This is a genomic window from Staphylococcus sp. McC-251-APC-3A2 (genome assembly GCF_009695665.1).
Taxonomy (GTDB): domain Bacteria; phylum Bacillota; class Bacilli; order Staphylococcales; family Staphylococcaceae; genus Staphylococcus; species Staphylococcus cohnii.
In genome coordinates this window covers 1-230,686 of the sequence record NZ_VUNO01000001.1, presented here as the reverse complement: position 1 = coordinate 230,686, position 230,686 = coordinate 1, and the positions used below count along the sequence as shown (strand labels likewise).

The 230,686-nt window shown below is 32.3% G+C and carries 202 protein-coding genes, 34 tRNA genes, 1 rRNA gene, 1 other RNA gene, 3 pseudogenes, 3 riboswitches and 3 other annotated features (1 of these 247 cut by a window edge); of the genes and pseudogenes, 47 read left to right on the top strand and 194 right to left on the bottom strand.

All coding sequences use genetic code 11. The annotated features are described in order from the left end of the window. The 5 genes from recD2 to sal form a co-directional block, all read right to left on the bottom strand. Positions 1 to 1,943: the 5' portion of an SF1B family DNA helicase RecD2 gene (gene recD2 / locus FYJ81_RS01190; protein ID WP_107384959.1), read on the bottom strand. Its footprint begins 445 nt before the window's first position; the window shows 1,943 of its 2,388 coding nt (coding positions 1–1,943); its start codon is at positions 1,941 to 1,943; its stop codon lies off the left edge, out of view. A 4-nt stretch (positions 1,944 to 1,947) separates the two neighbouring features. After that, positions 1,948 to 2,613, bottom strand: coding sequence for a tetratricopeptide repeat protein (locus FYJ81_RS01185; protein WP_040030022.1), 666 nt, complete (start codon positions 2,611 to 2,613; stop codon positions 1,948 to 1,950). A gap of 197 nt (positions 2,614 to 2,810) precedes the next feature. After that, the gene (gene mnmA / locus FYJ81_RS01180) at positions 2,811 to 3,923 is read right to left on the bottom strand and encodes a tRNA 2-thiouridine(34) synthase MnmA (protein WP_107384960.1); all 1,113 of its coding nucleotides are present in this window, start codon (positions 3,921 to 3,923) and stop codon (positions 2,811 to 2,813) included. Next, entirely contained in the window at positions 3,924 to 5,066 is a 1,143-nt protein-coding gene (locus FYJ81_RS01175) for a cysteine desulfurase family protein (protein ID WP_107384961.1), read from the bottom strand. It abuts the gene before it with no gap. 60 nt (positions 5,067 to 5,126) lie between these two features. Next, the gene (sal, locus tag FYJ81_RS01170; protein ID WP_107384962.1) at positions 5,127 to 6,758 is read right to left on the bottom strand and encodes a Sal family ABC-F type ribosomal protection protein; all 1,632 of its coding nucleotides are present in this window, start codon (positions 6,756 to 6,758) and stop codon (positions 5,127 to 5,129) included. A gap of 288 nt (positions 6,759 to 7,046) precedes the next feature. Between sal and FYJ81_RS01165 the strand changes: the two genes are divergently transcribed. After that, positions 7,047 to 8,048, top strand: coding sequence for an LLM class flavin-dependent oxidoreductase (locus tag FYJ81_RS01165; protein WP_107384963.1), 1,002 nt, complete (start codon positions 7,047 to 7,049; stop codon positions 8,046 to 8,048). A gap of 81 nt (positions 8,049 to 8,129) precedes the next feature. Here FYJ81_RS01165 and FYJ81_RS12980 read toward each other — a convergent pair whose 3' ends face one another. The 3 genes from FYJ81_RS12980 to cymR form a co-directional block, all read right to left on the bottom strand. After that, positions 8,130 to 8,291 (bottom strand): hypothetical protein, encoded by a 162-nt coding sequence (locus FYJ81_RS12980; protein ID WP_019469421.1) that lies wholly within the window; start codon positions 8,289 to 8,291, stop codon positions 8,130 to 8,132. Between the two features lie 35 nt (positions 8,292 to 8,326). Continuing rightward, positions 8,327 to 8,509, bottom strand: a complete 183-nt coding sequence (locus FYJ81_RS01160; protein ID WP_040030019.1) for a CsbD family protein — start codon at positions 8,507 to 8,509, stop codon at positions 8,327 to 8,329. A gap of 130 nt (positions 8,510 to 8,639) precedes the next feature. Beyond that, entirely contained in the window at positions 8,640 to 9,059 is a 420-nt protein-coding gene (gene cymR / locus FYJ81_RS01155; RefSeq protein ID WP_019469423.1) for a cysteine metabolism transcriptional regulator CymR, read from the bottom strand. Positions 9,060 to 9,145: 86 nt separating this feature from the next. On the opposite strand from cymR, the gene FYJ81_RS01150 reads away from it, so the two are divergent. Next, complete coding sequence (locus FYJ81_RS01150) at positions 9,146 to 10,426, top strand: replication-associated recombination protein A (protein ID WP_181187615.1); 1,281 nt, start codon at positions 9,146 to 9,148, stop codon at positions 10,424 to 10,426. A 75-nt stretch (positions 10,427 to 10,501) separates the two neighbouring features. On the opposite strand, the gene FYJ81_RS01145 is transcribed toward FYJ81_RS01150, so the two are convergent. From FYJ81_RS01145 to FYJ81_RS01035, 24 genes are all read right to left on the bottom strand, one after another. Then, positions 10,502 to 11,269 (bottom strand): tRNA threonylcarbamoyladenosine dehydratase, encoded by a 768-nt coding sequence (locus tag FYJ81_RS01145; protein ID WP_154409227.1) that lies wholly within the window; start codon positions 11,267 to 11,269, stop codon positions 10,502 to 10,504. A gap of 127 nt (positions 11,270 to 11,396) precedes the next feature. Beyond that, positions 11,397 to 11,587: non-coding RNA, 6S RNA (ssrS, locus tag FYJ81_RS01140), on the bottom strand. A gap of 61 nt (positions 11,588 to 11,648) precedes the next feature. Next, positions 11,649 to 13,415: an aspartate--tRNA ligase gene (gene aspS / locus FYJ81_RS01135; protein ID WP_107385036.1), complete on the bottom strand. Its 1,767-nt coding sequence runs from the start codon at positions 13,413 to 13,415 to the stop codon at positions 11,649 to 11,651. A 12-nt stretch (positions 13,416 to 13,427) separates the two neighbouring features. After that, positions 13,428 to 14,690 carry a histidine--tRNA ligase gene (gene hisS, locus FYJ81_RS01130; RefSeq protein WP_107385037.1) on the bottom strand — a complete coding sequence of 421 codons (1,263 nt, stop codon included), beginning with the start codon at positions 14,688 to 14,690 and terminating at the stop codon, positions 13,428 to 13,430. Between the two features lie 341 nt (positions 14,691 to 15,031). Beyond that, positions 15,032 to 15,907, bottom strand: coding sequence for an N-acetylmuramoyl-L-alanine amidase (locus FYJ81_RS01125; RefSeq protein WP_107385038.1), 876 nt, complete (start codon positions 15,905 to 15,907; stop codon positions 15,032 to 15,034). Continuing rightward, positions 15,904 to 16,356: a D-aminoacyl-tRNA deacylase gene (dtd, locus tag FYJ81_RS01120; RefSeq protein ID WP_107385039.1), complete on the bottom strand. Its 453-nt coding sequence runs from the start codon at positions 16,354 to 16,356 to the stop codon at positions 15,904 to 15,906. Before dtd ends, FYJ81_RS01125 begins: the two co-directional genes overlap by 4 nt. 13 nt (positions 16,357 to 16,369) lie before the next feature. After that, complete coding sequence (locus FYJ81_RS01115; RefSeq protein WP_181187618.1) at positions 16,370 to 18,559, bottom strand: RelA/SpoT family protein; 2,190 nt, start codon at positions 18,557 to 18,559, stop codon at positions 16,370 to 16,372. 308 nt (positions 18,560 to 18,867) lie between these two features. Further along, entirely contained in the window at positions 18,868 to 19,386 is a 519-nt protein-coding gene (locus tag FYJ81_RS01110; RefSeq protein WP_107384787.1) for an adenine phosphoribosyltransferase, read from the bottom strand. 15 nt (positions 19,387 to 19,401) lie between these two features. Continuing rightward, entirely contained in the window at positions 19,402 to 21,678 is a 2,277-nt protein-coding gene (gene recJ, locus FYJ81_RS01105) for a single-stranded-DNA-specific exonuclease RecJ (protein ID WP_107384786.1), read from the bottom strand. A gap of 824 nt (positions 21,679 to 22,502) precedes the next feature. Next, a complete protein-coding gene (secDF, locus tag FYJ81_RS01100; RefSeq protein WP_192942882.1) occupies positions 22,503 to 24,779 on the bottom strand; it encodes a protein translocase subunit SecDF in 2,277 nt (758 codons plus the stop codon). 320 nt (positions 24,780 to 25,099) lie between these two features. Continuing rightward, the gene (gene yajC, locus FYJ81_RS01095) at positions 25,100 to 25,360 is read right to left on the bottom strand and encodes a preprotein translocase subunit YajC (RefSeq protein WP_019468514.1); all 261 of its coding nucleotides are present in this window, start codon (positions 25,358 to 25,360) and stop codon (positions 25,100 to 25,102) included. Between the two features lie 17 nt (positions 25,361 to 25,377). After that, positions 25,378 to 26,517: a tRNA guanosine(34) transglycosylase Tgt gene (gene tgt, locus FYJ81_RS01090; RefSeq protein ID WP_107384784.1), complete on the bottom strand. Its 1,140-nt coding sequence runs from the start codon at positions 26,515 to 26,517 to the stop codon at positions 25,378 to 25,380. A gap of 24 nt (positions 26,518 to 26,541) precedes the next feature. After that, entirely contained in the window at positions 26,542 to 27,567 is a 1,026-nt protein-coding gene (gene queA / locus FYJ81_RS01085) for a tRNA preQ1(34) S-adenosylmethionine ribosyltransferase-isomerase QueA (protein WP_107384783.1), read from the bottom strand. 2 nt (positions 27,568 to 27,569) lie between these two features. Beyond that, the gene (ruvB, locus tag FYJ81_RS01080) at positions 27,570 to 28,571 is read right to left on the bottom strand and encodes a Holliday junction branch migration DNA helicase RuvB (RefSeq protein ID WP_107384782.1); all 1,002 of its coding nucleotides are present in this window, start codon (positions 28,569 to 28,571) and stop codon (positions 27,570 to 27,572) included. 33 nt (positions 28,572 to 28,604) lie between these two features. Continuing rightward, the gene (gene ruvA / locus FYJ81_RS01075; protein ID WP_107384781.1) at positions 28,605 to 29,207 is read right to left on the bottom strand and encodes a Holliday junction branch migration protein RuvA; all 603 of its coding nucleotides are present in this window, start codon (positions 29,205 to 29,207) and stop codon (positions 28,605 to 28,607) included. 12 nt (positions 29,208 to 29,219) lie between these two features. Then, complete coding sequence (locus tag FYJ81_RS01070; protein WP_107384780.1) at positions 29,220 to 29,675, bottom strand: ACT domain-containing protein; 456 nt, start codon at positions 29,673 to 29,675, stop codon at positions 29,220 to 29,222. A gap of 11 nt (positions 29,676 to 29,686) precedes the next feature. Then, the gene (gene obgE, locus FYJ81_RS01065) at positions 29,687 to 30,979 is read right to left on the bottom strand and encodes a GTPase ObgE (protein ID WP_154409226.1); all 1,293 of its coding nucleotides are present in this window, start codon (positions 30,977 to 30,979) and stop codon (positions 29,687 to 29,689) included. Positions 30,980 to 31,109: 130 nt separating this feature from the next. Continuing rightward, complete coding sequence (gene rpmA, locus FYJ81_RS01060; RefSeq protein WP_154409225.1) at positions 31,110 to 31,394, bottom strand: 50S ribosomal protein L27; 285 nt, start codon at positions 31,392 to 31,394, stop codon at positions 31,110 to 31,112. Positions 31,395 to 31,405: 11 nt separating this feature from the next. Then, positions 31,406 to 31,726 (bottom strand): ribosomal-processing cysteine protease Prp, encoded by a 321-nt coding sequence (locus tag FYJ81_RS01055; RefSeq protein WP_107384778.1) that lies wholly within the window; start codon positions 31,724 to 31,726, stop codon positions 31,406 to 31,408. Positions 31,727 to 31,728: 2 nt separating this feature from the next. After that, positions 31,729 to 32,037, bottom strand: coding sequence for a 50S ribosomal protein L21 (gene rplU, locus FYJ81_RS01050; RefSeq protein WP_019468505.1), 309 nt, complete (start codon positions 32,035 to 32,037; stop codon positions 31,729 to 31,731). Between the two features lie 12 nt (positions 32,038 to 32,049). After that, positions 32,050 to 32,123, bottom strand: a sequence feature (ribosomal protein L21 leader region). 29 nt (positions 32,124 to 32,152) lie between these two features. Beyond that, positions 32,153 to 32,677: a rod shape-determining protein MreD gene (gene mreD / locus FYJ81_RS01045; RefSeq protein ID WP_107384777.1), complete on the bottom strand. Its 525-nt coding sequence runs from the start codon at positions 32,675 to 32,677 to the stop codon at positions 32,153 to 32,155. Further along, positions 32,677 to 33,519: a rod shape-determining protein MreC gene (gene mreC, locus FYJ81_RS01040; protein WP_107384776.1), complete on the bottom strand. Its 843-nt coding sequence runs from the start codon at positions 33,517 to 33,519 to the stop codon at positions 32,677 to 32,679. Before mreC ends, mreD begins: the two co-directional genes overlap by 1 nt. Positions 33,520 to 33,983: 464 nt before the next feature. After that, positions 33,984 to 34,142, bottom strand: a complete 159-nt coding sequence (locus tag FYJ81_RS12975) for a hypothetical protein (protein ID WP_019468502.1) — start codon at positions 34,140 to 34,142, stop codon at positions 33,984 to 33,986. Between the two features lie 67 nt (positions 34,143 to 34,209). Beyond that, complete coding sequence (locus FYJ81_RS01035; RefSeq protein ID WP_107384775.1) at positions 34,210 to 34,668, bottom strand: DUF4930 family protein; 459 nt, start codon at positions 34,666 to 34,668, stop codon at positions 34,210 to 34,212. A gap of 145 nt (positions 34,669 to 34,813) precedes the next feature. Here FYJ81_RS01035 and FYJ81_RS01030 point away from each other — a divergent pair, with 145 nt between their 5' ends. Then, the gene (locus FYJ81_RS01030) at positions 34,814 to 34,993 is read left to right on the top strand and encodes a hypothetical protein (RefSeq protein WP_107384774.1); all 180 of its coding nucleotides are present in this window, start codon (positions 34,814 to 34,816) and stop codon (positions 34,991 to 34,993) included. A 57-nt stretch (positions 34,994 to 35,050) separates the two neighbouring features. Here the strand turns inward: FYJ81_RS01030 and FYJ81_RS01025 are convergent, their stop codons facing one another. The 8 genes from FYJ81_RS01025 to FYJ81_RS00990 all read right to left on the bottom strand — a co-directional run bounded on the left by FYJ81_RS01025 (position 35,051) and on the right by FYJ81_RS00990 (position 43,723). Continuing rightward, positions 35,051 to 35,323, bottom strand: coding sequence for a hypothetical protein (locus FYJ81_RS01025; RefSeq protein ID WP_107384773.1), 273 nt, complete (start codon positions 35,321 to 35,323; stop codon positions 35,051 to 35,053). 105 nt (positions 35,324 to 35,428) lie between these two features. Then, positions 35,429 to 36,106, bottom strand: coding sequence for a RadC family protein (gene radC / locus FYJ81_RS01020; RefSeq protein ID WP_107384772.1), 678 nt, complete (start codon positions 36,104 to 36,106; stop codon positions 35,429 to 35,431). A gap of 320 nt (positions 36,107 to 36,426) precedes the next feature. After that, complete coding sequence (locus tag FYJ81_RS13065) at positions 36,427 to 36,585, bottom strand: hypothetical protein (RefSeq protein ID WP_226956194.1); 159 nt, start codon at positions 36,583 to 36,585, stop codon at positions 36,427 to 36,429. A 310-nt stretch (positions 36,586 to 36,895) separates the two neighbouring features. After that, the gene (locus tag FYJ81_RS01010; RefSeq protein WP_107385340.1) at positions 36,896 to 37,717 is read right to left on the bottom strand and encodes a squalene/phytoene synthase family protein; all 822 of its coding nucleotides are present in this window, start codon (positions 37,715 to 37,717) and stop codon (positions 36,896 to 36,898) included. Between the two features lie 234 nt (positions 37,718 to 37,951). Further along, positions 37,952 to 38,800 (bottom strand): aldo/keto reductase, encoded by an 849-nt coding sequence (locus FYJ81_RS01005; RefSeq protein ID WP_154409224.1) that lies wholly within the window; start codon positions 38,798 to 38,800, stop codon positions 37,952 to 37,954. Positions 38,801 to 38,934: 134 nt separating this feature from the next. Beyond that, positions 38,935 to 39,609, bottom strand: a complete 675-nt coding sequence (locus FYJ81_RS13300; protein WP_369076543.1) for a prepilin peptidase — start codon at positions 39,607 to 39,609, stop codon at positions 38,935 to 38,937. A gap of 209 nt (positions 39,610 to 39,818) precedes the next feature. Continuing rightward, the gene (locus tag FYJ81_RS00995) at positions 39,819 to 41,081 is read right to left on the bottom strand and encodes a bifunctional folylpolyglutamate synthase/dihydrofolate synthase (protein ID WP_107384324.1); all 1,263 of its coding nucleotides are present in this window, start codon (positions 41,079 to 41,081) and stop codon (positions 39,819 to 39,821) included. 11 nt (positions 41,082 to 41,092) lie between these two features. Next, entirely contained in the window at positions 41,093 to 43,723 is a 2,631-nt protein-coding gene (locus FYJ81_RS00990) for a valine--tRNA ligase (protein ID WP_107384323.1), read from the bottom strand. A 40-nt stretch (positions 43,724 to 43,763) separates the two neighbouring features. Next, positions 43,764 to 44,005 (bottom strand) — a binding site (T-box leader). A gap of 58 nt (positions 44,006 to 44,063) precedes the next feature. Between FYJ81_RS00990 and FYJ81_RS00985 the strand changes: the two genes are divergently transcribed. Further along, positions 44,064 to 44,642, top strand: a complete 579-nt coding sequence (locus FYJ81_RS00985; protein ID WP_107384322.1) for a DNA-3-methyladenine glycosylase I — start codon at positions 44,064 to 44,066, stop codon at positions 44,640 to 44,642. 441 nt (positions 44,643 to 45,083) lie between these two features. Here the strand turns inward: FYJ81_RS00985 and FYJ81_RS00980 are convergent, their stop codons facing one another. The 28 genes from FYJ81_RS00980 to FYJ81_RS00845 all read right to left on the bottom strand — a co-directional run bounded on the left by FYJ81_RS00980 (position 45,084) and on the right by FYJ81_RS00845 (position 78,104). Then, positions 45,084 to 46,166, bottom strand: a complete 1,083-nt coding sequence (locus tag FYJ81_RS00980) for an AbrB family transcriptional regulator (protein WP_107384321.1) — start codon at positions 46,164 to 46,166, stop codon at positions 45,084 to 45,086. Positions 46,167 to 46,391: 225 nt separating this feature from the next. After that, on the bottom strand, positions 46,392 to 47,675 hold the full coding sequence (hemL, locus tag FYJ81_RS00975; protein WP_107384320.1) for a glutamate-1-semialdehyde 2,1-aminomutase: 1,284 nt from the start codon (positions 47,673 to 47,675) through the stop codon (positions 46,392 to 46,394). Between the two features lie 14 nt (positions 47,676 to 47,689). Then, a complete protein-coding gene (hemB, locus tag FYJ81_RS00970; protein WP_107384319.1) occupies positions 47,690 to 48,667 on the bottom strand; it encodes a porphobilinogen synthase in 978 nt (325 codons plus the stop codon). Continuing rightward, complete coding sequence (locus tag FYJ81_RS00965; RefSeq protein ID WP_107384318.1) at positions 48,657 to 49,343, bottom strand: uroporphyrinogen-III synthase; 687 nt, start codon at positions 49,341 to 49,343, stop codon at positions 48,657 to 48,659. The genes hemB and FYJ81_RS00965 overlap by 11 nt, the downstream gene beginning before the upstream one ends. A gap of 18 nt (positions 49,344 to 49,361) precedes the next feature. Beyond that, the gene (hemC, locus tag FYJ81_RS00960; RefSeq protein ID WP_107384317.1) at positions 49,362 to 50,288 is read right to left on the bottom strand and encodes a hydroxymethylbilane synthase; all 927 of its coding nucleotides are present in this window, start codon (positions 50,286 to 50,288) and stop codon (positions 49,362 to 49,364) included. 49 nt (positions 50,289 to 50,337) lie between these two features. After that, complete coding sequence (gene ccsA, locus FYJ81_RS00955; protein WP_107384316.1) at positions 50,338 to 51,177, bottom strand: cytochrome c biogenesis protein; 840 nt, start codon at positions 51,175 to 51,177, stop codon at positions 50,338 to 50,340. Positions 51,178 to 51,198: 21 nt separating this feature from the next. After that, complete coding sequence (hemA, locus tag FYJ81_RS00950) at positions 51,199 to 52,533, bottom strand: glutamyl-tRNA reductase (protein ID WP_107384315.1); 1,335 nt, start codon at positions 52,531 to 52,533, stop codon at positions 51,199 to 51,201. A gap of 149 nt (positions 52,534 to 52,682) precedes the next feature. Next, positions 52,683 to 53,270 carry a ribosome biogenesis GTP-binding protein YihA/YsxC gene (gene yihA, locus FYJ81_RS00945; protein WP_107384314.1) on the bottom strand — a complete coding sequence of 196 codons (588 nt, stop codon included), beginning with the start codon at positions 53,268 to 53,270 and terminating at the stop codon, positions 52,683 to 52,685. A gap of 271 nt (positions 53,271 to 53,541) precedes the next feature. Continuing rightward, positions 53,542 to 54,804: an ATP-dependent Clp protease ATP-binding subunit ClpX gene (gene clpX, locus FYJ81_RS00940; protein WP_019468482.1), complete on the bottom strand. Its 1,263-nt coding sequence runs from the start codon at positions 54,802 to 54,804 to the stop codon at positions 53,542 to 53,544. A 186-nt stretch (positions 54,805 to 54,990) separates the two neighbouring features. Beyond that, positions 54,991 to 56,301 carry a trigger factor gene (gene tig, locus FYJ81_RS00935; protein ID WP_107384313.1) on the bottom strand — a complete coding sequence of 437 codons (1,311 nt, stop codon included), beginning with the start codon at positions 56,299 to 56,301 and terminating at the stop codon, positions 54,991 to 54,993. Positions 56,302 to 56,485: 184 nt separating this feature from the next. After that, positions 56,486 to 57,409 (bottom strand): hypothetical protein, encoded by a 924-nt coding sequence (locus FYJ81_RS00930; RefSeq protein WP_107384312.1) that lies wholly within the window; start codon positions 57,407 to 57,409, stop codon positions 56,486 to 56,488. Between the two features lie 12 nt (positions 57,410 to 57,421). After that, the gene (locus FYJ81_RS00925) at positions 57,422 to 58,033 is read right to left on the bottom strand and encodes an NUDIX domain-containing protein (protein WP_154409223.1); all 612 of its coding nucleotides are present in this window, start codon (positions 58,031 to 58,033) and stop codon (positions 57,422 to 57,424) included. Between the two features lie 244 nt (positions 58,034 to 58,277). Then, positions 58,278 to 58,634, bottom strand: a complete 357-nt coding sequence (gene rplT, locus FYJ81_RS00920) for a 50S ribosomal protein L20 (protein ID WP_019468478.1) — start codon at positions 58,632 to 58,634, stop codon at positions 58,278 to 58,280. Between the two features lie 66 nt (positions 58,635 to 58,700). Further along, positions 58,701 to 58,901 (bottom strand): 50S ribosomal protein L35, encoded by a 201-nt coding sequence (gene rpmI, locus FYJ81_RS00915; protein ID WP_019468477.1) that lies wholly within the window; start codon positions 58,899 to 58,901, stop codon positions 58,701 to 58,703. 28 nt (positions 58,902 to 58,929) lie between these two features. Next, positions 58,930 to 59,457: a translation initiation factor IF-3 gene (gene infC, locus FYJ81_RS00910; RefSeq protein ID WP_107384326.1), complete on the bottom strand. Its 528-nt coding sequence runs from the start codon at positions 59,455 to 59,457 to the stop codon at positions 58,930 to 58,932. Between the two features lie 23 nt (positions 59,458 to 59,480). Continuing rightward, positions 59,481 to 59,608, bottom strand: a sequence feature (ribosomal protein L20 leader region). A gap of 65 nt (positions 59,609 to 59,673) precedes the next feature. Then, positions 59,674 to 61,161 (bottom strand): amino acid permease, encoded by a 1,488-nt coding sequence (locus FYJ81_RS00905; protein ID WP_019468475.1) that lies wholly within the window; start codon positions 61,159 to 61,161, stop codon positions 59,674 to 59,676. Between the two features lie 209 nt (positions 61,162 to 61,370). Next, positions 61,371 to 61,543, bottom strand: a riboswitch (Lysine riboswitch). A 59-nt stretch (positions 61,544 to 61,602) separates the two neighbouring features. Next, positions 61,603 to 63,540: a threonine--tRNA ligase gene (gene thrS, locus FYJ81_RS00900; RefSeq protein WP_107384310.1), complete on the bottom strand. Its 1,938-nt coding sequence runs from the start codon at positions 63,538 to 63,540 to the stop codon at positions 61,603 to 61,605. 341 nt (positions 63,541 to 63,881) lie between these two features. After that, on the bottom strand, positions 63,882 to 64,805 hold the full coding sequence (gene dnaI, locus FYJ81_RS00895; protein WP_154409221.1) for a primosomal protein DnaI: 924 nt from the start codon (positions 64,803 to 64,805) through the stop codon (positions 63,882 to 63,884). Positions 64,806 to 64,808: 3 nt separating this feature from the next. Then, positions 64,809 to 66,200, bottom strand: a complete 1,392-nt coding sequence (locus FYJ81_RS00890; protein WP_107384308.1) for a replication initiation and membrane attachment family protein — start codon at positions 66,198 to 66,200, stop codon at positions 64,809 to 64,811. Further along, positions 66,201 to 66,671: a transcriptional regulator NrdR gene (gene nrdR / locus FYJ81_RS00885; protein ID WP_040030011.1), complete on the bottom strand. Its 471-nt coding sequence runs from the start codon at positions 66,669 to 66,671 to the stop codon at positions 66,201 to 66,203. 260 nt (positions 66,672 to 66,931) lie between these two features. Then, positions 66,932 to 67,957, bottom strand: coding sequence for a type I glyceraldehyde-3-phosphate dehydrogenase (gene gap / locus FYJ81_RS00880; protein ID WP_107383770.1), 1,026 nt, complete (start codon positions 67,955 to 67,957; stop codon positions 66,932 to 66,934). A gap of 368 nt (positions 67,958 to 68,325) precedes the next feature. Next, complete coding sequence (coaE, locus tag FYJ81_RS00875) at positions 68,326 to 68,952, bottom strand: dephospho-CoA kinase (RefSeq protein WP_154409220.1); 627 nt, start codon at positions 68,950 to 68,952, stop codon at positions 68,326 to 68,328. Positions 68,953 to 68,967: 15 nt separating this feature from the next. Further along, positions 68,968 to 69,840, bottom strand: coding sequence for a bifunctional DNA-formamidopyrimidine glycosylase/DNA-(apurinic or apyrimidinic site) lyase (mutM, locus tag FYJ81_RS00870; RefSeq protein ID WP_107383771.1), 873 nt, complete (start codon positions 69,838 to 69,840; stop codon positions 68,968 to 68,970). A 15-nt stretch (positions 69,841 to 69,855) separates the two neighbouring features. Further along, the gene (gene polA, locus FYJ81_RS00865) at positions 69,856 to 72,486 is read right to left on the bottom strand and encodes a DNA polymerase I (protein ID WP_107383772.1); all 2,631 of its coding nucleotides are present in this window, start codon (positions 72,484 to 72,486) and stop codon (positions 69,856 to 69,858) included. A 361-nt stretch (positions 72,487 to 72,847) separates the two neighbouring features. Then, positions 72,848 to 74,536 (bottom strand): two-component system histidine kinase PnpS, encoded by a 1,689-nt coding sequence (gene pnpS, locus FYJ81_RS00860; protein WP_107383773.1) that lies wholly within the window; start codon positions 74,534 to 74,536, stop codon positions 72,848 to 72,850. Next, positions 74,536 to 75,246: a response regulator transcription factor gene (locus FYJ81_RS00855; protein WP_154409219.1), complete on the bottom strand. Its 711-nt coding sequence runs from the start codon at positions 75,244 to 75,246 to the stop codon at positions 74,536 to 74,538. The genes pnpS and FYJ81_RS00855 overlap by 1 nt, the downstream gene beginning before the upstream one ends. A gap of 420 nt (positions 75,247 to 75,666) precedes the next feature. Further along, positions 75,667 to 76,935, bottom strand: coding sequence for an NADP-dependent isocitrate dehydrogenase (icd, locus tag FYJ81_RS00850; RefSeq protein WP_107383774.1), 1,269 nt, complete (start codon positions 76,933 to 76,935; stop codon positions 75,667 to 75,669). Between the two features lie 50 nt (positions 76,936 to 76,985). Beyond that, positions 76,986 to 78,104 (bottom strand): citrate synthase, encoded by a 1,119-nt coding sequence (locus tag FYJ81_RS00845; RefSeq protein ID WP_019468626.1) that lies wholly within the window; start codon positions 78,102 to 78,104, stop codon positions 76,986 to 76,988. A 352-nt stretch (positions 78,105 to 78,456) separates the two neighbouring features. Here FYJ81_RS00845 and FYJ81_RS00840 point away from each other — a divergent pair, with 352 nt between their 5' ends. Further along, positions 78,457 to 79,821 carry an amino acid permease gene (locus tag FYJ81_RS00840; RefSeq protein WP_107383775.1) on the top strand — a complete coding sequence of 455 codons (1,365 nt, stop codon included), beginning with the start codon at positions 78,457 to 78,459 and terminating at the stop codon, positions 79,819 to 79,821. Between the two features lie 880 nt (positions 79,822 to 80,701). On the opposite strand, the gene pyk is transcribed toward FYJ81_RS00840, so the two are convergent. From pyk to FYJ81_RS00800, 8 genes are all read right to left on the bottom strand, one after another. Further along, on the bottom strand, positions 80,702 to 82,462 hold the full coding sequence (pyk, locus tag FYJ81_RS00835) for a pyruvate kinase (protein ID WP_107383776.1): 1,761 nt from the start codon (positions 82,460 to 82,462) through the stop codon (positions 80,702 to 80,704). Between the two features lie 20 nt (positions 82,463 to 82,482). After that, positions 82,483 to 83,451 (bottom strand): 6-phosphofructokinase, encoded by a 969-nt coding sequence (pfkA, locus tag FYJ81_RS00830; protein ID WP_019468622.1) that lies wholly within the window; start codon positions 83,449 to 83,451, stop codon positions 82,483 to 82,485. A gap of 393 nt (positions 83,452 to 83,844) precedes the next feature. Continuing rightward, a complete protein-coding gene (locus tag FYJ81_RS00825; RefSeq protein WP_107383778.1) occupies positions 83,845 to 84,789 on the bottom strand; it encodes an acetyl-CoA carboxylase carboxyltransferase subunit alpha in 945 nt (314 codons plus the stop codon). Further along, a complete protein-coding gene (accD, locus tag FYJ81_RS00820) occupies positions 84,782 to 85,648 on the bottom strand; it encodes an acetyl-CoA carboxylase, carboxyltransferase subunit beta (RefSeq protein WP_107383779.1) in 867 nt (288 codons plus the stop codon). Before accD ends, FYJ81_RS00825 begins: the two co-directional genes overlap by 8 nt. A 75-nt stretch (positions 85,649 to 85,723) precedes the next feature. Then, positions 85,724 to 86,956, bottom strand: coding sequence for an NAD(P)-dependent malic enzyme (locus FYJ81_RS00815; RefSeq protein ID WP_107504887.1), 1,233 nt, complete (start codon positions 86,954 to 86,956; stop codon positions 85,724 to 85,726). Positions 86,957 to 87,194: 238 nt separating this feature from the next. Beyond that, positions 87,195 to 90,398, bottom strand: coding sequence for a DNA polymerase III subunit alpha (locus FYJ81_RS00810; RefSeq protein ID WP_107383781.1), 3,204 nt, complete (start codon positions 90,396 to 90,398; stop codon positions 87,195 to 87,197). 20 nt (positions 90,399 to 90,418) lie between these two features. After that, entirely contained in the window at positions 90,419 to 91,354 is a 936-nt protein-coding gene (locus FYJ81_RS00805; protein ID WP_107383782.1) for a DHH family phosphoesterase, read from the bottom strand. Between the two features lie 36 nt (positions 91,355 to 91,390). Next, on the bottom strand, positions 91,391 to 92,683 hold the full coding sequence (locus FYJ81_RS00800) for a DRTGG domain-containing protein (RefSeq protein ID WP_154409218.1): 1,293 nt from the start codon (positions 92,681 to 92,683) through the stop codon (positions 91,391 to 91,393). A 224-nt stretch (positions 92,684 to 92,907) separates the two neighbouring features. Here FYJ81_RS00800 and FYJ81_RS00795 point away from each other — a divergent pair, with 224 nt between their 5' ends. Continuing rightward, a complete protein-coding gene (locus FYJ81_RS00795; protein ID WP_019468615.1) occupies positions 92,908 to 93,321 on the top strand; it encodes a universal stress protein in 414 nt (137 codons plus the stop codon). A gap of 144 nt (positions 93,322 to 93,465) precedes the next feature. On the opposite strand, the gene FYJ81_RS00790 is transcribed toward FYJ81_RS00795, so the two are convergent. After that, a complete protein-coding gene (locus FYJ81_RS00790) occupies positions 93,466 to 94,155 on the bottom strand; it encodes a metal-dependent hydrolase (protein ID WP_107383784.1) in 690 nt (229 codons plus the stop codon). Positions 94,156 to 94,359: 204 nt separating this feature from the next. Here FYJ81_RS00790 and FYJ81_RS00785 point away from each other — a divergent pair, with 204 nt between their 5' ends. After that, positions 94,360 to 95,412, top strand: a complete 1,053-nt coding sequence (locus FYJ81_RS00785) for a M24 family metallopeptidase (protein ID WP_107383785.1) — start codon at positions 94,360 to 94,362, stop codon at positions 95,410 to 95,412. Next, positions 95,409 to 96,038: a copper homeostasis protein CutC gene (locus FYJ81_RS00780; RefSeq protein ID WP_107383786.1), complete on the top strand. Its 630-nt coding sequence runs from the start codon at positions 95,409 to 95,411 to the stop codon at positions 96,036 to 96,038. Before FYJ81_RS00785 ends, FYJ81_RS00780 begins: the two co-directional genes overlap by 4 nt. Before the next feature lie 113 nt (positions 96,039 to 96,151). Here FYJ81_RS00780 and ald read toward each other — a convergent pair whose 3' ends face one another. Then, the gene (ald, locus tag FYJ81_RS00775) at positions 96,152 to 97,267 is read right to left on the bottom strand and encodes an alanine dehydrogenase (RefSeq protein ID WP_107383787.1); all 1,116 of its coding nucleotides are present in this window, start codon (positions 97,265 to 97,267) and stop codon (positions 96,152 to 96,154) included. Between the two features lie 150 nt (positions 97,268 to 97,417). On the opposite strand from ald, the gene FYJ81_RS00770 reads away from it, so the two are divergent. Further along, positions 97,418 to 97,921: a universal stress protein gene (locus FYJ81_RS00770; protein WP_019468610.1), complete on the top strand. Its 504-nt coding sequence runs from the start codon at positions 97,418 to 97,420 to the stop codon at positions 97,919 to 97,921. Between the two features lie 203 nt (positions 97,922 to 98,124). After that, complete coding sequence (locus FYJ81_RS00765) at positions 98,125 to 99,291, top strand: esterase-like activity of phytase family protein (RefSeq protein ID WP_107383788.1); 1,167 nt, start codon at positions 98,125 to 98,127, stop codon at positions 99,289 to 99,291. Between the two features lie 344 nt (positions 99,292 to 99,635). Here FYJ81_RS00765 and FYJ81_RS00760 read toward each other — a convergent pair whose 3' ends face one another. The 9 genes from FYJ81_RS00760 to ezrA form a co-directional block, all read right to left on the bottom strand. Continuing rightward, positions 99,636 to 100,835, bottom strand: coding sequence for an acetate kinase (locus tag FYJ81_RS00760; RefSeq protein ID WP_154409217.1), 1,200 nt, complete (start codon positions 100,833 to 100,835; stop codon positions 99,636 to 99,638). A gap of 87 nt (positions 100,836 to 100,922) precedes the next feature. Further along, entirely contained in the window at positions 100,923 to 101,870 is a 948-nt protein-coding gene (locus FYJ81_RS00755) for a class I SAM-dependent methyltransferase (protein ID WP_154409216.1), read from the bottom strand. Between the two features lie 158 nt (positions 101,871 to 102,028). Further along, the gene (tpx, locus tag FYJ81_RS00750; protein WP_154409215.1) at positions 102,029 to 102,523 is read right to left on the bottom strand and encodes a thiol peroxidase; all 495 of its coding nucleotides are present in this window, start codon (positions 102,521 to 102,523) and stop codon (positions 102,029 to 102,031) included. Positions 102,524 to 102,613: 90 nt separating this feature from the next. Next, positions 102,614 to 103,153: an RDD family protein gene (locus FYJ81_RS00745; RefSeq protein ID WP_107383792.1), complete on the bottom strand. Its 540-nt coding sequence runs from the start codon at positions 103,151 to 103,153 to the stop codon at positions 102,614 to 102,616. A 9-nt stretch (positions 103,154 to 103,162) separates the two neighbouring features. Continuing rightward, the gene (sppA, locus tag FYJ81_RS00740) at positions 103,163 to 104,155 is read right to left on the bottom strand and encodes a signal peptide peptidase SppA (protein ID WP_107383793.1); all 993 of its coding nucleotides are present in this window, start codon (positions 104,153 to 104,155) and stop codon (positions 103,163 to 103,165) included. A 224-nt stretch (positions 104,156 to 104,379) separates the two neighbouring features. Beyond that, complete coding sequence (locus FYJ81_RS00735; protein ID WP_107383794.1) at positions 104,380 to 105,156, bottom strand: sulfite exporter TauE/SafE family protein; 777 nt, start codon at positions 105,154 to 105,156, stop codon at positions 104,380 to 104,382. A gap of 80 nt (positions 105,157 to 105,236) precedes the next feature. Beyond that, positions 105,237 to 106,460, bottom strand: coding sequence for a tRNA uracil 4-sulfurtransferase ThiI (thiI, locus tag FYJ81_RS00730; RefSeq protein WP_107383795.1), 1,224 nt, complete (start codon positions 106,458 to 106,460; stop codon positions 105,237 to 105,239). Further along, positions 106,457 to 107,593, bottom strand: a complete 1,137-nt coding sequence (locus tag FYJ81_RS00725; RefSeq protein WP_107383796.1) for a cysteine desulfurase family protein — start codon at positions 107,591 to 107,593, stop codon at positions 106,457 to 106,459. The genes thiI and FYJ81_RS00725 overlap by 4 nt, the downstream gene beginning before the upstream one ends. Before the next feature lie 299 nt (positions 107,594 to 107,892). Beyond that, positions 107,893 to 109,584: a septation ring formation regulator EzrA gene (gene ezrA, locus FYJ81_RS00720; protein ID WP_107383797.1), complete on the bottom strand. Its 1,692-nt coding sequence runs from the start codon at positions 109,582 to 109,584 to the stop codon at positions 107,893 to 107,895. A 222-nt stretch (positions 109,585 to 109,806) separates the two neighbouring features. Between ezrA and FYJ81_RS00715 the strand changes: the two genes are divergently transcribed. The 3 genes from FYJ81_RS00715 to FYJ81_RS00705 all read left to right on the top strand — a co-directional run bounded on the left by FYJ81_RS00715 (position 109,807) and on the right by FYJ81_RS00705 (position 111,862). After that, positions 109,807 to 110,271, top strand: a complete 465-nt coding sequence (locus tag FYJ81_RS00715; protein WP_107386425.1) for a GAF domain-containing protein — start codon at positions 109,807 to 109,809, stop codon at positions 110,269 to 110,271. Between the two features lie 260 nt (positions 110,272 to 110,531). Then, positions 110,532 to 111,134, top strand: a complete 603-nt coding sequence (rpsD, locus tag FYJ81_RS00710; RefSeq protein ID WP_154409214.1) for a 30S ribosomal protein S4 — start codon at positions 110,532 to 110,534, stop codon at positions 111,132 to 111,134. Between the two features lie 221 nt (positions 111,135 to 111,355). Further along, positions 111,356 to 111,862: a GNAT family N-acetyltransferase gene (locus FYJ81_RS00705; protein ID WP_154409213.1), complete on the top strand. Its 507-nt coding sequence runs from the start codon at positions 111,356 to 111,358 to the stop codon at positions 111,860 to 111,862. A 318-nt stretch (positions 111,863 to 112,180) separates the two neighbouring features. On the opposite strand, the gene FYJ81_RS00700 is transcribed toward FYJ81_RS00705, so the two are convergent. Continuing rightward, positions 112,181 to 112,924 (bottom strand): glycerophosphodiester phosphodiesterase, encoded by a 744-nt coding sequence (locus FYJ81_RS00700; protein WP_107383800.1) that lies wholly within the window; start codon positions 112,922 to 112,924, stop codon positions 112,181 to 112,183. A 78-nt stretch (positions 112,925 to 113,002) separates the two neighbouring features. On the opposite strand from FYJ81_RS00700, the gene FYJ81_RS00695 reads away from it, so the two are divergent. The 4 genes and pseudogenes from FYJ81_RS00695 to FYJ81_RS00680 form a co-directional block, all read left to right on the top strand. Then, positions 113,003 to 113,443, top strand: a complete 441-nt coding sequence (locus FYJ81_RS00695; protein ID WP_107383801.1) for an SACOL1771 family peroxiredoxin — start codon at positions 113,003 to 113,005, stop codon at positions 113,441 to 113,443. 164 nt (positions 113,444 to 113,607) lie between these two features. After that, positions 113,608 to 114,768 carry a pyridoxal-phosphate-dependent aminotransferase family protein gene (locus FYJ81_RS00690; RefSeq protein WP_107383802.1) on the top strand — a complete coding sequence of 387 codons (1,161 nt, stop codon included), beginning with the start codon at positions 113,608 to 113,610 and terminating at the stop codon, positions 114,766 to 114,768. Then, positions 114,761 to 116,377, top strand: a complete 1,617-nt coding sequence (gene serA, locus FYJ81_RS00685) for a phosphoglycerate dehydrogenase (RefSeq protein WP_107383803.1) — start codon at positions 114,761 to 114,763, stop codon at positions 116,375 to 116,377. The genes FYJ81_RS00690 and serA overlap by 8 nt, the downstream gene beginning before the upstream one ends. Positions 116,378 to 116,994: 617 nt before the next feature. Continuing rightward, positions 116,995 to 117,167, top strand: a pseudogene (locus tag FYJ81_RS00680) (IS5/IS1182 family transposase); the annotation flags it as partial. Between the two features lie 113 nt (positions 117,168 to 117,280). Here FYJ81_RS00680 and FYJ81_RS00675 read toward each other — a convergent pair. The 3 genes from FYJ81_RS00675 to FYJ81_RS00665 form a co-directional block, all read right to left on the bottom strand. Then, positions 117,281 to 118,402, bottom strand: coding sequence for an HAD family hydrolase (locus tag FYJ81_RS00675; RefSeq protein WP_107384391.1), 1,122 nt, complete (start codon positions 118,400 to 118,402; stop codon positions 117,281 to 117,283). Positions 118,403 to 118,640: 238 nt separating this feature from the next. Beyond that, positions 118,641 to 120,137 carry an N-acetylglucosamine-specific PTS transporter subunit IIBC gene (nagE, locus tag FYJ81_RS00670; protein ID WP_107384392.1) on the bottom strand — a complete coding sequence of 499 codons (1,497 nt, stop codon included), beginning with the start codon at positions 120,135 to 120,137 and terminating at the stop codon, positions 118,641 to 118,643. Positions 120,138 to 120,301: 164 nt separating this feature from the next. Next, on the bottom strand, positions 120,302 to 120,922 hold the full coding sequence (locus tag FYJ81_RS00665; protein ID WP_107384393.1) for a lysophospholipid acyltransferase family protein: 621 nt from the start codon (positions 120,920 to 120,922) through the stop codon (positions 120,302 to 120,304). 166 nt (positions 120,923 to 121,088) lie between these two features. Between FYJ81_RS00665 and FYJ81_RS00660 the strand changes: the two genes are divergently transcribed. Beyond that, on the top strand, positions 121,089 to 122,375 hold the full coding sequence (locus FYJ81_RS00660) for a S1C family serine protease (RefSeq protein WP_107386440.1): 1,287 nt from the start codon (positions 121,089 to 121,091) through the stop codon (positions 122,373 to 122,375). Positions 122,376 to 122,655: 280 nt separating this feature from the next. Here FYJ81_RS00660 and tyrS read toward each other — a convergent pair whose 3' ends face one another. Beyond that, positions 122,656 to 123,918 carry a tyrosine--tRNA ligase gene (gene tyrS / locus FYJ81_RS00655; RefSeq protein ID WP_154409212.1) on the bottom strand — a complete coding sequence of 421 codons (1,263 nt, stop codon included), beginning with the start codon at positions 123,916 to 123,918 and terminating at the stop codon, positions 122,656 to 122,658. A 398-nt stretch (positions 123,919 to 124,316) separates the two neighbouring features. Here tyrS and FYJ81_RS00650 point away from each other — a divergent pair, with 398 nt between their 5' ends. Continuing rightward, positions 124,317 to 125,228, top strand: a complete 912-nt coding sequence (locus FYJ81_RS00650; RefSeq protein ID WP_107384396.1) for a biosynthetic peptidoglycan transglycosylase — start codon at positions 124,317 to 124,319, stop codon at positions 125,226 to 125,228. Between the two features lie 196 nt (positions 125,229 to 125,424). Here FYJ81_RS00650 and FYJ81_RS00645 read toward each other — a convergent pair whose 3' ends face one another. Together FYJ81_RS00645 and acsA are read right to left on the bottom strand one after the other, a co-directional pair. Further along, complete coding sequence (locus tag FYJ81_RS00645) at positions 125,425 to 127,092, bottom strand: formate--tetrahydrofolate ligase (RefSeq protein WP_154409211.1); 1,668 nt, start codon at positions 127,090 to 127,092, stop codon at positions 125,425 to 125,427. 303 nt (positions 127,093 to 127,395) lie between these two features. Next, a complete protein-coding gene (gene acsA / locus FYJ81_RS00640; RefSeq protein WP_107384398.1) occupies positions 127,396 to 129,105 on the bottom strand; it encodes an acetate--CoA ligase in 1,710 nt (569 codons plus the stop codon). Between the two features lie 181 nt (positions 129,106 to 129,286). Between acsA and FYJ81_RS00635 the strand changes: the two genes are divergently transcribed. Together FYJ81_RS00635 and FYJ81_RS00630 are read left to right on the top strand one after the other, a co-directional pair. Continuing rightward, positions 129,287 to 129,919: an N-acetyltransferase gene (locus FYJ81_RS00635; RefSeq protein ID WP_107384399.1), complete on the top strand. Its 633-nt coding sequence runs from the start codon at positions 129,287 to 129,289 to the stop codon at positions 129,917 to 129,919. 17 nt (positions 129,920 to 129,936) lie between these two features. Next, a complete protein-coding gene (locus tag FYJ81_RS00630; protein WP_107384400.1) occupies positions 129,937 to 131,091 on the top strand; it encodes an acetoin utilization protein AcuC in 1,155 nt (384 codons plus the stop codon). 197 nt (positions 131,092 to 131,288) lie between these two features. Here FYJ81_RS00630 and ccpA read toward each other — a convergent pair whose 3' ends face one another. The 10 genes from ccpA to FYJ81_RS00580 form a co-directional block, all read right to left on the bottom strand. Further along, a complete protein-coding gene (gene ccpA / locus FYJ81_RS00625) occupies positions 131,289 to 132,278 on the bottom strand; it encodes a catabolite control protein A (protein WP_019467758.1) in 990 nt (329 codons plus the stop codon). A gap of 300 nt (positions 132,279 to 132,578) precedes the next feature. Beyond that, the gene (locus tag FYJ81_RS00620; protein WP_107384401.1) at positions 132,579 to 133,670 is read right to left on the bottom strand and encodes a bifunctional 3-deoxy-7-phosphoheptulonate synthase/chorismate mutase; all 1,092 of its coding nucleotides are present in this window, start codon (positions 133,668 to 133,670) and stop codon (positions 132,579 to 132,581) included. A gap of 773 nt (positions 133,671 to 134,443) precedes the next feature. Beyond that, positions 134,444 to 135,667 carry a hypothetical protein gene (locus FYJ81_RS00615; RefSeq protein ID WP_107384402.1) on the bottom strand — a complete coding sequence of 408 codons (1,224 nt, stop codon included), beginning with the start codon at positions 135,665 to 135,667 and terminating at the stop codon, positions 134,444 to 134,446. An 82-nt stretch (positions 135,668 to 135,749) separates the two neighbouring features. Then, the gene (locus FYJ81_RS00610) at positions 135,750 to 136,241 is read right to left on the bottom strand and encodes a DUF948 domain-containing protein (protein ID WP_107384403.1); all 492 of its coding nucleotides are present in this window, start codon (positions 136,239 to 136,241) and stop codon (positions 135,750 to 135,752) included. Positions 136,242 to 136,312: 71 nt separating this feature from the next. Further along, positions 136,313 to 137,626 carry a UDP-N-acetylmuramate--L-alanine ligase gene (murC, locus tag FYJ81_RS00605; protein ID WP_107384404.1) on the bottom strand — a complete coding sequence of 438 codons (1,314 nt, stop codon included), beginning with the start codon at positions 137,624 to 137,626 and terminating at the stop codon, positions 136,313 to 136,315. A gap of 23 nt (positions 137,627 to 137,649) precedes the next feature. Continuing rightward, positions 137,650 to 141,318 carry a DNA translocase FtsK gene (locus FYJ81_RS00600; protein WP_154409210.1) on the bottom strand — a complete coding sequence of 1,223 codons (3,669 nt, stop codon included), beginning with the start codon at positions 141,316 to 141,318 and terminating at the stop codon, positions 137,650 to 137,652. 17 nt (positions 141,319 to 141,335) lie between these two features. After that, the gene (gene ytpR, locus FYJ81_RS00595) at positions 141,336 to 141,935 is read right to left on the bottom strand and encodes a YtpR family tRNA-binding protein (protein ID WP_107384406.1); all 600 of its coding nucleotides are present in this window, start codon (positions 141,933 to 141,935) and stop codon (positions 141,336 to 141,338) included. Positions 141,936 to 141,947: 12 nt separating this feature from the next. Beyond that, positions 141,948 to 142,811, bottom strand: a complete 864-nt coding sequence (locus FYJ81_RS00590; protein WP_107384407.1) for a DUF1444 domain-containing protein — start codon at positions 142,809 to 142,811, stop codon at positions 141,948 to 141,950. Between the two features lie 126 nt (positions 142,812 to 142,937). Next, positions 142,938 to 143,246 carry a thioredoxin family protein gene (locus tag FYJ81_RS00585; RefSeq protein ID WP_019467703.1) on the bottom strand — a complete coding sequence of 103 codons (309 nt, stop codon included), beginning with the start codon at positions 143,244 to 143,246 and terminating at the stop codon, positions 142,938 to 142,940. A gap of 17 nt (positions 143,247 to 143,263) precedes the next feature. Further along, positions 143,264 to 144,307 carry a M42 family metallopeptidase gene (locus tag FYJ81_RS00580; RefSeq protein WP_432576103.1) on the bottom strand — a complete coding sequence of 348 codons (1,044 nt, stop codon included), beginning with the start codon at positions 144,305 to 144,307 and terminating at the stop codon, positions 143,264 to 143,266. A 115-nt stretch (positions 144,308 to 144,422) separates the two neighbouring features. Here FYJ81_RS00580 and FYJ81_RS00575 point away from each other — a divergent pair, with 115 nt between their 5' ends. Next, on the top strand, positions 144,423 to 144,740 hold the full coding sequence (locus FYJ81_RS00575; protein WP_107385162.1) for a hypothetical protein: 318 nt from the start codon (positions 144,423 to 144,425) through the stop codon (positions 144,738 to 144,740). A 163-nt stretch (positions 144,741 to 144,903) separates the two neighbouring features. Here the strand turns inward: FYJ81_RS00575 and FYJ81_RS00570 are convergent, their stop codons facing one another. The 8 genes from FYJ81_RS00570 to FYJ81_RS00535 form a co-directional block, all read right to left on the bottom strand. Further along, positions 144,904 to 145,731, bottom strand: a complete 828-nt coding sequence (locus FYJ81_RS00570) for a YtnP family quorum-quenching lactonase (protein WP_154409209.1) — start codon at positions 145,729 to 145,731, stop codon at positions 144,904 to 144,906. Between the two features lie 546 nt (positions 145,732 to 146,277). Beyond that, positions 146,278 to 146,919, bottom strand: coding sequence for a tRNA (guanosine(46)-N7)-methyltransferase TrmB (gene trmB, locus FYJ81_RS00565; protein WP_107385164.1), 642 nt, complete (start codon positions 146,917 to 146,919; stop codon positions 146,278 to 146,280). Between the two features lie 15 nt (positions 146,920 to 146,934). Continuing rightward, positions 146,935 to 147,726 carry a phosphotransferase family protein gene (locus FYJ81_RS00560; RefSeq protein WP_064208823.1) on the bottom strand — a complete coding sequence of 264 codons (792 nt, stop codon included), beginning with the start codon at positions 147,724 to 147,726 and terminating at the stop codon, positions 146,935 to 146,937. Positions 147,727 to 148,177: 451 nt separating this feature from the next. After that, a complete protein-coding gene (gene dat, locus FYJ81_RS00555) occupies positions 148,178 to 149,023 on the bottom strand; it encodes a D-amino-acid transaminase (protein ID WP_107385165.1) in 846 nt (281 codons plus the stop codon). A gap of 2 nt (positions 149,024 to 149,025) precedes the next feature. Next, entirely contained in the window at positions 149,026 to 150,435 is a 1,410-nt protein-coding gene (gene pepV / locus FYJ81_RS00550) for a dipeptidase PepV (RefSeq protein ID WP_107385166.1), read from the bottom strand. Between the two features lie 221 nt (positions 150,436 to 150,656). Next, positions 150,657 to 151,022, bottom strand: a complete 366-nt coding sequence (locus FYJ81_RS00545) for a YtxH domain-containing protein (protein ID WP_154409208.1) — start codon at positions 151,020 to 151,022, stop codon at positions 150,657 to 150,659. Between the two features lie 15 nt (positions 151,023 to 151,037). Then, positions 151,038 to 151,736 (bottom strand): pseudouridine synthase, encoded by a 699-nt coding sequence (locus FYJ81_RS00540; protein ID WP_107385126.1) that lies wholly within the window; start codon positions 151,734 to 151,736, stop codon positions 151,038 to 151,040. Then, positions 151,733 to 153,370 carry a putative polysaccharide biosynthesis protein gene (locus FYJ81_RS00535; protein WP_107385127.1) on the bottom strand — a complete coding sequence of 546 codons (1,638 nt, stop codon included), beginning with the start codon at positions 153,368 to 153,370 and terminating at the stop codon, positions 151,733 to 151,735. The genes FYJ81_RS00540 and FYJ81_RS00535 overlap by 4 nt, the downstream gene beginning before the upstream one ends. 129 nt (positions 153,371 to 153,499) lie before the next feature. Between FYJ81_RS00535 and FYJ81_RS00530 the strand changes: the two genes are divergently transcribed. Together FYJ81_RS00530 and FYJ81_RS00525 are read left to right on the top strand one after the other, a co-directional pair. Beyond that, on the top strand, positions 153,500 to 154,759 hold the full coding sequence (locus tag FYJ81_RS00530) for an NAD(P)/FAD-dependent oxidoreductase (RefSeq protein WP_107385128.1): 1,260 nt from the start codon (positions 153,500 to 153,502) through the stop codon (positions 154,757 to 154,759). 175 nt (positions 154,760 to 154,934) lie between these two features. Then, the gene (locus FYJ81_RS00525) at positions 154,935 to 155,030 is read left to right on the top strand and encodes a type I toxin-antitoxin system Fst family toxin (RefSeq protein WP_107385129.1); all 96 of its coding nucleotides are present in this window, start codon (positions 154,935 to 154,937) and stop codon (positions 155,028 to 155,030) included. 156 nt (positions 155,031 to 155,186) lie between these two features. Here the strand turns inward: FYJ81_RS00525 and FYJ81_RS00520 are convergent, their stop codons facing one another. From FYJ81_RS00520 to FYJ81_RS00510, 3 genes and pseudogenes are all read right to left on the bottom strand, one after another. Further along, positions 155,187 to 155,498 (bottom strand): rhodanese-like domain-containing protein, encoded by a 312-nt coding sequence (locus tag FYJ81_RS00520; protein WP_019467829.1) that lies wholly within the window; start codon positions 155,496 to 155,498, stop codon positions 155,187 to 155,189. A gap of 21 nt (positions 155,499 to 155,519) precedes the next feature. Then, positions 155,520 to 157,934: a leucine--tRNA ligase gene (leuS, locus tag FYJ81_RS00515; protein ID WP_107385131.1), complete on the bottom strand. Its 2,415-nt coding sequence runs from the start codon at positions 157,932 to 157,934 to the stop codon at positions 155,520 to 155,522. 462 nt (positions 157,935 to 158,396) lie between these two features. Continuing rightward, positions 158,397 to 159,565 (bottom strand): annotated as a pseudogene (locus tag FYJ81_RS00510) (MDR family MFS transporter). A 109-nt stretch (positions 159,566 to 159,674) separates the two neighbouring features. On the opposite strand from FYJ81_RS00510, the gene FYJ81_RS00505 reads away from it, so the two are divergent. After that, positions 159,675 to 160,628 carry a TIGR01212 family radical SAM protein gene (locus FYJ81_RS00505; protein ID WP_107384741.1) on the top strand — a complete coding sequence of 318 codons (954 nt, stop codon included), beginning with the start codon at positions 159,675 to 159,677 and terminating at the stop codon, positions 160,626 to 160,628. Then, a complete protein-coding gene (locus FYJ81_RS00500; RefSeq protein WP_107384742.1) occupies positions 160,625 to 161,185 on the top strand; it encodes a class I SAM-dependent methyltransferase in 561 nt (186 codons plus the stop codon). Before FYJ81_RS00505 ends, FYJ81_RS00500 begins: the two co-directional genes overlap by 4 nt. A 118-nt stretch (positions 161,186 to 161,303) precedes the next feature. Here FYJ81_RS00500 and FYJ81_RS00495 read toward each other — a convergent pair whose 3' ends face one another. The 3 genes from FYJ81_RS00495 to FYJ81_RS00485 all read right to left on the bottom strand — a co-directional run bounded on the left by FYJ81_RS00495 (position 161,304) and on the right by FYJ81_RS00485 (position 163,850). Beyond that, positions 161,304 to 161,705: a transcriptional regulator, SarA/Rot family gene (locus tag FYJ81_RS00495; RefSeq protein ID WP_019467834.1), complete on the bottom strand. Its 402-nt coding sequence runs from the start codon at positions 161,703 to 161,705 to the stop codon at positions 161,304 to 161,306. Positions 161,706 to 161,853: 148 nt separating this feature from the next. Continuing rightward, on the bottom strand, positions 161,854 to 162,810 hold the full coding sequence (locus FYJ81_RS00490) for an L-lactate dehydrogenase (RefSeq protein WP_107384743.1): 957 nt from the start codon (positions 162,808 to 162,810) through the stop codon (positions 161,854 to 161,856). 215 nt (positions 162,811 to 163,025) lie between these two features. Beyond that, positions 163,026 to 163,850 carry an alpha/beta fold hydrolase gene (locus FYJ81_RS00485; RefSeq protein WP_107384744.1) on the bottom strand — a complete coding sequence of 275 codons (825 nt, stop codon included), beginning with the start codon at positions 163,848 to 163,850 and terminating at the stop codon, positions 163,026 to 163,028. A gap of 267 nt (positions 163,851 to 164,117) precedes the next feature. On the opposite strand from FYJ81_RS00485, the gene FYJ81_RS00480 reads away from it, so the two are divergent. Continuing rightward, a complete protein-coding gene (locus tag FYJ81_RS00480) occupies positions 164,118 to 165,119 on the top strand; it encodes a proline dehydrogenase family protein (protein WP_154409207.1) in 1,002 nt (333 codons plus the stop codon). A gap of 276 nt (positions 165,120 to 165,395) precedes the next feature. Here the strand turns inward: FYJ81_RS00480 and ribH are convergent, their stop codons facing one another. The 5 genes from ribH to FYJ81_RS00455 form a co-directional block, all read right to left on the bottom strand. Further along, positions 165,396 to 165,854 (bottom strand): 6,7-dimethyl-8-ribityllumazine synthase, encoded by a 459-nt coding sequence (gene ribH / locus FYJ81_RS00475; protein WP_107384746.1) that lies wholly within the window; start codon positions 165,852 to 165,854, stop codon positions 165,396 to 165,398. Between the two features lie 11 nt (positions 165,855 to 165,865). Beyond that, positions 165,866 to 167,044 (bottom strand): 3,4-dihydroxy-2-butanone-4-phosphate synthase, encoded by a 1,179-nt coding sequence (ribB, locus tag FYJ81_RS00470; RefSeq protein ID WP_107384747.1) that lies wholly within the window; start codon positions 167,042 to 167,044, stop codon positions 165,866 to 165,868. Positions 167,045 to 167,054: 10 nt separating this feature from the next. Then, the gene (gene ribE, locus FYJ81_RS00465; RefSeq protein WP_154409206.1) at positions 167,055 to 167,687 is read right to left on the bottom strand and encodes a riboflavin synthase; all 633 of its coding nucleotides are present in this window, start codon (positions 167,685 to 167,687) and stop codon (positions 167,055 to 167,057) included. Between the two features lie 6 nt (positions 167,688 to 167,693). Beyond that, complete coding sequence (gene ribD, locus FYJ81_RS00460; RefSeq protein WP_107384749.1) at positions 167,694 to 168,737, bottom strand: bifunctional diaminohydroxyphosphoribosylaminopyrimidine deaminase/5-amino-6-(5-phosphoribosylamino)uracil reductase RibD; 1,044 nt, start codon at positions 168,735 to 168,737, stop codon at positions 167,694 to 167,696. 158 nt (positions 168,738 to 168,895) lie between these two features. Beyond that, positions 168,896 to 169,030, bottom strand: a riboswitch (FMN riboswitch). 399 nt (positions 169,031 to 169,429) lie between these two features. Beyond that, on the bottom strand, positions 169,430 to 170,905 hold the full coding sequence (locus FYJ81_RS00455) for an FAD/NAD(P)-binding protein (RefSeq protein ID WP_154409205.1): 1,476 nt from the start codon (positions 170,903 to 170,905) through the stop codon (positions 169,430 to 169,432). A 161-nt stretch (positions 170,906 to 171,066) separates the two neighbouring features. Here FYJ81_RS00455 and FYJ81_RS00450 point away from each other — a divergent pair, with 161 nt between their 5' ends. Next, entirely contained in the window at positions 171,067 to 171,996 is a 930-nt protein-coding gene (locus tag FYJ81_RS00450) for an osmoprotectant ABC transporter substrate-binding protein (RefSeq protein WP_107384751.1), read from the top strand. A 347-nt stretch (positions 171,997 to 172,343) separates the two neighbouring features. Here FYJ81_RS00450 and FYJ81_RS00445 read toward each other — a convergent pair whose 3' ends face one another. Next, complete coding sequence (locus FYJ81_RS00445) at positions 172,344 to 173,198, bottom strand: N-acetylglucosaminidase (protein ID WP_154409204.1); 855 nt, start codon at positions 173,196 to 173,198, stop codon at positions 172,344 to 172,346. A gap of 164 nt (positions 173,199 to 173,362) precedes the next feature. Beyond that, positions 173,363 to 173,587, bottom strand: a complete 225-nt coding sequence (locus tag FYJ81_RS00440; RefSeq protein ID WP_019468074.1) for a hypothetical protein — start codon at positions 173,585 to 173,587, stop codon at positions 173,363 to 173,365. 221 nt (positions 173,588 to 173,808) lie between these two features. Here FYJ81_RS00440 and FYJ81_RS00435 point away from each other — a divergent pair, with 221 nt between their 5' ends. Together FYJ81_RS00435 and FYJ81_RS00430 are read left to right on the top strand one after the other, a co-directional pair. Beyond that, positions 173,809 to 174,288, top strand: coding sequence for a LuxR C-terminal-related transcriptional regulator (locus FYJ81_RS00435; RefSeq protein WP_107384752.1), 480 nt, complete (start codon positions 173,809 to 173,811; stop codon positions 174,286 to 174,288). Positions 174,289 to 174,298: 10 nt separating this feature from the next. Continuing rightward, positions 174,299 to 174,721, top strand: coding sequence for a competence protein ComK (locus FYJ81_RS00430; RefSeq protein ID WP_107384753.1), 423 nt, complete (start codon positions 174,299 to 174,301; stop codon positions 174,719 to 174,721). Between the two features lie 4 nt (positions 174,722 to 174,725). On the opposite strand, the gene FYJ81_RS00425 is transcribed toward FYJ81_RS00430, so the two are convergent. Next, positions 174,726 to 175,175 carry a hypothetical protein gene (locus FYJ81_RS00425; RefSeq protein WP_107384754.1) on the bottom strand — a complete coding sequence of 150 codons (450 nt, stop codon included), beginning with the start codon at positions 175,173 to 175,175 and terminating at the stop codon, positions 174,726 to 174,728. 382 nt (positions 175,176 to 175,557) lie between these two features. Continuing rightward, positions 175,558 to 176,271 carry a transaldolase gene (locus FYJ81_RS00420; RefSeq protein WP_107384755.1) on the bottom strand — a complete coding sequence of 238 codons (714 nt, stop codon included), beginning with the start codon at positions 176,269 to 176,271 and terminating at the stop codon, positions 175,558 to 175,560. A gap of 285 nt (positions 176,272 to 176,556) precedes the next feature. Here FYJ81_RS00420 and FYJ81_RS00415 point away from each other — a divergent pair, with 285 nt between their 5' ends. The 3 genes from FYJ81_RS00415 to FYJ81_RS00405 are packed head-to-tail and all read left to right on the top strand — an operon-like array spanning position 176,557 to position 177,641. Continuing rightward, entirely contained in the window at positions 176,557 to 176,862 is a 306-nt protein-coding gene (locus FYJ81_RS00415; RefSeq protein WP_107521381.1) for a hypothetical protein, read from the top strand. A 60-nt stretch (positions 176,863 to 176,922) separates the two neighbouring features. Further along, a complete protein-coding gene (gene crcB, locus FYJ81_RS00410) occupies positions 176,923 to 177,288 on the top strand; it encodes a fluoride efflux transporter CrcB (RefSeq protein ID WP_107385359.1) in 366 nt (121 codons plus the stop codon). Beyond that, positions 177,285 to 177,641: a fluoride efflux transporter FluC gene (locus FYJ81_RS00405; RefSeq protein ID WP_107385360.1), complete on the top strand. Its 357-nt coding sequence runs from the start codon at positions 177,285 to 177,287 to the stop codon at positions 177,639 to 177,641. The genes crcB and FYJ81_RS00405 overlap by 4 nt, the downstream gene beginning before the upstream one ends. Positions 177,642 to 177,725: 84 nt before the next feature. Here FYJ81_RS00405 and FYJ81_RS00400 read toward each other — a convergent pair whose 3' ends face one another. The 3 genes from FYJ81_RS00400 to metK form a co-directional block, all read right to left on the bottom strand. Beyond that, complete coding sequence (locus tag FYJ81_RS00400; protein ID WP_107385361.1) at positions 177,726 to 178,562, bottom strand: aldo/keto reductase; 837 nt, start codon at positions 178,560 to 178,562, stop codon at positions 177,726 to 177,728. Between the two features lie 457 nt (positions 178,563 to 179,019). Continuing rightward, entirely contained in the window at positions 179,020 to 179,928 is a 909-nt protein-coding gene (locus FYJ81_RS00395) for a nuclease-related domain-containing protein (RefSeq protein ID WP_019468065.1), read from the bottom strand. A 93-nt stretch (positions 179,929 to 180,021) separates the two neighbouring features. Then, positions 180,022 to 181,218 (bottom strand): methionine adenosyltransferase, encoded by a 1,197-nt coding sequence (gene metK, locus FYJ81_RS00390; protein ID WP_107384998.1) that lies wholly within the window; start codon positions 181,216 to 181,218, stop codon positions 180,022 to 180,024. 111 nt (positions 181,219 to 181,329) lie between these two features. Then, a riboswitch (SAM riboswitch) is annotated at positions 181,330 to 181,442 on the bottom strand. 156 nt (positions 181,443 to 181,598) lie between these two features. Between metK and pckA the strand changes: the two genes are divergently transcribed. Then, positions 181,599 to 183,185 (top strand): phosphoenolpyruvate carboxykinase (ATP), encoded by a 1,587-nt coding sequence (pckA, locus tag FYJ81_RS00385; RefSeq protein WP_107384997.1) that lies wholly within the window; start codon positions 181,599 to 181,601, stop codon positions 183,183 to 183,185. 31 nt (positions 183,186 to 183,216) lie between these two features. Here pckA and FYJ81_RS00380 read toward each other — a convergent pair whose 3' ends face one another. Both FYJ81_RS00380 and ytkD read right to left on the bottom strand, forming a co-directional pair. Further along, positions 183,217 to 184,020 (bottom strand): alpha/beta hydrolase family protein, encoded by an 804-nt coding sequence (locus FYJ81_RS00380; RefSeq protein WP_182475043.1) that lies wholly within the window; start codon positions 184,018 to 184,020, stop codon positions 183,217 to 183,219. Next, positions 184,004 to 184,486, bottom strand: a complete 483-nt coding sequence (gene ytkD, locus FYJ81_RS00375; protein WP_107384996.1) for an RNA deprotection pyrophosphohydrolase — start codon at positions 184,484 to 184,486, stop codon at positions 184,004 to 184,006. Before ytkD ends, FYJ81_RS00380 begins: the two co-directional genes overlap by 17 nt. Positions 184,487 to 184,547: 61 nt before the next feature. On the opposite strand from ytkD, the gene yidD reads away from it, so the two are divergent. Then, on the top strand, positions 184,548 to 184,784 hold the full coding sequence (yidD, locus tag FYJ81_RS00370) for a membrane protein insertion efficiency factor YidD (protein ID WP_206748476.1): 237 nt from the start codon (positions 184,548 to 184,550) through the stop codon (positions 184,782 to 184,784). Here the strand turns inward: yidD and menC are convergent. Both menC and menE read right to left on the bottom strand, forming a co-directional pair. After that, positions 184,781 to 185,785 carry an o-succinylbenzoate synthase gene (gene menC / locus FYJ81_RS00365; protein ID WP_107384994.1) on the bottom strand — a complete coding sequence of 335 codons (1,005 nt, stop codon included), beginning with the start codon at positions 185,783 to 185,785 and terminating at the stop codon, positions 184,781 to 184,783. The two genes, yidD and menC, sit on opposite strands and share 4 nt — an antisense overlap. Before the next feature lie 12 nt (positions 185,786 to 185,797). Further along, the gene (gene menE, locus FYJ81_RS00360) at positions 185,798 to 187,186 is read right to left on the bottom strand and encodes an o-succinylbenzoate--CoA ligase (protein ID WP_107384993.1); all 1,389 of its coding nucleotides are present in this window, start codon (positions 187,184 to 187,186) and stop codon (positions 185,798 to 185,800) included. A gap of 602 nt (positions 187,187 to 187,788) precedes the next feature. Here menE and FYJ81_RS12970 point away from each other — a divergent pair. After that, positions 187,789 to 187,959, top strand: a complete 171-nt coding sequence (locus FYJ81_RS12970; RefSeq protein WP_181187705.1) for a hypothetical protein — start codon at positions 187,789 to 187,791, stop codon at positions 187,957 to 187,959. 299 nt (positions 187,960 to 188,258) lie between these two features. Here FYJ81_RS12970 and FYJ81_RS00355 read toward each other — a convergent pair. The 12 genes from FYJ81_RS00355 to hemE all read right to left on the bottom strand — a co-directional run bounded on the left by FYJ81_RS00355 (position 188,259) and on the right by hemE (position 193,523). Beyond that, positions 188,259 to 188,347, bottom strand: a tRNA-Ser gene (locus tag FYJ81_RS00355). 46 nt (positions 188,348 to 188,393) lie between these two features. Then, positions 188,394 to 188,465 (bottom strand) — tRNA-Glu (locus tag FYJ81_RS00350). Position 188,466: 1 nt separating this feature from the next. Further along, positions 188,467 to 188,541, bottom strand: a tRNA-Asn gene (locus FYJ81_RS00345). Positions 188,542 to 188,551: 10 nt separating this feature from the next. Beyond that, positions 188,552 to 188,625, bottom strand: a tRNA-Gly gene (locus FYJ81_RS00340). 13 nt (positions 188,626 to 188,638) lie between these two features. Continuing rightward, positions 188,639 to 188,714 (bottom strand) — tRNA-His (locus tag FYJ81_RS00335). 11 nt (positions 188,715 to 188,725) lie between these two features. Beyond that, a tRNA-Phe gene (locus tag FYJ81_RS00330) sits at positions 188,726 to 188,798 on the bottom strand. An 18-nt stretch (positions 188,799 to 188,816) separates the two neighbouring features. Further along, positions 188,817 to 188,892 (bottom strand) — tRNA-Asp (locus FYJ81_RS00325). 11 nt (positions 188,893 to 188,903) lie between these two features. Beyond that, positions 188,904 to 188,977 (bottom strand) — tRNA-Met (locus FYJ81_RS00320). A gap of 393 nt (positions 188,978 to 189,370) precedes the next feature. Beyond that, entirely contained in the window at positions 189,371 to 189,928 is a 558-nt protein-coding gene (locus FYJ81_RS00315; protein ID WP_107385218.1) for an alpha/beta hydrolase, read from the bottom strand. Between the two features lie 141 nt (positions 189,929 to 190,069). Then, entirely contained in the window at positions 190,070 to 191,464 is a 1,395-nt protein-coding gene (gene hemY / locus FYJ81_RS00310) for a protoporphyrinogen oxidase (RefSeq protein WP_107385219.1), read from the bottom strand. Positions 191,465 to 191,481: 17 nt separating this feature from the next. Further along, complete coding sequence (gene hemH / locus FYJ81_RS00305) at positions 191,482 to 192,405, bottom strand: ferrochelatase (protein ID WP_107385220.1); 924 nt, start codon at positions 192,403 to 192,405, stop codon at positions 191,482 to 191,484. Between the two features lie 83 nt (positions 192,406 to 192,488). Beyond that, entirely contained in the window at positions 192,489 to 193,523 is a 1,035-nt protein-coding gene (hemE, locus tag FYJ81_RS00300; RefSeq protein WP_107385221.1) for a uroporphyrinogen decarboxylase, read from the bottom strand. Positions 193,524 to 193,782: 259 nt separating this feature from the next. Here hemE and FYJ81_RS00295 point away from each other — a divergent pair, with 259 nt between their 5' ends. After that, complete coding sequence (locus FYJ81_RS00295; protein WP_107385222.1) at positions 193,783 to 194,286, top strand: signal transduction protein TRAP; 504 nt, start codon at positions 193,783 to 193,785, stop codon at positions 194,284 to 194,286. 53 nt (positions 194,287 to 194,339) lie between these two features. Here the strand turns inward: FYJ81_RS00295 and ecsB are convergent, their stop codons facing one another. After that, entirely contained in the window at positions 194,340 to 195,563 is a 1,224-nt protein-coding gene (ecsB, locus tag FYJ81_RS00290; RefSeq protein WP_107386060.1) for an ABC transporter permease EcsB, read from the bottom strand. Continuing rightward, positions 195,560 to 196,297, bottom strand: a complete 738-nt coding sequence (gene ecsA / locus FYJ81_RS00285) for an ABC transporter ATP-binding protein EcsA (protein WP_107385379.1) — start codon at positions 196,295 to 196,297, stop codon at positions 195,560 to 195,562. The genes ecsB and ecsA overlap by 4 nt, the downstream gene beginning before the upstream one ends. Before the next feature lie 127 nt (positions 196,298 to 196,424). Here ecsA and FYJ81_RS00280 point away from each other — a divergent pair, with 127 nt between their 5' ends. From FYJ81_RS00280 to prsA, 4 genes are all read left to right on the top strand, one after another. Beyond that, positions 196,425 to 196,850, top strand: coding sequence for an HIT family protein (locus FYJ81_RS00280; protein ID WP_107385242.1), 426 nt, complete (start codon positions 196,425 to 196,427; stop codon positions 196,848 to 196,850). A 77-nt stretch (positions 196,851 to 196,927) separates the two neighbouring features. Then, entirely contained in the window at positions 196,928 to 197,299 is a 372-nt protein-coding gene (locus FYJ81_RS00275) for a YtxH domain-containing protein (RefSeq protein WP_107385243.1), read from the top strand. A gap of 280 nt (positions 197,300 to 197,579) precedes the next feature. Then, entirely contained in the window at positions 197,580 to 198,146 is a 567-nt protein-coding gene (locus tag FYJ81_RS00270) for a DUF3267 domain-containing protein (RefSeq protein WP_107385244.1), read from the top strand. A gap of 184 nt (positions 198,147 to 198,330) precedes the next feature. Next, the gene (gene prsA, locus FYJ81_RS00265; RefSeq protein WP_019468046.1) at positions 198,331 to 199,323 is read left to right on the top strand and encodes a peptidylprolyl isomerase PrsA; all 993 of its coding nucleotides are present in this window, start codon (positions 198,331 to 198,333) and stop codon (positions 199,321 to 199,323) included. A gap of 346 nt (positions 199,324 to 199,669) precedes the next feature. On the opposite strand, the gene yhaM is transcribed toward prsA, so the two are convergent. The 6 genes from yhaM to xdrA form a co-directional block, all read right to left on the bottom strand. Continuing rightward, entirely contained in the window at positions 199,670 to 200,611 is a 942-nt protein-coding gene (gene yhaM / locus FYJ81_RS00260) for a 3'-5' exoribonuclease YhaM (RefSeq protein WP_107385246.1), read from the bottom strand. Beyond that, complete coding sequence (locus FYJ81_RS00255; protein ID WP_107386061.1) at positions 200,611 to 203,544, bottom strand: ATP-binding protein; 2,934 nt, start codon at positions 203,542 to 203,544, stop codon at positions 200,611 to 200,613. Before FYJ81_RS00255 ends, yhaM begins: the two co-directional genes overlap by 1 nt. 1 nt (position 203,545) lies before the next feature. Then, on the bottom strand, positions 203,546 to 204,730 hold the full coding sequence (locus FYJ81_RS00250) for a metallophosphoesterase family protein (protein WP_107385247.1): 1,185 nt from the start codon (positions 204,728 to 204,730) through the stop codon (positions 203,546 to 203,548). Between the two features lie 465 nt (positions 204,731 to 205,195). Further along, on the bottom strand, positions 205,196 to 205,540 hold the full coding sequence (locus FYJ81_RS00245) for a YlbF/YmcA family competence regulator (protein WP_019468127.1): 345 nt from the start codon (positions 205,538 to 205,540) through the stop codon (positions 205,196 to 205,198). A gap of 69 nt (positions 205,541 to 205,609) precedes the next feature. After that, positions 205,610 to 206,740, bottom strand: a complete 1,131-nt coding sequence (locus tag FYJ81_RS00240) for a DUF445 domain-containing protein (RefSeq protein WP_107385248.1) — start codon at positions 206,738 to 206,740, stop codon at positions 205,610 to 205,612. Between the two features lie 413 nt (positions 206,741 to 207,153). After that, on the bottom strand, positions 207,154 to 207,618 hold the full coding sequence (gene xdrA, locus FYJ81_RS00235) for an XRE family transcriptional regulator XdrA (protein WP_019468125.1): 465 nt from the start codon (positions 207,616 to 207,618) through the stop codon (positions 207,154 to 207,156). Between the two features lie 414 nt (positions 207,619 to 208,032). Between xdrA and purU the strand changes: the two genes are divergently transcribed. Continuing rightward, positions 208,033 to 208,884 carry a formyltetrahydrofolate deformylase gene (gene purU / locus FYJ81_RS00230; protein ID WP_107384717.1) on the top strand — a complete coding sequence of 284 codons (852 nt, stop codon included), beginning with the start codon at positions 208,033 to 208,035 and terminating at the stop codon, positions 208,882 to 208,884. Positions 208,885 to 209,482: 598 nt separating this feature from the next. On the opposite strand, the gene FYJ81_RS00225 is transcribed toward purU, so the two are convergent. After that, positions 209,483 to 209,680, bottom strand: a complete 198-nt coding sequence (locus FYJ81_RS00225) for a hypothetical protein (protein WP_107384716.1) — start codon at positions 209,678 to 209,680, stop codon at positions 209,483 to 209,485. A 707-nt stretch (positions 209,681 to 210,387) separates the two neighbouring features. On the opposite strand from FYJ81_RS00225, the pseudogene FYJ81_RS13295 reads away from it, so the two are divergent. From FYJ81_RS13295 to FYJ81_RS00210, 4 genes and pseudogenes are all read left to right on the top strand, one after another. Continuing rightward, positions 210,388 to 210,585, top strand: a pseudogene (locus FYJ81_RS13295) (IS3-like element ISLmo1 family transposase); the annotation flags it as partial. A gap of 285 nt (positions 210,586 to 210,870) precedes the next feature. After that, positions 210,871 to 213,120: a formate C-acetyltransferase gene (gene pflB, locus FYJ81_RS00220; RefSeq protein ID WP_107386062.1), complete on the top strand. Its 2,250-nt coding sequence runs from the start codon at positions 210,871 to 210,873 to the stop codon at positions 213,118 to 213,120. 23 nt (positions 213,121 to 213,143) lie between these two features. Then, complete coding sequence (pflA, locus tag FYJ81_RS00215) at positions 213,144 to 213,893, top strand: pyruvate formate-lyase-activating protein (protein WP_107384714.1); 750 nt, start codon at positions 213,144 to 213,146, stop codon at positions 213,891 to 213,893. Between the two features lie 184 nt (positions 213,894 to 214,077). After that, positions 214,078 to 214,392 (top strand): hypothetical protein, encoded by a 315-nt coding sequence (locus tag FYJ81_RS00210; protein ID WP_226956193.1) that lies wholly within the window; start codon positions 214,078 to 214,080, stop codon positions 214,390 to 214,392. A gap of 199 nt (positions 214,393 to 214,591) precedes the next feature. Here the strand turns inward: FYJ81_RS00210 and FYJ81_RS00205 are convergent, their stop codons facing one another. From FYJ81_RS00205 to FYJ81_RS00195, 3 genes are all read right to left on the bottom strand, one after another. Further along, on the bottom strand, positions 214,592 to 215,875 hold the full coding sequence (locus FYJ81_RS00205; RefSeq protein WP_107384713.1) for a dicarboxylate/amino acid:cation symporter: 1,284 nt from the start codon (positions 215,873 to 215,875) through the stop codon (positions 214,592 to 214,594). A gap of 121 nt (positions 215,876 to 215,996) precedes the next feature. Next, positions 215,997 to 216,620 (bottom strand): response regulator, encoded by a 624-nt coding sequence (locus tag FYJ81_RS00200; RefSeq protein WP_107384712.1) that lies wholly within the window; start codon positions 216,618 to 216,620, stop codon positions 215,997 to 215,999. 21 nt (positions 216,621 to 216,641) lie between these two features. Further along, positions 216,642 to 217,751: a GAF domain-containing sensor histidine kinase gene (locus tag FYJ81_RS00195; protein ID WP_107386063.1), complete on the bottom strand. Its 1,110-nt coding sequence runs from the start codon at positions 217,749 to 217,751 to the stop codon at positions 216,642 to 216,644. Positions 217,752 to 217,942: 191 nt separating this feature from the next. Between FYJ81_RS00195 and FYJ81_RS00190 the strand changes: the two genes are divergently transcribed. Next, a complete protein-coding gene (locus FYJ81_RS00190) occupies positions 217,943 to 218,770 on the top strand; it encodes an RluA family pseudouridine synthase (protein ID WP_107386556.1) in 828 nt (275 codons plus the stop codon). A gap of 168 nt (positions 218,771 to 218,938) precedes the next feature. Here FYJ81_RS00190 and fumC read toward each other — a convergent pair whose 3' ends face one another. From fumC to rrf, 36 genes are all read right to left on the bottom strand, one after another. Next, on the bottom strand, positions 218,939 to 220,324 hold the full coding sequence (gene fumC / locus FYJ81_RS00185; protein ID WP_107386555.1) for a class II fumarate hydratase: 1,386 nt from the start codon (positions 220,322 to 220,324) through the stop codon (positions 218,939 to 218,941). A gap of 198 nt (positions 220,325 to 220,522) precedes the next feature. Then, the gene (locus tag FYJ81_RS00180; RefSeq protein ID WP_107386554.1) at positions 220,523 to 220,936 is read right to left on the bottom strand and encodes a hypothetical protein; all 414 of its coding nucleotides are present in this window, start codon (positions 220,934 to 220,936) and stop codon (positions 220,523 to 220,525) included. Positions 220,937 to 221,228: 292 nt separating this feature from the next. Then, positions 221,229 to 221,414 (bottom strand): SAS053 family DNA gyrase inhibitor, encoded by a 186-nt coding sequence (locus FYJ81_RS00175; RefSeq protein WP_107384707.1) that lies wholly within the window; start codon positions 221,412 to 221,414, stop codon positions 221,229 to 221,231. 24 nt (positions 221,415 to 221,438) lie between these two features. Continuing rightward, entirely contained in the window at positions 221,439 to 222,038 is a 600-nt protein-coding gene (locus FYJ81_RS00170; protein WP_107523534.1) for a glucosamine-6-phosphate isomerase, read from the bottom strand. Between the two features lie 179 nt (positions 222,039 to 222,217). After that, entirely contained in the window at positions 222,218 to 222,688 is a 471-nt protein-coding gene (gene trmL, locus FYJ81_RS00165) for a tRNA (uridine(34)/cytosine(34)/5-carboxymethylaminomethyluridine(34)-2'-O)-methyltransferase TrmL (RefSeq protein ID WP_107386552.1), read from the bottom strand. 5 nt (positions 222,689 to 222,693) lie between these two features. Continuing rightward, a complete protein-coding gene (gene queG, locus FYJ81_RS00160) occupies positions 222,694 to 223,821 on the bottom strand; it encodes a tRNA epoxyqueuosine(34) reductase QueG (RefSeq protein WP_107384704.1) in 1,128 nt (375 codons plus the stop codon). A 159-nt stretch (positions 223,822 to 223,980) separates the two neighbouring features. Next, positions 223,981 to 224,703 carry an amino acid ABC transporter ATP-binding protein gene (locus FYJ81_RS00155; protein WP_064263717.1) on the bottom strand — a complete coding sequence of 241 codons (723 nt, stop codon included), beginning with the start codon at positions 224,701 to 224,703 and terminating at the stop codon, positions 223,981 to 223,983. Beyond that, on the bottom strand, positions 224,696 to 226,159 hold the full coding sequence (locus FYJ81_RS00150) for an ABC transporter substrate-binding protein/permease (RefSeq protein ID WP_064263714.1): 1,464 nt from the start codon (positions 226,157 to 226,159) through the stop codon (positions 224,696 to 224,698). Before FYJ81_RS00150 ends, FYJ81_RS00155 begins: the two co-directional genes overlap by 8 nt. 328 nt (positions 226,160 to 226,487) lie before the next feature. After that, a complete protein-coding gene (locus FYJ81_RS00145; protein WP_107386693.1) occupies positions 226,488 to 227,555 on the bottom strand; it encodes a PTS transporter subunit IIC in 1,068 nt (355 codons plus the stop codon). A 473-nt stretch (positions 227,556 to 228,028) separates the two neighbouring features. Further along, positions 228,029 to 228,111, bottom strand: a tRNA-Leu gene (locus FYJ81_RS00140). Between the two features lie 41 nt (positions 228,112 to 228,152). After that, a tRNA-Gly gene (locus tag FYJ81_RS00135) sits at positions 228,153 to 228,227 on the bottom strand. A gap of 17 nt (positions 228,228 to 228,244) precedes the next feature. Then, positions 228,245 to 228,319, bottom strand: a tRNA-Gly gene (locus FYJ81_RS00130). A 16-nt stretch (positions 228,320 to 228,335) separates the two neighbouring features. Next, positions 228,336 to 228,410: transfer RNA gene (locus FYJ81_RS00125), tRNA-Gly, on the bottom strand. Between the two features lie 8 nt (positions 228,411 to 228,418). Continuing rightward, positions 228,419 to 228,492, bottom strand: a tRNA-Cys gene (locus FYJ81_RS00120). Between the two features lie 7 nt (positions 228,493 to 228,499). Beyond that, positions 228,500 to 228,571, bottom strand: a tRNA-Gln gene (locus FYJ81_RS00115). A gap of 12 nt (positions 228,572 to 228,583) precedes the next feature. Next, positions 228,584 to 228,656: transfer RNA gene (locus FYJ81_RS00110), tRNA-His, on the bottom strand. A gap of 2 nt (positions 228,657 to 228,658) precedes the next feature. Beyond that, positions 228,659 to 228,732 (bottom strand) — tRNA-Trp (locus FYJ81_RS00105). An 11-nt stretch (positions 228,733 to 228,743) separates the two neighbouring features. Continuing rightward, a tRNA-Tyr gene (locus FYJ81_RS00100) sits at positions 228,744 to 228,827 on the bottom strand. 7 nt (positions 228,828 to 228,834) lie between these two features. Further along, positions 228,835 to 228,910, bottom strand: a tRNA-Thr gene (locus FYJ81_RS00095). A gap of 10 nt (positions 228,911 to 228,920) precedes the next feature. Further along, positions 228,921 to 228,993, bottom strand: a tRNA-Phe gene (locus FYJ81_RS00090). Positions 228,994 to 229,008: 15 nt separating this feature from the next. Further along, positions 229,009 to 229,084 (bottom strand) — tRNA-Asp (locus FYJ81_RS00085). A gap of 11 nt (positions 229,085 to 229,095) precedes the next feature. Continuing rightward, a tRNA-Met gene (locus FYJ81_RS00080) sits at positions 229,096 to 229,169 on the bottom strand. Positions 229,170 to 229,182: 13 nt separating this feature from the next. Further along, positions 229,183 to 229,275, bottom strand: a tRNA-Ser gene (locus tag FYJ81_RS00075). A 40-nt stretch (positions 229,276 to 229,315) separates the two neighbouring features. Continuing rightward, positions 229,316 to 229,408 (bottom strand) — tRNA-Ser (locus FYJ81_RS00070). 9 nt (positions 229,409 to 229,417) lie between these two features. Further along, positions 229,418 to 229,491: transfer RNA gene (locus FYJ81_RS00065), tRNA-Ile, on the bottom strand. Positions 229,492 to 229,517: 26 nt separating this feature from the next. Next, positions 229,518 to 229,591, bottom strand: a tRNA-Met gene (locus tag FYJ81_RS00060). A 29-nt stretch (positions 229,592 to 229,620) separates the two neighbouring features. Next, positions 229,621 to 229,696 (bottom strand) — tRNA-Ala (locus tag FYJ81_RS00055). Positions 229,697 to 229,721: 25 nt separating this feature from the next. Next, positions 229,722 to 229,795, bottom strand: a tRNA-Pro gene (locus FYJ81_RS00050). Between the two features lie 26 nt (positions 229,796 to 229,821). After that, positions 229,822 to 229,895 (bottom strand) — tRNA-Arg (locus tag FYJ81_RS00045). Positions 229,896 to 229,907: 12 nt separating this feature from the next. Continuing rightward, positions 229,908 to 229,996 (bottom strand) — tRNA-Leu (locus tag FYJ81_RS00040). Positions 229,997 to 230,003: 7 nt separating this feature from the next. Next, positions 230,004 to 230,078, bottom strand: a tRNA-Gly gene (locus FYJ81_RS00035). Positions 230,079 to 230,081: 3 nt separating this feature from the next. Then, positions 230,082 to 230,163 (bottom strand) — tRNA-Leu (locus FYJ81_RS00030). A gap of 13 nt (positions 230,164 to 230,176) precedes the next feature. Continuing rightward, positions 230,177 to 230,252 (bottom strand) — tRNA-Lys (locus FYJ81_RS00025). Between the two features lie 6 nt (positions 230,253 to 230,258). Beyond that, positions 230,259 to 230,334: transfer RNA gene (locus FYJ81_RS00020), tRNA-Thr, on the bottom strand. Between the two features lie 8 nt (positions 230,335 to 230,342). After that, positions 230,343 to 230,418: transfer RNA gene (locus FYJ81_RS00015), tRNA-Val, on the bottom strand. Between the two features lie 10 nt (positions 230,419 to 230,428). Next, a 5S ribosomal RNA gene (gene rrf, locus FYJ81_RS00010) occupies positions 230,429 to 230,543 on the bottom strand. Positions 230,544 to 230,686: the final 143 nt, after the last annotated feature.

The window sequence follows — 230,686 nt, the reverse complement described above, 5'->3', positions numbered from 1 at the left end:
TTATTTAAGGCATTTTCTTTTGCCCAAAATATACCAACAACCACTCCAATATCACCATTAAATATATTATCACTTGGTCTATTTACTAGTTGTAGTACTTTATCTCCTTTTCTAAAGACAACATCCCCGAATTCAACTTCACGTGTTTCTTTCTCTTTAGGATTTAAAATTGTTTGCAATACAGTATTTAATTTTTTTATACCAGCTGAACCTTTATACATCGGAGCTAATACTTGTATATCACTCATATCATAACCTTTATTTACAGCGCTTGAAACCACCTTTTCAACTACTGAAGGTATTTGATCTGTTGAACAGTTGATAAAGTTACGATCGTGAAATCTTTGTGTAATATCAATAGGTTCACCCAATTTCATTCTATGTGCTAATTCTATGATACTAGATCCATCTTGTTGTCGGTAAACTTCAGTTAGATTCACTCTGGGAATTACTTTAGAATCAATGAGATCTTTAAAAACCTGACCTGGGCCTACAGAAGGTAATTGGTCTTCATCACCTACTAATATGACTTGAGCATCTATAGGGACGGCACTAAGGAATTGATGAAATAACCAAGTGTCGACCATTGACATTTCATCTATAATAATTAATTTCGCTGAAATCTCATTATCTAAAATATCCTCTGGTTGTGTGTCTTGATTCCAACCTATTAACCGATGTATAGTCATAGCTTCCAATCCCGTAGATTCAGCCAACCGTTTTGAAGCTCTTCCTGTCGGGGCTGCTAGTACAACGGGATAGTCATCGTTTTGATAATCATCATAATCTAAAGATAAACCATGTATTTCTGCATATAATTCAACAATACCTTTAATCACAGTCGTCTTTCCTGTTCCTGGACCGCCAGTTAACAGCATAATTTTAGTATTGATTGCAGTTTGTAACGCTTCTCTTTGAGAATTAGCATATGTAACCTGATTACGTTGTTCTATTTCACCAATTTCTAATTGTAATTCAGATTGTTCTATTTCTTTTAATTTATTCGTATATGTGTAATTACGATATAAGTTTTGAACACTTTTAAGTTCTGAATAATATAAACTAGGAATTGCTATTTCACTTTCTTGTTTTACTAATTTTGTATCTTCAACAAGGACTTGAATCATATTTTCTAACTGTTGATGCTCAATCACTTCATTAGGTGGTTGAGACAACATTTCTTGTGTCATTTCTAATACAGTTTGTGTCGGCAAGTATGTGTGTCCTTGCTTAATGCATTCTTCTTCTAATACATATAATAAACCAGCTTTTAAACGCTCATCATCGTTATATTGAATACCTACATTTCGTGCTAAAGTATCTGCTTTGTTAAATCCGATACCCTTCACGTCGTAAACCAATTGATAGGGTTTGTTTTCTACAATATTGAGTGTATCGCCTAAATAAACTTGATAGATTGCCATCGCGAGTTTAGGCCCAAACCCTAAATCATGTAATCGAATAATGATTTGCTCTGTTTCTTGATTACTCGCAATTTGTTCAGCAATTTGTTTTTGCTTTTTCTTTGGCAAACTAGGTACCTTTTCTAAAATAGATGAATCATTTAAAATATCTGAAATTGCATTTTCTCCAAGTGTGTTTACAATATTTTGGCCCGTTTTTTTACCTATGCCTTTAAATAAATCACTAGATAAATAGCTAATTATAGCTTCTTTTGTTTGAGGCAACTCTTTTTCAAACGTTTCAGCTTTTAACTGTTTACCATATTTAGGATGTGAAACGACTTGTCCTTTAAAAGTATAAACATCGCCTTCAGCAATTTCTGGAAAAAACCCTACAACTGTAGGCATAGAATCAAATTCTTCATTAGATTCTATCGTATCTACTTTTAAAACAGTATAAAAATTGTCTTTGTTTTGAAACAAGATAGCATCTACAGTACCTTTAATCATTGAATTATTAAATAATGTAGGGTTATCCATTTAATTACTCCTCCTCTGCGATTGATTTAAACGTTTTGATGGCATGTTGACTCATCAAATGTTCTGGGTTGATAGAAACTGCACGTTCAAAATATTCGATGGCACTTTCAGTATCTTCAGTTAACATATAGGTTGCTAAACCTAAGTTATATAAAGCATCCGTATGGGCTTCATCTAATGTGAGTACATACTTTAATTGTGAAACGGCTTGTTCATACATTTCTAAGTGACACAATACTAACCCATACTGAAATTGTACTTCTACATCGTTGCGATTATCTTTTTCAGCGGCAGTCATTAAAAAGGGAAGTGCTTCTGTAAAAGCTTCTAACTGGTTAAAAGACATACCAATCATGTAATTTGTATCTATTTCGTCTACTTTATATTGCAAAGCTTGTTGATATAATTTAACCGCTTCTTTATAACGTCCCTCATTGTAATAGACATTAGCTAAATTGTAATAAACAGCACCATTTTCCGGATCAATGGTTAGTGCTTTTTGGAAAAATTTTTCCGCTTTATCTATTTCACCCGCTTCAGCTATTAATATACCTGCATTGATATAGTTTTCGACTTCATTCGGGTTTGCTTCTATATTTTCAAATAGTGCTGCTAAAGCTTGCTCAAAATTACCTTGTTTTATCAGCGTATAAATTTGTTCTTGATTCATGCTATCCCTCTCTCTCAACATCTTATTATAACATTTAAGAATGAAAAAACAGTAAAAAGGAGTAAGTGACAAATCAAAAATTTAAATTTGATATTGTACGCTTACTCCTCAAAACATGTTCATCTATAAAACTTTATATTTAATTAACAATAAATCATTGTTATTTTACTATTTACTAAGCCAATTAATTTATTTGTTTAAACAACATAACTTAATTGACCTGATGTTTTGTATACATCATCTATAGTAGCGCCACCTAGACATACATCACCATCATATAAAACAACTGATTGACCTGGAGTAATTGCGCGAACAGGTTCATCAAATGTTACGCGAATCGCATTATCATTTTCTCTTTGAACAAAAACTTTTGTATCTTTTTGACGATATCTAAATTTTGCTGTACATTCAAAGCCATTTTCTAAATCGACAGGGTTAACAAATGAAATATCTGAAGCAATCAAATAATCACTATAAAGGGCTTCATGATGAAAACCTTGTTCTACATATAAGACATTTTCATTTAAATTTTTGCCAACAACAAACCAAGGATCACCATCTCCACCAATACCTAGACCGTGACGTTGTCCTATAGTATAGTACATTAATCCTGTGTGTGTGCCTATTTTTTTACCATCTAATGTTTGCATTTCACCAGACTGTGCTGGCAAATATTGAGATAAAAATGTTTTGAAATTACGTTCACCAATAAAACAAATACCAGTAGAATCTTTTTTCTTAGCCGTAGCTAAATCTTGTGCTTCAGCAATTCTACGAACTTCTTTTTTATCAATATCACCTATCGGGAACATTACTTTTGATAATTGAGATTGTGATAATTGATTTAAGAAATAAGTTTGATCTTTATTATTGTCAACACCGCGCAACATTTCAACATGTCCATCTTCATGGCGACGTATACGTGCATAATGACCTGTAGCTACATAATCTGCACCTAACTTAAGTGCATGTTCTAAAAATGCTTTGAATTTAATTTCCTTATTACACATCACATCGGGGTTTGGTGTGCGTCCTTTTTTATATTCATCTAAGAAATAAGTAAACACTTTATCCCAATATTCTTTTTCAAAATTAACTGCATAATATGGTATACCAATTTGATTACATACAGCTATGACATCGTTATAATCTTCCGTAGCTGTACACACACCGTTTTCATCCGTGTCATCCCAGTTTTTCATAAAAATACCAATGACATCATAACCTTGTTCTTTTAATAAGTGTGCTGTAACTGAACTATCTACGCCACCTGACATGCCAACAACAACACGTGTATCTTTATTTGACAACTAAACTTCCTCCTTGAATTTATGATAAATTTTGTGAATTTCAGTAACTAAATATTTTATTTCTTGTTCGGTCGTTTGTTCATTAAAGCTAAATCGTACAGAATGATTTGCTCTTGTATCATCACCATACATTGCCAATAAAACATGCGAAGGCGATGTGGAACCTGCAGTACATGCTGAACCAGAAGCTACATATATATTGGCTAAATCTAGCAATGTTAACATGGTTTCTACATCAATAAATGGAAAATACAAATTAACGATGTGACCTGTAGTATCTGTCATTGAGCCGTTTAATTCAAAAGGAACTGATCGTTCTTGTAATGAAACAAGAAATTGATTTTTCAAATTCATCAAATGGACATTGTTTTCATCTCTATACTGATTTGCTAGTTTTAAAGCTTCAGACAATCCCACAATTTGGGGAACATTTTCTGTACCTGCTCTTCTTTTCACTTCTTGTTCTCCACCTAATTGTGGAAACTTGATGGTTGTACCTGTTTTTATTAGTAAAACTCCGATACCCTTTGGCCCGCCAAATTTATGTGCTGTAATACTCATTGCATCGATATCAAATTCATGAAAATCTATGTCTAAGTGACCGATTGCTTGTACCGCATCTACATGAAATATGGCATTTGAATGACTTACAATTTCATCAATATCATACATTGGTTGTACTGTACCAATTTCATTATTAACAAACATGATTGAAACGAGTATCGTCTCATCAGTTAACGCACTTTTTAATTGTTCTAACGATATCAAGCCTTCCACATCTACATCAAGGTATGTTACATCAAAACCTTCTTTTTCTAATTGTTCAAAAACATGGAGTACTGAATGATGTTCTATTTTAGTTGTAATAATATGCTTGCCTTTATCCTGATTTGCATACGCAATACCTTTAATCGCTGTGTTATTAGATTCGGTTGCTCCACTTGTAAAGATTACTTCACTCGGCTTAGCATTGAGTTGCTTTGCTACGAAACGACGTGACTCATCTAAATATTTACGTGCATCTCTACCTATACTATGTATAGAGGACGGATTACCGTAATGCGTTGTATAGACTTCCATCATTTTATCTATTACTTGCTGTTTAACTGGCGTTGTAGCAGCGTAATCTGCATATACTTCCATGTTTGACACTCCTTACAAATTTATCAATGTTCCAATGATAGCACCATCTATTTAATTTTTCTAGTTGTCTGTTTCAAAATGTCCATTTTCATCTATCATTTCATATTCATCTAATAATGCTAATGTTTCGTCTACATTTGATTTTGTCGTATTATTTAACGTTAAGTTGTATAATTTTTTATCTTTGATTTCCCAGTGTGTCGCTTTAAATCTAGATTGAAAATACTCATCATGTGTCACAACTAATACTTGACCGTTAAAACTTTTTATCATATTTAAAATTAAATCCTGTGTTGAAATATCAAAATAATTAGTTGGCTCATCTAAAATTAATAAATTGGCACCAGAGAAATATAGTAGTACAAATTGAAATCTACTTTTCTCGCCCATAGATAATTGACCAATTGGCGCATTAATTTTTTCTTCATTAAAACCAAATGAAGCTAAAATAGTTTGTGCCTCACTTCGTAATATTTTATTTGTAGTTAATAGCATCGAAAGTGGAGATTCTGCTTCATTTAAGTTTTTGTTTGTCTGATCAAAATATCCAATTTTTAGTGAAGGAGTGATTTTTATATTTCCTTGATTTGGAAGTATCTTTTGTCTAATCATTGCAATTAAAAGTGATTTACCACTCCCATTTGGCCCAGTAATTAAAATATTTTCTTTTTGTTTCATTTCAAAGGAAGCATGTTCAAATATATGATGTTCATTTATAGCAACATTGATGTCTTCAAAATGAATTAAAAACCGTTTACGTAAACGATCTTGATGATTAAAATGATAATGTTTTTGTTCATTATCTGGCTGATTTATCGTCTTCTCATTTAATTTTTGAGTCATTTGCTTTTCTTTCGTCTTTGCTCTATGAGCTAACTTACTGAGTTTCTTCTGCTCAAGAGGGCTACGGACACTTGCTTTTTGTTGTGCTGAATGATGCCATGTTTGTATTCGTTGTATCGTGCGATTAAGTTCTGCTATTTCTTTTTGTTGCTTTTCGTACATATTTTGTTGTGTTTGTAACGTTAAATCTTTAATTTCACGGTATTTGGAATAATTACCATTATATTTATTTGTTTTTTCAGACGTTACTTCAATGACATGAGTCGCTGTTTGATCGATAAAATCACGTTGGTGTAATACAAAGATAATTGTATATTTTGATTTTTGTATTTTTTTAATCAGTTGTTCTAACATTTCTAAATCTAAATGATTTGTAGGTTCATCAAGTAAAATCAATGGTTTGTTTGACATAAATGCTTTTAATAATGCTAGTCTCGTTTGTTGGCCGCCACTTAAATATTGAATTTGTTTTTCTAAATCTCTTTCAGTTAAATTCAATTGATTTGCTTGAGTGATAATATTCTGTTCAAATTCATAGCCATTTAAAGCACTATAATCAGCAATATACTTATAATTACTCTTAAGCTTCTGTTTTATCTGCAGCAACTCAGGATTTATAGCCATTATATAGTCTAATCCTGTTAAGTGTTCATAAACAGACATATTTTGATGCATTAAATAAGCTTCATCTTGATATTTCATCTTTATTGCTTCTAACAATGTTGTTTTCCCTACGCCATTGTTACCAATCATTGCAACATGTTCGCCCTTATCAATTTGAATTTCTACAGAGTTAATTAAATTTTTACCAAATTTTTCAAATGGTTTTTGAACATAATAAAAAGACATACCAATTCCCTCTTTCTCAAGAGATACGATACGCCTTAACAATCCGAACATTATTTATGTTAGGTATTTTACTGATCATTTTTTATTAAGACATAATCGTATCCCATATATTACTTTTTTGATTAAATAAATTGTTTTGATTGTTCTTATGAGATTTATCCATTGTCTTAATAAGACCACCTAACTTTTTTAATTTCATACAGTATAACAGTGAGCAATTTCTTACGCAAGTTTTATTTAGACTGTTATACTGCAATATATTAATATATTTAAGGAGGATATCGTGTAATGAACGATTTAAAATTATCTGCGCTTAATCTCGTTCCTATTAGAGAAGGTCAAACCGATCAAGATGCAATTAGCGATATGGTTAAATTAGCACAAAATTTAGAAGAACTGGATTATGAGAGATATTGGATTGCAGAACATCATAACGCACCTAACCTTGTCAGTTCAGCCACTGCGTTATTAATACAACATACATTAGAACATACTTCTAAAATAAGAGTAGGTTCTGGTGGTATCATGTTACCTAATCATGCTCCACTTGTTGTTGCAGAACAATTTGGGACAATGGAAACTGTATTTCCAAATCGCGTTGATTTAGGTTTAGGCCGTGCACCAGGTACTGATATGATGACAGCGAGTGCCTTACGTAGAGATCAACACAATGGCGTTTATGAATTTCCTGAAGAAGTAGAACAGCTTGCGACTTATTTCGGACCGGGTAATCAACAAACTTATGTCCGTGCATATCCAGCAGTTGGTAAAAACGTTCCTCTTTATATATTGGGTTCTTCAACTGATTCAGCACACTTAGCTGCACGCAAAGGATTACCTTATGTCTTTGCAGGGCATTTTGCACCACAACAAATGAAAGAAGCTATTGAAATTTATAAAGAACTATTTGAACCCTCAGACGTGTTGAGCAAACCATATGTGATTGTTTGTTTAAATGCAATCGTTGCCGATACAGATGCTCAAGCAGAATATCTGGCAACAACTCAGGCTCAGGTTATGGTAAGTATTACTCGAGGAAGAATGCAACCTGTACAACCACCTACTGACGATTTAAAAGGACTACTCACGCCTACTGAGTATGAAATAGCAAAACAACGTATGCAAAGTTCCCTTATTGGCTCTGAAGAAACCGTCAAACAAAAATTACAATCATTTATAGATGAATACGGTGAAATAGATGAATTGATGGCTATTAGTTACATTTATGATCAAGAAGCACAACTTGAATCATATCGTAAACTTAAAAATATGATTACAACACTAAATTAAATATTAAAAAAGCCTAGTTCCTATATTAGAAACTGGGCTTTTTAATATTTAAGCGAAAAAGCTTAAACTTTTAAGACAACTTTATTTTTTATCGTCTTTTTTATCATCTTTTTTATCGTCACTGCCACCAGTGAAATTATCGATTTGTTCAGATGCTTGTTTTGCTTTTTCGTTATCAGTATCTTTTAATTTGTCAGAAACGTTTTTTGCAGTTTCTTTTGCTTTATTTAAGAAATCAGCCATAATAAAACCACCTTTTTAGTATTAGTTAACGATTATTATTTTTTAAATTTATCGATAACTTCATTTGCTTTATCTTTTGCATTTTCTACTACTTCTTTGGCTTTACCAGAATTTTTATCTTCTTTGCCTTCTTTTTCTAACTCTTTATTGTCGGCTACGTTACCAACTGTTTCTTTAACGTTTCCTTTTGCTTGTTCGAATTTATTTTCATCTGCCATAAATAATACCTCCTTAGCAATGTATTAATTAAATACCACAATAATTAAGTCATAAACATTTAAAACAAATTTCTTTAATATTTTCAGTTAAAGTCAAAGAAATGTTTTAATTTACAACGTTATTCACATCTTAAATATAGAACATATATCCATCTAAATTATTAGTTTCATTATAATCTGCTAAGTATTTCAATGTTGTATTATCTAATACTTCTCTTACTGCGTCTCTCATTCTGATCCAAAGTTGTTTCTGTGCAGGAGGTTCAGAATCAATACTTTCTACGAATGTAATTGGTCCTTCTAACAAACGAATAATGTCACCAGCCGTAATTTCTTCTGCTGAGACTCTCAATTGATAACCACCTTTTGCACCACGAACACTTCGAATTAAACCAGCATTTCTTAATGGACCTACTAGTTGTTCTAGATAAAGATCACTTAAATTATTTTCTTCAGCTATAGATTTTAACGAAACACATCCTTGCCCTTGCTTTTTGGCTAAGGATATCATTAGTGTTAAGCCATATCTACCTTTTGTTGATATTTTCATTATATAACCTCACTTAATTCGAATACTATATATTAACATTCTATCATTTTTTACGTTAAGATAATATTAGAAAGGTGTGAAAGATTGTGACGAACGAACCACTCGCTTCAAGAATGCGACCAAATAATATTGATGAAATCATTTCACAGGATCATTTAGTTGGTGACAAAGGTATTATACGCAGAATGGTCAATACCAAACGATTATCGTCCATGATTTTTTATGGTCCTCCTGGAATTGGCAAAACGAGTATCGCTAAAGCTATTTCAGGCAGTACTCAGTTTAAATTCCGCCAACTAAATGCTGTAACTAATACTAAAAAAGATATGCAACTCATTGTCGAAGAAGCAAAAATGTCTGGACAAGTCATTCTATTATTAGATGAGATTCATCGTTTAGATAAAGCGAAGCAAGATTTTTTATTGCCTCATCTTGAAAATGGAAAAATTGTATTAATTGGTGCTACAACTTCAAACCCATATCATGCGATTAATCCTGCAATTCGATCAAGAGCACAAATCTTTGAGTTATACCCATTAGATGAAAACGACATAAAAGTTTCTTTAGAAAGAGCGCTAACCGATGAAACACGTGGTCTAGCTTCATACAATCCAGTCATTGATGAAGAAGCGATGAATTATTTCACAACGCAAAGCCAAGGAGATGTTAGAAGTGCGCTGAACGCTTTAGAATTAGCCGTACTCAGTTCTGAGGTGGTTGATAATCAAAGACATATTACATTGGAAGATGCTAAAGATTGCTTACAAAAAGGTGCTTTTGTCAGTGATAAGGATGGCGATATGCACTATGATGTGATGAGTGCATTTCAGAAATCAATTCGAGGAAGTGATGTTAATGCAGCATTGCATTATTTAGCACGTTTGATAGAAGCTGGAGACTTACCTACTATTGTCAGAAGATTATTAGTTATTAGTTATGAAGATATAGGTTTAGCTTCACCAGGTGCTGGACAACGTACTTTAGCAGCGATTGAATCAGCTGAAAGACTCGGCTTTCCAGAAGCAAGAATACCTTTGAGTCAAGCGGTAATTGAATTATGTCTGTCACCTAAATCTAATTCTGGAATCACTGCTATCGATGCAGCACTGTCAGATATTCGAAAAGGTCATGTAGGACAAATTCCCGATCATTTAAAAGATGGGCATTACTCAGGTGCCAAAGAATTGGGTAGAGCAATAGGCTATAAATATCCTCATAATTATGACAATGGTTTTATACCACAACAATATTTGCCAGATAAATTAAAAAACAAAATTTACTATACGCCTAAAACAACATCAAAAACTGAGCAACAGCTTAAATCTATTTTTGACAACATCAATAAGGCGCAACAAAATAAAAGTTAATTTACAACCATATGAAACAACCGCGTTAACACATTACAAAAGACTGCTTGTGTTAAACGCGGTTGTTTAATTCCTTTATTTATCTTTGATTCTTGTTACGGGTATATCTTTTAATATATCATTCACTACATAGCTTGCACATATGAGTCCTACAACACTAGGTACAAATGCATTTGAGGATGGTGGCATTTGCCCTTTTCTGGTTGTGGCATTTGCATCGCCAACTGTTTCTTTGACATCTTCTCTTATGACGATTGGACTTTCATCTGAGAATACTACAGGAATCCCTTTGTATATACCTAACTTTTTCAATTTACGACGTATCAATTTAGCCATTGGATCCATATAAGTTTTAGAAATATCTGCAATTTGGAAACGTGTTGGATCTGTTTTATTTGCGGCACCCATACTTGAAATAACAGAAATACCTCTTTCAAGACATTCTTTCATAAGATGAACTTTGTAAATAAGTGTATCACTCGCATCTAAAAAATAATCTATATCATAGTTATTAAACAAGGCTTCATATGTTTCTTCTGTATAAAACATATGAAGTGATGTGACTTTACACTCTGGATTGATTAATTTAATACGCTCTTCCATTAATGTTACTTTACTTTGACCAATTGTAGATGTTAATGCATGTAGCTGACGGTTAACGTTCGTTATATCAACATCGTCTTTGTCTATTAATATAATATGGCCTATATTAGTACGAGCTAATGCTTCAGCTGCAAATGAGCCAACGCCTCCTACTCCTAAAACAACAACGGTTTTTTGTTTTAATAAATCTAAACCTTCTTGGCCGTATGCCAATTCATTTCTCGAAAATTGATGTTTCATTTTTTAACTCCTTATTTAGCGAATACTATTATCATAACATTTTTGCTTGCTGATTATTTGTAAAACAACATTTTCTGTTAATTTATAACGATATAAAAAATACGCAAGACCGAAGTCTTGCGTACCGATAGAGTCCGTGCGTGCCGTAGTTATAAATTGCTTGATCATTCGGCCTGCTATTAACAGGTGGGTGCCCTGTTTCTTGTTTTGCAAGTCCTCCTTAAGAGGCGTGTGCGCTGCAAGAAAACCTATTGGGCTCCCGGATCAAAGAGTGTTAGGCCCAAATATGAAGCAAACTTACGAACACGACAGATGACTACCTTATGCAAGTATAATAACACATTATTGGAATTTAGCAAGAATAAAGACTTGGTAAAAATTAATGTCTAATTCTTAATGAAAGTTCTTCTAATTGATTTTCTGATACTTCGCTAGGCGCATTTGTTAATAAACAAGTTGCAGATGCAGTTTTAGGGAATGCAATTGTGTCGCGTAAATTTGTACGACCAGTTAACAACATCACTAAGCGGTCTAGACCTAAAGCAATTCCACCATGTGGTGGTGCGCCATATTTAAATGCATCTAATAAGAAACCAAACTGTTCCCTAGCTTGCTCTTCAGTAAATCCTAATACTTCAAACATTTTTGATTGTAAACCTTCATTATGAATTCTGATTGAACCACCACCGAGTTCATAACCATTTAACACAATATCGTATGCATTAGCTTGAGCATTTTCAGGTTCAGTATCTAATTTATTAATATCTTCTTGTTTTGGTGCTGTGAATGGATGATGCGCAGCAGTATAACGTTTTAACTCTTCATCATATTCAAGCAATGGCCAGTCTGTTACCCATAAGAAGTTTAATTTACTTTCATCAATTAAATCTAATTCTTTAGCCAATTTTAATCTTAGCGCACCTAAACTTTGAGCAACAACATTAGGTTTGTCAGCTACAAATAATACTAAGTCTCCAGCTGTTGCACCAGTCAACGATTTTAATTTTTCAACATGGTCTGCTTCAAAGAATTTAGCTATAGGGCCATTTAAACCTTCTTCAACTACTTTTACCCACGCCAAACCTTTCGCACCGTATATATTAACAAATTCAGTTAAAGCATCAATATCTTTTCTAGTGTAATTATCAGATGCACCTTCAGCTACAATTGCCTTCACTTGTCCATCGTTATTTACTGCATCTTTGAAGACTTTAAAGTCCATGATTTCACCAAGTTCTGAAACGTTAATTAATTCCATACCAAAACGTGTGTCTGGTTTATCAGAACCAAAACGTGCCATTGCTTCATTATAAGTCATTCTTGGGAATGGACGCGACACTTCCACTTCTTTTACATCTTTCACAACTTTTTGTAACATTTCTTCGCCCATATCCATGACGTCTTCTTGATCAACAAAGCTCATTTCAATATCAACTTGCGTAAATTCTGGTTGACGGTCTGCACGTAAATCTTCGTCACGGAAACATTTAACAATCTGATAATATTTATCAAAGCCGCTAATCATTAACAATTGTTTAAATATTTGTGGTGATTGAGGCAATGCATAAAATTCACCTTCATGAACACGGGATGGTACTAAATAATCACGCGCACCTTCAGGTGTTGATTTAGTTAGCACTGGTGTTTCTATATCATAGAAACCTTCACCATCTAAATATTGTCTAATTGAACGTGTAGTTTGATGTCTCATCTTAAAAGTTTGTGCTAATTCTTGACGTCTTAAATCTAAATATCTATATTTTAGTCTTATGTTTTCATCCACATTTTGATTATCTTCATTTAATGCAAATGGTGGTGTTTCGGCTTTATTAATAATTTCAATCTCTGAAACTTGTACTTCAACTTGGCCTGTAGCAATTTTTGGATTTACTGTTTGAGGGTCACGTTTTTTTACGATACCTTTTACTTCTACAACGTACTCAGATCTAATTGTTTCAGCTATACGCAAGGCTTCTTCTGAAAAATCTGGGTTAAATACAATTTGCACATAACCTTCACGGTCACGTAAATCTACAAAGATAAGTCCACCTAAATCTCTACGATTATGCACCCAACCTTTTAATATAACTTCTTGTTCTAATAATGATTCAGTCACTAAACCACAATATGTTGTACGTTTACTCATGATATCTTCTCCTTAATTTCTAAAATAGTTAACAAGTTCATTTAAATCAATACGTTCTGATGTTCCGGTTTCCATATTTTTTACATTAATATTTTTTTCTTCTAATTCTTGATCACCAATAACAACAGTATGTTTGGCATTCAGTCTATCAGCTTGTTTCATTTGTCCTTTAACTTTACGTTCCATATAATCTTTGTCCGCTTTAACACCATTTTTACGTAAATCATTCAATAATTTTACTGCATAACGGTCTGCTTCTTCACCCATAGTAACGATAAATAAATCAAAATCATGGTCAACATCTAAATCAATGCCTTCTTCTTCTAATGCCATTAACAATCTTTCAATGCTAAGTGCAAAACCAATACCTGTTTGACTTGGACCATCTAGCAATTCAAGTAGACCATTATAACGGCCACCACCACATAAAGTCGTAATCGCACCTTCATAATTTGGATTATCAATCATCAGTTCAAATGCTGTGTGTGTATAATAATCTAAGCCTCTTACTAAGTTAGGATCTTCTTCATATTTGATGTCTAAATCGTTTAAATGCTGTTTTACTTCCTCAAAATATGCTTTTGAATCATCATTTAAATATTCTGTAATGCGCGGTGCTGTTTTCACTGCTTCTTTATCTTTATCAACTTTACAATCCAAAATTCTCATTGGATTAGTATGCAAACGTGCTTGGCAATCCTTACAAAAATCGCCAATTACTGGTTCAAAATGTTTAACCAGGGCTTCATTGTATTCTTTGCGCGAATCAATATCGCCAATGCTATTAATAACTAATTTTAAATGTTTAAGACCAAATGACTGATAAATATGCATGACCATTGCTAAAATTTCAGCATCAATACTAGGATTTTCTGCACCTATGGCTTCTACACCAAATTGTGTAAACTGACGATAACGTCCTTTCTGTTTTCGTTCATAACGGAACATTGGACCATTGTAGTACAATTTAATCGGTTGGTTAGGTAATCCCTGCATTTTATTTTCTATATATGAACGTACTACTGCAGCAGTACCCTCAGGTCTCAAAGTGATACTGCGGTCGCCTTTATCTTTGAATGTATACATTTCTTTTTGAACGACATCCGTAGAATCACCAACGCCACGTGCAAATAATTCAGTGCTTTCAAAAATAGGCGTACGAATTTCTTCATAATTATATAATTCCATCAATTCATCTAATTTTGTTTCTATATATCGCCATTTTTTTGTTTCGCTTGGTAAAATGTCTTGTGTTCCTCTAGGAATATTTATCATAAAACCTCTCCTTTTATACAATAAAAAGTCCCTTGCATAACTGTACAGTTATACAAGGGACGAATATCCGTGTTGCCACCCTAATTGGTTAGATATAGTTTATCAACAAGCTATATCAACCCACTTCATACGGATAACGTTCGTCACACGGCTTTAATTTCATAAAGCACCTCTTCTTGCGTTTTAATAACTAAACTACTAAGCATAATTTTCCAGCCTCGAATTATGTCTCTACACATTTAAAATGTTGACGTTTCATTTAGCATAGTCAAGAATAATAACGGTTTTAATATAGAATTCATATCTAATAATAACGAGTTATTGATTAATATGCAACCTTTTTATTCTGAAAAATATGCACGTAAACCATCGACAACTGCTTGTTCAACAATGTGGCGATGTAATTGATTCGTTATCATATCTTCATCAGTTGGATTACTAATATAACCTAACTCTAATAAAACAGCGGGGACATTCGTCTGTCTCAATACTTGGAAGTTTTCTTGTCGAGCGCCTTTATTTGTCAGTAACGCTTTTTTTTGTATGTAAAGATTTAATGTTTCTGCAAGTGCTTTTTGATTATCTTGAAGCCAATAAACTGTAGTTCCATTAGCTTTAGAAGATTTTAGCGAATCATTATGTATGCTGATAAAAGCATCACCTTTAATATTACGATCGTCCAAACTAACATAACTATCTGAACTTCTCGTCATATTTACAGTCGCGCCTTCTTTTTCAAGAAGACTTTTCAATTCTTTCGCTGTTTTCAGTGTATAAACTTTTTCAGTGCTCTTCTTCTTTGTATTACTTGAAGCTCCCTGGTCACTTCCCCCGTGACCAGGATCAAGTACAATTGTTTTATCTTTAAGTGGTTTATCGTTAGCATTAGCATCTGCTTGAATATCTAGATTTGTATGCCAACCAGCCACCCAACCTTTATCTTTATGATTACTTGATTCAACTTCAATCCATTTGCCGGATTTACCAATTTTATTATAACTTTGACCTTGATTAGCCGGTTTAATAGTAGGATATACAGCATTAGGACCTGTTCTCAAATCAGTATCTTCCGTTATATATATCGTACTCGCATCTTCATCATTGTGATTTAGAAAAGCGATGAGCATAAAAATAAATATGACAAATGCTAACGTAACAATAAGCGTAGGGAAATTTTTTAAATTATGTTTATCTAGCCAAGTATTGATTGTTTTCATACGATTTTGCCATCCTGACTTTCATAAATAATTGTCACTGGGCCATCGTTAGCAATATTAACAAGCATATCTGTGCCAAATTCTCCTGTTAATACATTTATGTTATAAGTGCGTAATGCCTCATTAAATTTTTCATAAAGTTCATTTGCTTTTTCAGGCGGCATTGAATTGGTAAAACCAGGTCTATTACCTTTTCTTACATCTGCATATAGTGTGAATTGTGAGATAGAAAGAATCTCTCCTCGTACTTGCTGTAAATTCAAATTAAGTTTGCCATTCTCATCTTCAAACAATCGGGCATTCACAATTTTTCTTACTAATGTATCAATGTCCGCTTCTGTAGATGATTTACCTACGCCAACAAGCAAACAAAAGCCTTTATTTATTTTATTATCTATTGAACCATTAGAAACGGATGCTTCTTTCACTCTTTGAACAATAATCCTCATGTGTATTTCACCTCTAATTCCAAACTCTTGTTACTGTGTAAACATCTCCGAGTTGTTTAATCTTATCAACAACTTGATAGACTTCATTTACATTTTTCACCATAACACCAATATTAATGATTGCATTTTTATCAATATCTGAACGACCAGAAACTTTAACTAAGTTACTTTTAGTGGAATTAACGGCTTGTAAAACTTCATTTAATAATCCATTTCGGTCATAAGCGGTAACTTCTAAGTCAACTTGATAACGTTGTGTCGCATCTTTAGAGCGTACCCATTCAACACTAATTAATCTGTCTTTTTCATTTTTGATATTAGGACAATCCGTGCGATGCACCTTAATACCATGCCCTTTAGTGATATATCCAACAATATCATCACCAGGGATTGGATTACAACATTTTGATAATTTAATGAGTACATTTTCAATTCCCTCAACGTATACGCCACTATCTGTTGTGATGTCATCCTTAATTGGCACAGATTTTTGTACTTCTTGCACTGAATTCAATGCTTTTTGTTTGTCTTGAATGCGTTGCTTTTCTGTTAACTTATTAACAATTTGTAAAGCTGTTACACCACCAAACCCTACTGCGGCAAATAAATCTTCTTCATTCGAAAAATTATATTTATCTTTTACGACTTCAATATTATCATCCGTTAAAACTGCATCTACACGGTACCCTTGGTCTTTTATTTCTGCCTCGACCATAAACTTACCTTTTTCAATATTGGAAGACCGATCTTGTTTTTTAAAGAAACTACGTATCTTACTTTTAGCACTAGAAGATTTAACAATTTTTAACCAATCACGACTTGGACCATAAGAGTGCTTACTTGTTCTGATTTCAACGATATCACCAGTTTTGAGCACGTAATCTATCGGCTCAATTTTTCCATTAACCTTAGCACCAATCATCTTATTTCCTACTTCGCTATGTACAGCATATGCAAAATCGATTGGTACAGCACCATAAGGTAATTCTATTACATCACTTTCTGGCGTAAAAGCATAGACTTTATCACTTTGTAAATCAAATTTTAATGTTTCCATAAATTCTTCTGCATCGGTGGTAGTGCTATCCGTTTCAGCGAGTTCTTTAATCCAATTTAATTTTTTATTGAAATTTTGTGTTTTTTCAGTAACCTTTTTGCCTTCTTTATATGCCCAATGCGCTGCAACCCCGTGTTCTGCAATTTCATGCATTTCATAAGTTCTTATCTGAATCTCTAAAGGATCACCATTCGGTCCAACGACCGTTGTATGTAAAGATTGATACATGTTTTGCTTTGGCATAGCAATATAATCTTTAAATCTACCTGGCATGGGTTTCCATAGTGTATGCACAAGACCTAGTACTGCATAGCAATCATTTATTGAATTAACGATAATTCTTATAGCTAATAAATCAAATATTTGGTCGAATTGTTTCTTTTGTTTAACCATTTTTCTATAAATGCTATATATATGTTTAGGCCTACCATTAATATCACCAATTATATTCATTTTTTCCATTTCTGAATCAATGCGGTTAATAGCATTTTGTATATATTCTTCTCGCTCACTTCGCTTTTTCTTCATAAGATTAACAATTCTGAAATATTGCACACTATCAATATATCTAAGTGCTGTATCTTCTAATTCCCATTTAATCGTATTAATCCCTAATCTATGTGCCAATGGTGCATAGATTTCTAAAGTTTCTTTTGATATTCTTATTTGTTTTTCTCTTGGCATTGCTTTCAGTGTTCTCATATTATGTAATCGATCCGCTAATTTAACTAGAATAACACGCACATCTTTTGCGATAGCAATAAATAACTTGCGGTGGTTTTCTGCTTGTTGTTCTTCTTTAGAACGATATTTTACTTTTTTAAGCTTAGTCACACCTTCTACGATTATGGCAATTTCTTCATTAAACATGCCTTTTACATCATCAAACGTATAAGGTGTGTCCTCAATCACGTCATGTAAAAAACCTGCAACAATGGTGGGGCCATCTAAATGCATTTCAGTTAAAATCCCAGCGACTTGTATGGGATGCATAATATATGGCAAGCCATTTTTACGAAATTGACCTTCGTGTGCCTCATAAGCTAGATGGTAACTCTTCAATACATATTCATAATCTTCTTTTGACAAATATGATTTTGCTTTGGATAATACTTCGTCCACACTGTATGGATATTCATTGTTCACTTAAGACACCCCTATACTAAATATTAATCACGATTAGATACCCAGTATTATTTTATATCGATTGTAACGTATTTTTACGCTATTAGGTCAAATTATGTATAATAGTTATATAATACTACATGTTATTAAATAAATAAATGCGTACATAAGACAATTGGCAAAATGTAGCTGAATTTTAATTTTTTAATACAAATAAAAGATAATTTAAGTTAACGAATCATTAAAACTATTTATAAATATAAAAAGCCAAATGAAATCATTTTAAATGTTTTCATTTGGCTATAAAATTTCTTTTATTATAAATGTGATTATTCATCGTATGAAATTAAACTCATTACGTCATAATCTTTAATTTTTTCAATACCTTTTAAATATTTTAATTCTATAATAAATGCAATACCTACAACAATACCACCTAATTGTTCAACTAACTTAATAGCCGCTTCAATCGTACCGCCAGTAGCTAATAAATCATCTGTAATTAACACACGTTGCCCTGGTTTAATTGCATCTTTGTGCATGGTTAATACGTTTGTACCATACTCCAAATTATACTCATAACGAATGACTTCTCTAGGAAGTTTGCCTTCTTTTCTCACTGGTGCAAAGCCAATACCCATTGAATATGCAACAGGACAACCAATGATGAATCCTCTAGCTTCCGGTCCTACAACTACATCAACGTCTCGTAGTTTTGCATATTTAACTATTTGATCCGTGGCATAACCATAAGCTTCGCCATTGTCCATTATCGTTGTAATATCTTTGAAGTTAACACCCGGTTGTGGCCAGTCTGATACTTCAGATACATATTGTTTTAAATCCATACAAACTTCCTCCTATTATTCTACCAATTCATCCTTTATCCATTGCTTCAAACGATTAAAATCCTCATAAAGCAATAACTTTTCAACTTCAATTCTGTCGATACGACTTTGATAATATTTACTTGAAGCAATATCACGTTTTGTTGAAACATTATTTAATTTAATTATACCATTTTCAACTTGAATAAACTCTAAATCCAAGAAAACTTTCAAGATAAATTTAAGTATATGTGGTTGAATGTTTAAAAATTTACTTAGTTGTACACCTTCTTTAGCTAAATTTGTTTCTTTTTTAGCTGCAAGTGCTTTAAAACATTGTTTAAATGTTTCTATTTTTGGCATACCTTCAAAGTATATCGATCTATCATGATTTAACACGAGATAAATTTGGGATATATCAACTGTTTTTAATGTTGTTTTTAAATCATTAATGGATGTCGGCAAATCTCTAAAGACGTATTTATCATACTTATTAATAATTTCATCACCATAATAGTGATAATTTTCACCTAACTTTTCACTTCTTTGATGAATCAAGTAAGCAACATTCTCAGCATCTGCATTTAATTCATTTACTTTGTTTTTGCTTCTATAATCTAAAATCTGTAAATTATGACTTGCTAAATCTTCAATCATAAATTGAGGAGATTGAAATCCATTCCATTCATTAATTTGTAATGTTCCAATTACATTGATAGGTTGTTGCACACCCAATTCTTTTACTAAGTGACCGCTTTGCCAAAAGATTGCTTGTAATTGACTTTCGCCAATAACGAGTTTTAAGTGTTTTTTTTCTTGACCAATACCTTTTACCTGTTGAACAAGGACGTCTTGTAATTCGAAGCATGGACTAGTGAAATCTGTACCAAATGGTCGCAATCTTTGAATATCTTTAATATTTTGTATAGTAATATCACTTTCTGAAATAGTTACATCAACTTTTTTACGTGGTTCAAGTGAAGTTGTTTCTGCTAATTGTGCCATCCATGCATTTAAACTACTCTGTAATTGTTGAACATTTTCTATAGGCATTGTGACCCCAGCTGCCATATGGTGTCCACCAAATTTCGTTATTAACTGTGAATAATCGCTTAAAATTTCAAACATCGATACTTGATCAATGCTTCGAGCTGAACCTTTTGCGTGGTTTTGGGCTTTATCAATATTTAAAATTAATGTTGGAAGACTGTAAGTTTCAACAATTCTTGACGCTACAATACCAAGTACGCCTTCATGCCAATCTGTTTGAGCTAACAGTAAGAATTTTGAACCTTGCTGTACTTGTTCTTCTGCCATTACAAGCGCTTCTTCAGTAATTTGAGACACGATATCTTTTCGCTCTTGATTAAAAAATTCAACTTGTTCAGCTAAAAACATAGCTTCATCTTCTGTTTCAGTCATTAATAACTCTGCAGCAAGTGCAGCATCCTCTAAACGCCCTACAGCATTTAACCTTGGTCCTATAATAAATCCGACAGTTTCTTCATTTATTTCGTCATTATAACCAGCTTGGTTTAAAATAGCTTTTATTGATGGCGGACAATATTTATTTAATGACGCTAAACCATTTTGAACCAGCGTTCTATTCTCATCCGTTAAGGATACTAAATCAGCAATTGTTCCAATAGCAACCAAACCTAGAAAATGAACTGGTGGTTCATCCAATAAACATTGAGCTAACTTATAAGCAACACCTGCACCACACAGATATTTAAACGGATATTCAAACTCAGGATGCATTGGATGGACAATCGCATATGCATTAGGCATTGTTTCACCAATTTCATGGTGGTCTGTGACAATAACATCAACACCTAGGTCTTGAACCATTTGTATTTCATCATGCCCTTGAATACCATTATCCACTGTTATAATTAATGATATCCCTTCATCATAAGCATTTTTAAAAGCCAATTCATTTGGCCCGTAACCTTCAGAAAAGCGGTTCGGTATATACCAGCCTACATGAGCACCAAGTTCTTTCAATGTAGAAACCAGTATAGTCGTTGAAGTGACACCATCCGCATCATAGTCTCCATATACTAAAATCTTTTGGTTTTGATCTATCGCTACATTGATACGCTCAATAGCCTTATCCATATCACTCATCTTCCAAGGGTCATGTGTAATTTGAACCCCTTCTAAAAGATTTCGAATATCAGTTTCATCAGTTATACCTTTACTTTCCAAAACTTTTTTTACAATAGGAGTTAGCTTTAAATCTGTTGCAATATTTTCTGCTATTTCAACTTCAGGTAATTTAACGTCCCAATTATATTTTGATTTAATCATACTATTCTCCCTCATTTCCACAAGCAATTATACAAAAGAATTTGAAAAATAAAAAGTGGTAACCTTTATTTCAACCATACTTAAAACTTCAAACGATTTTGTAACGTGCGGACGCCCAGGGAAATGATATGAGTGAGCATCTACAGACTCGAACCATATACCAGGCAAGTACGCACGATCAAAATCGCAAGTTATCCATATAAAAAAGACCAATTCTTTATCACTTATTATTTCAAGCTAATTCATGTTATTAAGGTTATAAAATAAGAACTTCATCAATTTATTAGGGTTAATGAGTTGTTTTAAATGAACCTTTTATTTTGTATCTTGTGAAATATTTCAAACGATTTTGTAACGTGCGGACGCCCAGGGAAATGATATGAGTGAGAGACTACAGGCTCGAGCCATATCCCCCAGGCAAGCATGCACGATCAAAATCGCAAGATTTAAAAAAATGACTAATCCATCATTTATACTCATGTTCATTTGGATTATTTGGTGAATTTAAAAATTCAACTTTCTATTAATTGTATATAATAAATTATGTTTTTATTGTTATAAAATAGTTACTTCTTTAAATAATACAGAGATGTTTCTATGATGACATATCACTTATAGCGATTTGGAAACGTGCGGACGCCCAGGGAAATGATATGAGTGAGAGACTACAGGCTCGAGCCATATCCCCAGGCAAGCATGCACGGTCAAAATCGCAAATATTAACAATAAAAAAGGCTAATCCATGATCCCATGGATTAGCCTTTCATTTAGAGTGTGCGCTTTTGCTCCACCCTATTTTATATTAGTACATGTTTTGATATTAATTATACTAATATTTTTTCATCATTTGATTTTTTCTCTTTATATACAATAAGTTTATTGTCGTCTGATTTTTTAAGCTGACGTTTTTTCATAATTCCCCATAAAGGAACAGCTATAAATACTGATGAGAACACACCAGATATTAAACCAATTAACAACGCTAATGAGAAATTGAAAATACTTGGTGCACCGAATGCTAATAGTGCAACTACGACAATAATCACTGTCAGCACTGTATTGATAGAACGCGTCATTGTCTGACGAATTGATCTATTAACAATATCATCGATTTGTTCAGGTTTCGTAATCACTTTAACTTTATGCAAGTTCTCACGTACCCTGTCAAACGTTACAATCGTATCATTAATTGAGTAACCAATAATAGTTAGCACAGCTGCAATAAATGTAATGTCAACTTCCAATCTAAACAGACTGAATACAGCCACAATCATAAAGGCATCATGTAACAGTGCTAACACTGAGGACAGTCCCATACGCCATTCGAATCTGAATGTGATATAAATAATGATACCGATAGCTGCATACAATAGCGCCATCATTGCATTTTTAGCTAATTCTTGACCTATAACTGGTGAAACCGTATTAACAGTTGGATCATTACCGAATGATTTATCAATCGTGTTCTTAATTTTTGACACTTCATCTTTAGATAAGTCATTTTTGAATTGTACTGTTGCATTTTTGCCATTTTCACCTAAAGAAACTTGGGTAGGTTTAAAATCTTGATCCTCAAGTGTTTTTGTCACTTTCGCTTCAGATATTTTATCTTTCGATTCAAAATCAACTCTTGTACCACTTGTAAAATCAATACCTAAGTTAAGTTTGAAAATAAACATTATAACCGCACCAACGATTAAAATTAGTACGCTTAGTGACAATAATGGTTTGGCTAGCTTCATGAAATCCCAACGCTCATACGGTGTTTTTAAATCATGAACTTCTTTACCTTCATTTATATCTGCAATATGATGCTTGTTGACACCAAATAACCAAGATGATTTTTTGAAGAAATTTGAAGAAACAAGTAGTGAAAGTAACCATCTTGATAAAAATACTGCTGTTACAAAAATCATTAAAATGCCAAGTAGCAACATTGTAGCGAAACCTTTTACAGAACTTTCACCAAAGAAGAACAATACAGCAGCAGCAATCACTGTTGTAAGCTGCGCATCGACTATGGTTAAGAATGAACTTTTATTCGCTTTTTTATAGGCTTGTTTGAGCGTTCGTCCAATTTTCAGTTCATCTTTAATCCGTTCATACATGATAATATTCGCATCGACTGCCATACCGACACCCAGTACTAAAGCTGCAAGGCCTGGCAATGTTAATACACCAGAAATGAAATTAAATGCAACTAATGTCAAATAAATATAAACAGTAAGTGCAATAACAGCTACTAGCCCTGGTAAACGATAGAAACCTAACATAAATAAATAAATTACCGCTATACCAATTGCTGCAGCAAATATTGTTTTATCTAAAGCATCTTGTCCAAATTGCGCACCTACAGAATTAGAGTAAATTTCATTAAGGTCTACAGGTAATGAACCAGAATTTAATAAGTCTGCAATTTGTTTTGCTTCTTCAATACCTTTTTCACCTTTAAATCCACCAGAAATTTCTACACTATCTGAATTGATAGGTTTGTCAACTGAAGCAGCAGACACATATTTTGGATCTTTTTTGTTCATTTCTTTATGGTAAGTATCACCTTTTTCGTGATCTAACCATACAACCATGACATTTTCATCTTTTTTAGAAATTTCTTCAGTTACTTTTTTAAATTTATCACTATCTTTTAATTTAAAAGTAACTGCGGGTTGATTCGTATTCTGTTTAAATTCTTGTTTCGCTGAACCTTGTTGAATATCTTTACCCGTTAATTTGATATTGTCATCAGCATCACGAATCGTTAAATTAGCTTGTGAAGATAAAATTTCTCTAGCTTGAGATTGATTTTTGATACCCGCTAATTGTACACGGATTCTATTTTTATCTTCCACTTGAATCTTAGGTTCAGAAACCCCTAAAACGTTTACACGGTTTTCAAGTGTTTTTGCTGTGGCTTTTACAGCTTTATCATCAATCTTATCACCTTTTTGTAAAGGGTCAACTTGGTATAAGACTTCAAAGCCACCTTGTAAGTCTAATCCGAGGCTGACATTTTTTACTACATTTTTATATGTAAGTCCTATCCCGCCTAACAATAGAACTACAAGCAATATAAATGCAACAATTCTACTACTTTTCTTCACTTGAACACCTCATTGTAAGCTTATGTTATAAATTCATAATTCAATCGCCTTCGTTCTCATATACTAAACGATTAAATTTTCTAAATAACCTTACATATTTTAACACATTACATGTAGTGTAAAAACAAACTTAACTTATTTGTAACTTCTTTTTAAATGTAAGTGTTACCAAATGTAATGATTACTTAAGCTATTTAAAAATTTGATTTTGTCTATCTTTCATTATAACACCAACTATGTCTTTAAAGTCCAATATCTTTAGGTTTTGTTAAACAAAAAACGAACTGATAGTATATATCAGTTCGTAATCATAAGATCATTTATGAAGGATCAACTTGTTTAATAGCTGGTTTTTCTAAAGTGATTTCTGTACCATTGCCATTTAAAGTTAATACAACTGTAGTTTCGTCAACGCTACGTACAGTACCTTTAATTCCACCTATAGTAGTAACATGTTGACCTGATGAAATTTGGCTAATCATTTCACGATGCTCTTTAGCCTTTTTTTGTTGTGGTCTAATTAAGAAGAACCACATTAATACTAATAATAATATCGGTAATATCAATGAAGTAAATTGCATATAGTTATTTCTCCCTTTTAAAAGTTTTTTGGGTTTTCTACATTTAGTCCATACTGTTCAAAGAATTCTTCTTTAAAATCAAGTAAACGATCATCGCGAATAGCTTGTCTGATGTTTTCCATTAATTTCAGCAAGAAATGTAAATTATGATAAGTAGTAAGACGGATACCAAAAGTTTCTTCTGCTTTTATTAAATGTCTTATGTATGCTCTACTATAATTTTTACAAGTATAGCAGTCACAATTATCATCAAGTGGACCTAAATCTTCAGCATATTTAGCATTTTTTATAGTAACACGGCCATGTGAAGTCATACATGTACCATTACGTGCAATACGTGTAGGTAATACACAATCAAACATATCCATACCTCTAATGCTACATTCTATTAATGCGTCTGGTGAACCCACACCCATTAAATAACGTGGTTTATCTTTAGGCATAAATTGTTGTGTATGCGAAACCATATCATACATTACTGGCTTGGGTTCCCCAACAGATAAACCTCCGATAGCATAACCGGGAAAATCCAACGCTACTAATTCTTCAGCGCTTTGTTGACGTAAATCTTTATATTCTCCGCCTTGGATGATACCAAATAAAGCTTGATCCTCAGGTCTTTGATGCGCTTGTAAACATCTAGCTGCCCATCTACTTGTTCTTTCGATTGATTCTTTTACATATTGATATTCAGCTGGCATAGGTGGACATTCATCAAATGCCATCATAATATCTGAGCCAAGATCATTTTGAATCTGCATTGATTTTTCAGGACTCAAGAATAATTTAGAACCATTAGTATGATGACGGAATTCAACACCTTCTTCAGTAATTTTTCTTAAATTACTTAAACTAAATACTTGAAAACCACCTGAATCTGTCAGTATTGGACCATTCCAGTTCATGAACTGATGTAATCCCCCACTCTTTTTGATAATATCATTTCCTGGTTGCAACCACAAATGATATGTATTTCCTAATATTATTTTTGCTTCCATCTGATGCAATTCTTCAGGACTCATCGTTTTAACTGTGGCTTTAGTACCAACAGGCATAAACATTGGTGTTTCAAACGATCCATGTGGTGTATGCACGATTCCTAATCTTGCTCCAGATTGTTTACATGTTTTTATATGTTCATATGTTACAGCTGGCATACAAAAACTCCTTTCGTTTCATTCCTAAAAAATTAACATTGCATCGCCGAAACTAAAAAATCTATATTCAGATTTGACAGCCTGTTGATAAGCGTTCAAAATATAATCTCTTGAACTAAATGCCGAAACTAACATAACTAGTGTTGACTTCGGCAAGTGAAAGTTTGTTATTAAACCATCTATTGCTTTAAAATCAAAACCAGGATAGATAAAAATATCGGTCCATCCACTCTCTGCTACAAAATTGTTACGTGTTTGCATAATGGTTTCTAATGTTCTAGTAGAAGTTGTCCCTACTGAAAAGATACGGTGCCCATTTGTTTTTGTAGCATTTAGCAAATCTGCTGTTTCTTGATTCATTTGATAATATTCACTGTGCATTTCATGGTCATCTATATTTTCAACACTCACAGGTCTAAATGTACCTAACCCGACATGTAAAGTAATAAATGCAATATTAACACCTTTAGCTTTTAATTGTTCAAGTAGTTCATCAGTAAAATGAAGTCCTGCTGTAGGAGCTGCAGCTGATCCTGATGCTTTTGCATAAACAGTTTGATAACGATCTGGATCATCTAAGCGTTCTTTAATATACGGAGGCAGTGGCATTTCACCCAATTCATCCAAACGTTCTTGTAGTATACCTTCATAATTTAAACGCATGATTCTTCCGCCCTGATCTAAAGTTTCAAGACATTCAGCAACTATTTTGCCTTCACCAAAAGATAATTTGTCGCCTACTTTAATTCTTTTTGCTGGCTTCAATAAGACTTCCCAATCATTATCTTCAAGTTGTGTTAGCATCAACATTTCTACTTTTGCACCTGTCTCTTCTTTTAAACCAAATAAACGTGCAGGCATCACTCTGGTGTCGTTAAGTACTAATGTATCTCCTGATTCAATATAATCAATAATATTTTTAAAGTGTTTATGTGCGATATTTCCAGTTTTTCTACCAAGCACAAGCAATCTACTCTCATCTCTATTTTTCAGAGGCGTTTGAGCGATTAATGATTCTGGCAAATGATAATCAAATGCTTCAATATCCAAAACTATTCCTTCTTTCCATTCTTACTAAAATGTTCAAAAGCATACGCTGTCGCTTTACGCCCTCTTGGTGTACGTTCAATAAAACCTTTTTGTATTAAAAATGGCTCATAAACATCTTCAATTGTGACACGTTCTTCACCAATTGAAACAGCGATTGTATCTAAACCTACAGGGCCACCCTTATATTGTTCTAAGATACAGTTCATCATCTTATGATCGATATAATCTAACCCTTCATCATCCACTTGTAATAATGCTAGAGATTGCTTTGTAGTTTCAATACTTATCGATTCATCTTCTTTAACTTGTTGAAAATCTCTAACTCGTTTTAACAGCCTATTTGCCACTCTCGGCGTACCTCTGCTTCTTTTCGCAAGTTCAATGGCACTTTCATCATCTATAGTTGTACCTAAAACTTCTGCGGTACGGATTATAATTTCTTTCAATTCATGTTCTTTATAATATTCTAATCTCAGATGAACACCAAATCTATCACGTAAAGGCGCGGTTAAACTCCCGGCTCTGGTTGTAGCACCTATTAATGTAAAAGGAGGCAAGTCAATACGTATACTTCGCGCTTCTTCTCCCTTACCTATCACAATATCAAGAAAGAAATCTTCCATTGCTGGATATAAAACTTCTTCTACAACACTACTCAATCTGTGAATTTCATCGATAAATAATACATCACCAGGTTGTAAACTAGACAAAATAGCAGCCAAGTCACCCGGTCGTTCAATAGACGGTCCAGAAATGGTTCTAATATTGACTTCCATTTCATTAGCAATGATGTTGGATAAAGTCGTTTTACCTAATCCAGGGGGGCCAAATAAAAGTACATGATCTAACGGTTCTTTCCTAATTTTAGCTGCTTTTATAAAAACTTCTAAATTTGATTTAATCGTTGATTGTCCTATATATTGGCGTAATCTTTCAGGTCTTAAAGATAATTCAAATGATGATTCATCTTCATGCATAGACTGATCTACCATTCTATCATCCATTTATATTTCCCCCTTCATAAAATTTCAGCAAACTTAAGATATAAGCAACTGTAAACCACGCTTCACTGCATCATCTATTGATTCAAAAGATTCCTTATCTAAAGTTTTTTCAACTTTATTCAACTCTCTCTTAGAATAACCCAGTGCTTCTAAAGCTAGTAACGCTTCTTTTACAATTGCAGTATTTTGCGGATTATTTTGGTCCACATTAAACAATTGACTGCTATCTTCCTCTGTTACTTGTACTTTACCTTTGAGGTCTAAAACAATTTGACGCGCTGTTTTTTTACCTATGCCAGGAAATTTTGTTAAATAAGCATCATTTTCATTTTCAATTGCAATTTTTACTTCGTTTGGTGAACTACTAGCTAAAATTGCTAAAGCTGATTTTGGACCGATGCCTGTCACTTTAATTAAGCTTAAAAACATATCTTTTTCCTCTTGATTTATAAAACCATAAAGCAGCTGTGCATCTTCTCTTACAATCAACGAAGTATGAATCAAAATCTCTTGGTCTTTATATTTTTGAAATCGATATGAGTTTGGAGTTTGAATCTCATAACCTACGCCTGAAGCCTCCAAAACTACATGCGTGGGATTTAAAACGGTTAAAGTTCCTTTAATATATGCGTACACAGTCACACTTCCTTATATCGTCATACTAATGAGTTCCACATTAGAAATATGTTCAATCTTTTTTAATGCATTTATGACTTCATCTATTTCTAAATCTGTGCCTTTGCCATCTAATGATAATGTAATGGTAGCTCTACCGTCCATCGGTATACTTTGATGAATCGTCAACACTGACAAATCTAATTTAGAAAGTGTATTTAAAACCTCAGCTAACATACCTATGATGTCATTCACATACAAAATCAATGTAAACTCTCTTGTTTCTTCTAATTTTTCGTCAACTGGAAATATCGTATCACGATATTTGTAAAATGCACTTCGGGATAAATCGAATTGTTTCACTGCTTCAAATATGGACAATGATGGGTCGTTTTTCAAAACTTCTTTGATTTGTAAAGTTTTAACCACTGATTCAGGTAACACATCTTCACGAATTAAATAAAACTTTTTATTTTCATTTTTGCCCATATCAAGCACTCCTATTCAACAAATTCAAATTCTCCACCAAGTATTCTTACAATATCTCCATTTTTACAACCACGTTCACGTAATGCATCATCAATACCCATTGAACGCATTTGACGCGCAAAACGTCTAACTGCTGGATCACTATTAAAGTCAGTCATTTTGAACATTCTTTCTATAGCTTTACCACTCACTACGTAAGCAGCATCATCGTCTCTAGTAATCGTAAATGCATCCTGACTAGGCGTATGTTTATAGACTACTCTATTAACACCTAAATCTTCTTCTTCCTTATTAAAATCTACATCTTTGACCTCTTCTAATGTATCAGCAATAGCATATAATAATTCATCAATATTATCATGCATTACTGTAGACAAGGGAATAATGCGTACACTTTTATCATTTAATTGTTCTTTAAAAATGGTTAAATTATCTTCTGCATCAGGGATATCCATTTTATTAGCAACCACAATTTGTGGTCGGTCTTCTAATCTATGTTCATAAGCTTTTAATTCTTCATTAATAACTTGATAATCTTCGTAAGGATCACGACCTTCTGAACCACTCATATCAATCATATGCACGATTACTTTGGTTCTCTCAACGTGTCTTAAAAATTGGTGACCCAGTCCGACACCTTCAGAAGCACCTTGTATAAGTCCAGGTAAATCTGCCATCACAAAACTACGATGATCTTTGGTAGAAACAACGCCTAGATTAGGTTTAATTGTTGTGAAGTGATAAGCTCCAATCTTTGGTTTTGCTTTAGAAACTGTTGATAATAATGTAGATTTTCCAACACTAGGGAAACCGACTAAACCAACATCTGCAAGTAGTTTCAGTTCCAAAGTAACCTCAATTTCTTCACCTGGTTCACCGTTTTCACTAAAATCTGGTGCAGGGTTTCGTGGAGAAGCAAAGCGGGAATTCCCACGTCCTCCACGACCACCTCTTGCAACTGTAGCACGCTGTCCATTCTCTACTAAATCAGCTAGAACTTCTTCAGTTTCTACACTTTTAATAATTGTACCTGGTGGTACTTTTAATACTAAATGCTCAGCATTTTTACCGTGCATATTACTGCTTTGACCACCTTCACCTCTTTTAGCCTTAAAATGTGTTTGGTATCTGAAATCTAATAACGTTCTTAGACCTTCATCTACTTCGAACACAATTGAAGCTCCGTTACCACCATCACCACCTGCTGGACCGCCAAATGGTACATATTTCTCTCTTCTATATGCAGTTATGCCATTACCGCCATCACCAGCTTTGAGTGATATTTTAACTTGATCAACAAACATAATTTCACCTCTTTTTTATAAAACTTAATTTACATATCTTGTATATTATAGCATTTTCTATATAACTAGAAAATAAAGACAAAAAATAAACACCAGAAGTCATCACTTCTGGTGTTAACATGAACAAAAATTACTCAGCAGCTGCGTATACAGATACTTGTTTTTTGTCTCGACCTTTACGTTCAAATTTTACAACGCCGTCGATTTTAGCGAATAATGTATCGTCGCCACCACGACCAACATTTTCACCAGGATAAATTTTAGTACCACGTTGACGGAATAAAATAGAACCGCTAGTAACGAATTGACCATCCGCACGTTTAGCACCTAAACGTTTTGATTCAGAGTCACGTCCGTTTTTTGTAGAACTTACCCCTTTTTTAGATGCGAAGAACTGTAAGTTTAATTTTAACATTTGGTTGCACCTCACTTATAATTTAATCTAATATTTTCTTTGTATTCTTCTTCAATGGTCTGCAAAGAGACTAACATTGCTTGAAGAATTAATTGCGCTTTTTCGTTATTCGTATCGACACTTCTAACATGGAAGTATCCACCGTCATCACTATAGTCAATGTCGGGTTTCTCAGATGTTAATCCCATTATAGCATTAACACTTCCGAAAATAACTGCAGATGCTCCTGCACATACAATATCGTAACCGTAGTCACCATGATCGGCATGACCATCCATGATAACGTCTGTTACTTGACCCGAATCATTTAATGTAACATCTACATTAATCATAATTACGCGTTGATTTTGTCGATTGTTAATTTAGTGTATGGTTGACGGTGACCTTTTTTACGTTTAGAGTCTTTACGACGTCTATAAGTGAAAACAGTAATTTTTTTACCGCGACCTTGTTTGTTTACAGTAGCAGTAACTGTTGCACCTTCAACTGTTGGTGCACCAACTTTAACTGAATCTCCACCTACAAATAGTACTTTATCAAAAGTGAAAGAATCACCTTCATTTACGTCTAATTTTTCAACGAAAATTTCTTGTCCTTCTTCAACTTTTACTTGTTTTCCACCTGTTTCAATAATAGCAAACATACTTTGCACCTCCTATAATTTAAGTCACGCCAAACTCAGGTGACATCTTTGTACTTAAACCTGAATCCGAGCGGTTGTATGTAGCTAGAAACTACTCAACTACTGCATTTTAGCATTATGATCTTTCACTGTCAATCTTCAATTGGATTTTTTTGAGAAATTTAGTTATTAGCGGATACAAAACAATTAATAAAATTAAATTTAGAATTAATGTCGGTATCATTCTAAAAATCACAAACTCAAACAGATTAAATTGAACTAATCCTAAAACACTATATATAACTGCTACATAAATTTCTAACACGAGTGTACCTAACAATACGATAGTAAATAACATCGAATGATCTCGATAAAATACTTTGAAGAAAAAATCCATGATAACGACTAATAAAATATAGCCAAATAAATATAATCCGTAAAAGCTACCATAATATAAATCGGTAATTAATCCTAATACTGTAGATAAAATCAGAGCTACACCAAAACCTCTATAGACACTAATGATTAAGATGTACATAATTGTTAAATGAGGTACAAAAATGATCTCTTTACCAGAAATTTGCATAGGTATGACAAGTGCAATTGCGGTATCAATATAAAAAAGGATGATACCTATTAGAAAGTAGTATAAAGCTCGCATTAATTATCACCACTTTCAGTATCAGGTACTGTATTAGGGTCTCTTTTAGCAACATAAACATGACTTAAATCAGCTAAATCAGTACCAGTTTTCACTCTTACTTCTTTAGCTAAACCATACTCATCATTTTCAACCTTTGCTACTTCACCTATGTATAACCCAGTTGGAAGCTGATCAGCTAATCCACTTGTAACTACCTTATCTCCTTTTTTAACACTGTCTTTATTGTTAATATCAGATATTACTAGCTCTTCCTTTTTTGCATCATAATGGTCTATGAGGCCAAACACGTTTTTATCATCATGTTGGATATTGACAGATAAGCGATTTGCCCTTGTGTTTGTTGATATTAAATCTACTTGTGAAGAAAACTGATTCACTTTAGAGATTCGACCAACTAAACCATCAGAAGTCATTACTGCCATATTATTTTTGATTCCATCTTTTGACCCTTGATTAATGACTAATGTATTCATCCACTGATCAGGGTTTCTAGAAAGAACTGTGCTTGAAATTGGATCGAATTTAGATATATCTTCAATATCTAATTCTTTTTTGTACTTTTTATTCTCTGACTTTAACCTTTGATTTTCCGCCTCTAACTGTTTCAATTCACTTGATTGTTTTTTTGAATCACCACTGGTAAAAATACTATTGATAGATCCAGTAATAAAATGGACTGGATAACTCACAGCCTTTTGGCCAAAAGCTACTGTATCCCCAACATACTGTTCAACATGTGATTGGGATTGGGATCGCAATGACACACCAATCAAGGCGATAAAAACAATGATTGCACATAATATAACAATCAATTTGTTGTTTCTAAAAAACTTTGACAACCTAAACACCTCTATTAACCAACTATTTTATCTTCTTCCTATCATTTTATATTACTACTTAAACGAAATAAAGCACGAACATAAAGAATATGAAACAAAATTCATTTGAGAATTTTAATATGAAGATAAGTTTACTATATTTTATATTAAAACATTGTGATAACTTGTATTATAGCAATAAATTTAGAGAATAGTGTATTATTTAGTATTAATTTAAACGCTCCATTTAATTTTTGAAATAGTCATTGAAAATTCCTTTTTAGGACAACAGTTTACTCATTTTGATAAATATCCAATCTCATAAAAAAAGGACGAGTTAAAATCAATCATATCCATATTGATTTAAAACTCGTCCCGGTTATTTATCATATTAATTTTTTAAACTAAAAAATTACCTAGAAGCTACATAAACTACAGCTTACATACACATTTAATTAACTTACTGTACTCGTATTAAACGAATACTATTTCTGCTCTTCATCTGATGATGTTTTAGAGTCATTAGACTTACTAGATTCTTTTTCATCTTCTTTATAAAGCGTTTCTTCTTTACGCCAACGCGCAAATAAATTTTGTGCTTTTGCTTGTTCGTCTGCTTTTTTTTCATTAGATTTTTCACTCATTATAAACACCAACCTTTTCATATTACTTATATAAGGCTAACTTATTTATTAAAAGAATTCAAACCCATTACTCATAATTTGAAGCTGGCTTCAATTCTATATGTTCGCCCAATTGATTAAGGTCTTGATTCATCTCTATTTCAGTTTTATAAACTCTCATAGATTCAGAACCAAATTTATAAATAATAAATTCATCTCCACGTTGACCAGCTAAATAAGTGTCATTATATCCCATTCTTTCGATACCAGTTACTGACATAAACTCCCGTTTATCAATCCAATTAAACATATTTTTTGTTTGACTAAGTGGAACATTATTCAAAATATCGTTATCTTCTACTGAATATCTTTGTCCACCTGTAAGATGACCTTTATTTGCGCTATTATTTAAGGATGATTCATCATTATGAATTGGGTTCCAATCTTGGTCTTTCAAAAAGGGCGCATATTTGAGTGCGAAAAATACAATTACTATAATTGCAATAATAGCTATAATATTCTTTATAATACTAAAAATGAAACGCATGAACCATCCTCCTATTTTATTCATCAAAATTATAGTATGTTTAATAAAGTTTATCATCAGACTATAGGTGTATTTATATCTTAACTATAGACCGATGTATGTTTCATGCATTAATATTAAACTATATTAAAAGGAGTGAATGACGATGAGTATTTTATCTATAATCCTGCTTGCACTCTTAGTTATCTTATTATTTAGAGTAGGTTTATCTATTTTGAGATTTTTAATCTATGTTGGCATAATTGTATTATGTATTTATCTAGGATACCAAGGTATTCTTTGGTTAATGGAAAATTATAATCAATTTTTTAATTTTATAAATTAAAATTTTAGCGCTTATAGACATTGACGTCCATTAAGCGCTTTTTAATAATTCAAATGATTATTTTTTCGCAAGTACTTGATAACAATAATAACAACCACACAATAACAGCGCCCAAATAACCCCAAGGACAATCGCGCCAAAAACCACATTAAAAAGCGAATGATTATAATCCTTTAAAAAACTTAGTACTGTTGAGGAAATAGTAACACCTATCGTTGAAATCAATAAAGTATTGTAAATATGTTTCATTCTCATATTAGTTTTCATTTTAATCATTTGCATTAAATAAATCACAGGTAATAACAGCGCTACTAAAAGCATACTTTCCATCCTTTAACCTCCTAATTTGATGCCTCAAATATAATATGCTCGTTAAGTATACGATGACAATTTAACCAAACATCGTTAGTAATATTATATTTAAATCACTGTTATTTAATCAAAGTAACCCGCTTCTACCATGCTTAAATATTCATGGTCGCCTATAATGACATGATCTAATAAATCAATACCTAATAGTTGACCGCAATCTCTAAGTCTTGCAGTGGTTTTAATATCTTCATTTGAAGGTGTTGTATCACCGGAAGGGTGATTATGTAAAACGATAATCGCATTACTCGCACATTTAATCGCTTCACTAAATATTTCTCTTGGATGAACAATTGAAGAATTTAGCGTACCTACAAATATTGTTTTCTTTTTTATAATGATATTTTTAGAATTTAAGAACAGCACAATAAATTTTTCTTGCGTCAAATGTTCCATCTTACCCATCATAAAATCTGCCACATCTTTAGGGCTAGTAATTTGAATTTTATCATCAACACTTCCGGAATGTATACGTTCACCCAATTCAAAAGCTGCTTTCAATATAAGTGCTTTATACAGTCCCACACCTTTTACTTTGTTTAAATCATTAATAGATAACGTTTTTAATTCTTTTAAACTATCTACTGATTTTAATAATTCATTAGCTATATCTAAACTTGAACTGCCTTTTCTTCCTGTATTAATGAGAATAGCTAATAATTCAGCATGTGATAAATACCTGGCACCATGACACAACATACGTTCTCTTGGTTTTTGATGATCTGCAAGTTCATTTATTCTCAATAAACAACAACTCCTATGAATAATCTAGATGTATTTCTATATTAAAATTAATAATTTTGTAATGTCATTGGAATAACAAATTTTAAAGAAGCATTCAAAAGCGAGGTGTATTTATTCTACTACGAATGATGTGTCATGTTGACTATTTTCTCATTAATTTAATAATTGCTTATTTTTAGCCAAAAAGTTTTAACTCAGAATAAAAATTTGCTTGTTTTATAAATTATATCAAGATGTTTCTTTACTTTTTTGTGCACTGTCCCACTGTGCAAATAAAAATAAAAGACCTATAATCCCTAAAATTACAGTTCCCCATATATTCAATGGTAATACATCTTTAACATATAAATAAGTGTAACCACAAATAAAGTTGGTAAAATGGCGCCCAATAGCTTATTCCCTGTTTTAGATATAAAATATTGCACCGCTAACAATACAGGATAAATAATTGCTGGTGATAATGTCATAAAAAATTTCAAATAAAATCCCTTCCTTTTTTATTATATTTTATGAATATAACAAACCATAACAAATTATAAATAGTTTTATCATTAAAAATTATGGTTATCAATATTGTGATTATCATGCTTATATTTTTTAATAGCGTCTATAAAAATACAGATACCCAAGCCGAAAATAATTAAAGGAAGTATGATGTACTCGAGTTATATTAGAGTTCGTCAAAATTCAAAAATGAAATAAACTATATTTTATTACAAGGCTAAAAAAGCATAGTAAATTTCAAAATGTAAATTTTTACAAATTAAAATAGCTATGCTTTTAATTGAACTATTCTTCTTTTTTTACTTCTTCTACTGTTTTTTCAACTTCTTCTCGTGTCATTTTTTCACGCCCATTTTTCATTGCTTTTAACGTTTTATGTGCGAAAGCTAATGGTAAACGACAGAACAATAAAATCGTCCTTTTATTGATTGCTTTCATATATTCATCCGCTTTTGCTAAATTTTCTTCAGCATATGCAAATAAATCCTCACGCGTCCAGTCGTCAGGAACGAAACTCACATCACGTTCCTCAAGATCTTCTTCTTCATTTCGCAGAATGTTTACAGCCTGAAGTCCTCTTCCATAACCTATTGCTAAATCTCTATCTGTTTTAACATTTGCACAGACATCCCATAGTTTAGATAGCATTACACCTACAAGTCCTGCTACATAATATGTATAATCATCTAAATCTTCACGAGATTTAATTCTCCAGTTAGCTTTTGCCCATTTTGCCATACCATATGCCATTTCACTAGAAGATTCTCTAACGATTGCCCGAGTATGTTCAGGGCAAGCTGCCAACCAATCTCCTAATCTCATTGAAACTTCAGGTAATTTATCTTTTACTGGATCTATTATTTTTAAATATTTTTCAGAATCAAAAGGCGTATTTAATAATTCGCTAATTTGCATTAACAAACTATGCTTTAAATCATTGTTAATTTCCTCATGATCTTCAATTTCATCAATTGCACGCATAACTAAATATGCACAAGCTACAGAATGTTTTAGTTCTTTTTCTAAAAAAGTAATTGGAATATAAAACGTACGGCTTGTCTCTTTTAAAACGCGCATTGCATCTTTTGGGAATTTCTTTTCTGCCATTTTATGAGTTCCCCTCCCTTTCTTGATATTATCATATTTTTACATTTTAAAATAGCAAATGCTATACTGATAGCATTTTTACACTTTAATTACTAAAATAAATTAAAAAGCGAGAATAAAATCGACAGTTGTTAATCGATCCCATTGCCCGCTTTTAGAAATTAGCAAAACACGAAATTTAAAAATATACTTTAAAGTGTTTTAAACTAAAATGTGAATTTATCCCTTGTTATATTATACAAATTCTTCATACTCATAAGGATTCTGTCCTTCAACACGACCATTTTCTCCTTTATCTAATGCATCTATTTTAGCTATATCTTCATCTGATAGTTTAAAATCAAGATAATTAAAGTTATCTCGTTGATGAGTATATTGTGAAGCTTTAACTACAGGGAAAACATGTTTCTGATTCACCCAATTAATAATGACTTGTGCTGTAGAACGATTATATTTTTCTGCTATTTCTTTAATTGTATTATTAGTTAACACATCATTAATCTCACGACCAAGCGGACTCCATGCCTCCGATAAAACACCACGTTTATCGTTTTCTTTGATTAATTCACTATTATTAAAGTATGGATGAATTTCTATTTGATTTGTTGCAGGCGTAAAACCTGTTGCCTCTATGATGTCATCTAAATGATCAGGCATGAAATTGGATACACCAATCGATTTTATTAATCCATATTTTTGAGCGTCTACTAATGCTTGCCAAGCTTCTACATATTTACCTTGTTTAGGATTAGGCCAATGAACTAAATATTTATCAAAATAATCTAAGCCCGTTCTATATAGTGATTCTTGTATAAGGTTAATTGCTTTATCATATTCATGAGCTGCACCAGGTAGTTTAGCACTTACATAAATTTCTTCTCTTGGAATACTAGAACGACGAATGGCTTCGCCTACCATTCCTTCATTATTATAGTTTGTGGAAGTATCAATAACTCTATAACCAAGATTCAATGCATTTTCTAATGCTTTAACACCCTTGCCACCTTGAATATTAACTGTGCCTAATGCTATATGAGGTAATATTGTACCATCATTTAATAGAAATTTTTCATTTAAACTCAATTTATAACTTCCTTTCAATATTTAACAAATTATGTTACAAATCAACCTTAAATTGATTTTAAATCATTACATATGTATTTTACCCACATATGGACTTTTTTAATCTAAATGGATGAGTGAATGAAGCATTGATATCATAAACTTCCTCCGAAAATCCTAAAATGTGATAATACTGTCTCTATACAAAAAGCTATATATATAAATGGTATAAATGGTATTTTAATTTTTCGATTTTTTGTTTTCAACACTAATATCGTAGAAAATATACTGCCTATTAAGCATGTTAGAAAGAGTACATTGATAAAAATGGAATATGGTATTAAATATGATAAAAGCGAACAAATTAATATATCACCATATCCAATAGCATTTTTGAATAAAAAATAAAATATATGTAGTAGGAGTGTGGTAATAACAAAATAATAGAGGTTACCATCAATAATAACTGCACTACTGAAAGCAAATACAAAAAATATGTGTAACGGGATAGATAAAGTTTGTATATCATAGAGAGCAAAAACAAGGAGAAATAAATATATGCATATGAAAGTGGATAACGATTTTGCGTTTGGATTAAATATCAAATATAAGGCTGATACCAATGACAATACCTCACCTAAAATATAAAGTCTACTAAGCGGTTGATTACAACATGAGGTTTTTCCTAAGAGTCTAATATAACTGAATATTGGTATGATATCTCTGTAGCTCAATTGCTTATTACAGAAATCACACTTGGATCTTGTTGCCAAATACTTTAAGTTAAATGTTTCAACAAAACATAATTGATAAAGAAAGCTAAATAACACAGGACAAACAACAAACAATATAAGCAATGAATCGCCTCCTCTTGCTTATTATAACAATACGAGTCTAGCACTTTAACAAAAACATCACTTTTCAAATAATAATAGAAAAATACAAAAAATAAAGCTAGTCTACCATTTAACAAAACCATTATATAACTTTGGTTAAGGTGCTAAATAATAACTAGCTTTATTATATTCAAATTAAATGTTTAGAAATTTACTTTAGCTTTAACTTCGCTGATGAAATACAAACTACCTGTAATAACTAAGCCCTGTCCTTCATAATTTTCAATAAATCGAACGAAATCATCCACAGTTTCTTTTTGATCAAATCGTATTTCATCGTAAATTTCTTCTTTTGTGCATGCTTTTGGAAAATCAAAATCCGTAATATACATTGTAGAAGCAATTGTTTTTAATTGATCAACCATTGCGTGAATAGGCTTTCCATTAATAGCCGCATACAATACGTCGACATTATCTAATTTATAATAGTCTTTTAACGTCTTTATAAGTGCTTCTACACTTTCCAAATTATGGGCACCATCTATAATCATCAATGGTTCATCTTTAACTTTCTCAATTCTTCCTGTCCAATTCACAGCTTCAATCCCATTAATCATTTTATTAAAATCTAATTCAACTAACCCAGATTCATTTAATTCGATTAATGCTGTAATTGCCAATGCTGCATTCTCTTTTTGATGTTCACCAAGCATATTCAAAATAAGCGTTTCTAGTTCATAATTCTTATAGCGATATGTAAATTCCTCACCTTGAGAAATCACACTAATATCTCTATCTAACTCAATACCTTCTGCATTTTGTTGTTCTACAAAATCGCGAATGATTTTAAGTGCATCTTCATTTTTCACAGCATATATGACAGGCGTTTCAGGTTTAATAATTGCACCTTTATCTTTGGCGATATCTACATATGTGTCGCCTAAAATATCAACATGATCTAAACCAATACTCGTTAAAATGCTAAGTATTGGTTTAAATACATTTGTAGAATCATTCTTTATACCTAAGCCTGCTTCAACTATTACAAAGTCAACTGGATGAATTTCTCCAAAATATAGAAACATCATCGTTGTAATAATTTCAAATTCTGTGGCTGTTCCAAGTTCTGTTTCTATTTCTAATGCTTCACTTACTGGTTTTACCTTTTGAACTAATTCTACAATGGCATCGTCGCTTATTGGTACACCATTTAAACTTATACGTTCATTAAATGTTTCTATAAAAGGAGACGTAAAGGTCCCAACTTCATATCCATTGTCAACAAGCGCTGACCTTAAATAGGCAACTGTTGACCCTTTACCATTTGTACCACCGACATGAATACCATTGATATTAAATTGTGGATTGTTTAATTTATCTAGCATCCACTCCATGCGTTTAACACCTGGTTTAATGCCAAATTTAGTTCGTTCATGTATCCAATATAAGCTGTCTAGGTAATTCATGTTAAGGACTCCTATGCTTTTAATTGATTAATTCGTTCTTGTACACCATCATATTTTTCTTGATATGTTTGTTTTTTCTCACGCTCTTCATTAATAATTTTTTCAGGCGCTTTATTAACAAAGTTTTCATTAGCTAGTTTTTTATTGACACGATCTAACTCTTTTTCCCATTTTTCGAGTTCGTTTTCTAAACGTGCAATTTCTTTATCCATGTCGATTAAACCTTCTAATGGTAATATGACTTCACCAGCAGAAGTAATTGATGTCATTGCTTTTTCAGGGATCGCTATTGTAGTTTGGATAATTAGTTCGCTTGGATGACAGAATCTATCAATATAATTTGAATTATTTAATAAAGTTTCTCGTATATTTTCATCTTTTGCTTGAATGAAAATTGGAATAGCTTTTGATAATGGCGTATCTACTTCTAGTCGAGATTGTCTTACAGATTTTATTATTTCAACAAGTTGTTGCATCGTTTCTTTACTTTCATCAAATACTAACTCATTATTTGATTTAGGCCAAGCTGCATTGACAATCGTTTCACCTTCATGTGGTAAATTTTGCCAAATTTGTTCTGTTACAAACGGCATAAATGGGTGTAACATTCTCATTGTATTATCTAGCACATAAGTTAATACAGAACGTGTAACTTGTTTTTGAGCTTCATCTTCACCGTTCATAGGTATTTTACTCATTTCTATATACCAATCACAGAATTCATCCCAAATAAAGTTATATAGAGCTCTGCCAACCTCACCAAATTCATAACGTTCACTTAAATCAGTAACTGTATCTATTGTTTCATTTAAGCGTGTTAAAATCCATTTATCTGCTAAAGATAAATTAGTTGATAAATCTACATCTTCAACTTTGAAATCGTCACCAATATTCATCAGACTAAATCTAGCAGCATTCCATATTTTATTTATAAAATTCCAGATTGATTCAACTTTTTCTGTAGAATAACGTAAATCGTGACCAGGAGATGAACCAGTAGCTAAGAAATATCTTAAACTATCTGCACCATACTCATCAATAACGTCCATTGGATCAACACCATTGCCTAATGATTTGCTCATTTTACGTCCATCTTCAGCACGCACTAACCCATGTAATAACACATCGTTAAATGGGCGTTGTCCTGTAAACTCAAGTCCTTGGAATATCATTCTAGCTACCCAGAAGAATATAATATCATAACCTGTTACAAGTACATTAGTTGGGTAATAACGTTGGAAATCTTCATTTTCAGTATCCGGCCAGCCTAATGTTGAAAATGGCCAAAGTGCACTTGAGAACCAAGTGTCTAATACATCTTCATCTTGTGTCCATTCTTCTTGATTTTGTGGTGGCTCTTCACCGACATAAATTTCTCCAGTTTCATTATGGTACCAAGCAGGTATTTGATGCCCCCACCATAACTGTCGTGAAATCGTCCAATCTCTAATTTCTTCCATCCAACGGTTGAATGTTTTTTCAAATCTATTTGGCACAAAATCGATTCTGTTATCCGTTTTTTGGTTGTTTAATGCTTGTTCAGCTAATGGTTTCATTTTAACAAACCATTGTGTAGATAGATAAGGTTCAACGACTGCACCAGAACGTTCTGAATGTCCAACAGAATGTTCATGTTCTTCAATTTTAATCACTAAATCCTGTTCGTATAAGTCTTTTACTAATGCTTCACGACATTCAAATCTATCCATACCTTGATATTTACCAGCATGTGCATTCATGTGACCAGACTCATCCATAACTGTAATACGTTCTAAATCATGGCGATTACCTATTTCAAAGTCATTTGGATCATGTGATGGTGTAACTTTCATCGCACCACTACCAAAATCGATATCCACATATTCATCTGCTAGTATTGGTAATTCTCTCCCAATTATAGGCAAAATTACAGTTTTACCTATAACATCTTTATAACGATCATCATTCGGATTCACTACGATTGCAGTATCACCTAACATCGTCTCAGGACGTGTAGTGGCTATCTCAATGAAGCCATTACCATCTGCATAAGGATATTTAAAATGATAAAACTTACCTTGTACATCCTCATGAATTACTTCTATATCAGATAAAGCAGTTCGTGCAACTGGATCCCAGTTGATGATGTATTCACCACGATAAATTAGACCTTTATTATACATATCTACAAATACTTTTTTAACTGCTTTACTAAGTCCTTCATCTAATGTAAAGCGCTCTCTACTATAATCTAAGCCTAAACCTAATTTTGCCCACTGTTGTCTAATAAAATCTGCATACTCTTCTTTCCAATCCCAAGCTTTTTCTAAGAACTTCTCTCTACCTAAATCATGGCGAGATAAACCTTCTTCTTTGAGTTTAGCTTCTACTTTAGCTTGTGTCGCTATACCAGCATGGTCCATACCTGGTAAATAAAGTGTGTCATACCCTTGCATACGCTTCATTCTTGTTATAATATCTTGTAACGTTGTATCCCAAGCATGACCTAAATGTAATTTTCCAGTTACATTTGGGGGTGGAATAACGATTGTATATGTTTCTTTTGAATGATCTTCTGCTGCTTTAAAATAGCCGTTATTGACCCACTGGTCATAACGTCCAGCTTCGACTTCGTTTGGATTATATTTGGGTTTCATTTCCATGTGTAAAATCCTCCTTAAATAAATAAAAACCCATCCTATAAAATAGGACGGGTTTTACCGTGGTACCACCTAAATTCAAGAAATTAGTATAATAATTTCAAGCACTTAAAATTATGATTAACGCTCAAACACGCTTTAACCTACTTTATTATCTCAGATTTGACAAGTTTCAGCTAAAGTTCAATGTGGGCTACCTTCAATAAGTTAAATTGTACATTTTCAGCTACCATGTACTCTCTGTTAAATTTCAGCTTATTTACTCTTCCCAGTAGACAATATTTCTTTACTTGATTATAGTATAATGGATATGAAAATAAGTCAATAAAATGGAGTGAAATTTATGAATGAATGTGCATTTGGCACTACAGATCCTGTTTACATTAATTATCACAATGAAAGTTGGGGACATCCTATATATGATAGTTTGAAACTATTTAAATTGATGGCATTAGAATCCCAACATGCTGGGCTATCTTGGTTAACTATTTTAAAGAAAAAAGAATCATATGAACAAGCATTTTATAATTTCGATCCAACGAAAATTGTAAATATGACGTCAGAAGATATTGATAGGTTAATGGAGTTTCCCAATATTGTTCATAATAGAAAAAAATTAGAGGCTATTGTCAATCAAGCAGAAGGATATTTCAAAATCGAAAAAGATTATGGCAGTTTTAGTACGTTTTTATGGTCTTATGTCGATAATAAACCACTCGATTTAGGCTATCGTCAGTCAACTGAACGAATGACAGTAGATGAGCGTGCCACGGAACTTTCTAAAAAATTAAAGCAGTATGGATTTAAGTTTTTAGGTCCAGTCACTGTCTTCTCATTTTTGGAGGCAGCAGGTCTATATAATGCTCACTTACAAGCATGCCCTTATAACCCTAACATTTACAATGGCGAAGGTTTTCATTAAAAATAAACCACTTTAATATAGTTAACGAGCAGTTGTCTCATTTATTAGATTTTATTGAATAATAGAATTGTTTTTTCCAAAAAGTGTGTGCTAAAAAATATTTTTTAAACTTGCATCAATAATTAATATAGACAGAAAACATGCACAAAAAACTGCTATCAAAGTCGCCCAGTTTATCGACAGTCTGACATGAGCTTTTGCTCATGTTTTTTAGTTTAAGCATATTCAAGTCTTTTAAAAATTAAACCGTGTCATAAGCGTATATTTAGTTTACTTTCAATCATGACGTTAAATGTATAAAAAAACCACTCCGCAGAGTGGTCAAAAGGATGAAGTACTGGAGGTACTTCGCTTATATAATATCAAAGAAAAATAAGTTGTTCAACATAATAAATATTAAATTATTGTAAAAAATCAATAGATTTTACAACGCTATATTTGCTAATCATTTTTATTACTTTCGCTTTGTCTCTCCCTAAATTTAAGAAAATAATTTAACATCGGTGCAATTAAAAATAATATAAAGAAAATTCTAAAGATATGGTAACTAGATATCATCGCGACATCTGCGCCAGTTTCAATAGCAACTAAAACAATTTGACTCATGCCTCCAGGGGCGGCACCTAGGAACAATTCGTTCACTTGATGATGTGATACGGTTGCGATAAACAAAACCATGACAAATGCTAATAATATTAATAAAATATTTTGGAATGCAATTGCTATTGCAATTCTCCCTTTCATTTGGTCTAATAACTTTGCTATTTGTATACCTATGCGAATCATATATATAATTTGTGCTGCAGCAATGATGTAATTATCTAGTGTGAAAGTCACACCAGTAAATAAGTTCCATCCTATCAGTACGAGAATAGGAGCAAGTAATTGTTTGGTTGGAAAATTTATTTTTGTCATAACAAAATAAATAACAGCTATTGCAATAATAAGTAAAGCTATATTCGGAATTGTTAAAGCCTGTGTCAAAACTTGTGTAGTTCGTCCAGTTGTTGAATGATTTCCAGAATCTTGAAAAAAATACGATATAAATGGAACTAATATAACAACAAATATGATTCTTGATGTTTGAGTTAAACTAACAACCATTATATTCGCTTTTTTATTTTCCTCTGCCATTATTAACATTTGACTCAAAGCACCGGGGATCACACTTAATATTGCCGTTTCGGTATTAACATTAGCAATTTTTTTGAAAAAATAAGCAATGATTAAAGCTAATATAAGTAACATAATTGTTATCAAAACAATCGTGAGCCAATCATCTTTGATATCAAATATGACATTTTTTGTAAAAGTAGAGCCTATTTGAACTCCTAATAGCACTAAACCAATTTGACTTAACCAAAACGGCCATCTTACATCTAAGTGTAAATAGCGTATACAAACGATACTAGCAATAATTGGTCCAAACATAAACGGCAGCAAAACATGGGCTGCATTTAGTACTAAACTAAAAATAAGCGCTAATATTAATACGATAAAATTACTTTTTAAATGCTTATTCATTTGCTCACAACTTTCTTTAGTATCGTTATATTTATATACATGACTAATTAAATTAAAAGGAGCGAGTTAGAAATCAAAATGCTTAATTTGATTTCGAATCCTCGCCCCATTTAGGTAAAAGAACTCTAAAAAGTAAATACAATTAAATGTTATTAATGAGCCCTTTAAAACACTATTTATTTTAACTAAATTGGAAATAACAATATAAATTTTAAGTGCTTAACATTAAACAATACGGCTCAATGCAGTATCAAATGCTGCTAATGTTTTTTCTATATCCGCTTCTGTATGTGCAGTAGAAAGGAATGTCCCTTCAAATTGGGAAGGTGGTAAAAATACGCCTTCTTTTGCCATTTCTCTATACATTTGACTAAACATTTCTAAATCACTTTGATTTGCTTCTTCAAAATTAGTTACCGGTCCTTCATTTAAGAAATACCCTATCATAGATCCTGCACGATTCACAGTAATGGGTACATTATGCTTTTTAAAAATATCTTTTAAGCCATTTTCTAATATATCTCCAAGTTTATTGAAGTATTCATATGACTCTGGTGTTAATTGTTTTAAAGTTTCATAACCACTTGTCATAGCTAGCGGATTTCCAGATAATGTTCCCGCTTGGTAAATATTACCTGAAGGTGCAATATGATCCATGATTTCTTTTTTACCACCAAATGCTGCTGCAGGTAATCCTCCACCTATGACTTTACCAAGACAAGTTAAATCAGGCATCACATTAAAGTAACCTTGTGCACAATGATATCCCACTCTAAAACCAGTCATAACTTCATCAAATATTAATAACGAACCATATTCATTTGTGATATCTCTCAAGCCTTGTAAGAATCCTTCTACTGGTGGAACAACACCCATATTACCCGCTACAGGTTCAACGATAACACCAGCAATGTCATCACCAAATTCTTCAAAAGCTACTTTTATTGACGCTAAGTCATTATATGGTACTGAAATTGTATTTTTTGCAATACCTTCTGGAACACCTGGAGAATCAGGTAATCCTAAAGTAGCAACGCCAGACCCTGCTTTGATTAAAAGTGAATCACTATGACCATGATAACATCCTGTAAATTTCACTATTTTATTTCTACCAGTATAGCCTCTTGCTAAACGTAATGTATCCAGTGTCGCTTCTGTACCTGAAGATACCATGCGTAGTTTTTCAATGGAAGGTACACGATCGATAACTAGTTCTGCTAACTTATTTTCAATTAAAGTTGAAGCGCCAAAACTTGTACCATTATCAACAGCTTCATGTAAGCTTTCATTTACTTGTTTGTTTTTATGACCTAAAATTAATGGTCCCCAACTTAAAACATAATCAATATATTCATTGCCATCGATATCGTATATTTTTGAACCTTCACCATGATCCATAAAAATCGCCGGCGTATCTACAGATTTAAATGCTCTAACTGGACTATTTACACCACCTGGCATTAGATTTTCAGCTGTCTTCATTGCTTCTATAGAATTATTATATCCCATTTAAAATTGCCTCCTTATTGTTCATCAATATATCTACAAATATCTTTAGAGAAATACGTGATAATCATGTCCGCTCCTGCACGTTTCATTGAAATCATCTGTTCCATCACAACTTGTTTTTCATCAATCCATCCATTAAGTGCAGCTGCTTTCGTCATGCTATATTCACCACTTACATTATATGCAATTACCGGAACATTTGTCGTATTACGAACATCTCTAATAATGTCTAAAAAACTCAAAGCAGGTTTAACAATCATCATGTCTGCACCTTCATGTAAATCACTTTCAAGCTCTCTTAGTGCTTCTCTTCTATTTGCTGGATCCATTTGGTACGTTTTTCTATCTCCAAATTGTGGTGCAGATTCAGCAGCATCACGGAATGGACCGAAAAAGCTAGAAGCATATTTAATACCATAACTCATGATTGGTATATTGTAATAACCAGCATCATCTAAACCTGCTCTAATTTCTGCTACGAAACCGTCCATCATATTACTAGGCGCAATGATATCGGCACCAGCTTCCACTTGTGAGATAGCAGTTTTCACTAGCAATGGTAAAGATTTATCGTTGTCTACATCATTTGTTTTTTCATTAATAACACCACAATGACCATGATCTGTATATTCACATAAACAAGTGTCTGCGACAACGAGCAAGTCACTGTACATTGCTTTGGCTTTTCTAGTAGCTTCTTGAACAATGCCATTATGATCATAAGCACCTGTACCAACAGCATCTTTTTCATTGGGTACACCGAAGAACATTATTCCTCTAATTCCTAAATCATATGCTTCTTTAATTTCTTCATCAAGCAAGTTTAAACTGAGTTGATACACACCTGGCATTGATTTTATTTCTTCTTTAACATTATCTCGTTCTACAACGAAAATAGGATAAATTAAATCTTCTTTGTGTACATGTGTTTCACGAACCATGTCTCTCATAGATTTACTACTACGTAATCTTCTGTGTCTATCAAATTGCATCATTTTCCCAACTTTCTTCAACTTTATTTATTAACGAATCTAATGTTTGAATATTTGATATTGCCGCATCATAACCATATTGCTTTATAGTGTCTAAGGTTTGTTGTCCTATGACGTAATACTGATTAAATTGCGGTGTTTCACTTTGTTCAAAAAAATATCTTACTGCAGATGAACTAGCAAATGTAATAACATCTAACTCATTATTTCTTATCATATGCTTAACATCTTCAATATTTTTAGTATGTGGTACTGGGCGATATAAATCAATTTTACAAACTTGATAACCTCGTTGACTTAAACTTTTTTGCAATAAAGGCCGTGCATAAGCACTTGAGGGTATTAAAATTTTGCTGTTTTTTGAAGTTTGAAAGCATTTAAGAAACCCTTCTTGTGAGTAATCTGAAGGATAAAATAACACATCTAAACCCAATGATTTACAATAGTCTGCAGTTTTGGCACCTATCGCAGCGAAATTTTTAACTTTCACTTGTGATAAAAATGGTTGGAAATATTTCACTGCATTTTTAGACGAAAAAATAAGCCAGTCATAGTCGACATCTAATAAATTTAAATCAAATGATAAAGGCTCTACATCTATAAATGGTTTGTGTAGAATAAGCTTATCATTTTGTTTAAATTTAGAAGTTTGTGTCATAACTATAACTGGTCTCATTATTTTCACCTCGAACGATTATTGTTCTTCGTTTAGCGCTTTAATTATTTCATATGCACCCTGTGCATTTAAGACTTCTGTTACTTTTTCACCAAGTTCTACAGGATCAGTCCCACGTTCGGTTTGTTCGTAACGTTCTTTACCGTCAGGTGACATAATTAGTCCTGTGAATTCTATTGTACCATCACTATTTTTACTAGCATAGCCCCCTATAGGTACTTGGCAACTACCATTCATACGTTCTAAAAACGTGCGCTCTGCAGTTACACAATCTGCAACATCATGATTGTGGACTTTAGCAAGAAGTTCTAGCAACTCCTTGTCATCTGACCGACATTCTATACCTAAGGCCCCTTGACCTATCGCAGGTATCAAAGTACGCTCGTCTAAATATGAAGTGACGATATCATCAGACCAACCCATACGTTTTAGCCCAGCTGCAGCTAATAATATGGCATCGTAATCTTCATTATTTAATTTACTCAATCGTGTATCAATATTACCGCGAATCCATTTTATTTGTAAATGTGGATATTTTGCAAGTATTTGCGCACCACGTCTTAACGAACTAGTACCAACAATACTTTGCTTTGGTAGTTCTTCTAGTGGAATATGATTTTTAGCAATGTACGCATCATATGGATTTTCTCTGTCAGGTATGCAACCTAAAGTCAATCCATCTGGAATCACACTTGGGACATCTTTTAAGGAATGAATTGCCATATCAATTTCTTCATTAAATAAAGCATTTTGAATTTCTTTAACAAACAGACCTTTTCCGCCCACTTTAGATAATTGTTTATCTATAATTCGATCGCCTTTTGTTACGATTTCCTTTATTTCCACTTCTAAACTTGGATCTACTGATTTTAATTTATCAATAAATTGTTTACTTTGCGTTAAAGCTAACTTACTTCTTCGTGAACCTACTACTAATTTACGCATCATGCGCATCCTCCTAGAAACAAGTCTATTCATTCAACTAAATTACACTTCAATAAATACCTGTCCATTGATGAAAATCAGATATATGTGAAGCAAAAAATAAATTAATCATACTAAGACAAAACAATAAGATATTAAAGTAAATTAATTTATGCTTAGTTAGTATTTTTTTAACTCTAAAAATCAAATAAATTCCATATAGCAATGTTATGACTGATGACATAATAACTTTAGGGTCTATAATGATGTTTACACCTAAAGTATTAAATCCCCATTGCGCGCCTAGTACAATGCTTAATATTATGAAAATAAAACCGATTAAACTACTGTAGAATACCACTTGTTCAAGTGTGGCCACACTACCAATTCTAAAATATTTCTGGTCAAATCGTTTTTGTTTCAAATTATTATATTGTATTAAATACAAGATACAATTTACAAAAGCAAAAGCAAATAATGCGTAACTAATTACTGCCAAACTAATATGCACTATAAGCAATTCATTGATAATATTGAGTTTTTCACCGGTACTTTGATAATGCATAGGTTGGAATGTGTTGATTGCAATGAATAAAAAACCAATCATATTAAATAAAAATATGGATAAGTTTATTTGTTTAATCACATTGATAACTATGGAAATAGAAATAATAAGCCATGCTAACGCAAAAAACACATCAAATATATTCCCTAACGGAATTTGCTTCGTTACATTTACATATAAAGATAAAGAGACTGTTTGTAACATCCAAACAATCCCTAATGAAACAAAACCAATCATTTTAATTCTATGATGTTTTTTCAAAAAATCATAAAAATAACAAGCAATGCTAAATAAATAAATTAATAATATAAGTTCATTTAATCTAATGAACGAAAATTCTTGCATATCATCACCATTTGCATTTGCTTATTCAAAACTAAAAATTTGACTTGTCGTAGCTACATTACTTTTTTTCTTTTTTGGTTTATAGGCTTGTTCAGCTTCAATGTCAAAAATGTTTTGAAATAGCTCTAATTTTTCGTTACTTTTTTTGTCACTACTCAACTCTTTCGCTTGCTTAATAGGATCTTTTAACATTTGGTTAATGATACTTTTTGTATGTTTTGATATTATTTTACGTTCTCTTTCTGTTAAACCAGGAAGTTTTCGATCAATACTACTCATTGTATCTTCTTGAATATCCATCGCTTTTTCTCTAAGTGCACGAATAACAGGAACAACACCTAACATATTAACCCATTCATTATGTGCTTCAATTTCTGCTGGAATTCTTTGTAAAATTTCGTCAGCCGCATTTTGACGTTGTTTTAAGTTAGCATCCACTAAGCCTTTCAAATCGTCAACATCATAATTAAAGACATCTTGATGTGTATCAATGCCTGGTTCAATATCTCTTGGGACCGCAATATCAATCAATACGAGTGAATCATTTTTCCGTTGTGATTGAATAGAAGCCATCATGCTATTTGTAATGATATATTCATCTGAACTCGTTGAACTGATCACAATATCCGCATGTGCCAAAAGTTGTGGTAGTGCCTCCATAGATTCATACTTAACATTATGTGAGATTGCTAATTTCTGTGCTTTACTGACAGTCCTATTAACGATTGTCACATCAGTTACATCTGAACCAATCAAATTTAAGAGTGACAGCTCACTCATATCCCCTGCACCAATTATCAATGCGCTTTTATTATTAATTTTGCCAAATACTTTCTTACTAAGTTCAACTGCTGCATATGAAACACTCACTGCATTATCTGCAATATCTGTTTCATTATGTGCTTTTTTCGCGAAAGTAATCGCTTGTTTAAATAGATGATTAAATATAGTACCAGTTGTATCTTCTTCTTGAGCGATAAAGAATGCATCTCTAATTTGTCCAAGAATTTGAGTTTCTCCTAATACTACAGAATCTAATCCAGAAGTAACTTGCAATAAATGTTTTACTGCTGCGTCCCCCACTGTTACTTCAGTTATTTGTTTAATCTCTTCTACATCAAATCCAAAATTTCTCGCTAAAAAACGTTGAATATAATAGCGACCCGTATGAATTTGATCAACAACCGCATATACTTCTGTACGATTACATGTTGATAATATTACATTTTCTAAAATAGATTTAGTTTCAAATAAATCAACATTAGCTGAACGTATGGCATCATCTTTAAAAGCAACTTGTTCTCTCAGTGCTACATCTGCTGTACGATGATTAATGCTTATCGCAATTAAATGCATTTATAACGCCCTCCATACATATTACAATAAGTAAATTATAACACAATTATCATTTGAGTTAAGCATCTTGCGCACGTAAATTAGAAATATTCTAATTTACATTCAAATAGTTGTCATAATTTATACAATTTAAAGACCTTTTAAGCTTTTTATAAATATTTTTCAATTATATTCCAGACTTGTTGTTGTTTATTCGCTTGGATAGAAGAATAACTTATAATTTCATCCTCAGGTTCCATTTCAAGCTTTCGTTGAACATTAGCCAAATGTTTCTGTACTTTGCCTTTAGCAATTTTATCCTCTTTTGTAGCGATCACTAATGTCGGAATATCAAAATACTTCAAATAATTATACATTAAAATATCGTCTTCAGTCGGATTATGTCTCAAATCGACAAGCTGAATGACAAGCTTTAAAGATGTTCTTTGAGAAATATATTTTTCAATCATTTTTCCAAATGCTTCACGCTGCTTTTTACTTACTTTTGCATAACCGTAGCCTGGCACATCTACAAATACCAGTTGGTTATCAATGTTATAAAAATTGAGTGTTTGCGTTTTACCTGGTTGTTGTGAAGTTCTTGCCATATTTTTTCGTCCAATCATACTATTGATAAAGGATGATTTACCAACGTTAGAGCGACCACTAAGACCAACTTCACTTAATCCAGTTTCTGGATATTGTTCGGGCTTTACCGCACTTATTAATAATTCAATTTCATTAGGATTTATTTTCATTCCCGACCCTCTTTTCTATTAAAGTCACTTCATTATTATATTACACAATTTCACATATTTATATGTATTTTTATATGATTTATACTGCTTTTAAAAAGAAAGAGGCTAAGACATATTAAAAATGTCTCAGCCTCGTAGTTTGAATTTTTAACGTTGACGCATTTGAAATTTTGATAATTATAGTTTATATCAACGTTAATCTAACCTTGCAGGACAACCAATACTCATAAAATGATGCGTTGGCTTTGGCCCTTATTTCAAAACTGTTTTGTTAAGCAGAAGTTTGTTCCTTATTTACAAGGTTGCCTTCTTTATCGTATAGTTCAGGATCTTTTTCTTCATTAATTGTTTCTTCTGTAATTACTACTTTCACAACACCATCAGAAGATGGAACATCGTACATAATATCAATCAATGCTTCTTCAATAATTGAACGTAATCCACGTGCACCTGTTTTACGCTCGATCGCTTTATTACTAATTGCAGACAACGCTTCGTCTGTAAATTCTAATTCTACATCATCAAGTTCTAACATTTTTGTATATTGTTTTACTAAAGCATTTTTTGGTTGCGTTAAAATATTTTTTAATGCATCTACATCTAATGTCTCTAAATTAGCAACAATAGGTACACGACCAATAAATTCTGGAATCAGACCATATGATTGTAAATCTTCAGGTCTAATTTGTTCTAAGATAGCATCTTCATCATATTTAGATGCTTCACTACTAGAAAAACCAATTACTTTTTCACCAAGTCTACGTTTGATTACTTCATCAATACCATCAAATGCACCACCTAGTACAAATAAGATGTTTGTAGTATCAATTTGAATTAATTCTTGGTTTGGATGTTTACGTCCGCCTTGTGGTGGCACACTAGCAGTCGTACCTTCAAGAATTTTCAATAGCGCTTGTTGTACACCTTCACCAGAAACATCTCTTGTAATAGATGTGTTTTCAGATTTTCTAGCGATTTTATCAATTTCATCGACATAAATAATACCTTTTTCTGCTTTATCTATATCAAAATCAGCTGCTTGAATTAAGCGAAGCAATATATTTTCAACGTCATCGCCAACATATCCGGCTTCAGTTAAACTCGTAGCGTCTGCGATTGCAAAAGGTACGTTTAATGTTTTAGCTAAAGTTTGGGCTAAAAGGGTTTTACCGCTACCTGTTGGACCAATTAAGGCAACATTACTTTTTTGTAATTCTACGTCATCTTCATTTGGACCTAAATTTTGAACACGTTTATAATGATTATATACTGCGACAGCTAAAGATTTTTTAGCTTTTTCTTGTCCAATAACATAATCATTTAATTGGTCCATAATTTCTTTAGGAGTTGGTAATTCTGTTAGTCCTTCTGATTCTGATTGAGCTAATTCTTCTTCAACAATTTCTGAGCATAGCTCAATACATTCATTACAAATGTATACGCCACTTCCTGCGACTAATTTTTTAACTTGGTCTTGATCTTTACCACAGAAAGAGCATTTTAAATTTTCTTCATCTTCATTGAATTTGAACATTCTATTTACACCCCTATTCCCTAAAGACTATACTAGATAGCATTTTAATATGCAACTTGAATAAATCTCAAGTTTTTTGCACAAAACATTGTAGCAGACACATTAATTGAATGCATCTGCTACTAGTTTACAATATTAAACAACTATTCTTTGTTTCTACAAACAATATGCTTGAGATATTTTTAATTATGCTTCTGAGTCATCTTTAGATGGTTCTACTAATTTCGCTTCTTCTACTAACATATCGATAACTTTTTGGATACGCACATCATTTTTAACGATGTCAGTACTGCCAAGCGTTTGTTTAATATCTTCTACAGATATATTAAACTGTTCACTCATTTTTTCTAATTCTTTATCGATGTCAGCATCAGATACTTCAACTTCTTCAGCATCAGCAATCGCAGTTAATGTTAAGTTTGTTTTAACGCGTTCTTCAGCATCATCTTTCATTTGTTCTCTTAATTGTGACTCATCTTGTCCAGAAATTTGGAAATAAGTTTCTAAATTAAGACCTTGTTGTTGCATACGTTGTCCAAATTCTTGAACCATGCGGTCTAACTCAGTTTTAATCATCGCTTCTGGAACGTCAATTGTTGTATTATTCGTAGCTTTGTTGATAGCTTCTTCTTTTTGAGTATTTTCAGCGTCTGTTGCTTTTTGTTCAGCTAAACGTTTACGTACGTTTTCTTTATACTCATCAACTGAGTTAGCTTCAGCATCTAATTCGTTTGCAATTTCATCATTTAATTCTGGAACGTCTTTATATTTAATTTCATTAACTTTTGTTTTGAATGTTGCTTCTTTACCAGCTAATTCTTCAGCATGGTATTCTTCTGGGAATGTTACATTAACATCTTTTTCTTCACCAGCTTTAACACCAACCAATTGTTCTTCAAAACCTGGAATGAATGATCCTGAACCAATTTCAAGGTCATAGCCTTCAGCTTGTCCACCTTCAAATTGTTCATCATCTACATAACCATCAAAATCAATGTTTACAGTATCACCGTTTTCAACTGCACCATCTTCTTTAACAACCATTTCTGCTAAATGTCCAAGTTGATGATCGATTGATTCTTGTACTTCTTCTTCAGTTAATTCAGTATCTTGTTTTTCAATTTCTAAACCTTTGTAATCACCAAGCTCAACTTCAGGTTCAACTACAACATTTGCTTCAAAAGTCATGTCTTCACCTTTTTCAATTGATGTTACATTGATTTCTGGTTGATCAACTGGTTTAATGCCAGTTTCGTCAATAGCTTCACCATATGCTTCTGGTAATAAGATATCAACTGCATCTTGATACAATGCTTCTACACCAAAGCGTTGTTCAAAAATTTGGCGAGGTACTTTCCCTTTACGGAATCCTGGCACATTAATTTGTTTAACCACTTTTTTGAAAGCTTGATCAATTGCTTTGTCTACTTTTTCTGCTGGAACAGTAACAGATAAAACGCCTTCGTTACCTTCCTTTTTTTCCCAAGTTGCTGTCATGTATAAAAACCTCCATGATTATCCTATTTTATTTTTTCAACTTCATTATTATAGCAAACGTCAAAGCTCGACACAAATTATGAATTTTATATGAATAATAAATAAAAAGTTGAAATTTATTTTAATTTTTTATTGCCTCTTAACATCATTACCCACTTTTCATATGAGTTAATGATAAAACAACCTATTTTCCTTTATCTAGTGACACGATGAATGCAAGCACATGATTCGTTTCATCAAGACTTTCTAAACCGACCATAGATTTGAAATAATTTGTGTAACCTTCTATCCAAGCTTGCTTAGTTGCAATGTTTTCAACATTTAATGGATAGAGTAAAATGGCATGATTATTCAGCAAATGAAGTGCTTCCTCTACAAGTTGTGCTGCACCATCTTCAAGTTGTTTTAGTACGTTAGGTATGATTTCAGTTTTGAATAAAGTTTGTTCTAATCCTTCAAGATTACGTGGAATCACATTGATTTCATATCCGTATTTATGAATAGAAATCGTTTGATCATTTTTTGCAAAGCGCAAGTATTCCAACATAATACTTACGACATTTGGTGCTAGTGCTAACGCATTCAACAAATGAATGACTGTTTCTTGATAACGATATTGACTATGGTCTATGAGCGTCAACATAATATTAACTTGTTCTTTAAGTGTTAATGTATCAAAATTTTGTAGCATTTGAGCTGCATGTTCATTATGTTTATCAATTTGGCTTAATGCAAATTCCTTGATTGGAAACAGTTCCATTCTAGTTTTATGATCATTAACCTCATCTATGATTTGGTTAATGATTTCGACGACTTCAAAATATTGCCCCAAGCCATTTAAACTTTTTACATAGTAAATCATTAAATCATCATAGTTGGACATACCTTGTTTTAATAAAATGATTGCTTCTTCACGTAATTCTAAATAATGTTCCATTTTAAAAAGCATCGCACATTTTAAAAGCGCCATTTGTTCATCAAGTTCGAATTGAGCTTCTAATGACTCAAACAAATCATAGGCTTGCGCTAAATTATTTTCATTAAAAGCTTGCTTAATTTCTCTAATCAACTTTTCTTTTGATCGTGGAAATGGAATGATATCAGACATTGATCAACACCTCTATTGTATTGCCTGTAAAATGAGTGCACTCCATGTTTCAAAGTCATCATAATTATCTATCTTATTATGATTGACCCATTTAATTTTTAAAGTATCTGTCTCTTTTGATTCTACATCATTACTATTAACATTTATCTTAAATACAACACCTAAATGAACTTCACCGACTTCATTTGTATCATCGTTGATAAAGCCTATGTATGCTAAATTTTGTGATTTACTTTCAGAAAGTCCTACTTCTTCATTTAATTCTCTCTGAGCATTCACTCTGAGCACTTCATTAATAGATTCGGCCCCTTTAACGTCATTCATATGACCACCGACACCGATTGAAGATTGCCCGTGTAAACGTGTTTCTCCACCACCAGATAGACGTTCATAAACCAAAATTTCATCGTGTTCATTTTCTAATATGCAATATGAAATAAGTTGTTTATAACTTGGATTTTCCTCCATATCACCACGACGTTTAATTTCATAATTCGATAGTGTTTCAAAAATGTCTTGTCCTTTATTTGAATTTTTATCTAAAAATCCATTAAACTGATTATTTTCATTATCAAATAAAATTTTTCTTGGTACGACTGTAATCATTTCATCAAATTTAGACATTAGTTTCTCCTTCATGTGTGACTTCTTTGTTATTTTATCAAAACATTTAAGTATCTCAAAATAATACTAATGTCAAAGCTCTAACCAGCAGTGAAATTTTTAATCATCTCATATTCCAATCTCTGAGTTAAAAATAATTATTATATTGGTATTCGCTCAAGCCTCTCTATTTTAAAGTACTTACGCTTTGCTAATACCACATAAAAGCCTGAGACAATATGGTGTCCCAGGCTTTATTTTAAAATTATTTTAAAGCTTCTTTAGCTTTAGCTACTAATTCACCGAAAGCTTTGTCATCTGAAATTGCGATTTCAGAAAGCATTTTACGGTTAACGTCGATATCAGCTTTTTTCAAGCCGTTCATTAATCTTGAATAACTCATATCATGTTGACGTGCTGCAGCATTAATACGTGTAATCCATAATTTACGGAAGTCACGTTTTCTTTGACGACGGTCACGGAAAGCGTATTGTCCTGATTTCATTACTTGTTGTTTTGCAACTTTGTATAATGTGCGTTTCGCACCGAAGTAACCTTTAGCTAATTTAATCGTCTTTTTACGACGAGCTCTTGTTACTGTTCCACCTTTTACTCGTGGCATAATAAATTCCTCCTTAAAATGTGTACATGCTTAATATTTTCGTTATTTCTCACGCTAACTCGTTAATTATTTTTTATAAGATAATAATTGTTTTACACGTTTCATGTCTGATTTGTGTACTAATGAAGCTTTACGTAATTTACGTTTTTGTTTAGTCGTTTTATTTGCAAACATATGTGAAGTAAAAGCTCTTGAACGTTTTAATTGACCTGAAGCAGTTCTTTTAACACGTTTAGCAGCTCCACGGTGTGTTTTCATTTTAGGCATGATTCATTTCCTCCTGTATTATCTAGTATTATTTTTCATTTATCGGGTTAAGCATAATGAACATTTGACGGCCGTCCATTTTAGGTCTTTGCCCAATAGTTGCGATATCTTTACATTCTTCAGCGAATTTTTCTAAAACTCGTTGACCAATTTCTTTATGCGTAATCGCACGTCCTCTGAAGCGAATAGAAACTTTACATTTATCGCCTTTTTCTAAGAACTTACGTCCATTTTTCAATTTAGTTTGGAAATCATGTTCCTCAATTGTTGGACTTAAGCGAATTTCTTTAAGGTTAATTGTTTTTTGTTTCTTCTTCATTTCTTTTTCTTTTTTCTGTTGTTCGAATCTGTATTTACCGTAATCCATAATTCTTGCAACAGGTGGTTTAGCATTTGGAGCCATTAAGACTACATCTAAACCTACTCTTTCAGCCATTTCTAGGGCTTCGGATTTTGATTTAACACCAATTTGTTCTCCATCTTGCCCTATCAAACGTAATTCTTTTGCGCGAATCTTTTCGTTAACTTGAGTCTGATCTTTTGCTATGGTTGACACCTCCAAGATTTTTACGAAATTATCCCAAGCAAAAAGAGCGAGTATATAATATACCCGCTCTTCTCTACACATGATATTTCCATGTATATATAGACCTGCCAACTGCATTTGCGTCGCCACAGGTGAGAAGCGGGAGCTTCTACTTGGTTCGTTTCGTATTCAACATTACCTATATTAGCAACAATATTAATATAAGTCAACAGTTTGTTTTAATTATTATTTAATTTCGTCCATATCTACATCTTGATGTAAGTTCACTTTCTCTAATGGAACCATTCTAGTTTTATAACGCAATTTATGATAAATAAAGAAAGCAAGAAATACCGGAATACCCATATACGTGATTACAAAACGATTCAAGTTAAATTCACCTGTTTTGATAAAATCAACATCTTGTCCAATAATGACTAGCACACAAAGTATACCAGCAAAGATTGGACCAAATGGGAATAATTTAGCTTTGTATTTTAATTTAGATTTATCATAATTTTGCTTATCAAATGCTTTTCTAAATCTATAATGACTAACCGCAATACCTACCCATGCGATAAAGCCAGTCATACCACTTGCAGCAACGATATATTCATAAGCGTCACCACTCAAATGTTGTAATATAAAGATACCTACGACAATGATTGCTGTCGTGATTAGCGATACATATGGAACACCGTTTCTATTTGTTTTACCAAAAATTGGATAGGCTAATTTATCTTTACTCATAGAGTATAGCATTCTAGTCGATGCATACATTCCAGAATTACCTGCTGATAATACTGATGTTAAGATAACCGCATTCATAAATGAAGCAGCGAAAGCCAATCCTGCATTTTGGAATACTAATGTAAATGGCGAAGTTGAAATATCATCTCCACCGCCCATTAACGCCGAGCTATCATATGGTATTAACATACCGATTACAAAAATTGCTAATATATAAAAAATCAATATTCTCCAAAACACTTGTTTAATTGCTTTAGGCACTGCTCGTTCTGGGTTTTCTGATTCACCAGCTGTAATACCGATTAATTCAGTACCTTGGAATGAGAATCCTGCAACTAAGAATACCCCAAGGATTGTTAGTAGGCTACCATCTAATCCGTCACCAAGAATTGGCCCTCCACCTTTAGTGAATGTGTCAAAACCTACGAATTCTCCACCCATAATACCTAGAATAGTAAGTAGACCAATTCCGATAAAGATAATAACTGTAACAACTTTAATTAATGCAAACCAGTATTCACTTTCGCCATATACCCTAACGGACAATGCGTTTAGTCCAAATATAATCATTAAGAACAAACAGCTCCAACTCCATGCTGGTATACCTGAAAGTGGTGTCCAATATTGAATCACTTGTGCAGCAATTGTAACGTCTGCAGCAACTGTAATAACCCAGTTGAACCAATAATTCCATCCCAATGCAAAACCAAGTGATGGGTCAACGAAACGCGTAGCATATGTACTAAATGACCCAGAAACAGGTAAATAAGTAGCCATTTCTCCTAAAGATGTCATAAGGAAAAATACCATTGCACCAATAATTGCATATGCAAGTAATGCACCCAAGGCGCCTGCATCATGAATTGCACCACCAGAAGTCATAAACAAACCAGTACCAATACAACCACCAATTGCTATCATGGATATATGACGATCTTTTAGTCCTCTTTTAACTCCATTATTTTGATTTCCTTCTTTTGCCATAGATGCTCCCTTTCCTTTAAACTTAGAGGCCAACTTACTATGCGATTATAATTATACTTTTATAGTTATTAATAACGTAAATATTGGAATATACATGTTATTTAATCAATTTGCTTTAAATTTCCCGTTTTAGTATGAATAATAATCTTTAACCTAAAATAAAATGGTTACATACCTATTAGATATGCAACCATTTTAGTAATAGCATTTATATAGGTAGCACATCACATATGTGACAGTCCAGTCCCTTTCGAGAACTGACCCAACCAATAGCGCAAATGGTCACTTTTGGTTTCGGCATTTTCACCTTTCACAAATCCTACATACGCTCCAAATAGCTTCCGGATTGTTACTGATTAAAAACGCAACCTCTAACTCAATTTTTTTATTTTTTTATTTCACTAAGATTTAATATACATGATTTCAAGATTACTTTCAAGGTTATCTTTGTTTTTTAAGTCTGATTTCATCTACCAAGTCCCAAATAAATGACTCTTTTTCAACCGTTTCTTGATCTTGAGAACCATATTTTCTAACATTCACTTCATTATTTTCCATTTCTTTATCTCCAACTACAAGTTGATAAGGGATTTTTTGCATTTGAGCTTCTCTAATTTTGTATCCCATTTTCTCATTTCTATCGTCTATCTCGACTCTTACGCCTTGTGATTTAAGTTCATCTTGCAAATGTCTAGCGTAATCATAATGCAAGTCCACATTTACAGGGATAATTTCAACTTGTTTTGGCGCTAACCATGTAGGGAAAGCGCCTTTAGTTTCTTCTGTTAAAAATGCAACAAAGCGTTCCATTGTCGAAACAACGCCACGATGGATGACTACAGGTCTATGTTGCTCACCGTCTTTTCCTATATATGATAATTCAAATTTTTCAGGTAGTAAAAAGTCTAATTGTGCTGTTGATAATGTTTCTTCTTTACCCATAGCTGTTTGAACTTGGACATCTAACTTAGGACCATAAAATGCCGCTTCACCAATAGCTTCTTCGTATTCTAAACCAAGTTCATCAGCCGCTTCTTTCAACATACTTTCTGCTTTATTCCACATTTCTTCATCATCAAAGTACTTTTCTTTATCCTCTGGATCTCTGTAACTTAAGCGGAATTTATAATTTTCAAACCCAAAGTCCTCATAAACATCGACGATTAAATTAACAACCCGTTTGAACTCTTCTTTTATTTGGTCTGGTCTTACAAAAATATGTGCATCATTTAAAGTCATTCCTCTAACACGTTGTAACCCAGAAACAGCACCACTTGCTTCATAACGATGCATTGTACCTAATTCAGCAATTCGAATTGGTAATTCGCGATATGAATGTGGTTTATTAGCATAGATCATCATATGATGAGGACAGTTCATAGGTCTTAACACCATTTCTTCATTTTCATCTAATTTCATAGTTGGGAACATGTCTTCTTGATAATGATCCCAATGCCCTGATGTTTTATATAAATCTACATTAGCCATCACTGGTGTATAAACATGATCATAACCCATGCTCACTTCTTTATCTACAATATATCGTTCAATTTCACGGCGAATTGTTGCACCGTTTGGCAACCATAATGGTAACCCAGCACCTACTAATTGATTATTTGAGAATAATTCTAGCTCTTTACCAATTTTACGGTGATCGCGTTCTTTACGTTCTTCTAACATTTGTAAATGTGCTTTTAAATCTTTTTTATCGAAGAAAGCAGTACCGTATATACGTTGAAGCATTTTATTATCGCTGTCTCCACGCCAATATGCACCTGCAGTTGATAAAAGCTTAAATTCTTTAATTTTGGAAGTAGACGGTACATGAACACCACGACATAAATCAGTAAATTCACCTTGCGAATATAAAGTAACATTTTCATCTTCTGGAATGGCATCTATTAATTCTAGCTTATATGGATCATCTGCAAAAAATGTTTTAGCTTCATCTCTCGAAACTACTTTTCGCTCTATAGGATAGTTTTCATTAACAATTTGTTTCATTGTTTTTTCAATTTTTTCAAAATCATCGGATGACACACTTTCAGTCATATCAAAGTCATAATAAAAACCACCATCAATTACTGGACCTACACCAAATTTCACATCTCCGTATAAACGTTTTAATGCTTGTGCCATTAAATGTGCAGTAGAATGGCGTAAAACTTCTAAAGCTTCATCACTACCAGGTGTTACAATTTCAATTTCACCATCTGTTTCAATGGGTCTTGTTAAATCAATGAGTTGTCCGTTTAATTTACCTGCAACTGCCTTTTTTCTTAAACCTGGACTGATTGAATGCGCAATTTCTTCAGTAGTAATTCCTTTTTCAAATGCTTTCGCATTACCATCTGGAAAAGTTATATTTATTTGAGCCATTTAAATTCCTCCTATTTATACTTGCCTTAAATCATAGCGAAAAGGACATAATTACAAATGTAAAACAAAAAGACCCCATCCCTAAAAGGGACGAGGTCTTCGTGGTACCACCCTAATTAAAGTTATTTCTGTAAGAATGAAACAACTTTACTCTACATAAGTTAACGGTCTTGAGCCGGATGTTGATTAAAACATCTATAATGAAGTAGTAACAGATAATGATACTTACCAAATTCTCATCACACATTGGTTCTCTGTGAAGTAATCATTTACCTATCATGTCTTCATTTTATTTCGCTTGATTTAGATTTAATTATATTATACAACATTTTTTTTATAATTCAATCGTTACGATAATTTTTGCCTTCCAAAAAATATGGTGTTGCTAAAGATTTAATTCTTTCCATAATTCTAGCTGCTTTTGTTTTTTCTGTACCATTACGCGTAACAGAAAGATGATATTCTAATTCTTCAAAACTTAGGTTAGAGCTAAAGAACGTTGGTAACTCTTGAACCATTCTATAATGTAATAATGGACCAATCACTTCATCTCTCGCCCAAGGTGTTATTTCTTCAGCACCAATATCATCCAACATTAATACATGTGATTCACGTACTTTCGCAAGTCTTGATTCGAAACTACCATCTTTAAACCCGCCTTTTAAAGAGCGAATAAATTCTGGTAAATATACAATCGTAGAAGGTACTTTTTCAACTTTTAATTCATTGGCAATTGCACCTAAGATAAATGACTTGCCTGTACCAAAAGGACCGTGTATATATAAACCTTTAACTTGGGGTGCTTTTTCTACTATTTTTTCACAAATATCCGTTGCTGCCATTGCGACATCTATACGGTCTCTCTTATCCATATAAATATCGCTTAATTTGGCATTTAATGTATCTCGTTGCATATGATGTGAGGCAATTAAATGTGCATCGAATTTTTCTTCATTATGTTTAATTTTACATGGGCAAGGCAAGTAACGAATCTTAATGTGTTGATTTTCTACATATAATTCAGGTACGTGACCTTTAACAAAATTAGGGCAATCTTTAAAAGCATGTCCATCATAATGTTTTTCTTGATCCTTATATTCTTGTAAAATATTCAAATCTTCATCAATCATCGCATTCGTCACTTCAGATTGATGCGATTCTAGAAACGTCTTAACGTCAGAATCATTGATAACATCTTTTTTTATCTTTTCAATTCGCTTACTTAAATCTTTAGAATCACCCATAATATGATTGAAAGACTTCATATATTACTCCTCCTCTCGCTTGCTATTTAATCGTTTTAACAATGCTTCACGGTCTCGTTTTAATGCTTCATCCTCATCTGGATTAGTATGATTTTCTAAACTTTGGCTTTTCGTGTCTTTACTATCCCTTTCTTCTAGCCACTTAGGCGTCATTTCTCTAGAAACGAGTTGCTTAGGTTTATAACTACCACTTTTAGTTTGATTTGATTGATTGAATGTAGGTTGATTTACCTTTTTAGCATAATGATATGCTTCCTCTGCAGTTTTGATGCCTTTTTTTTTCCAATTTGATGCAATCTCAAAGATATAGGTTTTAGGGAGTTTCATATCTTCTTTTAGCATTACAAATTGTAAAAGTATGTTAATCACACCAAACGGTAATTGTTCTCTCTCCATTAATTCTTCGACCATATATTTTTGTTGAGTCGTCGGTTCAGATTCTGACCACGAAGCAAGCATATCAATAGGACTGGTTTCATCCAATTGCTTTAACCAATTTTTTGAATCATCTTTAATATGATTTTTATTTTCCGTGTTATCATCATTGATATAATTTGATTTTTTAGCATTTAATTTGGGAAGCTGTTGCTCATGCTCTATAAGATAATACGTTCTAGCATGTTTACGCATCTCTTCATAAGAAAGTTCTTGTGCACTAGTGATTGATTTTAAAATAATGCGTTTCATTGCTTCTGGTGTCAAACCATATAAAGTCGCAATTTGTGTGATCAGCGCTTTAGCTTCACCATCAATCATTTTAGTGCTAATAAAATGATTTTGTAATAAATCATAAAGTACTTCAAAATCAAAATTCACATTAGACAAATCCATGCCACCATAAGTTTCTTCACCTTCAATCATCTGTTCATCCTCAGTGAGTGCTTGGTTAGGAACTTTAAACACATCAGTAAATGTGCGTGTAACATCTTGGTACTGATTTAAATCAATAGACATTTGATCCTCAAAATGTGATTTCAATTGTAAGTAACGTTGCTTGCTTACTTGGCTATATAGATATACAGATAGCATAGGATCATTAAAAAATTGTTGTGCTGATGGTGGTTGTATGAGTTTGTAAACGAAAGAAGAGTGTTGATTAGAATGATGAGCAAAAGATTTTAATAAACCTATGCCTTCTAACAAATCCATTTCTTTCCTGAATTCAAGTAGATTTATTTTCAATTCATTCATAATAATATAATGAGTCAAGACAACATCTTGTTTAAATTCTACAAATTGATTCAAATAATGATACAAACCGATTGCATTTGATCCAATCATCGGCGTAAATAATCTATTTAGAATTTCTAAATGCTTATGGTTTAAATAAAAATGACGTAACACATGAAAGTCATCTTGTGGTCTTAAACCATAATCATAGGATTGTAATCCCATTTAAGAATCACTCCGTTTGTTTTCTGCTAAAATCCCTTGCATTGATTGTAATAATTGATCAACATCTTTAAATTCTTTGTAAACAGATGCAAAACGCACATAAGAAACTTGATCTACATGCATTAATAAATTCATGACGTGTTCCCCAATTTCTCTTGAAGATATTTCAGCACGTCCTTCATCTCTTAGTTTCCACTCCACATTATTAGTAATATCTTCTAATTGTTGATAACGCACAGGTCTTTTTTCACAAGAGCGCACCAAGCCATTGAGTATTTTTTCACGCAAAAATTGCTCACGTGTACCATCTTTTTTCACAACGATTAACGGTCTTTTTTCAATATGTTCAAACGTAGTAAACCTTGTGCCGCATTGTTCACATTCTCTTCTACGTCTAATCGCATTTACTTCATCAGCATGTCGTGAATCTACAACGCGAGAGTGCGTTGAACTACATTTCGGGCATTTCATCGAATTACCACCCTCTCAATTTGATTACCATTCATTATACTATAAATCCTTAAGCCACAAAAGAATGGTATTACACAATAATTTCATTTATTTATTTAGATTCACTTGTTCTTCATATTTAAAGTTAAAACCTCTCGTTAAAGTGAAAATATTATTTCACTTTAACGAGAGGTTTAGATATAAGTTAACAATAAATTATTTTTCTTGATTAAGCAATTACAAAGTAATAATCATGTAAAACTCTAACAGTAATTACACTATTAATTAACAACAGTTGATACATTACTTTTTAGTAATTGACCAATTTCTTCAGCGACATCAACAACTCTATTTGAATAACCCCATTCGTTATCATACCAAGCTATCACTTTCACTTTATTATCACCCATAATCATTGTACTTTGCGTATCGATAATGGCTGAATGTGGATTTGTGTTAAAATCCATAGATACAAGTGGCGCATCTTCAGTAGCAATCACATCTTCTAATGTGTTATTTCTGAAAGCATCATTAACTTGTTCTACTGTCACATTAGTATCTAAATCAACTACTAAATCAACTAATGATACATTTTTAGTTGGCACTCTTAAAGCCATACCGTGAAGTTTTCCTTCTAGTTCAGGTAAAACTTCTTTTAGTGCTTTAGCAGCGCCTGTCGAAGTAGGAATAATACTTTCATTGCATGAACGTGCACGTCGTAAATCTTTATGTGGGTTATCGATATTATTTTGATCATTGGTAATAGCATGTACTGTTGTCATTAAACCATTTTGAATACCAAATTGGTCATTAAGCACTTTAGCTACAGGTCCAATACAATTCGTTGTACAAGAAGCATTACTAAAGATATCATATTTTTCAATGTCCAATTGATCGTTATTCACACCTTTAACAATCATTTGAACATCTCCACCTTTTGATGGTCCTGTTAACAATACTTTTTTAGCTCCAGCAGTAATATGAGCCACTGCTTTATCTCCATGATTAAACTTACCAGTAGCTTCAATTACAATATCTACATCAAGTTCAGCCCACGGTAAATTTTCTGGATTTCTGTCAGCTACAAGTTTAATTTCTTGTTCATCGACTTTTATACCATTCTCAATAGGTTCTACTTTTAAATCGTAGTTACCATGTGTCGTATCATAATTGATTAGGTGAGCAATTGTTTCCGGTGGATAGCTGGCATTAATCGCGACTACATTCATATTTTCGTTTTTAAGCGCTATTCTTAATACCATTCTACCTATCCTACCCATTCCATTAATTGCAATATTTGTCGTCATTCGAAGCACCCCTCGTTTTAGTGTTATACTTTATGGAATTAGTATAACATAAATCGATAAATGCGAAAGCGTTTTCTTGAATAAAAATTTAAAAATCTTAAAACAGTTAAAATTATAGTTTTCTAAACGATTAATTTTTTATAAAATCATCATTTATTTCTTTGATATTTCAAACCTGTGATTTTTCATGCATGCTTGCCTGATGGTATGGTTCAATCCTGTAGCCTCTGATTCTTATTATTCCTCCATAATCTGCACGTTACAAAATCTCTATAAATGTATAAAAAAATCCCTCCAAAGTTTTCATTTATTAAATGTCCACTTTGAAGGAATTAAGTGCGTATGTTTTTAATACACACATTTGATATTTATATTTCTTGCGAATGACCTGTTTCACTTTCAATATAGCCTTCATCGGTCAATAATTGTTCTAAATTTTGTTTTAAATCTAATTTAGAATCTCGATTATCGATGACATGGTCTGCCATTCTGCGTTTTTTGTCTATGGATATTTGACTATAAACCCGTGCCTTTGCATCCTCCATAGAAATATCATTGCGTTGCATTAATCTATCTATTTGTATACTTTCTGAAGTATAAACAAGCCATACTTCATCTACTGTATCTTGTAATTCATTTTCATAAAGTAACGGAATGTCCATAATTACATTATAGCCATCTTTTAAAAACGCTTCTTTTTCTTGTTCCATAATGTTTCTAACAATCGGATGGACGATTTCATTTAATTCTAATCTTTTTTCGGGGTAGTTGAAGACGATATCTCCTACATATCCACGGTCCATATTACCATCTTCATCAATTGCATCTTCTCCGAATGTTGCACGAACTTGCTCAAGTCCTTCAGAACCTTTTTCAACAGCTTTACGTGATGCAATATCTGCATCTACAATTTTAAAACCATGTGCTGTTAACAATTCTGAAACAGTTGATTTTCCTGATGCGATACCACCAGTTAATCCAATAACTTTAGGCATAATTTCACTCTTCCTTCATTTTTGACATACAGGACAGAAATGACTATTGCGTGTTGCAATAATTTGTGTCTCAATATCATTTCCGCACACTTTACATGTCTTTTGTTTATATACATTTAAATATTGTTGCATTGTACCAGTACTTCCATCCGCATGTCGATAATCTGAAATACTGGTACCACCATATTTTATACCCGCTTCTAGTACTTCTCGAACATAATAAAATAACATTTCTTTTTCTTGATGATTTAAATCCTTAGATATACGTGCTGGGTGAATGCCAGCTCGGAACAATGCTTCACAAGCATAGATGTTACCACAACCTGAAATCACTCTATGGTCTAGTATCATTTGTTTGATTGGTTTGTTTAGATATAATTTTTTATCAAACCAAGACATATAATGTGGTAGTGCTTCTTGCTCAAAAGGTTCTGGTGCGATTTCTAAAAATGATGGATATCCTTCAAATGAAGCAACATTTCTAATCTCTCCAAATCTGCGAATATCTGAATAAACTAATAGTTTGTCATTATCTAATTTAAAAATAACATGCCAATGTTTACGATAATTAGGAGTACTGATGTCTTCTATATGATCTACAACAAAAAAACCACCAGCCATACCTAAATGACTAATAAGAATTCTTTGTGTTGAATTATTTTGAATATAAAAGACAATATACTTACTACGTCTTTCAATATTATTAATCGTGTAGCCCTCAGTAAACTTTTTGAATGTATCTAATGATAGACCTTTAATAATCGTTTCTTTTTGACTATTTTTTCCTTCTATCACTTTATCAGAGAAAATAACATCCTCAATTTTTTGCCCTTGTACAAAAGGTCTTATTCCTCTTGTAACATGTTCAACTTCAGGTAGTTCAGGCACTATATTCCCCTCTTTCTATTTCGCGTCATACCATGTTTGTCCATAACTAGATTCAACTTTCAATGGAACATCTAACTTCAATGCATTATCCATTATTTTTTCAATGAATTTTTCAAAGTCATCTACTTCTTCTTCTGGTAATTCAAAAATCAATTCATCGTGAACTTGTAATAATAGCTGAGCATGAAAATCTGTATGTTTAACCTCATTAGCAAAATGTACCATCGCAAGTTTGATAATATCTGCTGCGCTACCCTGTATAGGTGTGTTCATCGCTGTTCTTTCAGCAAAACCTCTTAAATTAAAGTTTCTACTAGTGATATCTGGAATATAGCGTCTTCTATGAAGTAGTGTTTCTACATAGCCTTGTGCTTTACAGTCTTTAACTATGTCTTCCATATATTGTTTGACGCCAGGGAAACTATCTAGATAATCATCTATGAATTTTTTAGCTTGTTTTCTAGTTATACCTAAACTTTGGCTTAAACCATAGTCACTTATACCATATACGATACCAAAATTCACGGCTTTTGCTTGTCTACGCATTAAACTATCTACATTTTCAGGATCTACATCAAATACTTTTACCGCTGTGGCTGTGTGGATATCTTCATCATTGATGAACGCTTGTTTCAAACTTTCATCTTGCGTTATATGTGCCAATACTCTTAATTCAATTTGTGAGTAATCGGCTGAAAATATAACATTATTTTTATCACTTGATTTAAATGCTTTTCTAATTTTTCGACCTTCTTCTAAACGTACTGGTATGTTTTGAAGATTTGGATCAATTGATGATAAACGTCCTGTTTGAGCCAATGTTTGATTGAAACGAGTATGAATACGATTATCTTCAGCAATCACTTTTTGTAACCCTTCAACATACGTAGATTGTAATTTCGCTAATTGTCTATATTCTAAAATATATTCTATGATTGGATGTTCCCCTTGCAACTGTTCTAACACATCAACTGCAGTAGAGTATCCTGTCTTAGTCTTTTTAATCACAGGTAATTTTAATGTTTCAAATAATACGACACCTAATTGTTTTGGTGAGTTAATATTAAACTTTTCACCAGCAGCATCATAGATATTATCAATTAATACATCTAATTTGCTTTGAATTTCTGTTTCCATTTGTTGCAATTCACTGATTTCTGTATAAATTCCAGTTTCTTCCATTTCACTTAATATTTGTGCTAATGGTAATTCTAAATCATACAGTAAATCGGTTTGATTATATTCATCCAATTGTTGTTGAATCTTTGGTTTAACTTGACTGATAGCATTGATAATAGAACCCACATAAGGATTTAATACATCATCTGTAGGTATCTGTTTTTTCTTGCCTTTTCCATATATCGTTACACTTGATTGGACATAATGTTGACCGTAGTTTGACACCACAGAATTCACGTCATCTATTGTGCGTGAAGGATCAATAATGTAACTTGCTAACATCACATCAAACACAATATGCTTAATACTAATACCGAGTCGATGTGCTACAATATAAGATTTTTTGGCATCATAAACGATCTTTTCAGTCTTATCGTCTTCAAGCCAAGCAATTAATGATTGATTCTGTGCTAATTGTTCTGCATTAACTACGATATAATGTTGGCCATCAAACAAGCCAAATTTCAAAATATTATCCTTTAAGTAGTTGGCACCATCCAATTCAAAATGGATGGTAGCTGCTTCTAATGAGTTGAAATCAATGTTTGTAAAATCGTCTTCTATTTCAATATCCATGTCTTGAACTTCAGATACATTATTTGAAGCATCCATCTGATCTAAGAGTTGATTGAATTCTAACTTTTTAAATAGTTCAATTTTATCCTCAGTTTCTGAATGATCCGGTAATTTTGTATCCTCTAACGATACATCAATCGGGCTATCACAATTGATTGTTGCTAATGTTTTACTCATTAAAGCATCATCTTTACTATTTTCAAGTTTTTCTTTCAGTTTTTTTCCTGATACTTCATCTAGATGATCGTATACATTTTCAACAGTTGAAAATTGCTTCAATAGCTTAATTGCTGTTTTTTCTCCGACACCAGCTACTCCAGGAATATTATCTGAAGTGTCACCCATTAAACCTTTCATGTCGATAATTTGTTTCGGTGTTAGACCACTATACTTTTCAGCTATAAACGCTGGTGTATAATGATCGACGTCTGTAACACCTTTTTTAGTATAATAAATCGTTACATCATCTGTTGCTAATTGAGTTAAATCACGATCTCCTGTAATGATTATTGTTTGGAAGTTTTCCTGATTAGCTTGTTTACTTAATGTACCTATAATATCATCTGCTTCATAGTTTTCTAATTCGTAACGTTTGATACGATAAGCATCCAATAGTTGTCTCACGTATGGAAATTGCTCACTAAGTTCTGGAGGAGTGGATTGTCGTCCACCTTTATATTCACTATATTGCGCGTGCCTAAATGTTGTTTTCCCAGCATCAAAAGCGACTAAAAAATGTGTGGGCTGTTCTTCTTTAATTATCTTTTCCAACAACATTGCAAAACCATAAACGGCGTTCGTATGAATACCAGCTTTATTTTGTAATAATGGTAACGCATAAAAAGCTCTAAAGCTCAAACTGTTTCCATCAATTAAAATTAATTTGTTCAATATTTTAACCTCCAACACATATTTACTTTTCATTTTATCATAAATTATAGGACAATCCGTATTCATTCGATGAGGTTGCGTCAAATTGAGCATCTCAGTTAATCACCATTATATTGTTAGTTACTGATAAAGGCCTACTTTTTAATTTTATGTACTTGTACGACTGATGCAAGCGTATGCATTTCAGCTCAATTAATGCTCTATCCTATTATTCATCCCTGTGCATCTTTACACATGCACAAGACAACACAAGCATCATCAAATTGATTAAATATCTATTTCTATCGTATTTTACATTAACAAAATAAAACAATCGATTTAACCTTGACCATTTATGGTTAAATCGATTGTAGTTATTATTTTATTCAAAAAATGTGACTCTAAAGGTAGATCCTTTTTCCGGCTCACTAAACACATTAATTCTACCTTGATGCGCTTCCATAATATGTTTCGTAATAGATAAACCTAAACCAGTACCTCCAGAATCTCTACTACGTGCTTTATCTACACGATAAAAGCGTTCAAATATATGTTTTTGATCTTGCTGGCTAATGCCAATACCAAAATCTTGAACTTCAAGCATGCGCTTATTACCTTCTTTGAAAACGCGCACGATGACTTCTCCAGATACTTTAGAATAACTTATCGCGTTCGAAAGTAAATTAAGTGCAACTTGCGAAACTTTATCTTTATTCGCTTCAATAATAATATCTGGTTCAATTTCATTAACGATTGTTATATTTTTACTTTCTGCGATATTTTGCATATGCCTCATTGTTGATTCAGCAATTTCAGACAAACTTGTTGGCTCTGTTTCCAATTGCGTTTGTTGTTCAACATGAGATAAATCTAACAAGTCATATACTAATGTTTCAATACGATTTGATTCTTTAGAAATAATTTTTAAAAAGTCATTTAATGTTTGCTCATCATCTTTTGCACCATCTAACAGTGTTTCAGCAAAACCTTTTATAGATGTGATTGGTGTTTTCAATTCATGGGATACATTAGCCACAAATTCACGTCTTAAATTTTCCAACTTTTTCAAATTCGTAATATCATGTAGTACAACAACCATACCGTAAAGATTCTTTTTATTTTTAGATAAAATTGGAATACATGCTGTGTCAAAATATTTTTGATGGACTTGGTCAATCGTCAACTCGATTTGATCATATGTTGGTTTTTCAACTTTAAATGCTGCAGCGATTAACTTTTGTATCTCTGGATCTATAAAATCAATATAACTTTTATGTTCTACAACATTGTCTGGACTAAACACATCGTAATATGATTTATTGGCAATTACAATTTCTCCATATTTATCAATCATTAAAATTGAACTAGGTATATTTTCTATCGTTGTTTTCAAGCGATTAGATTGCAACTTTTGCTTATGATTTAAGCGTTGTAATCTTCTGGCTAGCTCATTAGTAGTGACGAATAGTTCCCTTGTTTCTTTTACATTACTTTCTGGAACTCTTACATGATAATAACCTTCAGCTAAAAGATTGGTAGCATATGTCACTTCATTAATGGGTCTAATGTAAGTTCTATTAATGCTTCTGACGACAAAGAAAATAATAACCAAAACAAATAATCCAATTAAGCCAACATATTTCCATATACCTATTTGTAATTCTAGGATTTGATTATTAATACCACTGATAATCACATCTTTATCTCTTATCGATGTTTTAAAAGTGTATCTTCGATCATCCCCAAATTTATCGTAAATTATTTTAGAAGGATTCGCTTCATTATTAATGTCGTCGTTAAATTGGGTTCTTTCTTTTGTGGAAAACACTTCATCGTTATCTTTCGTGAGTATAAATGTAAAATTTTCGTTTTTTGCAATATCTTTGATTTCATCTGTTTTATCATGATTATATAAACTGACTAAATGTTGTGCTTGATGCTCTAAATCACCTTGTTGGCTTGAAATGACAGTATTATAAATGACATGTGTAATTATTGCACCTAATGCAACAAAACTAATGATAACGATGGTACATAATAAAAATAAGAGTCTTTGGTGAAACTTTAACATTAGACTTTAGGTCTTTCCAATTTATAACCTAAACCTCTAACTGTTTTTATCAATTTAGGTTGTTTTGGATTCTCTTCTAATTTATCTCTTAAATGACTTATATGTACATCCACAATTCTTGAATCACCTGCAAATTCATAATTCCAAACAGAATTTAACATATGTTCTCGCGTGATTACTCTGCCTTGTCTTTCAATAAGGTAAAGTAACAGTTCAAACTCTTTAGGCGTGAGTTCTAATAATTCATCTTCGCGATAAACTTCAAAATATTCTGGTCTAATTCTTATAGAACCAATTAAAATATCATCCTCATCATTTTCAACTGGTACTGCTTCATTGATCATTGCAGAGCGTCTTAAAATAGCTTTAACTCTTGCAACAACCTCTCTCGGTGAAAACGGTTTAGTCATATAATCGTCTGCACCAAGCTCTAAACCTAACACACGATCAAATTCATCATCTTTAGCAGTTAACATCAAAATTGTTACTAAATTTTTATCAGATCGAATTGTTTTACAAACTTCGATACCATCTTTTTTAGGAAGCATAACATCTAATACAACCAATTCCGGATTTACAGTATTCACTTTTTCTAATGCTTCTTCACCATCATAGGCAACATCCACTATGTATCCAGCTTGCTCTAAATTATATTTTAACAAGGTTACAATTGATTGCTCATCATCTACTACAAGTACTTTTTGTGACATAGTATACCTCCAATTTTATGATTACAAATTAATTATAACGTAAATTTTAATAAAAATAACATACTTAAAAGTTTTTTTACATAAACTTAATAAATAGAAAATAATTAGTTATTTGTAAAGAATGAACAAAGAATTTGTATCGTCTTCTTAAACAATTCTTCAATGAATCTATCTCCAGCATTTCAAATAAATAATATTGTTTATGTTAATACTAACTTAACATTAACTTTATATTAAAACTAATAATTGTTTCAATTTAACCATATTAAGGCCAAGCGTTGCTAGTTAGTAACGTGAATTCAAGCAAAATAAAAAAGAGCGAGATAGAAATCATTATAAAAGTGATTTCTTATTCTCGCTCTTAAGTAAAATGATGCATCTTCATTTGAAAAATGCTTCGTTATACTATTTGTTGTTAATTTATTTAATATTTTTGATTAATTCATCAGCGAATTCAGAAGTAGATACTTCTTTTGCACCGTCCATTAAACGTGCAAAGTCATAAGTAACAACTTTTGAAGCAATTGTTTTTTCAATAGACTCAGTAATCTTATCAGCAGCTTCTTGCCAACCTAAGTGTTCAAGCATTAATGAAGCACTTAAAATTTCAGAAGATGGGTTAACTTTATTTAAACCAGCATATTTTGGAGCAGTACCGTGCGTTGCTTCAAATATCGCATGGCCTGTTTCATAGTTAATATTTGCTCCTGGTGCAATTCCAATGCCGCCAACTTGTGCTGCTAAGGCGTCTGACACATAGTCACCATTAAGATTCATCGTAGCAACAACATCGTGATCTGCAGGGCGTGTCAATATTTGTTGTAAGAAAATGTCTGCAATAGAATCTTTAATAATAATTTTACCGTCTTTTTCAGCTTGTTCTTGAATTTCATTTGCTTTTTCTTTACCGTCTTTTTCAACAATTTCGTCATATTGTTGCCAAGTAAATACTTTATCACCAAATTCATTATGTGCTAAATCATAACCCCATTGTTTGAAAGCACCCTCTGTAAATTTCATGATATTACCTTTATGAACTAAAGTTACAGATTTACGATTATTATCTAGAGCATATTGAATTGCTGCGCGTACTAAACGCTCTGTGCCTTCTTTAGATACTGGTTTTACACCAATTCCTGATGTTTCAGGGAATCTGATATTTTTAGCGCCCATTTCATCTTGTAAGAATTCAATTAATTTTTTAACTTCTGGAGTACCTTCTTTAAACTCAATACCAGCATAGATATCTTCTGTGTTTTCACGGAAAATAACCATATCAGTATCTTCCGGACGTTTAACTGGTGATGGAACGCCTTGGAACCAACGAACTGGTCTTAAACAAGTAAACAAATCAAGTTCTTGACGTAGTGCAACGTTTAATGAACGAATACCCCCACCGATTGGTGTAGTTAGTGGTCCTTTAATTGCGATTAAATATTCATTAATTGTATCTAAAGTTTCTTGCGGTAACCATTCGCCTGTTTCATCATAAGCTTTTTGACCAGCAAGTACTTCTTTCCATTCAATTTTCTTTTCACCATTATAAGCTTGTTCTACAGCTGCGTCGATGACTCTGCTAGCAGCTGACCAAATATCTGGACCGATACCGTCACCAATAATATAAGGAATGATAGGGTTATTTGGTACAGTTAACCCTTCTGCTGATTTTACTACTTTTTCTCCTGCCATGTAAAAATACCTCCGTCATTTGTAATATTTTTCAAAATGCTAATTCGTAATTATCTTTCTTCAATTGGTTCATATGTTCTATTAGTTTCACCAATATATTGTGCTCTTGGACGCATAATTCTATTGTCTCTGTATTGTTCAAGAATATGTGCAATCCAACCTGAAGTTCTGCTAACTGCAAAAATAGGTGTGAATAAATCATGTTCAATATTCATACTGTGATATACAGTTGCACTATAGAAGTCCACATTGGCGATAAGGCCTTTTTCTTCTTTCATTTTATCAGCTATTTTTACAGATATATCAAATAACTGACTTTGACCTGTTTCTGATGTGATTTTTCTACTCATCTCTTTCAGGAATTTCGCTCTTGGATCACCATTTTTATATACACGGTGACCGAATCCCATTATTTTTTCTTTATTTTTAATTTTATTATCGATGTATTCGTCTACATCATCAATAGATTTAACTTCTGATAGCATGCTCATCACACGTTCATTTGCCCCACCGTGTAATGGACCTTTTAAAGATCCGACAGCTGCTACAATACCTGAATACATATCTGATAATGAGGACACTGCACATCTAGCAGTAAAGGTAGACGCATTCAACTCGTGATCTGCATGTAGTACCAATGCTTTATTAAATGCTTCAACTTCTATATCTGTTGGCAATTCACCACGTAACATATATAAGAAGTTCCCGGCATAATTTAAATCACTATTAGGTTTGACAGGTTCTTTACCTTCTCTAACTCTAGCATACGCTGTAACAAGTGAGGCGATTTTAGCTTGGATACGCACTGCACGTTCCATTGTTTGATCTTCACTTTCATCCTCAGCATGTTCATCAAAGTGTGCAACGTAAGACACTGATGTTCTTAGCGCTGTCATTGGATGTACATTACTAGTAGCATATTCTTTAAAATGATTATACACTCTAGGATTTAATGTCATATACTTAAAGAGTTTTTCTTTAAATGTTTGTAGTTCTTCTTTATTAGGTAATCTGTAATGCCATAATAAAAAGACAACTTCTTCAAATTCAGCATTTTCGGCTAAATCATCAATTTCATAGCCAGCATATGTAAGTTGACTATCAATGATTGAGCTCACTTTTGTTTCTGCTGCAATTACCCCTTCTAAACCTTTTTGTAACTCTGCCATATATATTCCCCTTTTCTATTTCATAATGAAACGGCTTTCATAAACTATTATAGCCAATATTTACGTTTTTGTGAATATTTCCGTTTAAAGTCCTGATTAATCATTAAGAAACGATAATTTGTTTATATGCCCATAAACACGTCATAATTAATGAACGTTGTTATATCATCATTCTAATATGTAATTACCCTTTCTTCAATTTATCAAAGTTTTTAATTGGTTATCATGATTAATAACAAATTATTAATATAATATTACACTGACTTTTTTGAGATACAACTATAAAAAAGTATTGTTTTATTTTAGATTGCGTATCATAATAATAAATAACTTAATAAAGGAGTTAAAACTTATGGCAAAACAACAGCTACAAAGAGAACTCAGCAATAGACATATACAGTTAATTGCAATTGGAGGCGCAATCGGTACAGGACTTTTCTTAGGTGCCGGTCAAACCATAGCATTAACAGGTCCTTCTATTTTACTTACATATATCATTATAGGATTTATGTTGTTTATGTTTATGCGTGGCTTAGGAGAAATTCTTGTAACAAATACAGATTTTAAATCCTTTGCTGATGTGACAAATCAATATATAGGTTCATTTGCTGGGTTTGTTACCGGATGGACGTATTGGTTGTGCTGGATTATCACAGGTATGGCCGAGGTAACAGCAGTTGCAAAATATGTTAGTTTCTGGTTTCCACATATACCTAATTGGATAAGTGCTCTATTTTGTGTATTAATTTTAATGTCATTAAATTTACTGAGTGCTAAACTTTTCGGTGAACTAGAGTTCTGGTTCTCAATCATTAAAGTAGTTACAATCTTGGCACTTATCGTCGTTGGTGTGGTAATGATTATCATGGCATACGACACACAATTTGGACATACTTCATTAACCAATTTATATCAACATGGTATTTTTCCTAAAGGAATTAATGGATTTTTAATGTCATTCCAAATGGCACTCTTTTCTTTTGTAGGAATTGAATTAATCGGAGTAACGGCTGGTGAAACAAAAGATCCAACTAAAACCATTCCAAAAGCAATCAATAGTGTTCCGATTAGAATCTTAATCTTTTATGTCGGTGCATTGACTGTAATTATGTCCATCATCCCTTGGAACAATATTAATCCTGAAGAAAGTCCCTTTGTCAGATTATTTGCTTTAATCGGTATTCCATTTGCAGCAGGAATCATTAACTTTGTAGTATTAACAGCTGCTGCTTCTTCTTGTAATAGCGGTATATTTTCAAACAGTCGTATGTTATTTGGACTTTCAAATCAAAAGCAAGCACCGCCTATTTTTGAAAAAACAAACAAAAATGGAGTACCTCATATAGCTATCTTAGTATCATGTGCATTATTATTAATTTCAGCATTATTAAATTACATTATTCCAAATGCAACTTTAGTATTCACGTATATTACAACCGTTTCTACAGTGTTGTTTTTAGTCGTTTGGGCTCTAATCATAGTTGCTTATATTAATTATCATCGCCAAAATCCAGAAATGCACAAAAATGCTACATATAAATTATTTGGTGGTAAATATATAGGATATATCATTTTGGCTTTCTTCTTTTTAGTGTTTTGCTTACTTTTTGTAAATGTAGAAACAAGAAGAGCAGTCTATTTAACACCTATTTGGTTTATCATCTTGAGTCTTATGTATCTAAGATACAAAAAAATCGCAAGTTCAGAAGTAAAATAACTGCATCATTAATCTTGCATAACGACTTTACTATTTCAACTAGTTGATACAAACGCCCAAGACATAAAAATAGTCTTGGGCTTTGCTTTATACAAAGTGAATGAAAGACAATCAATATGTTTTGTCTAGAACTATAATGTTTGTGTATTTTAATTTTCGTTGTATATATCATAACAAGATTGTTAAAATGTACATTCAATTTCGAGTTATTTATACGTTTTATACTCTCTCCATAAGCGCAATCTTTTTATGTAAGAAAGAACGGAAGTTTCCATTGGTAGTGTATGTTGAGTCATGTAATAATTTTTATACATAAGGCACTTCGTTAATTTAATTTAGTGGGATTTATTAAATTATACGAAAGGCCTTATTTTTTTGAATAACAAAATATAAATTGTACCGATTTTGTAATGTGCTGACGCCTGGAGAAATAATATGAGCGAGAGACTACAGGCTCGAGGCACATCCCCAGACAAGCATACACAATCAAAAGCGTAATATTTTAAATATAAGAATCATATGTATTCATATTAAGTTATATCTTTTGGTTAATTAAAAATATGACTTTCTATTAGTTGTATTAGTTAAATAATACGAAGCTTTTTTCTATTGTATTAAAACACATCACTTATAGAAATTTTGCATCGTGTGGACGCCCAGGGAATGATATGAATGAGAGACTACAGGCTCGAGCCATATCCCCAGGCAAGCATGCACGATCAAAATCGTAAGCTTTTAAATATAAAGAGGACCAATCCTTAGTATGGATTGGTCCTCTTATTTTGAGAATGAGGATTTATGTCCTAACCTCTCATTTTATTTATATCGTCATTTATGCTGCTTAATGCATGGATAAAGACTAATGGAAACGCCAATATGATTAAAGAACGTTCGCATATCCTTCGAATACTTTACCTTGATTTGCATCTACAGTAATCAAGATGTCATTTTGTATCTCTTTAGTCGCATTTTCAACACCTACAATTGTTGGAATACCTTTTTCTAGGCCTATAATTGCACTTGGTGACGTAATACCACTTTCTTCAGCAATTAAGCCACTTGCTTTTTCAATATAAGGGACGAGTGTTTCATCCACAGAAGTTGTTACAATGACCGTTTCACTTAAATCTTTGCCTTCAAGTTCACTCGCATCATTAACTACTAAAGTATTTCCAACTACTGAGTTTCTACCGATACCTTGACCTTTAGCTAACTCATCACCTACTAAATGTAATTTCATCATATTCGTAGTTCCTTTTTCACCAGTAGGTACGCCTGCTGTAATAATGATTAAATCACCATTTTGAACTTTTTCAGTTTCAACCGCTGTAGCAACTGCTGTGTTCAGCATAGCATCTGTTGTTTTACGTCCTTCTTTAACAACAGGATGTATACCCCAAACTAATGCACATTGACGCGCAGTTTCAGCATGAGGTGTAACTGCAATAATATCTGATTTAGGACGATATTTAGAAATTGTTCTAGCAGTTGACCCACTCTCAGTTGCTGCGACTATCGCTTTTACATTTAAATTTAAAGCAGTATGCGCTACTGAAACACCAATTGCATTAACTAATGAAGTTTGCACTAATTTAGTACGATCTGATAATAATCGTTTATAATCTTGTGCAGCTTCAGCTGAAATTGCAATATTACGCATTGTTTTAACTGCTTCTTCTGGATATAATCCAGCAGCAGTTTCGCCTGAAAGCATAACTGCGTCTGTACCGTCATAGATGGCATTCGCAACGTCACTTGCTTCAGCACGTGTCGCACGAGGGTTACGTTGCATTGAATCTAACATTTGCGTCGCTGTGATAACTGGTTTACCTAATTTATTACATTGTCTGATTAAATCTTTTTGCACCATTGGTACTGATTCAGGTGGTATTTCAACACCCATATCACCACGTGCAACCATTAAACCGTCTGAAACTTCAAGTATCTCTTTAATGTTATCTATACCTTCTTGATTTTCAATTTTAGGAATAATGTTAATGTTTGTATTTTTACCATCTTCAAGTAATCTACGAATATCTAATACATCACTTGGGCGACGAACAAAACTTGCAGCGATAAAGTCAATATTTTCACTTATACCGAATTTAATATCTTCAGCATCTTTATCTGTAATGCCAGGTAAACTTACTTTAACACCCGGTAAGTTTACACCTTTTTTATTTTTTAACTCTCCAGTATTTAAAACATCACAAACAACTTCACCGTTAGCTTTGTCTATTTGTTTTACTTGTAATTCAATAAGACCATCATCTAATAAAATATATGAACCTTCTTGAACATCATTTATTAGATTATCGTAAGTTACTGAGAATTTTTCTGGTGTACCTTCAACTTCAGTCATACTTACGATGACTTCCGTACCTTTTTCAAGTTCAATAGCACCATCTTTCATGTTGTGAGTACGGATTTCAGGACCTTTAGTATCTAATAATATAGCGACTGTTTTGCCCAATCTATGAGATACTTCACGAATTCTATCAATTCTAGCTTTATGTTCTGCATGATCACCATGTGAGAAATTCAATCTCGCAACATTCATTCCAGCCTTAATTAATTTCTCTAGCATTTCTTCAGACTCTGATGCAGGTCCTATTGTACAAACAATTTTAGTTTTTCTCATTATTAATGCCTCCCAGTATTTTATATCGATAATTCATTTGCTAAAGCAAAAGTTTCAAAATCAAATTTGTGTTCATTTGATCTGAATATTTCTTCAAATGATGTGTCTGTTAATTCATTGTTGCGGATACCAACACCAATTGCTGTTTTTCCTTCTAGCAATAAGTCTACAGCATGTCCACCTAATCGTGAAGCAAGTACTCTATCTGCGCCACTTGGACTGCCACCACGTTGGATATGGCCAAGTACAGATACACGCGCATCAACATTAATGTACTTTGTCAATTCTTTTGCGCAATCTTCTCCAGACATACAACCTTCTGCAACCATAACAATGGAATGTTTTTTTCCACGTCTTATCCCATTATCAATTTTCTCTGCTACATCTTTAATATCCGTTTCTACTTCTGGGACAATAATTGTTTCTGCCCCAACTGAAAGTCCAGCCCATAGAGCTAAGTCTCCACAATCACGACCCATAACTTCAATGATAAATGTTCTTGCGTGACTTGAGGCCGTATCACGAATTTTATCAACACAATCTATAATGGTATTTAAAGCAGTATCAAATCCTATTGTAAAATCTGAACCATTGATATCATTATCAATTGTACCTGGTACTCCTATCGTTTGAATTTCTTTACATTCTTCACTTATACGTTGAGCACCTCTATAGCTACCGTCTCCGCCGATAACTACTAGTCCTTCAATTCCTCTTTTACGTAAGTTATCTATAGCTTTTTTCCGAACTTCTGCTTCTTTAAATTCAGGACATCTCGCTGAATACAGAAAAGTTCCGCCACGTTGGATTGTATCACCAACAGAACCGAGCTCTAACTTCTCGATATCATCGTTTAATAATCCTTGATAGCCTTGGTAAACACCATAAACTTCAATATTATTATAAATCGCTTTTCTAACAACAGCTCTAATAGCCGCGTTCATGCCTGGTGAATCTCCACCGCTAGTCAACACTGCAATTTTTTTCATGACGACATACCTTTCTAACATGTATTTCTTATTCTAAAAATACCATAAAATCATAGAAGGTGCCATTAAAATAAGGCTTAGTAACTCATGTAAACGTTTTTAATTATAGTAAAAAAACATTTTACAATACGAAAGCGTTTCCTTTTACTTTATCTCATATTGTCAAAACAACTATACTTTATCATACCTTTAACTTCACTTTATTAAACAGACATCTCAATTTTCCATTTTACATTGCTTTATTCAATAAAAATAAGAGCACTAATATGAAATCAAGTATTGAAAACCTGACTCCAATTTCATGCTCTTTGAAAACCTTAGACTATTAATGCTTCATAGCTACTATGTGTACTAAAAAATGTTTTGTTGATGTAAACATTAAGTGCTTTTTAGTTATTCATTAAAAGATCCAATATTTCTAAATTTATCATAACGATCATCTATGATTTGCTGTTCATTAAATGCATTTAATTCACTCAAATGATTTAAAAATGCTTTTTTAATACTTTGTGCTTGCGTTTCAATATCATGATGAGCACCACCAAGTGGTTCTTTTAAAACCTCATCGGCAATTTTCAACTCATATAAATCTTCTGCCGTAATCTTCATTGTTTCGGCAGCTATTTGTGCTAAATTACTATCTTTCCATAGTAATGCAGATGCACCTTCTGGTGAAATAACAGAATAAGTACTATTTTCAAGCATTAATAAACGATTTGAAATACCGAGACCTAAAGCCCCACCGCTTCCGCCTTCACCTATTACAACTGCAATGACTGGCACTTTAAGTGCTGCCATTTCAATGAGATTTTTAGCTATAGACTCACTTTGACCACGTTCTTCTGCTGCTTTTCCTGGGTAAGCACCTTTTGTATCAATAAAAGTGAAAATAGGTCGGTTGAATTTTTCAGCTTGTTTCATTAAACGTAATGCTTTTCTATACCCCTCAGGGTGTGCCATACCAAAGTTACGATAAATATTATCTTTGGTATCTTTTCCCCGCTGTTGGCCAACTACTGTTACTGCTTGGCCATTTAAATATCCAATACCACCAATCATAGCTGGATCATCTCGAAAATTACGATCACCGTGTAACTCAATAAAGGAGTCAAAAATATGTGGTATATAATCTAATGATGTAGGTCTTTCTTGTAAGCGCGCTAATTGTACACGATCCCAAGGCTTTAAATGAGTATATACTTTTTTTGTTTCACGTTCTAAAGACGCCTCAAGCATATCAATTTCTTCCTGTAAGTCCACATCATTTTTTTCTTGTGATTCTTTCAACGATTCAATTTTATTTTTTATTTCAAAAAGTGGCTTTTCAAAGTCAAGCATTCGTTTTCACCTCTTGGTGCATTTTTAGAATATTAGAAAGTGTTACTTTCATTTCTTTTCTATGTACAACCTTATCTAGTTGTCCATGTTCTAATAAAAATTCAGCAGTTTGGAAGTCGTCAGGTAACTTTTCATTAATCGTTTGTTCGATTACACGTCTGCCAGCAAAACCAATGAGTGCTTTGGGTTCACTTAAATTAATATCACCAACTGAAGCAAAACTTGCCGATACGCCACCTGTTGTTGGGTTTGTAATATATGAAATATATAGCAATCCATGATCCATATGTCTTTTTAATGTAACACTTGTTTTACCCATCTGCATTAATGATATGATACCTTCTTGCATTCTAGCACCACCACTAGCAGAAAATAGGATGAATGGTAAACGGTGCTCAGTGCAGTGTTCTATAATTCTGCAAATCTTTTCACCAACAACTGATCCCATGCTCCCCATTCTAAATCGAGCATCCATCACAGCTACACCAAATTCAATGCCGTCTAAATACGCTGTACCAGTAACAACAGCTTCATTTAACTCTGTTTTTTGTTGGTCTTTTTGAATTTTTTCTTCATAACTTGGAAAATCCAATGGATTCGCAGAGGTCATTCCTTTGTCAAATTCTGTGAATGTACCTTCATCAGAAATGGCTTCAATTCTTTTATACGCTGTTAAAGCGATGTGATGATCACAATTGAAACATACGTTTAAATTTTCAGCTAATTCTTTGGTATACATAATCTTTTTACATTTCGGGCATTTCGTCATAATTCCCGCTGGAACATCACTTTGTTTTGAATCGGAAACAGTCACATACTTTTTCTTTTTACTACTTCTATTGAAAAAATCTTTAAACATTTTAAACCTCCACTTAACCATTACTGTCTTTCCAATATTATAAACTCAATATTTTGAGATCAGTATTCATGAATATTATTTATCTAAGTCTGTTAATTTCATTGTTTTATTATAAATTTCTTCTGGATCCATATCTGTTCTTGCTACCCCTGTTTCCATTGCTGCCTTTGCAACCTCTCTAGCAACAGAAGGTGCAACACGTTTATCAAATGGACCTGGAATACAGTAATCTGGATTTAATTCTTCCGGTTTAATTAAGTCTGCAATTGCTTCTACTGCAGCTTGTTTCATCTCTTCATTAATGTGTGTAGCTTCTACATCTAATGCACCTCTGAATATACCAGGAAATGCAAGTACGTTATTGATTTGATTTGGGTAATCAGAACGACCAGTTCCAATTACTTTAGCGCCTGCTTCTTTTGCTACATCAGGGTTGATTTCAGGGTTAGGATTCGCCATTGCAAATATAATTGGATCTTTAGCCATTGACTCAACCATTTCTTTTGTTAATAAATCAGCTACAGAAACACCAATAAATACGTCAGCATCTTTAATTACATCATTTAACGAACCTTCGACTCTATCTCTGTTTGTCCATTTAGCTACAAATGATTTTGTATCATTCATTCCATGGGAACGACCTTCATAAATTGCACCTTTGGAATCACACATAATCATATCTCTAACACCATATGAATACAGTAATTGAACAATTGCCATACCTGCTGCACCAGCTCCGTTAAGCACCACTTTTATATCCGATAATTCTTTATCTATAATGCGCAGCGCATTTATCATACCTGCAACTGTAACAATTGCTGTCCCATGTTGGTCATCATGAAAAACAGGTATTTTTGTTTCTTTTTTCAAACGCTCTTCTATTTCAAAACAACGTGGAGCAGAAATATCTTCAAGATTAATGCCGCCGTAGTTAGGTTCTAATAACTTCACTGTATTAACAATTTCATCTGTATCCGTAGTATTTAGTGCAATTGGTACACCATCTATACCTGAAAAACTTTTAAACAAAACTGCTTTACCTTCCATTACTGGAATACTAGCTTCTGGACCTATGTCACCTAATCCAAGTACAGCTGTACCATCTGTAACAACTGCGACTGTATTTGCTTTCATTGTATATTCAAATACTTTTCTAGGGTCTTCGTGTATTTCTTTACATGGCTCAGCTACACCAGGTGAATACGCTAAACTCAACTCTTCTTTATTGGTCACTTGAACTTTTGGTGTAACTTCTAATTTACCTTGATTTATTCTATGCATTTCTAGTGCGTCGTCTCTTAATGTCATGTAAACCTACCCCTTACATTCAATAATTTTAATCAGTCATATATATTTTTATTACAATCTAACATAAATTACAAATGTTATCGTTAGTATTAAATCCCAAGCATAAGTTGTATGTTAACTTTTGTAATAAAAACATATATTTTACATGAAGGATTGATGCCATCATTTAATATAAACTGATGGTAAGTTTCAACTTAACCATCAGTTTACTATATCATAGTTTATGGACTTGATAAAGTTAAATTATCCTTATATCCCACGGTGAGAACTTAGATATAAGCACTTCAATTTTTTCTTTTTCACGCGAGATAAAACCTATAATTTTAAATTGATTTTGTTTTTCTTGAAAATATTTCACTGGGATATCGTCTGCAGTTTCTTGTGAATTTAACCATTGTTTTATTTCCGATAAACTTTCAATATTTCTTATGATTACTTGTTTCGCATTTGCTAATTTATTGCTCTCAAATGACGCAACATTTTCTATTTGGTTAATAATAAGTTGCTTTTTATTATTTCTATTTTCAAATTTTCCTTTCACGATAAGCGTATCTGTACTGTTTAAATATACTTCAAATTTTTTATATGCGTCTGGGAACACCACACCATCTAAATTGTTAAGACCATCATTTAATGTAATAAATGCCATGTTTTGTCCATTTTTAGTACGAATACGTTTTAACTGGTCGATTTGAACAAAGATTGGTTGATTATCTCTGGCATTATTAAGTTTATAAATACCAAGATATTGTTTTTCTTCAAATGCTTTTTCTACAGGATGTGTAGATACATAAAACCCTAAATATTCTTTTTCATAATCACTTAACACTTGATCTGGTAGCTCTTCTTTTTCTTCATATGTTGTTTTAGGTGTCAACACATCGAAAATAAAACCATCTTGTTCAACATCGGAGACGTCATCTAACACTTGGTCAATAGACTGTAATAAAGTCGCTCTATTTTTACCAAATGTATCAAAAGCGCCGACTAATATTAATGCCTCAAGTAATTTCCTACTCTTTATTCTTTTAGGTATACGACGTGTAAAGTCAAAGAAATCTTTATACGCACCATTACTTTTTCTTTCATCTACAATGAGTTTAACACTTTGATAACCTATGCCTTTAATCGCACCTAAAGATAAATATATACCTTTATTACTTGCTTTATAAAACCAATGACTTTCATTAATATTAGGTGCTAATATATTTAATTGCTGATGTTTCGCTTCATCGATCATTTGTGCCGTCTTTTTTTCGCTACCAATTGAATTACTTAAAATATTGGCATAAAAATAATTAGCATAGTGCACTTTTAAATAACTCATAATATAAGCTATTTTGGAATAGCTCACTGCATGTGCACGTGCAAAGCCATAGTCTGCAAATTTTAAAATCAAATCAAAAATCTGCTTGCTTAATCGTTCATCATATCCGTTACTTAAAGCACCTTCCACAAAATGTTGTCGCTCACTCTCTAATACTGCACGATTTTTTTTACTCATAGCACGTCTTAATATATCTGCTTCACCATAACTAAAATGAGCAAACTTACTCGCGATTTGCATAATTTGTTCTTGATAAATAATTACACCGTAAGTAGTTTTTAATATGGGTTCTAAATCTTTATGCAAATATTGTACTTTTTCAGGGAAGTGTCTTCTTGTAATATAGGTTGGAATTTCTTCCATAGGTCCTGGTCTATACAAAGAAGTTACTGCCACAATATCTTCAAATTGTTCTGGCTGTAATTTTTTCAATACATTTCGTATGCCATCAGATTCTAATTGGAATACACCTGTTGTGTCACCCTGCGAGAGTAACTGAAATACTTTTGGATCATTAAAAGGAATGGATTCAATATCTATATCAATATTCATATCTCTTTTTACTTGTTTAACTATTTGATGAATAATGGATAAGTTTCGTAAACCTAGAAAATCAATTTTTAAAAGGCCAATACGTTCAGCTTCAGTCATGGTCCACTGCGTCAATAACCCCGTATCTCCTAAGGTTAATGGTGTATATTCATATAAAGGATGATCGTTTATAATGATCCCTGCTGCATGTGTTGACGTATGTCGTGGCAATCCTTCTAACTTTTTACAAATTTCAAACCAGCGTTCATGCCGATGATTTCTATGCACAAATTGTTTAAATTCAGTTTTCTCATATGCCTCATCTAATGTAATACCTAATTTATGAGGGATTAAAGATGAGATCTCATTTAATGTTATTTCATCAAAACCCATAATTCGACCTACATCTCTTGAAACTGCCCTCGCTAATAAATGACCAAACGTCACAATGCCAGCAACGTGGTTATCACCATATTTTTCTTGTACGTATCTAATCACTTTTTCTCTATGCGTATCTTCAAAATCGATATCAATATCTGGCATAGTAACACGTTCAGGATTTAAAAAGCGCTCAAATAACAAGTTATATTTAATGGGATCAATCGTCGTAATATCTAATAGATAACTGACTAAGGAGCCAGCAGATGAACCACGACCCGGACCGACTAATACATCATGAGTTTTGGCATAATGGATTAAATCACTAACAATTAAAAAATAATCTTCAAAACCCATGCGTGTAATAATCTCATATTCATGATTAAGCCTGTCATCGTATTTTTGTAATGATGCTTTAGGTAAATTTAGTTGTTTCAAATTTTGTTGGAGAATTTGATAAAGGTAATCTTTAGACGGTTGGTTATTCGGTGTCTTGAATTTAGGTAATAACGATTGATGATATTGTAGTTCAGCATTACAGATGGACGCGATGTAATTTGTATTTTGCCAAATTTGCTCATTTAAATTAAACGCATCCAAATCGGTCCGACTATACATATGTGCATTATAATTATGAACTTCTTTAACCAAATCTAATTTCTCATTATTTTTTATAGCAGCTAAAGCCGTTAAAGTATCCGCATCATCTTCATTTAAATAATTTGTACTTTGCGCCCATACAACTGGAAAATCTAATCGTTGTTGGCTATTGTGATTTACAAATATATCTTCTTTATCAGTGAAATTTTGTAATATACTTTGGTGTGCTTCCGTAACATTTTTAAATATGATAACCAAATGATTAATATATTTATTCAGCCACTCTATTGGTGTTTCAGTCTTCTCTTTCATTTTTATGGCAGAAGATAATTTAAATAAATCTTTTAGACCTTGATTATTTTTAGCAAGTACTATAGTTTCAATTGATGATAAACCATCTGTAAGATAAATCGTCATTCCAAATAAAGGATGGATATTTGCTGCAATACACGCGTCATAAAATTGAGGATAACCATATAAAACGTTTGTATCTGTAATTGCTAACGATGTATAACCTTCTTTCGTTGCTTTCGCAATGACATCTTTAATTTTAATACTTGAATTCAATAAGTCATACGATGTATGAACGTTTAAATGCGCAACCATCAGCAAATACCTCCTTAATCTTACAATTTATTATTTAATGCTTGTGCTAATTCTTCAAATTGCTGCCAATCTGCAACTGAAACACCAGATGCATTCGGATGACCTCCACCACCAAATGCATTAGCAATATCATTAATGACGATACCTTTAGAACGAATGCGACATCTAATTTCGGAACCTTCATCTACCGCAAACACCCATATTTTCAATCCTTGAATATCAGCAATCGCATTGACAAAAAGCGAAGCTTCATTCGCTACAATATCAAATTCCTCAAGTACATCTTTGGTGATTTTCACTTTACAAAAACCTTTTTCATTTAAATCAAAATTCTGTAAAACATGGCCTTGAAAAGGTAATAGTTTTGGATCTTTTTCCCCTAATTTATTCAATTCTTGTTGATGGTTAAATGAATATTTTAATAATTGGCTTGCGACTTCCATAGTATGTGGTGTTGTATTATTAAATAAAAACCGTCCAGTATCTCCTACAATACCTAAATATAATACTCTTGCTACAGAATCATCAATTAGTGATTGATCGTTAAAATGACTTATAAAATCAAAAATAATCTCACTCGTTGATGATGCTTGATCATTCACATAGTTAATATCTCCGTATTGGTCAACTGCTGGATGATGATCTATTTTAACAAGACGCTTGCCAGCATTGAATCTATGGTCACTGATTCTAGGAGAATTAGCAGTATCACATACGATAACCAATGCTTCGTTATATTGGTCATCACTAATATCATCAAAAGTACCGATAAAATCAAGTGACGGTTCTCCTTCTCCTACTGCATAAATATTCTTTTCTGGAAATTTAAGTTTCAAATAATTTTTCATTCCAAGTTGTGACCCATAAGCATCTGGATCTGGTCTTACATGTCTATGTATGATTACTGTTTGAACCGCTTTTATTTCATCCATAATTTGATTAAATTCTATCGTCATTTTTATCTTCCTTTTTTAAAGTTATATATGTGCCTTTTAATCTATCATTTGACAAATAATCATTGCTTTTGCAACTTGTTTACCATCACTTGTCATCGTTACTTCTAATTTAGCAAAATTTCTTCCTACATCTAACATATCATAATGTACATTAATTTCAGATTCAATTTGCACAGTCTTAATGTAAATGATATTTAAACTTTCAATCATTACTTCAAGTTTCTTTAATTTTCGCATTTCATAACGCACAGTTTCTTCAATAATAGCTACAAACACCGCTTTACTCAGTGTACCAAACTGATTTGTAAGTAAAGGCGAAGTTTGTACTTGAATATCATCATTTGCAATTGTAATATGTTTAGCTACTTGATCATTAATGGTTTCGCCTACCTGGGGCTGACGACTCAGTAATTGCATTGCTGTCAATACATCTTTTCTTGTAATTACACCAATTAATTTTTTGCTTGGTGAAATCACTGGTAATAATTCGATGCCTTCCCAAATCATCATGTGCGCACAATTTACTACTGTAGTTGATAGTTGTACATTAAGCGGAGACTTAGTCATAAAATGTGCTAAAGTATCCTTGTCTTCCATTTTAATTATTTCTTTACTCGTAATGATACCAACTAAGCGCCAATGTTCATCAATAACTGGGAATCTGGAGTGACCTGTGCGTTTTGCTTTTTCTTTATAATCGTGCAAAGTCATATTATCAAAAACCACAGTATCTTCATTCACAGATTTCACTATATCTTCGACGACTAATATTTCTTTCCGAATCATTTGATTATACATCGCTCTGTTAATAATATTCGCAACTAAATATGTATCATAATTAGATGATAGTATTGGTAAATCATGTTCATCAGCATATTTGATTATTTCATTGGACGTTCTAAAACCACCAGTAATCAATACTGCACTTCCTCTTTTCAAAGCGGCTAGTTGGACATCTTTTCGATTTCCTACAATCAACAATGTATGTGGACTTAAATACTTTACCACATCTTCAATTTCCATTGCGCCAATAGCAAATTTTGTTAATGTCTTGATGAGGCCATTTCTTCCTCCTAATACTTGTCCATCAATTATTTTTACAATTTCTCCAAATGTAAGTTGTTCAATTTGTTCACGTGTTTTCTTTTCTATTCGGACAGTACCAACTCTATCGATTGTTGCTACTAAACCAATTCTACCGGCATCTTTGATCGCACGATAAGCTGTCCCTTCAGAGACATTTAAATCTTTCGCTATTTTTCTAACAGAAATTTTTTGCCCTACTGCTAAAGATTCGATATAAGATAAAATTTGCTCATGCTTTGTCATTGTAATAACCTCATTTTTGGACATTTTCTATGATATTATAACTTTTTATAACTAAAATTGCGATTTAATCACTTAAAAAATATATTTTAACTTTAATTATGACATATATTCACTAAGATATTAATATCTATAAAACTTTTTACTCTGTTAATATGAAAACATATAATTTTTAATTTGATTTGTGATAAACTCTAATTAGAATAGAATTAAGGAGGGATGGAATAATGTTTAAAAATATTTTACTTGGTGTTGATACAACACTTAAAAATGAAAAAGCACTTAAAGAAGTTTCTAAGTTAGCTGGTGAAGACACTGTTGTAACAATTCTTAATGCAATCAGTGAGCAAGATGCACAAGCATCGATTAAATCTGGTGTTCATTTAGATAAACTCGTTGAAAAACGTAGTAAAGGGTTAGAAAGCACTCGAAATACACTCGATGAGTATGGCATCAAATATGATGAAATCATTGTGCGTGGTAATGCCAAAGAACAATTGGTAAAAGAAGCAAATAGTGGCAAATATGAAATAGTTGTCCTCAGTAACCGTCGTGCCGAAGAAAAGAAAAAATTCGTACTAGGTAGCGTGAGTCACAAAGTTGCTAAAAGAGCAAGCATCCCTGTGCTTATTGTAAAATAGTATAGCGATGTAATGACTGGGATAATCATCTCATTGCAACAAATGGTGCAATCCCATAAAAACAAAGAAAACGCCAATTTCTACTATGATGTTAGTGAAATTGGCGTTTATATTTTAGTATAAACTGTTGATATCGCTATCACTCTAAAGTTGAACTGCGTCACCTGGGTTTAATATCTGTACTTCACCTTCTGAAACAGCTGACTTGAAGTCATCTGGATTTTGTTTGATTAAGTCAAATGTATTGTAGTGAATTGGTACTGTAATTTTAGGTTTAATGAACTGATTAATTGCAAAACTAGCATCATCAATGCCCATTGTGAAATTATCACCAATTGGAATAAAACAAATGTCAACCGGATGACGTTCAGCAATTAATTTCATGTCACCAAATAATCCTGTATCACCAGTATGATAAATCGTCTTGCCTTCTATTTCTAAAATTAGCCCCATCGGCATTCCTAAATATACGGGAATACCATTGTCATCAGTCAAGCTAGAACTGTGAAACGCTTGTACAAACTTAACCGTTCCAAAATCAAATTCTGCTTTACCACCAATATTCATAGGTCTAACATTTTCAACATTTTTAGTAGTCGTTAAATAATCACCTAATTCTGCTGAACCAATAACTGTTGCGTGATTTCTATTTGCTAATTCAATCGTATCACCAAAATGGTCTCCATGACCATGTGTTAAAATAATATAATCAACTTCTAAAGTTTCAGCATCTAAATCGGATAAATCGTTGCCCGTAATAAATGGATCAACAATTACTTTTTTGCCATTCGCTTCAAAATAAATCGTTGATTGTCCGTGAAAAGATAATTTCATATCGATAATTCCTCCCATAAAACTGTTTGTTTTATATATACCACAATTATTAACAGTTATAACACGCTTATATCAAAATACGCGCTTATATTTGATAATTCTTTAATAATTTTAGCAATATACCTTATTTCAACATATTATTTTTGAATTCCTTACACAACTAACATAAAATTAATATAATCATATATTTAGGAGGCAGTAAAAATGAAGTTACAACAAGTTAAAGAATCATTAAAATCACAACAAGCTGACGCAGCATGGATTACTACCCCATTGAACATCTTTTATTTCACTGGCTATTTAAGTGATCCTCATGAACGTTTACTAGCTTTATTAATCAAAGAAAATGGCGATCAAGTCCTATTTTGTCCACAATTAGAAGTCGAAGAAGTAAAGGCTTCACCATTTGATGGTGAAATCATTGGTTACCTTGATACAGAAAATGCATTAGATAAATATCCTTTTACTTTCAATAAAATGTTAGTTGAAGCGGCACACTTAACTGTGCAACGTCAACGTGAATTAATCGAAGCTTATGATGTAAAAGCGTTCGGTGATATTGATCAAACAATAAAATCATTACGTAATGTTAAAAGCGATTCTGAAATTGCTAAAATTCGTAAAGCTTGTGAACTTGCAGATAAATGTATTGAAATTGGGGCAAGTTTCTTAAAAGAAGGTGTGACAGAACGACAAGTTGTTAATCACATTGAATATGAAATCAAAGCTTATGGCGTTAATGAAATGAGCTTTGATACGATGGTCCTATTCGGCGACCATGCAGCGTCACCACATGGTATACCTGGTGACCGTCAATTACAAAATAATGAATTTGTATTATTTGATTTAGGTGTCATTTATGATAACTATTGTAGTGATATGACAAGAACAATTAGATTTGGACAACCTAGCTCAGATGCTCAAAACATATACGATATCGTATTAAAAGCCGAACAAGAGGCAATCGCTGCAATTAAACCTGGTGTACAAATTAAAGATATAGACGCTATTGCTCGAGGTATTATTACAGATGCTGGGTACGGAGACTATTTCCCTCATCGATTAGGACATGGTCTTGGATTAGAAGAACATGAATATCAAGATGTTTCTAGTACAAATACAAATGAATTTGTACCAGGAATGGTTGTAACTGTAGAACCTGGCATCTATGTGCCTGGTGTAGCTGGTGTCCGTATAGAAGATGATATTCTCGTAACTGAAAATGGAAACGAAAGTTTGACAGGTTACGAAAAATGATTAAAGAAGCCGTAGTCGAAACAATCCAACAAGTTGAATATGCGATTGAAAATGGCGCAGATCGTGTTGAATTGTGTGATCACTTACATGTCGGAGGAACCACGCCAAGTATAGGAATGATTGAAATTGCTACTGAAATTTGCAAAGCAAACAACATAGAAATTGCTGTCATGATTCGTCCACGCGGCGGTGATTTTGTATATAGCCTATATGACTTTGAAATTATGCAGCGAGATATTAAAGCAATTAAATCATTTGATATTGATTATTTTGTATTCGGTTGTTTAACAGATGATAACACATTGAATGAATGGCAAATGAAAACTTTAAAACAACTAGCATCACCGATACCTGTTGTTTGCCATATGGCGTTTGATGAAATACATTTAGAAGGTCAGGTAAAAGCATTACACAAATTAATTGAACTTGGTTTTAGTAGATTATTGACACATGGGGGTCCAGCTGATACTAATATTTTTGACAATTTAAATCAGCTTGGTAAGTTGGTCGTGAATTCTGGAGGAAAGATTGAAATCATGCCCGGTGGCGGTTTAACAAAATCTAATGTTCAAGAACTCATTAGTGCATTCCCTTTTCAAGAGGTACACGGTACAAAAATTGTATGACATAACAAATTTACTCGGCACTAAATTATAATAAATCGTATTAAACCTGAAATTAAAAACTGGTAACCTCTGCTATATAGAAGAGATTACCAGTTTTTGTTTGTTATTTTTTATTATTTTAGAGTACTTTCCACATTAGAATATGGTAAATTCAAAGCTTCACCTACACCTTTATTGGTTAATACCCCATTAATTGTATTTAAACCTAATGATAAAGGTTCATTATCTTGTAATGCTTTTAAATAACCTTTTCCCGCAATTTGTAATGCATAAGGTAACGTTGCATTATTTAATGCAATAGTAGAAGTACGTGGTACTGCACCAGGCATATTAGCCACAGCATAATGTACAACACCATGTTTTTTATATGTTGGATCGTCATGTGTTGAAATACGATCAGTCGTTTCGAAAATACCACCTTGGTCTATAGCAATATCAACGATTACCGAACCGTCTTTCATAGATTTTACCATGTCTTCAGTAACTAGGTTTGGTGCTTTGGCACCTGGAATTAATACCGCACCGATGACTAAGTCACTATTTTTAACACATTCTTCAATATTTAATGGATTAGACATAATTGTGTGTACACGGCCATCAAATAAATCTTCAAGCTCTTGTAAACGCTTAGGGTTAACATCCAAAATCGTTACATCGGCACCTAAACCTAATGCAATTTTAGCAGCATTTGTACCAGCCTGACCGCCGCCGATGATCGTTACGCGACCTTTAGCTACACCAGGTACACCACCAAGTAAAATGCCCATGCCGCCTTTATATTTTTGTAAAAATTCAGCACCAATTTGTGCAGACATACGCCCTGCTACTTCACTCATCGGCGTTAATAATGGTAATGATTTATCTGGCAATTGAACTGTTTCATAAGCAATGCCTATTACTTTATTATCTAATAAAGCTTGTGTGAGTTTCTTTTCATTTGCTAAATGTAAATAAGTAAATAGTATTAACCCTTCCTTAAAGAATTGGAACTCTTCTTCTAATGGTTCTTTAACTTTCATAACCATATCAACGTTCCATACTTCAGCCGGTCCATCACCAATTTTAGCCCCAGCTGTAATATAATCATCGTCTTCAAAATATGAACCTAAACCAGCAGATTTTTCAACAATAACTGAGTGGCCTTGTTCTACTAATGCATGTACACCACTTGGTGATAAGCTCACCCTATTTTCATTGTTTTTAATCTCTTTCGGAATACCTATTATCATTTTATCCACCTCCAAATTTATAGTAACGCGTATTATATGAAAGCGCAATCATAGTTTAGAGTATTTTTACAACATGTATTAAGGCGAATTATGTTAATATTCTGTAAATAGTGGTATAATATAAGCAAGAAGATGAAGGAGGTAATTGTGATGCTAACGTATAAAAATATTTTAATCGCAGTCGATGGATCACATGAAGCTGAATGGGCATTTAATAAAGCTGTAGAAGTTGCAAAACGTAATGATTCAAAACTAACAATCGTAAATGTTATTGATTCAAGAACTTACTCTTCTTATGAAGTTTATGATGCACAATTTACTGAAAAGTCAAAAAACTTCTCTGATGATTTATTAAAAGGTTATAAAGAAGTGGCAACGAATGCTGGTGTTACTGAAGTTGAAACAAGACTAGAATTTGGTTCACCTAAAGCAATCATACCTAAAAAATTGGCTGCTGATGTTGATGCAGATTTAATTATGTGTGGTACATCAGGTTTAAACGCAGTTGAAAGATTTATCGTAGGTTCTGTATCAGAAGCAATTGTGCGTCACTCTCCTTGTGACGTGTTGGTGGTACGTACAGAAGAACTTCCTGAAGATTTCCAACCACAAGTAGCTACAGATGAATTCAGATCCAAGTATCAAGCACATTAACGATAAAGTTCAACTTATTTAATAAAACATTCAGCTATAGAAAAAAGATAGTTTACACTGTATATCGTGATAAACTATCTTTTTTTCTTAATCATCTTAACATCGCCTGTTTAGTTGTTAAGAAATTGTTATATCATCTTCAAATGAGCTTCATATCAAGCATGTAAAATAGGATTAAGAAATGCCATAAAGGAGTTAATGATATGAACCAATTTAAGAGAATGATGATGCTTAGTTTATTTATAAGTACTTATTTTATTTCTGCGTCAACGCATACATATGCTTATACTGATAATGTAAAAAATGAAAAAACGGCTTCTCAATTAAAATATATTGATACAGAAACTATTCCTTATAATAAATCATTCAAAAATACAAAAATAGGCGGTCTTTCTGGTATTTCTTATGATGCTAAATCCAAAAAGTGGTTAATGATTAGCGACGATCGCTCAGAAGAAAATCCAACTAGGTTTTATGAGGCCCAAATCAATTACAATAAACATAAATTTAACAAAATGAAATTCACACAAATGCACTATTTAACACAACCAAATGGCACAAAATATCCAAGTAAGTCATCATATAAGAAGCGGCAACATGATGTTGTTGCTGACCCTGAGTCGATAAGAATTGACCCTTTAAATAATAAACGTCTGCTTTATACTAGTGAAGGCGATCGCGAACTTGGTTTCAATCCGTTTATAAGGACAGCTACTAGAAATGGCACATTTATTAGTAATCTTCAAATCCATAATCCTATTAAAATGGAACCTCAGAATAAACATGGATTTAGAAATAACCTCGCATTAGAAGGTAGCAGTTTTTCCGAAGATGGTAAGTATATTTGGACTTCTATGGAAGCACCTTTACTTCAAGATGATCAATTACCAACTATAAAATCAGGCGCTAAAACACGCCTAACAAAATATAATCGTCAAGGCGATGTTATTTCAGAAAAGCCTTATAATCTAGATCCAATTCCAAAAAAACCAGGAAAAAATAAAGATGCTGAAAATGGAATTTCTGAAATTTTAACATTGAATAAAAAGGAATTACTTGTACTTGAGCGTGCCAGTGTTCAAGATAAAAATAACAATTTCAAAAATTATATACGTATTTATAAAATTGATAGCACAAGCGGAACAGATACTAAAAATATCAAATCACTGCAAAAGAACCATGTAACACCGGTTAAAAAACAATTAATTGCAAATCTTAATGAGCAAGACATTGGACATATTGACAATATAGAAGGTATGTCCTTTGGTCCAAAATTACCAAATGGTCACGACAGTTTAGTCCTTATATCAGATAATAACTTTAATCAAAAACAACAAACGAACCTTACTGCATTTGAAATAAAACCTTAAGAATTGAAAAAAACAGCTATTATTTTGGAATTCATATATCTATTTAAATTAAAGGTAAATAAGTAGTTAAAATATAAATTTTAGGGATTATGAAATATGCTAACGCCCGGGGAAATGATATGAGCGAGAGACTACAGGCTCGAGCCATATCCCCAGGCAAGCATGCACGATCAAAATCATAATATTTTAAATATAAGAGGACCAATCCACATTAAGGATTGGCCCTCTTATTTATAAGCTAGACATTTATATCATAGATTTTAATTTTTAAACATTATTTTATTTCTTAAACTGTGTCAAAAAACTATCGTGCATTTTAATCTATCATACTTTTGATATCAAATTTATTCAAGATTACCAAATTTAACTACATCACGTGCAATCATTACCTCTTCATTTGTAGGGATAACAATAACTTTTACAGGAGAATGTGGATAGTTAATGAAACCTTCTTCGCCATGAATCGCTTCATTTTTCTTAGCATCCCAATAAACACCCATAAATTCTAAACCTTCTAAAACTTTTGCTCTAACAGGATCAGAATTCTCACCTACGCCTGCAGTAAAGATGATTACATCTACACCGTGCATACGTGTCGCATAAGAACCAATATATTTATGAATTCTTGATGCAAACACATCTAATGCTAATTGCGCACGCTCTTTACCTGCTTTTGCCTCATCAATAATATCTCTTAAATCACTTGAAGTACCAGAAATACCTAATAAACCAGATTCTTTATTTAATGTATTCAGAACTTCTTCTGCATTTTTTCCTGTTTTTTCCATAATAAATGGTATTAAGGCAGGGTCAATATTCCCTGAACGTGTACCCATAGTAACACCAGCTAATGGTGTGAATCCCATTGAAGTATCAACAGATTCTCCACCATCAATTGCAGCAATGGATGCTCCGTTACCGATATGACATGAAATCATGCGTAATTCTTCAATCGGTTTGCCTAAAATTTCAGCTGCGCGTTGTGATACATATTTATGACTTGTTCCATGGAATCCGTACTTACGAATACCATAATCTTCATAATATTGGTATGGTAAGCTGTATAAATAAGATTTCTCTGGCATTGTTTGATGGAATGAAGTATCAAAGATAGCTACATGTGGAATTTCTGGTAATAATTTGCGAAAAGCACGGATGCCCATTAAATTTGCAGGATTGTGTAATGGTGCTAGTTCACTTAATGACTCAATTTGTTCCTCAACTTCATCTGTAACATATACTGAATTTGGGAATAATTCACCACCATGTACGACACGATGACCTGTTCCATCGATATCATAAATGCTATCAATTACACCATGTTGTTTGAAGCTTTCCAACATAATATTAACCGCTTGTTCGTGGTCTGTAATATCTAATGTTGATTTGTGTTTTTCTCCGCCTAATTCAATAGTAAATACAGAATCTTTTAATCCAATACGTTCAATAAGTCCTTTAGTAATAATCTTTTCTTCCGGCATTTCAATAAGTTGAAATTTCAATGATGAACTACCAGCGTTAATAGCCAAAATTAATTTTGACATAGCATAATGCCTCCAATTTAAATTAAGTTTTTTTATATCCATATCTATTTAATCATTAATACAGTAAGAATTCAAGAATATTACAGTTTAATTTTCAGGATGATTTTCCATCATCCAAGCATTTAAATCTTGTAAAAAAGCTTGGAATTGTTGAGGGCTTTTGAAATCAGGTATATTAGCTAACAGAACCTCTACAGGCTTTGTTACATTAGTTTCTTTTTTCTGTAGAATGAGTATCGACTTACGCGCTTTTTCATTTTTAAACAGTGTAGATGGCAAGTTTAGAAAAGCTTGCATTTCTGTTTCTGTTGCAATGAAATTTTGTAACTGTTTCACATTCGTACCCTCGAATAAATTACTAGGTACTACTAAAAACGCATATCCTGATGCTTTTAATGCTGTTACTGCTTGTTCAATTAATAAATAGTGAGAAAAACTATGTCCTTCTTCAAAACCTAAGTCCATTTCTTTACTTCTATCATCCACTGGATAATATCCTATTGGTAAATCACCAATAACAACATCTGCGTCTTCAAAAGGAAGTGGCATGATAGCATCTTGAGGATAAACATCAAATGGGATTTCTAAAAAGTTTGCTAAATGTACACTCACACGAGATAATACTGGATCAACTTCAACAAGATGATGCATAACTGTATGTTCAGTTAATACTTCATGTACAGAAGCGCTCAAATGTCCAGCCCCACTTGCAATATCTGCGACATGAAATGCTTCTTTATTTTTTAAAAAACGCTCGGCAAGGAATCCTAGAATCATTCCAATTGAATCAGGTGTAATTTGATGGTTTGCTTGAATATCTTCTTTTTGCATTAGATTTAAATAAGCAAATTGAAATGCCTTACGTCTATCTTGTAATGTAGCTTGTTCCAGCAATGATCTTTGATTAGTATAAACATTTTCCATTGCAAAACCTAAATTTTCTATGAAACTTTGACCATTCTCTTCATTTAAAGATTTGGTTTTTTCATCAAGTGCCTTAAATAATTGTTCCATTACTGTTTCTTCTTGTGCCATTTAAAAGTCCTTTCTAAAAAAACTGTCCATAATTTAATTGAAATTAAGTCAGTACCCTAACTTATATTACCAAATAATTATGGACAGTTTAATTTATAATGTCAACGATACTGTTTTATGAGTTTTACTAGTATAATCATGTGACAATATTATATAATTTATAGACTACGATAAGCTTCTAATGCAGCATCAAAGTCTGGGAAATTTGTGCCTTCAGAAACAATTTCAGTATAAACTACTTTATTGTTTTTATCTAAAACGAAAACAGAACGTGCTAATAAACGTAATTCTTCCATAACAACACCGTATGTTTTACCGAAAGATAAGTTTCTATGATCGCTCAATGTGATTACATTTTCTAAGCCATTTGACGCACACCATCTTTTTTGTGCAAATGGTAAGTCTGCAGAAATTGTTAAAACTACACCATCTTCTTTAGCAGCTTCTTCATTAAATTTACGTGTTTGTTGATCACAAACACCTGTATCTATAGACGGAACAACGCTAATTAATTTTTTTTGTCCGGCATAAGTTTCTAAATTAACTTCATTTAAATCATTATCTAAAACAGTAAAATCTGGCGCATATTCTCCTTTTTTTACTTGTGAACCATATAGTGTTACTGGTTCTTGTTTGAATGTAATTTGTGCCATGTTGCACGCCCTCCTATTAAATAGTTCTTACTACCATAGTATACCCATCTATCGTCTCAAAATAAACTCATAGATAACTAAAGTTTACTTTTATTTTTTAAAATAAAATAATTTTTCGTATTTATTTCTGATTACGACCGTGTCAGCGAAGATATCATGAATACCTCTGTGTTTATTTGTAAACAAAATAACTAAGTAAGGTAAATTAAATAACACGCGACTTATAATACGTCCAATCCACTCCCTAAATAACACATCTGCCCATGTAAGTGATTGACGATCTATCCTTTCTACCCGAATGTTACAAATCATTTTACCTATCGTTTGTTTGAAAAATTTAGTTAATAATACAAAGTATAGATAAAATACAACCGCATCTAAAATGTGTCCTAGGCTAAAATATTCAATCCATAACTTAAGTTCATCAATATGCGTAAAATGATATATCGGTTTCAATATCAGACCCTGTATACCAAATATAATGAGTAAATCAATAATAAAACTCCAAAACCTTATACCAAAACCTGCATATACAGACTGTGCTAATTGTTTATGATACATTGCTTCTATATCAGATTTATCATTTTCTGGAGTTGTCTGTAAAGTTTGTTCATTTGTATACTGCTCCATTTTATACACCTAACCTTTATATAGATACATAGGTTCAGCTTCTGTATCATTGCTTATAATTGATTTCAAATCACTTAATTCATTTTTGAATTGATCTAGTGTTGATTTAGTTGAATAGATAGAACTAAACCAGCCTTCATCTGCACTATATTTAAACACTTCTGCATCCTTTGCTTTTATGTCATTTTTAAGTGCTTTTAACGCATTATCGTTATAACCAATTTCATCAATCAAACCGTTCTTTTCGGCTTGTTGCGCACTATAAATACGTCCATCAGCTAACTTTTCAACCTTTTTCTTTGGCATATCTCTACCTTCTGCAACAATATTAATAAATCTTTCATAACTATCATCTAATACAGATTGCAAAATATCTTTTTCCTCATTAGTCATTTCTCGAGAGCTACTCATAATATCTTTATGTTCACCAGATTTAATGACATTTTCCTTAATGCCTAGTTTTTCTTGTAATCCAGAATAATCAACATTTGACATAATAACGCCAATGGATCCAGTAGTAGATTGAGGGCCAGCATATATTTTATCGGCAGGAGCAGAAATATAATATCCACCAGACGCAGCCATCGCATCCATATGTACATAAACTTTTTTATGTTTTTGTTTTATTTCTTCAATTTTTTTATAAATTTCATCACTTGGGTATGTACCTCCGCCAGGTGTATTAACGGTTAATAAAACACCTTTTATCGAGCTATCTTTTTTCACTTTATCCAACTGTTTAAGAAATGCTTCATGATTATAACCAGAACTTCCAAACATTCCTTCACCAGTACCTTCACTAATTTCACCATTTAAAGTTAGGTGTACAATGCGTTTTGAACTGTCACCTTCTGATTCTACCGTTTCAGTAAAAGGATCCATTTCCGACATGCCATCTTCACTAAAAAGCGAAGATATCACAGTAGATATCGAACTCATAACAATACCACCAAGCACGATTATTACGGCAAGTACTATTGCTATTATTCTTTTTTTCGACATAACGTATTCACTCCCAGAATATTTTTTCAATCGTTCCAAATACAATTTAAACATAATCAATTAAACAATGTATACCTTTATAAGAAAAATAAAATAAGAGGAAGATCTGAGTGATATAGAAAACAAATCGTTTTAAAATGAAAAAAGCTGAGACATTTTTTTGTCTCAGCCACATGCGCACACCCGAATACCATTGAAGTATTACAGTTTAATTTTCAACATGATCAATTGATTAATTGCATAATATAATCGTAAGCATTTTTAATAATCAAAACAGCAGTTACTACAATAAATAAAGTTTTTACATAACTGACACCTTTTTTAATTGCGAATGTCGCCCCAACATACGATCCGCAAATCATACTTACTGCCATAATCAAACCATAAAAATAGTCAACTTGATCTAATATCATAAACAAAATTAAAGCGCCTAAGTTAGAAGCAAAATTTAATACTTTTGCATTGCCAGCAGCGCCTAAAAAATCAAAACCGAACATAAGTAGAATAAAAAGCATAAATGAGCCAGTGCCGCCACCTAAAAAACCATCATAAAATCCAATAAGCGACATAATACTTACAAATAAAATTGCTTTACCAAATGTCAATTTTGTATATGTACGTACATTGCCCCAATCTTTTTTCACCAATGTATAAATCATGACTAAGGTCAAAATAATGATAACCAGTGGTTTTAAAAGCTCGGCTGGTAGAAATGTGGCTACACTCGCGCCACAAATTGCCAAAATAAATACAAATGGAAATAACTTTCCTACTATCTTCAAATCGACATTACCCGATCTCAAAAAACGAAATGCACTTGTGAGTGAACCAAATGAACTTGCTAATTTATTTGTACCCAAAGCGACGGCTGGTGGCATACCAACAGCTAATAATGCCGGAATAGAAATTAAACCACCGCCACCTACAACAGCATCAATAAACGCTGCTAAAAACCCTAGAAGTATAATTATAAGAACGATTGAAATATCCCAATCTAGCATAATTCCATCCCCTGTCTGTTTTATTCTTATGTCTGATTAGCTAATGTTGTTTGTATGGAATTGAATATTCATAATAAAAGTTAAAATAAATCATCTGCCAGTGCTTGCGTTTCAGTATCTTTTTCACTTTGATAGTCTGGCGTAATTGTTAATGTTTCTATTTGTTCAAATGCTTCCTGTACAAGTGGTTCAAAATCATACACTGTTTCAAATTTTTCCACCTTTTCAATATCTGGCTCCGTCACAGGATTTTTAGGTGTAAAGATTGTACAACAATCTTCATATGGTTGGATAGATACGTCAAATGTGCCAATTTCTTTAGCTTTCTTCACAATGTCTTCTTTATCTAATGTTAAAAGCGGTCGTAAAATTGGTGTAGACGTCACATGATTGATAGCATACATACTCTTAAGGGTTTGACTTGCAACCTGCCCTAAATTCTCTCCATTTACTATGGCATGTCCTTCAATATCATGCACAAGCTTGTCCGCTACTCTCATCATCATTCTACGTGTTGAAGTCATCGTATAGCGCTCATGTACCACTTTGTTTATTTGTTTTTGTAAAGCAGTGAATGGCACGATATGCAATTTTATAGGACCTACATGAGCGGACATGATTCTTGTAAGTTCAATTACTTTGTCCTTAGCCTTTTCACTCGTAAATGGTGGACTATGAAAATGAATGGCTTCTACAGTAACGCCTCTTCTCATAACTTCAATACCAGCTACTGGAGAATCTATACCTCCTGATAACATAAGTAATGTCTTACCGCCTGTACCGACTGGTAATCCACCAGATCCAGCAATTACTTTATCATATACATAAATAGCGTCTAATCGAACCTCTACTTTAATCGTATGGTTCGGGTTATGTACGTCTACTGTTAGATTATCAGTAGCGTTTAGCACTGTACCACCGAGTTCTTTTTGCAATTGATATGTATCAAACGGAAAGTTTTTATCTGAACGTTTGACATCAATCTTAAATGTATCTCCATGTGCATAACCTTGTGCAAATTTTACTGCTAAATCACGTACTGCTTCTATTGTTTTATCAATTTTCAATACAGGACTAATAGAATAAATACCAAATACTTTTTCTAGTCGACGACACATTTCTTCAATATCTGCACCTTCATACAATTCAATGTACATTCTATCTCTATTGGCTTTGACGTTATATCCTTGCAGTGGCATTAATGCACGTTTGACATTCGAACGTAATTTATTAACAAACATTTTACGGTTAGCACCTTTTAAAGTCAACTCACCATATCTCACTAAAATGTGATCATAAATCATATTAACAACTCCTTCACTTCTTCATATACAAGCTTAAATTTCTCTTTAAAATCACGAATATCTTCTGCGGTAGTGTTGGCACCCATCGATATTCTAATACTGCCTTCTATTTGCTTTTTTGGAATATCCATTGCTAAAAGCACCTCGTTCAATGAAGCTTTTTTGGATGAACACGCACTTGTAGTAGAAAGCATAATATCATATTTTGAAAATGCATTTACTAAAACCTCACCTTTCACACCCGGAAAGCCAACATTCAAAATATGTGGTGATGCACCGCTAGGAGAATTAACTTTCACGCCAGTAAATTCATTTAAAAATCGTATAATTTCTTGATTGAACTCACTTAGTTTTTCATACAGTTGCGTACTTTCTTTAGCAGCGATCTTTAAAGCTTTTATGATAGCTATATCAATAGGAAGATTGACTGTGCCACTTCTAAGTCCATACTCTTGACCGCCACCATGCACAATTGGCTCAATTTGATGTAAATTACGAACAAATAAAAGACCTTGCCCTTTTAAACCATGAAATTTGTGACCACTTAAACTCAGTGTGTCAGCAGCTTCAAAATTCAAACCAATTTTACCTATTGCTTGTACTGCATCGACATGCAAATGTGCTTTAGGGTATTGATGGACTATTTTTGACACTGCTTCGACAGGTTGAATTTGTCCCATAATATTATTGACATGCATACAAGTCACGAGTGCTACTTTGTCTGACATTAACGATTCCAAATGTTCTAAATCAATTTGTCCATCCTTTGTAATATTTACATATCTTATTTCGAACCCTTCAGTTTCCAATGAACGTACTACCTCTAAAACAGAAGGATGTTCTAAAACAGAGGTAATTATGACATTTGCAAATGCCTTTTTCTTGTATGCAATTCCTTTAATTGCAATATTATTCGATTCAGTTGCTCCACTTGTAAATACAATATCAAAATCTTTTTCTAATTTAAATAGCTCTTTGATTTGATCTTTTGATTGTTGTAATAACTGCTCTGCTTGTATACCTGCTTTATGTGGGCTATTAGGATTAAAATATAACGACTCATTTACTTTTAAATAGGTATCTAATACGTCTTGTCTTGGTTTTGTTGTCGCTGCATTATCAAGATAAATCAATGTTTTCACTCCAATTGTATATCATTTTATATTTTTAAACGCTTCATATTTATATTTTATGTCAACATTTCATTTCATATTTTAAAGTTTCCCTTTTAGCATTATACTCGCTTTTATTAAAAAGAAAAGAGAGTGAAACAGAAATTGATTTTTAAAATATAATTTCTTCATCACTATCGAAATAAATTTTTGAATGACCATTAAATATTAATAATCTATTAATGCGAACATCTACGTCCAACAAATTATTCGAGGCTGGAACATAAAAATGTTCCAGCCTCAAATAAGATTACTATTATTTAGTTAATAACTTGTGATTCAATTTGTTTTGTAACGCCCGGTTCTACACTTTCAAGCGCTTGTTCAGATATTTCAATTGAGCGTTTGTAACGATTGTTTTTAAATAAACGTTCCGCTTCGTTAAGACTTTTATCAATATTTGAACTTTCTTTACGATAACGGTTCCCATATTCGATTAATTTTTCAGCATAAACTGCATTAACGAGGACATCTGTAGCTTCATCTTCAAATTTATTCATTTGTAAGACTACTTTAGATACTTTATCTTTAAGTTGTTTTACATGAATCGGTCTTACACTGAATTTTTTATTTACTTCACGTACTTCGTAGTCTATTTCATTTTTCATAATGATGAATCTTTCAGGTACACTTGGTAAATTTGACGCCAAGAGTTTTCTATAAACTTCTTCTTTTTTACTTTGTACACGCAAGATATTTTCTTCTGCTTCTGCTTCATCTTCGCGAAGTTGAATTAAATGATTTTGTAATTTTTCTTGTTTTTCATTGATAACATCAACATGTTCTGCGATATATTTCAAATTATCTTGAACTTCGCTATATCTTACAGCTGACTTTGCCATTTCTTGTAGAATTTCATCATAAACTGAAATCATACTCTGAATTTCATTTTCAAACTGTCTGACGTTTTGAACATCACTTTCATTTATATAATAATTTTCACGCACATATTCAATTTCAGTTTGTAATGTATAATTCATTTCTTTAGCTCTAAATAAATTATCTGTGATGACTTCTTTTGTTTCTTCTACTTCATTTTTTGCTTTCACTTCATGTTCGATTAATTCATACATTTCATCAAGACGATCATTGATACTATTTAATTTATCATTTGCTTCGTCTAATTCTAACCTACTAATCATCGGTTCTACGAAACTCAATTCTGTTTTAAGCGTCTGTAATGAGCTATCAATTTTGACATGGTCTAAATCATAACCTTCGACTTTCAAATCTCGACATCCATATTTTAAATCTTGGAATTGACCTGGTAATTCCTTTTGTGCTTCTCTAATTAATTCAGGAATTTCATCCATATCTTTTTTAAGATAATTCATATCTTCATTAAGTGTTTTGATGTGATCATACGCTTGGTTATAGTTGCCGTCTTCTTTTAATGTTTCGTATGTTTCCATCTCTGGAACAAAAGTTTCAATTTCTTGTTCCAATGGAGCAGCCGCTTCACCGAATTGGTGTCTATTGGCTAACACATCACGCTTCATTTCACGATAATCCACCTTACATTCTTCATATAAGTGGTCACTTTCTTTATGTAGATTTAAAATGTTTTCAATATTTGAATTAAGTTCGTTGTAGTTTTCTTCATATTTATCCATTAGTTCATGTGCTTCATCAATCTCAGTTTGAGCTTGTGAAAACTTAAATTTATCAAGTAATCCTTCCGCTTGATGAATTTTTTCTTCTACTGGCAATAAATATTGATTTTTACTATCTAATGCATTTTGTTTTAAACCGTTATAAGTCGTTTTTGTTTCCCCAGTTAAAGTTAGCTCAGATAATTGAGATAGACTTTCATCATAGGGTAATTGTTCTACTTTTGATTTACGCGTTTCAGCCTTTTCAATCATTTGGCTTTTGTTGGAACGCATATAGAATAATACACCGACAATAATCAGTATAATGACAATAATTGCTAAAATGACATACAATACCATATGTTTTCTCCTCCTATTTTATCACTATTCATTATAACGTAAGATACCTACCCATTAAAGAGAAAATGAGTGAATCACCTCAATTATTTAAAATTAATCATAAGTTCATTCTCACCTAAATCATATGTATAACGATATTTTGAAAAACTTCTAAAATCTATTGATTGATTACTATTAAAACAGTCTTTATAATAAATGAAAAGTAAAAAGTGAGGTTTTTTTATGCTAGAGGTCACTGAAACAAATTATGATTTATTACAAAAACAAGTTTCAAGTTTAATTGAAGATGAGTCAAATATGATTGCTATCCTAAGTAATGTATCAGCATTATTAAATGACTCAATAGATCAAATTAACTGGATTGGCTTTTATTTAATAGAAGATAACGAATTGATTCTCGGACCATTTCAAGGGCATCCTGCTTGTGTACATATCGCTATTGGTAAAGGGGTATGTGGTACTGCTGTGACCCAAGATAAAACACAGTTAGTAGAAGACGTTAATGCGTTTCCTGGTCATATTGCCTGCGATGCTAACAGTAAATCTGAAATTGTAGTACCGATTCATAAAGATAATAATGTAATAGGTGTTTTAGATATAGATGCACCTATCACAAACCGTTTTAATAATGAAGATAAACAAGGATTAGAAGCAATTGTAAAAATCATTGAACAACAATTAGCATAAATTGCATGCTTATCTGTCACAAACAAACAAAACGCAAAGTCGACTATTGACAGATTAATATATCATGGTATAATGTTCTTTGTGTGAATAAACGAAATTAGCAGTTGTATATTAATTGGCGCTATGTTGTTCCCAAAGTGGGCGTGCCGTGTAACCGTAGCTATGAGGCGAGGACACATAAAACAATATATCCAATTAAGCATACAACACTCTTTTTTGTTTTTTCATAACAATAAAAGAGAAAAAGGAGGAGTCAATTTATGGCTCGATTCAGAGGTTCAAACTGGAAAAAATCTCGTCGCTTAGGTATTTCTTTAAGTGGCACAGGTAAAGAATTAGAAAAACGTCCATACGCACCAGGACAACACGGTCCTAACCAACGTAAAAAAATGTCAGAGTATGGTTTACAATTACGTGAAAAACAAAAATTACGTTATTTATATGGCATGACTGAAAGACAATTCCGTAACACATTCGAAATCGCTGGTAACCAACATGGTGTACACGGTGAAAACTTCATGCAATTACTTGCTGCACGTTTAGATGCAGTTGTATATTCATTAGGTTTAGCTCGTACACGTCGTCAAGCACGTCAAATCGTTAACCACGGTCATATCGAAGTTGATGGTAAACGTGTTGACATTCCGTCATACACACTTAAACCTGGTCAAGAAGTTTCAGTACGTGAAAAATCTGCTAAATTAGATCTCATTGCTGAATCTGTTGAAATCAACAACTTTGTACCTGATTACTTAGAATTTGATGCAGACAACTTAAAAGGTAAATTCATTCGCATTCCTGAACGTAGTGAATTACCAGCTGAAATCAATGAACAACTTATCGTTGAGTACTACTCAAGATAATAAGTTTCATACTCAAACACCGACAATTTTTTGTCGGTGTTTTTTTATTTCTCCATTCTAATTCATATGCAATGAACCATTATGCTATATTAAAGCTCTTCTTCATGTTTGCCATTGCATTCACTAAATGTTAAAGAAAGATATAACATCCCCTCTGCACGCCCTTTCAATTTTACTTTTTACTTCACTTTGTTTATATTTAGTAAAAAGGAGTGTTATCATTGAAAATCAGAGCTTTAGAAGAAACAGATTTAGACTTTGTACATCATTTAAATAATGAATATTCCATTATGTCTTATTGGTTTGAAGAACCTTATCAGTCTCTAAGTGAATTACAATCACTCTACAAAAAACATCTATTAGATGAATCTGAAAGAAGATTTATTATTGAAAATGATTCTGAACGTATCGGAGTCGTTGAATTAGTAGAAATTGATTTTATACATAGCAATTGCGAAATACAAATTATCGTGGATGAAGGATATGGTGGTAAAGGATACGCCTCTCAAGCATTTAAAATGGCTATAGATTATGCCTTTTTAGTGTTAAACCTTCATAAAATATATTTATTTGTATACGTTACGAACGAAAAAGCTGTACATATTTACCAAAAACAAAACTTTAAAATTGAAGGTACCTTACAAGAACATTTCTATACACGGGGAAAATATAATGATTGCCATGTAATGGGACTTTTAAGAGATGATTGGATTAACCAACAAAAATAAACGTATAACTGTAAATGAAACTTACTTTTGTAATGTAAATAGAATCTACATTTAAACAACAAAATTATAGAAAATATTCGCTAAATAACATGCATAAGTCCCACTTCTCAATTTATTGAGTTAGTGGGACTTATCCATGAGCTTTAGCTTAACTAATCTTGAAATCTAAGTTATCTTCCCTTGTCAGACTGCATGTTAAAAAAGTTACTTCGATGTCTATACCATGTCAATTTTGATAATATATTCCAATTTAAATCTACGCATTAACAGAACGGATAAAGTGATACCTCAAACTTTTATTTAAAACTAATCATTGACTTAACAAAATAAGCGATGTGGTTTGTCAGAAATAAGGCCATCTACACCAATACGTATCAGTTTTATCGCTTGCCTTTTTTCATTAACAGTATAAGGCATTACTTTCAATCCATAGTCATGTGCCTTCTTCATAAACGCTTCCGTCACTAATGAGTAGTGTGGATTAACATAGTCAGCATATTCAGCTATTTTTTTAAAAGATGGCATTTTATACCAATATCGTTTTTTGCTAAGTAAAACACCTAATCGATAACCATAATGTTTCAGATATAGTTGTTTTATAAAATTTTGATCAAATGATTGAATGATCACTTGATTTTTATTTAATTCATATTGCTTTAATTTATCTATTAAATCTTTTTCAATGCCAGGATAGTTTTTAGGTTGTTTCATTTCTATTAATAATAACTTGGGCGATGCTTTGATTAATGTTAATACTTCATCTAATGTAGGCAATGTTTGTTTTGTATATCTTGGACTACTATTTATGCCATAATCAAATCTTCTTAAATCATTAAGTGTTTGTTCTTTAACCTTCCCACTACCATCGGATGTTCTGTCAATAGAATCATCATGTAACACAACTAACTGACCGTCCCGCGTTTTATGTAAATCTATCTCTAATATATCTGCATTGCTTTGAAGGGCAGCTTGAATTGCAATGATAGTATTTTCTGGATAATCCATTGCCAAGCCACGATGCGCAACTAACATTATGTGATGATTTTCGAATTCAAATGACATAAAAAGTGCCCTCCCCTTTCAATATAAAGTAGAATCATCTAAACTTAAGTTATCATAAAAACATTGGAGGTCAAAGCAATGGTCCAACATCAATTTAAAGTAACTACAAAATGGGCAGATGGACGTGAATCAGTCGGTAAACTATCTGGTGATGTTTTAGATGAACAAATATCTATCCCAGCAGGTTTAGGAGGAAATGGAACTGGTACGAATCCTGATGAGTTACTAGTTTCGGCAGCATCATCTTGTTATATCATTTCCCTTGCAGCTGTATTAGAACGTTCAGGTTTTACACAGATAGATATCCAACAGTCAACAATTGGATTAGCTATATTTGAAAATGCTAAATTTAAAATGGACACGATTACACATTATCCTGAAATAAAAGTGGATACAACTCAGAAAGAACAATTAAAAAAGAAACTACCAAAGTTACTAAAGATTGCAGACAATAATTGTATGATTTCAAATTCTATAAGAGGCAATGTCGACGTCAAAATAGAACCTATATTAAAATAATTTTGCAATCATTTTACGTATGACGGAATATGATTATATTAACAATGTATGCCCTTACATATTATTTGAAATTTGAATATATTTAATAATTTTAAATTTTTACACTTTTATATTTTCTGAAAATTTGCTAAACTTGACAATCATAAGCATTGGGGGAATTACACATGAAATATTATCATCCTTTGTTACTTACACCAGGACCTACACCTGTACCAGAACATATATTACACGCTACACAATTACCGATGGTCGGACATCGATCAAGTGATTTTGAAGCAATCGCAGAACAAGCCTTTAAATCACTTAAACCAATCTTTGGTTCTAAAAATGAGGTTATGATACTTACTTCAAGTGGTACAAGCGTACTTGAAGCGAGTATGCTGAATATAGCAAACCCAGATGATGACATTGTTATTATTGTTTCTGGTGCATTTGGCAATAGATTTAAACAAATTGCAGAGACTTATTACGATAATGTACATATATTCGAAGTTGAATGGGGTCAAGCAGTTAATGTTCCTGATTTTATCGACTTTTTAAAATCTTTAAACACTGATATCACAGCAGTCTTTAGCCAATATTGTGAGACTTCTACAGCTGTTTTACATCCTGTACATGAACTAGGTAAAGCATTAAGAAACTTTGATTCATCGATTTATTTTGTGGTTGATGGTGTCAGTTGTATTGGAGCCGTTGATGTAGATTTAGATCGAGATTATATCGACGTCCTTGTTTCAGGTAGTCAAAAGGCAATTATGCTTCCACCTGGTCTTGGATTTGTAGCTTATAATAATCGTGCAAAAGAACGATTTAACGAAGTAATAACGCCTAGATTTTATTTAGATTTAAATAAATATTTAAAATCATTGTCTGAACATTCAACTCCTTTCACACCTAATGTTTCTTTATTTAGAGGTGTAAACGCATACGCCGAACTAGTTAATTCAGAAGGATTAGATCAAGTGATAGATAGACACTATGCAATAAAAGATGGACTAAGACAAGCTTTAAAAGCATTAGATTTAGAGTTATTGGTCCAAGATGCTTATGCATCTCCTACTGTCACTGCGTTTATTCCAAAATCTAAAGATGAACTGAACTATATTAAAAATGAATTAAAAAATAGATTTGCCATTACGATTGCTGGTGGCCAGGGTCATTTAAAAGGTCAAATATTACGTATTGGCCATATGGGTCAAATATCGCCTTTTGATATTTTACAAGTTGTATCAGCGTTAGAAATACTATTGTCAGAATTTAGAAATGAATCTTATGTTGGTAAAGCTATCACACAATATATGGAGGTCGTAAAAGCATATGTATAAAATTTTAGTTTCAGATCCAATTTCACCAGATGGTTTAAAAAATTTAACAGATCATGGCGATTTTAATGTCGACATTCAAACTGATTTGAATGAAACAGAATTAACTGAAATCATTCCTAACTATGAGGGGCTAATTGTACGAAGCCAAACCCAAGTCACTTCTAATATCATTGCTGCTGCACCAAACTTAAAAGTCATCGCACGTGCAGGCGTTGGTGTGGATAATATTGATGTAGAAGCTGCTACTAAACATGGTGTTATCGTTATTAATGCACCTGATGGGAATACAATTTCAGCTACTGAACATTCAATGGCAATGATTTTATCCATGGCACGTAACGTCCCTCAAGCCCACCAATCATTAAAAAATGGAAAATGGGATCGTAAAGCTTATAGAGGAACTGAACTTTATAACAAAACGTTAGGTGTCATTGGTGCTGGGAGAATTGGAATTGGTGTAGCAAAACGTGCACAAAGCTTTGGTATGAATATACTTGCTTTTGATCCTTATCTGTCAGAAGACAAAGCTAAAGAACTTAATGTGACACGTGCTACAGTTGATGAAATTGCTGAACAAGCAGATTTTGTAACAGTGCATACCCCACTAACACCAAAAACAAGAGGTATAGTAGATAAAGCATTTTTTGAAAAAGCAAAATCGACCCTTCAAATTATCAATGTTGCGCGCGGAGGTATCATTGATGAAGATGCGCTTGTCGAAGCATTAGATACCAATCAAATTCAGGGCGCTGCAATTGATGTATTTGAAAGCGAACCTGCAACTGAATCACCACTTGTTGCGCATGATAAAATAATTGTCACACCCCACTTAGGTGCATCTACTGTTGAAGCACAAGAAAAAGTTGCAGTCTCCGTTGCCAATGAAATCATAGACATATTTGAACACGGTAATGTCGTTAATGCGATTAACGTACCAAAAATGTCCTTCAATGAAATTAATGATGAATTAAAGCCATATATTGAATTAAGTAAATTAACTGGCGAAGTAGGTATTCAATTATTGGAAAAAGCCCCTCGTGAGTTACAAATTAAATATAAAGGGGATATCGCACTGGATGATACAAGTTTACTTACTAGAACCCTTGTATCAGGTGTATTACGCCAAGATTTAGCGGAACGTGTCAATTTAATAAATGCCTTAGTGTTACTAAATGAGCAAGGTGTATCATATAATATAGAAAAAGATACTAAACATCGTGGATTTAGTAATTATATTGAATTAACTTTAATTAATAAAGACACACAAATTAAAATTGGTGCCACTGTACTAAATGGCTATGGCCCAAGAATCGTGCGTATTAATGAATACCCTGTTGATTTCAAACCCGAAAAACATCAACTGGTTATCAATCATAACGATAGACCAGGTATAGTAGGACGTACAGGTCAAATATTAGGTGAATACAATATCAATATCGCTTCTATGCATTTAGGACGCACAAACCAAGGTGGTAATGCGTTGATGATTTTATCAATTGATCATCCTGTTACACAAGATGTAATCGATGCTTTATATGAAATTGAAGGATTTAATTTAATAAGAAGTGTAGAATTAGATGTTGCAGTAAGCGAAAATTATAATATTTAACAATAATAAGCTGAAAGGACAACAAAATGGTTGCCTTTCAGTTTTTTTAATCAAAATACTTTTATTTCAAACTATTATTAACCGCCATATTCATGTTAATACTATTTAAGAGTCTAGGGCATAAATGCACATGCTCAAAATAATAGGACCAATCCTTAATATGGATTGGTCCTCTTTATATTTAAAATATTGTGATTTTGATCGTGCATGCTTGCATGGGAATATGGCTCGAGCCTGTAGTCTCTCGCCCATATCATTTCCGCTGGCGTCAGCACGTTGCAAAATCTCTATAAGTGATGTGTTTTAATACAATAGAAAAAGCTTCGTATTATTTAACTTATACAACTAATAGAAAGTCATATTTTTAATTAACCAAAAGATATAACTTAATATGAATACACATGATGTATTGGTCCTCTTTATATTTAAAATATTGTGATTTTGATCGTGCATGCTTGCCTGGGGATATGGCTCGAGCCTGTAGTCTCTCGCTCATATTATTTCTCCAGGCGTCAGCACATTACAAAATCGGTACAATTTATATTTTGTTATTCAAAAAAATAAGGCCTTTCGTATAATTTAATAAATCCCACTAAATTAAATTAACGAAGTGCCTTATGTATAAAAATTATTACATGACTCAACATACACTACCAATGGAAACTTCCGTTCTTATTCCCTCAAATGATATGTCACGACATGTGAATGAAATCGTTGAAACAATCTCTGAAATTGTAATCGATACATTCAAACATCATCGTGGTGCTACTCATATCATCCAAAATGTTTATATATGCGCTTTAGTACAAGTAAAACCTGTAACTCATTAATCGTAATCATCTTTATCAAGATGTGCTTATATACATTAATATTTCTTATATTCCTCAATCGTCAACGTTTGTATTATAATAAAATATCTCGAATTTCACCTACATGATTAACGATATATTCAGCATCATAACTTTCTAATTCCTCACGTGCATTTTGGCCTTTCAAACCTGTTAAAGGACCGATAAAAGTTGCGCCTATCTTTTTCGCACTTAATAAATCTGCTAATGAATCACCAACAATAAATACTTCATCTGGATTTACACGATTTTCTTGATTTGTTGCATATTTTTTATAATGTTCCAAAATATTACCATCAAGCGTTGCTAAATAGCTAAACGGGTTGGGTTTCCCTAGCGGCTTTAATTCAGGAAAATGCTCTTCTGCATTCAATACGTCACTAGCTGTTACAATATGTAAATCATCAAACAAAGATTTAATGCCTAATGTCTCAAATGGAACAATTGTCTCAGTTCGTGGTCGACCTGTTGCAATAGCTATTTGGTAACCAGCCTCTTTCAAATCTTCTAACAATTGCTTGATTTCACTAACAGGTCTAAGCACTACCTCTTGATATATATAGCCCTTTTTAAAGTCAGTGCGTTGTTGTTTCTGTTCTACTTCATTATATAATTGGTAACCTAAATACCATTCCTGATAAATTTCTTGTGCTAGCGTCCAGAATGGACTTTTCAACTCAAATAATTCAGCATCTTCTGTATTTAACTGTACTTTTGCATGTTCAATTAATGCTTGGTATATATTTTCTTTACCAGAACTTAAACCATCTAAAAATGAAAGTGGTAATTCAAAATTAAGCTCAATATTTGAAATATGATCACCGAGAAATTGTAGCGTTTGTTCACTAAAGCTTTCAGTATTCAATGCAATAGATAATTCCTCTTGAGAAAGTGATTTGCATAAATCAATGTAATGTAATGCAATAACGATAAATAACATATCCCAGTTTGAATTCAAACCTAAAGATTTTAACTTTGTTAAAATTTCATCATGGTAGAAGACAATATCTCTTATTTCAGAAATTTGCTCATCATCCAGTTCATGAAAATCTATAGACGGGTCAATACCAATATAATCTTTACTCATTAACATTTCATAAACAGTTAATGCAGATACATCAAAGCACCTTTCTTCACTTAAAAACACACCATCAACATCAAATAATACCGACTTCATCTTAGTTCCTCTCCTTTAATCAGAAAATTCTGATACTAGTATATCGTACTATTTACATGTGAAAAGAGCAATGTATTTCCAAAAGATATATATAGAAAAATATTATTAATTTCATAGAATTAATTTGAAAATAAAATCACGCTTGAAAATGAAACGATAACATGTACTTATCGATTATTTCCAAACGTGATTTTATGAATTGCTGTATCTTTATAATAAATCTTTCAAAGGATGCTATCTAATTATGATCTTCTAATTGTACTTCCATTTCGTCTGCTACTTGTTGTACTTGCGTACCAATGATAACTTGGGTGTTGTGCTTACCACTTGTTGTAACACCTACTGCACCAGCACCTTTAATCTTAGTTTCATCAATAATGCTATTATCATTGAGTTCCATACGTAAACGTGTAGCACAGTTTGTTAAAGAAGTAATATTTTCTTTGCCACCAAGACCTTCTAAAATTTGACTAGCCGTTTTTGAATACTTATTTGTCTGTAACTCCCCTTCAGACTCAGCTGAATCTGCAGTGTCACCTGTTGTAGCTTCTTCAGATGTCGGATCAGGTAGTAAGTTATCACCACGACCAGGCGTATTAAGTTTCAACCATTTTATTGTTAATCTAAATACAACATAATAAATAACAAAGAACACTACACCTTGAACCATTAACATCAGTGGATGATTTGCTACTGGATTAATCAGAGAAAGTAAAAAGTCAATTAATCCTGCACTAAATGAGAACCCTGCTGTCCAGTGGAATAGTGCTGCAATAAACAGAGATAAACCAGTTAATAGTGCATGAATGACAAATAGTATTGGTGCTACAAACATAAATGAAAATTCGATTGGCTCAGTCACACCAACGAAAAATGCTGAAATAGCTCCACCAAACATTAAGCCATAAACTCTTTTTTTCTGTTTTGTCTCAGCAGTATGATACATCGCTAGTGCTGCTGCTGGAATTCCAAACATCATTACTGGGAAGAAACCAGCCATATAGCGTCCTGTAATACCTTTAACGGCACCATCACCTGTTTGGAATTTAGCGATATCATTAATACCTGCTAAATCAAACCAGAACACTGTATTCAATGCATGGTGCAACCCGGTAGGTATTAACAAACGGTTGAAAAAGCCATATAAAAATGCGCCGCCAGGACCTAAATCTAATATCCATGTTCCAAATGCAACAATTGCTGAGTACACAATCGGCCAAACAAACAACATAATAACTGCTATAAATATACTAAAAAATGCAGTTAAAATAGGTACCAAACGTTTACCACTAAAGAACGATAACGCTGTTGGCAATTCTGTTTTACTAAATCTGTTATACGTATATGCAGCAACTAAACCAATAATCAAACCGATTAAGACGTTTTGATTATTCATTTGTTCGAACGCTTCATTTACTCCTGTTTCTTTTACACCCAATAATGGTGCTAATTTTTCAGGACTAAGCACGACGGTTGTTAAAAAGAAACCAACAGCTGCAGCAAGCGCCACTGCTCCGTCATTTTTTTTCGCCATACCTAAAGCGACCCCAATTGCAAATAATATTCCTAGTTGTTCTAGAATCGTTGAGCCTGCTGTAGAAAAGAACGCAGCTATAGTTGGCAATATACCGAGTGCTGTTAATGCATTACCAATACCAACGATAATTGCTGCTGCTGGTAACACTGCAACTGGCAACATGAGCGATCTTCCCAAACGTTGAAAGAAACTATACATAATCATTCCCCATTTCCCAATAAATTACCTAAAAAATCACCACATGTACAAAATGTCCACGTGGTGAATGAAAGCGTTTTACTTGTTGTCATTGTACAATTCCATAATAACACAAGTTCTATAAATTTCGTATATAAAATAAGATTCAAAATGAGTAAAATTAACTATTTATGTGCTGCATACGTATTTAATTCATTTTGTAATTGAATTGTTCTTTTTTCCAATTCTTTTGTTAAATATTCTAATTTTTCATTTCGTTTCATATCTTTAGGCAAGTTTTTTGTTTCGATGGGTTCACCAAATTTAATAATTGCTTTACCCGTGATTAAACCTTTGATTTTTTTGGGTCCAATATATGCCGCTGGTAAAATTGGTGCTTGAGCCATCATAGCGATTGTAACTGCGCCACGTTTCATCGGTGAGCCTTCATCATATTTCATACGATGTCCAGTTGGAAAAATACCGACTGTTTTATTTTCTTTTAATAATTTAATTGGCTTTTTCAACGTGCTTGGACCAGGATTTTCTCTGTCAACTGGAAAAGCATTAAGTGAACTTAAAAATCCACCGAACCATTTGCTATTAAACAACTCTTTTTTTGCCATATAATGAATTTGGTTTGGATAAATAGCCATACCTAGCATAATGACTTCATTGTAACTTTCGTGGGTACAAGTGACGACGTATCTATGTAATTGAGGGATGTTTTCTTTTCCTTGTACTTCTAATGATTTACATATTTTGCGTAAAATAAAATTTAATATACCGCTAACAATTCTATACATTTTTCCACCTACTTTTTTTACCTTATATTACCCTATTGATTCTATCATTTAGTGCATTAATGAACAAGATAATTTATATTTCAGTCTAAAGTTGTATAGTGATATACTAGAAAAAGTTGGACAAACCTTTCATAATAGGTTTTATAGAATAAATCGGAGGTATAATATGTCAGAATTTAACAACGATCAAAATATAAATAATAAACAACCTGACGCGCAAACATCAAATAACACTCAGACGACATTTAGTAAACGAACAAAACCAAAATTCCCTTGGTTTAAAACTGTTCTTGTTGCACTAATAGCTGGTATCATAGGTGCACTCATTGTCTTAGGTATTGGCAAATTGATGGAGAATACTGTTTTAAATGATAATGGTTCAACCGTCAAAGAAGCGAACAATAATAGTAATGCTGGTAATTCATTAGATGGCAAAAATGATAAATATGATTCTGTCAATCAAATGATTACAGATGTATCACCTGCAATTGTCGGTGTCATCAATATGCAAAAAGCCCAAAATTTAGATGATTTGCTTAAAGGGAAATCTGCTAAATCTGAAGAAGCTGGCGTGGGTTCTGGTGTGATTTATCAAAAGAATAATGGATCAGCATATATTGTTACGAATAATCACGTAATTGATGGCGCAAGCGAAATTAAAGTACAATTACATAATTCTAAACAAGTAGATGCCAAATTAATAGGTAAAGATGCACTTACTGATATTGCTGTATTAAAAATTGATGATACCAAAGGTACAAAAGCGATAGACTTTGCCAACTCCTCTAAAGTTAAAACAGGTGATAGTGTATTTGCAATGGGCAACCCACTTGGTTTAGAATTCGCAAATTCTGTAACATCAGGTATCATTTCAGCAAGTGAACGTACAATTGATACACAAACATCAGCAGGTGCGAACAAAGTAAATGTACTACAAACAGATGCAGCCATTAACCCTGGTAACTCTGGTGGTGCGTTAGTAGATTTAAATGGGAATTTAGTAGGTATAAATTCTATGAAAATAGCGAATGAACAAGTTGAAGGTATTGGTTTCGCAATACCTAGTAACGAAGTGAAAGTTACAATTAAGGAACTCGTTAAAAACGGAAAAATCGATCGCCCTTCTATCGGTATTGGTTTACTAAATTTAAGTGAAATACCAGATGAGTATAAAAAACAATTAAATACAGATAGAAAACAAGGTATATATGTAGCAAAAGTATATGCTGACAGTGGATTAAAAGAAGGCGATATTATTACAAAAATTGATGATGAAAAAGTCAAAGAAGATACAGAACTACGCTCTTATTTATATGAACATAAAAAACCAGGAGATAATGTTAATTTAACAATTGAAAGAAAAGGTAAAACACAAAGTGTTGATGTAAAATTAACAGAACAAAAGTCTAATACCAAAGACTCATCTAAAGAGGAAGCCGTCCCTTTTAATTAATAAAATGTGGTAATATGTTAAGAAAACAAGACACAAAACTTAATCTTAAAATAAAGGAGTCTGGGACATGATTGATGTCCCAGACTCCTTTATTTTGTCAGTAGATGATAAAGTCCCACTACTCAATTTATTGAGTAGTGGGACTTATGCATGAGCTTTAGCTCTACTTTTTCAATTGTAGTCTTCGCTACTAGTGGTGGGACGACGAAATCATTTTAATAAAATTAGAATTCAGTTCCACTCACCTTTTATATTTCAAATCTTACGATTAAGTATAATCTTATTTATAATTTATCATAAAGTATTTTTTCTTACCTCTACGTACAATTGTAAATGCATTATCGATTTTATCATCGTCTGACAATTCATAATTTACATCTTGTTGTCTTTCACCATTTATATAAATCGCACCATTATTTATATCTTCACGTGCTTGTCTCTTAGATGAAGATATGCCAGTTTCAACGATGGCTTCAACAAGGTTCGAAGTCGTGTGGTTTAAGTCAACTTGCGGTACATCTTTAAATCCTTCTTTTAATTCTTTAGCTGAAAGTGATTTCAAATCACCTGAAAATAAAGCTTGTGAAATTCTAATTGCATCATCTAATGCATCTTGGCCATGAATAAATCTAGTAACATTTTCAGCTAATGCTTTTTGTGCTTCTCGTAAATGTGGTGCTTCTTGCAATGATTTTTCTAAATCATTTATTTCTGCTTTACTTAAAAATGTGAAGTATTTTAAAAATTTAATAACATCTTCATCCGTTGAATTAATCCAAAATTGGTAGAATTCATAAGGGCTTGTTTTGTCAGCATCTAACCATACTGCTCCACCTTCTGTTTTACCAAATTTTTTACCATCAGATTTAACTACTAACGGTATAGTCAGACCAAATGCTTCATTTTCCCCATACATACGACGCATGAGTTCAATACCACTAGTGATATTGCCCCATTGGTCTGAACCGCCTACTTGAATTTTACAATTGTATGATTGATTAAGGTGTCCAAAATCAATTGCTTGTAAAATTGTGTAAGTAAATTCAGTAAACGAAATGCCATGTTCTAAACGCGTTTGAATAGAATCCTTGCCCAACATGTAATTTACACCGACATGTTTACCATAATCTCGTAAAAATTCAATTAATGATATTTGTCCAAGCCAATCTTTATTATTAACTAGTTTTGCACCTTTATTTGTGTCAAACTCAAAAATTTTATGCATTTGTTTACTAATACCTTGTACATTGATTTCAACTTGTTCTTCAGTTTGTAACTTTCTTTCTTCTGATTTACCAGATGGGTCGCCTATCATTCCAGTACCGCCACCAATTAACACAAGCGGTCGATGACCATGCTCTTGAAAGCGACGTAAAGTTAAGAATGGTAATAAATGACCAATGTGTAAACTATCTGCTGATGGATCGGCACCACAGTATAACGTAACTTGTTCTTTATTTAATAAATTTTCAATACCTGTTTCATCCGTTTGTTGATAAATTAAGCCTCTCCATTTTAATTCTTCAATTAATGCATTTGTCATGATATCAACCTCCTAATTAAATATTGATAAAGTTTTGAATAGGCTTTATTTGCATCGCTTCCATCATTCAAGAAAAATAATATTAGAAAATGCAAAAAAGCGCCCTTACATATTTATGTAAGGGCGCAAGTGCACGGTACCACCATACTTTAAGTCAAACAACTTTATTAATGATACGTTCATTAACTAAAACGTTTGGATAATTGCGTTATAAAGGTGTATTCATATAAAGATCAACGTTAGTTCACAGCGACCACTAACTCTCTGAAGATGATACAATATATTACTTCTCCTCTATCCAAAAACGATATCGAATTGATATTTATTATATTTAATTCTATTTTAAAAGTCAACAGTCTATCTTATGTTATAATACTGTTTAGCTAAGGAGGACCACAATGGAAAAACAGACGTTTGATACAGACATTCGTAAAAATAAACAACTTACCAGACTGGAACAGTTTGAATTTATTTATAAAAAAATCAAACACTTTTTCGTAGGTTTGTTTTTCATATTTGGCTGTACTTTACTTATTTTACTAGCAATATCTGTGCTTTATTTTCAAAATTTAACAAAAGAAGCAACGCATATGTCAGATAATGAATTAAAACATAAATTATTAAATGTGTCTGGTAATGAAGATATTGATTATAAAAGTGACAATATTTTATCAGAATATAACAATTCTATTAATACACTTATTGTTGGTCCAAAACATGTTGATAGCAATGTGATCAAAGCATTAACAGCTTCAGAAGACAGTTTGTTCTTTCGTCATAATGGTATATTACCTAAAGCAGTTTTAAGAGCAATTGGACAGGATATATTTAATTCAAGTGATGCTACTGGAGGTAGTACAATTACGCAACAACTTGTTAAAAACCAAGTTTTAACCAATAAAAAAACATATAACCGAAAAGCAAATGAACTAGTACTCTCAATGCGCGCAGAAAAAATACTGACTAAAGACGAAATTTTATATACATACTTAAATATTGTTCCCTTTGGTCGTGATTATAATGGCACAAATATTTCTGGCATTGGTTCAGCTGCTTATAGTATTTTTGGCAAACCTGCTGAGGATTTGAATATTGCTGAATCTGCTTATTTAGTTGGGTTATTACAAAGTCCATACTATTACACACCCTATAATGAAGATGGCTCTCTTAAATCTAGAGATCAAATTCAAGTCAGTTTAAATAGACAACATTATGTGTTAAAACGTATGTTAGTAGAAGATGAAATTACCCTTTATGATTATAGACGTGCAGAAAATTATGATATTAAAGCTCATTTAATGACTAAATAAAATTAATCATATACATGTTTTTAAATTTTATTAAGTTAGCAAGTCTATGCATAGAAAAACACTTTCGTATTATTCATTTTAAATGAACTCAACGAAAGTGTTTTTATTTTAGTCTCACTAATTAAGATTAGTTCTTATATGATTCGATAGAAATTGACGTTTGTATTATATCAAAGGCTCTTTTTTGTACAATTATTTAGAATAAACCTACTGCATGTCCATCATCTGTAACATCCATTTTTAATGCGGCGGGTTGTTTTGGTAATCCAGGCATTGTCATTATTGCACCAGTCAGTGCTACAATAAATCCAGCACCTGTTTTAGCTTCTAATTCCCGGATTGTAATTTCAAAACCTTCAGGTGCACCTAACAATGTAGCATCATCTGAAAATGAATATTGCGTTTTGGCCATACATACAGGGTAATGGTCCCAACCATTTTCCTTAAATTGTTTTAATTGTTTTTGAGCTTTACTACTAAATGTTACTTTGCTACCGCCGTAAATTTCTTTTACGATTGTTTCAATTTTATCTTCTAATGGTTGCTCTAGTTCATATAAATGTTTGAAATCTTGTGGTTGTTCGATTACTTCTAACACTTCGTTAGCTAAATCGATACCGCCTTTACCACCTTTTTCCCAAACTTCTGTTAAAGCTAGTCGAACACCATTTTCTTTTGCCCATTCTTGAACAAATTTAGTTTCTGCTTCTGTATCATGTATAAATGCATTTAATGCAATCACTGGTTCTAATCCATATTTTTTCACATTATTTACATGGCGTTCTAAGTTTACAATTCCTGCTTTTAATGCTTCAACGTTTTCTTCTTTAAGGTTGTCTTTTGCAACGCCACCATGCATTTTAATCGCCCGAATTGTAGCCACTACTACAACTGCTGATGGTTCAAATCCTGCTTCACGCGCTTTGATATCAATAAATTTCTCAGCACCTAAATCTGAGCCAAATCCTGCTTCTGTTACGACAATATCAGCTAATTCTCTAGCAGTTTGTGTAGCAAGAATCGAGTTACAACCATGTGCAATATTTGCAAATGGACCACCATGTACTAATGCAGGCGTTCCTTCTATCGTTTGTACTAAATTCGGTTTGATTGCGTCTTTAAGTATCATCGCTAAAGCACCTTCAACTTTTAAATCCGCAACAGTGACTGGTTTACGATCTCTTGTATAACCTACTGTAATTTTGCTGATTTTAGATTTCAAATCTTGAATGTCGTTAGCTAAACATAAAATCGCCATAATTTCTGAAGCCACTGTAATATTGAAGCCATCTTCGCGAGGTACACCTTGTGTTGGTCCGCCTAATCCTACAATCACATTTCTTAGGGCACGATCATTCATGTCTAAAACGCGTTTCCACTCAATTCTTCTTTGATCTATACCTAAGTCATTTCCTTGATGAATGTGATTATCAATAAATGCTGATAAAGCATTGTTCGCTGTAGTAATCGCATGGAAGTCACCATTAAAATGCAAGTTAATATCTTCCATTGGTAATACTTGAGCATAACCACCACCTGTCGCCCCGCCTTTAATACCAAATGTTGGTCCTAAAGCAGGTTCACGTAAAGCAACCATGACATTTTGCTTCAATTGGTTAAATGCATCTGACAATCCCACTGTAACTGTTGATTTCCCTTCACCAGCTGGTGTTGGGCTCATAGCTGTTACCAACACTACTTTCCCTTTGTTCTCTTTTTGTTTAACTTGGTTGATATCTATCTTAGCCTTATAGTGTCCATATGGTTCTAAAGCATCTGCAGGAATACCCACTTTTTCAGCAATATCTCCAATTGGTTGTAATGTTGATTGATTAGCAATATCTAAGTCTGATAAATATGCCAAATTAATTCGCCCCTTCTTATATAAATTTTAATCACTTTTAAAAATCAAATTTCAATCAGTGAGTCAAAATTCCTTACACATTCATAATAACTAAATAATGTTGTGTTGTCGATTAATAGAGATAGCGCTTTCAAAATAATAAGCGTCTTTTGTAAAGATATGATATATATTTCCACTTACATTGTCTTATTACACTAAAAACTCCTTTATTTCAAAATTTTAAGCTGCGTTAAAACTTATCAATAAAGGAGTGTTTTTAGCTATTTTTGCTTACTGAATAATCGTAAAACACTTTGTATTTAATTAATCTTCCATCGTACTTAAGTCACCTTCTGGCAAATCAAGTTCCCATGCTTTTAATACGCGACGCATAATTTTACCTGAACGTGTTTTAGGTAATTTTTCTTTGAATTCTATTTCACGTGGTGCAGCATGTGCAGCTAATCCTTCTTTAACAAATTTACGAATTTCTTCTTTCAACTCTTCACTTTCTTTGAATTCAGGACGTAGGGCAACAAATGCTTTGATAATTTCACCACGTACAGGATCAGGTTTACCAATGACTCCTGCTTCTGCAACTGCCTCATGTTCCACTAATTTTGATTCTACTTCAAATGGACCTACGCGTTCTCCTGCTGTCATGATTACATCATCAACACGACCTTGGAACCAGAAATATCCGTCTTCATCTTTATAAGCGGAATCTCCAGAAACATACCAGTCGCCGATAAAATACGATTCATATTTTTCAGGGTTATTCCAAATAGAAATCATCATGGATGGCCAACCTTTTTTAATTGCTAAATTACCCATGCGATTAGGGGGTAATTCATTACCTTGGTCATCTACGATTGATGCCTCAATGCCTGGTAAAGGTTTACCCATTGAGCCTAATTTCACGTCCATCGAAGGATAATTTACAATCATATGACCACCTGTTTCAGTCATCCACCAAGTGTCTAATACACGTAATCCAAATACATCTTTTGCCCATTTAATGACTTCAGGGTTTAACGGTTCACCGACAGATAAAATGCTCTTCAATGATGACAAGTCATATTTTTCGACGATATCGTCACCAGCACTCATTAACATTCTTAATGCTGTTGGTGCTGTATACCAGATAGTCACTTTAAATTCTTCTATCATGCCATACCATGCTTCAGGAGAAAATCTACCTCCCGCAATACAATTTGTAATGCCGTTTAACCAAGGACTAAATATACCATACGATGTACCAGTGACCCATCCTGGATCTGCTGTACACCAATACACATCATCATCTTTAAAATCAAGTACATATTTACCTGAAATATAATGTACCAACATTGATTTTTGCGCATGTAATACACCTTTAGGTTGACCAGTTGATCCTGATGTATAATGTAAAATCAAACCATCATCTAAATCTAACCATTCCGTATCAAATTGGTCACTTGCTTGTTCAAACTCACTATTGAAATCTACATATGCACGATCTACATCATTATCAACTACAATGATTGTTTCTAAATTTGGTAACTTATCTACAGGTATTCTTGGCAATAAGCTATTAGTAGTAACAATTACCTTTGCCTCACTATTTTCTAATCTATCTCCAACAGCTTTTTCCATAAATGCTTCAAATAATGGGCCGACAATTGCACCTATTTTCAAAATACCAAATAATGCAAAATAAAGTTCAGGTGTTCGTGGCATGAAAATAAATACACGATCACCTTTTTCAACATTTGCCTTATCCTTTAAAACATTTGCAGCTTTATTCGATTTTGATTTCATTTCACTGAAAGTATAACTTTCTTGTCGCTGATCATCTTTATAATGAAGGGCAACTTTTTCTCCTTTACCTTCATCCACATGGCGATCGATACATTCATGCGCCATATTCACTTTACCTGTGTCATACCATGAAAATGCTTTTTCGACCTCTTTCCAATCAAAGTTGTTGTATTGTTTCTCATAGTTTTGAAGGTTAAAATTTCCTTCTTCCCCTTTATATACTTCTACTTTCATTCTAAATCCCCCTCTTAATGAAATCGAATGCTTAATGCATATTATAACTAACAAATTCGCAATTTTCAAAATAATCGGTGTAAACGGATACATTATCGTGTTAATTTTCTCTAAAATCCCTTATACTAAAAGTATTAAAGGGTGAATATGATATTCATCTACAGTCGTTTGGAGTGAAAAAATGGAACATATAAAAACGTATCAATTTCAAACATTTCATTTGGACGAAGGTACATTTATTATAGAAGGTCCTGTTTCTAGAGAAAATCTTGAACTTATGACTTTTGATGATGGACTTTCTGCTTTTCGGCAACCCGACGATCAATTTATAGCTATAAAAGAAATTAGTGAATTAGCAGAAGGCAGAATTTTTGTGATACGAGAGCATAAACATATTATAGGTTATGTCACTTATCATTATCCTGATCCATTAGAACGTTGGTCGGATGGTAACCTTGAGTATTTAATAGAACTGGGTGCCATAGAAATTAGTTTACCATATCGACATTTACATTTAGGTAGTAAACTTATTCGCTTAAGTTTGACTGCTGATGAATATGAAGATTATATCGTATTAACCACTGAGTATTATTGGCATTGGGATTTAAAAAATGCAGGTTTGGATGTTTACGCGTATAAAAAACTAATGCAAAAATTAATGGGTTATGGGGGCCTAGAGATTTTTGCTACAGATGATCCTGAAATCACTAGCCATCCAGCTAATTGTTTAATGGCAAGAATAGGTGCACGCATTTCCATTGATCAGTTACAAGCATTCGATGATTTAAGATACAAGAATCGCTTTTTCTTTTAAAGGGGAGTTAAATCAATATGAGCAATACCCAAAATACTGGTTTTGTTTATTCAAACGAAATCTTACAATATCGTTTTAGTAATCAACATCCTTTCAATCAAATGAGATTGAAACTGACAACTGAACTATTAAGTGATTTAGGTTATTTAAAACCTGAACACATTGTTAGACCACGGATTGCAACAGATGACGAATTAAATTTGATTCATAGCTATGATTATATACAATCTATTAGACGTGCATCACATGGCATTTTAAATGACAATGAAGCCAAGAAATATGGCTTAGATGGAAGCGATACACTGCAATTTAGAATGATGCATAGACACAGTGCACGCATTGTGGGTGGTGCCCTTAATTTAGCTGATAAAATTATGGACGGTACATTCACCAATGGTTGCCATTTAGGTGGTGGATTGCATCATAGTTTGCCAGGTCGTGCCAATGGTTTCTGCATATACAATGATGTGGCAATTACCATTGCTTACCTCATCAAGCATTATGGTTTACGAGTAATGTGTATAGATACAGATGCACATCATGGGGATGGAACACAATGGAGTTTTTATACTAACAACGATGCATTAATTTATTCTATACATGAAACAGGTAAATTTTTATTCCCTGGTTCGGGAAACTATACAGAACGCGGCAATGAACAAGGCTTCGGTTATACCGTCAATATACCACTTGAACCGTACACAGAAGATGATTCTTATCTCGAGGTCTTAAATGAAACATTAGAACCTGTTGTTGCCTCTTTCAAACCTGATATCATTGTGAGTGTGCATGGTGTAGATATTCATTATTTAGATCCACTCACACATATGAGTTGTACACTAAATACACTATATGAAATCCCCTATAAAATTAAAGCATTAGCAGATAAATATACTGATGGAAAAGTGATTATGTTTGGTGGCGGTGGTTACAATATTTGGAAAGTTGTACCTCGTGCATGGACACATGTTTTTTTAGCATTAATTGGTGAACAACAACAACAAGGTGAATTGCCTGAAAAATGGGTTGCTAAGTGGACACCTTATGCTACTTGTGAATTACCAAAGACTTGGAAAGACCAAAAATTAGATTATCAATTGATACCCAGACGTAAAGAAATTACAGAGATCAATATGAAACATGCAACTCAAGTATTAAGCTGGTTTAAATAACCCTTATTTTTATAGTTTTACTACATAAAAAACACAAAGCGTGATAAAGCCCCACTACTCAGCTCATTGAGATTAGTGGGGCTTATGCATGAATTTCAGTTCAGGTAAAACTTAAAACCAGTGTATTCTTGCTAAACTAGTACAGCAAAATCATTTTAAACATGGATTTTGGTCATAACATCTGTGTTTTATTAAATTTATTTTGTTGTACCTCTGTATTCAATTCTATGCGGTAAAATCACATTAGGTTCATCAATTTCTTCTTCGTTCATATATTTGGTTAATAATCTCATTCCCACTGCACCAATATCATACAATGGCTGAATTACACTTGATAATTGTGGTCTAACCATTTCTACTAATCGTGTGTTATTAAAACTAACAATTTGTAAATCATCCGGAACAGTTACACCCTCATCTTGTGCTGCATGAACTAAACCAATTGCTTGTTCATCACTAATCGATAAAATAGCATCTGGTTTAGTAGATTTTAATGCACCAAATGCACGTAAACCATCTTTATATGTTTCATTACCATTGAAGATTAATTGTTCGTCTAATGTTAATTGATTTTCTGATAAAACTTCTTTTAATCCTTCTAACACATCATCTTGTGCCTTCTTAGAATAATCTCCACCTACAAAAGCAAAACGTTTTGCCCCTTTTTCGATCAAGTGTGCAGTTATTTCTTTTGCAGCAGTTTGGAAATCAATATTCACAGATGAAATCCCTTCATCTTTACCATTCGTACCTGACACAACCACTGGTACAGATGATTTATTAATCAATTCTTTAATTTCTTCTGAGATAGTACCACCTAAAAAGATAATGCCATCTACTTGTTTGCTTAATAAATTATTAAAAATTTCTTTCTCTTTGCTTGGATCATTATCAGAATTAGAGATGATTGAATGATACTTATACATCGTAGCAATGTCTTCTAAACCACGTGCGAGTTGTGAATAATACACATTTGAAATATCTGGGATAATTACCCCAACAGTCGTCGTACGTTTACTCGCTAATCCTCTTGCTACTGCGTTAGGACGATAACTCAATTTTTTTATTACTTCGTTCACTTTGTCTCGGGTTTCTGGTTTTACATTTTGGTTACCATTTACGACACGCGAAACAGTAGCCATAGATACTCTAGCTTCTCTAGCTACATCATAAATTGTTACAGTCATAAACTTCCTCCTTGAAAGCGATTTCTTTATCATTATACTCTGTTTTCATAACATTTTCAAAGTTTACCATATTTTTCGTAAATGTAAAATCATTTTGATTTGAATGTCATAATTATGTCAATTTCATAATAATTTATCAAATCTTATTTGAGTATATTTTTTATTTCATTAACAATAAATTTTAAAAGCACTATTTATTATTCGTATAAATAGTTATTATAAAGCAATATAAAAACCTCTATAAGCACCTAAATAATTAATGTGCAAAATAGAGGTTATAAAATCATATTATCAAATACATTATTTTAATTGTTTGTTGTTATACATATCAGCTAATGGTTTTAATTCATTGTAGAATTTTTCAAATTCATTTAAATCCATTTGTTGACCACTATCACTTAATGCAACGGATGGATCCGGGTGAACTTCTGCCATAATGCCATCAGCACCAACAGCCAAACCTGCTTTTGCAGTCGGTAACATGATATCTTTACGTCCAGTACTATGTGTAACATCTACTAAAACTGGTAAATGTGTACCCTGTTTTAAAATCGGAACTGCTGAAATGTCTAATGTATTTCTAGTAGCTTTTTCATACGTACGTATACCACGTTCACATAAAATTATATTTTCGTTACCTTGCGACGCAATATATTCAGCTGCAAAAATAAATTCTTCAATTGTAGCGGCCAATCCACGTTTTAATAATACTGGCTTATTAGAACGCCCTGCTTCTTTTAATAATTCGAAATTTTGCATATTACGTGCACCAATTTGGAAGACATCTAAATATTGATCAGCAATTTCAAAATCTGCTGGATTTACAATTTCACTTACAACATTTAAACCATATTTGTCTTTTGTATTTTTAAGTATTTTCAGTCCTTCTTCACCTAAGCCTTGGAAATCATAAGGTGATGTACGAGGTTTAAATGCACCACCTCTAATGAATTTTTCACCTTTAGCTTGTAAATTTGCAGCGACTGCATCTACTTGTTCTTGTGACTCAACTGAGCATGGACCAAAAACAAATGATTTATTACCATCACCAATAATGCCTCCATTATCAAATTGAACAATCGTATCTTCTGGTTTCAATTTTCTAGACACATATAAATGTTTTTCATTCTCTGATTTTTGCAAGTCAGTAGAGGCTTTAAAAATTTCTTTAAATAGTTGTTTAATCACATTATCATTAAACGGACCTTCATTTTTATCTAAAAGTTGGTTAATCATTTCTTTTTCACGTTGAGGGTCATAAACCATTGTACCCTGTTTGCGTTTTTCTTCACCTATTTTTTGTGCGATTTTCCCTCTTTTAGATAAAAGGTCTAATATTTGTTCATTAATTCCAACAATTTCATCTCTGTATTCTTGTAATTTGTCTGTCATTTTATTCACCTCTATGAAAATTTTACAGCGATATTTTATTCTGCTTTAAAGCGATAAAATATTTGTTAAACGTAATTCTAACAATAACTACATATAAGTTCAAGTCTCAAACGTAAAAAATCACTTTTTAAAGTGAATACGTTTAATGATAACTGAATTTTCTGTTATTTGCTAGTCGTATTTTTACACTATTACTTAAAATATAATTTTATTTCAACGACTCGTTACATTGTATGCAAGTAGATTTAGTTTAGTGCTATTTATTAAATTATGCAAAATAGCTTATTTTTTGAATAACAAAATATAAATTGTACGATTTTGTAATGTGCTGACGTCCTGGGATTCATATGAATGAGAGACTACGGCTCTAATCATACCCCAAGGCAAGCATGCACAGTCAAAATCGTAAGATTTTAAATATAAAGAGGACCTATCCATCATGTGTATTCATATTAAGTTATATCTTTGGTTAATTAAAAATACGACTTTCTATTAGTTGTATAAGTTAAATAAGACGAAGCTTTTTTCTATTGTATTAAAGCACATCACTTATAGAGATTTTGCATCGTGCTGACGCCCGGGGAAATGATATGAGCGAGAGACTACAGGCTCTAGCCATATCCCCAGGCAAGCATGCACGATCAAAATCGTAAGATTTTAAATATAAAGAGGACCAATCCATATTATGGATTGGCCCTCTTATTTTGAGATGGGGATTTATGCCCGAAACTCTTTTTGATTATAGAATTTATACCAAAATCAGATAACAGCTTTTAGTCGTTAAATGTTCTTTTATCTATTTTACTTTTCGCTTTTTCAGACTTCTTGTTTTGTAATCTATTTTTTGAATATGTTGGCACTTCTTGGTCAGAATTAGCTGAAACAGTATTGTTATCACTAGAAGATTGCTTACTTATACCTTGTTCAGCATTATCATGAACAATCATACCATCTTTAAAAGACACACTTTTATGTGTTTGCTTAACACGTTGCTCTGCAGCTTGAGATGCATTATTATTTGAAGCTTGATCATGTTTATCTGCAGAATTTTCTACTTTATTATTATTTTCTACTGCATTATCTAATTTCTTTGTAACTAAATTAGGTACTTTTTGATTACCTTTAGCTGTTAGCGTTTCCGGTTTTAATAAATCAACGGTCTTTTCAGCTACTTTAGGATCTTTGGACATTGCATCACGTTTTTGACTCGCTGCTAATGCTAATCCTGCAGCAGTAATACTACCTGCAGCTGTTGCTGATTTTAAACTGTTTGTTGATTCAGCTTCAGTACTTTTAGTAACTAAATTAGGAACTGCCTTTTTAGAATTAGATTTTACATTTTCTTCAGCTACAAGTGCAGTTGTGTTTTTCTTAACTGTCGTGTCATTTTTTAAAGCTTTATTTTTCTCTTCAGCAGCATTCGCTAATTTTGTAGCCGATACTGTACCATTTTTTGATGATTCGTCAGAAGATGATGCAACTGTAGAATCAGATAAATGATGTGTTTCTGACTCTTGCTTAATTGCATTTTTTTGAGCATTTTTTTCACTTTCTGTTGGTTGTGCTTGTACATCAATATTGTTTAAACTATCATCTGATGCTTCACTCGATTGTTGTTCAGTTAATGTTTCTTGTGCTTGAGGTGACGTATTAGATAAGTTGTGTGAAGCCGTCTCTTGTTGAATTGCAACTTTTTGCGCATCTAATTCATTGTTTGTAATTGCTTTTTCTTTAATGTGCGCAACTTGACGTTCTGCTTCTGCTTTATCATTTTCAGCTTCTTTAACTACATTTGATTTGAATGCTTTATTATTTTTAGGAACGGATTTATCACTTTGACGTGATTTACTAATAGAAACTAACCCTACTGCCGAACCTATCACTGCACCCACTATAAATCCATAAACAAACACATTTCTAGCGCCAGATGTAAAATATTCTGGAACTTCATAGCTTTCTAAATTTCTTTCGAAATCATCTCGATTATAGTACTTCATATTTGAATGCCTCCTATAACAAATGCACTTAAATAAGTTTATACCTCATTTAAGTGCATTTGTTTTTTAAGTATATAAATGATTAATGGTCAACACGTGTAGTATAGCTATGATTTGCATCGTCTGCTACGCTACTTGTTTTATAATTTGCACTTTCTCTACGATTTCTTCTGTTTTGCCATTTGTCAGCAACTTCCATTGCAACGTTTGACCATTGTACAACTTGAGAAATTTTATCTTCATTTTGAGAAATATTGTGCGTGATTGAGTTAGTTACTCGATCAACAGAACCATTTAATGTTTGAACTGAATCACCGATACCTTTCACAGCATCAACGACAGAGTTTAAACGTTCTGATTTATCTTGAATATCTTCAGTTAAGCGATTCGCTTTATGAAGTAAGTCAGTAGATTCACGTGTAATCCCTTGAATTTGTCCTTCAACTCCATCAAGAGTTTTAGCAACGTGATCTAAATTTTTCTTAACTGAAAGTAATACAACAACGATTCCTATACATAATACTAAAAAAGCAATCGCTGCAATTATTCCAGCTATAGGTAAAATCCATTCCATTTAAAACGCCTCCTAAAAAAACATATGTTGTTATTTAATATAAATACCCACATCATTTTAACATAAACATATTAAAATGAGGTAGTTACACCGATATTTTCCATATATGCACGTTGGATTTTTTGTATATCGCCTGCACCCATAAATAAGATAACTGCATCTTTATACTGTTCTAAAGCATTTACACTATGCTCATCAATAAGCGTGGAACCATCCACCCTATTAACTAGGTCTTGAATGGTTAGTTCACCATTATTTTCTCTTATTGATCCAAAAATTTCACATAAAAATGTTTTATCAGCAAGATTCAAACATTCAGCAAATTCTTCTAAAAAAGCCTGTGTTCTACTGAAAGTATGTGGTTGGAAAACAGCTATAACTTCTTTATTAGGATATTTTTTTCGTGCTGTCTCAATTGTAGCACTAATTTCTCTCGGATGGTGAGCATAATCATCCACTAATATTTGTTTACCCGCCTTAGTTTCATTAAATCTACGTTTTACACCACCAAATGTTTCTAACGCTTCTTTAATATTATCAACGTTTAATCCTTCTAAATAACTTATTGCTATTACTGCAAGTCCATTTAAAATATTATGATCCCCAAATTGTGGAGATAAGAAAGTATCATAAAATTTATTATTAATATAAACATCAAATTGTGTACCTTTTTCACTAATTTGAATATTATCTGCATATATATCATCATTTTTAGAAAATCCATAATAATAAATAGGTACATCTGCTTTTAAATCACGAAGATATAGATCATCTCCCCAAGCTATAATTGCTTTTTTTACGTTATGTGCCATTTCTTGAAAAGCATTAAAAACATCATGTACATCTTTAAAATAATCTGGATGATCAAAATCAATATTTGTCATAATTGTATAATCCGGATGATAACTTAAAAAATGTCTACGGTATTCACATGCTTCAAAAGCAAAGTAATCACTAGCCGGAATACCTAAACCTGTACCGTCTCCAATTAAGAAAGAAGTCTTTTTATCTCCGTTCATAACATGTGATAGTAAGCCAGTTGTAGATGTTTTACCATGTGCACCTGTTACAGCAACAGAAGTGTATTGGTTAATAACATGACCTAAAAAATCATGGTAACGAATAACTTCTAAATTTAATTCATGTGCGCGGACTACTTCTTCATGCGTATCAGGAAAGGCATTACCTTGAACAATGACCATATCTTTCTTTATATTATCTGCATCAAAGGGCAGGATTTTTATACCTTTATTTTTTAATGCTACTTCTGTGAAAACATAATTCTTTATATCTGATCCTTGTACTTCATTTCCAAGATCATGCATGATTTGTGCTAATGAACTCATACCGGCACCTTTAATGCCGACAAAATGGTAATGTGTCATTGTAACACTCCTTTATCTCTATATTAATTATCATTCAAATCAGACTCTGTGATATACACATCCCTAGGTTTCGAACCGTTTGCTTCCGAAACATAACCTAACTGTTCTAGTTGGTCTACAATTCTCGCAGCGCGATTATAACCGATTTGGAAATGTCTTTGTATCAGTGAAGTAGAAATATGTCCTTCTTGTACCATAAATCGACATACGTCGTCGAATAAATCATCTTGTGGATGACTTTCTACTTTTTTCAACAATTCTTTTTCTTCAAAAAGATAATCAGGTTCACGTTGTTGTTTAATAAAATCAACTACATCATCAATTTCTTCATCAGAAACGAATGTTCCTTGTACACGTATTGGTTTGTTCATTCCACTTCCTAAGTAGAGCATATCTCCATAACCTAATAAGCGCTCTGCTCCACCACTATCTAAAATCGTACGTGAATCTACACTTGAAGATACCATAAAGGCAATACGTGTTGGTATATTCGCTTTGATTAGTCCTGTAATTACGTTTACGGATGGTCTTTGTGTTGCAACTAACATATGAATCCCACATGCGCGTGCTTTTTGTGCAATTCTTGCAATTGATTGTTCAACCTCTTGTGGTGCCATCATCATTAAATCAGCTAATTCATCTATTACTATAACAATTTTTGGCATTCTATCTTCATAATTTGCTTTTTTATTAAAAGCAGTTATATTTCTAACATGGTATTTGGCAAATACTTTATATCGACGTTCCATTTCTTCAACTGCCCATTTTAAACTTTGTGTAGCAGCTTTAACATCAGTAATAACAGGAGATACCAAATGTGGCAAGCCATTATATGGTGCCAACTCAACCATCTTAGGATCGATAAGTAATAACCTTAGTTCTTCAGGATGATTTTTATACAATAATGACATTAAAATGCTGTTAATAGATACAGATTTACCTGAGCCTGTAGCACCAGCAATTAAAGCATGAGGTGTTTTTGCTATATCCATAACCAATGGCTCATTGTTAATTCTAAGCCCCATAGCTACTGTTAATTTAGATTCAGCATTTTTAAATGTATTATCTTCTATGATAGAACGTAAATTAACAGGTGTGGAAGACTGATTTGGCACTTCTATACCTACTAGACTCGTGCCTGGAATAGGTGCTTCAATACGTATATCTTTTGCTGCCAATGCCATTTTAATATCATCTTGTAAGTTAGTGATTCTAGATACTTTCACACCTTTTTCAACAGACAGTTCAAAACGAGTCACACTTGGTCCTTCCGTAACAGTTTGAACTTCCGCAGGTACATTGAAATAATAGAATGCTTCATTTAATTCTTGTTTCTTTTCTTCAATCCATTGATTATCTATTTCATGCACTTTAGGTTCATCAAGTAAATCAATACTTGGAAGTTTAATATTCGGACCTTTTCTTATTGACGTTTTACTTTCTTGATATGGTGGCGTATTTTGACTTGGCTGACTCACAGTATTTGAATTCTGAGACGTCGTATCATTAACTGATTGATTGTCTATATGTTTGGATTCAAGTTTTTGTGTTTTTTCATCATGCTCGTTTTCTATACCTTCATCTTTCAGACCTTTACTGGACTGTACATCCTCAGTCAATGTTTCAGATTGCGCATGCATATCCGTAATTTTTGACTTATTATCGTCTGAAGCATATACTTCCACGTTATTTTCGGTTTGCATTTGTTGATGATAAGAAGCAGTTGATTCATCTTTTTTTGTCTGTGTTGGTTTATCTATATTTTCATCTGAGTGTTGTAATTTAACCTCATTAGATTTGACAGAAGTATTCGTGTTGTTAAGATTTTTTTTAGCATCAAGCATTCGTTTTTTGTCAGATGGTGTCATCACTACATTGAAAGGTTTGCTCCCTTTCAATCTAGTTGTATTTTTATGTTGTTGATTCCTTTGTTCATCACTATTAACTTTAGCTGCTGGCTTATCATGAACTTGTTGTGTTTCATCATCTTTATTCTCTGAAATCTGTGCGTCACTAACAAATGTATTTTCACCAGTTCTATCCGCTTCAGTATTAACCGATGAATCTTTTTGATATCGTGAAGCATTTTGATTTAAATCATCAGTGTCATCTACATTTTGCTCATCTTCTTTTTCAAAATGATGGTTTGTATACATTGATGTATCATCCACAGAATAATCATTTTCATTTTTCGATGTTTTTACTTCATTTTTGTGCGCTTGTTGAGTCGAATCAAGCGTATTTTGTGACATATCTTTTTGAACATCTGAAATTTCTCTATAAGTTGCATCCGAAATTTCAGTATTATCGATTGATTCTGTTGAGTTTTCATCGTCGTGTTGCAGAACATTATCTATTTCTACATGATTACTATCTTGAAAAAGATTTGACTCGTCATTAGCTTGACTCGTTGATGTTTCTGTAATACTTGGTTCATTTTCTACATTGACAGTTTGATTCTCACTTTCATCTGACTCAACATCTGATTGGTTATTGTCAATGTTATGTACATCACTTATATGATCTAAATTAATTTCTTGATACTTGTATTGTGACGTATCACTTTGGTTATCAGCATCATTTTGTTCATTTGTATCTTTATCTGACAATTTTTTTGCGTAGTCTGTATCACTATTATTATTTTCTGATCCGTCTAATGAACTTTCTCCAATATATTGTTTTGCTTGTTGTGCATACATTTCATCAATTGCTTTTTGAATTGTATCTTCGTCATTTTGTTGATTTTCTTGTCGCTTCTGTTGCAATGCTTTCTTAAACTGACGTTTTTGAAGCACTTTACGCTCACGTTCTCTACGAATTTCTTCAACAATTTGAGACGCATAGATATTTTCTATATTGATTGTATTGTTCTTTTTAGGTGTAGTTGTTGATTGTGATACATGATCTTGTTGCATAGATTTATTTTGCGTTTGTTCTTTGCTCTTTTTAGATGATGGTTGTTCGCTATCAACTTGAGAAAATTGATCAAACGTTGATTCATCAGTGACGCTTTGGTCATTGTTAGAATTTAATTTTTGTTCTCCTTGCATTTCACTCTCATTATCATCTGTAAAACGATTATTAGGTTTTATCACACCATTTTCTAAAGGATGTGGTTTTTTAGTTCCAAAAATAGCTGAAGGAACTTCGCTCGCTTTAAATTCACTTTTATGATACTGAGGTGTAGTAGGCTCATGTTTTTTTGTACTATGTCCACTTCCGTGTCCAGTACCGCCTAAAACATCTGTTTGAATTCTTGTTCTTTTTCCTTTGTGTTGTTTCTTTTCTTTACGAACTTCATTATCTAATGACGCATTTGTTTTACTACGTGATGATGGATAAGATTCTGTAGATGGTTGATCAAATTTATCTGTAGTTGTTTCATCAGCCATTTGTCTCCGTCTTCTATAGTGGTAATTCTCAGTATGAGGATTAGATGACTTATGATTGGAATTTTTAAATTCATTTTCTGATGATTCTTTATTAGCGTCCTCAGTATCACTATTTTCTTCTAAAACACGCATTGGAAATCTAAATTTCCCTTTGGGTCTCTCATAAACATCGTTATTTTGAGGAAGTAATGTGTCTTGATGTTCTTGCTGCATATTCTTTTGGCGTCGTTGGTTTCTTTTATTTAGATAATCTTTATTAGGATCATTTTCTTCTCCAAATAATTTGTCGAACCAGCTCATTCGGACATTACCTCCTTCTATTCTTCAAAAAATGCCTGTCCAACTTTGTATTCATCAGACAATACCATAATACCTTTTTCCTGTGGAGCATTTGGTAAATTTAATTCTTTCATAGAACAAATCATTCCACTTGAATCTACACCACGTAATGCTGCATCTTTAATAACCATGCCACTTGGCATCACAGCTCCTACTTTTGCTACAACGACCTTTTGTCCTGCTTCAACATTCGGCGCTCCACAAACGATTTGTAGCTTTTCTGTTTCTACATCTACATTTAAAACACTTAATTTATCTGCATCTGGGTGTTTTTCTTTAGTTTCAACATAACCGACAACAAATTTTGGTGATAAATCTGCGTTCAATTCAAACGTGAAACCAGCATTATTAATTGCTTGTTGTAAGTCATGAATCAAATTTTCATCCAATTTTATATGACCTTTTCCAGTAATATTTGAGACCTTTGATGCATTGAATATATTAAAACCTACAACCTTATTATCTTGACGAATTTCCACTACATCATTCTTTGTTTCATAAGTAAATTCACCTGTTGTGGGTTCAATTTGTAAAAAAGCTACATCTCCAACAGCTTCTTTATTGTAAAATAAATTCATTTTTTTAACTCCTTATTTCTTATCTTTATTTTCATATTGTTTTCTAGTTGCTTCTAATCTTTGGATGACATTTGGGTTTCTTTTTTGCTTATTATTTTTACCTAATATAAATATTGGTTCAAAATGTCCGTTATCATAAGCTAATGATAATGACGTGATTGGAACTAAACCTTTCGTGAAGAATTCCATCGTTAAATGTGCCATGACATCATAACCTGTTTTATTTCGTATATCGGCAATAATTAACACATCTTGATGTGGTACTGCTACCAACATTTCACCTTCACATTGAGCTTGTATGTCATTCAAAAAGGTATTATTTAAAATTCTACTTGCATCGTAGCCATCATTTGAATTTACAAAATAGAAAATATTACCTTTAACTTCGTCAGTTTTATATTTGTTTTCAAGTTTTCTGACATTAAATAATGCCATTTCTTTCACTTGTTGTTTAGTAAGATTTAATTTTTCTAACATTTGTTCATCTATTAATCGATAAGATTTTCCTAAATCTACTGCATAATAAATATTTGTTTCTGCAGTATGTTTATCTATAACAAATGAATTACCTTCTTTATCTTTTTTATCAAAACTAGGCGATCTCAGTACAGGCATTATCTCAATGTTCTCTGCTTCAGATAAAGCCTCCCCTTTCATTTGTTCAATCGCTTCTTCAACATAATATACAATTTCATCTACAATGTTTTCTTTTTGTTCTTTATATTTCGCTACAATTGTAGAAATTTTGACAGTAACACCTTTGCCATTATCATTTCTAGATACGCGTAGCGTTTCTTCATCACGATTAAAACTAAATTTAACATCTAAATGTTTCAATCTATCTTTTAATTTATCTCTCATTTGAAAGACATTCATCGTTAACACTCCTATTTACGTGTCTTAATACAGTTTACAATAAATATACCCTTAGGAACAGAAAAAAAGTAAGTTCTAAGGGTATATTTTTAGCGTACACATTAATACATTTGATTTACTTTATTTTTATAAAGAAGCTAAAAATTCATCTATCTGTTCAATGGATTTACGTTCTTTGCCAATATAACTTCCAATTTGTTGTCCATTACTAAATACTAAAAAACTAGGAATGCCCATAATACCATGTTCAATACAAATATCTATAAATTTATCTCTATCCACTGATATGAATTTATAATTTGTATACTTCGCTTCAAGTTGTGGTAGGTCTGGTTCAATTACTTTACAATCCGGACACCAATCAGCAGTAAATAAAAATACTGTGTGTCCTTTTTTTAATTCTAAAAATTGTTGTTCATTTTCTAATTGTTCCATCTAATCACTCCAAAACGTTATTTATACTGTAAAGTATTTATTACTTCATTATCTAAATTTTTAACTGATTGTAATATTAAGCTTCTTGCAGCATCATAATCGCGAAAATCAAATACTGCATTTGTACTGTGAATATAGCGTGCACAAACACCAATAACCGCGGTTGGTATACCTATGTTTGCTTTGTGAATTTCTCCTCCATCTGTACCACCTGGAGACATATAATATTGATGTGGAATTTTAAATTTGTTTGCTAAATCTAACAGAAAATCTCTAAACATTGGTTTTAGTATCATTGTTCCATCTTTTATACGAATTAAAGTCCCTTTTCCCAGTTCACCGGAAAGATTTTGCTTTCCTTTCATATCATTTGCTGGTGAACAATCTACTATAAAAGCAACATCTGGATCAATTAATTCAGCAGAGGCTTTTGCACCTCTTAAACCAACCTCTTCTTGGACATTTGCTCCGACATATAAATCAAAATCTAACTCTACATATTTTAATAATTCTAATAATTCTATGCCTATTAAACAACCATAGCGATTATCCCACGCTTTACTAGCAAACCTATGCTCTGATAATTGTGTGAATGGTGTGTCTGGAACTATAGTATCACCTATTTGAATGCCTCGATTTATGACATCTTGTTCGTTTTCACAACCTATATCTAATAATAAGTCTTCAATTTTTGGTGCGCCTTCGTTACCTGTTCTAAAATGTTTCGGTATATTTGCAACGACCCCGACAATTTCTTCGTTGTTTCTTGATTTTACCTTTAACCTTTGGCCTTGCCAAATATCAGTTGCTACTCCACCTAAATTAGTGAATTGTAAAAGCCCATTATCTGTGATGTTCGTTATTAAAAAACCTACTTCATCCATATGAGCGGCAACCATTATTCTTTTAGGATCTTTAGATTTAGATCGTTTAACCCCATAAAAACCGCCCATACGATTATAAACAAAGTCATCTACATAGGGTGACATCTCATCTTTCAAATATGCTTTAACGTCATCTTCAAATCCTGGCGCGCCATGTAATTCTGTTAATATTTTCATTCTTGATAATGTTTTACTTTTGTCTATACTCAATGTCTTTCACTCCTTAATATTTATTATATCATCTTCATTATGGTAAACTATAAACATGAATTTATTGGGGGTAGATTGTAATATGTTGAATAAAAAAAGTTGGTTCTTCATCGGCTTAATCTTAATAACAACTATTGTTGGATCAATTTATTTTTATACTCGCCAAAAGCAACTACAAAATCGTAATCCTGAAACTATTATTTCAGATGTAAAAACTTATTTTATGAATGTTGTAGGTTCTTACATATTAAACGAAACGATAATGTATCAAAATGCTGGCGATCAATTAGAAGTCTTTCAAGGTGGTATCACTACCCTTCATAATGGCAAACGCACTTATTATGATTTTTATGCTAATGCTAAAACCGGTGAAGTGATAAACATCGTTGAATGCAAATGATAAATGGTTAAAGTTATGAACATGTTTGTATCATGTAGTCAACGATTATCGACTACATTGAAAGAAATAAACTATATCACTGCTCAAGCCAAGAAGACATAGATTGTATTTCTTGTTAAAGATATAGTGCTATTTCAAATGTTCAAAACTTTAACCTTTTACTTTATTCTCTTGTAATATAATGTTCGATTTCAGAGAGTTCTTTTTGGTTAAATTTTACAGCAAAGTAATTCACATCATGATAATATAAGAACCAGTAATTTTCTAAAATAAATCTAGGTATCATGCGTTCTTTTTCTCTTATTGACTGCATTGGATAATCATCGTAGGCAGTAACCCATAGCGGGTTTTTGTGAGCGACTGTGGGAAAAATATCTCCCATATGCACTGCTTTTTCTCCTTCACTTTCAATTGTAATAATTGAATGACCGTAACTATGACCTCCAGTATGGTACATATTAATCCCCTTGACTATTTCAATTTCATTTTCAAATAACAATAAATTATTGGAGAAATCACCATTATTTTTCTGCCAATACGTTGATTTACTACGTATATTAGGACTAATAAACTCATGCCATTCATCTTGTTGAATAATATGAATCGCATTTTTAAAAACCGCACGTCCTTCACTATCAGTTAATCCTGACGCATGGTCAAAATGTAGATGTGACATTAGTACATAATCAATATCATTCGTCGTCAAATTAAATAATTTTAACTCTTCATCTATGTTACTTTCATAATGCACACCAAATATTTTACGCTCTTTTTCCGTAAGCTTTTGATTACCTATACCAGTATCAATGATGAAGTTAAATTCTTCCGTTTGTATTAATATTGGATGTGTGGGTAATGGAATCCGATTGTCCTCACTCAGTACATACTTTTTTGTCCATAAAACTTTGGGTACTACACCAAACATCGCTCCCCCATCAATGTTCGTAATACCACCATTAAGGTAATGTATCTTGAACTTTCCTAATTTCATAACCAATCCCCATTTCTTAATTTAATTACTAATCACTTAATATAGTAATATAATACTTGTTACACGTAAAATAACGAAATTTGTTAGTCCTCCTGCTATAGTCATTTCATTGCGATTTTGTAACATATTGACGTTCATGCATTCGTATGTGTGAGAGACTACAGGCTCGAGCCATATCCCCAGGCAAGCACGTACGGTCAAAATCACAAGATCGTTAATATAAAAAAGGACTAATCCGTCATTTGTATTCATATTAAGTTATGTCATTTGTTTAATTAAAAATATGACTTTCTATTAGTTGTATAGGTTAAGTAATACGCAGCTTTCTCTATTGTATTGAAACACATTAGTTTTAGTGATTTTGTAGTGTGCTGACGCCCGGGAAAATGATATGAGCGAGAGACTACAGGCTCGAGCCATATTCCCAGGCAAGCACGTACGTTCAAAATCACAAGATCGTTAATATAAAAAAGGACTAATCCGTCTTTCTTATGGATTAGCCCTTTATTTTGAACATGAGCGTTATAACTGAGTCATAACAAATATTTAATTATTATGGAATTTGGCTTCCATTCTATAAATTCTTGAACCTCTGTCAGAAAACTTTCGCTCATATTCTGTTTCAATATTATTCTCTTTTTCTTCTTGATGTAAATTTAAATTTATTTTTGTAAAATACATACCAAATTGGGACATACTTTCTAAGCTATAAGCAAATAATCCTCTATTATCTGTTTTAAAATGAATTTCTCCATCTGTTTTTAACACTTGTTTATACAAGGATAAAAACGTGTGATACGTTAATCTACGCTTAGTATGTCTTTTTTTCGGCCAAGGGTCAGAAAAATTTAAATAAATACGTGAAATTTCTCCATCTTTAAAGTATTCATTGAGTTCTATCGCATCATTACATATCAATTTAATATTTGTTAGATTTTGCTCTCTCACTTTATCTAACACTTTGACCATAACATTTTTTTCACGTTCCATAGATATAAAATTAATTTCAGGTCTTTGTGCAGCAAGTGTTGTTATAAATTGTCCCATGCCAGAACCAATTTCAATATAAATTGGTTGATCTTTATCAAACCATTCACTAATATGTCCCGCATGACTGCCATCCGTGTCTACAATATCAGGATGCGATTTTAAATAATCTTCAGCCCATGGCTTGTAACGCATTCTCATTTTCTTGATAACTCCTTATATAAATGCATTGTTATTCATTACTTCATTTAAGAACTTCAGCCACATATTCATATCTTTATAGCGTTTTTGTTCTTCATACCACTGTACCATTCCAATAGACTGGACAGCAGTATACCACTTCATCCTCTTTTGCAAGTCTATAGAATCTTTCGTACCGTAATCATTTAACCACTGAGGCCATTTATTTTCAGGAACGTAATTGTATAGCAGCATGCCTAAATCAATTGCTGGATCCGCAATCATTGCACCTTCCCAATCCACTAAAAATAATTCATCGTGGTCAGACAACAACCAATTATTGTGATTGACATCTCCATGGACAACTGTAAAAAATCTAGGGTCAAGACTTGGCATATGATCTTCTAAATAAGTTAATGCTTTTCGCACTACATGATGCGTTAACACTTCTCTAGATAATGAGGCATTTATTTTATTTAACAAAATATCAGGCGTAATAGGATACATTTCCATACGTTTCAACATATTCAAAAGTGTTTTTGAACTATGTATTTTTTTCAATAAATTAGCCACTCGTTGTTCATACATCTCATCGAAAGTTAGCTCTCTGCCATTTTTCCAATGTTGCGCTGTTACGACTTCCCCAGTCTCTATTCGTTTCGTCCATACAAGCTTAGGTACAATACCTTCAGCAGACAAGGCTGCAATAAATGGGTTTGAATTTCGTTTTAAAAACAATTTCTGCCCATCTTGTTCAGCCATATATGCTTCTCCAGATGCACCACCTGCTGAATCAAGTGTCCATCCTAATTGATAAAACTGCTCCAACACGTTCACCTCACTTTCAATTAGAAAATGGCTCAAGAAAACAGATTTCGAGAGCCAAATATAATCATTTTCTAATACACTTATAAACTTTAAACTCTATATCACAGTCATTTAATTATGACTATCATTTTGTCCCATAGAATCAAGTTTTCATATTTAAATATGAAATACTGTATCGAGATTAATAATAACTTTAACATCATATCATACATGATCTCGTAACAGTATTTTTTTGAAAAATTCCTTTAGTTTTTATGAAATTTCAAGTCTCAATTTCAAGTCTCATAGAAGATTTTATAATGTTTAGAGATTTATTTCAACCAATAATGAGAAACAAAAAGTCACATTTTACTACAGTATTTTTCTGTAATTTTTTAAATCGGCTCAGTTAGCATTATAACATAATTTAGCTTTTATAGATGTTACATTTTATTTCCTTTTATGGAAAATATTAACTATCTGTGTCAATGTAACTATTAAATCCTTCTTGTAATGATTTCGTCACTGGACCGACTTCTCCGTCTCCTACTTGTTCGCCATCTAATTTAACGACTGGCATCACTTCAATAGAAGTACTAGACACAATAATTTCATCCGCGTTTCTTAAAAAGTCTACAGTAAATGTACCTTCATTAAATGGTATACCTTTTTCTTCGGCAATATCTTTTATAACCATTCGCGTAATACCATTCAATATATAATTGTTTACTGGATGTGTATAGATTTCGCCTGCTTTAATAGCATATACATTGCTTGATGATCCCTCAGTAACAATGTCACCTCTGTGTTGAATAGCTTCTTGTGCATTATATTTTACTGCACGCTCTTTAGCCAATACATTTCCAAGTAAATTCAAGCTTTTAATATCACATCTTAACCAACGAATATCCTCAGTTGTTATCGCATTAATACCTTCTTCTAATAACTTGTATGGACGTTCATAAGTTTTGGTAAATGCCATCACATTAGCTTCTACTGATGGTGTTGGAAAAGCATGGTCACGAGGTGCTGCTCCACGCGTAACTTGAATATAAACGCCACCATTAACAACGCCATTCGCTGCTAATAATTCTTGAATTAATTCAGTAAGTTCATCCACATTGTATTTCAATTCTAAACCTATTTCTTTAGCACTTCTTATAAGCCTTTCAAAATGGGGTTTAGCAGTAAAAATATTATTATTATATGTTCTAATATATTCATATATCCCGTCACCAAATACGTAACCTCGATCATTGTATGGTACTTTTGCATCTTGTTCATCTACTAAATGTTCATTAATAAGTACTTTTGTCATCATCATTCCTCCACGCATAGTGCATATAAAGCTTCTAAATAAATACTAGTTGCATTAAATAATTGCTTTTTCGTAATATACTCATTTTTTTGATGCATTAAATCTTCGGAGTCATTAAACATAGCTCCAAAGGCAACACCTTTATCTAAATTACGTGCGTATGTTCCACCACCTATTGTGTAAGGTTCGGTTTGGTCACCAGTTTGATTACGATATGCTGTCACTAACGTTTGCACGAAAGGATCATTTTTATCCACATAGTGAGGTGTTTGGTTTTTACCTAATTCAATAGAAAATCCAAGTTGTTGAATCTCACCTTTAAAACGAGTCATGGCTTCTTCAAATTCAAAACCTTGCGGATATCTTAAGTTAATACCAAATCGGCCACCATTTTGATTATCGTATGAAATGATACCAATATTTGTAGTTACATCTCCCATGACATCTGTATGGAATTTCATCCCCATTTTTTCACCGAAATGAGAGTTGAATAAATACTGTTCACTAAATTGAGTGAAATTTTCAGCAGTTTTATCTAAATTTAATTTGGCTAAGAAATTCAATAAGTATAACCCTGCATTCACACCAATAGATGGATCCATACCATGTACAGCTTTACCATAAACCTTAAGTACTAATACACCGCTATCAACGATACTTTCACCATCAATATTATTATCAGATAAAAACTGTTCAAATTTTTGAATGACGTCAGTCATGTTTTCTTTAACTGCAAGTTTAGCAATTGCTTCATCAGGCACCATGTTATAGCGCTGACCGGATGCAAAAGAAATAAGTTCGTATTCTGGCTCATCTTTATCCTCTGCTTTGTCATTTTGAACCACATCAAATGTACTTATACCTTTTTCACCATGTATTGCTGGGAATTCAGCATCAGGTGCAAAGCCTAAAGTTGGCATTTCTTCAGTTTTAAAATAACGCTCTGTACATTGCCAATCTGACTCTTCATCAGTGCCTATAATGATATGTATACGTTTTTTCCAATTGACCTTCATATCGTTCAATATTTTCACTGCATAATATGCTGCTATTGTTGGCCCTTTATCATCAAGGGTACCTCTTGCAATAATCTTATCTTCAGTTACAACAGGATCGAAAGGATTAGAATCCCAACCATCGCCAGCCGGCACTACATCAACATGACATAAAATTCCCATAACATCTTCGCCTTCACCAGCTTCAATACGTCCTGCAATATGTTCAACATCATGCGTGTTAAATCCATCACGTTCAGCAATACCATACATATAATCTAATGCCTTACGTGGTCCAGGTCCAACCGGATTTTCTGAAGAAATTTTATTATCGTCTCTCACACTTTCAATAGATAATAAGCCATTTAAATCGTTTATAATATCTGTTTCGTATTCTTTCACTTTATCTTTCCACATTTAGCATCAACTTCCTTTTTAATACTTATATATTTAATATTTTACATGAAGTAGTACAGAAACTACAGTGAGATGTGATTATTATTTTAAAAAAATTCACTGTATAATTAATTGAAAAACAGATTGAAGCCTTTCACATACATGTCTTTCAAAATCTGTATTAATATAAAAAACCTAGTTCAAAACTATGAACTAGGTTAAAAAACTAAATTAATAATTGCTTATTTGTTTTTATTGTTTTTGAGTTCTTCTTCAGTAACGACGCGAAGATTATTTGAAGGATCAGCTGCACCTTCATCAGTAAATCTCGCTTCTTCAACATGTTCTTCTTCTTCAGATTCGCCTTTAAAACGATCTTTTTGTTCGTTAATGAAACCTTTAGGGTCTTGTTTTACTTCATTATAAGTTTCATTGGCTTTTGAACTGATTTGACTAGCGATGTCTTTTGCGTTTTGCTTATAGGACTCAGGATTTGATTTATATTTACTATATTCATCCTTTAATTTATCTCTATTCTCTTTTTTAGAAAGAACAACTGCAGCAGCTGCGCCTCCAACACCTATAATTGCTTTTAATAATTTTGACATAATAACACCTCTTTATTATTTTAATCCTAATTGTTTAAAATCTATTTGAGTTAAGTGGCGATATTCACCCGGTTCTAAAGATTCATCCAGTTTTAGTTCACCAATGCTAATACGTTTCAATTCCAGAACTTCATTATCTATAGCATGAAACATACGCTTAACTTGATGATATCTTCCTTCATAAATTGTGACAAATGATTTATATGCCTCATCACTTTTTACTAAAGTTGCAGGCTTCGCCAAACCCTCATTCAATTCAATACCCATTTTAAATGATTTTATATCATTATTTGTAATATTTTTTTTAGAAATTACCTCATATGTTTTAGAAACATGCTTAGCAGGGCTCATTAGTTCATGATTAAAAGTTCCATCATTCGTAATTAATAACAAACCCTCAGTGTCTTTATCTAATCGCCCCACTGGAAAAACTTCTAAAAACCGATATGGTTCAACCAAGTCTACAACTGTTTGATGTTGGTCATCCTCTGTTGCAGATACATAGCCTTTAGGCTTATTTAACATTAGATAGACTTTATCTATATAATGAATCGTTTCATTGTTTTTTTGAACTACATCATTTTCTGGGTCTATTTGCTTTTTAGGAGATTTTTCTATTTTATTATTAACTGTAATCGTACCTTTTTTCAATAACTGTTTAACTTCTGTACGCGTTCCGACACCCATATTAGCTAAAAATTTATCTAATCTCATTTTATAAGACCTAATTTACGTCTAAGTTTATTTGGAATATCTCCTAAAAATTGATCGGCCAGTTTTGTCTTCATCGTAATTCCACCGTAAACAATCATACCTATAATGACACTAATAATTAAAATTGCTAAAGCGCCAAATTTAGTTTGTGGTGAAATAACCATTTGTAATAAAAATGATGATAATTCAACTACGACCATCATTAAGAAGCCGTATAAGAAAATTTTACCAAAATGTAGCCATGTTTCTGAGAAATCAAAATTAGCATATTTTTTAAGTATATAAAAATTACAGATAACAGCAAATAGCAATGCTATCGCCGTACTTAAAATTGCTCCGGCAGTATGGAAAGCCATAATCAATGGCGTGTTTAGTATTACTTTTAATACTACTGCCGCTAAAATTACAAATACTGTTAATTTTTGTTTATCAATGCCTTGTAGCATAGATGCTGTCACACTCAATAATCCTATTAAAATTGCCACAGGTGCATAATAAAATAACAATTGACTACCATCGACATTGTAACTATAAAAGACAGTATATAATGGTAAAGCTAAGGCCATAATACCCAGACTTGCTGGGACTGTAATATACATTAGAACCCCTAAAGATGTTCTGATTTGTCTGTGCATTTCTTTTAATTCACCCGATTCATACGTCTTAGTGATAAATGGGATTAAACTCACTGCAAAACCAGCAGATAAAGACGTTGGAATCATCACTATTTTATTTGTCGTCATGTTTAAAATGGTAAAGAAATAGTCATGTAAACGGCTTGGTACACCAGCCAAATCTAAGGCACCGTTATGTGTAAACTGATCTACTAGATTAAACAGTGGGAAATTCAAACTAACAATTACAAATGGGATACTATAAGAAATAATTTCTTTATACATTTTTCCATAGGAAACTGTGATATCTGAAGTATCCGTTGCTACCATTTTTTCAATGTTAGGTTTTCTCTTTCTCCAGTAATACCATAATGTAAATATCCCTGCTATCGCACCTATTGCAGCAGCAAATGTTGCTATACCGTTGGCTTGTAGCACACTTCCACCAAAGACATTAAGTACTAAATAACTTCCTACTAAAATAAATAATATACGTGCGATTTGTTCTATGACTTCTGAGACCGCAGTTGGCCCCATTGATTTATAACCTTGGAACACACCACGCCACGTAGCAAGTAATGGTATGAATATGACCACCATACTGATTATTCTAATAATCCATGTAATATCAGCTACTGACCAACCACCTTTAGTACCAGATTCATGTGCTAAAGTAATTGTGGCGATACTTGGTGCTAATAAATATAAAATGAAAAATCCAATAAATCCTGTTATAGTCATAACTATAAAGCTAGATTTATATAACTTTTCACTTACTTTATAAGCGCCTAAAGCATTATATTTAGACACATATTTAGACGCCGCTAATGGCACACCAGCAGTTGCGACTGCAATGGCAATATTATACGGCGTATATGCATAGTTAAAAGGTGCCAATTTTTCTTCTCCACCAATAATGGAGTAAAAAGGAATAATATATATAACACCCAAGACTTTAGTAATCAATATACTAAGGGTGATTAAAAAGGTACCCCTAACTAATTCTTTACTTTCACTCATTCAGATCTTCCTATCTCAAATTAAATTTTTACAATCATAACTTTAATCATAACGTTATAAACACTTTTTTTCAAAACTATATTACTATAAACTATAAAATAACACTATTTAGTAAAGTGAGGCAATCAAATGTACCAAACAATTATTATTGGCGGTGGCCCTAGCGGTTTAATGGCGGCTGCTGCCGCAAGTCAACATAGCGATAAAGTCCTTCTCATAGAAAAGAAAAAAGGACTCGGTCGCAAATTAAAAATCTCTGGTGGCGGACGTTGCAACGTCACAAACCGTTTACCATATGAAGAGATAATTAAAAATATACCAGGAAATGGAAAATTTTTATATAGTCCTTTTTCCGTATTTGATAATGAATCTATTATTCGCTTTTTTGAATCACGTGGTGTTGCACTTAAAGAAGAAGACCATGGACGTATGTTTCCTGTTTCTAATAAAGCACAGGATGTTGTAGATGCATTAATTCGTACAATTGATAAGAATAATGTAACTGTAAAACAAGAAACTTCAGTGCATGCTATTGAACATACACCACAACAGACTTTCAAAGTATTTTTAGATAATCAACAAACTGTTGAAGGTCATAGCTTGATTATCGCTACAGGTGGTACGAGTGTGCCAAAGACTGGATCAACTGGTGATGGTTACAAATTTGCTGAACACTTGGGACATACAATTACAGAACTTTTCCCGACTGAAGTACCAATTACGTCATCCGAACCTTTTATAAATAATAAAAGGTTAAAAGGATTGAGCTTAAAAAATGTTGCACTATCTGTATTAAAGAAAAATGGTAAAAAACGTGTTACACATCAAATGGATATGATATTCACTCATTTCGGAATCAGTGGCCCTGCCGCTTTAAGATGTAGCCAATTTGTATATAAGGAACAAAAAAATCAAAAACGCCAAGATATTGATATGCAATTAGACGCTTTTCCAGAACTAAGCTTTACACAATTAGAAGATAAAGTAAGTGAATTATTAAAGAATACACCAGATAAATATGTAAAAAATAGCTTACATGGTTTAATCGAAGAACGTTATTTATTATATATGTTAGAATTAGCAAATATTTCAGAAACATTAACAGCACATCATATGTCTAATGAACAATTTAATAAATTGATTACTTTATTTAAAGGCTTTACGTTTACAGTTAATGGAACTTTATCAATTGAAAAAGCTTTCGTAACTGGGGGAGGCGTTTCTCTTAAAGAAATCGAACCCAAAACGATGATGTCAAAATTAACTCCGGGATTATTTATGTGTGGCGAACTGCTAGATATCCATGGTTATACTGGTGGCTATAATATTACCAGTGCTTTAGTTACAGGTCATATATCAGGAACAAATGCAAGTAAATTTCAACGTTAAACATATCAATTTATATAATTTGTCACCTATTAGTTCCACTACTTACGTTTAAAACAAATTCACTATTTATCAATTTTAATGATTGATACTTTCTATGCGAGTGACACACGTAATGTTATAATATTTAAGTCGCCTACTCTCAGGCGTCAATAGACGTAGGGAGGAGGTGTATTTTGTGATTGATATCTTTGTACATATTATGACTACTGTCATCAGTGGTTGTATCGTTACGTTATTTGCGTACTGGCTGCGCAATCGTAATGACAAGTAAAATAGGCGACACTTAGCTAACACCAAAAAACCCCCTCACTACTCGCAATAGTGAGGGGGTTTGGTGTATCTGTATTGATATCTTTGTTAAACGTATTATAACACTATATTTGCATAAAATGCAAAATCATCGGCTTATTTTCACTCTGTCTAAAGATTAAATACTTTTAATTTCTAAACCTTCATCTCCCCATGCATCCATGCCACCTTCAACATTGACTGCATGAACGCCATTACGTTCTAAATACTGAACGACTTGTGCACTTCTGCCACCAACTTTACAAATAATATAATACGTATCTTCTGAGTTGAAGTGATTTAAATTATCAGGAATTTTATCCATAGGTATCGTTTCCGCTTCTGGTATCACGCCCATTGCTGTTTCTTCATCGGTTCTCACATCTACGATATGAATAGGATTAGAATTTAAAATTTTTGATTTCAATTCATCTATAGTAATAGTTTCCATAATATAAACGCCCCTTTTGTGTTATTTGGCAACAATATTAACAAGTTTTTGAGGTACCGCAATCACTTTTTTAATATCTTTGCCTTCTATTTCAGCTTTAATATTTTCATTACCTAATGCTGCTGTTTCCATTTCTTCTTTTGAAATATCCTTAGAAACATTGATTTTGGCACGAACTTTGCCATTTACTTGAACGACAATTTCCACTTCATCATCGACTAATAATGTTTCATCATATGATGGCCAAGGTTGATAAGTAATTGTCTCTTCATGTCCTAAGCGCGCCCATAATTCTTCACCTATATGTGGTGCAATTGGCGCTAACATTTTAATAAACCCTTCAATATATGGTTTATAAATCTCATCAACTTTATAACAATCATTAATGAAGACCATCAATTGACTAATTGCCGTATTGAAGTTTAATGTTTCAAAGTCTTCCGAAACTTTTTTCACAGTTTGGTGGTAACTTTTATCTAAAGCTTTATTATTAGTATTGACTACTTTATCTGTGATTAAACCGTCTTCTGTAATTAAAAGTCTCCAAATTCTATCTAAGAAACGTCTTGAACCATCTAATCCTTTATCACTCCAAGCAATTGCAGCATCTAGAGGACCCATGAACATTTCATATAGTCTTAAAGTGTCAGCACCATGCGATTTGATAATATCATCTGGATTGATAACATTACCTTTAGATTTACTCATTTTTTCATTACCTTCACCTAAAATCATACCTTGGTTAAATAATTTTTGGAATGGTTCTTTGGTAGGTACTACACCTAAATCATACAAGACTTTGTGCCAAAATCTAGCGTATAACAAGTGTAACACTGCATGTTCAACGCCACCAATATATAAATCTACAGGCAACCAATGTTTTAACTTTTCTGGGTCAGCTAACATCTGTTCATTATCTGGATCAATAAAGCGTAAATAATACCAACAACTGCCTGCCCATTGTGGCATTGTATTTGTTTCACGACGACCTTTCATTCCAGTTTCTTTATCCACGACATTAACAAATGCATCTATATTAGCTAATGGTGATTCACCTGTACCTGAAGGCTTAATTTCGTCAGTTTCCGGTAGGAGTAATGGCAATTCATCTTCGGGAACAGTCGTCATAGTCCCATCTTCCCAATGAATTACAGGAATAGGTTCACCCCAATAACGTTGACGACTAAATAACCAATCTCTCAGTTTATAATTAACTTTTCTATTTCCGGCATTGTTTTGTTCTAATAATGTAATTGCTTTTTCAATCGCTTCATTATTATATAGACCATTTAACTCTCCTGAATTAATATGAGGTCCATCGCCATCATAAGCTGCTTCAGATATGTCTCCACCTTCAACGATTTCTGTAATTGGTAAATCAAAAGTTTTTGCAAATTCATAGTCTCTTTGGTCTCCACTAGGGACAGCCATAACTGCTCCTGTACCATAAGAAGATAAGACATAATCTGCTATCCAAATTGGCGTTTTCTCACCAGATAAAGGATTAATTGCATATGATCCGGTAAAAACTCCAGATTTTTCTTTAGCTAGTCCAGTACGTTCTAAATCTGATTTCATCGCCGCTTCTTGTTGGTATTTCTCAACACTTTCTTGATGTTCTGATGTAGTAATTTTGTTAACGAGTTCATGTTCAGGGCTCAACACTAGGAATGTAGCACCATAAATAGTATCTGGACGTGTTGTAAACACTTCTATTTGATCATTAATATTTTCTACATTAAATGTTATAGACGCACCTTCTGAACGTCCAATCCAATTTCGTTGCATATCTTTTAAAGATTCAGGCCAATCTAAGTCATCTAAATCTTCAAGTAATCTGTCTGCATATTCAGTAATTCTAAGCACCCATTGTTTCATCGGTCTTCTATAAACAGGGTGTCCGCCACGTTCAGAAACACCATCGACAACTTCTTCATTTGACAATACAGTGCCTAAGGCAGGACACCAGTTCACTGCTACTTCATCTATATAAGCAAGACCCTTATTATATAATTGGATAAATATCCATTGTGTCCATTTATAATATTCTGGGTCTGTTGTATTAACTTCTCGATCCCAATCATAACTAAATCCTAACTCTTTAATTTGACGTTTAAACGTTTGGATATTTTGTTTAGTGAATTCACGAGGATCATTCCCTGTATCTAGCGCATATTGTTCAGCTGGTAAACCAAATGCGTCCCACCCCATAGGATGTAATACATTATATCCTTGCATACGTTTGTATCTTGAAATAATATCAGTGGCTGTATAACCCTCAGGATGTCCTACATGTAATCCTGCTCCAGATGGATAAGGGAACATATCAAGTGCATAAAATTTTTTTTGGCCTAAATTATCTTCTGTTTTAAATGTTTTATAGTCTTCCCAATAATCCTGCCATTTTTTTTCAACTTCATTATGATTGTAATTCACTTCATTTCCTCCTGTTCAATAATAAAAAGACACCTCAAACTATTATATAATAGGGACGATTTTTCACCGCGGTACCACCCTGTTTCACTTAATGTGCGCTCATTTTAATTAATAGTTAGAGATGTCATTCATTCATTTTAAGTCCTGGTAAGTTCACTAGATGCTTTACGCTAAGTTCCACCAACCTTAGCTCTCTGTGGAAAAGCTTTCAAGTTACTACTCCTATACTCTTCTTATGATATTTGAAAAAGCCCTTTATTTCAAGTATAAAGTTGATTTTCAGGCTTCATCTTAGTGCATATATAAATTTATTAAAATAATATGTAAAAATATTGTTAATTCAATAAGCATCACTTGCTGAATTAACAATACTTATCCTTTTTATCGTATAACAAGAATTATCTGGGTTTAAAAGTTAATTAAATCTACTATCGTTGACTAAAATATTGACACATTTTTATGCTAAATATCTTTTGGTAATTTGTGGTCATAGAATGTTAAAAATATGAGTGATAAAACTAACAGTGAAATCATGCTTAAAAACATAATTTGCATGTTAAACATATCAACAACTACGCCACCAATAAGTGGTCCGAATGCTTTACCTACTGTCGCTGCAGAATTTACATAACCTTGAAATGAACCTTCTTTCCCATTAGGCGCAAGTTGATTTGCGATAGTTGGAACAGCTGGCCAAACAAACATTTCTCCCAATGTTAATATAATCATACCTACCATAAATACAGAAAATTGTTCTGCAAAACTTGTGACAAAAAAGATATGATAAAAATACCTATTCCAACATACATTTGATGTTTCAGATTACCTTTTAATAATCTGATTACCGGAATGATTAATGGTTGTGCTACTAATATCATGATACCATTGACAGTCCATAATAAACTGTATTGGCTCATAGAGATATTTAGCTCTTGTGTAAATGAAGCTATTGTACTTTCCCATTGAATATAAGCAATCCAGCAAATACTAAACATAATGCATAACAATGTTAACGCGATGAATTGAGGTCTATACGCTTTATCTAATAAACTCATGGCATCATTTGATTTTACTTTAACGTCCAATTTAATATTAAATTGACTAATTGCCACTATGCCAAATGCAATATACATCAGTAAATTAGCAATAAATATATAATTAAAACTTAATTCCGCCACAAAACCGCCAGAAGCTGCGCCAATCGCCACCCCTAAATTTTGAGCTAAATATATCGCATTAAAAGTTTGTCTACCACCTTGCGGCCAAATTGCACCGGCTAGTGCATAAATTGCTGGTACAATCATGCCGCCACCAAAGCCAAGACAAACTAACCAAACTGCATACCATGGCCATCCGTGAAAAAAATTCAACAAAGTAGTACTACTTAAGCAGATCACTGTACCTATCATAATTGTCCGATAGCCACCCAATTTATCAAATAGATTACCACCTAGTAAATTTCCAATGACCATGCCAAATGAATTAATCATCAAAACTAACCCTGCCATAGTTAAACTTTTATCTAATTCTTCATTCATGTATATTGTATTTAATGGCCATAAAAAACTTGAGCCTGTGATATTTAATGCCATACCAATAACCAACCACCACACTGATTTTGGCATATTCATAACCATAAGCTCCTTTCTTTTTTTAAATTTCTGTTTTTACTCTAAACACTATATCATTAAAATATGTTAAAATCTTTAACTAGAATGAATTTAGAAAGGAAAATGTTATATGGGACAATTCTTCCCTTACGCATTCGAGAATAAACGATATCATACTTGGAATTATCATTTAAAAAATAAATTTGGACAAAAAATCTTTAAAGTTGCAATTGACGGAGGATTTGATTGTCCAAATAGAGATGGCACGGTTGCACATGGTGGCTGTACATTTTGTTCTGCAGCAGGAAGTGGAGATTTTGCAGGAAATCGTGTAGATCCGATAGATGTTCAATTTCAACAAATCAAAGATAGAATGCATGAAAAATGGCATGAAGGTCAGTATATTGCTTATTTCCAAGCATTTACTAATACACATGCACCAGTAGAAGTATTAAGAGAAAAATACGAAACTGCATTAAAAGAACCCGGCGTTGTCGGATTATCTATTGGAACGCGGCCTGATTGCTTACCGGATGATGTTGTAGAATATTTAGCTGAATTAAATGAACGTACTTATTTATGGGTTGAATTAGGTCTACAGACAGTACACCAAAAAACTTCAGATTTGATCAATCGTGCACATGACATGAAAACGTATTATGAAGGAGTGGCCAAGCTACGCAAACATAATATAAATGTATGTACACATATTATTAATGGGCTTCCTGAAGAAGATTATGACATGATGATGGAAACAGCTAAAGAAGTAGCACAAATGGACGTCCAAGGTATTAAAATACACTTATTGCATCTCCTTAAAGGCACACCAATGGTAAAACAATACGAAAAAGGTATGCTAGAATTCATGTCACAAGATGATTATACAAATTTAGTTTGTGATCAGCTAGAAATTTTACCAAAAGAAATGATCGTTCATCGAATTACTGGTGATGGTCCGATTGACTTGATGGTTGGACCAATGTGGAGCGTCAACAAATGGGAAGTGCTTAACGAAATTGATGAGGAATTAGCACGAAGAAATTCTTATCAAGGAAAATACTATGAAACGACGGTTAAATCATGAAGCTAGAACGCATTTTACCATTTTCCAAAACGCTACTACAACAACATATCAACAAGGATAGTATTGTTATTGATGCCACGTGTGGTAATGGCAATGATACCGAGTTTCTAGCACAACAAGTACCAAATGGTAAAGTCTACGCTTTTGATATTCAAGAAATTGCAATTCAAAATACGAGTAAAAAGACAGACGCATTTAAAAATGTACACTTAATTCAAGATAGTCATGCTAAAGTAAAGCAATATATACCAAGCAACGAGATTGGACAGATTGATGCAGCCATTTTTAATTTAGGATATTTGCCTAAAGGCGACAAATCAATTGTAACAAACTCTAGTAGTACATTAGCAGCGATAGACGAAATATTTGATATATTAGCGACAGAAGGTATTATAGTACTAGTTATATATCATGGGCATGATGAAGGTAAAATCGAACGTGATGCATTATTAAATTATCTACAACATTTTGACCAAAACAAAGCACACATATTACAATATCAATTTATTAACCAAAAAAACAATGCACCATTTATCTGTGCAATTGAAAAAAGATAATATATATAATAAAAATGCATCTCCTTTTAAGCGGAGATGCATTTTTATTTTAGTATAGATATTAACTACCTATTACTATTTTGAGTCTAACTTGTCATTTTGTAACTATAATTATTCCCTATAATTTTAAGATAGATTTAAGACTAGATTGTATAGTAGATGATTTTTCGTTTATTTCCGCTTTAAAACAATTTAAAAGTTCTTCCCTTTGATCTTTTAAATCCTCATTGAAATGTATAATTACTGTACGTTCGTCATTAACGGGTCTTTCTTTAATAATCCATGCTTTCTCAACTAAATCGTTATATGTTCTTGTACGTTTATATGATTTAATTTTCACATAATTATCCATTTCTTTAAGCGTCATTGATCCTTCTTCCCAAAGTGTTAAAAGAATTAATATTTCTTCTTTTGACATTTTATATTGTTTCTGTACTTTTCCAAAGATATCTTCAATATCTTTAAGTACATGTTCCAATCTAAGGACACTATCTACCATATCAGCAATTGTCTTCCCCATAGAAATATCCCCCAATCATAATATAAAGTTAAACATGTAAAATTAATTTACCAAAAAATCATTCAAAGCAAAATTTATTCATATCAGAATAAATTTTGATATTTTCAATAAAATTAATCTTATATACAGTTTAAAATTAAATTATGAATTATGCAATTAGTTGTTTGATTTTATTTTGCATATCTTTCAAAATTATGGCAGAATTTTCAAACTTTTCACTTTCTTCACTATTTAATTGCGTTTCATATACTTTAATTGCGCCATTTCTATTAATTAATGTTGGAACTCCAATATAAATATCATTTTGATTATACTCACCTTCTAAGTAACTTGAAACAGGTAATACTACATTTTGGTTTTTTAAAATAGCTTGTGTTATACGAACTAAGCCCATTGCTATACCATAATACGTTGCACCTTTTGATTGGATAATATCATATGCAGCATCTCTTGTGTTAGTAAATATTTCATCTATTCTATGTTGTTTATCAGGGTTATCTTTCAATGCATGGTATATTGGTTGACCAGCAATATTAGCTTGTGACCATACTGCTAATTCAGAATCGCCATGTTCACCAATAATTTGTGCGTCCACACTCCAAGGTGACACACCAAATTCTTGTGCTAGTTCAAATTTAAATCGTGCAGTATCTAGTATCGTACCAGATCCAATAACTTGTGATTTCGGTAAGCCTGAAACTTTTTGTGTTACATATGATAATACATCTACTGGATTAGTTGCTATAAGAAAAATACCATTAAATCCTGTGTTCATAATTTTTGTGACAATGTCTTTAAATATTTTTGTGTTTTTTTCTACTAAATCTAATCTAGTTTCACCTGGCTTTTGCGCAGCTCCTGCAGTAATAACAATTAAATCAGCATTACCACAATCTTCATAATTACCAGCTTTTACTTTAACAGGTGAATCACCATATGGTGCACTATGATTTAAATCTGCAACATCGCCTTTAACTTTCGCTTCATCTAAATCAATAATTACTAATTCATCAGCTAAGCCTTGTGCAACTAATGCAAATGCATAACTTGATCCAACTGCTCCATCACCTATTAAAACTACTTTATTCCCTTTTTCAAATTTCATGTTAAATCGCTCCTTTTATTTCAAAGTAAATATTTCTAAAATTTAATGTGATTTTTTTCACAATATAAATATAACAATTATTATTTTAAAAATCAACGTTAGATCACATTTATACACTCTTTTTATAAGCAATTATTTAGTCATAATTTGAATAAATTGGATTTAAGTTAACTTACTTGTTTCCATAAAATGATATTCATCATTTATTAAACGAATTATGACGGTTCATTTTCATCATGTACAATAAAACCAATGTTACTGGCACTATTATTAAGAAATGCTAGAATATAGCGCATTACTTCATCTCTTTCAGGTTCATTATGTATTTCATGATTTAATCCTTTCCAGGCTTTAAAATACAGTTCTTCTGTTGCAATTTTTTCTTTAATTAAATACATCGTAGAAACATCTGAAACTTTATCTTCAAGTCCATACATTAATAATAAAGGAAGTGGTTTAATATCTTTTAAATGTGTAACGGTCTCTTTCATGATTTCTATGACTTGTTTATACCAATAATAAGTAACTTTCTGCAGCATCAGTTGATCCTCTTTTGCTTCTTCAATAACTTCTTCATTTCGTGTTAAATCTTCAATCGTAATACCTATTTTAAACCTTGTATCTTTTGTTAATTTCCCGACATTCGATACAATTTTATCTTTTCTAGTTTTATTACTTTTCTTAAATTCTAACAATGGAGAAATCAACATTATTCCTTCAATAGGCACATCCACTTTTTCAAGTAAATTTAAAATGATAAGCCCACCAAGGCCCACACCTAAAACATAAGTCGGCAGTTTATACTCATTAGCTATTCTAATCCACTCAAGGACATGCTCATGATATACTTCAAAGTTTGATATTTGTCCTTTATTCGCACGCGTCGTTTGACCTTGACCAGGCAAATCACCCATGATTACATGATAACCATTTCTACGTAGCATTGTTATAACATATGCATACCTACCTGTATGTTCGAGCATGTTATGGGCAATTACAATGACGCCCTTTGCTTCATTTTCTGTTTCCCATTTCCACATATTCCATACTTCCCCTTCTACAATAATTTCAATAACTACATTGTATCAAAATATGATGTACTTTTTCCATTTTTAACGTATAAATCTTACCGTTATATGTTACTTCAACTTTATCATTAAATGTCGTATCTAAAGCGTGAGTCAATGTTATCGTGTAGTATATAATATTTAGTGTAATAAATTTTAATGTAAACGATTTCATTACTATTCGATTCATGCTACACTATTATTGAAAGAACAGCTATTAGCAGAATGGGAGGAATTAATATGCCAATTGTGAAAAATTTTTTTATAGGATTATCTAACAATCCTTTTTTAAATAAAACAGCTAAGGAAATAGGACCTATGTTCGGCGCTAGAAAAGTAGTCGCAGGGAATACTATTCCAGAATTAGTTGACACAATTGAACGTTTAAATAACAAAGGAATTACTGTCACAGTAGATTGTCTCGGTGAATTTGTTTTAAATGAAGGTGAAGCAATACAATCAAAAGTTCAAATATTAGAAGTGATGTATGCTATCTACAATCATAATTTAGATGGTCACATGTCTATTAAAATCAGCCAATTAGGTTCTGAATTTGACCTTGATCTTGCTTATCGCAATTTACGTGAAATATTACTTAAAGCTAACGAATTTGGTAATATGCATATTAATATAGACACTGAAAAATATGATAGCTTATTTGATATTACTCAAGTTTTAGACCGATTAAAAGGCGAATTTAAAAATGTGGGAACTGTTATACAAGGATATTTATATAAAGCAGATGCACTCGTTGATAAATATCCAGAATTACGATTACGTATGGTTAAAGGTGCATACAAAGAAAATGAAAACATCGCTTATCAAACTAAAGAAGAAATTGACGATAATTACATACGCTTAATTAAAAAGCGACTGTTAAATGCGAAAAATGTCACTTCTATTGCTACACATGATGATGCTATCATCACACATATTAAACAATTCATTAAAGACAACAATATTGAAAAGGATAGCTATGAATTTCAAATGTTATATGGTTTCCGCTCAGAATTAGCAGAATCACTAGCGCGAGAAGGGAATCATTTCTGTATCTATGTGCCATACGGTGATGATTGGTTTAGTTATTTTATGAGAAGATTAGCAGAGCGTCCTCAAAATTTAAATCTGATGTTTTTAGAAATTATGAAACCTGAAGTGTTGAAAAAAGCTGGGGTAGTAGTTGGAGCATTATCAACTATTGGAGCAATTAGTGCATTGTTATACAAAAAATTAAAAAATTAGCAAACTTTCAAATTAAAAAGTATGTAATTAAAATCGTTTTAAACATTATTTTAGATTAATGAAATGTAACTCCAAGACTGTGAATGAAAGATTACAAACACGTACTAAGTAAATCATATCCACAGGCATGCAAGAACAAAAACATGAAATATTAAGCTAAAAGAGAGCTCACCCGTAGAGGTAAGCTCTCTTATTTTGAGCATAAATAATTATATTTCATACTACGTCATATTTTTAAAATTTTAAATTGTACTATTTCTATAACTACTGCAAACATTAAATTTCTTTCAATAAATTCGCCATTTCTATAGCACTTACCGCTGCTTCAGAACCTTTGTTGCCTGCTTTTGTACCTGCACGTTCTACAGCTTGCTCGATATTCTCAGTAGTTAAAATTCCAAAAATAACTGGTGTATCCGAAACATCATTCGCTTTTGAAACACCCTTTGCAACTTCATTACATACATAATCATAATGTGACGTTGAACCTCTTATCACACATCCTAAAGTAATTACTGCATCATAATCACTTTTTTGAGCTAATTTTTTAGCTACTAATGGAATTTCAAAAGCACCAGGAACATATGCAACATCAATATTTTCTGCTGGTACTTCATGTCTAACTAAGGTATCTTTAGCACCGTCTAACAAACGATTCGTAATGAAATCGTTAAATCTACTTACTACAATCGCTACTTTTAAATCTGATCCTATTAATTTACCTTCAAAATTCATGTTTTTTCCTCCTATATTAAATGACCCATTTTCTCTTTTTTTGTTTGCATATACGCTTGGTTATATTGATTTGTAGGTATCACTAATTCAATTCTTTTAGCGATATCAATACCGTAATTTTCTAAACTTCCAAATTTTTTAGGATTATTACTTAATAAATTTACACGTTTGATACCTAAATATTTTAAAATTTCTGCAGCATATCGATACTCTCTTAAGTCTTCATCAAAACCGAGCGCAATATTTGCTGTAACAGTATCATAACCTTGTTCTATCAATTCATAGGCTCTTAATTTATTAATTAAGCCGATTCCTCTACCTTCTTGTGGCAAATAAAGGATAACGCCTCCATGTTCATTAATATATTCCATAGATGCAGCAAGCTGTTCACCGCAATCACATCTTTGACTATGGAATATATCTCCAGTTAAACAAGCAGAATGTATGCGCACATTCTCTGTTTCATTAATTTCACCATTCGCGATTGCTACAATTTCCTCGTTATCATTCGTTCTAAAACCATACATGTCAAAATCGCCAAATTCAGTAGGCATCTTTATTTTCGCTTTAGCTTCAATAGACGAAACAGATTGCTTTCTATATTTTTCTAAATCTTCGATAGATATCATTACCAAATTATGTTTACTTTTAAATGCTTCTAAATCGTCACCTTTTGCCATTGTGCCATCATCATTCATTATTTCACAAATGAGTGCTGCAGGTTTTGCGCCAGTTAGATTAGCTAAGTCGACAGAGGCTTCAGTATGACCACGTCTAGCCAACACACCATCATCTTGAGCTATTAATGGAAATAGATGGCCTGGCTTATTAAAATCTTCTGCTGTTGTACTATCATCGATTAACGCCTTCGCAGTGAGCATTCTTTCATCAGCACTGATACCTGTTGTTGTTTTAACATGATCGATACTTACAGTAAATTGAGTACCATAAACATCTGAATTATGATTAACCATTGAATGAAGTTCTAAATCTTCAGCTATTTTTTTACTAATAGGCGCACAAATTAACCCTCTACCATATTTAGCCATAAAATTAACTGTATTATCATACATCCATTCTGTAACTGCTACTAAATCGCCTTCATTTTCTCTATTTTCATCATCTACTACAATGATACTTTTACCTTCTTTAAGTGATTCAAGTGCTAATTCTATACTATCTAATTGCATTATACCCCTCCTAGAATCCAAAAGCGCTTAGTTTTTCTAAACTTAAACCTTTTTCGCTATTGCCAACTATTCTTTCCACATATTTAAACAACATGTCTGTCTCAATATGTACAGGATCACCCACACGTTTTTGATTTAAAATAGTTGATCTTCTTGTTTCTGGTATAAGATGAATATCAAATTCTGTATCTCTTAATTGAAACACTGTCAAACTTACGCCATCTACAGTAATTGAACCTTGTTGTACCATTTGATTTATAATAGAAGTAGATGGTTTAATAGTTACAATTTTAGAATTATCTGAGTTTTGTATTTTAGTGATTCTAGCTACTTCATCTGTGTGGCCGAGTACAAAATGGCCACCAAATCTTCCCGTACCACTCATTGCTCGTTCTAAATTTACCTCAGTAGCTTGATTTAATTGATTCAGATAGGTTTTATTCTCAGTGCCTTTAATTACTTGGACTGAAAATGACTGATTATCAAATTGTATTACAGTTAAACATACACCGTTTACACTAATAGAATCACCAATATGCATGTCAGATAAAATTGTCTTACAATCAATTGTTAAATTAACAACGGATTGTTGTGTTGCAACTTTTTTTATAGTGCCTATTTCTTCGACAATACCAGTAAACATAGTTATTCACTTCTTTCGCAATTCTAATTTAATATTTTGCTCAAGCATTTTGGAATTTACAATTTCAAATTGAGGTACGTCTGATAAATTAAAGACATTTTCTGTTTTGAAAAATTGATAATCACCAGAACCACCTATTATTTTCGGGGCATAATATAAGATGAGTTCATTCGTATAGTTAGATTGAAGAAATTCTGAAGTAATCGTAGGGCCTGCTTCAACCAAAGCACTTCCAATCCCATATTGATATAACTGTTTTAAAATATTTTCAATCGTGCAATTCGAACAATATATAATTTCTATATTTGTATCTTCACTTTTTAAATTTTTATTTTCTGTAAAAATCCATATTGGTGTCACCGGTTGTTTAAATATGTCTAAGGTAAAATCTACCTGGCCAGATTTTGAAAGTATCACACGTATCGGTTGCTTACCTTCTTCAATCCTTGTAGTATATTGCGGATTGTCTGCATTTAAAGTACCAGTACCAGTGATAACTGCATCATGTTTATGTCTGAGCATAAATACATCTTGTTTAACAGTTTTGTTAGTAATCCATTTACTTTCACCATGATCAGTAGCTTGTTTACCATCTAAACTACAAGAAACTTTTACAGTAACTTCAGGGACGCCTTGTCGTTTAGTAATAAAAAAGTCGTTATACAATGCTTCAGCCTCTGGCTTATGATGAAACTCAACTTTTATTCCAGCATTGTGCAAAATATCGTCACCTTTAGTCGATAATGTCGTATCTTTAACAGCATAAACAACTTTTGAAATACCAAATTCAATAATTTTGTTTACACATGGTGGTGTTGAACCATAATGTGAGCAAGGTTCTAAAGATATATAAATTGTTGCTCCATTTGCAGCTTCTTTAGCCATATCTAAAGCTTGCACTTCAGCATGTTTATCACCTTTTCGTAAATGTGCACCGATGCCAACGATTCTACCTTGATTTACTACAACTGCACCTACTGGCGGATTTACACCTGTCTGGCCATCAACCATTTGTGCCAATTGGATTGCATAGTTTAAATATTGACTCATATAACCACCTCTTAATAATAAAAAAACACCTGAAATTGATTTCAGGTGTGGGATGTATTTAGATATAACATAAATTACTTAAATTTGAATACACTTCTCCAATTTTCAGAAAAATGTATGTTAAATAAACACTAAAAAAGTGCTTTTTTTGTTATACTTCATTCTTTCTCCCATCCAGACTATACTGTCGGCTCTAGAATTTCACTAGATCAGCCACACTTGTCAAAAACAAATGCAGGTCGCAGGCTTAATTTACTGCCGGTTGGGAATTTCACCCTGCCCCGAAAGAATATTTATGAAATTGTAATTGATGATTGAGTCATAGTAACTTTATGAAAGTTACATCGTTATCGTACTATATATTTATACAAAAAACAATTCATATTATCTAAGTCGGCTTTATTTAATAACAACCACTTTCTTATATCCTTTGATTAGCAATGCTTATAAGCAATTTTTACAAAACCATTTTTAAAATATATTTTTCCAAATGATTTCCTAAATAATTAACCGTTAAAACAATTTAAATGTTTTTCGTTTTTAGTTTGAATTATAAAAATAACCGCTTATCCAGCTATATAAAATCGATAGTCTTACTTCATAATGTATGCATATTTATATTCACTTAAAAACATATTTCACTTACGGCTTAATTATGTAAGCAATGTTCGTTTGAATGCTACACTACAAAATTAATCATGCTTAGTGTTTAATAATTTTTCTACTACACTAACGGCTTGTTTTACTATCATCATAACGCCGTTACGTGATTGGTTAATCCCATTTGTAACTTGGCCTAAAGCAAACATGTTCTGTAAAGTACCGTAACGCGGACTTATAATTTGATTTGTTTCTGGAATGATTTGAATACCACCAAGTGGGTGTGCTTGGACAACTTGTCTATTTTCTAAATTTAGAATTAGTTGATCATCTTGATCTAAATCTGATAAATGTGATTTTGAACCAGTAGCATTAATAACAATATCAAATTTATCGATCGCTTTAAAATCATCCTCATATTTAAAACAAAACTGCTGTCCGTCATGTTTTACATCTTCCAACCCTTTTTTGATTTCAATTTGCCCATTTTCAATATGGTCGATAATTAGTTTTGCTGTACGTGGGGGCATTGGATTTGAATTTTCTTTTAATATAGATTGGTATTTTTCTAAAAATATCTTCTGATCCTGTCTACTGAAACTATTCCAAATCCAATTAAGATTTTCTTTTGTTAATTCTAAAATACTTTGAAATTTCCCTAGCTCATCGGCATGTTGTAAATCATATGTTAAATCTAAAATTGGATCACCTTGTCTTCTGTGTACTAATTTCTCTACTGGAATATCATAATATTCACAGTCCTTTTTAAATAATGCTAATGCTTCCTCCAAAGGTACATTCCCAAAATATTCTTTTTTGATTTCATTAAAATTTTCTGGTGTAAGATATTTAAATTGAATTTCTGGCATATCTCCCCTAACACTAGGTAAATGACCTTTACGACTCGTCACAGTAATAGGTAAATTTGGATGATGTGCCGTTACAAATCGAATTACATCTAAACTTGCTAGTCCTGTTCCAATGATAGCAATTCTATCAGTACTATCAACCTCATTTAATGTGTCATATGTTGGGTAAGGTGTTTTTATGTAACCTGGTGTTCCTTTTAAATGATATGGGTCATGATAAGACATCGTACCAATCGTTAAAAATACGATATCATAACGTCGGCGTTTCTCTAGATTTTCAGAAGTACAAACAACATATTTAACATGCGTATCACCAATATTAGATTCTATAAACACTTCCAAAACCTCTTCTTTGATCATATGAATATTATTATAGCGATTATGATAAGTTTCCAAATAGTCTTTCATATAATGTCCAAAAATAAATCTAGGTAGATACTCTGGGTTAGAAAATTTAAATATGGATTGTTCTTGATACCATTCATAAAATTCCCGTTCATTATTCAAATTTAAGGACATTTGACTTGCGGGCAAATTGATTAATAATTGGTCGCTGTCATTTTGAAACGGCACGCCTTGTCCCATATTTTTAGGATTATCATAAACGTCTAATTCCATTTGTTTGAATTCCTTATATTTTACCAATTCTTTCAACAAACTAACACCTGCAGTGCCCATACCAATGATAGCTAAACGCATTTCACTCATCCTTACTTTAATTAATTTATACTTAGTATATCAAGTATCGAATTAATATTACATATTAATGGATTATGCCACCATTATACAAAATTAATAAATATGTTAATATAAAAATGTTGTATCAAAAAATATTTCTAAAACATATAAGGGGTTAAAATATGAAATTTTTTAAAAGAATAATCTATTTATTGATTGCAAGTTCACTTTTATTAGCAAGTTGTGATTTACCTGGTTTAGGTGGCGGTCAATCTAAAAACTCAGTTAAAATTTCTGCTTTAGCTACGAGTGAATCTCAAATCATGGCTTATATGCTCAAAGATTTAATTGAACATGATACAAAAGGGAAAACTACTGGCTCCATTATTAACAATTTAGGTTCAGCTACAATTCAGCATAATGCATTGCTCCGTGGAGATGCTGATATATCAAGCACTCGCTATACTGGCACTGATTTGGTTGGAGCTTTAGAACAACAACCCATTACAGATACTAAAAAAGCAATGTCTGTTACTCAAAAATTATTTAACCAAAAATTTAACCAAACGTTTTTCGACTCTTATGGATTTGAAAATACTTTTGCTTTTATGGTTACTAAAGAAACCGCAAAAAAATATGATTTACATACTGTTTCAGATTTAAAAAAAGTAAAAGACAAAGTTAGAGTTGGTACGGATACTACATGGATTAAGCGAGGCGGCGATGGTTATGCACCATTCCGTGAACATTATGGGTTTGGATTTAATGATTTAAAACCTATGCAAATTGGACTTGTTTATGACGCATTAAAAAATAACAAACTTGATGTTGCACTTGGTTACACAACAGATGGAAGAATTGCAGCATATGATTTAGTTGTACTTAAAGATGATAAAAACTTTTTCCCACCATATGATGCTAGCGCCGTTGCACCAAATGAATTACTACAAAAAAATCCACAAATTAAAAAATCCATTGCTAAGTTAAATGGTAAAATTAGTACTGAACAAATGCAAAAGCTCAACTATGAAGCAGATGGAGAGGGTAAAGAACCAGCAATTGTAGCCAAAAGATTTTTAGAAAAACATAATTATTTCGAAGATGAAAACTAAATTTAAACATTGCTTTTTATGTGATATTAATCAATTAATGTTACTATAGTTACATAGTTAAGGAAGTGATTAAATGAAATTCATTTTAAAAGTCATATTATCGACGATCTTACTTTTTATATTATTTGGACAGAAAAACAAAGCTAAATAATGTTAAGTACTCTAGTGGTCTATGTCCTCAATGAATAATGCATTCACATTGTGCGTAAGTATACTTATATATTTTTAAAATATTACTACGCTATTAATCCAATATCTAAATCAATAATTAAAGCATTCAAAAAGGACTAATCCATTTTTCAACGGATTAGTCCTTCATTTGTTTGAATAACAAAATTAATCTTTAATTATTCTTTTTTATGTTTATTGCCATCTTTATATACAAAATATTTATAATATTTACCTTCTGTTTTCATATCTTTATAAAAGTTTGACATTAGACTTGCGTTACTTTCAGCCCATTTAATATCTGTAGCATATTGATGTTCACCAGGATTTTTAGGATTCCAGCGCATGCTATATAATGTGTTCTGATCTTTATTTGATAAAAAATGTTCATGTATAAAATTAGCGCCACCAGTAATTGCTTTTTCTGGCGTATCCCAACCGTGTTTTTTAGCATATTCGGCACCGGTTTTCACTGGATCTTCATCTAGTGCGCCAACTCCAAAAAAGTTATAATATTTCTTACCATCAATTTCAACACCACTAGATAACTCACTTTTAGCTGAGCCTGTTTCAAGTAATGCATGTGATATTAAGTATACTTCGTTTACATGCTTTTCTTTCGCTGCTTTTATGAAATCATCTGAATGTTCTAATAATATTGGATTATCAATTAACATTCTTTTTATTCTATTTTCATCAATACCTTGATATTTATCTAATTCTAAAAATTGGTATTTTTGCGTATCACTTTCGATAAATTCTTTACTATCCATCGCTGCTTTAATCTCTGTTGAAGATGCATCTCTCCACGAATCATTATTTTTATTTGAAATTTGTTGGCTAGTATAATTATCGATTTGTTTTTTTGATGCTTTATTTAAAGAAATATTGAGCTGTTCTACTTTTTCTTGTTGATTAACTTTTTTAAAAAAGATTTGATCTGAAATCATTGAAAATACAACGATAACAGCTATCACTAACACTACCAATAAGCCAATAATCGATAGTATTGAGCCTTTCTTATGCTTCGTCATGTCCACACCTCATAGGTAATAATAAGAATATTAAGTTCTCTATTTATACAAATATATTATAAGAGACTATCTAAATTTAAATTCTAACACTAAATAGTTTAACGTACAATTTAATATGTTTGTTGTTACATATTCATAAAAAAAGTAATGAAATTTTAATTTCATTACTCTTGACTTTTATTATATTCCATCATTACAAAGCTTACTGCTTGAGATCTGTTTTTATAATAATAACGATTTAAATCAATTGTTCCTTCAATTTCACCATCACGGTACATCATTTCTTTTGTTAGATTATTTATCATAACAAAATCTGATTTATCTTTAATCATATCTAAATCATCATGTCTTGCAAAAAAATGTTCTAAATTTAAATGTGCGTAATCCATATAAACCTCCTGATTTGTTGTCCGAAGATAATACTAAAACTCTAAAGTGTTATATCTTTAAGTTGAATACGCGTTGATGTTATAAAACTTAAATTTTATCTATCTTATTAACTCTATTTAACACCTATTATCATTATTTAGCAAATGAAAATTACTATAATTTAAAATAAAATGATTTCATCCGGAAATCAAAGTTATATATATAACATTGGAGCTACAGCATGTCTTTCGAACAAACTTATTTTCAATTCAAACATATTATTTTTGTGTTATTAAAAAAATACCGTATTGAATATAATCGAGAAGAATATACTCAATTACTCACTATCAAAATGTGGGAATTAACACAGAAATATTCACCACATCATTCTACAACGCTACAACAATTTCTATTCTTTCGTTTAAATTTCTATTTGATTGATTTGTTTCGCAGTCAAAAACAAACAGAAATCACAATACATTCTCAATATTTAATAGAACAGCAAATTAATGTGATTGATCATAGTAATTATCAACTCATGTATGAACAGTTTTTACAACTATTAACTACTAACGAAAAAAAATGGCTTAGATTAAAATTGCTTGGTTATAAACAATTTGAGATTGCTTCGATGTTAAACTGCTCTATTTCTACAATAAAAAATTATCGAAAAAAGGTTCAAGTAAAATACATTAAATATTACGGACTAAATCAAAAATAGGAGTTGGAAAATGACACAGTTTACAAAATTATTATACTTAAAATCAGTTGCTGGAAATGAAATCACAACAATAGGACAATATACCACACATCAATTTCACTATCCTACTTCAATAATGCCTACAATTACTTATCTACTTGAAACCTATGGCTTATCTCTTTCTTATCAAACAAAACAGGCTAAACAAATTTTAAAAATAAGAAAGATGGTCCCCATATTTATTACTCCACAAATCACTTTATTTCCTCTTAAAGCGAGGCGTGCGCCCTTGCAATACTACATTAATGCAAATGCGATTGTTGGCATTAAATCAAATAATGATCAAACAACGATTTATTTTGAAAATGCTACATTCATCATCGTTGATGCTCCTTACACTTTTGTATATAAAAAATGGCAAGAAAGTATTACACTTTCTCACCTTTTAATTTAACGCATCATAATGCCCTATTGTGTTTATATTCTAATAGTTTTTTCGTAAAATAACCTGTTACTACCTTAATTAAATACAGACTAATTATCAATAATAATACTGCACCAATAAGTGTCAATATAACTATAACACTAGATAAATCAACTTCTGGTTTAATAAAAAATTGGACTGATGACAAACTTGTCAATAAAGCAAATAAGAATAATCCTAATAAAATAATATATGTAAATAAAATACTAATTAATAACATGAAGAAATACGTTGATGACACTACTTTTTCTTCAAAGATATAATTTTTCAAAAATTGATTGGAAAACGCAATCGGTCGATTGAGTTCTTCTTCATGGTGTTTATCCAAGACATTTGTTAATACTTGGTCTAGTTGATGTTTTTCTTTTTTATTTAAAAACCATAAATGCTTTTTAACTTTCTGTTTAAAAATATTTGCCTTCATTAAAGTTTCTCCTTAAATGTATAACACTTATACTATCATTATAAAGGATAAGTTATTTATCTCATGGTTTCAATGAAATTATAAAATTTTTTTAATCAAATTACATTTTCTTAATCTAAGTGGACTATCCAATAATTTTTGTTTCCATTGTGACCAGAAAACTCAATTAACTCAAATCAACTCAACAATGTATTATTTAATACAACTTTTCTGTGCACTCATCGTCATTATTTCAACAACCGGACTTTAAATTTTACAGTGTGTCAGCAATGTTGATAAAAATTAAAACACTTCCGTATCAATTCATTAAGCGATGAATTCTACGAAAGTGTTTTTCTCTTAGATTAGCATTAACCCAGAAATGAACTTACTGAGCTTACGATTATAAAATAGAAAGTCCAGAACTTTGGATGTCTTTCGCAAAGCCTTTGACTGTATCTACTGATAATTCGTTAACGTCACGTCCTAAATTATTATTCACTTTTTTAACTACATCTGCAGGACATGTAATAATATCAGCACCAATTTCATCAGCTTGGATAACGTTGATGACTTCACGACAACTTGCCCATAATAATTTCACACCTTTTTTACTGTGTGTAACCTCAACCGCTTCTTTCATCAATGGAATTGGGTCTACACCTGTATCTGCAATACGTCCAGCAAATACAGAAACATAAGTTGGCACACCTTCAGTTACAGCGTCAGTAATTTCTTTAACTTGATCTAATGTATAAACAGCAGTAATGTTTAAACGAACATTGTTTGCTGATAATTTTTTAATTAGAGAAATAGTTGATTCGCCTTTAGTGTTTACAATTGGAATTTTAACAAAAACATTATCTCCATATTGTTTTAAAATTTCTGCTTCTTTTTCCATTGTTTCTAAATCATCTGCAAATACTTCAAATGAAATTGAAGCATCAGGAATTTCACGCACAGCTTCTTCAGCAAATGCTTTATAATCTGTTACACCTGCTTTTGCCATTAAACTTGGGTTTGTAGTAAACCCATCTACTTGTTTATTTTTATAAGCAGCTTTCATTTCTTCAATATCTGCACCATCTGCAAACACTTCAACATTTAAATTTGCCATTACTAATTCCTCCTGACTAAAATAAATAATTCTATAAAGAATTATTTTTATAACGGTTTAAACCATACACTTTATTTATACCACCTTTATTTCATAAATTCTATTTTTCTGCTTATAGATGATGGCTTATTAAAAATACAATAATTGATAATTTCTCTAGATTCACTATAGACAGGCCTTATAAGCTATATTATTATTCATTAAATTTTTTTCTTATTGTAAATTTAGTTAACTTTAAGTTAATTTATGGTATTATTACATAATGAATTGCATTAGGAGGTTATTATGGCACGTTCAAAACTTTATTTTTATTTATCATGCATTTTAATTATTATTAGCTTTTATTTTAATACTAGAAACCCTCTATTAAATATGCACTTTAATTCAATGATTAAACTTATTTTTGTTTGTAGTATTATCAATGCTATTATTTTAATAATTGCTATTATCTTTTCTGATAAATCTATTAAGCATTTACATGAAGATTCAGGCTGGATTCGACCAGTTAGTAAAATTTTACCTTATATCATATTAATTGTGATCGCAATTCATATTATAGCTTCTCTTTCAACATTTGGTATTATTTTCTAATTTTTACTACAAAAGTTATACTACTTTTGTAGTTTATTTTTTTGAAAGGAAGAAATCATCGTGCAATATTTATATATTTTTATTGGCGGTGCCCTTGGTGCATTCATTCGTTATCTATTATCTTTTTTAAATACTACTGATGGATTTCCATCTGGCACGTTTATTGCAAATATTATAGGTGCATTTTTAATGGGCTTGTTAGGTTCCTTAGCGATACAGTATTTTAGAAACAGTCCACTACTTAAAAAAGGAATGACTTCTGGGTTTCTTGGTGCGCTTACCACTTTTTCAACGTTTCAATTCGAGCTTGTCGGCATATTACAACAACAAGCATATGTAATGTTCATAACCTATGCTTTACTCAGTTACATCATAGGTATATGGGTTTGTTATGTCGGAGTTAAAATGGGGGAACGTTTATCATGAGTCAAATATTTTTAGTTATGTTAGGTGGCGGAATAGGCGCAGTTATTCGTGCTGTTGTTACTAACTTCTTTAACAATAAAATTGATAGTACATTACCTATTGCAACACCTGTCGTAAATATTTTAGGTAGTTTTTTGATTGGTTTGCTCATGGGACTTACTTTAAATATTTCTTGGATTAACGCATTTTTAATTGTTGGCGTTCTAGGTGGACTAACAACTTTTTCAACTTTGTCATCAGAGTTAGTTCAAATGTTAACAGTAAACAAGCACGTATTTCACTTTATTGTTTATTCAATTTTACAATATGTAGTGTCCTTCGTCGCATGTTTATTAGGATATTTAATGATTTAACTCACATACTTACATAACAAAAGACCGTAGATATAGTTATAAACCACTATACTTACGGTCTTTTTCAATATTTTATTTCTGATTTTAATGGCCACTATATTCTGAAGGATTTGGGCCTATTCTTTTATCTTCGTTTAAACTATCTAATCGCTCTATGTGTGCTTTAGTTAACTCAAAATCAAATACATTTAAATTTTCTTCAATTCTAGTTGGTGTGACAGATTTAGGTATCACCACTACATCATGTTCAATATTCCATCTAATTATAACTTGTGCAGGTGTTTTATTAATTTCTGATGCTATCGCCTTAACTGTATCATCTTCTAAAATCTGTGCATTCATTAATGGTGACCATGATTCTGCATGTATATTCTGAACTTCTAAATATCTTCTCAATTCTGACTGAGTGAGATAAGGATGAAATTCAACTTGATTAATTACAGGCTTAATCGAAACTTGAGCTAATAATGCTTCTAAATGTTCTGCATTGAAATTACTAACACCAATATTTTTAACTTTATCATTTTTATACAAATCTTCCATACCTTGCCAAGTATCTATCATTAATGCTTCATCTAGACCTGGCCAATGCATTAAATATAAATCTAAATAATCTAATCCAAGTTTACTTAAACTAGTCTCATAAGCTTCAGCTACATTATTACGACCGTAATCATCGAGCCATAATTTAGATGTAATAAAAAGATCGCTTCTATCTAAACCTGTAGAAGCTAATCCTTCTGCAATACCCTGTCCAACCATTTCTTCATTTTCGTATATCATTGCAGTATCAATATGTCTATATCCATTTTCAATTGCATGTTTAACTGCCTTCTTACATTCATCATTATTTTCAACTCGGAAAGTACCTAAACCTATGATAGGCATTTCATTACCATTATAAAAAGTTACAAATTCCAAATTTGAGCTCCCCTTTACTATTAAACTAACTATAATAATAATCAAAATTGGCAAACTATTAAATTAAAATGCCTAAATTTTAAATAATTTGTTTAAAATAGTTATTTATGTCATTAATTTTCGACTAAAACTTAAAAAATATAGACTTAAAAGACTAAAATATCTTTAATCACTTTACTTAAACAAAAACATCTTAAAAATTTAGTTTAAGCACATTTATTCTAAGATTCATGCCTCTATGGTGTTGTACATAATTAGAATAACATTAATAAATAGTGTATTGGATACACTACTACTGTTACGCAAGTAAAACTGAAACACGATAAATTGAAGCTTGTGTTAAAGAAATACAAGCTAATACGTATAAAATTTTGATATAAAAAAAAGCCCATAAATAAATTTTCAAAAAATTTATTTATGAGCCTATTGTATCTAGATTTATATTCTTGATACTTTATTAGTTAAATGTTTCAATTTCATCCATCACACGTTGTAAATCTTCAACATTGTACTGGATACGACCATGAAAAACAAACTTATTAAAGTATTCATCAAGTTGTTCTGGTCCAACTAACACTTTAGAATTGGTACTTTGTGCATAATTTGAAATAGTCACAGCACCTTCATCTTTAGGGTTGAAATATAGGATTGATGTCGGTGTGAACTTCAAGTTTAACTCTGTTTGTAATTCACCAGCTAGTTTTTCAATTTCATTTAAATAATTTGTATAATTCACAAATGATAAAGAATCTTTATCATCATTTTGATCCATTACTAATGTTTGTGCCGTTTGTTTATCAAGGTTTAACGTGTCAAACACTTGTTCCATCATCGGTTGTTCTTTGAATTGGTTAGCATTAATGCCATTAAACACATGACCTTTTAACAACTGAGAATCAATGAGATATAGTCCTGTACGCGTAAGTACTAAATGACTTATACGACGTATATCACTGAAGTTATTTTTAGGTAAGAAAATATTTGCCATGATATGCATATCTTCTGGTCGAATGCGTTTCTCATTAACTAGACGCTCACGAATACCAATTAATCTCATATCCGTTACGTACTCACTTTTATTTTTAGAGAAAAGTTTCAATGCATCTATTTCTTGATCTTTCGCATTTACTGTAGCTTCGTAGTCCTCTTTTTGTTTAGTAACTTGCTTTTTATTTTCAATTCTTTCTTTTTCTAACTCTTCATCATGTTCATCGCTAAGTTTTTGTTCTCTTGATTTATATTGCTCCTCGATGGTTTGCTGTGCTTTTTTCTTACTTTTCAAAGCAACTAAAAATAGGATTAAACAAATAACTGCTACGACTATTGCCACGATTAAACCTATTTCTATCGGGCCAAATGAATTCATAACAACAACGCTCCTTTATGTGTTCAGTAACTTAATTATAATAGATATGAGCTCATCATTCGATAGTAAAGTTAAAAAATAAATACTTCGCGCTTATATTTCTACGCTATCTTTTAATAAATTAACTTTATCTAATTTTTCCCATGGTAACAGTATATCTGTTCGTCCAAAGTGGCCATACGCAGCCGTTTGTTTATAAATTGGATGTTTTAAATCTAACATTTTAATAATGCCTGCTGGTCTTAAATCAAAGTGTTCTCTAACAGCCTCTACTAGTTCTGTTTCACTTACCTTTCCTGTTCCAAAAGTATCTATCGCAATCGAAACTGGTTCCGCTACACCAATTGCATAAGCGAGTTGAACTTCACATTTATCAGCTAAATCAGCAGCAACAATATTTTTGGCTACGTAACGAGCAGCATAAGTAGCTGAGCGATCTACTTTTGTAGGATCTTTCCCGCTAAAACAACCTCCTCCATGACGTGCATAGCCACCATATGTATCTACGATAATCTTACGACCTGTTAAACCAACATCACCTTGGGGTCCGCCGATTACAAATCGTCCAGTCGGATTAATATAAAATCTTGTATTTTCATCGATTAATCCTTCAGGTACTGTTGGATATATAACATGTTCTTTGATATCAGCTTGAATTTGTTCTAAAGTAGTATCTTCTGCATGTTGAGCTGAAACGACAATTGTATCTATACGATGTGGTTTATCTTGCTCATCATATTCCACTGTTACTTGAACTTTTCCATCTGGGCGCAAATATTTTAAAATATTATCTTTTCGCACATCTGATAATCGTTTAGCTAATTGATGCGATAAAAATATTGGTAACGGCATATAAGTATCCGTTTCATTCGTCGCATAACCAAACATTAAACCTTGGTCACCAGCACCAGTTGCTTCAATTTCTTCTTCTGATAAATTGTCACGATATTCTAAAGCATTATCGACACCTTGTGCAATATCAGGTGATTGCTCATCAATTGCTGTTAATATAGCCATGGTTTGGCTATCATATCCATATTTCGCACGTGTATATCCGATATTTTTAATTGTTTCTCTTACAACTTTAGGTATATCTACATAAGTAGCAGTAGAAATCTCTCCGGAAATTAATGCCATACCTGTAGTTACCGTTGTTTCACAAGCAACCCGCGCATTAGGATCGTCTTTCAAAATTTCATCTAAAATTGCATCAGACACTTGGTCAGCGATTTTATCTGGGTGCCCTTCTGTAACCGATTCTGAAGTAAATAATCTTCTATTATAAGTCATAAATTAACTTGCTCCTTTGTCTTTGATTACGAAAATTCTCTTTGATTGAGCTCATTAAAAAAAGCCTTCTTCACTATATGAATAGAGAGAAGGCCCTTATACGTCCATTCGCTCTTATCGTTCAGACGCTATTTGTCCGCAAACGGTTTGGCACCTTTCTTCATTGTAAGAAGAGGTTGCTGGGCTTCATTGGGTCCATGTCCCTCCGCCACTCAGGATAAGAGAATCCGTTAATCACTATAGTACCGAAACTAAGTAGTAATGTCAATTTGATATTTATTTAATTTCCTTTAAAAATGGTGTGGACTAATCAATCATATGTGTTATACTCTGTAATTGTAAAGGCTTACATTAATTTAATAGCGTTGGAGGGATTTATTATGGCGGTAGATACATACACTTACACAAAAAAAGTCCAAAATATTTTGGACAAGAAGTCTTCATTATTTCAACAATCCACAACACAGTTGTATAAGAAAATTCTTAATAACAATGAAGGAGAATTAACCGAACTAGGTGCAATTAACGCTAAAACAGGTAAATACACTGGTCGTTCACCGAAAGATAAGTTTATTGTTAATGAACCATCATACAGAGATGACATTGATTGGGGAAATATCAATCAACCTATTGAAGAGGACACATTTTTAAAGTTATATGATAAGGTATTAAATTATCTAAATGAAAAAGATGAATTATATGTATTTAAAGGATATGCCGGTAGTGATCAAGATTCACAACTTAAACTAACAGTTGTAAATGAATTGGCTTGGCATAATCTATTCGCACAAAATATGTTTATTCGTCCTGAAACAAAAGAAGAAGCAGAAGAAATCAAATCTGACTTTACTATTGTATCGGCACCATATTTTAAAGCTGATCCAAGTAAAGATGGTACAAATTCAGAAACATTTATTATTACTTCATTTAAACACAAAGTCATTTTAATCGGTGGAACAGAATACGCTGGTGAAATGAAAAAAGGTATCTTCTCCGTAATGAACTACTTACTACCTAAAGATAATATTATGAGTATGCACTGCTCCGCAAACGTTGGTGAAAAAGGTGACGTAGCTCTATTCTTTGGACTTTCTGGAACAGGTAAAACCACGCTTTCAGCAGATTCAACTCGAAAGTTAATTGGTGATGATGAACACGGATGGAATGAAAATGGTATTTTTAATATCGAAGGTGGCTGTTACGCAAAAGCAATCAACCTTTCTTACAAAAAGGAACCTCAAATTTATGAAGCAATTAAATACGGTACGATTTTAGAAAACGTTGTTGTAGATGAAGAAGGCGATGTCGACTTTGATGATAACTATTATACTGAAAATACGAGAGCCGCTTATCCAATCAATCATATAGATAATATCGTTACACCTTCCAAAGCAGCACATCCAAATACGATTATTTTCTTAACTGCTGACGCTTTTGGTGTGTTACCACCTATCTCAAAACTCAGCAAAGATCAAGCAATGTATCACTTTTTAAGTGGATTCACAGCTAAACTTGCAGGAACAGAAAGAGGTATAACTGAACCTGAACCATCTTTCTCAACATGTTTCGGTTCACCTTTCTTACCATTACACGCAAAAGTTTATGCAGACTTGCTAGGCAACTTAATAGATAAACACGATGTAGATGTATACTTAGTAAATACCGGTTGGACTGGTGGTAAATATGGCACAGGACGCCGTATTAGCTTAAATTATACGAGACAAATGGTTAATCAGGCAATTACTGGTCAGTTAAGAGATACAGAGTATATTCAAGATGACATGTTTGGATTAAATATACCAGTGGAAGTTGATGATGTACCTCAAACATTACTAAATCCTATAAATGCTTGGAGTAAGCCAGAGGCATATAGAGAACAAGCGCAAGATTTAAAAGACAGATTTAAACATAATTTCGAAAAATTTGGCGATGAAGTTTCTGATTTAGCACAAAACGGCGGATTTTAAATAAAATACTAAATAAAGCACATGGACCACATTACAATTGTGGTCCATGTGCTTTATTAGTGACTGTTTTATTTTTTTCCACTTTTACCATCCATTGTTTAACTGTAGATAATGCTTTTTTCATCGCAAATGGCCTTGGTACATGGCCTTCATCCATTTGATAAAATGTTTGATAAGTTGTGCCAATATGTTTCAATTGTGTTTCCAAATAATAGGCTTGGTGAATCCCAACTTGTTTATCTTTCCCTCCATGTACTATAAGTATTGGAGGACTATCGGCATGTATATTAATTAACGCATCTCTTTGCTTATATGCTTTTTCTTTTTTCTTTGGATGTCCAACCATCCTTCTCAACATACCTCTTAAATCTATTCTTTCCTCGTACATGAGACGAATATCGGACACACCACCCCAAATAATATAACTAGCTATAGGCAAATCCTGAAATGTAAGTAACCCCTGTAATCCACCTCTAGAAAAGCCTATCATATGAATACAAGCTTCTGGATAAAGTGTATTTAATATTCGAATAGCAACCGTAACATCATTTAAATCTCTACCATAAAATTCATCTTTGCCTTCACTACCATTGTTACCTCTATAATACGGTCCAAATACAAGTGTTTGCGCATCTGAAAATTGCATTAGTCGCCCTGCTCTTACTTTACCGACTTGCCCTTTACCACCTCGCAAATATACAACAATTCGCTTTACACTTTTATGTGGTTGCATTAATAAACCTCTAACATTAATGCCATCTACTTTATAAGTGACTTCTTCAAAAATATGGTCAGGTACTTCTATAGGCATTCTTTTTTTATGCATAAAATCCAAGCTCGATCACTCTCTCTAAACATTGTAAGATTGCAGTATCCTTCAATAAATAACTTTTACGTTCTTCTGCAATGTCTGAAATACTATTGAAAATTAATGGTCCGTCAGTTTCTAAATAATCATTTTTTGTTTGTAATCGATCTACTTTAACCATAAAAACATCTTTTGTGAACGGTATACCATTTTGACGATTAACACAATATTGAGCAATATAATGTTTGTCTTTAATATTTATAAGCGCCCCTGTTTCTTCAAACAATTCCCTTTCACACGCTTGTTCACTCGATTCTCCTTCTTCTCTTTTGCCTCCTGGAAATTCTATGCCCCTTAATTTATGTTTGGTGAAAAGCAATTGTCCTTGATATATAGGAATAACCAAGACATGATCACCATCTGGGATGTCATTTTCATCCTTAAATGATAAATAGACATCATCATTTTCTTTATCTTTAAACTTCACAAACATCAAACTCCATTTATATATGTTAAACTATCATTGCTATGTAAATTGTTGGAGGCAAAATTTTATGAAAAAAATCTTTCTAGGACTTATCTATATATATCAACATTTCATTTCTCCGATGACCCCGGCTACTTGTCGTTTTTACCCCACTTGTTCTGAATATACTAGAGAAGCCATAGAAGTTTTCGGACCCATCAAAGGTACTTGGTTAGGTGTTAAACGTATTTCAAAATGTCATCCACTCCATAAAGGTGGATTTGATCCAGTACCTTTAAAAAAAGATAAAAAGCATAAACATTAATTAATCTGAGTTAAATTAAACTTGTTTACAAAAGGAGGTTCAAAATAAATTGAGCCTCTTTTTAATATGCCCGAATGCGCTACAATATCATTTTCAAAATAAAATCCGTGTGGTGTAATATCGCTTGGATAAGTAGCATACCGTGCTAATAAAGCTGTAAAATAACGACTTAATCCATATTCATACATACCACCAATGACAAATTTCACATGTTTTTGTTCTAATATTTCAATTATTTCCAAGACTTTATCAATGCCACCTAGTCTGAATGGTTTTAATACCACAACATCAATTTTATAATTTTCAACATAATATAAAATTGCTTTCAATGATACTGCCTTCTCATCAATAGCTATAGGAGGTAATTCAGAATCTTTAAAATCATTTACTTTTTCTATATCTTTAAAAGGTTCTTCTAAATAAAGTATATCGCTGCTTGAAAGGAGCATAACTTTCTCAACTTCACTATTTTTAACCGATTCATTAGCGTCAATGACGATCTGAGGTTTAAATGGCAATCTCTTCAATTGTTTTACATCTTCTAAAATATTTTCAGACCATTTTATTTTTATGCGATGTGGTTGTGTGACTTTTAAGTTGAAAATATGCTTATATGTTAGACCACTAACTGTTGCACCATAGGGTACATTAAACGTTTCTAATTCGTAAAAAGCCTGATAACAGGCCATCACAATCATACTTCGTGTAGCAGGATATATCTCCAAACATTGAAGTGCATTTTGTACATCCGAAAAGCGTTCAAACTCATGGTTTTTAAATGTTTCAAACCACTTTATTGCTTGGTCATAAACTACTTCTATCGTTTCATCTGCATACCAATCTGTTTCAAAAGCGTTACACTCTCCAAAATAATGTATATGTTTATCAGTTATAAACTCAACAAAAAGTGCTTTACGCTTGTCCATTTTTACTTTAGGAGTAACGATTGCATGCTTAAAATAATTATTACAAATATAAAGTTTCATTTCGCTCAATTTCATAATTGCTCACGCCTAATTTCTTAAATGTTTTCGTTGCAATTTACCTGTTGATGTATAAGGTAATTCTGTTACATGTTTAAAATATTTGGGGATTTTATACTTCGCTATATGCGTTTTAAAATGTGCCAATAATTCTTCATTTGATAATTCTGTTTTTGAAACATAATATAAATAAGGTACTTCTCCCCATGTACTGTCATGTTCCCCAATACACATTGCATCAATAATTGATGCATGAAGTTTTGCCACAGATTCTATTTGATATGGATATATATTTTCGCCACCGCTAATGATTAAATCTTTTCGTCTGTCATAAATCATTACATAACCATCTTCATCAATTTCTGCAATATCTCCCGTTTTAAAATAGCCATTTTCAAAAGTATCCATTAAATTCTCAGGATATAGATACCCATTCATAACATTTTCACCCTTGATAAGCAGTTCTCCATGTCCTTGATCGTTAGGGTCTTTTATTTTAACAAAAACATTTTCACTTGGTTTTCCGACAGTATCATATCGCTTAGCTAACATATTTGGTGATGCTGTTAAAAATTGAGAGCATGTTTCAGTCATTCCGAATGAATTATAAATCGGCAATTCTGATTTCAAAGCATTTTCAATTAATGTACTAGAAAGTTTAGACCCACCCAACAATATCTTTTGTATATTAAATGGTTGATCCAAACCTTCATCAATTAACCATTTTAAAGTTTGCGGAACCAATGACACATGTGTCGGTAATTCTTTTTGGATTATTTCAAGAATTACTTGTGAATTGAACTTCGCTGCAATACGTACTGTAAAACCTTCCATAAGCGCTCTTAGTATGACACTTAAACCAGATATATGGTAAATAGGTAACACAGATAACCATTTTGTGTCTTGATCAAATCCTAAACTTTCTTTACAGCCAACTGCACTTGCATAATGATTGCTAAATGTTTGAGGAACTGCTTTTTGTGGTCCAGTTGTTCCAGATGTAAACATAATTGAAGCAATTCGATCCAAATTGAATATAGCCTCATACGTGTTGTCAGAAACCTCTTTTTTTAATTCATTAAAGTCAATTATGGCTATATCTTGTAACATTAAATTGTTAGTAGTAATAACTGTATCGGTTTCAATAGAGTATAACTGATTTTGCATTTCTTCTTTGGTTAAACGCGTGTTTAGCATCACTATTTCTACACCTGCTAGCCACAACGCATTAATCAAAGTAATAGATTCAATTTGATTTTCTATATATATACCTATACGTTTTTTTTTCAATTGTTTTATTTGATAAGCTAATCGACTTGCCTCGTAATACATTGAAGCAAAGGTGATTTTATTGGTACCATCATCAATAAATATTTTATCTCCATTTTGTTTTGCTTGTGTTTTCAACCAAAATTCCAATCTGTCATTCCTCCATCTCATTGACTATTATAACGTTTTTACTCTGTTTTAACAGTGTTGATGCATCTTCTTGTGTGTTTAACCTAAATTGTAGTGAACGAATTATAAGCTATTAAAATTTATAAATTCAAATAAATACTTAGTAGTGCACTTAAAGCATAAACAAAAGTTAACGAAAAAGTAACTTATTTTATCGTATAAGCAAAAAAATAACAAAACATAAAATTGAGCTATATACAAAAAAGCAAAATCTTAAAAATTGAATAAGTGCATGACTATGAGAAGCCAAAAATTCGTGTTTTGTAACCTACTGATAATACAAAACTAATATTCACACTAATTGATATCAAATCATGTATAAAATTGTGATAATTTATATTGTATACCACAAATTATGATGATATGATAATGAAAACGAATTCATTTTCAGATAATAACAAATGCTTAAACATAACTTTCTCTACGAAAGCACTTTTCAATATCTTATTGCAATCATCCATTGTGGGTTCGAATCCCTCACTCTCCGTTTACTTAAATCTTGTTAAATGAAAAGGAAAAGTAAGCGTTTTTAATTTTATATATGATGAAGGAGTTAAAATAAAATGAAATTTATTAAATACGAAATTGAGCAAGGCTTATATTATGACTTAATAACAATATATGCAAAAACAAACAAAAATACCCCGTTTCATTTCACTTTTTCAGAGAGCCATACTCTAAAAGAAGTAAAAGATAAATTAGAAGACATTGCAATTAAAATTGATAAACCATAATACTTGGATCATTAATCATCTAATAAAGAAACGGCACTCCCCTTTTTGAAAAAAGAACGTGGCTAAACAACGATTTATAATCTATCAATAACAAAATAATAATACTAGAAGGCCTTGCGCCACATGTAATACAGCATTTATTGGTCAACGCTTTGGTTAGTGGCGTAGTATTGTATTTTTTGTGGTCATCTTGACCATGAAATGGCCAAAATATTAGTAGCCTATGCAAAATAAAAACACCGTAACCCTAATATATCAAAGGTTACGGTGTTTTAGAAAAACTCAAATTATGTAATTAACGGAGAGTGAGGGATTCGAACCCTCGAGACGCTTGTGGCGCCTACACACTTTCCAGGCGTGCTCCTTCGGCCAACTCGGACAACTCTCCAATATAGAATTAAAAAAACAGAAGCGATATTTCACTTCTGTTTGTATGACCCCGACGGGACTCGAACCCGTGTTACCGCCGTGAAAGGGCGGTGTCTTAACCGCTTGACCACGGGGCCATGGCTCCACAGGTAGGACTCGAACCTACGACCGATCGGTTAACAGCCGATAGCTCTACCACTGAGCTACTGTGGATTAATTTGAATGGAGCGGGTGATGGGAATCGAACCCACAACATCAGCTTGGAAGGCTGAGGTTTTGCCATTAAACTACACCCGCTTGTTAACGATTATGGGGCGGTTGATGGGAATCGAACCCACGAATGTCGGAACCACAATCCGATGCGTTAACCACTTCGCCACAACCGCCAAAAATAAAATGGTTCAGGACAGAGTCGAACTGCCGACACATGGAGCTTCAATCCATTGCTCTACCAACTGAGCTACTGAACCCTAATGATAAAATCATAATGGCGGTCTCGACGGGAATCGAACCCGCGATCTCCTGCGTGACAGGCAGGCGTGTTAACCGCTACACTACGAGACCAAATTATGTAATTGCGGGAGGCGGATTCGAACCACCGACCTTCGGGTTATGAGCCCGACGAGCTACCGAACTGCTCCATCCCGCGTTAATATTATTAATGACGCCTACCTAACAAATATACCATAATGTCATTACAAAATCAACATTATTTTAAAATTAATTTACAAATAATTAATTGTTAATTAAAAATTAAATGTCATAATTGGTGGTTAAGCCCACCTCATTTCTGAATACTTATTTAGTATATAAACTTTTATTACTTTCGTCAATGCTTTCACTAAAGTATTTTGTGTAAAAACGGAATATAACTATAATATTATAATTTTAGTTGAGAAATGACACAAATTTATTTATTTTTATAGCTTGCCGAAGTTTATTCACCAGAATTGTTGGCAAGCTATAAAGAGTTATTCACTTTATAATTAAAATATGGAAATTATTTTTCTTGCTCTATGCGCGATGTTTATCACTATCCAATCTATTTACTCATAATACCCATCATTTTACTTTGCAAGTTTGTAAATGTAGTGAAACCGTCATCTTCCATGAAGTGTCCTCCAAAATCAGTGACTTTACACTTGCCATCTAACGCGTCCATTAAACGCTTTGTTTCTTTGTAAGAAACATGTTTATCATCTTTTGCACACAAACCATAAAATTCATTCACTTTTTCTTTAACTTTATCATAGTCGATGATTTTATCATCTAATTTTAACGACTCATCAATCTCTTGTGCATCCTCTTTAAACCCTGAAATACTAAATAAGCCTTCTATATTGCTTAAGTTTTTACTTTGGATAAATTCAAGTGATGCAATTGTACCAAAACCATGAGTTACAAAATAAGTATCTTGTTTACGGATATGAATTTGTTCATTCATAACATTAATCCATTTACGTATATCACTATTTTGTTCTTCAGGAATATTAAAAAGTGTAACTACATAACCTTCCAAGGTAAGATTATTTGCTAACCATTCATACCAGTGATTCGTTGAATCACCTAACTTTGAGTGTACTATTACTATATCTGTCATAAATCAGTCCCCCACTTTACAAATATTACTATTAAAGTATCTCATATATTTCACATGTATTGTAATTTTCATCTTAATAAAAAAAGCCATTTCTACAATAATTAAAAATTCTCAAGTAGAAAATGACTTTTTATTATTTATTTAAATTTCATTTAAAATCTCTTCCACTGCATCTTTACCTTGTTTTATGCAATCAGGTAACCCTACAGCTTCAAATGATGCACCGGTAATACGTAATTTAGGATAATTATTTCTAATATGTGATTGTATCGCTTTAATTTGTTCAATATGTCCTACTTGATATTGCGGCATACTTTTTGGCAAACGATTTACAATACTGAAATCAGGTGCACCTTTAAAGGTCATCATTTTACTCAAATCTTTTTTTACGATTTTCACGATTTCTTCGTCTGTGTGATCGTCAACTACAGTATCACCTGGTTTACCAACATAAGCTCTAATTAACACTTTACCTTCAGGTGTTGTAAATGGCCATTTCTTACTTGTCCATGTACAAGCTGTAATATTGGTATCACTTGTACGAGCAATAACGAATCCTGTGCCATCATAGTTATTGATAATATTTGTTTCGTCAAATGCAAGTACAACTGTTGCTACTGTAGTAGAATTCATGTTTTTAAAATAATCGAAAGCAGGATCATTACCAAACCATTGTAAGAATTTTTGATGTGGCGTTGTAACTAAAACACTATCATAAATATGCTTTTCGTTGTCTGTTTTTATTTCATATTTTTTCTGTGAAGCAGTAATATCGCGAACAGCGGTTTGATACTTAATATTAACACCTTTTGCTTCCAAATCGTCTTTTAAATGTTCTATAAATGAACTCAATCCATGTCTAAACTGTTTAAATTGTCCCTTAGGTGCACCTGGATAAAGTTCACGTTGTTTGATTCTTTGAGCTTTCTCATATCGCATTCCTTTAATAAGGCTTCCAAATTGTTCTTCTCTCTCTTTAAATTCAGGAAAAGTACTCATTAAACTGAGCTCATCGATATTTGTACCATAAATACCACCCATCAATGGTTCTATTAGATTTTCTAACACTTCGTCACCTAATCGTGTTCTAAAAAACTTACCTACCGACATATCGCTATTCATGTCTACTGTTTTTTTAAACAAATCCATTCCAGCTCTTAATTTACCCAACGGAGAAATTAATTTGGTTTTTAGAAATGGTTTGATGTCAGTCGGTATTCCTAATATGGAACCTCCAGGAATCGGATAGAGCTTGTTTTTGGCATATATATACGATTGCCCAGTTTTATTAGTAATGAGTTGATCTTCAAGCCCTATGTCTTTGGCTATATCTGTCATAATTTGTTTGCGTCCTAAATAGGATTCTGGACCTAATTCAATGGTATAACCTTCATTTCGGTATGTTTGAATTTTCCCGCCTACTCTATTAGAAGATTCATAAATTGTGACATCGATATCAGGTCGTTTAGATTTTATAAAATAAGCACTAGATAGACCAGTGATGCCTGCCCCAATAATTGCGATACGCTTAGTCAATGTAATTCACGCTTCCTTTAATAAACATTTTTTATTTCATCAACGATTGCACCAATAAATAGTGGATCTGTATTAGGCATTGCTGGACGGAAGTAATTAACTCCTAATTCATCACAAATTATTTTACATTCGTAATCATTATCGTATAGTACTTCCAAATGTTCACATACAAAGCCTACAGGTGTATAAATAAAGTTTTTATAATTATATTTTTCGTATAAATTTCTTGTTAAATCTTGAACATCAGGTCCTAACCAAGGTGTACCTGTATTACCTTCCGATTGCCATCCTTCAGCTACATGAGCGATGTTTGATTTAGCTTTTAATAATTCAGCAGTATCATGCAATTCGTTTGGATATGGGTCGTTATTTTTTTCTATAAGACCTTTGGGTAAACTGTGTGCTGATACAACTAAAACTGTCTCATCATGTTCCTCTTTTGGTATTTGCTCTAAAGTTTCATTTACCTTTTCAGTCCAATATTGGATAAATTTAGGTTGTTGGTAATAATGTTCAACATGTTTTAAAGTAATACCATATTTATCTGCTTCTTCTTGTGCACGTTTGTTATAAGAGCCCACTGAAAAACTAGAATAATGTGGTGCGAGTACTACAGTAACCGCTTCTTCTATGCCTTCTTTGTTCATAGCTTTTACAGCATCTTCGATAAATGGATGTATGTGTTTCAAGCCTATATATAACTTGAAATTAACATCTGTATACTGATTATTCAGCTCTGAACATAAAGCCTCAGCTTGTCGATTCGTAGTGCCTGCGAGCGGTGATAAACCACCAATAAATTTATATCTATCTTTTAAATCTTGTAATTCTGCTTCTGTAGGGTTTTTTCCATGTCTAATATCTGTGTAATAAGCTTCTATATCACTTTCTTTATAAGGTGTACCATAAGCCATTACTAATAAGCCTACTGTTTTTGCCATTTTAAAATCATCCTTTTATTTAAATTTTTTAGATGTAGATGACATAATTAATTGTAAATCTTGCTCACTATATTTATGTCTAACTATCTTTGTGTATATTCGTGAACAAATGTAGTAATTCTTTTTAAAGTTTCAGGTTTAACTTGTGGAAAAACACCATGACCTAAATTAAATATATGTTTACCATGAGCTAAACCTTGATCTAAAATAGGTTTTAGTCTTGCTTCTATAACTTCCCAAGGTGCTAACAGTAAAGAAGGATCTAAATTTCCTTGTAAGGTTTTAGTTATATTTAAATCATTAGCTTCCTTAATAGATAGTCTCCAATCTAAACCTAATACATCTATTGGTAAATCATTCCATTCATGTACTAAATGACTTGCACCTACACCAAATAAAATAACTGGCACATCATGTTTCGCTTTAATTCCATTAATCAACTTTTTCATTGCTGGCTTTATATAATATCTATAATCATGTACGTTTAATGCACCAACCCAAGAATCAAATACTTGGATAATTTCTGCACCAGCTTCTATTTGGGCAGTCGTATAAGTGATGGACATATCAACTAAATGATCCATAAGTGCGAACCATGTTGCTTCATCACTATACATCATCGCCTTTGTAAAATTATAATTCTTAGAAGGACCACCTTCAATCATATAGCTTGCTAATGTAAATGGAGCACCTGTAAAACCTATCAATGGCACATTTAATTTTTCTTCAGTTAACAATTTTATTGTATCTAATACATATGGAACGTCTCGTTTTGGATCAATTTCCTCTAATTTTTCAACATCTTGAATAGTTTTAATCGGATTATGAATTACTGGACCTATCCCAGACTTAATTTCTACATCAACGCCTATCGGTTGCAACGGTGTCATGATGTCTTTATATAAAACCGCGGCATCCGTATTATAGTTATCTACTGGTAAATGTGTTACATATGCACATAATTCTGGTTGATGTGTAATTTCAAATAAAGAGTATTGCTCTTTCAATTTTCTATATTCAGGCTGAGATCTACCAGCTTGACGCATAAACCACACAGGTGTGTGTTTAACTTCTTTGCCCTTAATCATATCTAGGATTGTATTATTTTTATTATGCACCTTGTAATCCTCCTACATTATAATCATTCTTATTAATATTACCATATCCATTAATTTACCGTATTCAATGTATAGAAATGTCATAAAAATGACAAAGTGTGTCACTTTATGATCTTAATTATTTGACTATTGTTTTCTATCAGAAATCAATTATAATACTGTTAAAGTCTATTTTACATTTATTTGAAATATTAGAAGTATATATAGTAAATTATAATAGTTATCCAATGTTTCTTAAACAATTCAAGGGGGAAAATTTATGAAAATATACGCATCTTACGGTACATTTGGTTATTTGAATCAAATTAAGCTAAATAATCCGACACATAATCTATTACAATTTTCAGCTTCTGACTCTTCAGTCATTATAGAAGAAACAGAAGGTGAAACTGTTTTAAAACATCCGTTAGCTTATGACATCATTAAATCTGAAGGGAACTTAGATGAAAATTACTTCTATTCTGTTATTTTCATACCAACATCAGAAGATCATGCTTATCAATTAGAAAAGAAATTAGAAAATGTAACAACTGATTTTAAACAATTTGCAGGTTACAGAAGTTATCGTTTTTTAAAACCAAATCAAGGGTTAACATACAAAATTTATTTTGGCTTTAATAGTCGTACAGACTATGAAGATTTCAAAGCCTCTACTGTCTTCCAAGACAACTTTGATAAACTTGCACTAAGTCAATTCTTTGGTTCTAGTGGTCAACATTCTAGTTATTTTGAAAGATATTTATTCCCAATTGATGACTATTAAATAAAAATCGCTACTCAAAATTAGCATTAAGCTAAAGCTTGAGTAGCGATTTTTTAATCTGTTAGCAAACTTTCTTGATATTTTAGTTTTTTAGTTATATTTCTAATCGTCAACCACCCTACAAGAAAGAATATCAATCCAAAGAAACTATATTGTGGGAGAATAATAGCAAAAGTAACAATAAATACCACGCCTATAAAACACATTAATCTATTTAAAAATTGTTCATACCCTTTTATCACTTTACTATCAGATACCGGCCAAACTTGAGGCCATAAACCATATGCTTGTTGTGTATAAAATTGAGACATTTGTAACAAAATAATATACATAAACAGGCTACCAATTAATAAAATTACGATGACTTGATGTAACCATATCATCATAACTAAAGCTATAATAATCAAGCGTAATATAATATTAAATGCGTCTTTACCTCTAGCAAAACTTCTAATAAATAAATAAAGATACATATAGTTGTCATTAAATTTTTTAGGTTTCGGTTTCCACAATAACGGATCTAAATAACTTCTCCTTACTGCTTTCTCTTCTAATTGTTTTACATCCGTAAACATATTTACAAATTTATAATAATTCATATGATGTTGTTGTTCTGTATTAATCATATGCTCCCATGGGAACAAATAGTCTTTGTTTAAATATCTTATTAACAGAGTAAGAGCAACAAGTATAATAACTGAAAAAATACTTGAGATATTTTTAGGATCTAAGGCTACATAATAACCAGATGTAAATATCACAAACAAAATGCTAAATAATGACCAACGTTCAAGTCGAAATTTATACCACTGCCATTTTAATAATAAACCTAGGAGCGGGAATATAATTGCTAGTCCAGCAAAGACAATATAAAATCCAAACGTTTTGTTATTAAGCACATAAAATAACGGAAATAATATAATAATTAATAATATTTGTATAGGTAATCTAGTAACATAACTATACATCAAACTTTTTTTCATATATTCAAACATATGTTTTTCAAATGGCAAGAGAAATAATTTATCTGCATCTTTCAATAAAGTCCTAATTGGGAACATAGAAGTAATGGCTGTGATTATACTAGCAATTAATGGATAATTAATATGTTTAGGTATTGATTTCAACCAATCTCCATAGCCTAAAATAAATGCACCTAATAAAATCACAAGAAATACAGAAAAATGACCATTAAATATAAACTTATTATAATAACTTTTCTCCTTTGTGATTTCTTGTTTCCTTAAATCAAATAATTGTTTAGCTTCATGTCTCATGAGTTCTGGCCACCTTGAGTAACATGTATATAGATTTCATCTAAAGTTTTACCACTTAGCCCTGTTTGTTCTCTTAATTCATCTATATTACCGAATGCCACGATTTGACCTTTGTCCATTATTAAAAATCTGTCACAATATTTTTCAGCAGTTGCCAAAATATGTGTACTCATCAATACAGTTCTATTTTCTTCTTTTTTTTCAACCATTAAATCAAGCATAGATTGAATACCTAAAGGATCTAAACCTAAAAATGGTTCATCAATGATATATATTTCTGGATCTACAATAAATGCACAAATAATCATTACTTTTTGTTTCATACCTTTAGAAAAATGACTTGGAAATATATCTAACTCATTTTCTAACCTAAATGTTTTTAATAATGGATTTGCTCTTTTCATAGCTTCTTCTTTATCAATATTATACGCCATTGCAGTCATGTTAATATGTTCTTGTAACGTTAATTCATCGTATATTACTGGTGCTTCTGGAATATATGATAATTTTCGTCTATAAGTTTCTACGTCTTTTTTGATATTAATATCTGAAATTGTTAACTGCCCTTCCATAGGCGTTAATAAACCTAACATATGTTTAATAGTAGTACTCTTCCCAGCACCATTTAAACCTATCAAACCAACAATTTCTCCTTTTCTCAATTCAAAATTTATATCTTTAATCACAGGTCTTTTGCCATATCCACCTGTTAAATGCTCTACTTTTACTGTCATAAGGCACCTCCACAAATAGTATTGTATCAAAAATCAAACATTGTTCATAAAGTTACTGCAAAAAATGACGGAAATTAATCAGTAATGCTATAATGGTTATTAAATATCTGACAAGGAGTGAAGATTTATGTCTGAAACAATCTTTAGTAAAATAATAAATGGTGAGATTCCTAGTTATAAAGTATATGAAGATGAATATGTTTATGCATTTTTAGACATCTCTCAAGTGACTAAAGGTCATACTTTATTAGTTCCTAAAAAAATCTCTGCAAATATCTTTGAAACAGATAGTGAAACAATGAAACATATAGGTGTTGCTTTACCTAAAGTAGCAAACGCAATTAAAAACGCATTTAACCCTGATGGTCTAAATATTATACAAAATAATGGTGAATTTGCCGATCAATCTGTCTTCCATTTACATTTCCACTTATTACCAAGATATGAAAATGAAGTAGATGGTTTTGGTTATAAATGGGAAACACATGAAGAAAGCATAGACGATGATCAGAAGGAAAAAATTGCACAAGAAATTGCAGCTCAATTTAATTAATTATGCTTAGCTGATATGATTTAGGGTATATTAAAATTATTAATGACTCAGAAATTTTAGAAATGAGGAGAATTTTTATGAAAACAGCTCAATTATTACTAGGTCTTGGTGCTGGTGTTGCAACTGGAATTGGTGTTGCATTAATGAATCGTGATAAGAAAAATTCAAACCAATACATGACAGAAGCGCGTAAGCCTACAGGTGCTGAATCTGAATTTGATAGAGAAATCAATACAATAAAACAAAACGTCAATGATATTGTAAATTACATTGCTCAAATCAAGTCCGAAAGTACTGAAATTGGAAGCACTATCGGTGATGAAGTAAAAACGATGATTGGCGATTTCAAATCTGATATCGATCCTAATATTGAAAATTTGCAATCTCATATTGAGAATTTACAAAATCGTGGCGAAGAAATTTCAAAAGCCTTTGAAAAAGATAAATAATAAGTTTGGTTAAATAAGAGTTATGACTTAGTTTTCAAAAGAGTTATAACTCTTTTATTTTTTATAATAGATTCTTTAAGCATTTGAAATAATACTAATTCATAACTAATTTTTAATCTCATAAGTTTCTTTGCTCAAGAACTATAATGTTCAGCCAGTGTGTTTCTAAATAATCTTTCAAACTCTAAAACTAGCATAAAGTTAAACTTGACGATTGTAGTAATACGTTAGATAATACGAAAGTATATTCAATATATTTTAAAAGGAGTATGATTGCGTAATGTATTTATGTACACGTCAAATAGATATTAACGCTCGTTTTGGCATACCTAGAATTGCTTTCCTTAGTTTTGCTACTACAATTATTACATTTTTAATTGCATACGAACTATTATACTTCTTTTCAAATACCAAGTTAACAGATGATCACTTTTTGATATTTTTAATTTTAGTGGTACTTTTGTACCCATTGCATAAATTAATCCATTTATTATTTTTCTATCCCTATCGTAAATCATTTAAAAAATATAAATTAGTAAAACGTAAACCTGTGCCATTTTATAATGTGTATGTAAATACACCAGTTAATAAATATTACTTTTGTTTTGATTTAATCACGCCTGCTTTATTTATTACAATTATCTGTGGTTATATAAGTACTTTAATTCCGCAATATGGTCATTATTTGATGTTTTTAATTGCTTTAAATTTGGGCTATTCGGTCATGGATTTTCTTTATTTAAAAATTATATTATTTTCAAATGAAGGCGCTTATGTTGAAGAACATCAAACAGGTATTAATATTTTAAATAAAGTATCCCCACATTGGAATAATGAACTTGATTAAGCCAACAGCAATGTTTGCTTTTCAGACTGTCGTCAAAGTATCCGACTTTGTTGGCAGTTTTTTTATGCACGCTTTCCACATAAAAAGCTTACAACTATAGTCGTATATATTGGGTTTCTAATTGGTGAAAACGACTTTATATGTTATATTTACGTTGTTATTCTTACAAAAGGAGTTCCCAAACATGAAAACATTTAAAAAAGTTATAATTCCTGTTACTGCCAGTGCATTACTATTAGGTGCTTGTGGTAATAGTGCTACAGATTCTAAAGAAGATACAATCATTTCATCAAAAGCTGGCGATGTTAAAGTTGAAGATGTAATGAATAAAATGGGCGATGAGCAAGTTGCAAATACGTCTTTTTCAATTTTATTAAATAAATTGTTAGCAGATAAGTATAAAGATAAAATAGATACTAAAGATATTGATAAAGAGGTTGAGAAAGAACAGAAGCAATATGGTGGTAAAGATCAATTTGAAAGTATGTTGAAACAACAAAAAATGTCACTTAGTGACTATAAAGAGCAGAAAAAATTACAATCTTATCAAAAAGCACTACTAAATGATAAAGTGGATATTTCTGATAAAGAAATCAAAGAATCTACGAAAAAAGGTTCACATATCTTAATTAAAGTTAAAGAGAATAAAGATGACAAAGAAGGTTTATCAGATAAAGATGCGAAAGCAAAAGCAGAAAAAATCCAAAAACAAGTATCAGAAAATCCTGATAAGTTTGGAGAAATTGCCAAAAAAGAATCCATGGATAAATCTTCAGCTAAAAAAGATGGTAGCTTAGGCTATGTTATCAAAGGACAAATGGAAAAAGATTTTGAAAAAGCACTATTCAAACTTAAAGAAGGCGACGTTTCAAAAGTAGTTAAAACGGATTATGGTTATCATATTATTAAAGCAGATAAAGAAAATGACTTTGATAAAGAAAAAGGTAAGCTAAAATCACAATTAATCCAACAAAAAGTACAAAAAAGTCCTAAATTATTAACAGATGCTTATAAAGAATTGTTAGATGAATACAAAGTAGATTATAAAGATCGAGATATCAAAAAAGCTATCGAAGATTCCATTCTAGATCCAGATAAAATCAAACAACAACAACAGCAGCAACAACAACAGCAAGCGATGCAACAAGGTGGAGCTGGTATGACCTCTGGACAATAAAATCATATCTCAAAACATAGATAAGGCAAATGCTATTATAGATAGCATTTGCCTTATTTTTTCAATGAAACGTACTCATATTTCTTAATTAGGTACATAATTGATACGATAGTATTTTATTTTTTGTATTAATATTCAACATATGATAAATACATGTTTAAACTGCTGAGGCTAAGCCAAATTATCCCATGAATAAAAAACTGTTGACTCATCCCTACTACAATAAGTTACATGTAAGTTTTCACGGTCAGAACCGAATGAGTTTACATGTAAAAAGGACTAGTCCATGCAAAATTGGATTAGTCCTTTTTAAGAATTTATTTTTTTAACGTATATTATTTTTTGTTTAATCCAATGATGTTGGATTGTAAAATTGTCTACCCTCAAGTCCAAATATACGTTCAGTAAATTGACCTTTTGGTGTTTTTTTATATGCCTTTTCAAACATATTCATTTTTGCATCAATATTATCGATGAAATATAAAATTTCCGCTTCTTTCATATGTGGTAGTTTTGGAGAGCCAAATTCCATTTTTCCATGATGCGCTAATATCATATGACGTAGTAATAATACCTCTTCGCCTTCTATTTTTAATTCTCGAGCAGCATCTGCTACTTCATCACTTGCTATAGAAATGTGACCTAATAAATTGCCTTCAACTGTATATGTTGTTGCAACAGGGCCACTTAATTCTTTAACTTTACCAAGGTCATGTAAAATAATAGAACTATATAACAAGCTACGGTTTAACAGTGGATATATATCACAAATAGATTTTGCGACACGTAACATTGTTAATACGTGATAACTTAACCCACTTGAAAAATTATGATGATGTGTACTTGCAGCAGGGAATGTAAAAAATTCCGTTTGATATTTGCGCAATAAATGTCTTGTAATACGTTGTAAATTTGCATTTTCAATTTCCAAAATATAATGAGAGACTTCTTCTTTGATTTCTTCTGGTGTCAGCGGGGCGCCATCTACGAAATCATGTATGTTTAAATCTGCTTCATCTGAAGCTAATTTAATTTTATTAATTTTCATCTGTTTACGCCCACGATAATTTATAACATCACCAATTACGTGTACAATTTTTTCTGGTTCTAGCACGCGCATATCTTCCTTAGTAGCAGTCCATAATTTGGCTTCTATGTCTCCACTTTTATCTTGAAGATATATCGTCATATAGTCTTTCCCTTGAGCAGTCACACCTTGTGTCGCTTTATGAATCAAGAAATAGTGATCAACTGAATCTCCAGGATTTAATTTTTCTACATTTCTCATTATTTACCGCCTTCCTCAGGTTTATTCAAAGTAATAATTTGTTTTGAAGGCACACTTGTATCCTTGACACATGTAAAGTATAAAATTTGATAATCATTAGGCATTTGTCTTAGATAATTCATCATCGTTTCTTTTCTATGTTTATCAAAATGTACAAATGCATCATCAATAATTACAGGGAATGGATAGTAAGGTTTTAATGTTTTAATTAAACTTAAACGCAATGCGATATATAGTATTTCTTTAGTAGACTGGCTTAATTCAATTGGTTCGTACATTTGACCATTCACTTGTTTTACCATTAAATCTTCATTCGCATAAGTAACTTGTACATAATTTCCATTTGTCAAATGTGCAAAGATCTCTGTTGCTTCATTTATCACTTGTGGTAAACGCTTGTCTTTAATTTGTTTAATATGTCCTTCCACTAAAGATTGTAAGTAGCTGAGACTTGCCCAATCTTTCGCTTCATCGTTCACTCTATTTTTCAAAATATGGAACTTATGACGTAAATCCGCTAGTGTCTTATCTGTTTCCATATCCGTGATTTTAGCGTTTAAATCACTGACTTCTGATTGCATTTCTAAATACTGGTCATTATAATTATCTACTTGTCTTTCCAACACTTCATCTTCTTCAGATAATTGTGCATATGTTTTTTGGCTTAACATGGAACTAGCTTCGTAATTATAATTTTGGTTTTCCAGATATTTTGTTAAATCATTAAAACGATTTAATTGTTGGTGATAAGCTCGGTATTGTGCATGTTGATAATAATATGATTCTTCATCATTTGCACTTACAAAGTTAAATAATTGTGAAATCACATTACTATTCTCATTTAAACGATGTTTAAGTTGTGATAATTCACTTTCTATTAAAGCGATTTGTTCTTGATTCCTATTCCATTTATCTAAATTCGTTGTTTCTTCTTTTAACCATTGATTTACATCATGAAATAAAGATAGCGTGTTAAAAGTCGTAAATTGATTTTGAGTTACTGCTTTGGCATGTTCATAAAATGTATTTAATGCTTGTTGTAACTCAATTTTTTGATCGTTCAATTCAACCGTATGATTGTCATAATCCTTAATTTTATTCATCGTCGCAATACTATCAATAATGAGTTCGTCTGAAATTTTATCAGATAAATGTAATTCATCTTTAATTTGGTTAATCTCATTATCTGATTTTGAATATTGGTGCTGAGCCGCTTCTAAATTAGAAGATAAATAATTTGCTTTTTTATCTAAAGCTTCTTTCGTTTTAATAGCATTATGAAATTGTTCGCGAATCCTATTTTGATCATCTAAATCAAAATCCAAATTATAATTAGCTTCTAAATCATTTATTTGGTGTTGCAAATCTTCAATTTCATTAGAAAATGTTTCACTATGTCCAATCTCTTTTGATTTAACTAAAAATATTCCTACGATAAATATAAGAGAAAGTATTGCAAATACAATACCAAAGACTAAATTAGCAGAAATAAATGAAAAGACTGTTAATCCAATACCAACAACCGCTAATATAATCAAAGCAAATCGGAAAATATTCTGCTTGCGTTCATTTTCTTGTTGTTCTTTATCAAACGCTTCTTTCATTTTTTGATATAAATTATTCTTCTCTTGAAGTTCAAACACACGATTGTTATATTGCTTTTTCTTTTCATAATTTTCATCAGACACAATATCTTTTTCTAATGCATCCATCTCAGTTTGATTTGTTTCTTTATCAATTTTATTTTCTTCAATATTGCGTTCTAATTGTTGAATAAAAGCAGTCTGTTCTTGTTTATTTTTAATTTGATTACTTACGTGACTCTTCATTGCCTCTGAACTGTCTACTTCATGGTATACATCTTGCCATCCAATATTAGACTTTAAGCCTGATTTTTCACGTTCTTTATCTTGAATTTCTTTTTCAACTGATTTTAATTCGTATTCTTTTTGTTTAATTTCATTTTCTTGTTGCTGTATATGGTTAAAAGCATCTAAATCAGATTGCTTAGGGACATTGATTTTTTCGTTTTCACTTTTCAAGTGTGCTAATCGCTCTTCTCTTAAACCAATATCTCTTTTTAAATTTTGCGTTTGAATTTTTGCAGATTCATAGCGATCAATACCTTGTTCAGGAAATGTGACAGGTTCGATATTTAATTGCGTTTCTAGCGTTTTCCACTCTTGTGTTTGTTCATGTAAAGCTAATTCTTTTTGTTTACGGTCATGCATTTTAGACAGTTGATTTAAATTTTGTTTCAAATTTTCTAAACGTCGATCAGCTTTATCTTTATCATCTACTAAGCGTTTATAAGAGGATAGCTTTTCTTCTTCTTCTCGAATTTGACGCTCTAATGACTTCAATTCTTCAAGTTGTTGATTAATCATTGGATTTCTACCATTTTTCTTATACAACATTTCTTTTTTATCATTCAAAATTTCACGCATACTAGTAAATTCTGTTGATCCTAATGCACCAGCCTGAAGTAAATAGTTTTGTAATTGCGTTTCATCCATATTTTTATGAATATTTTGTAGACCTAATACATCAAATGAAAATATACCTTGGTATGTACGTTTTGAGATAAAATTAAGTTCTTTTTTTAACCAGCTTTCATCTTTGATGGCGCCGTTTGGTAGATAAACTTTAACGTCTCCAGTTGCTGCACCTTTGATACGTTCAATTTCTATCAAAGAACCATCATCTTGAATCAATGTAAGTTTTCCGCCATATTGATTACCTAAACGTGGTTCTAGTCGTGGTTCATTTTCTTTCTTAGTTGGAAAACCGAATAGGATAGAATGTATAAATGCCTGTATCGTAGACTTTCCTGACTCATTTTCTCCATATATTTCTGTGAAATGTTCATCAAATTGAATGGTTCTTTGAATAAATCTACCATAACCATATATATCTAATGATTTAATCTTCATTTTATTCCCCCCTCATATCTGATTTTAATAATAATTCCGCTCGCTTAATTAATTCACGACGATCAAAATCATCATAATTTTCTAGGTATTTGGAAGCTTTTGGATTAAGATATAAATCATTCATAGCTTGCTCATAAACTGAATTATCTTCAATCAAATCTGGTGAAAATTCTTTAACAAGAGTCGTTTTATCATCATCTTTATTCTTTATTTTTAAATCTTCTATAAACACAAAATTATGCTCATTTTCTTCATATTCGCTAATCATTTCATGTACTTGCATTAAATCTTGATCAGAAATAATTTCGTCTGAATTGACATGTACTACTAATTGATAAATTGCTTTACCGTGAGCTCTAACTTGTGATTTAAAGTCTTGTATTGCGTCAAACAAACCTTGTTTTGAAGTCATGTCTGTATCTATTTCAGCTTTCTCAAAACGAATAAACTGGGTTGGCACAAATTTAGCATTTAGATGTAAATCATCTCCCTCTATTAATAGGCAGCCTTTTTCTCCAGTTTCTTTGAAATGACGACCTTGAATATTACCAGGATAATGAATTTGAGGCATATCACTTAGTTGTTGTCGCTCGTGTATATGACCAAGTGCCCAATAATGATAAAGTTTATTGTTTAAATCTTCCAATCTAAATTCCGTATAACGGTCTTTTGTGTTCGTTTTGCTATATGTACCATGTAAAATACCTATATGGATACCTTTTTGGCCTTGGCTTGATGGATAAGCATCAAGCTTATTTTCGTAACTCGCTTCATTTTGATAGCTGAAACCGTGTAAATATATTTCTTCGCCATTTTTGGTAATTGTTTGATATGTTTCTACATTTTCAGAAAAAACAGAAACGTTCTCTGGCCATTCAGTACCTATAGATGAAGAAAGCGGATCATGATTACCATGACAAAGATAAACAAATATTTGTTCTTTTGATAGTCGTTCAAATTGCTCTTTTAAGAACACTTCAGCACGGAGTGTTCTATTATGACTATCAAATAAATCCCCTGCTATAATCATAAAATCTACTTCTTCATTTAACGCTAAATCCACGATTTTTTTAAAACTTTCATATGCGCTTTTTTGCATATCTTCAAATATCGATTGACTTAAGTAGCTTCTAGACTTAAATGGACTATCTAAATGTAAATCTGCACAATGAATAAATTTAACCATATAGTTATAGTTCTCCTTTATTTAAAGGTTTTTATAAAAAGCATGAAAACTAGGCATTTATTTTGAGATTTAAAAAACTCTACTAATACCTATGTACATGCTAATACCTTGTATCTCTTTATTTTACCACACCGACTATTGTACAGTCGATAAAACAAAAAAGCTGAAACATAAATAAATGTCTCAGCTTGAAATTCAATATTAACCATGGTTCATTGAATAAAAAATGAACTATTATCCAGCAATTAAAGAACTCATTTATCGGAATCAATTCTTTTGTATATCACTTCTCAATATATTGAGTTTATCATACATATGCTTGAATAAAAGTTCATATATTTCTTTCAATTATGGTTGTGGCCATGTATTGATTTCAAAAATCAATTTTTACATAGCAACACATTAAATATTTTTAACTTTTTATAAAAACTTTAGATTATTTTTAAAAATAAACATTCTGATTAATTAGTCAGCGTAAATTTCATCTAAAGGTTTAACAATGATTTGATTAATTTCTTGGAATACTTGGCTCATGTTTTGCTCAGCAGCCATTAATTCTGAAATGTTAGAATCATTTTCGATTTTTTGTGCTTGTTCTTGAGCTTTTTGTAATTCCTCTTCACCAATTTCTTCACCTTGCATTTGTTTTTGTTGGAAGTTTAATTGTGTTTCACGGAATTCATCAAAAAGTGCTTTTGATTCATCATTTTCTTTTACTTTAGCATAAGCTTTTTGAATTGCTTGATATTCATCACTTTCTCTTAAAGCTTGTTCTAATTGATTTGCATGATCGTATAAATTTACTGCCACTGTGCTTCACTCCTTTATTTGTATATGTGTTATAACCACATCGATATTACAATAACATAATTTAATATGTTATACAAAAATTGCAATCACACCTTGTAATAAACCTATGATGCCGCCTAATAAAAAGCCTAAAAGCATAATTAATTTCAACTCTTTATTTGCGATATCTATGATTAAGCGTTCAATATATGCTAAATCAAATGAATTTATCTGTTCTTCAACCATTTGTCTTAGGTTGATTTTTTTCATGATTGGAGAAATATGTTTAGAACCTTTATCAATAATCAATTCTGTAAGTTGTTTTGAAATTTTTGTTTCTAAGAATGTTATAAATTCTGGCATTACTTCTTTCAGTGGTCGATTCGATATATTATCTATGTTTGCATAGTTCATAAGTAAATCAGCAACCGTTACCTTAAGCGAATCGAATTGATCTTCATTGATGATTTCTACTAACGTTTTTGATTTAAATGTTGCGTATTCATTTTCAATAATCTGCTTTGCAATTGCTTTAGCTTTAGGATGATTTGTTAATCTAATCAATTCATGTTGTATTCGATCTGCAATGCTTTCTCTAGTCATAAACATCTGTAGCAAACCTACGATTTTACCTTTCTCATTAAAGAAAGTATCTAACATTGATGCTATATCAGCAGTGCCTTTTTCTGATTTAAGATAGACGCGTGCACGTTCAAACAATAATTCTGGTACTCCATCTACCTTTGCATCAATATTTTTTTCAATATCTGAAGGAATCATTTGTTTTATAGGAGTTTCTTTATGTTCAGCATAATATTGTTCTAATTTATTATTGATAACTGAATACATTTTATCATTAGTAACCTGTACAACATCAACATCGAAACTTTTCGTCAACGATTGAATCGTCACATGGTCTGTTTTTAATTTTTGAATCTGTTTTAAGATTAATGATTCGATTGCTTCTCTTGATTTAGGTGCATTTAATTTTGACTTAATTAATGTTTCAGTCAATAGGTGTTCTTCAATAACTTGTCCAATTTTATCTGCAATTTCTGCTCTTCTTTTAGGTATTAACCCAGGTGTAAAAGGAATACGTTTATTAAAAATATAGTAAGTTTTAAACGGATGAAATAACATTCTTACAGCAATTACATTTGTGACGCCACCTATTATTGCTCCAATAATCATCATCGCTATAATTATTAAAAAAGCGTGCATAGTTAATTCTCCTTCAAATAAAATTTGTTATAAACTGAAGGTACATTCACATCAGTCATTTTTACATTGTATAACATATATCAAAAAAATGTGTATACTATTTGTTATTTTTTAAAAACAAAATTGCTTGGCAGCAATAATTATGAGTATATTCAATTTGTATTAGTATAAATTCAAAAAAAAAAGAGCGATTTAGAAATCAATCAACATTTGATTTCCCGTGTTCGCTCTTACAATGATGTATTCTTTTTTATCATAGGTCAAAAACTGTATCAACTTGCCTATTAAGTTCAGTTCATTTGTTCATGACCGATTTCAATTAAACTTTAGTGACTAAACCATTCAATATATAAGCTATAACTTTATTAGTTAATGTTATAAATAATGATTCTTCTATCACAAAATGCATTTATTTATACGTGCATTAATTCTTCTTTAGAAACTCTACCAAAATATGTTTCAGCTTCTCTTAATTTAGAAGTACCAAAAATAGGTTGTGTTTCCTGATTTAGTACACGGTAGATATCACTTACTTTATTGCTTTGTAGAATATAGCCGTTACGAGTATCAACTGTGTTCCAATATATATCACTAGTTGTAGAATGATTTGGATACGCACAATGGTTACGTGAAATTGTTTGTACCATTTCTAATGGATCGCAACCGAAAGTACTATTTAGAACATCAGAATCTCTAAATAATGCACAAATTGACACACATGTTGTCCAGTTGGGCAATACTCTCTCTTTTTCAATTTGTACTAGTGTCTTTTTTGAAAGACCAATCGTTTGTGCCATTGTATCTTGCGTGTAACCTGCTTCAATACGCACCATTTTAAATTTTGTTTGAATTAAATCTGTAAAACTCTGTCTATCCATTACTTTAATCTACCTTTCATAAAAGAATATTTTATCCGGACACAAGAAATTGCAATAATACACGTTTCTTGAAACACAAATTACATCTTAATACAATTTGCGATAAAATAAAAGAGCGAAATGATATTTTCGTTGTTTTTTGTTATTTGCGAAATTATCTAAATAATCAATCTTATATCCTATAATTAACTTAAACACTTATACCACTTTTATTGTAAGCGCATAACAAGCATGAAATGTGATTATATTTTTTTACTTATTACTCTTTTGATATAAAAACACTATTCATTATTATATCTTAATTTTTACTTTTTGGCATATACTTTGCCTTAAACAATTGAAAATGATCATTTATTTACTTTTTTCAGAATTTTCATTATAATCAGGGTTACTTTAATAATTGAGGTGTAAAAGATGACAGAGAAATATATTTTACTTGCAACTTGTACAGATAAAGTCGGTATTACTTCATTAATTACTAATAAAATTGCTCAATATCATTCTAATATTCTACATTTAGATCATTTTACAGAATACGACCATTCACCAAATGCTACAGGTCAATTATATTTGAGATTAGAATTTGAAAATGTACCATCATTGAAAGAAGATTTAGAAACAACGTTGCAAACACATCAAATAGATTTTAAACTCTTTGACAATCAACAACATACAAAAATAGCACTTTTTGTTTCTAAGGAAGATCATGCTTTCAACGAAATTTTATTACGTGTTAACAGAAATGAATTGCCTGCCGAAATTGTGTGTATCGTTAGTAATCACGAAAACAATAGACAATTCGCAGAAACACTTCATATCCCTTTTTATTACATACCGAGCAACGAATATAAAGAAATCGTAGAAAGAAAAATACTAGATGTTTGTTCTGAGCATCAAGTTGAACTCATCGTGTTAGCAAAATATATGCAAATACTATCCGATCATTTTGTCAGTCACTATCCAAATCAAATCATCAATATTCATCACTCATTCCTACCGTCATTTATAGGGGCAAATCCTTATAAACAAGCATGGGAACGCGGTGTCAAATTAGTTGGAGCAACAAGTCATTATGTTACTTCTGACCTGGATGAAGGTCCAATCATAGATCAAGACGTTATCCGAATTAATCATCGGTACAATGTACAAGATTTACGTAAAATTGGTCGGCATGTTGAATCAAGTGTGTTAGCTCAAGCTGTAGAATATCATGTGCTTCATAAGGTGATTGTGACTGCGAATAGTAAGACAATTGTTTTTAATTAATATTCATAAAAAACCTGAAATAGCTTTTTGCTCTGAACATAGTTTGTGGGAATAAAATAAAAACACTTCTGTTGAATTCATTTAAAATGAAAAATACGGAGGTGTTTTTTTCTATGAAAGGAGTTGCTTACTCATTAGAAATGAAAATGAAGGTTACAGTTCAAGCGAAATTATGGAAACATTAAACATTAGAAAAAGTTCACAAGTGAAAACTTGGTGGAAATGATAAAACCCATAGATTCTACCAACAAGTTGGTAAACAATATTTATATGGTAAGGATATTGGATAATTAAATAATGAAGAAAAGTTAAGAATATAAAACAGAGGCAAAAAGCTGAAATTGATGTTTTAAAAAGTACAAGGAATTGGAAAGGAAGTTGAGCCAAAATAATTATACAAGTCGTTGAAGCATTGAACTTAAGATATTCAATTAAACTAGTATTAAAATTATTTAATATTTCAAAATCAACTTATTATCGTTAGAAACACAAATGTGATGAAGTTAATTCAACTACTTAAGAGATTAACTCTATTCGTCAAATTTATCACAGTATAAATAAAAGCACTTATAAATTAATATAAGCGCCTAAATCAACTTTAGTTAGAATGTTGATTATTATCTTTTTTAAAATTATATATGCATGATGCAATACCTAAGCCAAATACTAAAATTATAAGAATATATACTGAATAATTATCTGTTTGTATATAAAACTTAAATAAAGCAAAGCTTAAAAATGCAACAATGAAATAAACTGGTATGAATTTTTTAGACCAAAATATAGAATTTTCCATATCAATTCTCCTAATAATTATTTAGAAACAAGATGCAGCAGCTCCAGTAGCAGCTCCAGAAACACCACCTACTATTCCACCAGCAACCGTACCAATTCCAGGTACCGCTGAACCGACTCCTGCTCCACCTAGTCCACCAGTGCCTGTTCCACCAGCTGTGCCTAGAGTACATTTAGCCCATCCTTCTTTTTGGTTCTTACCTAAAACTTGGATATCATATCCATCTTTTGTTTCTTTTTATTTTAATACTACGTCTTTATCATCTTTATCTTTTGCTTCTGTAGGTAACTTTTCAGTTTTACCATTCTGATCTTTTAAAGTTACTACGCCATTGTCATTTTGAGTACTTGTAACCCCGTCACTTTATTTAATATGCAATGCGCTTTCGGTAGGCTGACTTAATTTAACATTATCTTTACTTATCCCTGATCCTACTATAATGATAAATAAAAACCACTTTCTATTATGTCACAATAATATTACAAAATCATTGCAACTTGGATACAACACTATCAGAAAAGTCTGAAAGTAAAAAGGTTTATTGAAAATCCTTTCAATTTTTATTTATCTAATCATTTATATTTATTATTTTCATTAATATAAATGGCAATTATCTAAACTTAAGTTGTTCTGTATGTGGGCTTTAGCAACTTTAATTTCATAATCTTCAATCATTAATTGTGATGTATTCATACCTTAGATATTACTTATTTACCTTAAAGCAAATAAAAGTACCTAATGGATGTCTATTTCATAGCAATTAATTAAGTGTGTATACATCATATGAATATTATAAATTATGCGAAGAAAAAATCATTACCCGAAGCATGTCCCCCCAGGGAATTCCAGCTGATAATGCCTTAATCGAATGTTTCCATTCCCCGCTAAAGTGTGAAACGTTATATTAAACAACGGGCTTAATAACTCTAATTAAATTGTAATAGATATTGTCGAAAATCACTTTCAAAACTACTATGTTTAGCTTTTTCTATTAAATCTTAATTAATTATACACTTTTAAAACTGTTCTATAACAGACCTATAACATACCTTAAGTGTATTACTTTTTAATACAGATTCCAAAACCTTTCACATTTTAGATTAAAATTATTCAAAAACTTTGTGATTTTTTTAACAAAACAAATGATATAATTATTGTGAAAAAAATAACATACTTTTGGAGGTAATGATATGTTAAAAGAAAATAATATGCAATCCACAGCCTGGAATGATTTTAAAAAAGGTCGCTGGCAACATCATGTAGATGTAAGAGAATTTATTCAACTAAATTACACATTATACGAAGGTGATGATCAATTTTTAGAAAGTCCTACAGAAGCAACAACTAAGCTTTGGGATCAAGTCATGCAATTGTCTAAAGAAGAACGTGAACGCGGTGGTATGTGGGACATGGACACAAAAATCCCTTCTACCATCACTTCTCACGAGGCAGGTTATCTAAATAAAGAATTAGAAAGCATAGTAGGTGTCCAAACCGATAAACCATTCAAACGTTCAATGCAACCTTTTGGTGGTATTCGCATGGCCAAAGCAGCTTGTGAAGCGTATGGTTATGATTTAAATAGTGAAACTGAAAAAATATTTACTGACTATCGTAAAACGCATAACCAAGGAGTATTCGATGCATACTCCAAAGAAATGCTAAATTGCAGAAAGGCTGGGATCATTACTGGACTTCCAGATGCGTACGGTCGTGGACGTATTATTGGAGATTACCGCAGAGTCGCTTTATATGGTGTAGACTTCCTAATGCAGAAAAAAATGGAAGATTTCAACAATATGTCTAAAGAAATGTCAGAAGATGTCATTCGATTACGCGAAGAATTGTCTGAACAATACCGAGCATTAAATGAATTGAAAACATTAGGTAATATTTATGGATTTGACTTAAGTCGCCCAGCTTATAACTTTAAAGAAGCAGTACAATGGTTGTACTTAGCATATTTAGCAGCGATTAAAGAACAAAACGGTGCAGCTATGAGCTTAGGTCGTACTTCAACATTTTTAGATATCTATGCTGAAAGAGATTTAAACAATGGATTGATTACAGAACGTGAAGTGCAAGAAATCATAGACCACTTTATTATGAAATTACGTATCGTAAAATTCGCGCGAACACCTGACTATAATGAGTTATTCTCTGGTGATCCTACTTGGGTAACAGAATCTATCGGTGGTGTAGGTATTGATGGACGTGCATTAGTAACTAAAAACTCATTCCGATTCTTACATTCACTAGATAATTTAGGTCCAGCACCTGAACCAAACCTCACAGTATTATGGTCAGTTCGCCTACCTGACAATTTTAAAACATATTGCGCAAAAATGAGTATTAAAACAAGTGCAATTCAATATGAAAATGATGACTTAATGAGAGAATCTTATGGTGATGATTATGGTATTGCATGTTGTGTATCTGCTATGACAATTGGTAAACAAATGCAATTTTTTGGCGCTCGTGCTAATTTAGCAAAAACATTATTATATGCTATTAATGGAGGCGTAGATGAAAAATCAGGACGTCAAGTTGGGCCTGCCTATGAAAGTATAAAAACAGAAATCCTAGATTATGATGAAGTATTTGAAAAATTTGATAAAATGATGGATTGGTTAGCTGGAGTATATATTAATTCACTTAATATTATTCATTATATGCATGATAAGTATAGTTATGAACGTATAGAAATGGCATTGCACGATACAAATATCATTAGAACAATGGCTACAGGTATAGCTGGTCTTTCTGTTGCTGCAGATTCATTATCTGCAATCAAATATGCAAAAGTAAAACCTATTCGAGATGAAAATGGTATTGTTACAGATTTTGAAATTGAAGGTGATTTTCCTAAATATGGCAATAATGATGCACGTGTCGATGATTTAGCAATAGACCTTGTAGAACGCTTTATGACAAAATTACGTAGTCATAAAACTTATCGCAATTCGGAACATACAATGAGTGTATTAACGATAACATCAAATGTTGTATATGGTAAGAAGACTGGAAATACACCAGATGGTCGTAAAGCTGGAGAACCATTTGCACCAGGTGCAAACCCTATGCATGGACGTGACCAAAAAGGCGCACTTTCTTCACTAAGTACCGTAGCAAAAATACCTTATGATTGTTGTAAAGATGGTATTTCTAACACATTTAGCATCGTTCCAAAATCACTAGGTAAGGAAAGTAATGATCAATGTAAAAATCTCACAAGTATGTTGGATGGCTATGCAATGCAACACGGACATCACTTAAACATTAATGTATTTAATAGGGAAACACTATTAGATGCAATGGAACACCCTGAAGCATATCCACAATTAACGATTCGTGTTTCTGGTTATGCCGTTAACTTTATTAAATTAACACGAGAACAACAATTAGATGTAATTTCACGTACTTTCCATGAAAAAATGTAATTTGAATTTAAGGCGGCCTATATATGTTAAAAGGACATTTACATTCTGTTGAAAGTTTGGGTACCGTTGATGGTCCAGGATTACGCTATATTTTATTTACCCAAGGTTGTTTACTAAGATGTTTATACTGTCATAATCCAGACACTTGGAAAATAAATGACTATACACGCGCAGTTACAGTTGATGAAATGGTAAACGAAATAATACCTTTCAAACCATATTTTGATGCATCAAATGGAGGTGTGACAGTAAGTGGTGGTGAGCCTTTACTACAAATTAAATTCTTAACCTCCCTATTTCAATCGTTAAAAAAATATGATATTCATACCTGTATAGATACATCAGCTGGTACTGCGAAAAATACACCCACTTTTGAAAAACAATTAGATGCTTTATTAAAATATACAGACTTAATATTATTAGATATTAAACATATTGATAATGCTAAACATAAGGAATTAACTGGCCAACCTAATACACATATATTAAACTTTGCTAAAACACTTTCTCGTAAAAGACAGCCTGTTTGGATAAGACATGTGCTGGTGCCAGGTCTTACAGATAATAAACAAGATTTGATGCGGTTAGGTGAATTTATAAATTCACTCGATAACGTTAAGCGCTTTGAAATACTGCCATATCACCAACTAGGTGTGCATAAATGGCAATCACTAGGTATAACTTATGTGTTAAAGCATATAGAAGCACCTACTGAGGCTGAAGTAAAACAAGCATATCAATATGTAAATTTTAAAGGTTACACCCCTATTTAACTTTATTTAGACACATTAAAATTATCGCGGTTATTAAAATGTATCAAATCAAAAAAGTAGTGAATGATATCATTTGAAATGTAGATATCATTCACTACTTTTATTTTTTGCTATTGAACATGAAATTGAATAATATTTTTCAAAGTGATATATTAACAGAAACAAATTTTAAGGGGATGTTTCTTTGGATAATCATACTTCAACAAAACTAATTTCTATCAGTGCTTCTATGAAATTTATTAATGCTCAAATGATTCCAGGAATTTTGACGCTATATAATGATAAAATTACGTTTAAAGCAAAAGGAATAATTGAAAATCATGAAATCAAAAGTTTATTCCCTTTTGATGAACTTCAAAGAGTTAAATTTGGACTATCCTTAACCCCTTTTAGAATAACTATTATGGAATCAGACGGAGAGCCTTGGCTTTTTGACCAGGTTCCAAGAAAAGATGGCAAAAAATTTGTAGAGTTATATAATGTACTTCTTTCTGAATAAGTAACACATTAGGTTAATCTGAAACTAAGCTATCATTGTGATGGTTTAGTTTTTTTATAAAGACAAATACTACTTTTATATATCAACATCTATTTTGCAACACTTCTCATGTATATCAACTAAAAAGAGTGGCCAAAACATATAAACGTTAGAGCCACTCTCAGATTTTAAATTCTTTATATTTATATCTATTATTTTATTAACTTTCATTTCTAGCAGCTAATTTTTTATCTTCAGCTTTTGAAATGATAAGCGCACAAGCGGCATCACCTGTAATATTGACAGATGTTCGTGTCATATCTAATAATCTATCAATACCTAAAATAATACCAATTGCTGCTGGATCTAATCCAACGGCATTTAAAACCATTGCTAACATAATCAGTCCAACCCCAGGTACGCCAGCTGTACCAATAGATGCTACAACAGCGATGACCACAACAGTTATAATTTGCATAAATGAAAGCTCTACACCTGAGATTTGTGCAATAAATATTGTCGCAACACCTTGCATGATTGCCGTTCCATCCATGTTTATTGTTGCACCGAGAGGTTGTACGAAAGATGCTACTTCTGGTCTAACACCCATATTTTTTGTACATTTAAGTGATACTGGTAAGGTTGCAGTGGAACTCGAAGCACTAAAACCTAGTGTTATTGCAGGAAGAAACCCCTTAAAGAATTTTAGTGGACTTGATTTAGCCATAAATTTCACCGCTGAACCATATACAACGAAGAAATGGATAAATAGCGCTAGAAGCACTATAAAGAAATACATACCAAGTTGTTGGATAGCTCCAAATCCTGCCCCTGTAAATGCATGTGCAACAAGACCAAAAGTACCTATAGGTGCAAATACGCTCATGATCATCGTTACAATATACATTAAAACTTCGTTGGTTTGCTCAAATAACCGATGTACCGCTTCAGCTTTCGAACCAACCATTATCAAACCAACCCCTATGAAAATGGCAAATGTAATAATTTGCAACATATTTTCTTCACTCATGGCTTGTAATGGATTTTTAGGAAAAAGATTGATCAGTGTTTGATCAAACGATTGCTTTGCAGCAGAACTTTGTGAATTATCTTCTTTATCTAATGTTTTTTGATAACTTGAAACATCTTCACTTTTTAATAAATCTGATTTCCCTTCACCCGGTTGTAAAACTAAAGCTAAAGTAATCCCAATAATAATAGCTATTGCAGTAGTAGTTAAAAAGAAACTAATCGTTTTCAACCCAATACCACCTAGTAATTTAGGATCACCCACACCTACTACACCTAACACAATTGAAACAAACACAACAGGCACCACTAACATGAAAATTAAATTCAGAAAAATTTGCCCAATAACATTGAAGACATATTTATCAACGTTGACTACAAAACTCGATTGCGCAAACATGTTAAGTATGGAGCCTATTGCTATACCGAGAATTAACGCTATAACAATTTTCAATGAAAGATTTTTAGTCTTCATAATAACATCCCCTTTATGTTTATTAGATATAGTATATAGTAATATTATACATTTTGAAACAAAAGTATATATTCAATAAAAAAATGCTATGTAAAATAATATTTACATAACATCTAATATATTATATAAGATTATTCTGCATAGCATAAATAGCCGCTTGTGTGCGATCAGATACTTGCAATTTAGCAAATATGTGACTTACATGTGTTTTAACAGTTTTTTCTGAGACAAATAAAGTTTCCGCAATTTCTTTATTTGTTTTACCCTTTGCCATTTCTGTCAATACTTCAGATTCACGTTTAGATAGTTTGTTTGTATAGTGCGGTTTACTGCTTACAGATTCCATCACACTTTGGGCTTGTGGATGGATAACTTTTTCACCTGACAATACATTTTTAATTGTTTTAATCAACTTCTCAGGTTCAACATCTTTCATTTCATAACCATCGGCGCCTTTATCAATTGCCGAAATCACATGTTCATCATCTACATAACTGGTTAGCACTAATATTTTTACTTCGGGATATTTTCGCTTCATAATTTCAGTTATTTCTATACCATTCATATTTGGCATCACTAAATCTAATAATACAATATCGGGTAATTCATGCTCTTCCAAATAACTTAAAAATGATTTGCCATCTGAAAAGCCTTTAACAACCTCTATATCATCAACTGTTGATAATAGAAATTCTAAACCTTGTCTTACGATATGGTGATCATCTACCAAAATGATTCGATTCATCTTGACCTTCCTTTCGAAACTTTATAATGGTATTGATATATGAATTTTTGTACCTTTGTTTGGTTCACCTTCAATTGTCAATTTACCATTTATCTGTTTAGTCCTTTGTTTCATATTATTCAAGCCATGCGAGTGATAAAGATTTGACTTATGTTTATCAAAACCTTTGCCAAAATCAGAGATTGTTACCAATAAATAATTGTCCGCTTGAACTAAATCTAATCGAACTTGAGTGGTTTCACTATGTTTTTTCGTATTATTCATTGCTTCTTGAACAATTCTATAAACATTTTCCTCGATTTGACTTGGAAGTTTAATTAAACCATCCACTTTAACAATTAACTCTAACTGTAGTAATTCACTATACTGTTTTAGTGCACTAACTAATCCTTGTTCTAAACCAACGGGTTTTAATTGCCAAATTAAAGCTCTCATTTCATTTACTGCTTGCTGGCTTGTATCTTCAATCACTTGGAATGCCTTACGAGAAACCTTTTCTTGTGTCATCCCTAATGCTGCGTGTGCTGTCAATTTAACAGAAAAAAGCATTTGGTTTACTGAATCATGTAAATCTCTAGCTAATCTATTACGTTCACTAATACGCGCAGCTTCTTTTTCTTGATCGGTTAAGAGAATCCTTTTTATTGCAGATCCGATTTGCAATGCAACAGATTCTAATAACTCTAAGTTTTCTGCACTATATCTCCTTGTATAAGGTGTTGCAACATTGAGTAACCCAAATTGCTCTTCGCCAGACCTTAACGGTACAGTAGCATGGTGTGTAATACCGTCAGTTTCTTCATGATAAGCCCGATTGGCTAAATTAATTCTCGAACAATTTATAATATTTGAAGCCTTCGTTAACTTTTTATTTTGATATGCTTGAACACACCAACACGTACCCTTTCGCATATATTGACAATGATTATTTTCCAATGCTCCTGGTAAACCATTATATGATACGAGCTCATGTTGCCCCACATCATCAATGAAGAAAATCCAGCCCGTAGTAAATTCACTACCATCAATCAACGATTTTAATGCGCCTTGTAGCATACTATATGTTTCTGTTTCTTCATTTAAAAATTCAGCAATTTCTTTTAATAATGCTAATCTTGTCGGTTTTTCCATTTAACCAGTCCATTCTTTAACAACACTATTTACATACATTATACAAGTTTGTAAAGCATTTAAAAATAGATAAATAATTCCTTTTTACTTGAATTAAAACAATGTAAAAAATTATTAAATCAATCTCTGGGTCTAATATTTTTAACAGCGTGTTTATGGTATGATAATAATTGATTAAAGAGGAGGATATTATGAAATTTCAAATCCCAGAAAATTATGATGAATTAACACTTAGAGAAATTTTCCAGCAATTACAATTACCAAAAAAAGATTTACACAATTTAAATATGTCAAAAGAGATTAAAATCAATGATATAAATGCAAAACTCACGTCACAAGTACATACAGGAGATCAAGTTTACATTCCAACACCAGAAGAAAAAAGTAATTATTTACCAAGTTATCGATATGCACAAATTTATTATGAAGACAATGATTTAGCAATCGTTATGAAGCCTAAAGGGGTTAAAACGCATCCTAATGATTTAAAAGAAAGTAATACATTAATGAATCATGTGATATATACAATCAATAGTGACTATGCAGAACCGATACATCGCTTAGATCAAGAAACTGTGGGTTTATTAATTGTTGCTAAAAATCCTTTAATGAAAAAAATCCTAGATCGTATGTTAGAAGAAAATAAAATAGACCGTATCTATAAAGCAAAGGTACATAGCTTGTTACCTATTAAACCACAAACCATTAATGCGCCTATTGGTAAAGATAAATTTCATTCGAACAAGCGCCGAGTATCTACTACAGGACAATCTGCTATTACACACATTTTGTCTTCGAATATGGTCAAAGAAAATGTATGTGAAGTCGATTTGAAATTAGACACGGGTCGAACACACCAAATACGTGTGCATTTAGCAGAAATTGGACATCCAGTTATTGGAGATCCACTATACGGTGATTCAACTTTAAGACAACTCCAATTGAATAGTTATAAAATTGAATTTATTCACCCATTAACACAAGAAAAAATATCAGTTAGTTTAGATGATGAAATTTAAAAGAGATAGGTTGAATTTTCAATTCTCTCTATAGCTTTTATCGCGCGAACAACATTGTAGTTAAAATGACTCAAAATAAATGCAAAAACGTCAATTTCTATTTCATTTTAATAGAAATTGACGTTTCGTCGTTAATCAAAGATATTGATATGCCTTAAGATTTTAAATTTATTTAGGTTCAACCATATCTTCCGGTTTAATCCACTCATTAAACTGTTCTTCAGTTAAATATCCAGATTGGATGGCAGATTCTTTTAATGTTAAACCTTCTCGATGGGCTTTTTTAGCTATGCTAGCAGCTTTTTCATACCCAATATAAGGATTTAATGCTGTTACTAACATTAGTGATTGATTTAAATAATTATCAATGTTTTCTTCAATTGGTTCAATGCCTACTGCACAATTATCGTTAAATGTTTGCATGCCATCCGCCAATAAATATATAGACTGCAATGTATTATGCAAAATCACAGGTTTATAGACATTTAATTCAAAATTCCCCTGTGAACTACCTATACCAACCACAGTGTCATTACCCATAACTTGAACTGCAACCATCGTCAACATTTCACATTGTGTTGGGTTGACTTTACCAGGCATAATAGATGAACCAGGTTCATTTTCTGGTATAGAAATTTCAGCAAGCCCAGCACGTGGTCCAGACGCTAACCATCTCACATCATTTGCAATTTTCATTAAGTCAGTAGCTAAAGCTTTGAGAGAACCATGTAATTGAACGACCTCATCATGCGCAGTTAATGCATGAAATTTATTTTCAGATGATACAAATGGATACCCAGTATTTTTTGAAATAAATTTAGCAACTTTATCACCAAATTCTGGATGAGCGTTAATACCGGTACCTACTGCAGTACCCCCGATTGCTAAATTTAAAATATGCGCTTTTGATTCACTAAGTAATGTTTCACATTTATCTAACATATAACGCCATCCGCTTATTTCTTGGCCTAAACGAATAGGTGTAGCATCTTGTAAATGAGTACGTCCGATTTTTATAATATCATTAAACTTTGCTTCTTTTTCTTTAAAAGTATCACGTAATGATTTTAATGCAGGTTCAAGTTTTACTTCAATTTCATTATATAGTGCAACATGCATCGCAGTAGGGAAAGTATCATTTGAACTTTGAGATTTATTCACATCATCATTTGGATGTATTGACTCATCGCTACCTTGTTCTTTGAGATACATATTCGCAACATAACTCACAACTTCGTTGACGTTCATATTGCTTTGTGTACCGCTTCCTGTTTGCCAAACGACTAATGGGAAGTGTTCATCCAATTCTTTGTTTAATATACGATCACATGCATGAACAATAGCATCTTTTTTTGCGTCACTTAGTTTTCCTAACTCATGATTGGCTAATGCTGCCCCTCTTTTTAATTGAGCAAATCCATAAACAACTTCAATTGGCATTTGTTCTTTTCCAACTGGAAAGTTACGTTTACTTCTTTCTGTTTGTGCACCCCAGTATTTATCTGCAGGTACTTCTATTTCACCAAATGTATCATGTTCAATTCTAACTGACATTTAAAAATCTCCCCTTCAATATGTATTTAACTTTAGTATAGCATTAATTAATTTAACTGAGCAATCTCTTAATATAGCGTTTTCATTACATAAAAAATGTCTGGTTAATAACAACGATTTACAAAGCTTAATTAATTAGTTGCTAGCATGAAAAAAAACAGAAACTAATTTTTAGTTCCTGGTTTATACATCTATTCATTATTCTTTTGTAATTGTTACATCGTTAAATTTCACCTTTGCTGCTTGTATAATACCTATTGCAGTTAAAACTAAAAGAATTGCTCCAATAATCATAGTCACAGGACTAACTGTGACAAGAAGCCCTAAAAACCCAGTTAAACTATTATAAAAACCTCCAAGCGGCTTAAATAACAATACTGTTATAACAATACAACATAATATACTAATAATGATCCCAGTTTGATTACTTTTTACAAATGTAGAAGCATTTACTTTATCTACCAGTCCATGTGACAAGTTGATTTGTAGTTGAATAATTTTAAATAAGATTGGCAGATATATTGCTCCAATGGCCATAGGAAAGCCTTTTATAGAAATTAAATTTACAATCACAGCACTTATCATGAGGTATTTCCAATAGTTACTTAACATATTAATGATAACTCCTTAATTCAAATAATGATTTAATAATAACATAATCAAATTTATGTTGGCATTGTTTTTTTATTATTCATATAACCATAAGCAAATAACTTGGCACATTGATTAAATAAATATAAAAAGAAGCGAGAAGGACATCAAATTTTTTAATATTTGATCATCACTTACTCGCTTCCAATTATTTATAAAAGAAATAATGATTTTGTTTGTAAGTAGTACTCATAGAATGTCATTTAGGCTTTGATAGATACTATTTAATCACTTATTAAATAAACGTAACACTTTAATTATCTAAATCAGAACGTACATTTGAATCATGTGATTTATCTAGTTTATCTTCATCATTTTCTTCAGAAATTTGTTCCATTTCTTTTCCCAATTCTACGATATCTTCAAAATCATCGACCATTTCATTTTTGGGTTCTGTTTCATGGTTAGAATACTGTTTATTAGCATTATCATTTGTCATTAGTTACACCTCACATTTTTAATTTTATGCGAAACGTGCAGTGAAATAGTGACGAACATCTTCAGGAAGGCCTTCTGCAGCAGCTTCATCCAAAATAACATTCACCATGCGGTGTGCTTTCAAATCAGATGGCTCAAATGAAGTTTTACCATTTTCTTCATATAATTTATGCACAACATCTTTTTTCTCAGAACCAGTAATCACTAAAATTACTTCTCTTGCAGAAAAGAGACCATGATTGATACTTACATTTAGTTTACCATTTGTATCTATTGACAGTATTTGTGTAATCAATTTACCTTTATTTTCTTTAGTTTTGATTTTATCACTTATAAATGATTCTGTATCTTGACCATATGAAACACTATATATTTGACTTTCTGGTACGCCTAACGCTTCAAAATAAGACTTATTGCTATCATAATCTAATATATTAATTTGACTAAAATCTACTGCATGATCATCTACATTTTTCTTTAATTCATCTAATACTGGTGCATTATCATTAGAAAGATGTATGCCTGCTATAGTAGTTGGATTATTGTTAAACTGTTTTCTTAAAATATCTGCAGCGTATTCTGCCACACTTTTTTCGTTTTCTAAAATTTTAAAGTTCATTGACATAGTTATTACACTCCTCTTAATCTTTTAAGACGCGTTCTAGCATTATTTATAATAATACCCTTGAAGCTATCTTCATAAACTATATAATTTTAATAATCAACTAAATTTTCAAAAACTACTTTTAGCTTTATCTTCATTATACAAATGTCAAAGTCGTTTTTCATCGATTAATATATAATTTAATGTAAATTTGGAAAATTTTGTTGTCTCAACGCTTCATAAATAAGTAAAGATGCAGTATTTGATAAATTTAATGATCTTATATTATCATTCATTGGGATTCTTAATGCTGTATCTTTATATTTCTCCTTTACCCAATCAGGTAAGCCAGTAGTTTCTCTACCAAAAATAAAATAATGATTTTCATCTTCATCAGTAAAATCAAAATCAGAATAAGTTTTTTCACCAAACTTAGTTAATAAGTAATATTCACCTTCCGTACTTTCAAAAAACGATTCTATATTTTCATAATAACTAATATTTACAGAATCCCAATAATCTAATCCTGCTCTTTTCAACATCTTGTCATCTGTACTAAATCCTAATGGTTTTATTAGATGTAAATGTGTATATGTACCGGCACAGGTTCTAGCGATACTACCCGTATTTCCGGGTATCTGTGGTTGAAATAATACAATGTGGTTCGTCATGCTTTTTATTCTCTCCTCATATCTAGTCCTTTTAACATCTCATGTTGGACTTCCTCTAATTCACTGTCGTAGTGTGCTTCAATAAATGGTCTTGCTTGCTCTCCCTGAATTTGTCCAATTGCCCAATAAGCTGTAGCTCTAATCATAGGCCTTGGGTCATTTAATGCGACTTCTTGTAATTCGGGTATCGCAGTTTCCTCTTTAAAATGTGCTAACGCTAGAATTGCGTTTCTTTGAATTGGTTTTTTACCTCTCCAAGCACCTGCTAAATGACCGTAAGTATTTTTAAACTCTTTATTACTCATTTGTAATAATGGTACTAACCTTGGTTTTAATGTTTCTGGTTCTAACACAATATCATCATGCTGCGTATTAATGCCACGATTTCTTGGACAAACTTGTTGACATGTATCACAGCCATAAAGTCGATTACCAATTTTATATCGATATTCATCTTGCATGTAACCTTTTGTCTGTGTTAAAAAACTAATACATTTTTGACTATTTAGTTGTCCATCACCAACTAAAGCTCCTGTTGGACAACGGTCAACACAAATTGTACAATCTCCACAACTATCAATGATTGGGTCATCAGGAGGAAAAGGAACACTAACTAACATTTCTCCTAAATAAGTCCAAGTACCGAGATCTGGATTTATGACAAATCCATTTCTACCTACATAACCTAATCCTGCGCGTTCTGCAACAGCTCGGTCTGACAACACACCCGTATCAACCATAGATTTAATTTCCACATCTGGGACTCTAGCCTCTAAATACTCAGCTAATTTATCTAAACGTTTTCTCATGATTGAATGATAATCTTGGCCCCAAGATGCCCTTGCAAACATACCTCTTCTGTCTCCACGCACGCTTCTAGGTGCACCTTTTAATTTATTGGGATAACCAACAGCAATAGCAATAATAGATCTTGCAGTAGGCAATGTTAACTTAGGTTCAGTACGCAAACCAATATCTGGTTCTTCAAATCCAGAGGCATATCCCTTTTCATGATAATCAACTAATTTTTGCTTTAATTCATCAAATGGATCAGCCGTGGTAAAACCAATACTATCAATACCAATTGAGTGAGCATAGTCTATGACATCTTGTTTCAATTGATCTACATTCATTTTTCACACCCCACCTTAAAAACATACATTCTATAGTTTAACATATTCATTATTAATAAGAGAATTCGATAATCCAATTTTCAATATTTATTAGAAAAACCAAGGTGCTATGAATGAATTACAATAATCCATTGCCAAACACCTTGGTTGATTTTATATTTATAAAACACGTGCTAAAAAGTTTCTAGTTCTATCATGTTGTGGTTGCTCAAAAATATTTTGTGGTGTACCTGATTCCACAATGACACCATCAGCCATAAACACAACTTTATCACTCACGTCTTTTGCAAAATTCATTTCGTGTGTTACAACTGCCATAGTCATACCTTCTTTGGCTAAATCTTTCATTACTTCTAAAACATCACCAACCACTTCAGGATCTAGTGCTGAGGTGGGCTCATCAAACAGAAGTACTTCTGGATTCATTGCTAAAGCTCTAGCAATAGCAACCCTTTGCTTTTGCCCACCCGATAATTGAGCAGGATATGCATTAGCCTTATCTTCTAATCCAACTTTTTTCAACAAATCCATTGCTTCCTTTTTCAAATCTCTTTGATTACCCTTTTTTAATAAACTAGGAGCCAATATGATATTGTCTATAACCTTCTTATGTGGAAATAAATTAAAATTTTGAAAAACCATACCCATCTGTTGTCTTAGTGTTTCTAATTTAGTTTTTTCATTTGTTAAACTATGATCTTTAAATATCACTTCACCACTTGAAGGGGTTTCAAGAAGGTTTATACAGCGTAAAAGTGTACTTTTACCACTACCTGAAGGACCTATTATAGCAACAACATCACCTTTATCCACCGTTAGATTTATCCCTTTTAAAACTTCATTTTTTCCAAAAGATTTATATAAATTTTTAATATTAATCACTAACTTTCAATCTCCCTTCGAAGAAATACATCACTCTTGATAAAGTAAATGTAAGTATAAAGTATAATATTGCAGCTACAATGAGCGGTGTAAATGGATCAAATGATGCTCCTTGTACAACTTGTGCATTGAACATTATTTCACTAACACCTATTACGGATACAATTGATGATTCTTTAATAACAGTAACAAACTCATTACCTAAAGCTGGTAATATGTTTTTTACAGCCTGTGGCAAAATAACTGATTTCATTGTTTGACCATATGTAAGTCCTAAACTTCTTGCAGCTTCAGTTTGTCCTTTATCAACTGCATTAATACCAGCTCTTATAATTTCAGCAATGTAAGCTGAACAGTTTATAACAAGTGCTATCATACCACATATCAAAGCTGAGATATCTAGACCTAAAACTGCTGTGGTACCAAAATAAACTAGAAATACTTGAACTAATAAAGGAGTGCCTCTTAAAAATTCAATATAAGCTGAAGAAATCCATCTCAATATTTTCACTTTACTTAATTTTAATAATGCAATAAATGCACCAAATACAGCACCTAAAACGACTCCAACTATAGAAATTAAAATCGTGTTTTTAATTCCTTTTAAGAAAAAGCTGCCATATTTCGTAAAGAAATTACCATCATCTTTTTGCATTGCATCAGCAGCTGACGCTTTATAATCTTCCAGCAAATTTTTATTTTTAACATCTTTGATAGAGGTGTTTAATTTATCCATAAGCATGGGAGAATTTTTAGGTAAGGCAATTGCCGTTTCTTTTCTACCTTCATTAAACTTAACATCATTAGCAAAAGTTAAATCTTTATTTTGTTTTAAATATGCTTCTGCAACTGGCCCTTCAATTACCATTCCATTAACTTTTCCGCTTTTCAATGACATTATAACTTCAGGTACACGTGTTAAAGATTGAATTTGTGCATTATCGATTTCAGTTTGCGCAATTTTTTCTTGTTGTGTTTGCTTTTGTACACCTATTTTTTTATTCGCAAAATCTTCAATTGTTTTGAAACGATCTGCCTCAGACTTTTTAATAATCATTTTTTGATCGACTGTCATATAAGGGTTTGAAAAATCCACCTCTTTCAAACGTTCTGGTGTAGGTGTCATTCCAGAAATAATGATATCAATTTTACCAGTTTGTATCGCACCTAATAAACTATCAAACTGCATATTTACAATTTTTAATTTTAAATGATTATCTTTCGCAATCTTTTTTGCGATATCAATATCAATGCCTGCATACTTTGATTTACCATTAACATTATGTTCAAACTCATATGGTGCATAATCAGCTGATAAACCAACACGCAATTCACCACGCTCTTTAATTTTATGCCATTGATCTTTTTCACTAGCATTTACTTCTGGATTTATGTAAATAATTAAAGTACTTATAAGGAATGAAAAAACAGTAATCACTTTCAATATTTGTTTCATCTATTAATCCCCTTTCTATAATATTTATTATTATACATAATTACGCAAAAATATTCAATAAGAGATTTGTATATTTTTATTAATTTTAAAAGTTCATGTTCGTATGATTACATAAAATGGTATATTTGATGTCGTCAACTGACAGCTATATTCTATATATATTAAAAAAACACCTCCATTTAATATGAAGGTGTTTTTTAGCTCGTCGTTCTGATTTCAAAATTTATATCAATTAATATGTATAATGACTGTTATAAACATGCATTATAATATTGAAAGATAGATAAAACGCTTAACTATTTATTATCTATGTGATTGTAAAACTTTGTTACTGCTTAGGAATTTCAAATTTATAAATATCATCTGTATATTTACGCATCATTTTTTTACAAATTTCATGCACAAAGAATGCTGATACAAATGGTATTATAAAATATCCAAATACTAATAAAATAATATTCATGGTCGGATCTCCATCCATTCGATTAAACGCATTGATAGGTCCAACCAAACCAGTATAACCAAAACCAGCAGACATTGGTGTACCTTTAATTCCAATAAAATAAGCTATTAATCCACCAATCACGCCATTAATGATTAATGGTATTGCAATAATTAAATGTTTAAAATAAACAGGAATCATCATCTTAGCTGCACCAATAATCAATACTAAATTGACGCCAGCACCGTTAACTCTAATTGAACCAAATAAAAAAGTCACACAAGCTGCTACAATACCCATATTAGCTGCACCACTACCTAAACCAGATAAGCTAATTGCCGTTGCAATAGCAACTACAGATATAGGTGTAACCATCAACAAAGCATATGTGACACATATCAATATAGACATCATCAATGGATTTAACTCTGTAAATGCATTTACTACATGACCAATTCCTTTAGTGACATTTGATACATAACCTAACGTAAACAAACCTATAAATCCACTTATAACAGGAATAATAACAGGTAACAAAATCATTTCCAGTGACCCTAATTTATTTTGTAATAACAAATATAAAGAACAAGATATCATTACAACTAAAATAGTATTAATGATATCACCAATGCCATTAAGTAAAAATCCATCCGGTGTCATCTTAACAGCACCACTACCGATCATAGCAGAAACTCCTATCATCGTGGCACCAGCACCGCTAAATTTAAATTGATGCGCTGCTAAAACACCAATTATAAATGCCATAAATGATTGAATCAAAACGACTAACTGATAAATAGTTTCTAGTAATTGGTTGCCTTCTTTAAAAAACTTTAATAATTCACCTAATAATGCATTAGGTATTAATGCTATGACTACACCTGCTCCAACAGCTTGTAAAATATTACTAAAAAATGTTTTCCCTGTAACCTTGGCTGTGCTAGATTTTACCATTCTTGTATCCTCCAAATATAACATTAGACTTATAATATTATATTTTCGACTAAACTACAATATGAAGTTTAATATTAAAAACCAAGATTTAAATATTTAACAGTATCTTATAATATATAACAGCTCACCGTTTGAATAAGAAATGATTTTTAATTGTCAGTTCACTTCTAACAAATTGACAACTTAAATTTTGCGAAAAAAGTTTAAATAACTAAAAAACTATCAATGTAATAAATGTACAACAAACTTTCCTATTATTTACAAAATCAGTAGAGTAAGTATGTATTGTTAAACTGATAATTAGATTATCAAGCAAAAATAAAATTTCTACACCCTTGCAGGCCAATAATTTTCACAATATTTTGTAGCTATTCAATGTTCAAAATATTTAAAGTCAATGGTATTTAATGAAATCCATAAAAAAAGAAACCCCATAATAATGAGGTTTCTCAGAAATACTAATTCGCTATTTATACCAGCGGTCGGGATCGAACCGACACTCCAAAAAGGAACGGGATTTTGAGTCCCGCGCGTCTGCCAATTCCGCCACGCTGGCTCAATGTTATAAACAAAAAACTTCCAATCAGGAAGTGATAATGGAGCGGAAGATAGGACTTACACCTATATCTCATTCCGGGAAGGAATGTGTTCTAAGAGTTAAACTACTCCCGCATAATATAAAAATTAAATGGAGCGGAAGATAGGACTTACACCTATATCTCATTCCGGGAAGGAATGTGTTCTAAGAGTTAAACTACTCCCGCATGATATTAAATTAAATGGAGCGGAAGATAGGGCTTGCACCTATATCTCATTCCGGGAAGGAATGTGTTCTAGAAATTGAACTACTCCCGCATAATTCATGGAGGCGGCAACCGGATTTGAACCGGTGATAAAGGTTTTGCAGACCTCTGCCTTACCACTTGGCTATGCCGCCAATAAAACTGGGCTAGCTGGATTCGAACCAGCGCGTGACGGAGTCAAAGTCCGTTGCCTTACCGCTTGGCTATAGCCCATTAATAAATAAGGGCGGCTGATGGGAATCGAACCCACGAGTGTCGGAACCACAATCCGATGCGTTAACCACTTCGCCACAACCGCCATGGCAGGGGCAGTAGGAATCGAACCCACATCGAAGGTTTTGGAGACCTTTATTCTACCTTTGAACTATGCCCCTATTAAATTAAATGGTGGAGGGGGGCAGATTCGAACTGCCGAACCCGAAGGAGCGGATTTACAGTCCGCCGCGTTTAGCCACTTCGCTACCCCTCCATGAAAATGGTGCCGGCCAGAGGACTTGAACCCCCAACCTACTGATTACAAGTCAGTTGCTCTACCAGTTGAGCTAGGCCGGCTTGTATAAAATGGTTCAAGACAGAGTCGAACTGCCGACACATGGAGCTTCAATCCATTGCTCTACCAACTGAGCTATTGAACCATAATATTAAAATAATGGCGGTCTCGACGGGAATCGAACCCGCGATCTCCTGCGTGACAGGCAGGCGTGTTAACCGCTACACTACGAGACCAAATTATGTAATTGCGGGAGGCGGATTCGAACCACCGACCTTCGGGTTATGAGCCCGACGAGCTACCGAACTGCTCCATCCCGCGATAATGATATTAATGGCGGAGGAAGAGGGATTCGAACCCCCGCGAGCCGTTAAGCTCCTGTCGGTTTTCAAGACCGATCCCTTCAGCCGAACTTGGGTATTCCTCCATAAATATATGATAATTAAATTTATTAAATTGTAATAAAATGGCGGAGGAAGAGGGATTCGAACCCCCGCGGGCCGTTAAGCCCCTGTCGGTTTTCAAGACCGATCCCTTCAGCCGGACTTGGGTATTCCTCCAAAATTATATGGACCTTGCAGGATTCGAACCTGCGACCGAACGGTTATGAGCCGTTAGCTCTGACCAACTGAGCTAAAGGTCCAGAGTATAATTTACAACTAATAATAGTGGCGGTGGAGGGAATCGAACCCACGACCTCACGGGTATGAACCGTACGCTCTAGCCAGCTGAGCTACACCGCCGTTGTAATTTAGTTTGAATCAATAATAAATGGTGGAGACTAGCGGGATCGAACCGCTGACCTCCTGCGTGCAAAGCAGGCGCTCTCCCAGCTGAGCTAAGCCCCCATTTTAAAATTTATTTTAGCAGATATCGGGAAGACAGGATTCGAACCTACGACCCCTTGGTCCCAAACCAAGTGCTCTACCAAGCTGAGCTACTTCCCGTTTTTCATAGGATGAAGCATTAATTACGCGCCCGATAGGAGTCGAACCCATAACCTCTTGATCCGTAGTCAAGCACTCTATCCAGTTGAGCTACGGGCGCTTAATTCAAAGATGGTGCCGAGGACCGGAATCGAACCGGTACGATGATCTCTCATCGCAGGATTTTAAGTCCTGTGCGTCTGCCAGTTCCGCCACCCCGGCAAAATAATGGAGCAGAAGACGGGATTCGAACCCGCGACCCCGACCTTGGCAAGGTCGTATTCTACCGCTGAACTACTTCTGCAAATGCGGGTGAAGGGAGTCGAACCCCCACGCCGTAAGGCGCTAGATCCTAAGTCTAGTGCGTCTGCCAATTCCGCCACACCCGCGATATTTGTTTAATGGTGAGCCATAGAGGATTCGAACCTCTGACCCTCTGATTAAAAGTCAGATGCTCTACCAACTGAGCTAATGGCTCTAAACATGGTGCCGGCCAGAGGACTTGAACCCCCAACCTACTGATTACAAGTCAGTTGCTCTACCAGTTGAGCTAGGCCGGCAAATTAAATGGTGGAGGATGACGGGTTCGAACCGCCGACCCTCTGCTTGTAAGGCAGATGCTCTCCCAGCTGAGCTAATCCTCCATTTATAATTGCCTGGCAACGTCCTACTCTTGCGGAACGTAAGTCCGACTACCATCGGCGCTAAGGAGCTTAACTTCTGTGTTCGGCATGGGAACAGGTGTGACCTCCTTGCTATAGTCACCAGACAATATCATGTATAACTATTATACATTCAAAACTAGATAGTAAGTAAAATTTAGTTCAACCAACAAAACTTTTAAATTTGATTAAGTCTTCGATCGATTAGTATTCGTCAGCTCCACATATCGCTATGCTTCCACCTCGAACC

Bases quoted from the DNA above. Each gene is read 5' to 3' on its own strand.
- FYJ81_RS00175 (WP_107384707.1), bottom strand. From the start codon at position 221,414: ATGACAAATGATAATGCTAATAAACAGTATTCTAACCATGAAACAGAA.
- yajC (WP_019468514.1), bottom strand. From the start codon at position 25,360: ATGCAATTTACTTCATTGATATTACCGATATTATTATTAGTATTAATG.
- FYJ81_RS01145 (WP_154409227.1), bottom strand. From the start codon at position 11,269: ATGAAACATCAATTTTCGAGAAATGAATTGGCATACGGCCAAGAAGGT.
- FYJ81_RS00800 (WP_154409218.1), bottom strand. From the start codon at position 92,683: ATGACAAAGCATGAGCAAATTTTATCTTATATCGAATCTTTAGCAGTA.
- pflB (WP_107386062.1), top strand. From the start codon at position 210,871: ATGTTAAAAGAAAATAATATGCAATCCACAGCCTGGAATGATTTTAAA.
- FYJ81_RS00255 (WP_107386061.1), bottom strand. From the start codon at position 203,544: ATGAAGATTAAATCATTAGATATATATGGTTATGGTAGATTTATTCAA.
- FYJ81_RS01175 (WP_107384961.1), bottom strand. From the start codon at position 5,066: ATGGAAGTATATGCAGATTACGCTGCTACAACGCCAGTTAAACAGCAA.
- FYJ81_RS01055 (WP_107384778.1), bottom strand. From the start codon at position 31,726: ATGATTAATGTAGATGTTACATTAAATGATTCGGGTCAAGTAACAGAC.
- yhaM (WP_107385246.1), bottom strand. From the start codon at position 200,611: ATGAGAAATGTAGAAAAATTAAATCCTGGAGATTCAGTTGATCACTAT.
- FYJ81_RS00765 (WP_107383788.1), top strand. From the start codon at position 98,125: ATGAACCAATTTAAGAGAATGATGATGCTTAGTTTATTTATAAGTACT.
- FYJ81_RS00195 (WP_107386063.1), bottom strand. From the start codon at position 217,751: ATGGAAAAACCGACAAGATTAGCATTATTAAAAGAAATTGCTGAATTT.
- yihA (WP_107384314.1), bottom strand. From the start codon at position 53,270: ATGAAAATAAATCCTAATGAAATTGAATTATTAATAAGTGCGGTAAAG.
- FYJ81_RS00430 (WP_107384753.1), top strand. From the start codon at position 174,299: ATGACACAGTTTACAAAATTATTATACTTAAAATCAGTTGCTGGAAAT.
- mreD (WP_107384777.1), bottom strand. From the start codon at position 32,677: ATGCGAGCTTTATACTACTTTCTAATAGGTATCATCCTTTTTTATATT.
- FYJ81_RS00455 (WP_154409205.1), bottom strand. From the start codon at position 170,905: ATGCGTTTAGCTATCATTGGTATGGGCACTGCAGGTGTTAGTTTGTTG.
- FYJ81_RS12970 (WP_181187705.1), top strand. From the start codon at position 187,789: ATGAAATTTATTAAATACGAAATTGAGCAAGGCTTATATTATGACTTA.
- clpX (WP_019468482.1), bottom strand. From the start codon at position 54,804: ATGTTCAAATTCAATGAAGATGAAGAAAATTTAAAATGCTCTTTCTGT.
- yidD (WP_206748476.1), top strand. From the start codon at position 184,548: ATGAAAAAAATCTTTCTAGGACTTATCTATATATATCAACATTTCATT.
- queG (WP_107384704.1), bottom strand. From the start codon at position 223,821: ATGAATGTAGATCAATTGAAACAAGATGTCATAGACTATGCTCACTCA.
- FYJ81_RS00665 (WP_107384393.1), bottom strand. From the start codon at position 120,922: ATGTATAGAATTGTTAGCGGTATATTAAATTTTATTTTACGCAAAATA.
- FYJ81_RS00180 (WP_107386554.1), bottom strand. From the start codon at position 220,936: ATGTTAAGTAACTATTGGAAATACCTCATGATAAGTGCTGTGATTGTA.
- FYJ81_RS00295 (WP_107385222.1), top strand. From the start codon at position 193,783: ATGAAAATATACGCATCTTACGGTACATTTGGTTATTTGAATCAAATT.
- FYJ81_RS00205 (WP_107384713.1), bottom strand. From the start codon at position 215,875: ATGAAGACTAAAAATCTTTCATTGAAAATTGTTATAGCGTTAATTCTC.
- FYJ81_RS00545 (WP_154409208.1), bottom strand. From the start codon at position 151,022: ATGTCAAAATTATTAAAAGCAATTATAGGTGTTGGAGGCGCAGCTGCT.
- tig (WP_107384313.1), bottom strand. From the start codon at position 56,301: ATGACAGCAACTTGGGAAAAAAAGGAAGGTAACGAAGGCGTTTTATCT.
- ald (WP_107383787.1), bottom strand. From the start codon at position 97,267: ATGATAATAGGTATTCCGAAAGAGATTAAAAACAATGAAAATAGGGTG.
- sal (WP_107384962.1), bottom strand. From the start codon at position 6,758: ATGTCTTTTTATTATGTTCAAAAACCATTTGAAAAATTTGGTAAAAAT.
- ccsA (WP_107384316.1), bottom strand. From the start codon at position 51,177: ATGCAAGAATTTTCGTTCATTAGATTAAATGAACTTATATTATTAATT.
- gap (WP_107383770.1), bottom strand. From the start codon at position 67,957: ATGACGACAAATATTGCAATTAATGGAATGGGTAGGATAGGTAGAATG.
- thrS (WP_107384310.1), bottom strand. From the start codon at position 63,540: ATGGCTCAAATAAATATAACTTTTCCAGATGGTAATGCGAAAGCATTT.
- FYJ81_RS00450 (WP_107384751.1), top strand. From the start codon at position 171,067: ATGAAATTTTTTAAAAGAATAATCTATTTATTGATTGCAAGTTCACTT.
- FYJ81_RS00405 (WP_107385360.1), top strand. From the start codon at position 177,285: ATGAGTCAAATATTTTTAGTTATGTTAGGTGGCGGAATAGGCGCAGTT.
- FYJ81_RS00530 (WP_107385128.1), top strand. From the start codon at position 153,500: ATGTACCAAACAATTATTATTGGCGGTGGCCCTAGCGGTTTAATGGCG.
- FYJ81_RS01185 (WP_040030022.1), bottom strand. From the start codon at position 2,613: ATGAATCAAGAACAAATTTATACGCTGATAAAACAAGGTAATTTTGAG.
- tgt (WP_107384784.1), bottom strand. From the start codon at position 26,517: ATGCCAGCTGTAACATATGAACATATAAAAACATGTAAACAATCTGGA.
- FYJ81_RS00520 (WP_019467829.1), bottom strand. From the start codon at position 155,498: ATGGAAACTATTACTATAGATGAATTGAAATCAAAAATTTTAAATTCT.
- FYJ81_RS00495 (WP_019467834.1), bottom strand. From the start codon at position 161,705: ATGGGGAAGACAATTGCTGATATGGTAGATAGTGTCCTTAGATTGGAA.
- FYJ81_RS00650 (WP_107384396.1), top strand. From the start codon at position 124,317: ATGGAAAAACAGACGTTTGATACAGACATTCGTAAAAATAAACAACTT.
- FYJ81_RS00200 (WP_107384712.1), bottom strand. From the start codon at position 216,620: ATGAATCGAATCATTTTGGTAGATGATCACCATATCGTAAGACAAGGT.
- ribB (WP_107384747.1), bottom strand. From the start codon at position 167,044: ATGCAATTAGATAGTATAGAATTAGCACTTGAATCACTTAAAGAAGGT.
- FYJ81_RS00395 (WP_019468065.1), bottom strand. From the start codon at position 179,928: ATGAATTCATTTGGCCCGATAGAAATAGGTTTAATCGTGGCAATAGTC.
- ribH (WP_107384746.1), bottom strand. From the start codon at position 165,854: ATGAATTTTGAAGGTAAATTAATAGGATCAGATTTAAAAGTAGCGATT.
- FYJ81_RS00580 (WP_432576103.1), bottom strand. From the start codon at position 144,307: ATGAAAATATTAACAGAATTACATGGCGCGCCAGGATTTGAAGATGAC.
- FYJ81_RS00805 (WP_107383782.1), bottom strand. From the start codon at position 91,354: ATGACGATAGAATTTAATCAAATTATGGATGAAATAAAAGCGGTTCAA.
- FYJ81_RS00445 (WP_154409204.1), bottom strand. From the start codon at position 173,198: ATGACGAAGCATAAGAAAGGCTCAATACTATCGATTATTGGCTTATTG.
- FYJ81_RS00855 (WP_154409219.1), bottom strand. From the start codon at position 75,246: ATGTCACAAAAAGTACTTGTAGTAGATGATGAGCAATCAATTGTAACC.
- FYJ81_RS01160 (WP_040030019.1), bottom strand. From the start codon at position 8,509: ATGGCAGATGAAAATAAATTCGAACAAGCAAAAGGAAACGTTAAAGAA.
- FYJ81_RS00715 (WP_107386425.1), top strand. From the start codon at position 109,807: ATGCTAGAGGTCACTGAAACAAATTATGATTTATTACAAAAACAAGTT.
- FYJ81_RS00770 (WP_019468610.1), top strand. From the start codon at position 97,418: ATGCTAACGTATAAAAATATTTTAATCGCAGTCGATGGATCACATGAA.
- FYJ81_RS01010 (WP_107385340.1), bottom strand. From the start codon at position 37,717: ATGGCAGAAAAGAAATTCCCAAAAGATGCAATGCGCGTTTTAAAAGAG.
- FYJ81_RS00145 (WP_107386693.1), bottom strand. From the start codon at position 227,555: ATGGTAAAATCTAGCACAGCCAAGGTTACAGGGAAAACATTTTTTAGT.
- FYJ81_RS00795 (WP_019468615.1), top strand. From the start codon at position 92,908: ATGTTTAAAAATATTTTACTTGGTGTTGATACAACACTTAAAAATGAA.
- FYJ81_RS00785 (WP_107383785.1), top strand. From the start codon at position 94,360: ATGAAGTTACAACAAGTTAAAGAATCATTAAAATCACAACAAGCTGAC.
- pflA (WP_107384714.1), top strand. From the start codon at position 213,144: ATGTTAAAAGGACATTTACATTCTGTTGAAAGTTTGGGTACCGTTGAT.
- FYJ81_RS00480 (WP_154409207.1), top strand. From the start codon at position 164,118: ATGCCAATTGTGAAAAATTTTTTTATAGGATTATCTAACAATCCTTTT.
- ytkD (WP_107384996.1), bottom strand. From the start codon at position 184,486: ATGTTTGTGAAGTTTAAAGATAAAGAAAATGATGATGTCTATTTATCA.
- FYJ81_RS00985 (WP_107384322.1), top strand. From the start codon at position 44,064: ATGAATGAATGTGCATTTGGCACTACAGATCCTGTTTACATTAATTAT.
- FYJ81_RS01165 (WP_107384963.1), top strand. From the start codon at position 7,047: ATGAACGATTTAAAATTATCTGCGCTTAATCTCGTTCCTATTAGAGAA.
- FYJ81_RS00535 (WP_107385127.1), bottom strand. From the start codon at position 153,370: ATGAGTGAAAGTAAAGAATTAGTTAGGGGTACCTTTTTAATCACCCTT.
- icd (WP_107383774.1), bottom strand. From the start codon at position 76,935: ATGGCAGGAGAAAAAGTAGTAAAATCAGCAGAAGGGTTAACTGTACCA.
- FYJ81_RS00270 (WP_107385244.1), top strand. From the start codon at position 197,580: ATGTATTTATGTACACGTCAAATAGATATTAACGCTCGTTTTGGCATA.
- FYJ81_RS00675 (WP_107384391.1), bottom strand. From the start codon at position 118,402: ATGAAGTCGGTATTATTTGATGTTGATGGTGTGTTTTTAAGTGAAGAA.
- FYJ81_RS00240 (WP_107385248.1), bottom strand. From the start codon at position 206,740: ATGCACGCTTTTTTAATAATTATAGCGATGATGATTATTGGAGCAATA.
- accD (WP_107383779.1), bottom strand. From the start codon at position 85,648: ATGTTTAAAGATTTTTTCAATAGAAGTAGTAAAAAGAAAAAGTATGTG.
- hemL (WP_107384320.1), bottom strand. From the start codon at position 47,675: ATGGGATATAATAATTCTATAGAAGCAATGAAGACAGCTGAAAATCTA.
- rplT (WP_019468478.1), bottom strand. From the start codon at position 58,634: ATGCCACGAGTAAAAGGTGGAACAGTAACAAGAGCTCGTCGTAAAAAG.
- FYJ81_RS00505 (WP_107384741.1), top strand. From the start codon at position 159,675: ATGGGACAATTCTTCCCTTACGCATTCGAGAATAAACGATATCATACT.
- hemC (WP_107384317.1), bottom strand. From the start codon at position 50,288: ATGCGTAAATTAGTAGTAGGTTCACGAAGAAGTAAGTTAGCTTTAACG.
- FYJ81_RS12980 (WP_019469421.1), bottom strand. From the start codon at position 8,291: ATGGCTGATTTCTTAAATAAAGCAAAAGAAACTGCAAAAAACGTTTCT.
- FYJ81_RS00615 (WP_107384402.1), bottom strand. From the start codon at position 135,667: ATGAAGTACTATAATCGAGATGATTTCGAAAGAAATTTAGAAAGCTAT.
- menC (WP_107384994.1), bottom strand. From the start codon at position 185,785: ATGAAATTGAGCGAAATGAAACTTTATATTTGTAATAATTATTTTAAG.
- FYJ81_RS00315 (WP_107385218.1), bottom strand. From the start codon at position 189,928: ATGACAGATATAGTAATAGTACACTCAAAGTTAGGTGATTCAACGAAT.
- FYJ81_RS00980 (WP_107384321.1), bottom strand. From the start codon at position 46,166: ATGAATAAGCATTTAAAAAGTAATTTTATCGTATTAATATTAGCGCTT.
- rpmA (WP_154409225.1), bottom strand. From the start codon at position 31,394: ATGTTAAAATTAAACTTACAGTTCTTCGCATCTAAAAAAGGGGTAAGT.
- purU (WP_107384717.1), top strand. From the start codon at position 208,033: ATGACAGAGAAATATATTTTACTTGCAACTTGTACAGATAAAGTCGGT.
- FYJ81_RS01035 (WP_107384775.1), bottom strand. From the start codon at position 34,668: ATGCGTTTCATTTTTAGTATTATAAAGAATATTATAGCTATTATTGCA.
- rplU (WP_019468505.1), bottom strand. From the start codon at position 32,037: ATGTTTGCTATTATTGAAACAGGTGGAAAACAAGTAAAAGTTGAAGAA.
- FYJ81_RS01030 (WP_107384774.1), top strand. From the start codon at position 34,814: ATGAGTATTTTATCTATAATCCTGCTTGCACTCTTAGTTATCTTATTA.
- FYJ81_RS00540 (WP_107385126.1), bottom strand. From the start codon at position 151,736: ATGAGATTAGATAAATTTTTAGCTAATATGGGTGTCGGAACGCGTACA.
- nagE (WP_107384392.1), bottom strand. From the start codon at position 120,137: ATGTATAGTTTCTTTCAACGTTTGGGAAGATCGCTCATGTTGCCAGTT.
- FYJ81_RS00575 (WP_107385162.1), top strand. From the start codon at position 144,423: ATGTTGAATAAAAAAAGTTGGTTCTTCATCGGCTTAATCTTAATAACA.
- FYJ81_RS00490 (WP_107384743.1), bottom strand. From the start codon at position 162,810: ATGAAATTTGAAAAAGGGAATAAAGTAGTTTTAATAGGTGATGGAGCA.
- aspS (WP_107385036.1), bottom strand. From the start codon at position 13,415: ATGAGTAAACGTACAACATATTGTGGTTTAGTGACTGAATCATTATTA.
- FYJ81_RS00500 (WP_107384742.1), top strand. From the start codon at position 160,625: ATGAAGCTAGAACGCATTTTACCATTTTCCAAAACGCTACTACAACAA.
- FYJ81_RS00610 (WP_107384403.1), bottom strand. From the start codon at position 136,241: ATGGAATGGATTTTACCTATAGCTGGAATAATTGCAGCGATTGCTTTT.
- FYJ81_RS01125 (WP_107385038.1), bottom strand. From the start codon at position 15,907: ATGAAAACAATCAATACTTGGCTAGATAAACATAATTTAAAAAATTTC.
- ytpR (WP_107384406.1), bottom strand. From the start codon at position 141,935: ATGAATTTATTTTACAATAAAGAAGCTGTTGGAGATGTAGCTTTTTTA.
- FYJ81_RS00925 (WP_154409223.1), bottom strand. From the start codon at position 58,033: ATGTCTAAATTTGATGAAATGATTACAGTCGTACCAAGAAAAATTTTA.
- FYJ81_RS00810 (WP_107383781.1), bottom strand. From the start codon at position 90,398: ATGGTTGCGCATTTAAACGTTCATACATCGTATGACTTATTGAATTCA.
- pyk (WP_107383776.1), bottom strand. From the start codon at position 82,462: ATGAGAAAAACTAAAATTGTTTGTACAATAGGACCTGCATCAGAGTCT.
- FYJ81_RS00425 (WP_107384754.1), bottom strand. From the start codon at position 175,175: ATGAAGGCAAATATTTTTAAACAGAAAGTTAAAAAGCATTTATGGTTT.
- fumC (WP_107386555.1), bottom strand. From the start codon at position 220,324: ATGTCAGTTAGAATTGAACATGATACATTTGGTGAAATAGAAGTACCT.
- FYJ81_RS00995 (WP_107384324.1), bottom strand. From the start codon at position 41,081: ATGAATTACCTAGACAGCTTATATTGGATACATGAACGAACTAAATTT.
- FYJ81_RS00225 (WP_107384716.1), bottom strand. From the start codon at position 209,680: ATGGAAAATTCTATATTTTGGTCTAAAAAATTCATACCAGTTTATTTC.
- FYJ81_RS00825 (WP_107383778.1), bottom strand. From the start codon at position 84,789: ATGCTTGACTTTGAAAAGCCACTTTTTGAAATAAAAAATAAAATTGAA.
- nrdR (WP_040030011.1), bottom strand. From the start codon at position 66,671: ATGAAATGCCCGAAATGTAGTTCAACGCACTCTCGCGTTGTAGATTCA.
- FYJ81_RS00735 (WP_107383794.1), bottom strand. From the start codon at position 105,156: ATGCTAGATTGGGATATTTCAATCGTTCTTATAATTATACTTCTAGGG.
- FYJ81_RS00585 (WP_019467703.1), bottom strand. From the start codon at position 143,246: ATGGAACAATTAGAAAATGAACAACAATTTTTAGAATTAAAAAAAGGA.
- sppA (WP_107383793.1), bottom strand. From the start codon at position 104,155: ATGTCGAAAAAAAGAATAATAGCAATAGTACTTGCCGTAATAATCGTG.
- FYJ81_RS00630 (WP_107384400.1), top strand. From the start codon at position 129,937: ATGAGCAATACCCAAAATACTGGTTTTGTTTATTCAAACGAAATCTTA.
- FYJ81_RS00570 (WP_154409209.1), bottom strand. From the start codon at position 145,731: ATGAAATTAGGAAAGTTCAAGATACATTACCTTAATGGTGGTATTACG.
- serA (WP_107383803.1), top strand. From the start codon at position 114,761: ATGTATAAAATTTTAGTTTCAGATCCAATTTCACCAGATGGTTTAAAA.
- FYJ81_RS00275 (WP_107385243.1), top strand. From the start codon at position 196,928: ATGAAAACAGCTCAATTATTACTAGGTCTTGGTGCTGGTGTTGCAACT.
- coaE (WP_154409220.1), bottom strand. From the start codon at position 68,952: ATGCCTAAAGTTATTGGATTAACTGGTGGTATCGCATCAGGAAAATCA.
- cymR (WP_019469423.1), bottom strand. From the start codon at position 9,059: ATGAAAATATCAACAAAAGGTAGATATGGCTTAACACTAATGATATCC.
- FYJ81_RS00620 (WP_107384401.1), bottom strand. From the start codon at position 133,670: ATGACAGACAAATTACAAGAATACAGAGATGAAATTGTTGGAATTAAT.
- FYJ81_RS01025 (WP_107384773.1), bottom strand. From the start codon at position 35,323: ATGGAAAGTATGCTTTTAGTAGCGCTGTTATTACCTGTGATTTATTTA.
- FYJ81_RS12975 (WP_019468502.1), bottom strand. From the start codon at position 34,142: ATGAGTGAAAAATCTAATGAAAAAAAAGCAGACGAACAAGCAAAAGCA.
- FYJ81_RS01070 (WP_107384780.1), bottom strand. From the start codon at position 29,675: ATGGGCAAAAATGAAAATAAAAAGTTTTATTTAATTCGTGAAGATGTG.
- FYJ81_RS00660 (WP_107386440.1), top strand. From the start codon at position 121,089: ATGTCAGAATTTAACAACGATCAAAATATAAATAATAAACAACCTGAC.
- FYJ81_RS00760 (WP_154409217.1), bottom strand. From the start codon at position 100,835: ATGTCAAAATTAATTTTGGCTATTAACGCTGGTAGTTCATCATTGAAA.
- FYJ81_RS00845 (WP_019468626.1), bottom strand. From the start codon at position 78,104: ATGGCAGAGTTACAAAAAGGTTTAGAAGGGGTAATTGCAGCAGAAACA.
- FYJ81_RS00815 (WP_107504887.1), bottom strand. From the start codon at position 86,956: ATGACATTAAGAGACGACGCACTAGAAATGCATAGAATAAATCAAGGT.
- FYJ81_RS00905 (WP_019468475.1), bottom strand. From the start codon at position 61,161: ATGGCAAAAGAAGGAAATCAAAATAATGGAGTTAAAAGAGGACTAAAA.
- FYJ81_RS00150 (WP_064263714.1), bottom strand. From the start codon at position 226,159: ATGAAACAAATATTGAAAGTGATTACTGTTTTTTCATTCCTTATAAGT.
- pnpS (WP_107383773.1), bottom strand. From the start codon at position 74,536: ATGTTAAAGTTTCACCAAAGACTCTTATTTTTATTATGTACCATCGTT.
- hemA (WP_107384315.1), bottom strand. From the start codon at position 52,533: ATGCATTTAATTGCGATAAGCATTAATCATCGTACAGCAGATGTAGCA.
- trmB (WP_107385164.1), bottom strand. From the start codon at position 146,919: ATGAGAATGCGTTACAAGCCATGGGCTGAAGATTATTTAAAATCGCAT.
- thiI (WP_107383795.1), bottom strand. From the start codon at position 106,460: ATGATTTATGATCACATTTTAGTGAGATATGGTGAGTTGACTTTAAAA.
- xdrA (WP_019468125.1), bottom strand. From the start codon at position 207,618: ATGGATAGACAGAGTTTTACAGATTTAATTCAAACAAAATTTAAAATG.
- FYJ81_RS00700 (WP_107383800.1), bottom strand. From the start codon at position 112,924: ATGTCATTTGAATTCGAAAATCATCACATAATGTTAGTTGCGCATCGT.
- rpsD (WP_154409214.1), top strand. From the start codon at position 110,532: ATGGCTCGATTCAGAGGTTCAAACTGGAAAAAATCTCGTCGCTTAGGT.
- FYJ81_RS00755 (WP_154409216.1), bottom strand. From the start codon at position 101,870: ATGGCACAAGAAGAAACAGTAATGGAACAATTATTTAAGGCACTTGAT.
- metK (WP_107384998.1), bottom strand. From the start codon at position 181,218: ATGACTTATAATAGAAGATTATTTACTTCAGAATCGGTTACAGAAGGG.
- pepV (WP_107385166.1), bottom strand. From the start codon at position 150,435: ATGTGGAAAGATAAAGTGAAAGAATACGAAACAGATATTATAAACGAT.
- ruvB (WP_107384782.1), bottom strand. From the start codon at position 28,571: ATGGATGATAGAATGGTAGATCAGTCTATGCATGAAGATGAATCATCA.
- ccpA (WP_019467758.1), bottom strand. From the start codon at position 132,278: ATGACTGTAACAATTTATGATGTAGCTAGAGAAGCTAGAGTATCTATG.
- ribD (WP_107384749.1), bottom strand. From the start codon at position 168,737: ATGAGTCAATATTTAAACTATGCAATCCAATTGGCACAAATGGTTGAT.
- pckA (WP_107384997.1), top strand. From the start codon at position 181,599: ATGGCGGTAGATACATACACTTACACAAAAAAAGTCCAAAATATTTTG.
- FYJ81_RS00190 (WP_107386556.1), top strand. From the start codon at position 217,943: ATGAAATTTCAAATCCCAGAAAATTATGATGAATTAACACTTAGAGAA.
- FYJ81_RS00485 (WP_107384744.1), bottom strand. From the start codon at position 163,850: ATGTGGAAATGGGAAACAGAAAATGAAGCAAAGGGCGTCATTGTAATT.
- FYJ81_RS00635 (WP_107384399.1), top strand. From the start codon at position 129,287: ATGGAACATATAAAAACGTATCAATTTCAAACATTTCATTTGGACGAA.
- FYJ81_RS00280 (WP_107385242.1), top strand. From the start codon at position 196,425: ATGTCTGAAACAATCTTTAGTAAAATAATAAATGGTGAGATTCCTAGT.
- obgE (WP_154409226.1), bottom strand. From the start codon at position 30,979: ATGTTTGTTGATCAAGTTAAAATATCACTCAAAGCTGGTGATGGCGGT.
- ecsA (WP_107385379.1), bottom strand. From the start codon at position 196,297: ATGACAGTAAAAGTAGAGCATTTAACAGGTGGATATGGCAAAAGACCT.
- recJ (WP_107384786.1), bottom strand. From the start codon at position 21,678: ATGATTAAATCAAAATATAATTGGGACGTTAAATTACCTGAAGTTGAA.
- dnaI (WP_154409221.1), bottom strand. From the start codon at position 64,805: ATGAAGTCTTTCAATCATATTATGGGTGATTCTAAAGATTTAAGTAAG.
- FYJ81_RS00420 (WP_107384755.1), bottom strand. From the start codon at position 176,271: ATGGCAAATTTAAATGTTGAAGTGTTTGCAGATGGTGCAGATATTGAA.
- tyrS (WP_154409212.1), bottom strand. From the start codon at position 123,918: ATGACAAATGCATTAATTGAAGAATTAAAATGGAGAGGCTTAATTTAT.
- FYJ81_RS00250 (WP_107385247.1), bottom strand. From the start codon at position 204,730: ATGGTTAAATTTATTCATTGTGCAGATTTACATTTAGATAGTCCATTT.
- FYJ81_RS00790 (WP_107383784.1), bottom strand. From the start codon at position 94,155: ATGAAATTATCTTTTCACGGACAATCAACGATTTATTTTGAAGCGAAT.
- murC (WP_107384404.1), bottom strand. From the start codon at position 137,626: ATGACACATTACCATTTTGTCGGCATTAAAGGTGCCGGTATGAGTTCA.
- dat (WP_107385165.1), bottom strand. From the start codon at position 149,023: ATGACAAAAGTACTTATTAATGAACATTTAGTAGATGAACAAGATGCA.
- FYJ81_RS00965 (WP_107384318.1), bottom strand. From the start codon at position 49,343: ATGAGACCAGTTATAGTTATGACACAAACTTCTAAATTTAAACAAAAT.
- FYJ81_RS00170 (WP_107523534.1), bottom strand. From the start codon at position 222,038: ATGTCAATGAACTTTAAAATTTTAGAAAACGAAAAAAGTGTGGCAGAA.
- hisS (WP_107385037.1), bottom strand. From the start codon at position 14,690: ATGATAAATATTCCTAGAGGAACACAAGACATTTTACCAAGCGAAACA.
- prsA (WP_019468046.1), top strand. From the start codon at position 198,331: ATGAAAACATTTAAAAAAGTTATAATTCCTGTTACTGCCAGTGCATTA.
- FYJ81_RS00415 (WP_107521381.1), top strand. From the start codon at position 176,557: ATGGCACGTTCAAAACTTTATTTTTATTTATCATGCATTTTAATTATT.
- rpmI (WP_019468477.1), bottom strand. From the start codon at position 58,901: ATGCCTAAAATGAAAACACACCGTGGAGCTGCTAAACGTGTTAAAAGA.
- ecsB (WP_107386060.1), bottom strand. From the start codon at position 195,563: ATGAGACATGAAGCTAAACAATTATTTGATTTAAGGAAACAAGAAATC.
- FYJ81_RS01110 (WP_107384787.1), bottom strand. From the start codon at position 19,386: ATGGATTTAAAACAATATGTATCTGAAGTATCAGACTGGCCACAACCG.
- ezrA (WP_107383797.1), bottom strand. From the start codon at position 109,584: ATGGTATTGTATGTCATTTTAGCAATTATTGTCATTATACTGATTATT.
- dtd (WP_107385039.1), bottom strand. From the start codon at position 16,356: ATGAGGATTATTGTTCAAAGAGTGAAAGAAGCATCCGTTTCTAATGGT.
- hemH (WP_107385220.1), bottom strand. From the start codon at position 192,405: ATGGCAAAAACAGTAGGCTTATTAGTAATGGCTTATGGTACACCTTAT.
- FYJ81_RS00440 (WP_019468074.1), bottom strand. From the start codon at position 173,587: ATGGATTACGCACATTTAAATTTAGAACATTTTTTTGCAAGACATGAT.
- hemB (WP_107384319.1), bottom strand. From the start codon at position 48,667: ATGCAATTTGATAGACACAGAAGATTACGTAGTAGTAAATCTATGAGA.
- FYJ81_RS00690 (WP_107383802.1), top strand. From the start codon at position 113,608: ATGAAATATTATCATCCTTTGTTACTTACACCAGGACCTACACCTGTA.
- FYJ81_RS00990 (WP_107384323.1), bottom strand. From the start codon at position 43,723: ATGGAAATGAAACCCAAATATAATCCAAACGAAGTCGAAGCTGGACGT.
- FYJ81_RS00930 (WP_107384312.1), bottom strand. From the start codon at position 57,409: ATGTCTGATATCATTCCATTTCCACGATCAAAAGAAAAGTTGATTAGA.
- ribE (WP_154409206.1), bottom strand. From the start codon at position 167,687: ATGTTTACTGGTATTGTCGAAGAAATAGGCACTATAAAAAAAGTTGCA.
- trmL (WP_107386552.1), bottom strand. From the start codon at position 222,688: ATGACGAACCACATTGTATTATTTCAACCACAGATACCCGGAAATACG.
- FYJ81_RS00435 (WP_107384752.1), top strand. From the start codon at position 173,809: ATGTCTTTCGAACAAACTTATTTTCAATTCAAACATATTATTTTTGTG.
- pfkA (WP_019468622.1), bottom strand. From the start codon at position 83,451: ATGAAAAAAATTGCAGTGTTGACTAGCGGTGGAGATTCACCAGGCATG.
- acsA (WP_107384398.1), bottom strand. From the start codon at position 129,105: ATGAAAGTAGAAGTATATAAAGGGGAAGAAGGAAATTTTAACCTTCAA.
- FYJ81_RS00695 (WP_107383801.1), top strand. From the start codon at position 113,003: ATGGTCCAACATCAATTTAAAGTAACTACAAAATGGGCAGATGGACGT.
- FYJ81_RS00840 (WP_107383775.1), top strand. From the start codon at position 78,457: ATGGCAAAACAACAGCTACAAAGAGAACTCAGCAATAGACATATACAG.
- FYJ81_RS00780 (WP_107383786.1), top strand. From the start codon at position 95,409: ATGATTAAAGAAGCCGTAGTCGAAACAATCCAACAAGTTGAATATGCG.
- FYJ81_RS00890 (WP_107384308.1), bottom strand. From the start codon at position 66,200: ATGGGATTACAATCCTATGATTATGGTTTAAGACCACAAGATGACTTT.
- FYJ81_RS00600 (WP_154409210.1), bottom strand. From the start codon at position 141,318: ATGAGCTGGTTCGACAAATTATTTGGAGAAGAAAATGATCCTAATAAA.
- FYJ81_RS00590 (WP_107384407.1), bottom strand. From the start codon at position 142,811: ATGAATGTCTTTCAAATGAGAGATAAATTAAAAGATAGATTGAAACAT.
- tpx (WP_154409215.1), bottom strand. From the start codon at position 102,523: ATGGCACAAATTACATTCAAACAAGAACCAGTAACACTATATGGTTCA.
- FYJ81_RS00745 (WP_107383792.1), bottom strand. From the start codon at position 103,153: ATGGAGCAGTATACAAATGAACAAACTTTACAGACAACTCCAGAAAAT.